A 230,686-nucleotide genomic window follows, 5' to 3' on the forward strand; every position below is an offset into this window, starting at 1 on the left:
AAATAACCGACCAAGAAAAAGGTTAGGATTTAAAACACCCAACGAAGTTTTTATGCAGTCTGTAAAACGTGTTGCACTTCGTACTTGAATCCACGAAATATATTAACTGAAGTTTAAATCTAAATTACTCAATACGTTTCTTATTAAGGTTTCTAGGAAATAAGAATAATTGGTTTTTAAATTCTTTAAAGTTAATTAATATGAATATTTAAGTATTACTTATCATTAATAAAGCTTTGAAGCCTAAAGGTTTTATTTAGGAAGTCACTAATTAAACTAATAAATCAATATACAAAAATATCTTGAGCAGATAAGGAAGGATGGGTAGACACTCCCACAACTGCTATTTGAATTGGCATCACTCCATTTGCTGAATTACCATCTGCATCATAATAAAGTGCCCCACTATTATTATCATAAATTATGTGTTGATCAATAGTGATTGTGGTATTTGATCCGAAACCTGATATAAAATCTTTATTTGATAAGTGAGAATTTAAGTTGTTTTTTCCTAAGGCAGTAAAAATGGCTCTGTCTAACCAAATACTATCAGTTCCAATTTGAAAATCAGAAATGATGTCAATATTATGATCTGTTACAGAGTCAAAGATAAATCGGTCTTGACCAGCTCCCCCTATTAAGAGATCATTGCCATCTCCGCCGATGATGCTGTCGTTACCATTGCCACCATCAATTGTGTCATTTCCAGCTCCCCCTACAAGACTATTTCTTCCGGAGTTACCTATCATTGAAACATCGTAAGTTAGTACGCTAGCATCCACATTAATAGATGTTCCTGCTGTAGTTATTGCACTAGAAGCATTACCTGTTCCAATAACAATTTTTTCAATTCCATATGTTGAATTGAGGACCACCAAAGTTCCTGCCGTTAGTAATGCGACTCGAAGTTCGTCTATATCATTTTGACCAGTTCCTGTGTCGTTCATTGTTTCACCTGTGGCATAGTCGGTTAGTCTAGTAACTGAATAGATATCTGAACCGTTTCCACCGTTTAAAGTATCAGCGCCAGCGCCTCCGGTTAAAACGTCCTCTCCATCACCGCCAAATAAAATATCACCACCACCGCCACCACTTAATGTGTCATTGCCAGTGCCACCAGTTAATGTGTCAGCCCACATAGATCCTTTTAAGTTAGTCGCAGAACCCATGTTCGATATATTAAACCCAGTGGCACCAGAGATTACTTTATCTAAGTCTACCGCCATTGAGTCAGTTATGATATTTACGATACCTCCATTGTTATAGGTTGCCGCAGTTGCTGTCCATGCCGAAGTTATAGTGGCATTCAATATTGCATTATTTGTTACATTGATAATATCTGCACCACCAGTTCCTAAGTCTAAAATACTATCAAGACCTGAGGTCGCTATGAATGTATCTTGACCAGCTCCTCCTATTAAGAGGTCATTGCCATCTCCGCCGATGATGGTGTCGTTACCATTACCACCATTAATTGTGTCATTTCCAGCCCCCCCTACAAGACTATTTCTTCCGGAGTTACCTATCATTGAAACATCGTAAGTTAGTGCGCTAGCATCCACATTAATAGATGTTCCTGCTGTAGTTATTGCACTAGAAGCATTACCTGTTCCAATAACAATTTTTTCAATTCCATATGTTGAATTGAGGACCACCAAAGTTCCTGCCGTTAGTAATGCGACTCGAAGTTCGTCTATATCATTTTGACCAGTTCCTGTGTCGTTCATTGTTTCACCTGTGGCATAGTCGGTTAGTCTAGTAACTAAATAGATATCTGAACCGTTTCCACCGTTTAAAGTATCAGCGCCAGCGTCTCCGGTTAAAACGTCCTCTCCATCACCGCCAAATAAAATATCACCACCACCGCCGCCACTTAATGTGTCATTACCTGAACCAGAGTCAATTAAGTTAGAAATGTCATTGCCAATTAATGTGTCATTAAATGAACTTCCAGTTAAGTTTTCAATATTGAGAAGTGTATCTACTCCCGCACCAATAGTGTTTTGAGCTAATTTTATTGCAAGACTTACTTTTACGCCGGCAGTTGCAATAATGTAGGATGCTGTATCTAGGCCCATTTCACCATCTAAATAAGTATTACCAATCCCACTAATTAGCAAATCATTCCCAACTCCGCCTTTAATGGTATCCCTTCCAAGGCCCCCAGAAATTGTGTCGTTAAAAATTGATCCTTGAATTATGGTACTGGCACCAGAGTTTGTAATTGAATAACCTAAACCATCAGTTATCTTCGATAAATCAATGCTAAATCCATTTGTATCGATAGTTACTGAACCATAGTTATTTGAGTTGGAATTAATCTCTAAATTGGATGTTGCATTGAAATTGGCTATTCCACCCTGAGCAATCGTAAACACAGCCCCATTTTCGATTGAAAAATTATTTGAAATACCATATTTCAGGACATCCAATCGTCCTCCGGAGTGAATAAATCCATTATTTGCATATCCAGAGTAGAGTTCAAGTTTGCCGCCTGAATTTATAGTCGCACCGTTAGATACTCCCAATAAATAGGGATCTAAACCATAACTACTTACAAAAAGAGCTCCCCCATTGTTGATTGTGGCGTAATTTGAAACTCCTCCTTGAACATACTCGCATCCACTATTATTAAGAATAGTTCCAATAGATAACCCTGAATTACCAAGAACTCCACCATTTAAGATAGTATTTTTTGCCGAACCACCGGGTAAGATTCCAACATATCCACCATTGTTAACTGTGTCATTGGCCTCCCCACCAATTTGCATTGAACCAAGATTAACAATAGTTGAATTCGCTATTCCTCCATCATGCCATCCTGTGTAAATACTATAAGTTACTCCATCGACATTAACGGAACCACCATTAATTACCGTTCCATTTGAGACTCCAGCACCAGCGACAAGTTGTAAACCGCCAAAATTCACAACAGTATTATTTGCCACCCCTCCAATTGAATAGTTTGTATACCCAACATATTGTCTACCACTATCATTAATGATGGTATTGTTTGCAACACCACCGGTGTTAACATATTGAATTCCTCCCACATTAAAGGAATATCCATTTCCTTCAACTAATCCGCCGTTAATGATGGTTCCATTCGCTATGCCACTAACCCCTTGTGAACCTGAAATAATGATAGTGTCATTTGCAACCCCTCCTAAAAAAACACCCTGAGAACCAGAGTAATTTATCGTACTTCTATTTGCAACGCCTCCAGATTGAACATATTGCATTGAAGAAAAAGTCACATCATTAGAAATGCCACCATTAAGAATTTCTTCCATTGCTTGCGGAGGTGAAAAGTCACCTCCGTTAACAATTACACCATTCCCAACCTGAACGTAATGAAGAATTCCACCAGGATTGATAGTGATTCCAGGGAAATTATTTCCATAGTAGGTACCATCAGACAAGTGTAGGTCGAGGTAACCACCTGAATTAATTTGTATTCCGCTATAAAATGAGCCCCCCATAATGATTATTTCAGCACTTCCGTTTACACTAATGTTGCTAACAGTTCCACCGGCATAATTAATTATTAAATCACCATATTCAAGAGTTATATTTGATATTGATTCGCCAGATTGAATATAGTAAGAAGTCATTATGTTTCTCAAAATTTGATAAAGAAGTTTATTGATTTTTTTACGGATTAATAAAATCAAAAGTAAAAACTTATTTTTAATCATACAAGCATCGAGGCTCAACGCCTGAGCTTTTCATGAGTCTAAAAAAAATTTGGACTTAACGAGCAAAAAATAAAGGTTTTAATTTGTTATATGTGGTTCGGTAATTGGGTTGGAAGAACTAAAAGAGTTAGGACAAGCTGACATAATTTATTTGGCATACATTTTTGGCCATGGGTAATTGCTAATTTAAAAAAAATACAAAGTCAGTTATTGTGAATAATCACTATTCATGATTAAGAAGATCTTCATGCCTAAATTTACTAAAATTGCTTTTTTATTCCTTTGCCTTCCTCTCGTATCTTGTACTAGCCTGATTCAAGATACACAAAAATCGGGTGCCGATTTAGTCGTTATTAATGCCAAAGTGATTACCTTAGATGCGAGTCACAAAGAGGCACAGGCGGTTGCAGTACGATCTGGGAAATTTATTAAGGTTGGTAGTAATGACGAGATCCAAGCCCTGATCCAAACAGGCACCAAGGTGATTGATGCCAAAGGTAAAACACTGATTCCGGGTTTGAACGATGCCCATATTCATATGGTTAGAGCAGGAATGTACTGGAAGTATGAAGTTCGCTTAGATGAAGCGACTTCCATCCCTGAAATCCTAAAACTGATTAGTGAACGTGTACAAAAAACACCCAAAGGGACTTGGATTTTGACCCTCGGTGGATGGCATCCTAGTCAAATAAAAGAGCGCCGCATGCCGACTCTCGAGGAATTAGACCGTGTAGCCCCGAATCATCCGGTGTATCTTCAAGCCCTAAGAGATGTCGGGCAAATGAATACGGCGGCCATTCAACAAAGTAAAATTACCGCTCAATCTGAACTACCCGGTGGCGTGACTATTGGCAAAGATGCTACAGGAAATTTTAATGGATTCATTAAAGGGTTTAACGGTCAAGTGTTAGCCTTAAAAGCATTCCCAACGCCTAGCTTAGAAGAGAAAATTACAGGACTCCAACTGGTGATGCGCGACTTTAATCAAGCGGGACTAACGAGCGTAGGAGAGACCTTTGGCATTGGCGTAGATGAGCCTGATTATCAAGTCTTATTTGAAACCTGGCGTCGTAAAAAAATGAGCGTACGTGTTGGCCTGCATTTTCCGACGGGCAGTCAAAATGAAGCTAAAAAATGGATTGCGTCTACTACCAGCGCTTCGAGTGATGAGATGCTGTTATTCAATGGCCTTGGCGAAGGCGTTCTAAATAGTATGGGAGATGGGTATCTTCCCAAACAATTTCCGATTAGTAATCAGGCAAAAGAGGAGCTTGCAAAGATTGTAGCGCTTGGTGCTGACAGTAAAATTAACTTTCAGTTTCATGCGACTTTAGAAACCACCATGAATGCCATGTTGGATTCCTTAGAGGCAGTCCATCAGACTTCACCGATCAATGATTTACGAATTACTTTTTTACATGCTGAGCAAATCACTCCTAGCATTATGGCGAGAATGAAAAAATTGGGCATGGGTGTGCAAATGCAAAATCGCCAATCACTCGGTAGTGATCTGATGCAGACCAATTGGGGTGATCGTGCGCAGGATATACCACCCGTCAAAACCGTCTATCAAAGTGGTCTGCCAATTGGTGGTGGGACGGATGGCACGACCTCTTCTTCTTATCGACCTTTCATTTCGATGCACTGGCTCATCTCCGGTAAAAATTGGCGCGGCGATGTTGTTAGACCTACCGAGAAATTAACGAGAGAAGAAGCATTAAGAATGTACACCCAAGGCAGTGCTTGGTTTACTTGGGAAGAAAATAAGAAAGGCACAATCGCCAAGAATAGGTTGGCAGATTTCTTGATACTCGATAAAGACTATTTCACCGTGCCTGAAGACGATATCCGTTGGTTAAAACCTGTTACGACGGTTGTTGGTGGTAATGTCGTTTATCAAATGCAGGATTGAAAAAAATCGATCCAGTAATCAAGGCATCTATTCAGCATCGAGTTCTGAGTAGATGCCCTTCAAGTAATTGTTACTGAAATGAGTATTTAATTCGTTGGTTTGAGTTTGAGAATTTCTCTCGCATCATTGGAAGAAGCTAACTCACCCCCTAAGTCTTCCACAATCCGTTTCGCACGTTCGACTTGTTGTGCATTGCTTTCGCACAAGACACCTTTGGACATATAGATATTATCTTCAAGGCCAACACGAACACCACCACCTAACAATAAGGATTGGGCAACGGTCGGGAAGGCCGCACGACTAATACCAAAGGCTGCCCATTTAGCACCATGTGGTAATTGATTACGCATATACATGAGTGTTTGTGGATCGGTGTTGAGAGCGTACTTCACACCCAACACAAAGGTGAATAGACCGGGACCTTCAAGAGTGCCTTCTTTCATTAAGTCTTTCGCAAGATTTAAATCACCAGTATCAAATATTTCTAGTTCAGGCATCACTCCTGCATCGCGAATCACTTTAGCCATGACACGGACAGAAGCAGGCGTATTGACAGCAATTTCATTGACCGTATTCATGGTGTTTAAATCCAATGAACAAATATCTGGTTTTAAAGCCGTAATATGTTCAACCCTTCTGAGAGGATGACATAAGCTTGTGCCAGGTGCAAACACCTTTGGATCATCTGCTGATGGAATGAAACGCGCACCGACACCAGTGGTCAAATTAATCACGACCTCACGATTGCGCGCCTTAATTAGATGCAGCACTTCGGCATAGTGAGCCAATTCCATGGATGGTGTGCCTGTTTCAGGATTGCGTACATGCAGATGAACAACCGCCGCACCAGCATCGGCAGCTCTTAGCGCAGACTCAGCAATTTGAGCAGGCGTAATGGGAAGATAAGGTGTCATATCCGGTCTAGTCAAGCTACCAGTAATCGCGCAGGTCAAGATAGTTTTACTCATGAGTGTCTCCTTTTTTTATAGATAAATTTTTTCTATTATGAAGCCAAGTAACAGAAATTACAGTAGGGACTTTATCGGGATATACCCTAGCAAGAGAACTTTTTGCGTAAATTTCGATTAGACTAATTCTCGAGACAAGTCGGTAAATAAAATTTTATAACTAAGATTTACATTGAAAGATTGCAACATGAGCAAATTTTTAAATGGATTTTTTTGTACGGTATTTTTATTTTCAAGTAACGCCTTCGCCCAATCTACGCAATCCGCTACTAGTTATCCTAGTAAACCGATTCGCATTATTGTGCCTTTTGCGGCCGGTGGAGCGGGTGATACAGCAGCGAGGGTCTTATCCCAAAAACTCAGTTCGATTTTGAATCAATCCGTATTGATTGAAAACAAGCCAGGAGCTGGAGCGCAAATTGGTACACAGTTTGTCGCGAGTTCACCGCCAGATGGTTATACGATTCTCGCCGGCTCATCAGCCATCGTGGTGAATCCCGCCTTGAATGCCGCGACTGCTACCTATCAACCCGAAAAAGATTTCGCACCGATTGTGATTGGCGCTACCCAACCGATGGTGATTGTAGTCAATCAAGCCTTGGGTGTGAAAAACTTTCATCAACTCAAAGAAATTGCCGGCAAGGAAAAATTGTCATTTGCTTCTGCTGGTGCTGGGACGCAGCCACACGTTGCATGTGAGCGCATCTTTAATGGTCTGTGGAAATTAAATATTCCGCATATTCCCTACAAAGGAATTTCGCCAGCCATTACCGGTTTGGTTGGCGGGGAAGTGCCCATTTACTGTGGTGCACCAGTTGGAGTTGGACAGTTTGTCAAACAAGGAAAGCTACAAGTATTGTTAGTCACGAGTGAGACACGTGTGCCTAATTTTCCGGAGGTGCCGACGGTCATCGAGTTAGGTTTACCAGAAATGAAGGATGATATTTGGCAAGGTTTTTTTGCGCCCGCAAAGACACCTCCAGCCATTATTCAAAAATTAAACTTGGCATTAAATCAAGCGCTTAAATCACCTGAGGTGATTGAAAAATTAGAACAAAATGACTTTGTGATGTTGGGCGGAACGCCTAAGCAAGCATCAGACTTTATTTCTTCTGAGGTGGTTCGTTGGGGAAAAATTGCGACTGAGGTCAGTGCATTACCGATGCAGTAAAGCAACATTAAAAATACAATTAAGGGAGACAAGATGTCAGTAATTCAGGCAAGCGTGGAAGGCCAAACGCACTGGGCTTATAAAGAGGAGGTCAAACTTTTTCTTTGGCAGAAAAAACGCTTTGCAAATACGAACTACCGAGGAACCATATTATTTATACATGGATCCTCTTGGTGCTCACAACCCACCTTTGATTTACAGGTTGATGGGAGATCTTGGTCTTCAGTCATGGATTTCTTTGCATCGAAGGGCTATGACACATGGTGTCTAGATAACGAGGGCTATGGTCGTTCCGATAAGAGCCGGGATATTAACTTTGGGGTTGAAAATGGCGCGCAAGATATTGTTGCCGCTACTGACTATATTCTGAAACATGATGCTATTCAACAAGTGCTTTTGTACGGGATTTCTTCTGGCGCATTGAAGTCTGCCTTGTTTACGCAGTGGTATCCAGAGCGGGTATCTCGTCTGGCTCTTGACGCTTTTGTCTGGACGGGTGAGGGGAGTCCCACGCTTGTTGAGAGAAGAAAAATGTTACCAAATTTAGTGGGGGTGAATCGTCGACCTTTTAACCGTGAAGTAATTCAAAGTGTCTTTGACCGAGATCACCCTGGTACTGCAGATCAAAAAATGATTGATGCCTTTGCTACAGCATCTTTAGAACTCGATGATTCAGTTCCTACTGGCACTTATGTGGATATGTGTACGAAATTACCAATGGTCGATCCATTAAAAGTCACCGTTCCGACCATCATGATGCGTGGTGAATATGATGGTATTGCCGGTATTGATGATTTGATTGAGTTTTTTAGACGTCTGCCTAATACCGATAAACACTTTGCTGTGATGCCAGGTGTGGCACATGCTAGTTTTCAACAAACGAATTATTTGTTGGTTTACGACGTGCTACTCGCCTTCTTTAGTCAAACTCCAGCAGTATTTTTGGCAAAATGAACCATCCTTACCTAAAACCCGGCCAATGGCTTGCGGCCCTGCTTTTGTCCTTGGGACTGATGGTGTCTGCCCTTTTGCAGGCTCAATCGGCCTACCCGAACAAACCCATCAAAATTATTGTGGGCTTTGCCCCAGGTAGTTCCTCTGATGTGGCGGCGCGCGTGATTGGCGATAAGATGGGGCAGGTTTTAGGTCAATCAGTGATCGTTGAAAATAAACCGGGAGGTAGTTCTGGGGTTGCTGCCAAATTGGTTGCATCCCTCCCACCCGATGGTTATACCTTGTATTTGAGTACGGTGGCCAACGTAATCAATACAGTTGCTAAGGGTGCTGCCGAAACAGATTTATCGAAAGATTTAACGGCGGTTAGTATGATCGGTAGTGTGCCTAATATTTTAGTGGTTCACCCCTCATTGAATGTGAATTCGCTGACTGAGCTGATTCAGTTATTAAAATCAAAGCCCAATGAAATTGCTTATGCCAGTGCTGGTAACGGAACAGCTTTACATATGGCGGCGATGTTGTTTTCGATGATGGCGGATGTGAAAATGATTCATGTTCCTTATCAAGGTAGCAATGCTGCGATGGCCGATTTATTAGCAGGTAGGACCTCGGTGATGTTTGTACCAGCCTCGACTGTCATGCAGCATGTCACTTCCGGAAAATTAAAGGCCTTAGCCTCCACCGGACTCAAAAGAAGTTCCATTGCTAGTGACATTCCTACCTTAAATGAATTAGGACTGACTGGTTTTGAATCAACGGTCTGGTTTGGTTTAATGAGTCCCAATGGCCTGCCAGAATCGATGGATGCAAGCTTAAACAAAGCGATTGCCCAAGCGATTCAATCGCCAGAAGTACAACAGCAATTTAAATCGCAAGGGATTGAGAGTTCTTATTTAAATAGCAAAGATTTCGCGACTTATATTAGGTCTGAAAATGACAAGTGGACGAAAGTGATTAAAAACTCAAATATCAAATTGTATTGAGCAGCTTGAGATTGTTGGAGGGCGTTTTTACTGACTGCACCGTTTTATATAAAAATTCTAAAAAAAACATCACTACTGTATTAAACTCTTCAAATACAACTTTGGAGACTAGAAATGTACAATCCATTTCAATATATCGTTAAAACTAAATCAATCCTCATGATTGGTCTCATCTGTGGCCTATTTAGCCAGATGGCATCTGCGCAAACAGAATGGCCAAAAGCGAAAAACGTGACAATTTACGTAGCTTTTGCACCTGGTGCATTTACGGACGTCATTGCTCGAATTGTGGGCCAAGAGCTTGCTAAAACGACGGGTGGTAATTTTGTGGTCGAAAACAGACCCGGTGCTGGCGGCAACATAGCGACGCAGTTTGTTAAAAGAGCCCCTGCAGATGGTTACTCTATCTTGGTTCATAGCGTGGCCTACGCAGTGAATCCTTCCTTGTATACCAATGCTGGCTACGATGCGCTGAAAGACTTTGCGCCTCTAGCATTAGGACCACGTACCCCAAACATCATTACGGTCAATCCGAAGGTGCCTGTCAAAGATCTTAAAGAGTTAATCGATTTAGCCAAAAAAGAACCAATGAGCTACGCCTCTTCTGGTATTGGCACCACAACCCATTTGTCGATGGAGCGCTTAAAGACGGCTGCGCACGTTGATATTACCCATGTGCCGTATCAACCTGCCCAAGCAGTGGGTGCTGCAGTTGCTGGTCATACGCAAATTTCTTCCACTTCCATGCCACCAGCTGTCCAACAAATTAAAGCCGGTAATGTGAGAGCGATTGCAGTAACAAGTTCGAAGCGTTCTGTTTTATTACCAGATGTACCAACAGTTGGTGAGTTTGGTTACAAAGATTTTGATGACTACACTTGGGTTGGTTTCTTCGTGCCGGTTGGTACGCCACCAGCCTTAGTAGATCAAATGAACGCTGCTATTAATCGTGCGATGGAAACACCGGAAGCCAAAGAAAAGTTTGTCCTTCAAGGCATGGAATCTACCAAAAATACTTCCGCACAGTTCGGTACTTTCTTACAAAGCGAAGTGAAGAAATGGGCTGGCGTTGTAGTGAGCTCTGGCGCTAAGGTAGAGTAATAACAAAATGAATCAGTCAGTTCTTGTCAATTAAAGGCAAGAGCTGATTACTGTTCAGACTGGTCGTACACACGGTTCATCCAATTCTTTTTCCAGGAATTAAACAGTACCGTTCCTAATAGAAGCACCGCCATATACGTAGTGAATTCGGTAGTGCCTTTATTCTCTAGTGGCCAAATCCAATAGGCCAAACCAAAAATCAGCATAAAAAATAAACCGTGTGCAAGATAGTGCTCGATTTTGAGAGCGAGTGTGGAATCAGAAGGAGGCGTCATTGTCTTGTTTTTTTATTAAGATAATGTCCTTTATAACAAATTTATGGCAAAAATGCGAATCATTCCCCTAGCTACAGTAGTCTTATTTTTCCGGACGTAAAAACAGAGACGGCAAAGGAGTTTTGTGCGTATACTTTGCATGTTCAATAGCTACTTTTAGGTCTTTCTCCTATTTAAACGATTCGATATGCTGCAGAAAAATAAATTTAGTCAGGTCCTGCGAACTAACTTTAAAGAAAAGTATCGTTCTGAAGGATTTGATTTTTATCACGGGACCCTCAAGAGTTCCCTCACCAAATTTATTGGTACCTTTGTGCTGATCTTTTTGGGCTTAAATGCCATCTTTGGTTTTTTATACTATCTTCAGCCCAACTCCATTGCTGGAGTACCTACACATAATTTTTTAGACTGTTTTTTCTTTAGCGTGCAAACCATGGGTACGATTGGTTACGGTGCCTATACGCCGCAAACGATTTATGCCCATACTTTAGCGACGCTGGAAGTGATGATTGGCTTAGTCGGAATCGGGACTTTTGCGGCCTTAACCTTCGCTCGTATTTCATTGCCAAGTGGGCGCTTAAAGTTTAGTGAGCAGTGTGTGATCAATGTAGATGATGGCGTGCCCAAGCTCATGTTTAGAGTCGTACACTTGCGTAATAACATGATCATGAATGCCAAGATCAGCTTACAACTCTTGATGCCGACTACCAACTCTCATGGTCAAGTAGAAATTTGCTTAGTAGATATGCCTCTGGAGAATAATTACTATCATGTCATGACGGCGAGTTGGGTGGTGAAGCATGAGATTACCAATACGAGTCCGATTTTCAATAAAACGCAGGCCGACTTAGCTGCCGAGAAGTGCTGTTTAATTGCGACAATTACCGGGATTGATGGCACGATTTCTCAAAACGTGAATCACGTCTATTCCTATTTGCCAGAAGATATTTTGTGGGATCGGCGGTTTAAAAGCGTGATTCAGTTTGATGCCGAGCAGGGGGAGCATGTGATTGACTTAAATATGGTCAATGATCTAGAAGAGGCTTTTACTCAGCAACCAGGTTTCAAAAAAATCTTATCCGGTTTGATGAAAAAATGAAAACAGTCCCTCATTTATTAACGCTTTTAGATCCAACGGGTAAACCTTTTTATGTCTATCACCGCAAAATTCCTAAGGATCTTCAAGCAACTGTTGGGCGAGACGATCTAAAAATTTCCTTAGGCTCTTCTTTAGAAGAAGCGAAGGTGCGGATTAGTCATTTGAGTCAGCAGCATAACTCCTTGTTTCATCTGTTGCGAGATCCGAAGAAAGTCGGTCATGCTGAAGCTAAAGCCTTACTGATTGCCCATCATGTGCAGTTTGATGATGTCTTGCCGGGTAATGATTCTAAGAGTGTTTAACGCATTGGCAATAAAAAAGACTCCTTACGGGAGTCAATCGGTTTTGCCCAGAAGTTCAAGGAAGCTAGAGCATAGCTGTTTACCTCTTGCATCACTGACACGGTTATGTTTCCACTCACTAGTCCACTCATGCCTAACCACTAGTTACCGATACGCAATCTCAAAACACATCGATCTATTGATTCTAGTGAACAAAGAATTCCCAAAATGTCAGACGTATCTGAAAGTGTTGTCAGTAAAATCTGATAGTAAATCCTTAAGTAAATTCTTATTAATCGCCCAATGAACCACCTCATTATTTTTTTTCATGGCTATGCCTCTAGCCCAAAGGCTGAAAAGTTTCAAAAGTTAGCTGCCTATTTTGGGCCCAACCAGGTATTTGCCTTTGCCGCCGACCTTGATCCCGAGCGCTCTTTAGTGGAGGTGCTGGCAAATATTGAAGCAGTGATTGCTGGCAAAAAACAAGAAGCGCCTGTCACTGGCGCAGAGTCGGAGCGCATCGGTTTGATTTTGGTGGGCAGTTCAATGGGCTGTTGGTTGGCTAGTCGGTTAAGTCAGAAGCTTGGATTGGATTATCCCTGTCAATTAGTATTAATCAATCCCTGTTTAGATCCGGCCCATGTGCGCGCCCAGCATCCTGAGCATGCTGATGTATTAGCCAAGTATCAAGCGGTGGAGCCGCTCCCCAAGGCACATTACTTTATCTCTCGTCATGACGAGGTGATTGATCATACGAAGATCATCGAGGAACTAACGGGAAGTGAGGTGGGAAATACGGCGATATCTATTTTTGAAGATGCTGATCATCGTTTTAATGGACCAGAGTTTTCGAGTGTCTTGCGCTATATTGAACAGCTACTGAAGACCCAAGAGTGAAGAATGTCTAATCAAGCGTATTTAGCTAACAGAGTTTCGCTAAATACGCCGATTTCTACATTAATCTAGGGGAGCTAACATGGCACCTTTAATTTGATGGCGTACCATGGACTCAGAAACAAATCCTGAACGTTTCATTCTAGACACAAAATCCGACATAAATGCCTGGGTTGCAGCTGAAGTGGTTTTATGCACACCCATCGCTTGACGAATCTCCATAAATTTACCAGGTAACAAACGTAAACTAGGGTTCTGGATGATGTCAGATTCTAGTTGTTGCTTCACGCCAGCTGCAACTTCATAGTTACCTTCGAGGAAGAGCTTGACGACCGTTGGTGAAGTTTCAGCACGAATGAGTTGGGCTTGTTTGATTTCACGGGTAAGGTATAAGTCATAAGCACTTCCTTTACCAACTACAATGCGGTTCGGTGCTTTATCTACTTCTTCATTTGCTCTGAGTGGTGAATTATTCTTTACTAAATAAGCACCTTCAATCACGATATATGGCGCTGTAAAGAAGATCTCTTTGCCACGCACAGGATCTACTGCAAAAAAGCCAAAATCAGCATTTTTATTGGACACTGCTTCCACCGACTTACCCGCGGCTTCAAAAACCACGAGTTCGACTTCAGTATTGAGTTCTTTACCTAACTGATTGGCTAAATCAATTGAAACACCATAGGGGAGAGAACCAACTGCATCTCTTTTTGCCAAAATAGGATTGCCAACGTTAATAGAAGCTCTCAGTTTGCCAGTAGGGGCTAAGTCTTTCAAAATCTCTTGTATGTTTGCCATGTTTGCTATCTCCTCATTGTTATTGATCAATCCATTTTAATGAATAATTTTGAAGACCCCAAATTTATTCAATTGAAAACAGTTTCGGTTATGCTATTAAATTATTAGCAATTCCTTTTGAGACATTCGTAGTTATGCAAGAGACTTCTTTAAGCGATTCACAACCAACGCAACAACATTCAGGGAATGCGCGACCTGAGAGTGCAAAAGCCCTGTTTTGGGCCTTGTCGATGCTTGCCCTGAAAGGCTTTGGTGGTGTTTTTCCGATTGCTCGTCAGGTGATTGTGGAAGAGCGCAAGTGGTTAACGAATAAAGAATTTTTAGAAGAGTGGGCGGTTGCACAGGTCTTACCTGGTCCTAATATTGTCAATTTATCCGTAATGCTCGGTAATCGCTGGTTTGGTGGCCTAGGTGCTTTTTTAGCAGTTTCTGGTATTTTTTTCTTTCCATCGATTGTTTTAATCCTAGTGGCTATCTTTTTTGAACATATTAAAGATTTACCTCTCGTGGCGGGTGCGCTCAAGGGCATGGGGGCAGTTTCTGCGGGATTAATTGCAGGTTCTTCGATTAAATTAGCTACGGGCCTCAAGACCCATCCAATTTCTTTATGGGGCGCACTGCTCTTTTCCTTTTTTGCTTTTCTAGGTTTAGTCATTTTTCATTTGAAATTGATTGTTTTACTGTTAACTCTTGCGCCTATTTGTATTTACTTAACTTATTTGCGGATTCGGGAATTACCTGGTAAGCAAGCAGATACTTCCTCAGAAGCTCAGTCTAAGCATTCGGAGCACCAATCATGATGCTTGGCTTAACGGATTGGTTCCATGTCGCGTGGCAATTTGCGAGCGTTTCTTTATTTGCGATTGGTGGTGCGATTGGGCTCTTGCCAGAAATGCATCAGTTTTTCGTGATCGAAAATAAATATATTACCGAGGACCAATTTACGAACGGAATTGCCTTGGCTCAGGCTTCACCGGGCCCCAATGCGTTAATGATGGCGATGCTCGGTTGGGGCTTTGGGGTGAATGCCACACCAGTGGGTCACTCGACCATTCCCTATGCGGTGATTGCCTTTGTCATGTCGATGTTTTGTATCCTATTACCATCTTGCTTATTAAATTTCACGGCCACAAGGTGGGTGCATAAAAATAATGAACGCATGATTGTGAAGTCCTTTAAGAAGGGGGTAGCGCCCGTCGTGGTGGGCACGATGCTGGCTTCCAGTTGGATTATTGTTGCTCATGACATGAATGTCGCGGTTTACTGGCCAACGTGGTTACTCGCTTTCGTATCTGTTCTTTTAGTGGTATTCACCCGCTTACATATTCTGGCCTTATTGGGCCTCGGCGCTCTTGTCGGGATGACCGGCTGGATCGCTTAGTTTCATCACTTCTTTCCATTTCATTGAGCGGTAGGCAAGACTGAGCTAAGCCCAAGTGATGCTAGTGCCTGACGAGTTAAAGGCTTTTTATTACGAAGCAAAATCTGTACAACCCGGAAAACATACAGCGCTCAGTATTCAAGACTGGTTTTGGTTTGAAACTACTGCAGGGGAAGTTTTCCTTGAATTAAAAGAGCAAGTTTCTCAATTAGAGGAGACTTCTTTTAAGGGTTTAGCAACAACTAGCCTTGTGCCAAGGGTGATTCAACAGCGTATCGTTAGTCCAACATAAAAGATGTATGCGAGAAGGACTAATCGCTTTCATCAGCACCCATAGGTTTAAATAAAATTTAAGCCTATGGGGAATCCCCTAGGTAGCATTTGTTTTAGTTTTGTATATATTCAATAGTTGATTACAAAAAAGATTCGAGAATAATGAATCGCCAAACAAACAGGAGACAAGATGAATGCCCCATCAGTAACTAAGGCGGATATTCTGCAGGCATGCAAAGACATGCTTTGTAAAGAACTTTACGTGGTTTTTACAACACCAACGAATGGTTTAGGTCCGGTGATGGAACACCTAGAAAAGCATTTGGAGTTTCAAATTGGTTTAGAAAAGTCAGGTGTGATGTTTGGGGCTGGACCCTTTTTTGCCGAGAATGAGTCCGATTGGAATGGCGAGGGAATGGTGATTATTCGGGCTAATTCCTTAGAGCATGCCCAAGAAATTGCAGCTAAAGATCCAATGCATCAATCTGGCGCTAGAACATTTAAGGTGAGACCTTGGTTACTGAATGAAGGCACGATTACGATTCAGTTGAACTATTCAGACCGTTCACAAAAAATACTTTAAGAAAGGAATTGGATATGCTGTTGCAATCAAGAAAGTTCTTATTTTCGAAAGTGAAGAGTTGGCAGGGTCTTATTATTGTGCTTTGTGCATTCGTCAGCAGTATGAGCTTTGCGCAAAGCGATTTTCCTAAACAAAAACCGATCAACTTGATTGTGGCTACTGGTCCGGGTAGTTCAACCGACTCGATTGCCCGTTTGGTTGCAGCCAAGTTAACTGAAACTTTAGGCTGGAATGTCGTCGTCGAAAACAAGTTAGGAGCGAGTGGCAATATAGCTTGTGTCTATGTGAAAAGATCGAATCCCGATGGCTATTCCATTTTGGTACATAGTGTGTCTTTCGCCATTAATCCTAGTATCTATAAAAATGCTGGCTATGATGCTATCAATGATTTTGAGCCGGTTGCATTAGGAGCAAGTTCCCCCAATGTGATTGGTATTAATGTCGCTTTACCCGTGAATAACCTCAAAGAACTAGTCAGTTACGGAAAAAAAGAAAAGTTGAGTTACTCATCCTCTGGTATTGGCACGACGACGCATTTGACGATTGAGCGCTTTAAAAAAATGACGGATTCTGATTTTGTGCATGCTCCCTATCAACCTGCTCAAGCAGTAGGTGCAACGGTTGCAGGTCATACACAAATATCAAGTACCTCGATGCCACCAACCATTCCGTTTATTAAAGCCGGCAAATTAAAAGCCTTAGCGGTGACGAGTGCGCAGCGCTCAGCAGCCCTCCCAGATGTGCCAACGATGGCAGAGCAAGGATTTCCGGAGTTTGACGATACCACTTGGTTTGGTTTCTTTTCAGCTAGCAAAACACCGCCTGATGTTTTAGCGAAATTAAATGCTGAAATTAATCGAGCCATTGAGTCGAAAGATATCAAAGAGAAGCTGACCGGTTTAGGACTCGATACCAAATCCTTATCCGCTAGTGAGTTCAAGCAGTATGTCAAAGCGGAAGTCCCCAAATGGGCAAAAGCTGTTAAAGAGTCTGGGGCTACCGCTGAATGAGGATTATTTTTTGGGTCTTAAATGTGCTAAGTGAGGATATTTTTCGGTGAGTAAAGAACCGGAATAGTAGGTCTTCTGAAAAACTGGGTGCCCTTGAATATTTTCTAACCAGGCGCTGATGAGTGGCTTATCTGCCCAAGCAGCGCTGAGATTAATATCTTCCATCCGCACAATCACTGGCATCACGGCGATATCCACCAGACTCAGTTGATCACCCATGATCCAAGGACCTTTGTTTTGGGTAATCCATTCATTCATTCTGATCACCGTACGATTCAGTTTATCTAAGGCTTGATCCATTTCTGCCTTTGGAAAACCAGTTCTGCCCATCGTCAGTAAAAACTCTTTACGAAGTGGTTTGGAATTGGCTAAGTCAAGGAAAGCTTCCTCGGTCATTTGCTGAAAATGGGGCAGGAAAGCAAGATTGTAAGAGGGGACCCGAATAGCCGGCGCCGGAATTTCGTCGACATAGCGCATCATCCAGCGCATCAAGGCTTTTTTTTCTGGCTGGGATGGACTGAAGCAAACTTCCTCACTTGCCACTTCATCCAGATATTCGACGATGACTGATGAGTCTAAGATGGTATGTCCGTTATGAATGAGTGCTGGTACCACTGCATTTGGATTAATCGCCAAGTATTCAGGCTTTAATTGATCTCCAGAAAAAAGGTCTAATTTATGTTCAGTAAAGGGTATGTTTTTTGCATTGAGAACAAATCGAACGCGTTGGCTACAAGTTGATTGCGGCGCGTTATACAGAATAAACTCAGCCATATGTCTCCAAAAATTATTTTTTTATGATATTTTTGTTTTATTCTATCCTAATTCAAGATCGATTTTAGGTAGAGGTGAAAGTATTCTTTTGGACACTTCCGGTAAACATTTATTTTCTTAAGGAATTTAATTGAAAGCAGCTGTCATTATTGATAAAGAGCAAGCCCCAATTTACGCCGATTTTAAAGAACCTGAGCGAGAAATTGGTCATCAACTTGTGCGTGTACAAGCTTCCTCCATTAGTCAAATAACCAAAGCCAGAGCCTCAGCGGCTCACTATAGTTCTGATAATGAAGTTCCCTTTATTCCGGGGTTTGATGGGGTAGGAACCCTTGAGGATGGCTCCAGAGTTTATTTTTTACTCCCGCGTAATCCATTTGGGGCAATGGGTGAGTATTGCTCTGTGCCGCAAGAGCATTGTCTACGAATTCCTGATACCTTAAGTCCTGAAGTGGTAGCTGCGATGGCTATTCCTGGAATGTCGTCTTGGGCAGCACTGGTAGAACAAGCGCAAATGCGCACAGAAGATACCGTCTTGATTAATGGCGCAAACGGCATATCAGGTCGACTGGCGATTCAAATTGCAAAATATTTAGGAGCAAAAAAAATCATCGCCACCGCAAGACGTGCTAGTACCTTTGACGACTTGTATGCGCTTGGTGCTGATCACTGTATTTTGTTGTCAGAAAAGATGAATGAGATGGAAACTTCTTTTCAAGCTGAGTATCAAGAGGGGATTGATATTGTTCTAGATTATTTATGGGGGCCAAGCGCGCTTTGTCTAATTCATCTTGCCGCAAAAAATCGTCCATTAAGCAAAAAAATCCAATTTGTACAAATCGGTTCTATTGGTGGTGCAAGTATCCCATTCCCAGCTTCGGCACTGCGTTCTAGTGGTTTACGGTTAATGGGTAGCGGACTAGGTAGTCTTTCCATTGCGCAGATGTTGAATTCAGTCCTTCAAGTCTTAACCTACGCACCTGTAGCAGGATTCAATGTAAAGGTGCAAGCAACACCTGTTTCTGAGGTATCTCAAGCATGGAATACGACATCTTCTGAGACTAGAACAGTCCTTCTTGTTTGAATTGTGATCGTTTTAGATAATGTAGTTCTTTAAGCTGAAACTTGAGTTTTCGGTGAAATGAAGTTCCCATTTCTGATGAGAAAATTGTGCAACGGGTCGTTGCACAATTACCATGGGGTCACAACATAGAACTACCGAGCTCAAAACTTAAAAGTCAAGAAGAGTGGCTTTGGTATGCTCATGCCAATAAATTGGTATGATTTTTTGCCGCAGTAAAAATAATGTGATTGTAGAGTATGCACTTAGGGATTCTAATCGAGCGATAGGCGTTACTCGAACATCTTGAAGCTGAAAAAACACGAGGTACTATGTAAATCTTGAATTTAGTGCTTTATGTTTTCACCTAGGGTTTAATAGGGGGGTAAATATAAATCCTATCTCTCCTATCGAAGGTTTAGCTAGCTGGGAGTGCGTCCAATTCTTAGACGAGAACAGTACTTCTGATTAGAAAGAATAGGCAAATTTATTTTAAACATTACAAAAAAATAAGTTTAACGCTAGTGGTTATTTGGGTAAATCTATGTTCGAATTTACTATTATTTGAAATGATGAGGTGATCAAGCATGTTTGATATGTTAGCAAAAGAAAACACTATCGCTGGTAAAGGGTTTAATCGTTGGTTAGTACCACCGGCAGCACTAGCCATCCATTTATGTATTGGCATGGCTTACGGTTTTTCCGTATTTTGGTTACCTTTATCTAAAGCACTTGGTGTTACTGAGCCTATCAAATGTGGTCCAGAAATTGGATTTTTTCAGGAACTATTCGTTACTAACTGCGATTGGAAAGTCTCTACTTTGGGTTGGATGTATACCCTGTTTTTCGTATTTTTAGGTTCTTCTGCTGCGATTTGGGGTGGTTGGTTGGAACGTTCCGGTCCACGTAAAGCTGGCGTGGTGGCTGCTTTTTGTTGGTGTGGCGGCATGCTGTTTTCAGCACTTGGTATTTATACCCACCAGTTTTGGATGATGCTACTTGGTTCCGGTGTGATTGGTGGCATTGGTCTAGGTCTTGGCTATATTTCTCCTGTTTCAACTTTAATTAAATGGTTCCCCGACCGTCGTGGCATGGCAACTGGGATGGCAATTATGGGCTTTGGCGGTGGTGCCATGATTGGCTCACCTTTAGCGGCACTCTTGATGAAGCATTTCGCCACGCCCACTGATGTCGGCGTAGTGCCAACTTTTATTGTGATGGCCCTAGGTTACTTTGTATTTATGATGGCTGGCGCCTTTGGTTACCGAGTACCAACCACGGGCTGGAAACCTGAGGGTTGGACTGCCCCTGCAGTGGTGGAAGCAAATGCCATGATTACCAAAAAACATGTGCATGTAAAGAATGCTTTTAAGATTCCACAATTTTGGTTAGTTTGGGTTGTCTTGTGTATGAATGTTTCAGCAGGGATTGGTGTGATTGGGATGGCTTCCCCCATGCTGCAAGAGATTTTTGGTGGGTCGTTAATTGGAGTGTCAGGAGCACTGACTGCAGAAAATAAAACAGCCATTGCCGGAATCGCAGCTGGCTTTGCTGCGCTGTTGAGTTTGTTTAATATTGGAGGCCGCTTTTTCTGGGCAAGTATCTCGGATAAATTAGGTCGTCGTTTAACTTATACGATCTTTTTTATCTTAGGTGGGATCTGTTACTTTAGTATTCCTTCGAGCGCCTTGAGTCACAACATCTTTTTATTCGTAACAGCTGTTTGTATCATTTTAAGTATGTATGGTGGTGGTTTTGCGACAGTACCTGCCTATCTCGCTGATTTATTTGGTACACAAATGGTTGGTGCGATTCATGGTCGTTTATTAACGGCTTGGGCAACTGCAGGGATTTTAGGCCCAGTGGTCGTGAACTACATGCGGGATTATCAATTAAGTATTGGTATTCCAAAAGATCAGGTTTATAACCAAACGATGTATATCTTAGTTGGGATGTTAGCCATCGGTTTAATTGCAAATCTGCTGATCAAGCCAGTGGCTGATAAATGGTTTATGAGCGAGGCTGAACTAGCAGAAGAAAAGCGCTTAGCTCACGAAAAATCTGAAAAATCTGTACTCGAAAATAATTCGGGTGAAACATCTTCTAGCTCAACACTCGTCGTTGTTTTAGCTTGGACGGCGATTGGTATTCCTTTAGCGTGGGGAACTTATAAAACGATTGTTACGGTTGGCAAATTTTTTAATTAATGTCAAAACAAGAACTTTTAAAGACTGTTAGAATTTTCCAAATATTTAACTATGATGGTCAACTTTTAGGATCTGAACTCGAATGAATCAAGTTGCAATTGGTACTGTAGAAGATTTTAAAAATCAACTGCGTAAGAAAACTCAAATGAAAGGTCGTAAAGCTGACGACCTTTCTTTGCGAGAAGTTGAAAGCCTCGTTGGTGAAGGGGTCCTGCGCAGAGATCTGTTAATAGAAAATCTTCACCGTTTAAATGACGCGTTCAATGGTTTGCCTGAGCGTCACTTAGTTGCGTTGGCACAGCTCATGAAAATCTCGATGGCCGAAGTATATGAAGTGGCCACTTTTTACCATCACTTCGAAGTATTGAGAGACGGCGTTGAAAACCCTGAAATGACGATTCGGGTCTGCAATAGTGTTTCCTGTGAAATGGCTGGTGCCAATGATTTACTGGAGCGCTTGCCACAGATTCTCAGTCGTCCTGATGTGCGAGTAGTCCCGGTGCCTTGTATCGGTCGATGTGAACAAGCCCCGGCAGTGGTGATTCATCAACATCCAGTCCCTTTAGCCAATGTCGATCAAGTGAGCTCTTTGGTTGAGATGCAAAAAATATCGCATCCAAAAGCAAAGGATGCCAAATTCTTTAATCCCTTAGATGTGGTAGAAAAAAGTGTTACGAAGATTCATGAACTTGAGGTTTCACCTGAATACTGTGGTTATGCAACTTATCAAGAGCATGGTGGCTATCAACTACTACAAGCGGTGGTTGCTGGCCAGGTAGCGCTAGAAACCGTATTAAAAAACATGGAAGATTCTGGCCTCCGCGGTCTTGGCGGAGCAGGTTTTCCGGCTGGTCGTAAGTGGCGGATCGTGCGTGATCAACCCGCACCCCGACTCATGGCCGTCAATATCGATGAAGGTGAACCTGGGACCTTTAAAGACCGTACCTATCTAGAGCGCGACCCTCACCGGTTTTTAGAAGGGATGCTGATTGCTGCGCATGTTGTAGGGATAAATGCTTGCTATATTTACTTGCGCGATGAGTACCATGGTTGTCGTGAGATTCTAGAAATCGAACTAGCTAAATTAAAGGCTAGTCCACCATGTGAATTACCACTGATTGAACTTCGGCGTGGCGCTGGTGCCTATATTTGTGGTGAAGAATCGGCCATGATCGAAAGTATCGAGGGTAAACGTGGGGAGCCAAGAATGCGTCCACCTTATATTGCTCAGATTGGGCTATTTGGACGTCCTACCTTAGAACATAATTTTGAAACCTTGTATTGGGTACGAGACATCAATGAGCAAGGCCCTAGCTGGTTCAGTGGTTTTGGTCGCAATGGCCGTCAAGGTCTGAGAAGCTTTAGTGTTAGTGGCAGAGTCAAACTACCTGGAGTCAAACTGGCTCCAGCAGGGATTACTGTGCAAGAGTTGATTGATGAGTATGCCGGTGGTATGCAAGAGGGTCATACTTTTTATGCTTATCTACCAGGCGGAGCTTCCGGTGGTATTTTGCCAGCCTCATTGAATCAAATTCCGCTAGATTTTGATACTCTTCAGCCGTATGGTTGTTTTATTGGCTCAGCAGCAGTGATGATTTTGAGTGAGGCCGATCAGGCGAAAGGCGCGGCCCTGAATGTAATGCGTTTTTTTGAGCATGAGAGTTGTGGACAATGTACTCCTTGCCGAGTCGGCACCTCTAAAGCAGCTACTTTGATGGCTTCTACCACTTGGGATCATGCCACTTTAGATGACTTATCGAATGTGATGATAGATGCCTCGATTTGTGGGCTTGGCCAAGCCGCACCGAATTCGATTCGTTGTGTGCAGAAATACTTCCCACAGGAGATTGTGTAATGAACGCACCGAATAGTAAGTCGAATCTGGTGATTGAGGAAGTTGAATTGGAGTTAAATGGTCAAGCTATTAAAGGCTGGAGTGGTGAAACCATTTTGCAAGCAGCCAAAAGGCATGGCGTAGAGATTCCGCATTTATGTTTTAAGGAAGGCTATCGTCCGGATGGTAATTGCCGAGCTTGCGTAGTTGAAATCAAAGGTGAGAGAACTTTAGCGCCTAGTTGTTGTCGTCATGTCACAGCGAACATGGTGGTGTCCTCTGATAGCGAGCGGGCTACGAAGAGTCAAAAGATGGTTCTTGAGTTACTACTATCTGATCTGCCAAAAGATGGCTTTAAATGGATGGAGGGGCAGGAAGACGCACCGCACGGTGAACTCTCCGACTGGGCAAATCGACTACAAGTCACCGTCCGACCGGAATTAGAATCTTTAAAGCGTCCCAGTATCCCCTCAGATGCGAGTCATCCCGCAATGCTGGTCAATTTAGATGCGTGTATTCAGTGTAATCGTTGTGTGCGAGCCTGCCGTGAAGAACAGGTCAATGATGTGATTGGTTATGCGATGCGCGGAGCCCACAGTGAAATTGTGTTTGATTTAGATGTTGCAATGGGCGACAGTACGTGCGTAGCTTGCGGTGAATGTGTCCAGGCTTGCCCAACGGGTGCCCTAATGCCTAAAACCCTCGTAGGTAATCAAGTGGTGGATCGTGAGGTGGATTCGGTCTGCCCATTCTGCGGGGTTGGTTGTTTACTCACTTATCAAGTCAAAGATGAAAAAATTGTGAGTGTCACTGGTCGAGATGGCCCTGCTAACCACAATCGTTTATGTGTCAAAGGTCGTTTTGGTTTTGATTATGTGGAGCATGCACAGCGTTTGACCAAGCCCTTAATCCGCAAAGCCGGAGTACCGAAAGACAGTCATGAAATATCAAAACCGGGTCATTGGAGTGAGGTGTTTCGGGAGGCTAGTTGGGAAGAAGCACTGATGCTTGCCGCCGGAAAATTAAGTAGTTTAAAAGCGCAATATGGCAACAAAGTACTAGCTGGCTTTGGCTCCGCCAAAGGCACCAATGAAGAAGCTTATCTTTTCCAAAAGTTAGTACGCATCGGTTTTGGGAGTAATAACGTAGACCACTGTACGCGCTTGTGTCATGCATCGAGTGTGGCCGCTTTACTCGAAGGAGTCGGGTCAGGTGCTGTGAGTAACCAAGTCAATGATGTCGAACACGCTGGTCTGATTATTGTGATTGGCTCCAACCCTACCGCGAATCATCCCGTTGCAGCGACTTGGATGAAAAACGCCGCCAAGAATGGCACCAAAATTGTTTTAATGGATCCGCGGATTACCGATATCGGGAAGTACGCTTGGCGGACCATGCAATTTAAACCCGATACCGATGTCGCACTCTTAAATGCCATGCTCTTCACCATCGTGGAAGAAGGTTTAGTGGATCAAGAATTTATTGAGAAACGAGCGAGTAATTTTGAAGCTTTGCGTGAAAATGTTAAAAATTACTCCCCTGAAAAAATGGCATTGATTTGTGGTGTATCTGCATCAGTCATTCGAGAAGTTGCCCGTGCTTATGCGACTTCAAAAGCCTCCATGATTTTATGGGGCATGGGTGTGAGTCAGCACGTGCATGGCACCGATAATGCCCGCTGCTTGATTGCACTAGCGAGCGTGACAGGGCAGGTGGGTAAACCAGGTTCTGGCTTACATCCTCTGCGGGGTCAAAATAATGTGCAGGGTGCCAGTGATGCAGGCTTAATCCCGATGATGTTCCCTAATTACCAACGGGTAACGGATGATAGCGCCAGAGCGTGGTTTGAAAACTTCTGGGCAAGCCCTCTCGATAAAGATCCTGGTTATACCGTCGTAGAAATCATGCATCAGATTTTGGCAGATGATAGCGATCCGCATAAAATTCGGGGCATGTACATCATGGGTGAAAATCCGGCGATGAGTGATCCTGATTTGAATCATGCACGTCATGCCTTAGCTTCACTCGAACATTTAGTGGTCCAAGATATCTTCATGACGGAGACAGCGTGGCTCGCCGATGTGGTGTTGCCGGCGAGTGCTTGGCCTGAAAAAACCGGGACTGCATCTAATACAGACCGGATGGTACAAATGGGGCGGCGCGCTTTAAACCCGCCTGGAGATGCCAAACCTGACTTATGGATTATTCAGCAAATTGCACAACGCATGGGGCTCAATTGGAATTATGCAGGAGCAGAGAGTGGCGTGGCAGCAGTCTATGAAGAAATGCGCCAAGCGATGCATACGGTGATTAGCGGGATTTCTTGGGAACGTTTAGAACTCGAGTCGAGCGTGACTTATCCATGTTTAACGGCGGATGATCCTGGTCAACCAACGGTATTTATTGAACACTTTGACACTAAAGATGGGCGTGTTCATCTCGTGCCCGCTGATATTGTTCCGGCGCATGAACGTCCTGACGAGGAGTTTCCTTTTGTGTTGATTACCGGTCGACAATTAGAACATTGGCATACGGGGAGTATGACGCGTCGCGCAACGGTATTAGATGCGATTGAACCGATTGCAACGGTATCGATGCATGGCGAGGACATTGCCAAACTGGGGATTGAAGCGGGTGCGGTGGTGACCGTCCAGTCTAGGCGTGGCGAGGTGGCAATTCATGTGCGGCGAGATGATGGTACACCGGTTGGGGCGATTTTTATACCATTTGCATACTATGAAGCGGCAGCTAATTTAATGACCAACGCTGCCTTAGACCCTTTTGGCAAAATTCCGGAGTTTAAGTATTGTGCTGTGCGTGTAATAGTAGGTGGAGATATATTCAAAAAGCCTGGCTATGACACAAATAAATCAGTCTTTCATTTCTAGTAAGCTAGCACTTTATTTCGCAAGCTAGGCAGTGACGCTTCTATCTAGCTGATGCCAGCTTCCTTGCTGTGCCCCAAAATAGTTACCTAGCGTTGATTTGGTGCATTGGGGGTGTTTGCAACCACATGCCTTGTTTTATATTGAAATCAAGGGGTATAAGCGTTCAGCTCGATCAACTACCTTGTTGACGAGTAGGAAATTGCCACCGACAGTAACTGCCTTTTATGAGACGGTTGGGTTGGTGTGCATGTAATCAATCCAAGTCTTGTAATGGCGTTCTCAGATCAATTGACGTTCAGGGAGTCCAATGCCTTTGCTATTAATCAAAAGTAAGAGCTGGATACAAGCCGACGAAACCTTAGGCTCTGCGGGGTTAGTACTGGCGTTGATGGATGATCTTCACTCTTACTGAAAGCGATGCATGTCAACTATTCTTATTCAGCAAGCGAGCGCTGTTTTAACCGGTAATGATCTTACTGCTGGCGCGTTAACTAATATTGATATTCTGATTCAAGATGACAAAATTGCCCAGATGGGGCAAATCGCATCCGGTCCAGACATGACAATCATCGATGGGCGGGGCAGTGTGGTCTATCCTGGCTTCGTCAATACCCATCATCATTTGTTTCAATCCATGTTAAAAGGGGTGCCAGAAGGCTTAAATGTCCCTCTGTTCGAATGGTTACAGGCAGTGCCTTATCGCTATGGACCGTATTTTGATGAAGAAACCATTGAGGTCTCAGCAACGATTGGGATGGTAGAACTTTTATTATCTGGTTGCACGACGGTCGCGGACCATCATTATTTATATGGCCAAGGGGTGCACTTTGATCCGAGCGAAATCCTGTTTCATGTCGCAGAAAAATTAGGGATGCGGTTTGTCTTACTAAGGGGTGGTGCTACGGTATCAAGAACCTTTGCGACCTCTGAGCGTCTGCCGATGCCGACCGAGTCGATGGATGAATTTTTAAGTTCGATCACGCAAACCACCCAAAAATATCATGACCCAGGTCCTGCTGCATTTCGTAAAGTGGTACTTGCCCCTTCAACGCCGTTTTATTCATGCACGCCTTCCGAGTTAAAACTAATGGCTCAGGAGGCCCGTCACTTAGGTATCCGTTTACATACCCATCTTTCAGAAACAGTGAACTATGTTGACTATGCACGAGATGTTTTCAATGATTATCCCGTGCACTGGTGTGCGAAGCATGATTGGATTGGTCCCGATGTCAGTTTTGCCCATATGGTGCATCTGAACGACGCTGAAATTGCCTTATGTGGTCAGACCAAAACTGCGATTGCGCATTGCCCCCAAAGTAATGGGCGGCTGGGTAGCGGTATCGCCCCCTTGTTAAAGCTCATGTCAGCGGGTGCTACGGTCGGTATTGGCGTTGACGGCGCTGCTTCCAACGAGGCGGCAGATATGATTTCGGAATTACACGCAGCTTGGCTCATTCATCGCAGTATCCATGGTGCTGGGTCCCTCTCCGTGGAGACCTTAGTGCAGTGTGCTAGCGCCAATGGGGCAAAAATTCTTGGCTTAGATCAGGTTGGCGTATTAAAGCCTGGGATGCAAGCAGATTTAGTAATGTATCAAATCGACCACCCTAGGTATTTAGGCAACCACGATCCTGCAACGGCCATTATTACTGCGGGTGGTGCCCCCCAGATTCAGCATGCCTTTGTGGCAGGAAAAGAAGTGGTACGCGATGGTGTAATCCCCGGCCTCGATCTCGAGCGTTTGGTGGCACAGTCAAATGCCATCCTCAAAAAACTAAAGAAGCACTATTAAATGCCAGAGCAAACATTGAGGACTCGCCGATGAAAGTATTAGTGATTTTTTGTCATCCCGTTGAAACCAGTTTTCATGCAACCCTACATCAAGATATCCTCACGTCCTTAAAGGCTGCTGGGCATGAGGTCGATGACTTTGACTTGTATGCGGAAAATTTCAATCCGGTCTTGTCGCGTGAAGAACGACTTGGTTATCACGAAGTACCGAGCAATCGCATCCCCGTAGAGCCTTATATCCAAAGATTATTAGCCGCAGAAGCGCTAGTTTTTTGCTTCCCGACTTGGTGCTTTGGTTTACCCGCGATGTTAAAAGGCTTCTTCGATCGCTTACTCATGCCAGGGATTGCCTTTGATATTTCTGATCCTAAAAATGTCCGACCGGCGCTCACCCATATTCAAAAAATCTCTGCGGTCGTTACCTACGGCCGACCGCGTTGGATGGCTCTATATATGGGCGATCCACCGCGCAAAGTCATTACACGGTATTTAAAAGTGTTGACGGGTGCTGGCACCAAAGTAACGTATCACGCGCAGTATCACATGAATGTGGTCACCCCAGAAAAGCTCGGTAAATTTCGCGAAAAAGTCAAAAAAGCAATGCTTCATTTTTAGTCAGGGAGTCTTCGATGTTAGTTACTCAACAAGCAATCTTCAGAAAATTTTGGCATGCGATCATGCCTTTGTCGGAATTAAAGGATGGCCCACGTCCCTTCAAATTATTGGGCGTGGAGATGGTACTCTTTTTAGATGAGAGGGGAGCGCCTGCGGCACTTCGAGACAGGTGCTGTCACCGTACCGCCAAATTGTCGAAAGGCTGGTGCATCAATGGGGAAGGTCAAGCCTGTTCTCAAGGCAATATCCGCTGTGGCTATCACGGTTGGGTCTACGATCGGACCGGTCAGGTGAAGTTAATCCCGCAACTCGATGCTAGTCGCACGATTGCCCCCGAATATAAAACCACCGCTTATTTTTGCCAAGCGAAGTATGGCTATGTCTGGGTTGCACTCGAGGAACCGATGGCCGAAATTCCGCCAATCCCAGAGTTTGAGGCTGAAGGTTGGCGCACCATCTATCAGTTTTACGAAACCTGGGCTACTAGCCCGCTGCGCGCTTTAGAAAATAGTTTTGATAATTCGCACTTCAGTTTTGTGCACCGGGCTACCTTTGGTGTCGCTGCTTCGCCAAAACCGAGTAAATATGAGTTGGTTGAAAATGAGCAGGGCTTTTATGCGGAGACGATAATCGACGCAGTGAATCCAGAGGCCTTTAGAAAAATTAGTGGGGTTAGCGACCCCATTACCACCCGTCATATGCGCAACGAATATTTTCAGCCCTTTTCAAGACGCTTAGATATTGAGTATCCGTCAGGAATTCGGCACGTGATTATCAATTGTTTTACGCCGATTGATGATGAGCATATTCAACTCTGCCAATGGTTATTTAGAAACGATAAGGAAGAAGATTGTCCGGAGGCGATGCTGGTGCATTTTGATCAGGTCATCACGCGTGAAGATAAGGATATTTTAGAGTCAACTGACCCCGATGCTTTTGTGGATGTGCGGCGTAGGGGGGTGGAGTATTCCATGGAGTCAGACAAGCCTGGGATGCTGATTCGTAAGTACCTCATGAAGTTGCTAGTGGAGAATGGCGAGCAAGAAATGTATCGGGGCCTGCTCAAGTCGACCCTCTAACGAGGCGACTGCACCAAGAGGAAGCATGAGGGTGGTGCATCTGATTCAAGTGTGATGAATGATGGTGCAGACCTCGGTAGAAACCTTCAAAAGTTGTTGAAAATGGTTCATCAGTTTTACTTTACTAATTTATTACTTTAGGAAAAAGAACGATGACTATTCACCGCCCATTTGATCCAGATCAAGCGCTATTTTCTTCCGCATGTAGTTGTGGGAAGCATGCGAGTGCTGCTGAACATGATTTAGAAATTCAAAAAATGGATGCCCAAGACCTTGGTGCAAATTTTATTGAGGCCAGTTTAGTCAAAGCCTTATTTCCCAGCGAAATCAAAAGAAGAGCCTTCCTCAAAGCCGTAGGTTCTGGCAGTGCGCTCAGTGTTCTGAGTACTTTTTTACCGATTGATGCGATTCAAGCGATGGCGCAAGAAAAAGGTCCTCTCGAAAAGAAAGATCTGAATATTGGCTTTATTCCAATCACTTGTGCGACCCCATTGATTATGGCGGAGCCACTGGGCTTCTACAGAAAACAAGGCTTGAATGTCTCTTTAATGAAGACAGCAGGTTGGGCGTTAATCAGAGATAAGATGATTAATAAAGAATTAGATGCGTCTCATTTCTTATCGCCAATGCCCCTCTCGATCTCGATGGGTTTAGGCTCTAATCCTTCGCCAATGCGCGTGGCTACGGTGCAAAATGTGAATGGACATGCGATTACTTTGGCCAATAAACACAAAGAAAATCGTGATCCAAGCAAATGGCGGGGCATGAAGTTTGCGATACCTTTTGAGTATTCGATGCATAACTTTTTACTCAGATACTATTTGGCCCAACATGGCTTAAATCCAGATAAGGATGTGCAACTGCGCGTGACACCTCCGGCGGAAATGGTGGCAAATTTAAGAGCTGGAAATATTGATGGCTTTTTAGGACCTGATCCATTTAATCAACGTGCAGTTTATGACGAAGTTGGCTTTATTCATATTCTTTCGAAAGATATTTGGAATGGTCATCCTTGTTGCGCGTTTGGTACTTCTGAGGAATTTATTAAACAAAATCCGAATACCTTTGCAGCACTGTTTCGTGCTGTGTTGAACTCCTCGACGATGGCTAGAGATCCGGCCAATCGTCCATTAATTGCAAAAGTGATTTCTCCACAAAATTACGTCAACCAACCAGAGGCAATTTTGATGCAAGTCTTGACGGGTAAGTTTGCGGATGGTTTGGGTAACGTCCAAAACGTACCAGATCGCGTCGATTTCAATCCGATTCCTTGGTACTCCATGGCAACTTGGATTTTGACGCAAATGCAACGTTGGGGCTACCTCAAAGGCGATGTCAATTACAAAGATATTGCTGAGAAAATTTTCCTGATGACAGATGCTAAAAAGTACATGGGTGAAATTGGTATTAATGTGCCGGCCCAAGCAAAAACTGGCTATCAAAAAGTCAGCATTATGGGTAAAGAGTTTGATCCACTGCAACCAGCAGCGTATCTCAAATCTTTTCCAACAATTTAATTTTTTTTACATTTATTAACGAGAGCAATTATGACAATAGAAACTACAGTAAATTATTTACGTCCAATCGACCGAGAAGGTCTCTTGAAGTTTGCAGAAGCAGGTCGTGCCAATCCAGAGCGTCGTGGCACGAATAAAGTCAAAACTGTCATGCAAGGCGTGTTTCGTTCATGGAGTTTTGTTGGAGTACATAACCCAGTTGTAGTCGATGAGCCACCCCACCTAATGGGCGAGAATTCAGCACCCGCACCAGGCGAGATCGTGCTTTCTGCACTTGGTGGATGCCTTGGCGTTGGGATTACTGCGGTTGCTACATTACGCGAAGTAAAACTTTCCAAATTAGAAATTCATCTAGAAGGTGATATTGGTAACTCTGCTGCTTGGGGTGCCAATGGCGCTGAGCGTACACCGGAACAAATGGGCTTTCAGGCAATTCGCGTGAAGGTTGATATTGAGGGTGATGCGACTAAAGAAGAGTTAGATGACATCGTTACTCATGCGAATTATTTTTCACCGGTTGCCAACTCAATGCGCAATCCGATTGCTTTTGAAATTAGTACGATCTGAAAAATTTGAGGATATACATTCATGGAATTGACGCTAGAACAGCCTGCCCAAGAGTTATCAATGAGCGCAAAACGATTGGCAATACTTGAAAAAGTGAAGTCCATTGCTCAAAAAGATTTGGCTTTAGTAGTGGATGCTTGTGACCGCGAAGGTTTCTATCCTGAAGCGGTTCTAAAAGACTTAGGTGCTGCAGGTGCTTTTGGTGCCCACCTTGGTCTTGATCAGGAGAACATGGATTTTGGTTTAGCCATTCAGTGTATGGAAGAGGTCTCTCGGGTTTGTGGTGCTACAGGCTTTGTGGTCTGGTGCCATGATGTTTGCGGCGTGTATATGCAAGCCTCTAAAAATCCAGCGCTCACGGGTGAGGCATTACAGAAGCATGCCCAAGGAATTACGCTGGGTGGTACCGGCATGTCCAATCCCATGAAAACTTTTTCTGGCATCGAAACCATGATGCTCAAAGCAAAAAAAATTGAGGGTGGTTATTCTGTCAGTGGCACCCTGCCATGGGTGAGTCACATTGGCCATCATCATTATTTTGGTACGGTCTGTGCAGTGCTCGATGATCAAACTGGTGAGGTAAATCCTGATCATCAGATCATGTTTATTTTGCCATGTGATCGTACTGGTGTGACTCTCAAAGATTGTCCTTCTTTTTCTGCGATGGAAGGCACCTCTACCTACGGTTTACATCTGAAAGATGTGTTGATTACGGCCGATGATATTGTGGCGGATCCCGCGAAGCCTTTTATTAAAAATATTAAGGCGTCCTTCATTTTGTTACAAACCGGGATGGGACTTGGGGTTGCGCAAGGCGCGATTGATTCTATGTGGGAAGTCGAGACGCAACTTGGGAAAGTGAATCAATTTTTAGAAGATCGGCCAGTTGCCTTGCAGCATGAACTGGATGATCTGAGAAACCGAATTATGGTGTTGGCACAAACCCCGTATGAATCTTCTGATGAATACGTGCTCAAAGTATTAGATGTGCGAGCGCATGCTTCTGAGATTGCTTTACGTGCCGCCCAATCAGCACTTTTACATCAAGGAGCGCGTGGTTATTTACTGAGCTCAGCAGTACAACGTCGGGTTCGCGAGTCGCACTTTGTGGCTATCGTGACCCCAGCTCTCAAACATCTTCGTTATGAAATGGCGAAGTTAAAAGGTCAAAGCTTTTTAAATTAAGGGTGAACTTAAAAATGAATTCCGCAGTGATTGCAACAACAACTGACTGGCTGACATACATCTGTAAAGCCTGCGGACTTCTCTATAAGGAAGAGGAGGGGGATCCAGATAGTGGTCTTGCTCCTGGGACTCGCTTCGAGGATATTCCAGACGATTGGTACTGTCCCTTGTGTGGCGTGACTAAAGCTGACTTTGTATTGCATGTCGTGATCGATAAAAAACAATTTGCCAAGCAGTCAACTTCCGCTGAAAAGAGTTTTTCTAGAAGCAACTATAGTGATGTAGTCATTATTGGTGCGGGTAAGGCTGGTTGGGAGGCTGCCAAAGCGATTCGAGCAATCAGTGATGATCTCTCGATTTCAATCGTGACAGGTTGCGATGGTGAAGTGTATGAAAAACCCCAGTTATCCAATGCCCTCTTAAAGAAAATTAAAGTTGATCGCTTGGTGTTGCAAAGTGGAGAGCAAGCAGCTCAGCAACTCGGTATCAAGCTCTTTCCTGCTACCCATGCTGTACATATTTCGCATGCCTCCCAACAACTCCGCACGACCAAAGGCGTATTTAAATATAAATACCTCGTGATTGCGCATGGTGCTAAACCGATTCGCCATCCACTCTTATCGGCACAAGATTGTTGGCATGTAAATCACTTAAGTGTCTACCGTGAATTGCGTAAATCCTTGGAGGGTAAAAAATCCTCCATTGCCATCGTTGGCGCTGGTCTAATTGGCTGTGAGTTAGCGAATGATTTGGCCTTAGCCGGGCACCAGATCGCCTTACTCGACGCCGCACAACGGCCACTAGCACACTTGATCCCAGAAGCTGCTTCAGAAGCCCTGATGCAGTCTTGGGAAGCCTTAAAGATTCAGTTTTATGGTGAGCAGCAAATTGTGCAGATGACTCACCAAGACGGCCAAAAGATCCTATCGATGCAATCGGGCCTAGCGTTAAAGATCGATGAAATCGTCCTTTGTATGGGCTTGCAACCAGATAGTGCACTTGCTAAGTCTGCGGGCATTGAATGGAATCAAGGTATCTCCGTCGATCCTAAAACCTTAAAAACCAACATAGAGAATATTTTTGCCCTAGGTGATTGCATCAGTGTCGAGGGCAAGGTGAGCCGTTACATTGAGCCGATCATGCGCCAAGCACAAGTGATTGCGAGTCAGATAGCCGGTGATCAATCTATCTTGTTTTCGGCTAGTAGTTTACCTATCCGGATTAAAACCAGCTCCCTACCAATGCGCCTCGAGGGGGTGATCGAGAAGCAAGGTGAGTGGCGAATTTCAAAAGCAAAAGAAGAGCAGCTCCAGTCCAAATGGCAAATGACCCATTGGTCCCAAAACCAAGTGAGCGCTTTACTTGAATTAGGTTAGTTTTTTAGTTTTTATTTTTTTAATTTTTAATAAGGGAAATCGTATGGCAAACATGATGGCATTACCAATTTTAGTTTCTCCAGCAGATTTATCAAAACAAATGGCTGAAGTTCCAATGGTCATTATTGACACTAGAGATGCTGATACTTACGCAGCTGAGCATCTTCCAGGTGCCGTGAATCTGCGTGAGATTTTTACCTATCTTGCAACTTCATCGACTGAAGGCTTAGAAGCTTTGAAAGAATCTTTTTCTGCTCAATTAGGTGCGATTGGCTTGTCTGGCGAAGAAACAGCAGTATTTTATGAAGACTCCCTCAATAGTGGTTACGGTCAATCCTGTCGCGGCTACTTCTTGTTAACTTGGTTAGGTTATCCAAAGATTCAAGTCCTCAATGGCGGTTTATCTGCATGGAAGGCAGCAGGTCTGCCAACTACGACTGAAATCCCAACACCTACTCCTACGGTATTCCCGACTAGTACGGCGGGTAGTGGCGTGATGGTTACGCTCGAAGATGTTAAACAAAAGCTTGGTAGTGCTGCCGTTCTCATGGATGTAAGAGATGTCGATGAGTGGATCGGTGATAGTTCTTCTCCTTATGGTAAGGACTTTGCCCCAAGAAAAGGTCGTTTGCCAGGTGCTAAATGGTTGGAGTGGTATCGCTTTATGAAGCCATCAGGAGCGGGCCCAGTATTTAAGAGCCCTGATGAAATTAAAGCAGAATGTCAGACTGCTGGGATTAAAACCAATGATGAAATTATTCTTTATTGCTTTAAAGGTGCCAGAGCTTCTAATACTTACTTAGCGCTTAAACAAGCGGGCTTTGATAACGTGAAGATGTATTTTGGCTCATGGAATGAGTGGTCAAGAGATCCAGCTTTACCGATTGAAACAGGCCTACCTGCTTAAATCTGACGAGTGCCCTAGATTCAGGTATTGGGTCTAGGTTTCTTGGGACATCATAAAAAAACCAAGAGCCAGTTTACTGGCCTTGGTTGACAGTCATTGCAAAAGAGTATTTCTCGGTTACAAAATACGCCACTGCAAAACACTACGAATCGGCATGATTTAGGTTCTCACACTTATGCTGGTGGAGGAACAATCACTACTGGAGCAGGTTCACTACCTTTCGTATTTACATAACCACCACTGACACCAAATAAATTATTCAATACATCATAGCTGGCAATCCCGCCAACATTGACCCCTTGATAACCGGCACCTACATCAATGCCATACCGAACTTTTTCACCAAAAGGATAAACCGTCGCACCGAGGGCGGCCACCCCTTTATTTTCTTCCCGGCTAGATAATGCTTTGACAGTCAATCCTAGACCGCCACTATCGCCGAAAGCATAGGTGATGCCAGCAAAGAATCCGACTTCGGCAGTTGCTACGCCACATGCAGATGATAAAAGTACTGCTGCAAGAATTTTCTTCATGATTGAATCCTTTTTGAGATAAAACGTTAATCTGAGTTACTAAGTTGATAGTAGCGCCAGGTTGGATTCAATCAGGTACGGAAATTTGACATTCATCAATATATCAAAAGATATATGAAATTATCCGGCTTTGAGGACGAAGACGAAGGGATCTGATAACAGAAATGTGGGGAAATCCTAATGCGTGAATATTGTCGAGCAGTGACCTGAACGTTTCTGGTGAAAGACCAGTTATTGCAGCGCTCGATATTTTTGGATAACTCGGGCCAGTCTAGGGGCAGTGAGTTCGCTCATGGCAAACCATTGGTTCTGTTCTAAATCAGAAGCGGCGCGCAGTTCGACGGGAACTAATAAATACGCAAAATCAATATGCCAGTGTTCAGGTTCATTTTTGATGGGATTGGCTGGAATTAAATGTGCATCAATATCCAGTGGTACTAGTGGATTAGGGTTAGTTGGGCTTGCTATGGTCAGCCAACCGGTTTCCTCTTCAATTTCTCGCAGAGCCGTTTGAAGTGGGTTTTCACCCGGATCTACATGGCCGCCTGGCTGAAACCATTCTTTAATATAACGGTGGTGAATGAGCAACATCTCCTCACCTTGGATGACAAAGCCACTACCAGTAATATGACCTGGTAGGTTGCTCCGAATAAAAGGATCAGTAGCGTTTGCAATAAATGAGCACAAGGGCGCTAAGACAGCTTTTTCTGCTGGATATTGCAAATAATAGCTTTGTAAAAGTTCATCCATGGCTTGCCCAGGGGATGTTGCTGAAGTGGCGTCAGACATTGAGAACTTTAAATCCTGTAGTGATTGATTGAGTAGTTGAGTTACTTCATTTTTTTACTCGGCCGAGTAGACCTTGGTGGCAAGCCAGTATGTTGGGTCAGAATTTGGCCTTTTACTGGTGAGTTGGTTCTGCCTGCCGTGGTTCTCGCTGCGGTGGTTCTAGAACCAGTAGTTCTCGCTGGCGTAGCTGTTTTACTAGTCAACCCAGAACGTGCAGCACCCTTCACACCAGGTCTGGCTGGTTTGGAGTCGATATTGTTGCCAGGCAAGGTGAAGTCTCTGGGATTATTCACGAGCTTAGTACTCACTCTAGTTGGTGAGCGTGGATTGGCCGCTGAGACCGGAAAGCTAGCACTAGATGAGTTTTTACGACGCGCACTTTGATAACTACCATCGGTTTGTGGTTGATAGCTCGGAATTAAATGGTGCTTACCATTCCCTATCAAATCAGCGCGACCCATTTTTTTCAAGGCCTCCCGCAATAACGGCCAGTTGTTGGCATCGTGATAGCGTAAGAAAGCTTTATGTAAACGACGACGTTTTTCACCGCGCACAATATCAACGACTTCACTATCTCTAGTTACTTTGCGCAGGGGATTCTTATTTGAGTGATACATCGCCGTAGCGGTTGCCATCGGGGAAGGATAAAAGGTTTGAACTTGATCGGCTCTGAAACCATTTTTCTTGAGCCACATCGCCAGATGCATCATATCTTCATCACTGGTACCAGGGTGAGCTGCAATAAAGTAGGGGATCAGGTACTGTTCTTTACCTGCTTCTTTAGAGTATTTATCAAACAACTCTTTGAAGCGATCATAACTACCAATTCCTGGTTTCATCATCTTTGATAATGGGCCACCTTCGGTGTGCTCAGGAGCAATCTTGAGATAACCACCGACGTGATGCGTTACCAATTCTTTAATGTATGCTGGGGCCTTCACAGCAAGGTCGTAGCGTAAGCCTGAACTGATTAAGATCTTCTTCACACCTTTGAGCGTACGAGCACGGCGGTAGAGCTGAATGAGTGGCGTGTGGTCGGTATTTAAGTTCGGACAGACATCTGGGTAAACACAAGAGGGTTTACGGCAATGGGCCTCGATTTCTTTGGATTTACAAGCAATCCGGTACATATTGGCCGTTGGTCCACCTAAGTCAGAAATGACGCCAGTAAAGCCAGGGACTTTATCTCGAATGTCCTCAATCTCACGAATAATGGAATCGGAAGAACGGTTCTGAATAATCCGTCCTTCATGTTCAGTAATCGAACAGAAAGTACAACCACCAAAACAGCCGCGCATGATGTTGACGGAAAAACGAATCATTTCCCAAGCAGGAATCTTCGCATCACCATAACTTGGATGCGGAGCACGAGCATATGGTTGATCAAACACGAAATCCATCTCTTCAGTAGTGAGTGGAATTGGTGGCGGATTTAACCAAACATCACGCTTGGATGGACCATCACCATGTTGCTGGACCAGTGCACGCGCATTACCTGGATTTGTTTCCAAGTGCAAAATACGACTCGCATGCGCATACAAGACTGGGTCGCGTTTGACGGTCTCATAACTTGGTAAGCGGATAACGGTGTTATCTCGACTCAAGCGTTGCTTAGGAGATAAGGAAATTTGTACCGGCGTAAAAACAGGTTTCGTCATCGAAACAGCGGGAACTTCGGTATTTATAGTACTGGCAAGATTGGCATCTTCTTTAGCGCAAGATTCACCTTGTGCTGCGGCTTGTTCATCCGGCATTAAATACGGATTAATCGGCGGGTCAATTTTGCCTGGTTCATCGACTTCGGTCGAATCAATTTCTAAATAGCCTTGGGCTGAACTTCTTCGAATGAATGCAGTTCCGCGTACATCGGTAATGTCGCCAATGGCTTCACCATTCGCTAAACGATGGCTGATTTCAACGAGGGCACGTTCCGCATTACCGTACAACAAGATATCAGCTTTAGCATCTACCAAAATGGAACGACGTACTTTATCTTGCCAATAATCATAGTGGGCAATTCGACGCAATGAAGCTTCGATACCACCCATGACGATTGGCACACCAGGATATGCTTCTTGGCAGCGTTGGGCATACACTAAAGAGCATCGATCCGGACGTTTGCCACCTTCGCCACCAGCTGTATAAGCGTCATCTCGGCGGATTTTATGATCGGCGGTGTAGCCATTAATCATCGAATCCATATTGCCAGCCGTTACCCCAAAATAGAGGTTCGGAGCACCAAGAATCTTAAATGGGTCAGCGGATTGCCAGGCTGGTTGAGAAATAATCCCAACTCTAAATCCTTGTGATTCGAGCAGGCGACCAATAATAGCCATACCGAAACTAGGGTGATCCACATAAGCATCACCAGTAACGATGATGATGTCACAACTATCCCAACCCAGCTCATCCATTTCTTGACGACTCATCGGAAAGAAAGGTGCGCGACCGTAACACTCTGCCCAGTATTTAGGGTAAGAGTTCAGGGAAGGTGCTGAAGGTATTGAGAAAGGTATTTTTGGTTCGCCCATAATTAGTGTCTGATTGTAGGGGATTTCGCCCAAGTTTGCTTGTTTAATATTGACTTTAAGCCTGAGTATTCGGCTTGAAGAGAAAGTTTTGTGTAATTTACACGGAACTACATCGAAAAATACCGGTTAAAAACAAAATCCACAAGGGGAGTACCTTGTGGATTAGGTATTGAAGAATAGTAGTGATTGTCTTAGCGTGGCGTATATCCAGGTGGCGGTGGCGGCGGATTCATCGGTGCTGGAGCAGGTGTGTGCGATTGGGTACGGTAGCCAGGAATTTGATTCCCTTTGCTGTACATACACTGTTGATAGGCGATGTCATAACGTCGTTGCACATCATCGGATGATTTAGAGCCAGCCCCAGTCCCAGCTAGCGTGCCACCGACGAGGCCAATGCCTGCACCTGTAGCGGCAGATCTGCCACTATCACCCATGAGCACACCAGCAACTGCGCCAATGGCAGCGCCAATTGCTGCAGTCTTGGCGGTATCTCTTGCAGCAGTATCGTTTGCATTCATATTTGTGGAAGATTCCGCATATTGACGGCATTCATAATCTTCAAACTTAAATACCTCGAATGGTTTACCTGCGCCTGGCATGACGGCCACACTGGGTCCAGAAGGCTTGGTTGCGCAGGCAGATAAAGTAGCTAGGAGTGCTAAAGCAATAACGGTTTTATTCATCATGAAACATTCTTTCTAAAAATAGGTCAATCAACTTACTACTCTAAAGCGTCTATGATTAATTTTCAATTAGGTCTTGGTGCTTGTGGTTGGGAAGGTACTGTTTTCCAACCTTCAGCACATTCTTTTACGTAAGGATAATAGGTGTTTGTGCTTTGACAGAAGTACCAATTATTGGCTGCTTGCGCCGGTTGAATATAGGTGGGTGCAGCTTCCTGAATAATGACAGGCGCTGGATTTACAGGCACCACTGTTGGGCCATAATAAGGATAAGCATAGCCTGGATACGCAGGCCCGTAGTATGGGTATGGGCCTAAATTGATCCCAACACCAAAACGTGGCCCACCCCATCCACCATGATAGTGACCGTAGTAGCCATGCGCGCTAGCATTGCTCACTGATAAAACAGCAACAATAGTTAACAAAAGTAATTGTAGTTTTTTCATACGCACTCCCATCGATTGATGTTTTGATACTAAATTCGTAACGTTAACTCAAATTCACTAAATAAAACCCTAGCTAAAGAACGATTCATACAATTCATTGAGTATTGGTTATTTTGACCAACCATACTGCAAAATACTTACGAAAAATCAAAAAGTAGTTCAATTGATCGAATCGCTTTTAGCAAAAATATCAGTTGTAGTTAATTAACGCACCAGTAGTTTAAAAGAAGACATCTGGAGGAAGATTTATTGCGGCATAAAAAATGCCACGGGATTAGCCAAGAAGTTTTGTCGTGAATCGTCTAATGAAATAGACCAAAGAGCAAGTATTTCCATTCAGTGTTTGCTAACCGGAAATACTTTTAACAACTGCTTTTACAGACCATTTGGTCGAATTAAGCCAACGGCTAAGCCTTCAATCGCAAAATCCACCCCTTCGTTGACGATGATTGGATCAAAATCTGGGTTTTCAGCAATTAACTGAATTTGAAGCCCTTGTGGGGTTTTAAGTTTTAGCCAGCGTTTGACGGTGACTTCTTCTTCAATTCTGGCAACTACAATATCGCCATTGCGTGCTTCATGTGCTTTTTTGACCGCTAAATAATCGCCATCTAAAATACCAGCATCGCGCATACTCATACCGCGTACTTTGAGTAAATAGTCAGCGCCTTGCGAAAACAAGGAAGGATCGACGGGGACTTGTTTTTCGACATGTTCGACCGCAAGAATTGGCGAACCAGCCGCTACTCGACCAATTAAAGGCAGGGTCAATTGTGCAAAGGCTTGCGATGGCAAGGTCATCTGCTTGGCAACTTGTCTGAGGCGCTCAGATAAACGAATCCCTCGAGACGTTCCCGGACTCAGTTCTAAGTAACCTTTTTTTGCCAAGGCTTTTAAATGTTCCTCTGCAGCGTTGGCAGATGCAAAGCCGAATTGTTGTGCAATTTCAGAGCGGGTCGGTGGGGCACCAAATTCCCGAATAGAGTCCTCTACTAATTTTAAGATTTCAGCTTGCCTAGGCGTTAATTTTGGTAAATCAGTCATGAGCTAGCCCACTTTCTCTGTTGATATATACATGGTGTGATTCTATACAGTTTTAAAAGTAAACACAATACTTTCCATTACGATTTTTGCGTATTATCCTTAGAGTAATTCCCAGAATAAAATGAACCATCTTTTAAGGAGTCTTTTTCTGGGACCAGGATCATGGTGGGGAGACACTAGCGTTGAAAAATATTTTAATCATTGGCATGGGCGGCACGATTGCGGGGATCGCTCCTGACCCAGAGGTTGATCCTTTAAATTATGCTGCTGGGCAAGTAGGGGTTGCTGATCTTTTAAAAAATAGTTTGCCACCTCAACTTAGTGGGTTGGTCCACCTTAAAACCTTACAACTAGCCAATATTAATAGTGGCGATTTAACGGAAGATTTACTTTCTAAATTGGGGCAAACCGTGGGCGATGCCCTACGACAACGTCAATATGACGGCATCGTCATTACACATGGGACGGATACGATCGAAGAAACTGGCATCTTTTTGCATTTGGCTTTTTCTAGATTGGCAAGTCGTCTAGGCAAGGCGGTCGTTCTGACTGGGGCAATGCTACCTTCCAATGTGAGTGGAGCTGATGGTCCCCAAAACTTATCGAATGCGGTGGAGCTTGCTGCATTTTTAGGCGTCTCTTTTCAACCGAAGCTGCGATTGTCGGGAGGTGTTTATGGGACCTTTGCGGGCAAGGTCATTTTTGCCAAAGATTATCTGAAAAGAAGCTCAAATCAGATGAATGCGCCGGTGATGGATAGTCTGGATTTATCTGCTAATCCAAGCATGTTGCCACCAAAAAGTACTGAGTTTGCGCTGAATTTTCCGAAGAGTGGTGAGGCTTGGCCATGGGTCGAAATCTTAACTAGCCATGCTGGAGTTCGCCCAGATGTTTTTAAATTCCTTTTAAAACAAGGGGTTGAAGGTGTTGTGTTGGCAGGTACTGGGCAGGGGAATGTACATGAGAATTTAATGGAGAGTTTGTTGCTTGCGAAAGGGCAACAACTGCCGATGGTGCGTGCCTCACGTACCTTGCTTGGGGATATTCGTCCTGAAGTGCCTGTGAGTGATCAATCTTTAGGCACGGTGGCGGCTAGAAATTTGTCCCCCGCCAAAGCCAGGGTTGCTCTGCAATTATTCATCTATTCGCAGGGAGCCCAAAAGGATTTTGATTTAAGGCATTTATTTGATACAATCTAAGGCTACCCTTTGCAAGTTGCAGGATTTCCTCTTTTTGTAAAGTTTTTTGTTGTCCCCCTTGCTACACTGACAAATCTCATTGAGGTTTGGACGCCCAGGTAGCTTTTACCACAAGGAGTGTTTGATGCGTCATTATGAAATCGTATTTATCGTCCATCCGGACCAAAGCGAGCAAGTGCCCGCGATGATCGATCGTTACAAGGCTACTTTAAGTGCCGCTAACGGTAAAGTCCATCGTGTTGAAGATTGGGGTCGTCGTCAGATGGCTTACATGATCAACAAATTAGCCAAAGCCCATTATGTATGTATGAATATTGAGTGTGATCAGGCTACTTTGTCTGAGCTCGAGCATGCATTCAAATTTAACGATGCAGTTTTACGTCATTTGATTATTCAAATGAAAAAAGCTGAAACTGAACCTTCGATCATGATGAAAGAAGTTCAGCGTGAAGAATCTCGCAAAACTCAGCAAGTGGAGGCGCCTGCTGCTTAATGGTTGAACCTAGTCTGAACTTAAATTCTTTCAGATTAACGGCTCGCCTCAGTTCTAAAGAAGCTATTCGATATTCCCCTGCGGGACAAGCAATACTGAAATGTGAATTACAACATTCAGGTACTGTGATGGAAGCAGAGAAAATGAGAAAAGTGGAAATGAATTTGATGGCAATTGGGGTAGGACAGATAGTCAATGTCTTAGACCAGTTAGAAATAGGTCAGTTAATTGATGCATCAGGATTTATGGCACAGATGGGATTTAATCGTAAAGCACTCGTCTTTCATATAACAAACATTAATACCTAATAAATACATTAAGGAAATATCATGGCCTTTGGCAAAAAAAATGTAGATTTTAAGAAAAAGCCGGCACAAAACCCGCTATTTAAGCGTAAGCGTTTTTGCCGTTTCACAGTAGCAAACGTTGATCAAATCGATTACAAAGATGTCGAGACATTGAAAGACTTCGTTGGCGAAAACGGTAAAATTACTCCTGCACGTCTAACTGGTACAAAAGCAAAGTATCAACGTCAGTTAGATACAGCTATCAAGCGCGCTCGTTTTTTAGCGTTCTTGCCGTTCACTGATCAACATAAACACTAATTGGAGAAATATTCATGCAAGTCATTCTTCTTGAAAAAGTAGCCAATTTAGGCAATCTAGGTGATGTAGTTCGTGTTAAAGATGGTTTTGCACGTAACTTTTTAATTCCACAACGTATGGCTCGCCGTGCAACTGAATCAGCAATTGCTGATTTTGAAGCCCGTCGTGCAGAACTAGAAAAAATTGCAGCTGAAAAACTCGCGCAATCACAAGCTGTTGGCGAAAAATTAGCAGGTCAAGTGATTGAGATCAGCCAAAAAGCTGGTGTTGATGGCCGTTTGTTTGGCTCTGTAACAAATCACGATATCGCTGCAGTTTTAATTGGCAAAGGTTTCACTATCGAAAAAGGTGCTGTTCGTCTCCCGAATGGTCCATTAAAAGCGGTTGGTGAGTTCCCAGTAGCGATTGCACTTCATACTGATGTAGTAGTTGAAGTCAACGTCAAGGTTACTGGCGAAGCTGCTTAAGTCTTAATCTTCAACTATTAAAGATTGAAGATGCCAAGTACAGATCCGCTCCCATCTCTAACCCCTACGGGTGAGGTGGATCGGGCTGTACAAGGTCTCAAAGTTCCCCCCCATTCCGTAGAAGCAGAACAATCTGTTTTAGGTGCATTGTTACTCGATAACAGTACTTGGGATTTTATTGCGCCTATTTTGCGCGAAGTCGATTTCTACCGAACTGAACATGCGGTTATTTACCGTACGATCGGTAAACTGGTCAATGAAAATAAGCCAGCCGATGTACTAACCGTCCATGAAGAGTTAAAGTCTACTGGTTTAGCCGAAAATTTTGGTATTACCTATTTAAATCAGCTCAGTAACAATACTCCAAGTACTGCGAATGTTCGCGGCTATGCACAGATCATTAATGATCGTAGTATTTTGCGCCGACTGATCCAAACTGCCGATAGTATCGCTAATTCAGCATTTGATCCTGAAGGGAAAGCGGTTCGAACTTTATTAGATGAAGCCGAGTCACGTATTCTTGCCATTAGTGAAATAGGTGGTAGTTCCGCTGAGTATTTCGAAATGGAAGAATTGATGACTGAGGCGGTGTTAAGGATTCAAGAGTTGCAAGCCAGAGGTGGATCGAATGACATTACTGGCGTTGCAACTGGTTTTATTGATCTCGATAAACAAACGAGTGGCCTGCAAAAAGGTGACTTAATTATCGTGGCAGGCCGCCCAAGTATGGGTAAAGCCCAACCGCTAGATGCTCAGATTAAATTGTTATCTGGTTGGAAGCGTATGCAAGATCTGATGGTTGGCGATGCACTTGCCTCCATTGATGGCCAACCCTCCTTGGTGACGGGTATCTTTCCGCAAGGCTTGAAAGAGATTTATCAAGTGGTTTTTTCAGATGGTCGAACTACCCAATGTTGTGCTGAGCACTTATGGCGAGTAGCCCATCCTGAGTGGTCGGTTGCAAGAGTACTATCGACTGGTGAAGTTTCGACTTATTTAGCTGACCCAAGGTATCAAGGTCAACTATCTATCGATGCGATTACAGGTGATTTCGGTAACCCACAAATCTTACCGATGGAGCCTTGGTTAATGGGTGCTTTGCTCGGTAGCGTGGAGCAAGTCGTTGCCGATGAACTGGTTTTTAAACGTCTACAAGAGCCATTTGTTCAGCAGTTGCAACAAGCCATCGTTGGTGCCTTCCCTGAGTGGAGTGCGACCAAGCAGAACGCTTTCTCTCAAAATGCTGATGGCCAGTGGCAATGGCAAGGTGTTTCGCCAGTTCTATTGCAAGTCAATGCGCCGCATTGCAAAGCTTCCTGCCCAGTAGTAGAAAAACTAACTCGAATGGGTTCCTTGCAGAGTGTCGAAAGCAATACTCACCGACCAAGTATTCCTGCGTTATATTTAGAAGCGCCCAAGTCAGAACGTCAAGCACTTTTGACGGGTTTAATACAGGGACTATCCCAAGCAAGCTCCCCAACAACCTCATCAGATCGGATTACCCTGCAAGTTGCTAGCACTGAGTTGGCTCAGCAGGTCACGCAGCTCGTTAGGTCTTTAGGGGGTACTTGTCAAACTCTTGAGCAGCATCCTGCACAGAGTTCGCCTATTTGGCAATTACAGCTGGAATTACCAAGGGAAGATTTTGTGCCCTGCGTTACTTTTGCTAGTATTCGTCTGGTGCGACGTGCGCAAGCACAGTGTATTGCAGTTAGCCATCCGACCAGAACTTATCTGACCGATGATTATGTGGTGACCCACAACACGTCCTTTGCGATGAACATTGCTGAGCACGTAGCGATTAAAGAAGGCCTCCCCGTCCTCGTGTTCTCCATGGAGATGGGCGCTTCCCAATTAGCGACCAGAATGTTAGGCTCGGTCGGGAGGGTGAATCAAGGTCGACTCAAAACGGGTAATCTGAACGATGAAGAATGGAGTCGTTTTACCAATGCAATTGGTTTGCTAAATAAAGCGCCCATGTTAATTGATGAAACGGGTTCCTTAAGTTCTTTAGAGTTACGGGCGAGAGCCAGAAGAATGGCACGTAAGTACGGCAAAGTTGGTTTAATTGTGATTGATTACCTCCAATTAATGGCGGGTAAAGGGACCAGTTCGGGCGATAACCGGACGACTGAGATCTCAGAAATATCTAGGTCGCTCAAATCACTTGCGAAAGAAATGGGCTGTCCAGTCATTGCCTTATCGCAGTTAAATCGTAGCTTAGAAAACCGCGAAAATAAACGACCCATCATGTCGGATTTACGTGAATGCGTTATTGGTAGTACGCTAGTTCTGTTGGCCGATGGCACGCAACGGCCGATTCAAGAATTAGTCGGTACCACCCCTTTAGTCGTTGCGATGAACGCACAACAAGAGCTTGTCCATGCGGTGAGTGATTGTATCTGGTCAGTGGGCGTTAAACCTGTCATGCGTATTCAAACTCAGCATGGTTTAGACCTCACTGCCACTGAAAATCATCGTATCTATACCCAAAAAGGTTGGTTAAGACTTGGAGAGTTACAGGTTGGTGATACCGTGGCAATCGCCATGGATCAAGTTGCTGGGGCCGCATCATCAATCACTTGGGATCTTGTCACGACCAAAGAAGTAGCAGGTGAAGCAGAGGTATATGATTTAACTGTACCTAGCCATGCATCTTGGTTATCTGGCGGCATTGTGAGTCATAATTCCGGGGCGATTGAGCAAGATGCCGATGTGATTATTTTCATTTATCGTGATAGTGTTTATCACCCAGAAACCGAGCGACCAGGGGTTGCAGAAGTCATTATTGGTAAACAACGAAATGGTCCAATTGGTACGGTGGAACTTTCTTGGCAAGGCGAGTTCACTAAATTTGATAATTTAGCGCATGGTTATCAAGCCAATCCATTTGGCGGTAGCTCTGGTGGATCCAGTTCTAACAACGTACCCTTCTAAATTTCATCATGGTTCAAAGTGGGGCAGTTTGATGGTGTCTGTGCTTCAAAGTGGGGCAATTGGCTGATTGGCTAAGCATCTGTGCGATTGGATGATTGCAATGTGTTGTTAAATGACTAATTACATTACCATTTCATGAATGAAGTGCAATATATACGGTTATAGTGCTATGCCTCGTCTTCTTTATTCAACGCTCTTTAATTCTGATTCCTAAATTATGTCTATCCATGTTGCTTTAAATCACGTCACAGAATATAAATATGATCGGATGATTAACTTAGGTCCGCAAGTTGTGCGCCTAAGACCTGCACCGCATACCCGCAGTAATATTATTTCCTACTCTCTCAAGATTGAGCCAGAGACACATTTTGTGAACTGGCAGCAAGACCCCTTTGCAAATTACCAAGCACGCCTCGTATTTCCAGAAAAAACCAATATTTTTAAAGTCACTGTGGACCTTGTGGTGGAAATGGCTGTGTTTAATCCCTTTGATTTTTTCTTAGAAAAGCATGCGGAGAAATATCCTTTCTCTTATACAGCGAGTGAAAAAAAAGAACTCCTGCCTTATTTAGAACTCATTGAGCTATCACCCAACTTTAAGAAATATCTTGCCTCGGTTGACCGTTCTGAAGTACGGACGATTGATTATTTGGTGAAGTTAAATCAGAAATTACAAAACGATATTAAGTACCTGATCCGGATGGAGCCAGGGGTCCAAACACCTGAAGAAACCTTGACGCTGTGTAGTGGTTCTTGTCGTGACTCTGCTTGGCTAATGGTGCAACTATTAAGACATTGTGGCTTGGCTGCACGTTTCGTTTCTGGCTATCTCATCCAATTAAAAGCGGACGTTATGGCTTTAGATGGACCTAGTGGCACAGATATCGACTTTACCGATTTACATGCTTGGTGTGAAGTGTTTTTACCCGGAGCTGGCTGGATTGGCTTGGATCCGACCTCTGGCCTTTTAGCTGGTGAAGGTCACGTACCGCTTGCTTGTACGCCAGATCCTAGTGGTGCCGCACCGATTGAAGGAGCGGTCGATAAATCAGAGGTTGAATTTGCCCATCACATGCAAGTGACCCGTATTTATGAATCTCCACGCGTCACTAAACCCTATACCGATGAGCAATGGACGCAGATTAATGCACTGGGCGACCATGTTGAAAAACAACTCGTTGAAGGTGATGTCCGTTTGACCATGGGCGGTGAACCGACGTATGTATGTATTGATAATCTAGATGAGCCAGAGTGGAATACCGAGGCGCTTGGACCAACCAAAAGAGGCTATGCGACGGAGTTAGTTGGGCATCTTTACGAACAATATGGCAAGGGTGGCTTCTTACATTTTGGTCAAGGTAAGTGGTACCCTGGTGAGCAATTGCCACGTTGGGCTTTGTCCATTCATTGGCGTGCTGATGGCGAAAAAGTGTGGAGTAAGCCAGAGTTGTTTGCGGATGAGCGCGACGACTTACATTACACCAGCGAAGACTCCAAAAAGTTCATTTATGGACTGACTAAAAATTTAGGCTTAACGGATGAGTTTATTCGACCAACCTATGAAGACGTCTTTTATTACTTATGGCGTGAGTCTAAATTACCTGTTAACGTCGATCCGTTTGAATCGAATTTAGAGGACCCTTTAGAGCGTCAACGCTTAAAGCGCGTGTTTGAACAAAAAAATGATGCAGTGATTGGTTATGTACTGCCTATTAGCGCTCAACCAAGTCCTGCCTTATCTGAAACTACTTGGTCTACGGGTCCTTGGTTGATTCGTGACGACAGAATGTATTTGTTACCAGGTGATTCACCTATGGGTTACCGCTTGCCGTTGAATTCCTTACCTTGGGTATCTAAAGAACAATACCCCTATCTGATTGAGGAAGATCATTTTGCACCGAAAGCCCCATTGGCTTCTCATTCTCAAATACGTCAACAGTTAGATGATCAACATTTCCCACCAGGAATGCATGCGGTTACCTTCGGTGCTTCGAAGACTGATCCACGTCGCAAAGAGTTCGAGATCAGTGGCAAACAGTCTGAGATGACGGCTGTGACAGGTCCGGGTAAAGTTACCAGCAAGATGGTCACCGACATTCGTAAAGTACCAGATTTTCAGGAATCCGCCCACTGGATTACTCGCACCGCCTTGTGTGTGGAAGTGCGTGACCCAATGCGTGCCAATGGACCTGATGCAGTAGCAGAGTTTGGCGGTAAAAATGGCGTGATGTACGTCTTTATGCCCCCACTTTCACGCCTTGAAGATTATTTAACGCTCCTCGCGGCAATTGAAAAAACAGCTGATCAGTTAAAGTACAAGATTGTTTTAGAAGGCTATCCGCCGCCGAAAGATTTCCGCCTGAAGACCCTCAGCGTAACGCCAGATCCTGGAGTGATCGAGGTCAATATTCATCCAGCGTATAACTGGACAGAACTCAAGGATAATACGGAGTTTTTATACCAAGCGGCCTTTGAATCACGTTTAACTGCTGAAAAATTCATGATGGATGGACGCCACACTGGTACAGGTGGTGGTAACCACTTTGTGATGGGTGGTGCCACACCTGCCGATAGTCCATTTTTGAGAAAACCAGAACTACTTGCCAGCTTGATTTTATTTTGGCATAACCACCCAAGTCTTTCTTATTTGTTCAGTGGTATTTTCATTGGTCCAACGAGCCAAGCGCCACGAGTCGATGAAGCAAGAAATGATCAACTCTACGAATTAGAAATTGCAATTAAAGAAATTTATGCGAATCGTCAGAAATATGGCACGCAAATGCCTCCTTGGTTAGTGGACCGTTCCCTCCGAAATATTTTGATTGATGTGACCGGAAACACTCACCGTAGTGAGTTCTGTATTGATAAGCTGTATTCGCCCGATAGCTCAACTGGTCGTTTAGGTTTGTTAGAGTTGCGTGCCTTTGAAATGCCGCCTCATGCGCGCATGAGCATTGTGCAACAGTTGTTACTCAGAGCCCTGATTGCTAGATTCTGGGATGCGCCTTATCTTGCACCAGCGACTCGCTGGGGTACGGAATTACATGATCGCTGCTTATTGTCCTCTTTCGTGAAGGCAGATTTTGCGGATGTGATTCAAGAGTTAACAACGGCTGGCTTTGCCTTTGATGTAGAGTGGTTTGCACCGCATTTTGAGTTCCGCTTCCCATTGATTGGTAAAGTACAAACCATGGGTTGTGAAATGGAACTGCGGACAGCTCTTGAGCCTTGGCATGTGATGGGTGAAGAAGATGGCGGTACAGTGCGCTATGTAGATTCTTCCTTAGAGCGGATTGAAATCCTAGTGCGTGGTTTGAACCAAAGTCGTTATGTAGTGACTTGTAATGGTCAAGCTGTGCCGTTGATGTCCACGGGTCGGGCTGGTGAGTTCAGTGCTGGGGTACGATATAAGGCCTGGAATCCACCATCTAGTTTGCATCCAAGTATTGGGATTCATTCACCACTTACCTTTGATTTGATTGATACTTGGACTAAACGCTCGGTCGGTGGTTGCCAGTACCATGTGATTCATCCAGGTGGTACGAATTACTCGGGCTTCCCAATTAATGCCTATGAAGCTGAGGCGCGTCGCTTATCTAGATTCTTTAGGATGGGTCATACGCCAGGAGTTTCTTTGCAGACGATTCCGAATATTGAATTAGCGGGTAGTAAAGAGTTTCCTTTTACCTTAGATTTACGCCGCTGATTGTCACCTTAGGTGATAATAAGGTATGGCCCAATCTCAAAGTCAAACGAGCTTTTTTAAAGATCTGTTGCAGCAACCAACGCAGCAGCAGTCTTTGCCGCAACAGTACTCATCTGTCACGAAGGCAGATACGACGCATTATGATGAGTTGTATCCTGCTGAGCAGGTGAGTGGGGCTGCGTCCGAGATGCGTCAACATTGGCGTGATTTCTTCGGCTATTTACAGCCCAAGGGCTTGAGCGACTTTAATGCTCGTACCAAAGAAATTGAACGACAAGTTCGTGATAACGGTATTACCTACAATATTTATGTCGACGAAAATGGCCCAAAGCGTCCCTGGACCATTGATCTCTTTCCGCTCATTATTCCGCACGACGAATGGCTAGTGATTCAAGCGGGTATTTTGCAACGTGCTACTTTGCTCGAAGCCATCATGCAAGATGTCTATGGAGAAGGTACTTTGCTCAAAGAAGGGTTGATCCCACCCGCATTAGTGAATGGTCATCCTGGTTATTTGCGGTCGATGCACCGAGCGATTCCCAAAGACAAAAAGCACTTACATATCATGGCGTTTGATTTGGCGCGGGGGCCCGATGGTAATTGGTCTGTTTTGTCGCAACGTACCCAAGCACCATCAGGTCTAGGCTATTTGTTAGAGAATCGTAATTTACTCTCCAAGCAATTCCCGAAGGCTTATGAACAAATGCGTATTGAGTCCTTGACCAGTGCGTATCGTGGCTTAGTTCAGTCCTTAAAGCGCGAGAGTAAAGCCGGGCAAAATGCCCACATTGTTCTGCTCACACCAGGTCCCTATAACGAGACTTATTTTGAACATGCTTATTTAGCAAGATATCTCGGCTTAACTTTAGTTGAGGGGAACGATCTCACGGTACGTAATCAGTGTGCTTATTTACGGACGATTAATGGCTTAGAACCCGTCCATGTAATTATTAAACGGCTGGATGATACCTTCCTTGATCCTTTGGAACTGAAAGAAGATTCAACCCTTGGGGTCCCCGGCTTAATGCAAGTCATTCGTGCTGGGAATGTCGTGATTGCGAATGCACCAGGTAGTGGCTTTTTAGAGTCACCAGGGATGTTGGCATTTTTACCGAGTATTAGTGAGCGTTTATTGGGTCAACAACTCTTATTGCCCGCCATGAATACTTGGTGGTGTGGAGAAGATGCTGCCTTTGCATCCGCTCAAGAAAATCTGGTCAATAGCGCGGTGAAGGCAACCTATCCATCCTTAGATGGACATCAGCATTTTGCGTCTTATTTGGTTAAAAACCTGAGTCCAAAAGGCTATTTAGAGTTGTTAGAAAAAATCAAAAAATCGCCTGACGATTATACGATTCAGTCTTATCTGCCACTGGCACAAATTCCGACGTGGCAATCTGCGAATGGGACCAGTGCCGAGCAATGTATTGAGCCTCGCTCCTATATGTTGCGCGTGTTTGCGATGAGTGATGGTCTTGGCAACTCTTGGCAGATTTTGCCGGGTGGCCTAGCAAGAATTGCGGCTAATCCTGACGGAATTGCTTCGATGCAACGCGGCGGCAGTAGCACGGATGTGTGGGTGCAAGGTCAAAGCTATACCCAGTTGCCTATTTTGTTTCCTACGCCAGCCACGCCGATGGGTAAAGCCCACCGTGACCGTGTGATCACGAGTCGTTCTGCCGAAAACTTATATTGGTTTGGTCGGTATACCGAACGCAGCGAAAATACCGTCGCTCTTGCGACCATGTATCTAGAAAGTTTAAACAGTGAGAACTCGCATTCGGAAGTGCTCTGGAATTGGCTAGATAAATTGTGTCAAAAAAATAGTCTGATGCCCTATGTGTTTGCGAATGAATCGCTACCTACTGAAGATGCCGAGCATCGTGATGAAAAAATGCTCTTATCGAATTTGAACTCGGGCCATATCATGAGTGTCGGTTATAACTTACGAGCCTTGCAGTTAGCAGCTTCGAAGATTCGAGAATCACTCTCGACCGACTTATGGTCCATGATTAATCGTTGTGTAGAGCGTTTTGAAAAAGATTGCCAAGCGATGAAGATGGGTGAAGATTATTCTGTCACGCTTGCACTTCAAGGACTTTCCACAGCAAATCAGTTTTTATCAGCGATTACCGGGGCTCAAAACGATCGTATGACCCGTGATGCCGGTTGGACATTACTCAATATTGGCCGCTTGATTGAACGTTTACAGTTCTTCTCGAGTGTGTTGGAGAACGCCATTGAAGAGGGTGTGTTAGCGAGTCCTTTTAACGATACCTCGGGATTCAATACGCTGCTTGGACTTTTTGATAGCACCATTACCTTCCAGGCACAACATCAGCAAAGTAGGGACTTAAATGCGCTATTGGAGTTGCTCGTATTTAATAAAGAAAATCCACGTTCGATTGCTTGGATTAGCCGTAAATTAAAAAATCGCCTTGCAAAATTAACGAATTCCGAAACACGGGATGAGTTTAGTCATGTCGATGTATTAGTGCATTTAGCCCCGCAGGTCAAAGAAGTGGATTTCGCAGATTTATTAGCGTGCGTCAAAAATTGCATCCGTCAAGCATGGACGATTTCTGACGAAATCACTGGGCGATACTTTACGCATATCAAAAATAGTGAATATAGAATTCAGAGGTAAATGTGAAACTCGATATTTTGCATGAGACCGTGTACGACTATGATTTTCCGGTGGATATCACGCAACATTTGGCGCATTTAAAACCCAATGATTGTCTTGGTCAGCGCGTTCTATCGACGCGTGTAACGGTCAGTCCTGAACCCGATTATTTTGAGGATCGCACCGATATCTTTGGCAATATTAATACGTTTTTTTCGATTGGTTCAAGACATACACGTCTCAAGACGGTGGCTAAAAGCTTGATTGAAACCGACTCGGCGAATGCAACGGTACCCCAAGATCTATTCAGCCCTAGTTGGGAAGAAGTGCGTCACCATCACCGTTATCATGCGCATCAACCGATTGTTGCAGCAGCTGACTTTATCTTTGCTTCGCCAATGATTTTGTTTCATGATGATTTTCTTGATTTTGCTAAAGATTGTTTTACAGCCAAGGCCTCTATTTTGGAGGCGACTGTGGCGTTGATGCAGAAGATTCACCATGAGTTGCAATATGAAACGGCGGCAACGGATGTAACCACACGAGCGATTGACTCTTTAAAAAGCCGTCAGGGAGTTTGCCAGGATTTTGCGCACATTATGATTTCCTGTTTGAGAATGTTAGGCTTACCTGCGCAGTATATTAGCGGTTATATGTTGACCCATCCGCCACCAGGTAAACCAAGATTAATTGGTAGTGATGCTTCTCACGCTTGGGTGGCGACTTACATACCACCGATGAATGGCTTTATGCAAGCTGGTTGGTTTCATTTTGATCCAACCAATAATCGCTGGGGACGTCATGCTCCTAGCGAGGAATATGTTATCTTATCAAGAGGTCGGGACTATGCTGATGTCTCCCCGATTCGGGGCGTGATTCATGGTGGTGGTAATCATCGTTTATCGGTAGCTGTCACTGTATTACCCGTGAACGATAAATTATTATTTGTTTGATTGGTGTTGAGGAGATTTTATGCAGGAATATGTAGGTTCTTGTTTGTGTTCTGGCGTCCATTACAAAATTACGAATCAACTTGGACCCATCGTGTATTGTCATTGCACGCGTTGTCAGAAAGCCAGCGGCTCGGCAGCAGTCAACTCGGTAGAAATTTTACGCAGTGATTTTGCCATTACCCAAGGGGCTGACTTAGTGCAGTGTTATGAAAACCCCGGACAGGTGAACCGCTTTTTCTGCCGCCACTGTGGTTCCCAACTCTTTAGTCAACGTGATGCTACTCCGGATACGATGCGGGTGCGTTTGGGTACTTTAGATACGAAAATTGATAAAAAAGTGGGGTTCCATATTTTTGTGGACTCAAAGCCCGCTTGGGCGGATATTTTGGATCAGGCTCCACAATACCCTGCGAGACCTGGCGACTAGTAACTAGTGGTGACCGTCTAGTACGAGATTATCAGTGAGGCATAAAAAAGGGGAAATGGTTTGCACCATTTCCCTTTGTTTTTATGGACGGTATTAAGCGGTTCGCGGTTTAATCTACCGTGATCTTTGCATCATCCACTACTTTTTTCCAACGAATCGATTCTTTTTTCACGAAGGCAGCTAATTCGTCAGGTGTCGTGGTTTCGACATCAGCACCTTGTTCTTCGATTTTCTTCTCGACTCCTTTATCGTGCAAAATATCCACGAGTACTTTATTGAGTTCGGTAATAATTGCTTTCGGAGTACCTGCCGGGGCAAACATGGCATACCACTGATCGACTTCGACGTGCTGGATACCTTGTTCATTGAGGGTCGGGACATTCGGTAAGACAGCCGATCTTTTTTTACCAGCAATCGCGAGTGCTTTGAGCTTGCCACCCTTGACTTGTGGGTAAGCAGTAAATAGGCTAGGGAACATAATTTGCGTCACACCAGCCATGGTGTCGACAATCGCGGGTGAAGAGCCCTTGTAGGGGACGTGCAACATGTCGGTGCCCGTATTTAACTTAAATAACTCGCCAGATAAATGGGGCGCTGTTCCTTTACCAGCAGAGGCATAACTAAATTTACCTGGTTGCGCTTTGAGTAAAGTAACTAATTCTTTGGCGGTATTCACGTTCACATTGGGATTGACCACCACGAGGGTTGGTGACGTGGCGACCATCGTGATTGGTTCAAAGTTCTTAATGGGGTCGTAACGTAATTTTTGTAAAACTGGATTGATGCCGTGGGTCCCAATATAACCAAACATGAGGGTATAACCATCTGGGTTGGCGCGCGCAACAAATTCACTGGCAATCGCGCCATTGGCGCCTGCTTTGTTATCCACAATCACTGGCTGACCTAATTTGGTACTGAGGTTTTGCGCAATGATCCTAGCCATCGCATCATTGGCCCCACCCGGTGCAGTTGGGACGACAATCGTAATCGATTTATTGGGGTAAGTTTGAGCTTGTAACGGGACACTGAAGCCCAGAGCTGCAATACAAACACCAATCAGCGGCAGTGCCTGCAAGTTGAAAAAACTTAAAAGATGTTTTTTTAACATCAACGATGTAAATGTTTTTTTCATAGAAATCCCTCGAATCAGAACATTTATTATAAGTGATAGAGGGAATCCTAATTTGTTACAGATACAATACTATTCATCACCCATTTATTAGGATCACTATGTTGCCTCAATCATTGAAATTACTAGCCTTCCTTGGCATTTTTGCCTTTGGAACTGGCACACATTTAGCCGTGAATGCACAAGCCTACCCGAATAAGCCGATCAAAATCGTTGTCGGATTTTCCCCTGGTGGTGGCCCTGATATTACTGCTCGGGTACTTGGACAGAAATTCTCGGAAAAGTGGAACCAAAGCGTTGTGGTTGAAAACAAGGTCGGAGCAGGCGCCAATATTGCTTCGCAATTTGTAGCTAATTCAAAGCCAGATGGTTATACCTTATTGTCGGTTTCCAATGCTTTTTCTATTTCACCGGCGATTTACCCCAAATTACCCTTTGACGCCATGAAAGATTTTGATGGCGTGACCTTAACTGCGACAGGTCCGGCACTCTTAATTATTTCCCCGAAGCTCAAAGTCACTACCGTTGCAGAATTGATTGCACTCGCCAAGAAAAATCCTGGCCAAATGACCTATAGCTCTGCTGGTGTTGGTAGTGGCTCTCATTTTGCAGCAGAAATTTTGCGCGCCAAGGCTGGACTTGATTTGTTACATATTCCGACCAAAGGTATTCCAGACGGTTTAACAGAAGTGATTTCTGGACGTGTGGATTTCTTTATCAGTCCATACGCGAGTGCAATTGCAATGGTAAAAGATGGCAAAGCAAAAGCCATCGCCATCACTTCTTTGAAGCGTAACAAAGAATATTTGGACTTACCGACTATTGCCGAGACTGTACCCGGTTATCAATGGCAATTTTGGTATGGCTTACTAGCCCCAGCAGGCACTCCGAAAGAAATCTTGCAACAAATTGCAGCTGAAGTGAAGCGCATTAACGATCTACCGGATGTCAAAGAACGTTATGCCAATATTGGTATTGAGCCAATTTCCGATACCCCAACTCAGTTTGATACTTTCGTGCAGACTGAGATAAAAGAATTTACGGCAATTGCAAAATCTGCAAAAATCATGGCTGAGTAAAAAAAGATAACTAGGAGAAAAAGATGCAGGGAACAGCAAAAAACGGTATTTATTATGAAATCGAGGGCGAAGGTCCTTGGATGACTTTATCCCATTCACTCGCTTGTGATATTCATATGTGGGACCCACAAATGGAGTTACTCACTAAACACTTTAAAGTATTGCGTTTTGATACCAGAGGGCATGGTAAAAGTGTAGTACCACAAGGCCCTTACACGATGGAGCAATTAGCCGATGATGTATATGAGCTTCTCACTGAGTTAGGGATTAGTCAAACGCATTGGATGGGGCTTTCCATGGGGGGTATGATTGGCCAAACCTTAGCTCTCAAGCATCCAGAAGTCTGCGCTTCTTTAGTACTGGCAGATACCACGAGTCGTCGCCCAGAAAATGCTTTAAAGATGTGGGGTGACCGGATTGTTACGGCACGAGCAGAAGGTATGCAAGGCGTGCTTGAAAGTACCATGACTCGTTGGTTTACTGAGCCATTCCGCACCGCTAATTCACCAGCATTCCAAGCAATTGCGCAGGGTGTATTAGATACACCAGTAGAAGGTTTTGCTGGCTGCTGCGAAGCGATTGCCAGAATCGATACTTTTGATCGCTTACCAGAATTAAAGTGTCCAGTATTGATCATGGTCGGTAGTGATGATCATGGCACTCCGCCTGAGATGGCAAGAAAAATTCATGCCCAAATCCCACAATCTGTTTTACACATTATTGATCAAGCTTCGCATATTTCAAATGTGGAACAAACAGCAGTTTTTAATCAACACTTAGTCAGTTTTTATCAGTTGAGTTAATTACTAAAGTGTAGGCTACACCATAAAAAAACCACGAGGTTTAATCAACTCGTGGTTTTTTTTGAAATATAACTATTAATAAATCAGGTTATTTGAGTAATGCGCGTAGTTTTTTAATACAAATATTTACTCAGGTTTGAGACCAGAAGCATCAATCACACGCTTCCAATGAATTTTATCTTTGACTAAGAACGCCTTAAATTCACTCGGACTGTTACCGACGGTAATTGCACCTAAATCATTCAAACGTTTTTTGATGTCTGGTTTTGCCATTGCGATTTGCATGGCGTTATAGATTTTTTGCACGATCGGTGCTGAAGTACCTGCTGGCGCTAACATGCCAACCCAGGGAGCTGTCGCTTCGAATCCTTTGAAGCCTAATTCTTCCATAGTTGGTGTGTTCGGGAAATCAGGATGACGTTTCACCGTTCCCACCGCAAGAGGAATTAAACGTTTTTGGGCCACCTGATCGGCAATGCCGATAATTGGATAAAAAATAAAGTTCACATTACCTGACATGACTTCAGTCAGCGCTGGAGCATTGCCTTTGAATGGCACATGGGTTAACTCTACCTTGGCATCAGTTGATAACAGGGCACCTGCTAAATGTGACGAGCCAGCATTGCCAGAGGAGCTATAACTGATCGTCCCTGGTTTTTCTTTGGCGACTTTTAAAAATTCTGGCAAGGTTTTATAGGGAGAGTTATAACCAGTCACCAAAATCATGGGTAAATCAGCGACTAAAGAAATCGGCTCAAAACTACCAATCGGATCATACCCCGGTTTTTTCATCATGATCGAATTCACGTTATGCGAGAGTGATGCAAATAAGAGGGTATAACCATCGGGCTGCGCTTGTGCCACATATTCAGTCGCAATTTTTGCATTAGCACCAGGCTTGTTGTCTACAATGACCGACTGTCCGAGGGTAGCCGTCATATCCTGTGCGAGGACTCGAGCAATCACATCGGTTGGGCCACCGGCCGCAAAACCAATAATCACTTTAATCGGTTTTTCCGGATAGTTGGCTTGTGCTTGTGCATGCCCTGTGAAGACGGTCGATATACTCAAAGCACACAACAGGGTAGTCGTGAGGAGAGATGATGGAAGTAATTTGCTAGTCAATGGAAATCGTTTCATGCGGCGTCTCTTTGCTTGTTGAGGTAGTTGTAGAAATAAAGGTAATCACTTAGTTCGCTGGAAAAAAACGACTTGCGGCCACTTGGAAGCGTTGGATAAATCGATGTTCATGTGGTGCATAATCTGCCACGGCATTATGAATCGTCCCCATGTTGTCCCACATTAAAACACTTTTTTCTTCCCATTTAAAAGCATACCGAAATTCTGGGCGGAGTTGGTGTGCAAATAAATACTCTAGTAGTTCATCGCTGGCTGCTTGATTGAGTTCATTGATCCGCATGGAGTAACCCGGATTGGCGTACAAGACTTTCTTACCAGTAATAGGGTGAATCATAATTGCTGGATGAGATACCGGTGGCTTTGCGCGCAACTGTTCTGGCGTTAACGGTGGTCTACTACTGCCTTTTTCGCGGCGCATCTTTTCCCAAAACTTATTAAAGTCATGGGTAATGGTTTTACCTTCTAACTCTTGCGCAATATCTTTTGGTAGGCCGTCGTACGCAGCGTGCATATTACTGAACTCCGTATTACCTAATGGTTGACCATCGCGCATGGGAATTTTGATACCGTACAAAATATTCGCAAAGGCAATCTGTTTACTGTATGACATATCGGTATGCCAATCCTGACCCGCATCGGACAAACCCAAGGGTTGACCATTTTCAACCATATTGGATAAGGTCATCATTTCAGGGATCGCAGGATCTTGCGCAACTTTTGCGACATTAATTTCAAGCTCGCCAAAATTACCACTAAAAGCTTTTAATTGTTTTGGGGTAATTTCTTGTTGGGGTATCGACAGCACGCCATACTCTCCCAACCACTGAATGAGTTGATCGCACTGCGCAGTGTCGATCCCCTGACTTAAATCTAAATCAAGTATTTTGGCACCCAGTGCTTGTGAACCAGGGATTAATTTCATTGTCTCGCCCCTTTATGATTGCGGTATCCCCCGAACATGGGATAAACTCCATGTAATTATATTAAACTATTCAGCATGTTATCAGTAAATGAACTCTATTCTATCGAGGAATTACGTCTAAGGGCGAAGGCAAGATTGCCAAAGGCGATTTTTGATTTTTTTGATGGTGGAGCAGAAGACGAAATTACGCTAAATGCGAATCGCCAAGCTTTTAAAGATCAGTTTATTGTGCCCCAGGGGTTAAATGATGTGAGTCACGTTGATACCTCAACGATGATTCTCGATCACTTTTTCTCCTTTCCTTGTGCGATTGCGCCTACCGGTGCGGTCGGTTTTGGTTGGCGCAATGGCGACTTGGCGATTGCCAGAGCGGCGTCTGATCATCATATTCCTTATACACTATCAACTACCGCTACCGCCTCGATTGAGAAAATTGCTCGTTTCGTACCCGGGCGTTTATGGTTTCAGGCCTATGTTTTAAAAGACCAAGATTTCTTCTTTAAATTATTGCAGCGAGCCTATCATTGCGACTATGAGGCCATCATGATCACCATTGACCTGCCGGTAGGTGGCAAGCGTGAGCGTGATTTAAGAAATCATTTTTCGGTACCTTTTAAATTTACTTCGCGTAATCTCAGCGATTTTGCGACCCGTCCTCGCTGGGCCATTCCGATGTTACTTGGCGGTATACCCAAGTTCGAAAACTTGGTAGGCATGCGCAATACGTATCATCAAGATGCCAATCAGACCTCCTCCGTTGGTAAATACTACGATCCCTCATTTGATTGGGATGCTTTAAAAAGAGTAAGAGATTACTGGACGCGTAAATTAATTGTTAAAGGGGTACAAAGCCCCATTGATGCACAGCGATTAGTGGAGTTGGGCGTCGATGCGATCGTAGTCTCCAACCATGGCGGCAGACAATTAGACGGTGCGCAAGCTACCCTACGTGCCTTACCTGCGATCTTAAAAATAGTGGATGGTAAAATTCCAGTATTTGTGGACGGTGGTATCCGCCGCGGTAGTGATATTTTCAAAGCCTTGGCGATGGGTGCTCAAGGCACTTTAATTGGCCGCGCCACCTTATATGGCGCCTTAGCTGGTGGGAACGAAGGGGCTAATCGAGCCTTGGATATCTTACAAGATGAGTTCAAACGCACGATGCAACTCTCAGGAATGCGCACGATTGGCGAAATCCATCATTATGGGACGTATCTCTTAGCGAATAAGTAAAGCAAAGTAAGGAAACCCAATTAAGGAAACCGAATGAGGGGAACTTTCAGGAGCGCACTCTATAGTGAACCCATGGTGGAAATCCGACGAGCCTCAGTAAACCGAGAGGACCAATACGGTTTTTGCAGTTCTTCTAAACGTACCGTACCACCACTATTGGGTGCGTGGACAAAGCGACCTTTACCAACATAGATGCCGACATGTGAGTACGGGGTACCTAGGGTGTTGAAAAAGACTAAATCACCTGGTGCTAATGGCGTATCTTCGACTAAAGCACTGACTCTAGGCATTTCTACCGTTGTTCTCGGGATGTTCTTGCCACGAGCGCTAGCAAAGACATAAGCAATCAGACCACTGCAATCAAAACCACCCTCTGGATTATTACCACCCCAACGATAAGGGGTGCCAATCAGTCCAATCGCAGTGACCGAAATATCTTCTTGACCCACGCTAATATCTGTCGATAAGTTCGGCAGTCGGCTAGATCCACTAGGTTGCCAAGCAAAAGGATTGCTTGGCTTCAGCTCTTTAGTACTACACCCAACGAGCAATAACAGGCAAAGTGTAGCGCAGAAGGTCTTAGAGGATTTCAGCCGCATGATCTGCTAAACGGGAACGTTCACCCCGCGCTAAAGTCACATGTCCACCATGACGCCAACCCTTAAAGCGATCCACGACATAGGTCAAGCCAGAAGACCCTTCCGTTAAATAAGGGGTATCAATCTGGGCAATATTCCCTAGGCAAATCATCTTTGTTCCTGGGCCTGCTCGAGTAATTAAGGTTTTCATTTGTTTGGGCGTTAAATTTTGCGCTTCATCGATAATTACAAATTTAGCAACAAAGGTTCTTCCCCGCATAAAGTTCATGCTCTTAATTTTGATCTTCGAGCGAATCAGTTCTTGCGTTGCAGCGCGACCCCATTCACCAGCCCCATCATCATTCCGATGCAGGACTTCTAAGTTGTCATCAAATGCGCCCATCCACGGTTGCATTTTCTCTTCTTCAGTACCCGGTAGAAAGCCAATATCCTCCCCAACTGGTACGGTCGCACGGGTGATGATGATTTCGTTATAACGTTTACTGTCCAAGACCTGTTCGAGGCCCGCAGCCAATGCTAACAAGGTCTTACCGGTACCTGCTTGGCCTAGTAAAGAAACAAAATCAACCTCAGGACTCATCAATAAGTTGAGCGCAAAATTTTGTTCACGGTTACGAGCCGTTACGCTCCACACATTGTTTTTCTGATGCGAGAAATCTTTTAGGGTTTGTAGTAAAGCAGTTTTACCATTAATTTCTTTAACTTGGGCATAAAAGGGCGTACTACCATCGCTGTTTTCTTGGTAAACAAACTGATTTACCATCATCGAGTTGACGAGAGGACCTGTGACCCGGTAAAACATCGTGCCTGATTTACCATCCGCCCAACTTTCCATTCCTTTGCCATGCTTCGGCCAAAAATCAACCGGTAATTGCAATACGCCAGCGTACATCAGATCACGATCTTCTAAAACTTGATCATTAAAGTAATCTTCAGCTGGTAACCCAAGCGCGCGGGCTTTAATCCGCATATTGATATCTTTAGATACCAGGACTACTTCTTTATCCGGATGGGTCTCTTGCAACGAACGGACCACACCCAAAATCATATTATCGCCTTTACCCTCTGGTAAACCTTCTGGCAATTTGAATTCTTTTAAGTCGGTTTGGAAAAATAATTTACCAGTGGCATCTTTGTTCCCTAATTTATCTAAGGGAATCCCTTCATTGAGCAGTCCACTGGTAGTGTCGACGAGACCGTCTAAGGCACGACTGACAGAACGGGCATTTCTAGCAACTTCACTCATCCCTTTTTTATGATTATCTAATTCTTCCAAGGTGGTCATTGGTAAATAAACATCATGCTCTTCAAAACGGAACAATGAAGACGGATCGTGCATCAGTACGTTCGTGTCGAGGACAAACAGGCGTTTTTTAGTTGAAACCGTGGTACTCACTCTGGCTCTGGAAGAGCGAGGAGTTTCTTGACGTGGCGCCTTATTGGTCTCTTTTGGAAATGATTTTGCTATTTTGGTGGCGGCATTCTCGGTCGATTTTCTCGGCGAAGTATGTTGCGTGTTCTTTGGCAAATTGTGCGGCGTTTGATGTGGCGCAGTATGTGGCATCGCTTCTTCTGGCTCAAAAGTAGCCAGGAAGCTTTCGTCATCCTCAACTACTGCCACCACTTGAGGCTTTGGTGGTTTTTTGAGTTCAGGTTTACGCATGCGGGGTAAATTGAGTTCATCAGCTGCTTGGTTGGGTGCTGGGGGCAAAGGCATGCATTAACTCCTATAGGGTTCGTTGTAAACGGTGAATCGATGTGAGATAAAAATAGGAGAGAGATTCCCGTTAAAAATTCTAGCGGGATCCACTTGACTGAATCTTGGTTGATTGGAGGTGTTTCGATAAATCAGAAACTGCAGAATACTTCGCAAATCTTTTGGGGGTAATGCTCTGTCTTGAGAAAGTACATCAAGAATGTTGGTAAATGAGGGCTTACAACGTTTTCTTCGCATTAAGAATACATTAGCCCAAATTTCAAGACAATGCAACCACTGTTTTTAAAACCTCTTCCACATGACCTGGGACTTTGATACCACGCCATTCATGCTGTAAAACACCTTTAGAATCAAACAAGAAAGTACTTCTCTCGAGGCCTCTTACTTGTTTACCGTACATATTTTTCATTTTCATGACGGCGAAGATGTTGCATAAAACTTCCTCTACGTCCGCCACTAATTCAAAGGGTAATTCATGCTTCAATTTAAAGTTTTCGTGGGATTTTAAGGAATCGCGTGATACGCCGACAATGACAGCATTCGCTTGGGTAAACGCTTCAATCGTGTCTCTAAAATTACCTGCTTCTACCGTACATCCCGGTGTAGCATCTTTCGGATAAAAATATAAAACAAGCTTTTTGCCAAGAAAAGAATTTGGTTCAAAGACCAAACCTGAAGTCGCTGGAATAGCACACTGGGGGATTGCTTCGCCAATTTTCACTGTCATTTTTAAGTCCTTGTTGAATTAATTAAGCTGATTGTGCCAAGTATTAAATTGAAACCAAATAAGCGACTCGCATCTGCACTGAGCATTTTACCTGTTTGCAAATGATAAATTAAATCGCATACTCGTCGGGCATTCGCATTAATTCCCCACTGCGATTAGGGATTTCTCCCCAAGTAAAAGGTAATTCTGCTAAATGTCGCAATTGCCCAGTTTTTTGCCAAGAAAGATGTAATTCTTGCATACTAACTAAGTCATGTCCTTGGCTCATCCAACCAATCAGGAGTTGTTTGAACAGGGGTAAAAACTTTTGACCCTCTAATTCAGCATGTAAGGTAAAGACTTGGTCGTTTGGGTTATTAGCCGTCAATGTGAGTAAATGCGCAATGACTTCTTCACCCGTCATATCATCTACCCCAATTAATTCGTCTAAGGTGGGCAGGGTGGTGGGGTACTGAATATGCTCGCAAGTCTTGAGTCCGTCTAACTTTACACGGTAAGGTACTAAGTTGAGTGGTGCACGACCATCTGAGGAGTACTTGATCTGCCATGTATCTAAGTGTGCCAGAGCAGTAGCGTTCATTTGCCAACCCGCCGCACCATGCGTTTGGGGCGTGGTTTGGAAAATCTCACCAAACCGATCCCAAGCGCAGTTCATTTGGCGCAGGGTCCACTCGGGCGTTGCGTCTCTTACATAGTCTTGCCAAACGCGATGATCCCAGGTATGAATACCCACTTCATGGCCACTGCTTGCGACGGAGCGCATTTCTGCGCGCGCTTTTACACCAATATCTGGTGCAGGCAATAAAACCCCGTAACTCAGGGTTTTGAGACCGTAGTGTTCAATTACCGAGGTACGAGAAACTTTTTGAAAAAAACCAGGCCTAAAGATGTTTTTGAGGGCCCAGCCAGTATGATCAAAACCTAAGCTAAATAAGAAAGTAGCCTGAATACGACATTCATCAAGTAGCTGTTGTAGACGTGGAACACCTTCTTGGGTTCCGCGTAATGTATCTACATCGACTTTAAGGGCAATTCTTGCCATTAATGGTCCACTAAACTGCGGGCATGGACCACATCATTGCGATAGGCTTCGAAAATATGTTCGAGAGCATCTTCCATCGTCGTCGTTGGCTTCCAACCTAACTCGTTCATGGTATTTTCGATTTTAGGGACACGGTTTTGGACATCTTGATAGCCTGTGCCGTAATAAGCATTCGCAGTCGTTTCCTGAATTTGTACTAACTTGGCAGAAGCTTGATATTCAGGAATACGATTAGCAATCGTGAGCATCATATTGGCCAACTCTTTGACAGAATGGTTATTGCTTGGATTACCAATGTTGTAAATTTTGCCGTTTGCAATATCATTTTTATTTTCTAGGATTAAAGCCAAAGCGTCGATCCCGTCGTTGATATAAGTAAAGGCTCTTTTTTGCATTCCACCGTCGACCAAATTAATTGGTTCACCACGGACGATATGACCTAAAAACTGCGTCACCACTCTAGAGGAACCTTCTTTGGCGGTGTAAATACTATCTAAACCAGGGCCAATCCAGTTAAATGGGCGGAACAAAGTAAAGCGCAAGCCTTCCATGCCGTAACCCCAAATCACACGATCCATTAACTGTTTTGCACAGGCATAAATCCATCTTGGTTTATTGATTGGACCATAAATGAGAGGCGAGGATTCAGGATCAAACTCAGCGTCGGTACTCATGCCATAAACTTCCGAAGTGGAAGGAAAGACTAGATGTTTGCCATACTTATGGGCCGAACGTACGATCGGTAAATTAGCTTCAAAGTCGAGTTCAAATACTTTCAGTGGTTGTTGCACGTAGGTCGCTGGTGTGGCAATGGCAACGAGTGGCAAGATCACGTCACATTTGCGCACATGATATTCCACCCACTCTTTATTAATCGTAATATCGCCTTCGAAAAAATGCATTCTAGGGTGATTGACGATATCGCCGAGACGGTCGTTTTGCATATCCATGCCATACACTTCCCAATCAGTTGTCTCAAGGATACGTTTGGAAAGATGGTGGCCGATAAAACCGTTCACACCTAAAATTAAGATTTTTTTAGTCATATTGAGAAGTTAGCCTCGGATATTAGAAAAGGGAAATACTGTTAACAATACTCAGTATTTTAAGCGTTTGTAAGATTGTTCAGTAATTTTTGTAGGTTCTGCGCGTTGATGACGGCGTCATTCAGTCGTAGCTCCTCAATCAAGAGACCTCCAAAATCAGCACAAACGCCAATAATTTGCTCATTTTGGACCCGGAGTCCTAAGCCCATTGAACTTGGTAAAGAGTACGGTGGAAGCTTTTTTGCCTTGGTCACAATGAGTTGGTTTTTGCCTAGCATGGTAAATGCTCCAGGGTATGGCGGGGCTACTGCTCGGTACAGGTTATAAACATCCGCAGAACTTGACTCCCAATGAATCAGACCATCAGCTGGTTTTCGACCGCCAAAGTAACTACCCTTTGATAAATCATTAGGACTTCTTGGCATCTGGCCACGAATCAGTGCAGGTAAGACTTTTTGTAAGGCCGTCACTGCGGCAAGACTGACCTCATTGAAAACTTCATAGGCAGTTTGGTCTGGACCGATGGCGACTGCCTCTTGGCTGACGATATCGCCTGCATCAGGTTTGACTTCCATCACGTGCAAAGTTGCCCCTGTTTCGGTTTCACCATGAATGACGGCCCAGTTCACAGGTACCCGTCCACGATACTTTGGCAGGAGTGAACCATGCATATTAAGGGCGGCAAGCTGAGCAAGTGCCAATACTTGGGTTGGAATCATTTGCCTGAAATAAAATGAAAACAAATAATCTGGCTGTATCCTGGCAATTTGCGCTTGAATGTCGGGCTGATGAAGATCAGGATCAAGCAGAATTGGAATCTGATGTTTTTGACATAAGGCTGCCACCGATTCAAACCAAATATTTTCCTCAGGATTATCAGCGTGCGAAATCACGAGAGGGATTTCAAATCCGCCATCAATTAAGGCTTGTAAACACCGCACCCCAACTGTATGGTACGCAAATACTACCGCGGTTTTATGACTCGTCGTCAAGCGTATCACCCTTGTTCATTGCCTCTTCCTCAAGGACACCCATCACAATATAACGGGGACGTTTACGGACTTGTTCATAAATACGACCGACATATTCTCCAAGCAAGCCCACTCCAAATAACAAGACACCGAGCAGGAAAAAGTTGAGGGCGAAGAGGGTAAAGACGCCCTCTACTTCGGCACCAATAATAAAACGTCTAACTAACAGTAATACAAAGAGAAAAGCGGAGGCAATGGCCAGCAAAATTCCGATTAAAGAAAAGGCCTGAAGCGGCATCACAGAAAAGCCCGTCACCAAATCAAAATTTAAACGAATCAGTTGGTATAAAGAGTATTTTGACTCACCTGCAAAGCGTTCTTCATGTTTAATTTCAATCTCTACCCGTTTGCTCGCATAGGTAAATCCAAGTGCTGGGATAAAAGTATTAATTTCTTTACTTTTTTTCATTAAATTGACCACCCGACGATCATAACCGCGCATCATGCAACCTTGGTCAGTCATCGTGATGCGTGTAATACGGTCTCTTAATTGATTCATCGCGCGCGATGCATAGCGTCTGAAAAAACTATCTTTGCGGGCAACTCGGATCGTGCCAACGTAGTCGTAACCTTCAATTAATAACTCGGCAATCCGAATAATCTCTTCGGGCGGATTTTGTAAATCGGCATCCAAGGTAATAAGGTAGTCGCCATTGGAATAGGAAAAGCCGGCCATAATAGCCATATGTTGGCCAAAATTACCGTTAAATAGCACAACTCTTGTCGTGTCCGGGCGTTGCTCAAATTGCTTTCCTAATAGTTGTGCTGACTGATCGCGACTGCCATCGTTAATAAAAACGACTTCATAGCGCACATTCAGAGCAATCACCATCGCATCTAAGGCAGGATATAGGCGGTCAAACAGGGCCTGTAAGCCATCTTCCTCGTTATAAACTGGGATCACTATGGAGATCAGTGGATGCGCCGGCTTGGGAGGGATCAAATGATCGATCGAGGTGCTACGAATGATATTTTTTGACATAGCCTGATTTTAAATCTTTTTTGTGAAGTAACTATAAAAAATGTCTAGAAAAAGTATCCAGATCGCTGTCCCAGACCAATACGCTCAAAAGTAGATAAGATATGCCGCAGTTCCGATGGGCATCCACCGCTTGCAAGAAAGACTCTGTAACACGCATGCGCATAATATACGCATGCGCATAATATACGCATACGCATAATATACGCATACGCAATACTTACACTGAGCGTACTCTAAGCGTGTCCTAAGGCAGAGCGCATAGCGTTTTCCAAACTGGTCACAACGCGTTCTACATCGGCATGCGTCATCTGTGCAAACAAGGGCAAGGTGACAATCGATTTACCCACGCGTACTGCCTGCGGAGTGGCCTGAGGGTCATAGCCGAGCTCGCGGTAGAGAGCAAATTGCGTAATGATGGGGTAGTGCAAACCACAGCCAATCTGCTGATCTTTCATTTTTTGCATGATGTCAGCGCGATGACTTTGCCGGGCCTCTAAGGCCTCAATCGGTAACACTACTTGAAACATGTGCCAATTGGAGTTTGTGAAATCTGCGATCGGTAATTGCAAGCCCATGGTAGCTAAGCTGGTTTTAGCAAAACAGTCAAAATAATGCTGTGCTAACACTTTGCGCTGGGCTGTGAAGTCGTCCAGCTTCGCAAATTGGTGTAAGCCAATCACGGCATTGACATCCGTTAAATTGTGTTTGCCACCAAGTACATCTACTTCCATGCCATCAAGACCAGTGCGAGTGACCCCTTGTAAGCGGTATTTACTGGCTAGAATGGCTTCTTCTTCGGTATTCATGACGAGGCAACCACCTTCAATACTGGTGATATTTTTATTGGCCTGAAAACTGAAACTCACTAAATCAGAACGTGTATTTTGATTAGTCCCAATCAAGTTGCCCTGCCATGAACTACCTAATGCTTGGGCGGCATCTTCAATCACTCGCAACTGGTGTTTGTCAGCAATGGCATATAGTGCATCTAAATCAACCGGCAAACCTGCCAGATAGACGGGCATGATGGCTTTCGTAGCGGGCGTAATGGCTTGTTCAATTAGCTGAAGATTAATATTGCGGGTGTGCGGATCGACATCCACAAAGACGGGTTTTGCACCCACGGTCAAAATCACATTAGAGGTGGATACCCAAGAGATAGGGGTGGTAATTACTTCATCGCCAGGGCCAATTCCGGCAATTCTTAAGGCGATTTCCATGGTGGCGGTACCGTTAGCAAAACAACGCACGGGCCTGCCCCCAAAATAGTTGGACAAGGTTTTTTCTAAAGCAGCACATTGAGGACCCGTCGTAATCCAACCGGAACGCAATACTTCGCCTACGGCCGCGATGGTTTCTTCATCAATCGTCGGTTTGGTAAATGGCAAAAAAGGTAATGGAGTATTAGTCATAGTAGGTAGTCTAATAAAAGTAGTGATTAAGATCTTGCCAAAATATACACGCCGACTAAGATAATCCCGATGGCTAGTAGTCTTTGCGTGGAGAGGACTTCGCCAAATAAATAATAGGCGGCAATCGCATTGACGACATAGCCCAGCGATAACAGGGGATAAGCAATCGAGACATCTACTCTGGATAGACCAGCAATCCAAGTGAGTACCGATAAGCCGTATAAAGCAAGTCCACCCAAGATGGGTAAATTCGTGCCGAGTTGGAGGAGGGTTGGGAGGAGGGTCGCGGGGGCTAGTGAAACTTCACCCAAACGATTGGCACCAGCCTTGAGAAGAAGTTGGGCACAGGCATTCAGTAAGATCCCTGCAAACAAATAAGAAAAACTCGTTAGATTCATAGATGAGGGCCTTGGGCGATAGCTTACTTTATTGGCTAGCAAGTGGTTTACGAACAATGACTCTTAAGTGATCCTGGGCAATCAGTTGCATCGGGAATGCTTGTTGAGTCAGCTCATGATACTTGGGCTGGGTCAGGATTGCAAAAGCATCTTGATGCGGATTGGCTTGCCACTCCTGCATCCAATCGGCTGTCCTGCTGATCCATTTTTTGGGTTCTTGGCCAATTCCGAAAGCCAGTTCATCTTCGAAGTTCACCATGATACTTGGGTGTTCTAGATAAAAAGGTAGCGTATGTTCTAAGGTTTCCACAGAATAAAGAGGGGTACTTGGTTTGAGTAAAGGTTTTACTTGTTGGGCGATTTCGATACCCGATAAAAGTCGCCCAACATGCTCATGGGATAAACCGGCTGTTAAGGTAACGAATAAAAAGGTGGCGGAGTAGATTCCCAGGCTGAGCATTTTTCGTTTATAAAACGACAAGGACAAAATGCAACCTATTACCCCAATGATGAGAGCCAGTCGGATGGCTTTGGCATAAGCCAAATAACTTTCTGCCTCGTAGGTTTCCCCAGAGTTTTCGATCAGCGAAATTTGCGTAAGGCCGACCAAAAAAATCAACAAGAAAAGACTGACTTGCCATAACCAGGCAACCGGAAAGAGCTTACTTTTAGTGCTAGCTAGAGTAAAGCCATGATCAATCGAAATTGCTATCATCATCGCCAGAGCTGGGATGACAGGAATGATATAACCAGGGAGCTTGGAGTGGGAAGCACTAAAAAAGCCAAGAATCACCACAAACCAAATAAAACAAAGCCATAAGGTTTTAGAGCTAGGTGAGTTGAGTGGTAATTTGAATCGGAAGGTGAGAATCTGCACGTTGGCCATGATGAGTTGCCACAGCCATGGAATCAGTCCCACGCAGATCAGGGTAATAAAGAAATGCCAAGGCGCTACTCGGGCATGTTCATTGGTCGTAAAACGTTCAAAATGTTCGTGGATAAAAAAGAAGTGTAAAAAGGCCGGGTGCTCGATCGAAATCAAGATAAACCAAGGTGCACAGAGGAGGAAAAAGAGTCCAAGACCTTTTATCCAAAGCATCTGGGTCCAGCATTTCCAATCCCAACTCGTGACGGAATATACGATCAGTACCGCACCTGGTAACACGACGCCAATTAAGCCTTTACTTAATACGGCTAAGGCCATACTTGCCCAGCACAATAGCATCCAATATTGTTGCGACTTGGTACCTTGCGGTGCTTCCCAAGCTAATAATAGGGAGCATAAGGTAGCGCCCATGAAAAATGCCATACCCATATCGAGCGAATTAAAGTGCCCCCCTAAAATCCATAAGGGGCTAGAGGCTAGTATCATGGCCGTACATTGACCAACCCGAGCTCCCCAAACTTTTCTAGCGGTGTAGGAGAAAAAGAAAATACCGAATAGACTAGTCAGACCACTCCAAAGTCTTGCTTGCCATTCGCCTAGCCCAAATAATTTGAATGCCAAGGCTGTCATCCAAAGATGTAATGGCGGCTTTTCGAAATATAAGTAATCGTTGTACTTCGGCACTAACCAATTGCCACTGACTAGCATTTCCCTAGCGATTTCAGCATATCTGCCTTCGTCGGAGGGGATTAAGTGACGAAACCCCAGGGTGCCTAGCCAAACCAAAGCCAGTACGAAATACAACAACCAATGACCCTGTTGCTGTAATCGGCCTAAAAAGTTAAGGGGTATTTGCTTGGTTTGCGTCATCTTTGAAGTCAATTGGCTACCACTGGTGTCGTTTCAATTAAAAAGGCACCGAGCACTAACCTGCCTTCACCCATTAAAATATTGTAGGTTCTACAGGCTGCTTGGGTGGTCATTGCTTCAAAGCCAATCTTGGCTTTATACAAGTCTTGCATGAGATTTGGACTGACAAAGCGATGTTTTAAACCACTGCCAAGGATCACCAACTCAGGACGTAACTCCGTAATGAGCTCGAAATGGGAGCGCTCAAGAAGATTGAAATTCGTGATATTCCAAGGGGTAATCGCACCTTCAGGCATCACTAAAATGGAAGATTCATATCGTACGGTATTAATCTCGATATAAGAATCTTCAATTCTAGTAACTGTATTGAGGGCGGAGAGTGGGTCAGGTTGGAGTTTCAAGGCTTACCTCTGTCATAATATGACTATTATAACTAGCGTTTGTCCGCTAAAAGTTTGAGAGATCTAATTTACCGTGAAAACTTTTTTAAAATCCGAAAAACTAAATAATGTTTGTTACGACATTCGTGGGCCTGTGCTCGAGCTAGCCACGCGTATGGAAGAAGAAGGTCAAAAAATTATCAAATTGAACATTGGTAATGTAGGGGTATTTGGCTTTGATCCACCGGAAGAAATTCAGTTGGATATGATTCGTAATCTACATCATGCTGCCGCATATTCTGATTCCAAAGGTATTTTTACTGCGCGTAAAGCAATCATGCATTATTGCCAACAAAAAAATATCCAAGGCGTTGAAGTAGATGATATCTACACTGGCAACGGTGTTTCCGAGTTAATTGTCCTAGCGATGAATGCACTTCTGAATGACGGCGATGAAATTTTAGTGCCAACGCCAGACTATCCTTTATGGACCGCGGCGGTCAGCTTGTCGAGTGGTAAGCCGATTCATTATTTGTGCGATGAAAGTAAAGACTGGGCGCCAGATTTAGAGGATTTAAAGTCAAAGATTAGTAGTAAGACCAAGGGTATTGTCATCATTAACCCGAATAATCCAACGGGTGCGATTTATTCTGATGAGGTCTTACAGCAAATTGTGCAAATGGCAAGAGAGCATGGCTTGATTATTTTTGCTGACGAGATTTACGATAAGACCTTGTACGACGGTCATACCCATACTTCGATTGCTTCTTTAGCAACAGATGTTCTGATGATTACTTTTAACGGACTGTCTAAAAATTATCGTGCTTGTGGTTACCGTGCGGGTTGGATGATTGTTTCTGGCGATAAAAGTGGTGCGAAAGACTATATTGAAGGTTTAAACATGCTTTCCTCCATGCGTTTATGTGCCAACGTCCCAGGTCAGTGGGCGATACAAACCGCCTTGGGGGGGTATCAAAGTATTAATGAACTGGTTGGCGAGGGTGGACGTTTGCGTCGTCAGCGGGATTTGGCTTATGACTTAATTACCAAAATACCGGGTGTCAGTTGCGTAAAACCCGCCGCGGCCCTTTATTTATTTCCAAAACTGGATCCAAAAATCTATCCAATTCAGGATGACCAAGCCTTTATTGCGGATTTACTCCGAGATGAAAAAGTACTGTTAGTACAAGGAAGTGGTTTTAACTGGCCGCATCCTGATCACTTCCGGGTGGTCTTTTTACCGAATGAGGATGTTTTGCGAGATGCAATCAAACGACTGGCCCGTTTTCTGGAAAAATACCGAAAAAAAATGGGAACTGAGTCTCTCGTTTAACTTGCGACTAAAATAGTAGTTTTAGGACCTCAGCCTCGTTGAGGTCATCGATCATTAAATAAGAATTTGAACATGAAACCAATACAAGTAGGATTATTAGGCGCGGGCACCGTGGGTGGTGGAGTATTTACTGTTTTACAACGTAATCATGAAGAAATTGAGCGGCGTGCTGGGCGTGGCATTGAGATTGCGGTAGTCGCTGATCTTGATCAAGAACGTGCGGCGCAAATTGTGCAAAATCGCGCCAAGATTGTGACCGATGCTTATCAAGTGATTAATGATCCAACAGTTGAAGTGGTGATTGAATTGATTGGTGGTTATGGGATCGCTAAAACTTTGGTGTTAGCAGCGATTGCAGCCGGTAAACATGTTGTCACGGCGAATAAAGCGCTCATCGCGGTCCATGGTAACGAAATTTTCGCGGCGGCTAGAGAGAAGGGCGTGATTGTCGCCTTTGAAGCGGCTGTTGCTGGCGGTATTCCAATTATCAAAGCTCTACGAGAAGGTCTAACAGCGAATCGGATTGAGTGGATTGCGGGCATCATCAATGGCACTACTAACTTTATTTTGAGCGAAATGCGTGATAAAGGTTTGGATTTTGAGGTGGTGTTAAAGGAAGCGCAGCGTTTAGGCTATGCTGAGGCAGATCCAACCTTTGATATTGAAGGGATTGATGCCGCTCACAAAGCTTCAATTATGAGTGCGATTGCTTTTGGGGTGCCGGTACAGTTTGACAAAGCGCATGTTGAAGGTATTACCAATTTAGCTGCGATCGACATTAAGTATGCTGAGGAACTGGGCTATCGAATTAAATTACTCGGTATTACGAAGCGCACTCCAGACGGTATTGAATTGCGCGTGCATCCTACCTTGATTCCAAAAGATCGTTTAATTGCCAATGTCGAAGGTGCTATGAATGCAGTACAAGTCTTTGGTGATGCAGTTGGTACGACACTCTATTACGGCAAAGGTGCCGGTTCCGAACCAACCGCCTCAGCGGTGATTGCGGATCTGGTCGATGTGGTCCGTTACCAATCGGTGCCAGCAGATAAACGGGTGCCCTACTTAGCTTTCCAAGAAGACAAAGTGATTAATACCGTAGTGATGCCAATTGGTGAAATCACGACGAGTTATTATTTGCGTCTGAAAGTGGCGGATGAAACGGGTGTGCTTGCCAACATTACTAAAATCTTGGCAGATCAAGATATTTCGATTGATGCTTTATTGCAAAAAGAAGCTTTAGCTGGTCAAAATCAAACGGATTTGATTATTTTGACGCACAAAACTCAAGAAAAGCGGATGTTATCTGCGATTGAACATATGACGAAATTACCTACCGTTTTAGGTGGTGTCATCAAAATTCGTTTGGAAGAACTCAGTTAATTAAGGCCGTTTTTATGCGTTATATCTCCACTAGAGGTAGTCAACAAAACCTCTCTTTTTTACAAATTTTGTTAGCTGGTTTAGCGCCTGATGGTGGCTTGTATTTGCCAGAAACTTATCCGCAAGTTAGTCAGGCAACTGTAGACAGTTGGCGTGGTCTGAGTTATGCACAATTAGCATTTGAGGTGTTAAGTCTGTATGCGGATGATATTCCAGCGGAAGATTTACGGGCGATTTGTGAAAAAACTTATACCAAAGAAGTCTATTGCCACGCTCGCGCAGGTGATCAACCGAGTGATATTACGCCGGTACACTGGTTAGGCGAAGAAACAGTGGTCAATGGTCAAGGAACCACGTCGATTGGCCTCTTAAGCTTATCCAATGGTCCCACCTTGGCTTTTAAAGACATGGCGATGCAACTCTTAGGGAATTTATTTGAATATGCTTTGGCGCGTGAAAATAAAGAATTGAATATCCTGGGTGCCACTTCAGGGGATACTGGGAGTGCTGCGGAATACGCGATGCGCGGCAAAAAAGGGATTAAGGTGTTCATGTTGTCCCCTAAAGGCAAGATGAGCCCCTTCCAATGTGCCCAAATGTATTCTTTAACCGATGAAAACATCTTTAATATCGCCATTGAAGGTGTGTTTGATGATGCGCAAGATATTGTGAAAGCCGTCAGTAATGACCTTAGCTTTAAAGCAGAGCATCAAATTGGCACGGTGAACTCGATTAACTGGGCGCGGGTTGTGGCGCAAGTGGTTTATTATTTTGCTGGTTACCTAAGATCGACTAATAATAGTTCTGAGAAAGTGTCATTTTGTGTCCCAAGCGGCAATTTTGGTAATGTCTGTGCGGGTCATATTGCTCGCATGATGGGTCTGCCGATTGAAAAATTAATCGTGGCGACGAATGAAAACGATGTCTTAGATGAGTTTTTCAAAACTGGGGTATACCGCGCCAGAAAATCTGCGGAAACTTTTCATACCTCGAGTCCATCCATGGATATCTCCAAAGCCAGTAACTTTGAGCGCTTTGTATTTGACTGGTTAGGGCGCGATGGTGCTCAAGTCGCGAAATTATTTAAACAAGTCGATACTACCGGTGGCTTTGATTATTCCAATACGGAACAGTTGCAGGCGATTGCGCAATATGGCTTTGTATCAGGCAGAAGTACCCATACGGATCGGATTCATACGATTCAGAGTGTTGCCAGTTTATACGACACTGTCATTGATACCCATACCGCAGATGGTATGAAAGTGGCACGCGAATATTTAACTGCCGGTGTCAAGATGTTGGTGTTAGAAACGGCTTTACCGATTAAGTTTGCCAGTACGATTGAAGAAGCCTTAGGACATCCACCAAGTCGACCGAGTGCTTTCGAGGGGATTGAAGATTTACCTCAGCAAGTTACCGAGATGGCGCCGGATGTGCAAGTTGTAAAACAATTTATTGTTGACCATACTGTATGAGTGAGCCAAAGAAGCAAGCGATGAAAACTGCAGCCGATGCCCTAGAGTTATTATTGGCTAGGGCACAAACGGTCAAAGAGTCTGAATTGGTAACGGTTCAAGAGGCCTTGGGTCGTGTCTTGGCAGTAGATCAAATCAGTCAAGTGAGTGTGCCACCGGCCGATAATACCCAAATGGATGGCTATGTGATGCGTGCGGCGGATATTACCGAAGCGGGTGCTGTGCTGACTGTTTCCCAGCGGATTCCAGCAGGCAGTGTGGGGGCGACCTTAATGCCTGGCACCATTGCACGGATTTTTACGGGTGCAAATATTCCGGCAGGGGCGGATGCCGTGGTCATGCAAGAAGATTGCGAAGTCATTACGCAGCCAAATAGTGAAGGCGTTGATTACACGGTGCGAGTCAAGCAAGTGCCACAAAGTGGTCAGTGGATTCGTAGCTGTGGTGAAGATATCCAAGCAGGGCAAGTGGTTTTGCAACGAGGAACTTTATTAAGACCTCAGGAACTTGGCGTTGCTGCATCGGCAGGCATTACCCATTTAGAAGTCTTTCGTCGTGTAAAAGTAGCGGTATTCTTTACGGGTGATGAATTAACTTTGCCTGGTCAGCCTTTAAAACCTGGTGGTATTTATAACTCGAATCGCGATACCTTACTCGCCTGTCTGAAGTCGCTTGGTTGCGAGGCGACTGACTTTGGGATTGTGCCAGATACTTTAGAGTCTACCCGCCAAACCCTGCGACAAGCTGCAATCGGTCATGATTTGATTGTGACTTCCGGCGGTGTGTCAGTCGGAGAAGAAGATCACATTAAACCAGCAGTCACGGCTGAAGGTAGTTTAGATATGTGGCAAATTGCGATTAAGCCAGGTAAACCACTCGCTTTTGGCCAAATTCCTAAAGGCACTGAGCAAACTTGGTTTATGGGCTTGCCGGGTAATCCCGTGTCAAGTTTTGTGACCTTCTTGTTATTTGTGCAACCCTTTATTGCGGCGCTACAAGGTAGACCAACTCGACCACTGCAGAAATATCCTTTGTTAGCAAATTTTGATTGGCTCAAACCCGATCGTAGAAATGAATTTTTGCGAGTTCGCATCAATGATGCTGGTACGGTTGATTTATTTTCGAATCAAAGCTCTGGTGTTCTGACGAGTGCTGCTTGGGGGGATGGCTTAATTGATGTGCCGGCAGGTACCAAGATTACTAAAGGTGATACGGTACACTTTATTCCTTTTACCCAATTCTGTTAAGAAGGCCTGTCGTGAACATTAAACTACGCTTTTTTGCCTCGCTCAGAGAAAGTTTAGAACTCAGTGAAATGGATCTCACTGTGCCGCCTGATGTAAAAACGATTGCCCAATTACGTAACTATCTGATGAATATTGATGCGCTTTGGGCGGATACCTTGGCACTCAAAAAACCGATTCGAGTGGCACAGCATCAAACGATGGTGGAGCCGGATACGCTGCTTGAGGAGGGTGCTGAAGTGGCATTTTTCCCACCAGTTACTGGTGGTTAGTGCTTTTTTGTCATTCAACGAACCATAGACAAGCCTCACTTAAAATGAAAATTGCTATTCAAACTGAAGATTTTGATGTCTCTGCTGAATTAAAAGTTTTAAGTGAGAACCTACCGCAAATCGGCGGTATTAATGTCTTTGTCGGAACCGTACGCGCCAATCATCTTGGCGATACTGTTTCTGCCATGAGTCTTGAACACTATCCTGGGATGACAGAAAAATCCCTAGAAGAGATTCTTCATCAAGCGAAGAAGCGTTGGGATGTGTTGAATGCCACCATTATTCATCGGGTTGGTGACCTCAAAGTCGGTGATCAAATTGTTTTGGTGGCAATTGCTAGTACCCATCGTGGCGACGCTTTTGCTGCCTGTGAGTTTGTGATGGATTATCTAAAAACCTCAGCGCCATTTTGGAAAAAAGAACAGACCGCGCAAGGAGCGCGCTGGGTAGACGCTAGAACCTCTGATGAGGAACGCATGAAAAAATGGCAATCGACGAATTAATTCTCTGCTCGATGCCATTCCTGAAATTGGCCTAGCCCAGTCCAACTTGAATTCAATTTTGATCTATATCAAAATAAGCCCTTTTATTTTTTTTAGGTAGTTTTTTTAATTGAATTTCTGCCTTTAGTGCCTCAGAATGAGTTAAGCAAGCCATTGCGTGCAGGAGTTTGACCGGTAAGCGACCACGCGTATATTTAGCGCCTTTACCAGCATTATGGGTGGCAATTCGATCCTCTAGTGCATTGGTGATGCCCGTATAAAAGGTCCCGTCCTGGCACTCTAGTAGATATAGGTACCAAGTTTTGGGTGGTGTTGGGATACTCATTGGTTCGGTCATGAACATTATTTTAGGTGAGGTCTTGAAATTCTGTTAAACGCACTCATCTAATGGTTATACCAATATTCTTATTTCTTAAGAGGAACCTATGAGAATCGAAAAACTGACTACAAAATTTCAAGAAGCATTAGCTGAAGGCCAAAGCCTAGCAGTCGCTAATGATAATCAATTTATTGAGCCTGAGCATGTTCTATTAGCGATGTTGCAAGATGCAGAGGGAGCTAGTAAAAGTCTTCTCACGAGAGCTGGGGTGAGAGTGGATGCTTTAATCAATGAACTCCAACTTCGTATTAAAAAATTACCGCAAGTTCAAGGTAGTGGCGAAGTGCAAATTGGCAGAAGCTTATCTTCTTGGCTCAATCTCACTGAAAAAGAAGCTAGTAAAAAAGGCGATCAATTTATTGCGGTAGAGTTAATGTTCTTGGTCTTGGCTGATGACAAAGGTGAGCTTGGCAAAATTGCAAAATCAGCTGGTTTAACACGCAAAAGTTTAGAGGCGACCATCGAACAAGTACGTGGTGGCCAAAGTGTAAATAGTAATGATGCGGAGTCCCAACGTGAAGCCTTGAAAAAGTATACGGTCGATTTAACCGAACGTGCTCGCTTAGGCAAGTTAGATCCAGTAATTGGGCGGGATGATGAGATTCGTCGCGCGATTCAAATTTTATTGCGCCGTACTAAAAATAATCCCGTTTTAATTGGTGAGCCTGGCGTAGGTAAAACAGCGATTGTAGAGGGCTTAGCCCAGCGAATTATTAATGGTGAAGTTCCTGAGTCACTTAAAAACAAACGTGTCCTTGTCCTCGATATGGCTTTACTCTTGGCTGGTGCAAAATTTCGAGGTGAATTTGAAGAGCGCCTCAAAGCCGTTCTTTCAGACATTGCAAAAGATGAAGGTCAAACCATTGTGTTTATTGATGAGATTCACACGATGGTGGGGGCAGGTAAAACAGAGGGCTCGATGGATGCTGGCAATATGCTAAAACCAGCTCTGGCTCGTGGCGAACTCCATTGTATTGGGGCAACGACGCTCGATGAATACCGCAAATATATTGAAAAAGATGCTGCGCTAGAGCGTCGTTTCCAAAAAGTATTAGTGGATGAACCAAGTGTGGAGGCAACGATTGCTATCCTTCGCGGCCTGCAAGAAAAATATGAATTGCATCACGGTGTTGAAATTACCGATCCAGCGATTGTCGCTGCTGCTGAGTTATCACACCGCTATATTACTGATCGCTTCCTGCCAGATAAGGCAATTGATTTAATTGATGAAGCGGCTTCGCGAATTAAGATGGAAATTGATTCGAAGCCGGAAGTCATGGATAAGCTAGACCGCCGGATTATTCAATTAAAAATTGAACGAGAAGCTGTCAAAAAAGAAAAAGATGAAGCCTCGAAAAAGCGTTTTGCTTTGATAGAAGATGAGATTCATAAACTGAGTAAAGAGTATGCGGACCTAGAAGAAATTTGGAAAGCAGAAAAAGGTGCTGCACAGGGTACTGCTCACATTAAAGAAGAAATTGACCACATTAAGATGGAAATTGTACGTTTCCAACGAGAAGGTAAATTAGATAAAGTGGCTGAATTACAGTACGGCAAACTACCTGAATTAGAGGGTAAGCTGAAGTCTGCTGCGAGTGCGGAAGAGAAGGGTGGAGCGACGCCTAATAAATTATTACGCACGCATGTAGGCGCCGAAGAAATTGCGGAAGTAGTATCGCGTGCTACCGGGATTCCAGTTGCAAAAATGATGCAGGGTGAACGCGATAAATTATTAACCATGGAGTCCTACCTCCATCAGCGTGTCGTAGGTCAAGACGATGCGATTGTGGCTGTTTCTAATGCGATTCGACGCTCTCGGGCTGGTTTATCGGATGAGGGACGCCCTTATGGCTCCTTCCTTTTCTTGGGACCGACTGGTGTTGGTAAAACGGAATTATGTAAGGCACTCGCAAACTTCTTATTTGATAGCGAAGAGCATTTGATTCGGGTGGATATGAGTGAGTTCATGGAAAAGCATAGTGTCTCTCGTTTAATTGGTGCGCCTCCGGGGTATGTGGGCTATGAAGAGGGTGGTTACTTGACTGAACTCGTACGCCGTAAACCTTACAGTGTTATTTTGTTAGACGAGGTCGAGAAAGCCCATCCCGATGTATTTAATGTACTGTTGCAAGTGTTGGATGATGGACGGATGACGGATGGTCAAGGTAGAACGGTTGATTTCAAAAATACCGTCATTGTGATGACCAGTAATTTAGGTTCACAGATGATTCAAGCGATGGTGGATAAACCACAAGAAGAAATTAAGGATGCGGTGTGGGAAGAAGTAAAAGACCATTTCCGTCCTGAATTCTTGAACCGGATCGATGAGGTCGTCGTGTTCCACTCCTTAGATCAACGCCAAATTGGGTCGATTGCAAAGATTCAATTACAACGCTTAACGGATCGTTTAGCGAAGATGGAAATGCAACTCGATGTCAGTGATGAAGCCTTATTGAAAATTGCAGAAGCTGGTTTTGATCCACTCTTTGGGGCAAGACCATTAAAAAGGGCTATCCAGCAATATATCGAAAATCCGATTGCACTGCGAATTTTAGAAGGTAAATTCGGACCGAAAGATATTATTCCAGTCAATGTAGAAAACAATGAATTTGTTTTTGAAAGAAAGGTTCATTGATTCTTGCTAAAATGGGGAGATGAGACAAAATAACAATGATGTCGAGTTAATTACTTTAATCGGTATTGCTCATAGCATCTCCCACTTTTTTCATTTATTAATTGCCCCTTTATTCCCCTGGATTAAAGCGGAATTCGGCCTGAGCTATTCCGAACTTGGTTTGCTCATGACGGTTTTCTACGTATGTTCTTTTATTACCCAATCCATTAGTGGTATTTGGGTCGATCGGCACGGGGCTCGACCAATTTTGTATATTGGGATTGGTTTACTGATTGCCGGTTCTTTAGTGGTGGGCGTCTCACACTATTATTGGATGTTGTTGCTGGCGATGGTGTTTACTGGAGTGGGTAACGGCGTGTTTCATCCGGTCAATTACACCCTCATTAATCACTTAATTAAACCTAAAAATTTACCGCATGCTTACTCAGTGCATGGCATTACTGGCTATCTAGGCTGGGCTGCTGCGCCACTTTTTCTCTTAGCCATTACATCCTTCACAGGTAGCTGGCGTGTAGCCGTGTTTAGTGCTGGTATCTTGGCAGCATTAGTACTAGGCTTGATGGTTCTGCGCAAGGACCAACTGAATGATCTACCGGTGGCTCATGCGCATGCCGAAATTCAAAGTACGCCTTTATTTAGCATGCATACGGTCGCTTTTTTAAAACTACCTAATATTTGGCTAAGCTGGTTGTTCTTCTACTTAACGTCCTTTAGTTTTGTTGGTATTCAGAGTTTTTCTTCGACCGCACTCGTCGATATCTATCATGTGGCCATTACCCAAACAACTGCGTCTTATACCCTGTATATGGTGAGTAGTGCGATTGGCTTGATTGCTGGTGGTTTTGTTGCTGCTAAAGTAGATCAACCAGACCGAGTCATTACTGGTGCCTTTTTGGCCTCAGGTATAGCCACGATTTTTGCCGGTATTGGTTTGTTTGATGCTTGGAGTATTCCGTTGCTATTTGCCTTAATGGGCTTTGGTTCCGGCATGGCTTCACCATCCAGAGACTTGATGGTGCGTGCTGCAACGCCAAAGGGATCCTCTGGTAAAGTGTTTGGTCTAGTCTACTCAGGGATTGATTGTGGTAGCGCCACTGGACCGATCTTGTTTGGGCTCTTTATGGATTGGAAAAGTCCACAAATCATTTTTTATGGCATTGCCTTTTTCCAGATTATTGCTATTTTCGTGGCCTCTCAACTCAATACAATCAATAACGCAAAGCTCGCGGCTCAGCCAAACTAACCACTTTTAGTCGATCCAATCCCTCACGATGCAAATCATGAGGGATTTTTATTGCATTGCACACCGAAAATTCCACATTGTGAAATGACATTTTCATTGGTAAAAACCCTAGTTGAAACTCTTCAAAAAATTATATTGAATGGCGATTTATCGTTTCATATCTTGAAATTTATCATTTAAGTCATTGATTAATATTGATTAAATATTTTAAAAATTATTGTGAAATCGTATTGTTAGCGCGTTGAAATTTTCTTATAGTTAATTAACAGTTTGAATTCAACAATGAGTAGAAAACATTCACGAACCTCAAACAAGAATTAAAGGGTGTAAGTAAGTTGTGAAATCTGTAATTGATCTGAAAATTGAAAATTAACTAAGGCTAAGGAAAAATAGAAATGACATCAAGGAAAGAAGCAGCAGTAGCATTGCAAAAAGATTGGGATACGAATCCACGTTGGAAAGGCATCACTCGTAACTACACAGCAGATGACGTGATTCGTTTACGTGGTTCATTACAGATTGAACATACCCTGGCCAAACGTGGCGCACAAAAATTATGGGATCTAGTGAATAACGAAGCCTATATCAATACCCTTGGTGCGTTAACTGGTGGTCAAGCAATGCAACAAGTAAAAGCTGGAATTAAGGCAATTTATTTATCTGGCTGGCAAGTAGCTGCTGATGCTAATAGTGGCATGGAGATGTATCCTGATCAATCTTTGTATCCAGTTGACTCTGTTCCAAAAGTCGTTGAGCGGATTAATAATACTTTTAAACGTGCGGATGAGATTCAATGGTCAAAAGGCATGAATCCTGGCGATGCAGGTTATATCGATTATTTTGCACCAATCGTTGCTGATGCCGAAGCTGGCTTTGGTGGTGTATTAAACGGTTTTGAACTCATGAAATCAATGATTCATGCTGGAGCTGCTGGCGTTCACTTTGAAGATCAATTAGCCTCAGTTAAGAAATGTGGACATATGGGCGGTAAAGTATTAGTTCCAACGCAAGAAGCGATTCAAAAATTGAATTCTGCACGTTTAGCAGCTGACGTATTGGGTGTTCCAACCGTAATTCTTGCTCGTACGGATGCTGAGGCAGCGGATTTGATTACGAGTGATTATGATGAAAACGATAAACCATTCGTAACCGGTGAGCGCACTGGAGAAGGCTTCTTTAAAACACGTAAAGGAATTGATCAGGCGATTTCACGGGGTCTGGCTTATGCAGCCTACGCGGATATGGTTTGGTGCGAAACTGGTACGCCTGACCTTGAGTTTGCCCGTAAATTTGCTGAAGCATTGCGTTCGAAGTACCCAGGTAAAATGTTGGCTTACAATTGTTCACCATCCTTTAACTGGCGTAAAAACTTGGATGATGCAACGATTGCAAAATTCCAACGTGAACTCGGTGCAATGGGCTATAAGTATCAATTTATTACCTTGGCTGGTATCCACTCCATGTGGTACAACATGTTCGATTTGGCGCAAGATTACTCAAAACGTGGCATGTCAGCTTATGTTGAAAAAGTACAAGAGCCAGAATTCGCAGCACGGGATCGTGGTTATACTTTCGTTTCTCATCAACAAGAAGTTGGAACTGGTTATTTTGATGATGTTACAACAGTCATTCAAGGTGGTACTTCATCCGTTACAGCACTCACTGGTTCAACTGAAGAAGAACAGTTTCACTAAAAGTTTTCAGCCTCGACTATCCGTCTAGGCCTGAAGCCCAGCGACAAAATCGCTGGGTTTTTTATTTTCGGAATAAATAGGCTTCACTATGACAAGCCCGCGCTTAGGATTGTTGAACCGATTAGGTAAAAAGCCACTGCAGGTTTTGGCCAAATCTTGTTAAACTAAGCTGATGAATTTAAATGATTGCCCACTTTGTTTAACTGACGGCGGCCACTGCCTGTATCGTGGTGAGCATTTACGCGTGATTGCTCCTCAGGAAGAGGAGTTCCCTGGACTTATTCGCGTCATATGGCACCAACATATCGCGGAGATGACCGATTTATTACCCGCGCAGAGAAGCCAAATCATGATGACAGTTTGTATCGTCGAAGATATTGTGCGTAAAGTCATGCAACCCGATAAGATAAATTTGGCAGCACTAGGTAATTTTGTCCCGCATTTACATTGGCACATTATTCCTCGTTGGCATAATGACCCTTACTTTCCACATCCTATTTGGGGCGTAAAACAACGTGAGGTGACTTTAGTGCAGCAGGAATGGCGTAAAGACCAAGAAAAACAATTAATGGCTATTCTTGAACAACATTTTTTAGCACACCCAGTGTGAAAGATGGATAAAAATGACAAAGCTCATGACCCTCGCCCAGCGAGAAGCCTTTTTTTCGACTTTACAGAAATCGAATCCTCATCCTGAAACAGAACTTGCTTACACTTCTCCTTTTGAGCTGTTAACGGCAGTTCTGTTATCTGCCCAAGCAACAGATATTTCAGTGAATAAGGCAACTCGTAAATTGTTTCTGGTTGCCAATACACCGCAAAAAATATTGAACTTAGGGGAGAACGGGTTATTGCCCTATATTGCTTCGATTGGTTTATACAGGATGAAAGGTAAGCACCTCTTACAAACTTGCCAATTACTGATCGATTTGCATGAAGGACGGGTACCTAGAGATCGCGAGTCACTTGAAGCCTTACCGGGGGTAGGTCGTAAAACAGCGAATGTATTGCTAAATACCTTGTTTGGGGAAATCGCCATGGCGGTAGATACACATATTTTTAGAGTATCCAACCGAACTGGTTTGGCACCTGGTAAAGATGTGCTAGTGGTTGAACAGCAGTTACTCAAAAGGGTGCCAAAGCAGTATTTACTACATGCCCATCACTGGTTAATTCTGTTAGGTCGATATGTCTGTAAAGCACGCTCGCCTGAGTGTTCACTGTGTACGGTTGAGCCTGTTTGCCAATCCAAAGAAAAAAATTTTAAATTACGGTGATTGAATTATTGAACCATGAATTTATTTAATCCTACTAAAGATCAGGTCCGAGAGTTTTTCTGTACCGCTTGGCAAAAACAAGTAGCTAACGGCATATTGACACCCCTCGAATCGATTGCCGCAAGGTGGATGGTAGAACACCCTGAATACCATGATGTGTTGAATCAGTTAGAACTTGCAAAAGAAAAAGACTTTTCTGTCGAAAATGGGCAAACTAATCCATTTTTACACTTATCGATGCATCTCAGTATGACGGAAATGGTGCAAGTCGATCAACCGAAGGGAATTAATGCGATCAGTAAGGAGTTGACCTTGAAGCTAGACTCTGAACATGCTGCCCAACATCAAATGATGGAGTGTTTAGGGCAAATTTTGTGGGAGTCTCAACGGAATGGGACAGAGCCCAATATGCAAGAATATTTGTTGCTCTTACAACGACTTTAATACGTCGGATGGGTTTGCTCAGCGCTTAAACCTTACTGATTAAGATTCGCTGAGTTTTTGCTTTGCGCGTGCCATAGCTGCTTCAATAATGGCTTTTTTCCGAGCTTTTTCTGTCGCATCCTGCTCAGAGGGTAAAGCCGCTAACTTCTGAGCCGCCTTATTCGATTGGCGAATGAGTAAATCTCTTTCTTCTCTAGCTTGCCTTGTTTGATGGGCTTGGTAATTCTTTTTCGCAAAGTCTGCTTGCTCAACGGACCACGCTTTCCATCCAGTTTGTTGCTCTGTCACAGGTACCATGTCAATACAGTCAACCGGGCAGGGGGCTACACATAAATCGCAACCTGTGCAACGCTCCTTGATGATGAAGTGTAATTTTTTGGGAGCACCAATAATCGCATCTACCGGACAGGCTTTAATGCATAAAGTACACCCGATACACTGTTTCTCATCAATCACTGCTAAAGGACGAGGACGCTCTATGCCATGTGTTTCATCGAGTGGTAAAAGGGGTTGGTTTAATATTTTTGCAAGTCTTGCAATACCTTCTGCACCCCCAGGAGGGCAACGGTTATAGAGGGCCTCATTCAAACTCATCGCTTTGGCATAGGCATGGCAATCAGGATAGCCACACTTCGTACATTGGGTTTGAGGTAAGGCGTTGTCTAACTCGGTGAGTAGCGCGTTATCGATGGGAAGGTTACTTGTATTCAAGCTTCTATTTTACCCATAATTTACAGATAACTTGGGGATTCCTTGCGTTTGTAAAAGTGATTTCTGCACAGACTACAAGGAAAAGCGAGGTAAAGAAAAACCTCTTGATAACATGCATCATCAAGAGGTTAACTAATTACGTTGATTGAGTTCACTCAGTGTGAACTAAAAAGCATCACTCAAACCAAGTAATAAATTCTTCTTTTGGTTTTCTGACCTTCGGCATTTTTAAGAGCCAGTCTTCATCAGCTTTTCTGTAACCTAAAGGTAATAAAGCAGCACTACGCAAACCTTTTTCTTTGAGGTTCAATAGAATGTCTAATTCAGCAGCGTTAAAGCCTTCCATCGGAGTTGCGTCAACTTCTTCTTCAGCCGCTGCAATTAAAGCAGTACCAAGACCAATGTAAGCCTGTTTAGCAGCATGACTAAAGTTCACTTCTGGATCTCTGGCTGTGAAATTTTTGATCAAGTTAGCACGATAGGCATTACCCGCTTCACTTCTGAAGTTACGAATTTCTTCAGTCGTGTCAAATACCTTGTTAATACGATCTGCTGTGTATGTATCCCATGCAGCAAATATGATGAGGTGTGAACCATCCGTAATTTGCGCTTGGTTATTGGCTACAGCTTTAATTTTTTCGCGTAGATCTTTGTTGGTAATGACTAGTAATTCGTAAGGTTGTAAGCCGCTTGAGCTAGCTGAGAGTCTGACTGCTTCTAAAATACGTTCTACTTTTTCTTGTGGAACAGATTTTGTGGAATCCATTTTTTTAGTAGCATAACGCCATTGTAATTTTTCGATAAGACTCATTTACATTCCTTTTAATTCGATTAATAAAATAATTATTCTAATTTTACTCAACTTTTGTTAATTGACTTTGGCAATTGTGACAAAGTGCCTTTAAGGCACTTTGCATTCCTCAAGCTCGATTATTCGATAGAATTTTTTACCGCGGGTTTTTTAATCGTACTCGCTTTTTTGGCCACTACCTTTTTCGCCACGGGTTCTGACTGTTCAAGGGTATTTACCATGTTAGAGATTGCTGGTAAGGTCTTAGGTGTTGTCTTTCTGGCCGGTTTTACAATGAGGTCAGACACCAATTTAGTGGCAACTTTTGTCGTTACTTTGTTCTCAGCAGTGGATACAACTGGTGTTTCTTGCTTTGGAGTCGGTTTAGCTACTGCAGTTGGTTTTTTTGCAACCGGTTTGACAGTCGCCGGAGTTGCCTGATGCGCACGAATGAATTGTGAAATCACTGGATGAACTTTTTCGCGCCAACGGCGACCAGAAAAGATGCCATAGTGTCCGGCACCTTTTACTTCGTAAAAGGATTTATTGGTATTATTAATTCCTTTACATAAATCAATTGCTGCTCGGGTTTGTCCGCTGCCAGAAATATCATCCAGCTCACCTTCGATAGCTAAAAGAGCAGTAGTCTTAATATCTTGTGGTCTCACTAATTGACCTTTAATTTTCCAGGTACCGAGTGGTAGAGCAAATTCTTGAAAAACGGTCTTAATGGTTTCTAGATAATACTTTGCATCCATATCAAGCACTGCATTGTATTCATCATAGAACCTACGATGTGCTTGGGTATCTTGAGAATCGCCTTTGATCAAGTCTTGAAAGTAATCCCAATGCGATTTCATGTGTCGATCAGGGTTCATCGCCACAAAACCTGCATGCTGTAAAAATCCTGGATAGACCTTACGGCCAGCACCTGGATGATTTGCCGGGACCGTGTAAATCACATTATTTTCAAACCACTCAAATGATTTTGTCATAGCAAGTGAATTGACGGCAGTAGGTGATTTACGGGCATCAATTGGCCCACCCATCATGGTCATCGTGAGAGGTGTTTTTTCACCGTTGGTTGCCATGAGAGAAATCGCTGCTAAGACTGGCACGGTTGGTTGACAGACCGAAACAACGTGTAAGTTTTCTGCGCCTATAAAGCGAATGAACTCTTGGATATAGAACACGTAATCGTCTAGTCCAAATGTACCCTCAGATTCGGGGACGAGTCTGGCATCCGTCCAATCTGTGACATAAACCTTGTGATTTTGCAAAAGCGTTTTAACTGAATCACGTAATAAAGAAGCGTGGTGTCCAGACAGCGGAGCAACTAAAAGTACTATAGGATCATCTTTCAAGTTCTTGATGGTTGCCACATCATCTGAAAAGCGCTTAAACCGAAGTAAACGACAAAACGGTTTTTTAATGGACTCAATTTCAGCGATGGCAACTGTTTTACCATGGGCTTGTACGCTCTTGATATTGAAATCAGGTTTCTCGTATTCTTTACCTAGGCGATGTAACAACTCGTAACCTGCAGCCGTTCTCTGCGATAAGGGCGAGTGGGACATTGGATTACTAGGGTTTGTAAAAATTTTGGCAGTGGTTTTCGCCCATGAACTTAGGGGCTCGAGCATGGCTCTTTGGAATTCTTGTAGTTGATACAGCATGGCATCAATCCTTCGCAATTAAATTGTATGTTCCAAACGCAACGAGATGGTCTTCTTATATTGCGTTGCAACAACAATATATTACAAATTGAAAAAAACAACAACTTATTTATTTAAAAACTTGTTTAAAAAATGGTTACAAAATTACTTACTGAACAAAAAGCTTTGTGTCTAATTTTTACTAAAATTTTCATTGATTAAAGTCTAACAACGGCTATTTTAGGTTTATTTTATCTAGTTAAAGAAAAATATAGAAAAAAGTAATGATGATTGTAAATCCAAGTAATGAATGTTATCATTTAATTGATAACATTTTTTTTAGAGATCAATGAGCTGGAAATTTGAAGAAGTCAACGCATTAAAGTCCCTTGTAGGTGTTTATCGATTACCTGAGGGGTGTTGGGCGGTATTTAAAGTAAAGGAAAGAGATGTATCCGGTGAAGAACGTCAAGCTTTGCCAGAGGGTATCGAATATTCTTGGGCGATTTTAATGCCTGGGGAATCCCCAATGTTACGAGGCGATAGAATGGCAGGTGTCGATAACGCTGATGATGCGACGGTGAGGAGAAAAAATCAGAAAGATCCTACTGGACCGCAACACCGTGCACACAAGCATAAACCAGACTGGAAAAAAACAAAAGTAATTGGAGGTCAAGAGTGGCCTTTGTCTGGTAGGGGAGAAAGGCTTGATTTTCCTCCTTTAAGTCCTGGACATTTATGGCTAGAGTGTATGCAATGTTTGGAACAACTATTTGAAGATTTGGGGATCGATATCCCAACTTCTGAAAAATTGTTGGGCGCAAAGATGACGGAGGAAAGTTTTCGTTATTTACAAAAGAATACCAAGGTGAGTATATAAAGACAGTGGCTAGCTATTTAGAAGTAAAAGAAAAGATGGAGGCATTGATCATGGCAAGAAAGAAAAATAATGAAAATCTTTCAGAAAAACATGCAACAGTATTGAAGTTTTTGTCTGGAAAAGGTCCAAGTCCTATTGGTTCTGAAATGCAGGGAGCCTCAGGACCGCTTGAAAAGCAATTTGTAGATGATGTTGAGGCACATATCATCAATCAAGATCAGGAAAATGAATCCTGTCCAAAGCCAACTGCTTTTGAAGATCTCATCGTGGTACTTCGCTTGGTGATAGATAATCGCGAAATGTTAATCCTTATTGAGCAAGGAAATTGTGCGTCAGTTTCGGAACTCGCTCGGAAATTAGGCAGAGAACTGTCTAACGTATCACGCACCCTTTCAAAGCTGGTGGCTTATGGATTAGTAGATTTCGTGAAAGGTGAAGGACAGGTATCCAAAAAACCAGTTCTGCTAGTCAATCTGCCTAAAGGAACTCAAACAGATGATTGGGCGGAGGCGTATTGTGTTGCCAGAGCAGTCAGAGGGGGTGGGTTAACACGCATCGAACCAGGAAAATTTACTGTTGCGGAGGAGGCGGTCCGTTCCGCTTTAGGGGAGGCTGCAAAAGCTTTTAACACTCTGATCGCACCTTCAGAAAATTTGCAAACTTTAAAGCATCTACCAGTTTAAATTTGAATAATTATCTGTGCTTTTTAGCCTGCATCGCAATAAAAAAATCCCCATTAAAAGCCAAACCTACTAGGCTAAGAATGGGGATTATTTTTTTACAGAACAGCAGCAATACCTTGGGCAACAGTTTTGATATTCTTTGTATTCAAAGATGCTACACAAATTCTACCGGTACCCACTGCATACACACTATGTTCATTGATTAAACGATCCACTTGTTCTTTGGAAAGTCCAGTATAGGAGAACATACCTCGTTGCACTTTAATAAATTCAAAGTCTTTGTTAGCGCCAGCTGCTTTGAGTTCGGTGACTAATAGTTCTCTCATCGCCTTTATACGATCACGCATTTCCATTAACTCTTGCTCCCACATATTGCGCAGCGCAGTATCGTTTAAAACAGTTGCCACAATGGTTGCACCATGCGTTGGGGGATTGGAGTAGTTCGTACGAATAACACGCTTAATTTGAGACACCACTTTGGCAGTTTCTTCTTTGGACTGGGTCACAACGGATAAAGCACCAACCCGTTCCCCGTACAAGGAGAATGATTTGGAGAAAGAACTAGCGATGAAAAATGACAAGCCTGATTGGGTGAAGAGGCGCACTGCTAGCCCATCTTCGAAAATACCATCGGCAAATCCTTGGTAAGCAAGATCAAGGAAGGGAATTAATTTTTTCTCTTGGCAAATCGTAACCACTTCTTCCCATTGCGCTGGGCTCAAATCAGCCCCGGTAGGATTGTGACAGCAAGCATGGAGCACAATGATGCTATCCGCTGGCATTGCAGATAAATACGCCTTCATCTCCGTAAAATTAACACCACGGGTAGTAGGGTCATAATAAGGGTAATTAACCACTTCAAAGCCAGCGCCTTCAAACAAGGCACGATGATTTTCCCAACTTGGGTCACTAATTGCTACTTTAGCGTTGGGTTTGAGTCGTTTTAAGAAATCTGCGCCAACCTTCAGGGCTCCAGTTCCGCCCAGAGTTTCAAAGCTAGCAGAGCGTCCAGCACCAGTCATCTCAGTTTCTGAGCTAAAAAGGAGTTGTTGAACGCCATTGTTATAAGCGGCAATACCTTCAATGGGCAGGTACCCACGGGCTTTTGGATTCTCCAAAATCATTTTCTCAGCAACTTGAACTGCGCGTAATAAAGGAATCTTGCCTTCTTCAGTAAAGTAGACGCCGACACCCAGGTTCACTTTATTAGGGTTTGAGTCCGCATTGAATGTCTCATAGAGACCGAGGATAGGATCGCGAGGTGCTAATTCAACAGATGAAAATAGGGTCATTTAGGCTTATTGTTTCTTAAAGTAGTAAAAAGGTTAAAAAATGAAATGATTCTGTCAATAATCAAAAAAAACTGCATAATTGACTGCTTAAATTATTAAAACTAGCAATAGTATTTTACCCAAACTCTCATGGCTACTCGACAATCCAAGGCAAAAAACCCTAGTGGCAAAGAAAAATCAGGAGTTGCGCCTGCGCCAAGCCTTGACGAATCGAAGTTTGTACACTTTGAAAACTCGCCTTATGCGCTTTATCAACCCTTTTTACCAGCTGGTGATCAACCGACTGCCATTGCAGGTTTGGTAGAAGGTATTGAAGATGGTTTATCTTATCAAACTTTGCTTGGGGTAACCGGTTCTGGTAAGACATATACCATGGCGAATGTGATCGCCAGGATGGGCCGGCCAGCCATTATTTTTGCCCCGAACAAGACCTTGGCAGCGCAGTTATATAGTGAGTTTCGAGAATTTTTTCCACGCAATGCGGTGGAATACTTTGTGAGTTACTACGATTATTACCAACCTGAAGCCTATGTGCCACAACGTGATTTGTTTATCGAAAAGGATTCCTCGATTAATGAGCATATTGAACAGATGCGCTTATCCGCCACTAAAAGTTTATTAGAGCGACGCGATGTAATTATCGTAGCCAGCGTTTCAGCGATTTACGGTATCGGTAATCCAGGTGATTATCACAAGATGGTATTGGTACTGCGTCAAGGGGATAAATTATCCCAGTCAGACATTGTGAAGCGTTTAGTCGCGATGCAATATGACCGTAATGATGTTGATTTTCACCGAGGAACTTTTCGGGTACGGGGCGATACGATTGATATTTTCCCAGCCGAGCATAATGAACTCGCGGTGCGCGTCGAATTATTTGATGATCAAGTCGATTCTTTACAGTTTTTTGATCCACTTACCGGCAAAATTAAACAACGAGTTGCTCGTTTTACCGTCTATCCCGGCTCACATTATGTAACCCCGCGTGAAACCGTGATGCGGGCGATTGAGCAAATTAAAGAAGAGTTGCGGGATCGGTTGGCAGAACTTTATAAAGATAATAAGTTGGTAGAAGCGCAACGACTCGAACAAAGAACTAGGTTTGATTTAGAGATGTTGGCAGAGTTAGGTTTTTGTAAAGGAATTGAAAACTACTCTAGGCATTTATCCGGTGGTCAACCAGGTGAGGCGCCTCCTACTTTAATCGATTACTTGCCGCCTGATGCTTTGATGTTCTTAGATGAGTCTCATGTTCTGATTGGTCAATTTAATGGCATGTATAACGGTGACCGAGCTCGTAAAGTCACGCTGGTAGATTTTGGTTTTCGATTGCCTTCCGCTTTAGATAATCGCCCCCTAAAATTCCCCGAGTTTGAAACAAAAATGCGTCAGACGGTATTTGTGAGCGCAACCCCTGCTGATTACGAGAATAACAAGACGAGTAATACGGTAGAGCAGGTAGTAAGGCCTACTGGGCTGGTTGATCCCATCATTGAAGTATTACCGGCGACGACCCAAGTCGATGACCTCTTAAGTCAAATTAAAGAGCGTACGGTTCAAAATGAAAGAATATTGGTTACTGTTTTAACGAAAAGGATGGCTGAGCAATTAACCGACTTTTTGTCGGATCATGGCGTCAAAGTACGATATGTGCACTCTGATATCGATACCGTCGAGCGCGTAGAAATTATTCGTGATTTACGATTGGGGATGTTTGATGTCTTGGTGGGTATCAACTTGCTCCGCGAAGGTTTAGATATTCCGGAAGTGTCCTTGGTCGCTATTTTAGATGCTGATAAAGAAGGCTTTTTGCGTTCTGAGCGAAGTTTGATTCAGACGATTGGTCGAGCAGCTCGACATGTGAATGGGAAAGCAATCCTCTACGCTGATCGGATTACGAACTCCATGAAAAGAGCCATGGATGAAACTGAGCGACGACGGATTAAACAAACTAGTTATAACTTAGAGCACGGTATTACTCCTAAAGGGGTTTCAAAGCGAATCAAAGACATCATTGACGGTGTTTATGATGTGGATGACGAAAAAGCGCAATGGCAGAACGCAAAAGAAAAAGCCAAGTTTGAGGAAATGAACGAAAAAGATCTGGCGAAAGAAATTAAGCGTCTTGAAAAAGAAATGGTGGAGTTTGCCCGTAATCTGGAATTTGAGAAGGCGGCTCAAGCGCGAGACCGTTTAGCTAAAATTCGTGCCATGGCTTTTGGGGCTCTACCCGTAGATCATCCTATTGTTTAAAACGGTTTAAAATATAAAAAAAAGTTACTTAAGGATCAATTAATGAATCGTCGCGAATTATTGAAAATGACGACCCTGTTTGGCTTAATGGCCAGTAGTGGTCTGATTACACAAGCTCAAGCTAATGAGTGGGAAAAACAAGCATTCGAGGGTAAATCCTTGGATGATGTGGTCAAAGCACTAGGTGGTGGTGGCACCGAAAAATCATCCGGCGTCAATCTTACAGCACCTGATATTGCAGAAAATGGTGCAGTGGTTCCCATTGTGATTGCAACCACCTTGAAAGCTAGTCAGATGGCCATTATTGTGGAAAAGAATCCGACTGCTTTGTCCGGTATTTTTTATTTCCCCGAAGGGGCTGAGCCTTTTGTATCAACACGCGTGAAGATGGCTCAAACATCCAACGTCTATGCGTTAGTAAAGGCTGATCAAAAGTGGTACATCGCTTCTAAAGAAGTGAAAGTAACACTTGGTGGTTGTGGCGGTTAATTGATTGATCTTCAATAAAAGGAATTGATATGGCAGATCCAATGCGCGTTAGAGCATCTGAAGTAAATGGTTTAGTAGATGTAAAAGTATTAATGAAACATGATATGGAAACTGGGCAGCGTAAAGACGCAGCTGGCAAAGTGATTCCAGCTTGGTTTATTACTAATTTGGTGGCTAAAGTTGGTGCTAAAGAAGTTTTTAAAGCCCAGTTTGGCACCGCAATTTCGAAAGACCCATTTTTGAATTTCAAAATTAAAGGTCCTAAAAAAGGCGACGAAATTACAATTACTTGGTTTGACTCAAAAGGCGAAACGAGAACTGATCGCGCTTTGATTGCGTAATATTTGATGTCGATTCCTTTTACCTTGTAAGGCTTTATCCAATGAAAAAATCTTTAGTACTGTTGTTTACTCTCGGCTGTTTAAGTCAAGTGGTGTTTGGGCAAAATATTTCAGATGAAATTGCCAAGTACAGAGAAATGATTGCCGATGGCAACCCTGCTGAGTTATACGCGGCGGCAGGTGAGGAACTTTGGGTCAAACCAAATGGCCCGAAGCAAGCAACTTTGCAACAGTGTGATTTGGGTAAGGGCCCTGGAGTCGTGAAAGGGGCATTCGCTGAATTGCCAAGATATTTCTCTGATACCAATCGGGTCCAAGACCTTGAGTCACGTTTAATGTCCTGCATGGAAACTTTGCAGGGAATTGCGTCAAGCGATGTCATCAAAGATGCTTTTGGTAAAGGCTTGCGAAAAGACTTAGAAGCCGTAGTTGCTTATGTGGTGACTGAGTCTAAAGACTTACCGATTAAAGTGGTACCTAAACATCCGAAAGAAAAAGAAATGGCGCAACTAGGCGCCAAGATATTCTTTTATCAAGCGGGTCCGATGGACTTTTCTTGTGCAACCTGTCACTCCCAAAATAATAAACGGATTCGTTTACAAGATCTTCCAAACATCACCACTGCAAAAGGGGCTGCTGAAGGCTGGGGATCTTGGCCTGCTTACCGAGTTTCTAGTGGTGAGTTTTGGACCATGCAACGACGGTTAAACGATTGTTTTAGACAACAACGACTCCCGATGCCGATTTACGGCTCTGATGCTACGGTTGCCCTATCGATGTATATGGCCTCAAAAGGCAATGGGGGAATCATTCAGACCCCTGGTCTGAAACGCTAAAATCAGGAAGCGAACATAATGAACCAAATTTTAAAAATATCTTTTGCTTTGATGGTATTGATCATTGGTATTAATCCAACGATTCATGCGGCTGAAAAAGCAGATCCCAAAGTCGTGCAAATGATGCAAAGTAGTTTTGTTGCTGCCGGCGTCGCTGATTTAAGTCGTTTAACGCAAGATGAATTGCAACTCCTTTGTTCAGATGAGAAATATCGCGATTCAAAGGCAGGCAAGGCAAAAGCTATCACACTCCAAACTGAAGCCTTAGCCAAGATCCCTAAACCAGTCGATGGTGTTTTCCTCGGTGATTGGAAAAAAGGTGAACAGGTTGCTCAGAGTGGACGTGGTGCAACTTTTACCGATGGTCCCAATACGGTCAACGGTGGTGGTTGTTATAACTGTCACCAGATTGATCCAAAAGAAATTTCTCATGGCACCATGGGCCCTTCCTTAGCAGCTTATGGCAAAACTAGAGGGAATTCTGCGCCCATTGTTGAATATACATGGAACCGGATTTACAACTCAAAGTCCTATAATGCCTGCAGTAACATGCCACGCTTTGGCCACTTTAATTTGTTAACCCAAGAGCAAATGAAGGACTTAATGGCCTTATTATTAGATCCAAATTCACCAGTTAATCAATAAAGTCTGACTGACATGAGTCTTGATCGTCGAGAATTTTTAAAGATTCTGTCTGTTGCTTCAAGTGCTGGATTAAGTCTGTCGAGTGAGATCGCTAGCGCGGAAGTTCAGGCGAAAAATTTTTATGATTTACCGAAATTTGGTAATTTACATTTTTTGCACTTTACGGATTGTCATGCGCAGTTAAATCCCATTTACTTTAGAGAGCCACAATTTAATATTGGTGTTGCCTCGCAATTGAATCGTCCGCCACATTTAGTCGGTCAGGAATATCTAAAGGCTTTCAACATTGCCCCCAAGTCTGCAAAGGCTTATGCTTTTACCCATTTAGACTTTACTAGTGCCGCGCATGCGTACGGTAAGGTCGGTGGCTTTGCACATCTCGCCACTCTCGTGAAACAATTGCGAGCAGATAGACCAGGAGCCTTACTCCTCGATGGTGGAGATACTTGGCAAGGAAGTGCGACGGCGCTTTGGACCAAAGGGCAAGATATGGTAGACGCTGCCTTGTTGCTAGGGGTGGACGTGATGACGGCCCATTGGGAAATGACACTTGGAGCTGAGCGTGTTCAACAGATTGTGGAGCGTGACTTTAAGGATAAGGTGTCCTTCATTGCCCAAAATATTCAGACGAGTGATTTTGGCGATCCGGTCTTTGAGCCTTACGTTCTGAAAGAAATGAATGGTGTGTTAGTGGCTGTGATTGGTCAAGCATTTCCGTATACGCCAATTGCTAATCCAAGATATTTCACACCCGATTGGACTTTTGGTATTAAAGAAGAAAATCTCCAAAAAACTGTTGATGAAGCCAGATCTAAAGGGGCTAAAGTAGTCGTTCTGTTGTCACATAATGGCATGGATGTGGACTTGAAATTAGCGACTAGAGTACGCGGTATTGATGCAATCTTAGGTGGGCATACGCATGATGGCATCGCCCAGGCAATTCATGTAAAGAATGCTGGCGGCGTTACTTTAGTCACCAATGCTGGTTCGAATGGAAAGTTTTTGGGTGTCCTCGATTTCGCCTACAAACAAGGTCGAATTACTGAGTTTCGTTACCAATTAGTACCTGTCTTCTCGAATCTCATTCCTGCTGATGGGTCAATGCAAGCATTGATCAATCAGGTCAGACGACCTTATGAGGAAAAGTTACAACAAGTTCTCGCTAAGACCGATACACTGTTGTATCGTCGCGGGAACTTTAATGGCACCTTTGATCAATTGATTGTCGATGGCTTGATGAAAGTGCAAGATGCACCAATCGCTTTTTCCCCTGGTTTTCGATGGGGTACTACTTTGTTACCCGGGCAAGATATCACCATGGAACATTTAATGGATCAAACGGCCATTACGTATCCACAAGCCACAGTGTCGATGCAGAAGGGCGAGGATCTCAAGAATATCTTAGAAGATGTCGCCGATAATCTATTTAATCCTGATCCGTATTATCAACAAGGAGGGGATATGGTTCGTACCGGTGGCCTCACTTATGCGATCGATCCTTTTGCCAAGATGGGTAATCGCATTTCTGATATGCGCATCAATGGTCAACTATTAGAGGCTAGTAAAGTGTATAAAGTCGCTGGATGGGCTTCCGTCAATCCCGACGTGCAAGGTTCTTCTGCACCACCGGTTTGGGATATTATTTCAAAATATTTGGCGGATCTAAAAGTAGTCACGCAATTGCGTCCGAATATTCCACTGATTAAAAATGTGACCGGCAACAAAGGTCTCAGTAAGACTTAAAGAGTATATTAAAAAGGAGTTGTCATGAAAAAAGTGTTCATTAGCTTGTTGTGGGTTCTATCCGTTATGGGTATGAATGTAGCCTTGGCTGCACCAGATCAAGTGGTATATCACTTTGATGATACGCAAAGTCAAGGTTTAAAAGGACTTCGTAATCTTCGTAATCATTTGGACGCAGCGCCTGATACGCAAATTGTGGTGGTAACCCATGCGCAAGGCGTTGATATGCTAATGGAGGGCATGCGTGATACGAAAAGTGGTACAGAGTACGCGCCATTAGTAGCTGCGCTGAAATCTAGGGGCGTGCGTTTTGAGGTGTGTGAGATTACGCTACAAAATCGACAATTAAATAAAAATCAGTTCGTATTAGATGCTGACTTTACCCCGTCTGGCGTCGTGCGCATTGCGCAGTTACAGTCGCGCAATCATTTTGCTTACATCAAACCTTAAGCTATATTCCCACAAACAAGGCCTTTTTTCTTGGGGATTGATAGAGCGGATAGAGCTTAAGATAGGCCTTTAATGCCCATCATTACCGCAACGCAAAATGAAAAAATAGCAAAGATTTGTTGAATCGTCGGACCTGCTAATTTTTTCGCAATGGTTCTGCCAATCATCAAACCAACGAGGGAGCCCCCGGCAAAGGGAATCGCAATGGGCCACATCATTAAGCCTGCTAGGGTTGAATTGATGACGCCCCCTAGCGAGACGATGGTTAGGACTCCAAGCGAGGTGGCAACAATCGAAGCTACAGGCAAGTCAGTTACTTTTTTGAGAGCTGGCACAATAATAAAGCCACCACCGACGCCCAGTAGACCAGAAAAAAATCCCGCAACACCACCAGCTAAAGCCAATGAGCGAGCACAGGGGACGGTCCAAATGAGTTTGCCAATCGATTGATTTAAGAGGCAAGGAACGATTTTCTGTTGTTCATTCAAAATGCCTTTTGCTTCTTTATAAGATTGAATCATCATCCGGATTGAGGCGTAAAACAAGACGATAGAAAATATTAAGGTTAAGGGTTTATTGGGTAATTGATGTGCTGCATACAGGCCGATGGGGGATAGCGTCAGGCCAAACATGGCCATGAGTCCAGCTGCTTTATATCGTAAGATGCGCTCTTTAAGGCCAAAAATTGAGCCAATCCCCGCCGAAATGCTGACTGCTAATAAGCCAATTGGCCCAGCTTGGCTAACCGAAAGTCCCATTCCGAATACCAGGAGGGGAACGGATAGAATTGCTCCACCAGCTCCCGTCAGAGACAGGATAAAACCGACCACAAATCCCAATGACGTTGGTAGAAGTTCATTAGCGAGCTGAATTTGATCAAGTAAATGAGTCGTCATAGATAAATATTTTAAGACTTAAAGGTTATAAGTATATTATTTATAGTAATATAAAGACTGATTCTATACCTTATTGCCGTTTTTTGGGAGTTAAATTTTGAAATCCACATCGCAACCAATCGTAAAAACATTTTTTGATCCGGTTACTTGGACTTTTACTCATGTCGTTTATGAAGCAATTAATACCCCTTGCATCATCATTGACTCGGTTTTGAACTATGATCCGAAGTCTGGCAGAACCTCTACCCATAGTGCCGATGAAGTGATTCAGTTTGTCAAGGAGAGTGGCTTGCAGTGTCAGTGGATTTTAGAGACTCACGCCCATGCTGATCATGTCAGTGCCGCCCCTTACTTACAAACCCATTTAGGTGGCAAGATTGCTATTGGTAACCAAATCACGAAAATTCAAACCGTATTTAAAGACATCTTTCATTTAGAGTCGAGTTTTCCAGTCGATGGCTCGCAGTTTGATGAGTTGCTAGTTCCTGATGAGATCTGGTCCTTTGGCAATTTAGCATGTAAAGCAATCTTTGTCCCTGGGCATACCCCTGCTTGTGTTGCATACCAAGTGGGAGATGCCATATTTGTGGGCGATACCTTATTTATGCCAGATGTTGGTACGGCTAGATGTGACTTCCCAGGAGGGAATGCTGAGCATTTATATCAATCGATCCAAAAAATCTTATCAAACCCACCGGAGACACGTTTATTTATGTGTCATGACTACCCGCCTACCAATCGGCCAGTCGCTTATCTCACAACGGTGAGAGAGGAGCAGCAGTCGAACATTCATGTCCATGAGGGAGTGAGTGGTGAGGCATTTGTTGCGATGCGCACTAAAAGAGATCAAACTCTAGATATGCCAGTACTCATTTTGCCATCTATTCAAATCAATATTAGAGCTGGACACTTGCCACCGCCAGAAGAAAATGGTGTGTCTTATTTGAAAATTCCTTTAAATCAGCTATAGAAAAGTAACACTATGATCACAATTAATTGGCATGAATTTACTCCGCAAAGTGCTTTAGCTGGCGGTATTTTGATTGGTTTAGCAGCAGCTATATTGGCGCTGTTTAACGGTCGGATTATGGGTGTATCGGGCATCGTTTCACAGTTGTTTACCGCTGGTACGCCACCCAAGGAACATTTTCGTTGGCATTTGTTATTTATTTTTGGAATGTTGCTTGCGCCCATGTTTTACCGGTCGGTAGCTTATATTCCGAAAGCGCAAGATCATGCCACGATACTGCAACTGATCATCGCCGGAACTTTAGTCGGGATTGGTACTCGCCTAGGCTCAGGTTGTACCAGTGGACACGGTGTTTGTGGCTTAGGGCGCTTATCACCGCGCTCGCTCATTGCCACCCTATGCTTTATGGGCTCTGGCTTTATCGCAGGCTATTACTTTTTACACGGAGTGAATTCATGAATCAACTTACGGCACTCATTAGTGGACTCGTTTTCGGCTTTGGTCTTATTTTATCGGGGATGACCAATCCCGCTAAAGTAATTGGCTTTTTAGACTTGTTCGGGAATTGGGATCCTTCATTAGGTTTCGTGATGGCCGGGGCGATTGCAGTGACCTTCATTGCCTTTCAGTGGTTAAAAAAGCGTCAAAAAACTTTACTGGGAGAATCTTTACACTTTCCAGGTACCACGCATATTGATCCCAGACTTATGGTCGGTAGCTTATTGTTTGGCATTGGTTGGGCCTACGCGGGTTACTGCCCAGGCCCAGCGATTGTCGCTTTAGGCGATGGTCGTTACCAACTCCTATTTTTCCTCATTCCCATGATTCTAGGAATGAAAGCGGTTGATCTGGCATCCCATTACTGGAAAAAATAATGGCACAGGCCTCGTTTTTGTCGTCGGTTGAGTAAATAAAGGAGTTTTAAATGAACAATATCGGTTTGAATGATCGTATCGTACGCATCGTGGTGGGTTTAATGCTGGTGTTTTTAACCCTCATCAGTGTGATTGGCGTTTGGGGTTGGGTTGGTTTAATTCTGATTGTGACCGGTCTCATGCGCTTTTGCCCAGCTTATAAGATTCTTGGCTTTAAGACTACACCGAAAGAATAATTGTTGATCCGCTTCAAAAGAGTGGTGGTAACGCATACATTGTAAGGCTGGAAGCTTAGGCCTAATTGCTATCCTTCGTGTGACTCAACGCACGCTCTTTTTTCTAAAACATCGGTATTGCCCAAATGGGGACCTTAAAACAGTGGTATTTCTAATCCCGAGCATTTCAGTCGGGTATTTGTTATAATGAAAGTAATTTGATGGGTTTACCAAGCTCTCAAAGATATTTAAAGCGCTGGACACCAATCCGGCTGTTGACTAAATGATGAAAGTTGGAGAAATATGAGATTGACAACTAAAGGTAGGTTTGCAGTAACCGCAATGATCGATTTGGCGATGAGGCAGCATAACGGCCCGGTCACTTTATCCGAGATCAGTTCTAGGCAAGATATATCGTTATCTTACTTGGAACAGTTGTTTGGGAAGTTACGTCGCGTCAATATTGTACAAAGTACCCGCGGTCCTGGAGGTGGTTATTCCTTGTCCAGAGATGACAAAGAAATCTCGATTGCTGAAATTATTACAGCAGTGGATGAGCCAATCGATGCCACCCAATGTGGCAATAAAGGGAACTGCCAAAGTAAGCGTGGTCATTCCGGCGAATGCATGACGCATGAATTATGGTCCAACCTCAACAAAAAAATGGTGGATTATTTACAATCTGTTACGTTGAATGATGTTGTCGTTGCTCAAAAAGACAAAGACACTCATATTCCAACTTTTGTAAAAGGTAGTCCAATGGTCAGCGCAAATGAGCTTGAAAAGCGCCAGGCTATTATCGATAAAAGAAGAAAAAAATTAGTGGAAGCTGAAAATAAACCTTTCATCGCTAACTCTGTTTTTAATTTTGCACAACAAACTTAGTATATTTAATAATTGAAAAAATGAGCCAGCATAACACTCCCGTTTTAAATCCATTGCCAATGTTTAGTGCTAGACACTTCCCGGTGTATATGGACTATTCAGCTACTACCCCAGTTGATCCTAGAGTCGTCGATAAAATGCTACCTTATTTAAGAGAGCAATTTGGTAATCCAGCCTCACGCAGTCATGCATTTGGCTGGGAAGCAGAAGAGGCAGTGGAAGAGGCTCGCACGAACGTTGCGAATCTGGTTGGTGCCGATCCAAGAGAAATCGTTTGGACGAGTGGTGCGACGGAGAGTATTAACCTAGCGCTTAAAGGTGCAGCTCATTTTTATAAAGACAAGGGTAAGCATATTATTACCCCAAAAACAGAACATAAAGCGACTCTGGATACCGTGCGAGAGCTCGAACGTCAGGGCTTCGACGCCACCTATTTAGATGTAAAAGAAGATGGCCTAGTTGATTTTGATCAGTTAGTAGCAGCGATCCGTCCAGATACGATTTTGATTTCTGTGATGTATGTCAATAATGAGATTGGCGTAGTCCAAGATATTGAAAAAATTGGTGAAATGTGTCGTGAAAAAGGCATTATTTTCCACGTCGATTCAGCCCAGGCGACTGGCAAAATTGATATCAATTTGGCTAATTTAAAAGTCGATTTAATGAGTTTTTCTGCCCATAAAACCTATGGTCCCAAGGGCGTTGGTGCGCTGTATGTGCGTCGTAAACCAAGGATTCGAATTGAAGCGCAAATGCATGGTGGTGGCCATGAAAGAGGTATGCGCTCAGGCACATTGCCTACTCACCAGATTGTTGGGATGGGGGAAGCCTTCCGTATCGCCAGAGAAGAAATGGTGGAAGAGGGTGCCAGAATTAGAATGTTGCGGGATCGCCTATGGGCTGGTTTATCAACGATTGAAGAAGTCTATTTGAATGGTGATATGAATCAACGGGTGCCCCATAATTTGAACGTCAGTTTTAATTATGTTGAAGGTGAATCGATGTTGATGGCATTAAAAGATGTTGCCATTTCCTCAGGTTCAGCTTGTACCTCAGCTTCATTAGAGCCATCCTTTGTTCTGCGAGCATTAGGCCGTAACGATGAATTAGCGCATAGTTCCATTCGTTTTAGTGTCGGACGTTTTACAACGGTCGAGGAAGTTGATTTTACAATTGAGTTAGTGAAAGAAAAGATTTCTAAATTACGCGAACTATCTCCCTTGTGGGAGATGTTTAAAGATGGTATCGATTTAGATACGATCCAGTGGGCAGCACATTAAATAGATTGAATTTTTGAGGATAAATCATGGCATATAGCGATAAAGTAATTGATCATTATGAGAACCCACGCAATGTTGGTTCTTTTGAAAAAGGTGATGAGGCAGTAGGTACTGGTATGGTGGGTGCTCCAGCTTGTGGCGATGTAATGAAATTACAAATTCGCGTGAATGATCAAGGTGTGATCGAAGATGCGAAATTTAAAACCTATGGCTGTGGTTCAGCGATTGCCTCTTCCTCTTTGGTAACAGAGTGGGTGAAAGGTAAAACTTTAGACCAAGCACTTGAGATTAAGAACGCCCAAATTGCTGAAGAGTTAGCTTTGCCACCAGTGAAGATTCACTGTTCTATTTTGGCTGAAGATGCGATTAAAGCAGCTGTGGCAGATTACCGCGAAAAACACACTGCCGCTTAGTTGTCACTTAGTTGCCACTTAGTTGCCACTTAGTGGCAGTTTAGTTATTAGTAATTTTAATTTGCAGAAGTCATTGAATCAAATGCATCAGAGATGTAACTTTAATCAGCAAGGAAAAGTATCATGTCGATTAGTCTGACGGAAAAAGCCGCGAAGCATGTGAACCGTAATCTTACCAAGCGTGGTAAGGGGATTGGACTGCGTCTTGGCGTAAGAACGACTGGCTGTTCTGGCCTTGCCTATGAACTCGAGTATGTAGACGAAGCACTCCCTGAGGATCAAGTATTTGAATCGCAGGGGATTAAGGTTTATGTTGATCCAAAAAGTTTGCCTTATTTGGATGGTACTGAGTTGGATTTTGCTAGAGAAGGTTTAAACGAAGGCTTTAAGTTTCAAAATCCTAATGTAAAAGATGAGTGCGGGTGTGGTGAATCTTTCAGAGTCTAATCCCCGTAACGCTTTTAAAGATTATTTTGATTTTTTTCAATTGCCACGGCAATTTAAAATTGATCGTACTAGCCTAGATCAAGCCTATGTAAAGATTCAGCAAGAAGTGCACCCTGATCGACATGCACAAGGGAGTGATGCACAGAAACGTCAATCTTTACAATTGGCGACCTTTGCTAATACTGCTTATCAGACTTTGAAGCAGCCGATTCCACGTGGATTTTATTTATGTGAGTTAGCTGGGTTAGATGCAGAGTTAGAAACTAACACCGCCATGCCAAGAGCATTTTTAATGCAACAAATGGAATGGCGTGAAGCAATGGATGAGGCACGCCAGGATGTAGATGCTTTATTACAGTTGCAAGACGAGGTGACACAATCACTCAAAGATTTTACGCGTCAAATTGCGGTTCAAATTGACGAACAACACAATTTAGAGAAGGCTCTAGAACACTTACGAGCTTGCTTATTTTTAGAACGATTTTTAGAAGAAATAGATCATCGTATTTCTGCACTTATTTAAAACAACAAAACAATATGGCTTTACTGCAAATCTCTGAACCTGGTCAATCTAGAAACCCACATGAACGACGTATCGCGATTGGAATTGACTTAGGAACAACTAACTCTTTAGTCGCTAGTATGAAAAATGCTTTACCAGAGGTTCTGCACAGTGATTCAGGCCAAAGAATCTTGCCTTCGATTATTCGTTATTTACCTGGCGGTAGAACCCAAGCTGGCTATGAAGCGCTGGCACATGCAGTAGAAGATCCTGAAAATACTGTCATCTCTGTCAAGCGTTTGATGGGCAGAGCTTTAGACGATATTAAAAACTTACAAAATCTACCTTACGAATTTATTGATTCTCCTGGGATGTTACAAATACAAACGGTTGCTGGTCCTAAAAGTCCGGTAGAAATTTCAGCAGAAATTCTCGCCAGACTGCGTCAAATTGCTGAAGATTCGTTTGATGATGAGATTGAGGGAGCAGTCATTACCGTTCCCGCTTATTTTGACGATGCACAGCGACAGGCTACCAAGGATGCTGCCGAACTAGCTGGCATCAAAGTCTTGCGCTTACTCAATGAACCCACTGCAGCAGCGCTAGCCTACGGACTAGATCATGCTTCTGAGGGGATTTATGCGATCTATGACTTAGGTGGTGGTACCTTCGACATTTCCATTTTGCGCCTTTCAAAAGGGGTCTTTGAGGTATTGTCGACCGGTGGTGACTCAGCCTTAGGTGGCGACGATTTTGACCATGCCTTAATGCAAGCAGTGATTGACGATGCAGGAGTATCTGATTTATCCGCAGAAGATCGTCGTGCTTTACTACTGAAATCTAAAAGTGCGAAAGAGACCTTAAGTTCTCATCCAGTGGTGTTAATTGAACATACTTTTGAGTCAGGTCAAGCGGTACAGTTTTCAGTCTCTCAAGCGGAGTTTGATCAATTAACCAAACCCCTGATTCAAAGAACCCTATTAGCCGTTAAAAAAGCCATGAAGGATGCGGCGATTGATCAAGAAGAAGTGCAAGGGGTGGTCATGGTTGGTGGCTCAACCCGCAATCCAGCAGTCCAGTTGGCTGTAAAAAACCTATTTCAAAAAGACCCATTAAATGATTTAAACCCTGATGAAGTTGTTGCCCTTGGGGCTGCGAGACAGGCAGACTTATTAGTCGGGAATAAAAACAAAAATGATGAATGGTTGCTACTCGATGTGATTCCACTATCTCTCGGTGTCGAGATGATGGGGGGCTTAGTTGAAAAAATTATTCCGCGTAATACACCGATTCCAGTCGCGAAGGCACAAGATTTTACGACGTTTAAAGATGGTCAATCCGCGATGGCAATTCATGTGGTTCAAGGGGAGCGTGAGTTAGCGCCTGACTGTCGGTCACTTGCCCGATTTGAGTTGCGCGGCATTCCGCCGATGGTCGCAGGTGCTGCCCGGATTCGCGTGACTTATCAAGTCGATGCAGATGGCCTTTTATCCGTGAGTGCGAAAGAACAAATTTCAGGAGTAGAGTCCTCTATTCACGTCAAACCGAGTTACGGATTGGCTGATGGCGATATTGCTCGAATGCTGACAGAAGGCTTCCAAAGTGCGGCAGAAGATATGAAATTACGTGCTCTGAGAGAAGAGCAGGTAGAAGCACAACGCCTATTAGAGGCAGTGATAAGTTCCTTGGCACAAGATGGAGATTTATTGTCTGCTGATGAAACTTTAGCGATTGAATCTAAGATCAAGGAATTACAAGCACTAAAAGAACATAGTGAAGCCACCGAAGAAATCCATACCGCGATTACGGCCTTATCCGATGCTACCGAAGAATTTGCAGCAAAAAGGATGAATGCCAATATTCGTAAAGCGTTGACAGGGAAAAACCTGAACGATATTTAACCGCAATCAAATCTAGCAACTTGTTTTTTGGCTAGTAGCAAATTTTTAGTAGCCATTTAGTATTTAATAACTCAATCTTTCACACCAAATCTTATGACACAAATTGTAGTTTTACCTCACGAAGAATATTGTCCTGAAGGCGCAGTCATCGAAGCTACTCCTGGAACCTCCATTTGCGAAGCTTTACTCGAAAATGATATTCCTATTGAGCATGCTTGTGAAATGTCGGCAGCATGCACTACTTGCCATGTGATCGTAAGAGAGGGATTTAAATCCTTAAACCCGAGTGATGAAGTAGAAGACGACTTACTGGACCGTGCTTGGGGTCTTACCCATTTGTCACGCTTGTCATGCCAGGCATTTGTTGGTCAGGGTGAATTAGTCGTTGAAATACCAAAATACTCGATTAATCACGCTAAAGAGAACCACTAATAGTAAAGAATGAGTAACAACTCACTAGCTTCGTTCTCATCAAAGGAGAATGAAGCCAGTGATAGAGCATTCAATAATTCTCTAGATTTCTTCACGTCTTAGGTGAGGGAACAAGATGACATCACGAATGTTCGGTGAGTCCGTAATTAACATCATCAAACGATCAATCCCGATACCACAGCCACCGGTTGGAGGTAACCCGTACTCTAAGGCGCGAATAAAGTCGTGATCATAGAACATGGCCTCTTCGTCGCCAGCTTCTTTTTGGGCAACTTGCTTCTGAAAACGAGCCGCTTGATCTTCCGCATCATTGAGCTCAGAAAAACCATTAGCAATCTCACGCCCAGTAATAAAGAGTTCAAAACGTTCAGTAATACCTGGGCGATCATCCGACTCTCTCGCTAATGGGCTTACTTCAATCGGGTAATCAATGATGTAGGTTGGGTGCCACAAATGTTCCTCGGCACACGCTTCAAAGAGTGCTAGTTGGAGTGCACCTAAGCCAGCATTTTTGAGGGTTGGACCATCAATATGTTCACCTGCTGCTTTGAGTTCTTGTCGAATAAAATCTCTATCCGCTAATTGCGCATCCGAGTAATTTTTGCCAGATTGTGGACCATATTTTTGAATCGCTTCACAAATCGTCAGGCGGTCAAATGGTTCAGATAAATTTAATGCACGACCTTGATAGGTGAGTGCAGCGGTCCCATGGGCTTTGATGGCAACATCCCTGATCAACTCTTCCGTAAAAGTCATCAACCATTGATAGTCGGTGTACGCCGCATAAAATTCCATCATGGTGAACTCAGGATTATGCCGCGGACTAACACCTTCATTTCTGAAGTTACGATTGATTTCAAAGACCCGATCAAAGCCACCAACGACTAAACGCTTCAAGTACAGCTCAGGAGCTATTCTTAAATACATTTCCATGTCGAGGGCATTGTGATGGGTAATGAACGGCTTGGCAGCAGCACCACCTGGAATCACATGTAACATGGGCGTTTCGACTTCCATAAAGCCAGCATCTTGCATATGATGACGAATCGCCGTCATAGCTTTGCTTCGTGTCACAAAGGTCTGACGTGTTTCACCTGAAACAATTAAATCAACATAACGCTGACGATATTTCGTTTCGTGATCTTGTAAGCCATGAAATTTATCAGGTAAGGGACGAATCGATTTAGTCAGTAAACGGAGTGTTTTTACTTGAACCGATAATTCACCACGATTGGTTTTGAATAAAACCCCTTCACCGGCAATAATATCGCCCATGTCCCAGTGTTTGAAATCACTATGAGACTGTGCTCCGGTGGCATCATCATTAATGTAGAACTGAATTTGACCAGTGGTATCTTGAACCGTCGCAAAGCTAGCTTTACCCATGATGCGCTTGAGCATCATCCGACCAGCCATCTTCACTTGAATGTTTTTCTGCCCTAACTCTTCTTTGGAGAGAGCGTTGTAATTCGCGTGTAGGTCTTGCGCAAAGTGCTCTGGCACAAAGTCATTTGGATAGGCAACGCCCTTAGCACGCAATTGAGCAATCTTTTCACGACGCTCTGCCATGATGTGGTTTTCATCAAGATGCTCGGTGGCTGGTAGGGAGGTATTGTTTTGTTCTGTCATTCCATTACTCTTTAAATGTTCATTTTGAGACTGGCTTCAATAAAAGGATCTAAATCACCATCTAAAACTTTTTGGGTGTTCGAAGCTTCTACGCCTGTTCGTAAATCTTTAATACGGCTTTGATCCAAGACATAGGACCGAATTTGATGACCCCAACCCACGTCAGTTTTAGTGGCCTCTAATTTATCGGCTTCTGCTTGACGTTTGCGGAGTTCATGTTCATACAACCTAGATTTCAGCATAGTCATCGCTTCGGCACGGTTACGATGTTGGCTTCGGTCGTTCTGACACTGCACCACAATTCCAGTTGGCATATGCGTCAAACGAACGGCTGAGTCAGTTTTGTTAATGTGCTGTCCACCGGCTCCAGAAGCGCGGTAAGTATCTGTCCGAATATCTGCTGGATTGATTTCGATTTCAATCGAGTCATCAATCTCGGGATAGACATAAATACTAGCAAAAGAAGTATGTCTACCACCGGAAGAGTCAAAAGGTGATTTACGTACCAAGCGATGAACTCCGGTTTCGGTTCTTAAAAAACCAAAGGCATATTCACCATCAATCTTTAAAGTTGCACTTTTAATTCCAGCAACATCACCGTCAGATTCCTCTAGTACCTCAACCTTGAAACCTTTTCGTTCACAGTACCGCAGGTACTGTCTTTGTAAAATACTCGCCCAGTCACAAGCCTCAGTTCCACCGGCCCCTGCTTGGATATCCAAGAAACAGTTGCAAGAGTCCATTTGGTTAGAAAACATGCGGCGGAACTCTAAGTCAGCAACAATCACCTCGATTTGCTGTTCGTCAGCTTCGATTGCCTCGATTGTGTCTTCATCACCTTCAGCTGCAGCCAGTTCAAATAACTCGATTGCGCCAGTCAGATCACTTTGTAATTTTTCAATATTGGTGACGACACCATCGAGTAGTTTCTTCTCTTTACCTAATGCTTGAGCGTGTTTCGGGTCATCCCAAACTTTGGAGTCTTCCAACTCCATGTTCACTTCGATTAAGCGCTGTTTTTTCGTGTCGTAGTCAAAGATACCCCCGAAGATCAGCAACGCGTGTGCGTAAGGAGGATAAATTAGTTTGTAGTGTGTTTATGCGTTCGGCTTCCATTCCATCATTATAAAGCCTTGCTCAAAAATGGTTAAATTTCTTCAGCCTCTGCTTCGATCATCAGTTGAACCCGCGGATACGACAGGTAATTATCAAGTTGCAAACGATACGCAAGTCTAGTTTCTGAGCTGATTAATTCATGATGATGAAACCAAATGCCGGCCAATACCGGATTCGTTGAAAAGCTAGTATTCTCATCACCAATGGGTTGTAATTCCAGTTTTAAGTGTTTGTTTTTGAGGACACTTTGCTTGAGTACTTTAAAGCGGCCAGTAAACACTGGCTCAGGAAAGCCTTGCCCCCAAACCTGATTAGCAATGGTCTGTACAAGTGGAGCGGCAATCATTGCTGCGGGTAACTCGCCGTCATGCATTAAAGTACGTTGCAGCGCATCCTCACTCAGAATTTCTTTGGCGACCACTTCAAATGCCGTGCAAAAAGGTTCTAACATTGCATGGCTAATAGATAAACCCGCTGCAGCTGAATGGCCACCAAATTTTAAAATCATGTCTGGGAATTTTTTTGAAATGACATCTAACGCATCTCTTAAATGAAAGCCACTAATGGATCTTCCAGAGCCTTTTAAGATTGCTGAACCATCCGGCATCGTTTCTTCTGCCGGCGCAAAAATAATCACAGGACGGTGATACTTTTCTTTTAAGCGAGAGGCTAGGATGCCAATCACACCCTGATGCCACGAAGCGTCAAACAGGGTTAACCCATGTTGATGATCTACGTTAATCTCTGCCATCGTGTCTAGGGCAGTTTCTTTCATTTCTGCTTCAATGGTGCGTCGATCACGATTCATCCGATCTAATTCTGAGGCGAGTGTGAGAGCTTCAGTGGAGGATTTAGCAATCAGACAACGAATCCCAAGTGTCATATCAGCCAGTCTGCCAGCGGCATTTAAGCGCGGGCCCAAACCAAATCCTAAATCAAACGTACTCGCCTCTTCGGGTTTGCGGTCAGCAATGGTAAATAAGGCAGCAATACCGGGATGCATTCTTTGAGCCCGCATCCTTTTTAAACCTGCGCTAACTAAAATTCTATTGTTGCGATCGAGACTAGCTACGTCGGCCACGGTACCGAGCGCCACAAAATCTAAGAGTTCTTCAATTTTGGGTTGATTCTCGGGGGTAAAAATACCATCTTCTCGCATGAGTTTACGCAGTGCCAATAAGACATAGAACATGACGCCTACGCCGGCTAATGCTTTGCTGGGGAATTGGCAGCCACGTTGATTTGGGTTCACTATATAAGGCGTGTCAGGCGTTTCATCCGCAGGTAAGTGGTGATCTGTAACGAGTACTTCCATGCCCATTGCCTTGGCGTGTGCGACCCCTGCAATACTCGCAATACCGTTGTCGACCGTAATTAAGATATCTGGTCTGGGAGTTCGCTTAGCCGCCATTTCAACGACTTCAGGAGTTAAACCATAGCCCATCGTAAAACGATTAGGGACTAAAAAATCAACTGAAATATTAAAGGGCTTACCCAGTTCCTGCAAACCTAACAAGCCTACTGCGCAGGCAGTAGCACCATCACAATCATAATCCGCCACAATCAGTAAATTTTTATGGGCTTGAATCGATTGCAAAAGGTACTTGGCCGCCTCAATGCAGCCTTTTAATGCCGTTGGAGGTAGCAAATGCTTGGTCTCTAAAGCAAGATCTTCCGCCCGTTCAACGCCTCGAGAGGTCCAGAGTCTAGCCATGATCGGGTCTACGCCTGACTCGATGAACTGGTTGATGAGGGTCTGGTTTGTATGTCTTTGAATTAGTTGCATATTCTTTAATATTTTATGGGGCGGACTCTTCTAGTTGCCAATTCAGTTTGCTAGCAAAGTGTTCCCATTTAGGAAACCTTTTTTGTTGTGCACTTTTTTTGAAAAACAGGTTTTGCAAAAAGCCTACTTTAAAGTCGGCAAGTTGAATTTGACTAGTTAGCGTATTTCCTAGACATTCCGTCGTCAAGTGAATGTTTTTCGTTTGTTCTTGATGCAGTAGATGTATACAGGCTTGCCAAATCGACTCCCACTGATCCGGAGAAACTTGATTACGTCCATCGATATAGTGAATGCCTGATTCTAAGCGGGTAATTTTTTCTGTAGCGATGGTATGAAAGGGTTTATTTAAAAACTGGGCTAAATTGGCTAAGTTTTCAGAATTGCCATGTAACTCCCGAGAAAATTTAATGAAGGAGTGAGGGTGAATTTGTGAGAGAGATCCAACTCCTTGCAGCCAAACTGAATTGATCGGTAGTTCGCCGCGCTCAAGGCGTGCCAAATTCACCGGGTGATCATGCCAAATCATTTGAATTTCATTTTGCATTTGACGCCATTTTTTTGCCACGCCCGCTTTTTCGGTATCTTTTGGCATCCAGATATCAATGTTTCTACCTTTGGCTAGATCGACGGTACTGGTTTTTAAAAGGCCAAATTCATTGGTGCAAAATAACCAAGAAGTTCCTGTGGGTATTACGCTATTGAATAAAAAATGCTCCAAAACTTCCACAATACTAGCTCTGAGAGCTTCTTCCTCGTCTCGAGTGATCTTGAGAATTACTGGATCAACCATCACTAAATGATCACGCGTTGCATGCAAATGGACTAGTTCTAATTGTGCCCAATCTTCTAAGGGATTCACCGCTTGATATGGAATGGCCTTAATTGCGGCTAGGGGGACTTGTGGACCCAACATAAAAATTTCATCCCATGTGCCACATTGTTCAAACTCATCCGTTTCTTGATGAAACTTCGAGTTTTTAACTAAAGCGCTTGGGGTCGGGGTAATTAAATTAATTTGCAAATTCATGATTTCATTTTAAAGGTTAATGAATTAGGATTTAAACTATAGTCATGAACTCACCACAAAACTACCGTAAACCTTTTTTTGAGTTGCCAATTTATATAGAAATTGGATTACGGTACGTGCGTGCTAGAAAGAAAAACTTAGCCGATAAAAAAGATGGTTTCCTCTCCTTTATCGCTACTTTATCCATGGTCGGCATCGCTTTGGGCGTGGCCGCTTTAATTGTGGTTTTATCGGTGATGAATGGATTTCAAAAGGAAGTCAGAGATAAGATGCTGTCGGTCTTATCTCATATTGAAATTCGGTCGCAAGATGGCATTGAAAATGTCCCTGCCTTATCTCAAGTATTACTTCAAAATCCCCATGTTAAAGGGGTTGCGCCCCTCTTGCAAACTCAGGGACTTTTAATTCATGCAGGCGTGATGCGCGGGGTGGAATTACGGGGCATTGATCCTCAGGCAGAGAGTAATGTTTCGGATTTGCCATCGCAATTTAGTAATGGTCGAATGCTTGATTTACGACCTGGAGAGTTTGGGATTGCCTTGGGTAGTCAATTAGCCCTTAGTTTGGGAGTGCAGTTAGGCGATAAAGTATCCGTGATGGTTCCTGATGGCGACATCACACCAGCTGGTGTCATGCCTAGGCAGAGAGTTTGTCAGGTAGTTGGTATTATTGATAGTGGTCACTATGAATACGATAGCTCCTTGGTATTGATGCACTGGCAAGATGCCGGTGCGATGACCCGATTATCTAGACCGACCGGCTTGAGAGTCCGCTTAGATGACATGCATCTCGCGCCACTAGTTGCATATGAATTGAATCGTCGCTTACCTCGTAATTTATTTGCATCCGACTGGTCACAGCAAAATCGAAATTGGTTTGCTGCAGTACAAACTGAAAAACGTATGATGTTTATTATTTTGGCTTTAATTATTGGCGTTGCGGCTTTTAATTTAGTCTCCACACTTGTGATGACGGTAACCGATAAACAGGCGGACATTGCCATCTTGCGAACCATGGGGGCTTCAGCTCGGATGATTCAAAAAATATTTTTTGTACAAGGTTTAGCGATTGGTATTTTGGGTTCTTTATTTGGAGTAATTTTTGGTCTTCTGATTGCTGCGAATATTGATGTGATTGTGCCAACAATTGAGGCTCTATTTAGAGTCCAATTTTTACCAAAAGATATTTACTTTATTAGTGAGCTACCCTCGGACATTCATTTAGAGGATGTATTGAAGGTAAGTTTCATGGCCTTCTTCCTCAGTTTGTTAGCTACCCTTTATCCAAGTTGGCGTGCGGCAAAAATTAATCCTGCGGAGGCTCTGCGTTATGAATAAATTAGCCGTGACTCCAGTCTTGCTAGCTCAAGGGGTGCGTAAAGTATTTCATAGTAATCATCAAGACCTTGAAGTATTAAATGGCATTGATTTAGCCGTAGCTGCTGGTGAAAAAGTGGCGATTGTAGGGGCTTCAGGTTCTGGTAAAAGTACGCTATTACATATTCTCGGTGGTTTAGACGAAGCCACTTCAGGCACAGTTTCCTTATCTGGAGTTGATTTTTCGACTCTCGGTGAGTCAGAACGTAACTCAGTGCGTAATGAAAAACTCGGGTTTATCTATCAATTTCATCATTTATTGCCAGAGTTTACTGCACAAGAAAACGTGGCAATGCCGCTCCGTATTCGTGGTTTACCTAAAGCAGTGGCCCTGTCTGCGGCAACTGAGATGCTCTTTAAAGTAGGTCTTAAGGACCGTCTATTACATACCCCAGGAATGCTTTCGGGAGGGGAGCGCCAACGCGTTGCTGTAGCCCGTGCCCTAGTTGGTAATCCGAGTTGTGTATTGGCTGATGAGCCGACGGGTAACTTGGATTCTCAGACAGCTGATCAAGTATTTGATTTGATGATGGAGGTCGCGAGTCAATTAGGCACAGCCTTTGTGATTGTGACTCATGACCCGTTACGGGCGAAGCGTTGTGATCGAATTTTAAAACTCAGCTCCAGTGGTTTAGTCAACCTTACTGCTTTAGAAACTGAGTAAGAAATGTGGTTTGATTCACATTGTCATTTGGATGCCGAAGAGTTTTCGAAGGACCTATCCTTGGTTTTAGCTAGGGCGGCTGAGCAGGGTGTTACTGGGATTTTAATTCCAGCAGTAGATGTGAAGTCTTTTGATCGAGTGATTGCCATTGTCGAACAGTGGAGCTCCCTCATGCCTTATCTGTGTTTTACCCTTGGCATCCACCCACTATATACACCTGCGGCCACCGCAGAGGATGTACACACTTTATTGCGATACGTAGAAAAATATCAAACCCATCCTCGGTTTGTCGGCATTGGCGAAATCGGTCTTGATTATTTTGTGACTGATTTAGATCCAGTAAAGCAAGAATGGTTTTTTGATCAGCAACTGAAATTAGCGAAGCAGTTTGATTTGCCAGTCATTCTGCATGTCAGAAAATCCCAAGACCAAATTTTAAAACGCTTGCGGAAAATGGGCCTATCTGGTGGTATCGCACACGCCTTTAATGGCAGTATGGTGCAAGCCAATCAGTTTATTCAGCTTAATTTTAAATTAGGCTTTGGTGGCACACTGACGTATGAGAGGTCTCTACAAATTCGGCGTTTGGCAAGGGATGTTCCGATGGATGCATACGTCTTAGAAACAGATGCGCCTGATATTCCTCCCGCTTGGTTAAAAGATACGGTTGATCAAAAGCGCCGTAATGAACCATTAGAAATTCCAGGGATTGCACAGACCTTTGCGACTCTTAGAGAGTTATCATTATTAGAAGTATCAAGTACGAACTTACATAATTTAAAAGTCGCTTTGCCGCGTTTACATCAACTCTTTCAAGATTAGTTTAGTAATAGTTTCCTCACCAGTTCAATAATCTCTCAATGATTCGTTGTGGAGTAAAAACTCCCTAGAGAGGAACTGTTTGCGTATTTTTATTACTCTATTCATGCTGGGTCAGTGGACCTGTTTATCTTTCAATCATTGGCCAGAATTTATAGAGCTCTTCATTCCTTTCGGAATACTTAGCCTTATTTATGTGGGAGTTCATTTTTATTTTTCTAAGCGAATCGTTTGGTGGGAGTTTAAACAAATAAAAACACCGATACTCATGTTAGGTATAGGTATTTTTTCGATTGGATTTTATCAAGTTGACTATTTACTTCAACAGCGAGCGCAGTCTGTTTTACCTGCTATGCTCGATGGGCAAACGTTGCAGGTACGAGCGGTAGTGGATGACTTGCCCAAACGAACCAGTAATGGCGTGCAGTTTAATGTGGCAGTGCTTGCTTGGAAGGAACCTCAGCGTAATGTCATTCAATCCGCCCTGTCAGGCTCAAATACCATGCCCGCCAAGCGATTGTCGATTCATTGGAAGATACCAAATCCAAAATGGCGACCAAAAAATACCAATCATTCGGAAGTATTAATTCCTGAAATTATTCCAGGTCAGGTATGGGACCTTAGCCTCAAGCTAAAAGTCCCTAGAGGCTTAAAAAATCCCTATGGTTTTGATGTGGAGCAGTGGATGATGCAACAACAGATTGATGGTAGTGGTTTTGTCAGTCAACCCACGCCAAAGCTAACTGCCGATTCGGTTTGGAGTTTTAAAATACTGATTGCCAAATTACGTTATCAAATTGCGCAAAAAGTTATTCATTCTCTGGGGGAGAAAGCTCCTTACAGCGGAGTAATTAGTGCTTTAGTGATGGGTGATCAACAAGCCATCTCTCAAGAGGATTGGCTCGTTTTTAATACGACGGGTATTGGCCACTTAATTTCTATTTCAGGCTTACATGTAACGATGTTTGCTGCGGTCGGCGCTTATGTAGCGAATTGTTTGTGGCGAAGAACCCGTCTTCCCTTAAAGTTCCCCGCGCAAAAATTTGCCGCATTAGTCGGGTTCATTAGTGCATTACTTTATACGTTTTTAGCTGGGTTTCAAGTGCCAGCTCAACGCACGATGTTGATGGTCGGGGTCGTGGGGGTATATTTGTTTTTATGTCGAGTGCCCAAGGCCTTTGACATTTGGTGGTGGGCTTTAGGTATTGTCTTATTGCTAGATCCTTGGGCAATTTTTACGCCTGGATTTTGTTTATCTTTTGGCGCGGTTGCAGCAATTCTGTATGCAATGCCTCCGCAGGAAGATGCCAAGCATACAGATATTGATTTAATTTTTTTAGAAAAGCTTAAAAAATCTCTCACAGAAGCAGTTCGAGTTCAAGCCGTGGTAACAATTGCCTTAATTCCATTAACAGTTTGGTGGTTTTACCAAATATCCTTGATCTCACCCTTTGCCAATGCCTTAGCAATTCCAATCGTTAGTTTTCTAGTGACACCACTTGCCATGTTGGGAGTCTTATTACCCTGGTGGTTGGGGGATGCTTGTTTATGGCTAGCGCATACTTGCTTTGCTATATTGGCTTGGTTTTTGAAGCCAATGGCCGCGTTGCCATGGTCCATTATTTATGCCGCTAAACCAAATGCTTGGTTACTTGCGATTGGAATTTTAGGGGTGATTGTCGTGATTCGACCAGGCCCTATTCTGAATTCCTGGAAATCAAGACTCCTTGGATTATTGGCTTGTCTATTGTTAATAATACCTAAAAGCTGGTTGATGGGCCATGGTATATCTTTAGGTGAGTTTAGGATGTTGGTTTGGGATATCGGGCAGGGGAGTGCGGTTTTAATCCAAACAAAGAACCATACTTTGCTATACGATACCGGTCCGGTTAGCGGTAATTTTGATCCTGGCAAACGGATCATTTTGCCTTTTCTCAGGGCCAGTGGTATTGATAAACTTGATCAATTAGCGATTAGTCATCAAGATGCTGATCATGTCGGTGGTTTGGTTTCAATATTAGAAAACTTCCCTGTAAAACGATCGATTGGCACCATCCCAGAGGATCATCCCTTACAACAGCAGTATGTGAAACATCATGTGACACTTTCGCCTTGCCAAGCCGGTCATTCTTGGCAGTGGGACGGCGTTGAATTTTATACTTGGCATCCCCACGCAGGGACAACTTTTGAAAAAAAATTTCATACAGGTAAACCCAATGAGATGAGTTGTGTGATTGAAGTGAGAAATCAACATCACTCTGTATGGTTAACAGGGGATGTGGAGAAGAGGGCAGAGCAGGAAATTATTGAGAGATTACTTCAACAACCAGATCAACTTAGCAAAATTCATCAAAGAAACATTGTCTTGATGACACCGCACCACGGGAGTAAAACATCTTCAAATCCTGAATTTGTGCAGTTGCTTGATCCGAATATAGTATTTTCGCAATCGGGTTATAAAAATCGTTATAACCACCCTCATCCGAGTGTGGTGGCACTGTATCAGTCCAGGGGAATGCAATTGTTAGATACCAACCTCACCGGAGCACAACGTTGGGATTCACAACAGTCACTTTTAAAGCATGAATTCTTTCGCAAGTAATCATCTATTCGATTGTGAATGCAGGTCTCAGGGTTAAGCGGAAATGATTAACCTCGCAATAAAGCTGGGTCTTAAAAGCACTTAATGGGCGTTAGAAGCTGCTGAAAAGTGTTCAACGAAGAGATTAAACTCATCAATTGCTGTCGGCCTGCCGTAGAGGTATCCTTGGAAAGTGCTACAACCTTCCTTGGCCAAAAAATCACGCTGTTCAGGTAATTCAATACCTTCAGCCGTTACATTTAAGGAGAGGCTATTGGCTAAAGAAAGAATCGAACGAATGATGGCTCGGTCTCCTGGGTCATTCATTAAATCGGTGACGAAACTCTTATCAATCTTAATTTCATCAAGGGGTAAACGCTTCAAATAGGTTAATGAAGAGTAACCGGTGCCAAAATCATCAATCGAGAATCGCACTCCAATTGCTCTTAAATCTAAAATAATTTTAATGACATTATCTAAGTCATCTAATAAAACGCTTTCTGTCAGTTCAAGAGTCAGTAAGTGCGGATTTGCCCCAGTCTCTAATAAGATCTTTTTGAGTTGATTGGAGAAATCGGGTTGCCGAAATTGGAGAGCGCTAATATTGATCGCAATACATAGTTCGAGTGTTTGAGGATTTTTTTGCCATGCTACTAATTGTTGACAGACCGTATTCAGTGCCCAGTATCCGATGGGGATAATTAAGCCATTCTCTTCGGCCATTGGAATAAAAGAAAGAGGGGGAATCAATTCCTGATCCGGCGATTGCCACCTTAGCAAAGCCTCTGCCCCCTTTAACTTGCCATCAAAGTTCACTTGAGGCTGGTAGTGAATGATAAATTCATAGTTGTTTACCGCAGACTTTAAGCGGTCCCCTAAGCTGACACGTTCGACAAATTTATCATGCATTTCCGTATTAAAAATACTAACCCTGTTTCGACCAGAAGTTTTTGCTTGATAAAGCGCAATATCAGCCTGCTTAAATAGCGCATTAATATCTTTATCCTCATTCGGAAAGGTCGTGACGCCGATACTAGCTGTTAGATGGTGAGTGATGCCATGAATGATTTTTGGTTGGCTTAGTAAGGTAATTAATTTATCGAGCACGACTTTAATAGCAAGTCCTGCGCTCCCTAAATCTGAGCCGAGGTCGGTGAGAAGTACCACGAACTCATCACCACCCAACCTAGCTGCCGTATCCGAGTCTCTCAAAGCAGTTCGCATACATTTAGCAACTTCAATCAAAATCTCGTCGCCAACATCATGACCATAAACATCATTGATGGTTTTGAAATGATCTAAATCGATCATTAAAATTGCGCCATATTTACCAGAGCGGATGGCATGTAAGTGCGATTGCTGTAAGCGATCTAGTAGTAGTCGGCGGTTCGGTAAGTCAGTTAGTGGATCATAAAAAGCTAACTCTAATATTTTCCTTTCGGCTTCTCTGGGGTCTCTAATATTAGAATAAATAGCTAAAAAATGATTAATTTCATTTTTGGAATCACGAATCGCGGAAATAGAAAGCCAAACGGGGTAGACAGCACCATCTTTTCGACGATTCCAAATATTGCCTTCCCAACGCCCTTCAGACAGAATGGCTTCCCACATATTGCGATAAAAGACGGGATCTTGATGTTCTTCAGACCTTAAAATAGAGGTACTGTTACCAATTAACTCTTCAACCGAATAACCTGTAGCCAATGAAAATGCTTCATTCGCTTTGAGAATAATTCCTTTTGCATTTGTTACCAGCATGGGGTCTCTGGATTGAAAAGCGACTGAAGCTATATGTAACTCGCTTTCGGCAATTTTTCTTTTAGTGATATTTTCCGAGAGAATGATAATTCCCCCAATTTGCCCTTTGGCGTTTTTCCAAGGTAACATTTCCCAGCGTAACCAAGCTTCACTTCCGTCGGGTAGGATGATTAAATCTTCATCATTGCTAACAGTCTCACCATTTAAACAACGACGATGGATTTCTCTCCATTTTTCAGGCGTATTCGGAAAAAGCTCATATTGATTATTACCAATGACGTCGTAGGATGAAATTTTTCGATCATCTAACCACCTTCGACTGGCAAATAAATAATTCATATTCGTGTCGAACATGGCTATACCAGCAGGTGCATTGTTAATAAACAATTGCAACTTGGTATTGGCTGTGGTTAATTCGTTAGCATTAATATCGAGGGCGTTTTCTAACAGCCGTCTTTCGCGATCGGCTGAAAGATAAGCTTCATTCACTAAACTGAGTAAGGAGTGCCATTTCGTTTCAACATCTAAATCTTTTTCAGCAACCAAAGAAAGTTGACGCCGCAACAATCGGTGTGTTTTCGGCTTGAAATCAGGAAAGGATTGTAAAAGTTCACTCATCTTCAGTAATCAGAGTGATTGTCGAGGTTTGATTATGTAACTGACAACTTTGAAGATGGTGGGAAGCAAACTCGCCGTAAGAATAGAAGCCTGAGATACTAAAGTCATCTCCTAGTTCTGAAGCAATGAGCTCCATTTCTTCCTCAGCAATTTGATCTAGTACTAACCTCCGTCCAACGCAACTCACAACGAGGCACAAACCTTGGTTTTTTTGGTGCTGATGCTTGAGTTCAGTGATCCGGTCTTGAGTAGACTCAAGCAACCTATCGATGTTGGTTTTCATGAGGCGTGCATAGCTCGCTTCTGGAATGTCACCAGCAAAAGTTAGACTCTGATCCTCTTGATTAATCCCAAGCAGCGTTCTAATAATCGGAGCTTCCTCCTCAGTTCGACGAATAGATAAGGGGAATCGCAAACCACTGCTGGGGAGCTGGTCGGCTAATTCACCTAAATATCTTTTATAAACATGTAGAGCTGGTTCATGATCTAACTCATAAACCGTATTTTTATGGGAACGCGTCACACGCCGCTCTGCACCAAACTCTGTCCAACCTGTAGAAAAACCGCTTGTCACATGGATAGGCCCATAAAAACCAATGAGGACTACTTGGTTTTTTCTTGTCAACCCGTTAAACATGACGCCAGTTTTGTTAAAACGATCGCTATCGCCTGCCAAGCCTCCAGTAATAGAGAAATTGTCTAACTCAAGACTTAAACTTTGTGCTAAATCAGACGCATTGATGTCTAGGCCATCTGACAAAACAAAACAATGCTTCAGTTGCTCCTTGGGGAAATCTTTTAAAGCCTGTTGCATTTCACTTTCATGATTTGAACTGGCATCAAGATCTACCTTGACCGAATGAATCCAACTTTTTTCAAAGTGAATCGCTAAAACTGTGAGATTATCACTGGATATTTTTGTGTCACGAATATTGCCAGCGGTTGAACAGCCGACGATATCCGCGTTTGGGTAAAAACTTGCAAGTGCTTGATAACACTCTTCTTTGTAAAAAAAATCCGAATCAGCGAAGACCAACACAAGATTTGTATCATTTAGAAAATTGGTTGTATCCCAACCATTTTGATTGTTCCAACTGATTTGTTGAAGTTTCATAGACAGAACAATTCTTTTAGAGATTGATTAAAAGCAAGATTTCGAACACATGTTAGATAGTATAGATAATTTCATACTATTTTGTCTAACATATTGATTCGAAAATCTAATTTTTAGCTTTTGACCCACTAACCATAAGAATAGTTGCGGTTCATGCTTTAGGCGGCATCCGCATTCGTGACATAGCCAAGTCCCATTGCTTCGTTCACGCGTGGCATTACTTCATGAGCCATCAGTTCCATAGATCTTCTACCTAAAACTGGATCGACTAAGTCCATACCCGCATAAACGATTTCGCCAATATTGCAACCAATACGTTCTTGTAAAGCCAGGATTTGATCAACAACCTCATTAACTGTGCCACAAATAACTAAATCGTCTAAGATGCCATCTAAAGTAATCGTTGAGTCATCGGCTTCTTGGCTCTTCTTAAAAATCACATGGCGATTAGAAATTTTCATTTTCGTCAGCATTTGTTTGTAGTAATAGCGATAGGGGCTGTTCTCATTCGACTTACCATATGCCTGTGCAGTTTTAGAGTCATCCGCTACAAAAATGGTCCTAGCCACACGCCAATCTTTGGTTAAAGCTTGCTGACCAACATTGGTTTTACCTTGTGAGTAATTGTTCCAATGACTTGGCAACCAATTCTCCAGCAAAAAATTAGCGGACATTGGGTGGAAATCTCGTTGTCCCATCGCGATTACACCTTTGGAGAAAGGTGCTACTACGGTACCAACGATTTCTGGATAAGGTTTCTGGAGGGGTTTCATAATGTAACCTCTACCAATTTCTAAAACTTGCGTATTTTGGACACTGACTTTAAAGCGGTTGTCAGGTAGATCAATGTTGTAGGGAGGTTCGCCCGCCCAAATCGCCAAAATGACATCAATCGCTTCCGCAAACATCTTATTACGATCTTCTTTAAAAATGCCAAGTGCTTCAGCATCGGACGCAAGTGCGCCTGGACTAATACCAAAAATAAAACGACCTTTGGCTAAACGATCGAACATAGCTGCCTGAGCAGCTATCAGTGTTGGATGGGCATGAGATAGGTTAGATGTCCCAGTACCTAATTTAATATTCTTGGTTTCAAAAATGAGCGTTGCCAAAAAAATCATGCTATTCGTGACGTTTTCTGCTTGATCGGTAAGGTGTTCACCTACAAACGCATCATAAAACCCTAACTGGTCGGCCAGAATAATTGTTTGACGATCTTCGTGTAATGTTTCTGTGCCATCCCGCTCTAGTGGATGAAGTGGCATTGTAAAGTAACCAAGTCTCATAGTATGTCCCTAACTAAATATTTATTTATTATTTAAATCAATCTTTCAATTTTATCTCAGCCGTGATTTTTTTGAATTTTTGAACTGCGGTTGTTGGAGATCAGGGGAAAAGAAATATTTTTTAAGTGTTTTTATTCAGTCGAGTATATAATTCAATATTCCAACTAGAGTGTTTTCGATGACCAAATTTGTCTTCGTTACTGGTGGTGTTGTTTCTTCCCTCGGGAAAGGAATAGCAGCCGCTTCGTTAGCCGCGATTCTCGAATCTCGCGGCCTTAAAGTCACCCTCCTAAAATTAGATCCCTACATTAACGTTGATCCTGGAACGATGAGTCCGATTCAACATGGTGAAGTTTTTGTTACCGAAGATGGTGCTGAAACTGACCTTGATTTAGGGCACTATGAGAGGTTTATCACAGCCAAAATGCGTAAAAGCAACAATTTCACCACCGGTCAAATTTATGACTCAGTGATTCGTAAAGAACGCCGTGGCGAGTATTTGGGCAAAACCGTACAGGTGATTCCGCATATTACCAATGAAATTCAGGCTTTCATCGAGCGTGGAGCAGCTGCTTGTTTTGGCGGTCAAACTGATGTTGCCATTTGTGAAATCGGCGGTACAGTAGGCGACATCGAGTCCTTGCCATTTTTAGAAGCGGCACGTCAGATGAGCTTGCGTAAGCCTCGCAATGACACGGCTTTTATTCATTTGACCTTGGTACCCTATATAGCCAGTGCTGGTGAGTTAAAAACCAAACCGACTCAGCACTCAGTCCAGAAATTACGTGAAATTGGCATTATGCCAACTGCTTTGTTATGCCGTGCGGATCGTATGATACCCGCTGAGGAAATGTCGAAGATTTCTTTGTTCGCTAATATGCGACAAGAAGCCGTTATTTCCGTTTGGGATGCCGATACGATTTATAAGATTCCACAAATGCTTCATGAGCAAGGCTTGGATGAGATTATCTGTAATGAGTTGAATTTGAGTCCACCACCAGCCGATCTGTCGGTTTGGAGTAATTTGGTGTACCGTATGGAAAATCCGAAGCACCATGTCAATATTGGTATGGTCGGTAAGTATATGGATTTAACAGAATCTTACAAATCTCTGATTGAAGCATTGCGTCATGCTGGTATTCACAATGAAACCCAAGTAAATATCCGTTACGTGGATTCGGAGCTTTTGGAGCATGGGGATATTGCAAGTATTGAAGGTCTTGATGCAATTTTAGTTCCAGGTGGTTTTGGTGTCAGAGGAACGGAAGGCAAAATTGCCGCAATTTCTCATGCGCGGAAAAATGGTATTCCATACCTCGGCATTTGTCTTGGTATGCAATTAGCAGTGATTGAGTTTGCCAGAAATGTAGCAGGGTTGCAGGGGGCAAATAGTACTGAATTCAATCCAGCGGTTGAGCATAAAGTCGTTGCCTTAATTACAGAATGGGAAAATAGTGACGGTAAAGTGCAAACGAGAGACGATCAGTCTGATCTCGGTGGCACCATGCGCTTAGGTTCACAGCGTTGTCCAGTTAAGCCAAACACCTTGGCAAATGCTATTTATGGTGCAGAGGTGAATGAGCGTCATCGTCATCGCTATGAAGTAAATAATGAGTACGTGCCGCAACTCGAAAAAGCGGGCATGATCATTTCAGCTCGGACGCCGAATGAGAATCTGCCAGAAATGATGGAATTACCCCAAGATGTTCATCCGTGGTTTTTTGGGGTGCAGTTTCATCCGGAATTTACCTCTACGCCAAGAGATGGGCATCCCTTGTTTAGTGCTTATATTCAGGCGGCAAAGTTGTACGCAGCTCAAAAAAATCTTTCGAAAGCAACTGTATGAAGCTATGTGGTTTTCCCGTTGGACTCGAGCATCCTTTTTTCTTGATTGCAGGACCTTGTGTCATCGAGTCTGAACAGATGGCATTAGAAACTGCTGAGGAATTAAAGAAAATTACAACAGCTTTAAATATTCCTTTTATTTATAAGTCGTCTTTTGATAAAGCCAATCGTTCCTCAGGAACTACCTTCCGTGGTTTAGGCATGAGTAAAGGGCTAGAAATTTTAGCTACCGTCAAAGAAAAAATTGGTGTACCAGTCCTCACGGACGTGCATGAAATTTACGAAATTAAACCGGTCTCAGAAGTTGTTGACGTGTTACAAACGCCAGCGTTTTTATGCCGTCAAACTGACTTTATTCAGGCTTGTGCAACGAGTGGTAAACCGGTCAATATCAAAAAAGGTCAATTTTTAGCACCCCATGATATGGTCAATGTGATCAATAAGGCCAGAGCTGCAGCCAAAGCAGCTGGACTGCCAGAAGACCAGTTTATGGCTTGCGAACGTGGTGTGAGTTTTGGTTACAACAATTTAGTTTCTGATATGCGAAGTCTAGCCATCATGCGCGAGACGAATGCGCCGGTCGTGTTTGATGCGACCCACTCAGTTCAATTGCCTGGTGGTCAAGGAACTAGTAGCGGTGGTCAAAGAGAGTTTGTGCCGGTCTTGGCTCGTGCAGCGATGGCCGTTGGCATTAGCGGTATTTTTATGGAAACGCATCCAGATCCTGCGCATGCGATGTCTGATGGTCCCAATGCAGTCCCTTTGCATCAAATGCAAGCTTTACTAGCTACTTTAAAAGGGATTGATGATTTGGTGAAGCAGCCAAATATGTTTTTAGAAAATGAATTTTAGTTAGATATTTTTTAACTAACAGTTTGACAAATTTAATTTAAATTAGAGAGCAAATAATGAGTGCAATTGTTGATATTATCGGTCGTGAAATTTTAGATTCTCGTGGCAATCCAACGGTAGAGTGCGATGTTTTGTTAGAGTCTGGTGTCATGGGACGTGCGGCTGTACCAAGTGGTGCATCCACTGGTTCTAGAGAAGCTATTGAACTACGTGATGGTGAACATGGTAGATACCTGGGCAAAGGTGTTTTAAAAGCGGTTGATAATATTAATACTGAAATTGCTGAATCGATTATGGGTTTGGATGCTTCAGAGCAAGCATTTTTAGATCGCACTTTGATTGATTTAGATGGTACTGATAACAAGGCTAGACTGGGTGCAAATGCAACCCTCGCCGTATCAATGGCGGTAGCTAGAGCCTCTGCAGAAGAAGCTGGTTTACCACTTTATCGCTACTTTGGTGGTTCTGGTGCGATGCAAATGCCTGTACCGATGATGAATATTGTTAATGGTGGCGCACATGCAAACAATAGTTTAGATATCCAAGAATTTATGATCATGCCAGTAAGCATGACGAATTTTAAAGAAGCATTGCGTTGTGGCGCTGAGGTTTTCCATAGTCTCAAGAAAATTTTGCATGACAAAAATATGCCTACCTCTGTTGGTGATGAGGGTGGTTTTGCGCCGAACTTTGCAAGTAATGAAGAGTGTTTAAACACCATCTTACAAGCGATTGAAAAAGCAGGGTACCGTCCTGGTGAAGATGTTTTATTAGCCTTAGATTGTGCTGCTAGTGAATTTTATAAAGATGGTAAATATAACCTAAGTGGTGAAGGTCTCCAATTGACGTCTTCAGAATTTTCAGACTATCTTGGTAATTTAGCGGATAAGTTTCCGATTGTTTCAATTGAAGATGGCATGCATGAGGGTGATTGGGAAGGTTGGTCTATTCTTACGCAAAAACTTGGTAAGAAAATTCAGCTCGTTGGAGACGACCTTTTTGTTACTAATACTAAGATTTTGAAAGAAGGTATTCAAAAAGGGATTGCAAATTCTATTTTAATTAAGATCAATCAGATTGGTACTTTGACAGAAACGTTTGCGGCGATTGAAATGGCTAAGCGAGCAAATTACACCTCTGTGATCTCGCATCGCTCTGGTGAAACCGAAGATAGTACGATTGCAGATATCGCTGTAGGTTTAAATGCTGGTCAAATCAAGACGGGATCTTTATCTCGTTCGGACCGTATTGCTAAATACAACCAATTGATTCGTATTGAAGAAGATCTCGGAGATGTTGCTAGTTACCCGGGTCGTTCTGCTTTTTATAACCTTGGTTATTAAGCTGCAGCCGTGCGCTATATTGTTTATGGGCTACTAATTCTATTAGTAGCTATTCAATATCCTCTTTGGATTGGTAAAGGTGGTTGGTTGTACGTCTACCAATTAGACAAAGAGGTGAAAGCGCTACAGGAAACCAAGAAAGAACTAGAGATTCGCAATGCGAAAATCGCCGGTGATGTGCAGGATTTAAAGCAAGGCTCCAGAGGTGTTGAAGAACGCGCTCGTATGGAGCACGGTATGGTCAAAGACAATGAGATTTTAGTGAAGGTGTTAAAGCCTGAAGAGTCTTTGCCAAAGTCGAATAAACCTTCAAAATGAAGTCGATTTAAACAGGTTATTCTTGGAACACCTCTCCTGCAAATAGGTATTTTACTCTTTGGTAGGCAAATCGTTTAAACGCCATTCTTTCCCGTCATTGGTGAATTTAAAAGTCTAATTTTCTGAGCGAATTGGTATATTAATGCCATACCATAAGGTAAACCATTAACCACTACCAATAAAAAGTGATCGAAGCATGGAAATAAAATTACCAGTCCCACCTTTTACACTAGAAACAGCAAAGCAAAAAATTCGTATGGCAGAGGATGCCTGGAATACGAGAGACCCTGAAAAAGTATCGCTGGTGTATACACCTGATACCATTTGGCGAAATCGTGCCGAGTTTCCCGTCGGGCGAGAGCAAGTTAAAGAGTTTTTAACGCGTAAATGGAATAAAGAGTTGGACTATCGGTTGATTAAAGAATTATGGGCTTTTTCCGAGAATAGAATTGCTGTGCGGTTTGCCTATGAATGCCGTGATGACTCTGGCAACTGGCAGCGTTCTTATGGGAACGAAAATTGGGAATTTAATGAACAGGGCTTCATGATGAGACGCTTTGCGAGTATCAATGATTTACCCATTAAAGCGTCTGAGAGAAAGTTCTTTTGGGACTTAGGTAGACGACCGGATGATCATCCTAGCCTCAGCGATTTAGGCTTGTAATGACTGAGGACTCGCTCTTTGTAACGAATTAGTGCTTACCTTGTGGGGGTCTCATTTTATCGATAAGATTGTCAGCAGCAAATAACTGTTGGCAATCGACTAAATCAAATTGATAGACTTGGCCACAAAAATCACAGGTGGTTTCTACCTGTTGTTGTTCGGCCAAAATTTCTGCAACCTCATCTTTGCCAAGCATCAGCATCATATTGCCAACTTTTTCACGTGAACATTGGCAGGCAAATTGGACATGGCGCAGTGGGAAACCTCGAACCCCTTGGTAGTTGGCTTCATCTAAGAACAAGCGCTGCATCAATACCGTCGGTGGAGTTGATAACAACTCTTCATCTTTAACGGTATTGACCATCATCATGACTCGATTCCAGTCTTCTGCTAACTCGTCATGATCAACGGGAGTGCTACTCGTTTTGCCACCAACATTCGGCAATTTTTGGATGAGAATGCCACCAGCGTGGGTGTTACTACTACTTAAAAGAATGTGGGTTTCAAGTTGCTCAGAGTAGTTCATATAGGCCATTACCGCCTGCGCAATCGAAGTAATCGGTTTGCCACCGAGCATTAATGGCACAATGCCTTGATAAGCCTGTTGACCATCTTGCCTGTTTTTTGGATCCAGTGTGATGGCTAATTTGCCATTGCCATCAGGGTTAATCAGTTCTGAGAGGGTGGCGTCATCGTAAAGCATTTCAGGATCGATATCCTTGGCTAATTTGATAGTCGCGCGAATCTCTAAATTCATATTACATTCAACCACGATTAATCGCACTAGGCCTGTACCCTGAGCTTGAATAATCAAAGTGCCGTCAAACTTCAATGTAGCACTTAATAACGCACCTGCTGCGACCATTTCACCCAAATGCTTCTGAATAACAGGGGGATAGCTTTTTCTTTCTAAGATGGTTGTCCACGCCTGATTTAAAAGAACGATTTCGCCACGAATTTGGCTTTTTTCAAATAAGAAAGTTTGTAAAGTGTCAAATGGATTACTGGATGTGGTGTCTGATGGAGTGGTCATAAAAAATATTCTTGGTTTTAGAAGGCGGCATCAAAAGATGAGTAATTCTCTTAAAGCAAAATAAGCTTCAATTGCAAATGGAAGATTCAATGCACAATATTTGTTATTGTATTAGTAATGTATTTATTTGATCAAAACTCGCAAAAAAAGGTCGGGGAATGAAGTCCTTTCCTGAAAAACATCCGTTGCTAATTGCGCTTGCATTAGCTCTAGGTGCTGCCATCACGCTCGGTATCTCACGCTTTGCCTATGCCTTATTTTTGCCTTTAATGCGGATTGACCTGAACTGGTCGTATTTGACGGCGGGCAATATGAATACAGGTAACGCCATGGGGTATTTTATTGGTGCGATGAGCTCGGCATGGGCATTTTCGAAAGTGGGATTAAGGCGACCATTTTTAGTGATGTTAATGATTTCCATTGTTACGATGTTTTTGACGGGCTTTGTTGAAAGTGCATTCGTTATTTTTATCTTCCGGCTTTTATTGGGTTTTTGTAGTGGCTACATTTTTATTGCTGGAGGAGTACTCGCAACTCAGTTAAGTAGTCAGCACAGTCATCAGTCTGGACTCATTTTAGGCATTTATTATGGTGGGATTGGTGGTGGGGTTCTGCTCTCGAGCATATTAGTTAATCCATTTGATCATTGGGCACAAAGTGTGGGATATGACCATCCTTGGCAAATTGCATGGATTGGCATGGCCGGGGTTAGTTTGGTGCTATTTGCACTCTTGCTAAAGCCGGTATTGTTGATGTCAGAAATGTCGGAGACGAAAGTTCTTTCAAAGGAACGTATCGACCCCAAAAATAATTTTTGGATTGGTAGTGGTTATTTTCTATATGGCATTGGCCATGTGGGTTACATGACCTTTGTGATTGCAATGCTCAGGGAAATGGGATTTAACGGGAATCTGATTAATCTATTTTACGGATTGCTTGGATTATCGATGATGCTCTCGTCTCGGTTATGGGCAAAAATGTTGGAGAGGTCAAAGGGTGGGGAAGCAATGGGACTAGTGAATCTAATTTTGACCATCGCTTGTTTTATTCCAACCATCATGGCGTTTTTAGATAAAACCAGTGTAGATCGGGCGGAGCCAAACTATTTAAGCCTTATTTTTATCCTGTCTTCCGCCACTTTATTTGGGTCGAGTTTTGTGGTTGCTGTCTCTAGTACTACCGCCTTTGTAAAGCATAATTATCCAAAAAATCAATGGTCTATTGGCATTCGTTTCTTTACAATTTTATTTGCTACGGGCCAAATCATTGGGCCATTTTTAATCGGCTTTATTGCTGATCATCTTGGGGGATTACCTATTGGCTTGCTGGTCTCAACGATGATTTTGTTGGCCGCTAGTTTATTGGCCTATCGCCAGAAATCATTTGTTACTAAAAAGAGCGTGGGATAATAATATCTATGACAAATACTACTACTCCAAACCGTGTTCGTACCCGTTTTGCGCCAAGTCCAACGGGCTTTATTCATTTAGGTAACCTAAGAAGTGCTCTATACCCTTGGGCCTTTGCTAGATCAATGCAAGGAGATTTCGTTCTCCGCATTGAGGATACTGATCAAGAGCGATCTTCTTTAGAAGCTGTTGAAGTCATTATCGAAGGAATGAGTTGGTTAGGGCTTGATGTAGATGAGGGTCCGATCTACCAAATGCAACGCATTGACCGTTATCGTCAAGTGATTAATGAAATGCTTGAAAGTGGCCTCGCTTATTACTGTTATATGAGTGAAGAAGAATTAGATGCTATGCGTGAAAAACAAATGGCACAAAAACAAAAGCCACGATATGACGGTACTTGGCGTCCGGAGCCAGGTAAAACTTTACCGCCAGTGCCAACCGATATTCGACCTGTTATTCGTTTTAAAAATCCAATCGAAGGATCCGTGATTTGGAAAGACGCAGTCAAGGGTGTGATTGAAATTTCTAACCAAGAATTAGATGACCTCGTGATTGCTAGACCTGATGGTACGCCAACCTATAATTTCTGCGTTGTGATTGATGATATGGATATGAATATTACCCATGTTATTCGTGGAGATGATCACGTTAATAACACGCCAAGGCAAATTAATATTATGCAAGCCTTAGGCGGAACATTGCCGGTTTATGCCCATCTACCAACTGTTCTTAATGAACTTGGCGAAAAAATGAGTAAGCGCAATGGGGCTATGAGTGTGAGAGATTTTCAGAAGGCCGGTTATATGCCGGAAGCTATCTTAAATTACCTTGCTAGGCTAGGTTGGTCGCATGGGGATGCTGAAATATTTACAAAAGAACAGTTTATTGAATGGTTTGATTTAGATAGCTTAGGAAAATCACCAGCTCAATTTAGTCCAGAAAAATTGATTTGGCTAAATCATCATTACATCGCTCATACCGAAAGTGCTGAGTTAGCGAAGCGCGTCAAGCCATTTGCCATTTTGGAAGGGATTGAGTTTGCCGAAGGTGCTGAATGCACTACTAAAGTAGGCCCTGATTTTGTGAAAGTAGTTGATTTGCTAAAAGGTCGCGCAAACACATTAGTGGAAATTGCTCAAGGGGCAAAAATGTTTTATGCCACACCGCCAACTCATCAATTAGATGGTGAGGAGTTTGTTAAAAATGTCCCGCCAGCCGTGAAGCCTTATATTGGCGATTTAGTGGCATTAATTAAAGCTACTGATGGTACCAAGGAGCAAATTGCAGCAGCGATGAAGGAAGTGCTAGCTAAACACGGAATCAAGATGCCGGTGCTAGCCATGCCCGTGCGTTATTTAATGTTTGCAACCACCCAGACCCCTGCAATTGATGCAGTTCTATCCATCATGGGCAGTACAGAAGTTGAAAAGCGTTTAGGAGTTCTTGGTTAATTCACTGCATGGTTGTTTTGATTGGTCAGGTGTTGATACGACACCTGTTTGAAAAAAACTTCAGTATTTTTACAATTTCATTTGCTAATCAGAATAAAAATGGGTTAGAATATGAGACTGTTCTGAAAGCAGTTAATAAATTAAAAAAATTAATTAACCCAGTTTAAATTACACAGTTTGATGGTGACAAATCAAAATGAAAGTAAAATAACACTGTAAAGCTAAAGAAATAGAAAGATTTTGGTTTTAGCCTGTATTGATTCATTTCAGTACTAATAGAAGTACGGGGCTATAGCTCAGCTGGGAGAGCGCTTGCATGGCATGCAAGAGGTCAGCGGTTCGATCCCGCTTAGCTCCACCAGTAGTTGTAAAAGTTTTGCAGTACCGTAGTATCTGGGTCCCCATCGTCTAGAGGCCTAGGACATCACCCTTTCACGGTGAGTACGGGGGTTCGAATCCCCCTGGGGACGCCAAGAAGTACAATTGGAGTGGTAGTTCAGTTGGTTAGAATATCGGCCTGTCACGCCGAGGGTCGCGGGTTCGAGTCCCGTCCGCTCCGCCAATATTATTAAATTAGCCCCTTACGAGGGGCTTTTTTATTGCCTAAATCTTTCCCAACTACTCCGATTACCCTAATAAATAGATGGTTTTAAGTCTACTTGACATAACTGTATATGTTCATAATATACAGTTCTGATTAATTTTTCTTCAGTACTTGGATTTCAATGGGATATAGGGAATTTGCAAAAAAGTGCCCAAAAACATGATGTCCACCCAACAGAGTCAGAAGAGATCTTTTTTAATAGCCCATTAATTATCAGTAATGATACTGAGCACAGTAATAATGAAAAAAGATATTTAGTATTAGGTATAACGAATAAAAAGAGATTTTTAACAGTTATTTGTACTCTTCGGGAGAGTGATACCTTAATTCGGGTTATTTCTGCGAGAGACCAATACCGAAAAAAAAGGATAGTTTATGCCAAAGCAACTAAAACTTGAAGTGAAAAAATTAAAAACAATTCCAAAATTCAAGAATGAGGAAAGTGAACGTCAGTTTTGGGAAAGCCCCGAAAATGATGCGACAGATTATTTTGAAGTTTCAAAAATGGTGGTTGCAAATTTCTCGAATTTAAAACCTTCAACGACGAGTATTTCATTAAGATTATCTGATAGTTTGTTGGAGGGTATTCGACAACAAGCTAACAAATTAGATGTGCCATACCAATCATTGATGAAAATATGGCTGACTGAGAAACTTGGGGAAAGTCTCCGTAGTTAAATAGGCTTTATTTTTTTATTCATGGGTAAATAAGATTGAAAATCTTTTTTTTGGGGATAGTTTTGCTGGCCATTACCAAGAATCTGAATAGTCAAATTGTTGGATCTTTTTTATTTAAAAATTGACTTTATCGTATCAAATGCAACCTGTAGCAGAAAACATTAAATTAGGAATAATCTGCCCATTAGTTATTACAAGTACTGATAGAACTTCATTAGTATCTGGAGTTCCCACCTTTTCTGAAGCTGGTATACCTGGATTTGCTGCCTTATCTTGGTAGGGTGTATATCCTCTAGCTGGTACACCAAAAGACATTCAGGATAAATACCATGCTGCTTTGGTAAAAATTATGAGTGAACCAGAAATTAAAGAGAGATTTGCAGCTTTAGGTGTTCAAGCGCAAGCAACTAGTATGGATGAATTTAAGTCTTTTCTCAGTTCAGAAAATTCTAAGTATTCAAAGTTAATTACTGAAAACAAAATCATGGCCGAATAATTAATTGTCTTTGCCATATTATCTCCAGTCTGAAACAAAATCTAACCCACCAAATAAGGTTAGACTTTAATAGACTAATAAAAACAAAAGGGCATTGTAAATAAAAAGTTCTAAAGAGATGTTGTTGGACGTAGATGTTCTTGAATGTTTTCTAAGAGGGAAAACGTCGGCTTTGGTAACGTTCATCAATTAGCCCCTTACGAGGGGATTTTTTATAGCCTAAATTTCCCTTCACACTTTGAAGTCTTAAGACAAATCAGAATTTTCAGTATATTTGTCATAGGAAGTATGTATTCTTCACTAGGAGTTTTGGTTGATATTTCTTGGGTATTGAGAACCACATTGTCAATCAAATGTTATTGTTAATTTTGCTATATTGGAAGGCGATTTTAGTTTAAATTTAATTGAAATCAATGTAATATTGGTTTTATGAACCCCAATAATCCAGTTTTCATTTTTGATCGTAGAAGTGCACTCAAAACTTATAGTGCTTTAATTGGGGCTTTTTTTTGGGGCATCAAATCAGCAAGTGCTGATGATAAGATTATTAACGGACCTCGTTCTGCATTAATTATTGGGAATAGTAAATATCCTGATAGTCCTCTTTCAAACCCTGCAAATGATGCAACGGCTATTAGCAAAGAGTTGAACTTGCTAGGGTTTAATACTTCACTGTTGATGGATGCTAATTTAAAAAATTTAGCAACTGCCATTCAAAAATATACTGATCTCCTTAATAAAGAAAAATCTATTGGCCTTTTTTATTATGCTGGTCATGGTGTCCAATTAGGTTGGAGAAATTATTTAGTACCAGTTGATGCTGCAATTGACAAAGTGGATGATATTCCCAAACAAACATATGAGTTAAATGTGTTGCTCACGGAACTTAATAAAGCCAAAAATCTGATGAATATTATTATTTTGGATGCCTGTCGAGACAATCCGTTTGGCAAAAAATTACCTATTGAGCAAAGAGGTTTGAGTCAGTTCGATGCTCCACCAAATTCAGTACTCTGCTATGCCACAGCTCCAGGTAACGTAGCGAGCGATGGAACCAATGTGAATGGCTTGTTTACGGAAAATCTTCTGCGTGAAATGCGTAATCCATCTGCAAAGATTGAGGATGTCATGAAAAGGGTGAGATTAAATGTGCGATTGGCTTCAAATGGTCAGCAGATTCCTTGGGAAAGTACCTCCTTAGAGCAGGACTTCTATTTCAATGCAAAAGGAGTAGATCCGCAATTTATAGAGAAAGAGGTTAATGGCGTCTTAGCGAATCTAAAAGTGACTTCTCATCAAAATATTAATGCGGGTCACTTAACTCCGACAGAATCATCCCCAATAGTTGCACCCACAAAAATGATTGAGGCTCCGTCGATATTAACTGCCCCAACCATTGCAGTCGAAGATGTAAATAAAAAAGTAACAGAAGCAGAAAAAGATCGTCGATTTAAAGAGGAGCTTGCTTTGTGGGAAAAAGCTGCGGTCGACCCATCTCCTAAGTTGGTAGAGGAATATATCAGAAAATATCCCAATGGAGACTTTTCTCAATTGGCACAAGTACGGCTAGATCAATTGCTAGCTAAGGGTGGCGAGAAAAAGGTGCAAGTAATCAGCTCAGTTAATAATCCTTTTTCCAAGGGAAGTGCCTCAGTAGTTGATTCTTATACTCTTGGGGATAGTTATTCTTTCGAAGTAAAAGATTTGCTTACTAAAGTGATTCAAAATTCATTTACGGATGTGGTTTCGGAAATAAGTGATGACAAAATCATTTTTAATCAAGGAGAGCGAATTATTGATTTACTTGGCAATGAACTGAAGTCCAGAAATATTCGTTTTTTATCACCGGCACAGTTTTACCCTGAGATATTTGAAGTCGGAAAGAAATGGACTACTAGGTTCAAATGGCTCATGGACAATGGTCAACCTACTGATATAGTGACAGATTTTATTATTAAAAAAAGATTTGAATATCAATCCAAACTTGGGGTGTTTAATGCGTTTGAAGTAGAAGGTTGGGGTTATACCACTCAGGGGGGGCGGTTATTAATGAAATATCTGGTTGATCCTGATAAATGCGCGCAACCTTTAGTGTTTGACCGTATCATGAGGGGTTTTAATGGACAAGTGCTTGGTGCTGCCAATCGTGAACTGGTTGCTTTTTCACAGCAAAAAGTGAGGATGAATTAGACAGTATTAATTTTTTTGGCTTTTCATTCCGCGTTTTTTAAACCATAATAATCATAATGTGTTGTGTCTTATTCTATAAAAAGTAGAAAAATGAATCCCATAAAGTTAGCTTTAATTTTTTTTAATTGTTTTTTGTTCAGCACAACAATATCAGCTGCCCAATTGATAAGCCTAAATGAAGCAGCCCTTCCCCCAGCAACCAATATTACCGCTACGAGGGGTATATCACGAGGACCGGTTGTGAAACTTGAATTTCCTAATGCGGATGCTCAAGTAGTTGCTCCTTTTGACTTGAAGGTACGCTTTGAGGCAAGAGGTGAAGCTAAAATCGATTTAGATTCAGTCAAAGTATTGTATTTGAAATCACCTTTTGTCGATTTAACCCCACGATTAAAAAATGCAATTTCAGCGAATGGAATTGATTTTGTCAAAGCAGAAGTACCTCCTGGTAGTCATTTAATTCGAATATCTGTAAAAGATTCTGAAGGGCGAGAAACTAATTTACTTCTAACTTTGGTTGTAGCTAAATAATGAATTGTCCGTATTGTCTATCTGAGGTTGCTGAAGGGGCAGTAGTTTGTAAAGTTTGTACTCGTGATCTTTATCTCTTTAAGCCAATGATGGTTAAGCTTTCAGAATTAGAGTCTCAAATAGCAGAACTTATAAATCAAGAAAAAAATGATAAGCGAATCACTGAGCTTGAGGCTTTAATTGAAGAGTATGAAATTAAAAGTTATAACAGTAGGGGTATGAAAGGAACAATCCTTGATGTACTATTATTTTTGGTAATTCCATTAATGCTCTTGATTGGTGCTCATGACATCATCACAGTTGTTTATGATACTAAGATGGTTTATTTGAGAATTCTTTCGATGTTGCTTCCGTTGCCATTCGGATATGTCTTATTTAGCACGAGACGGCGGAATATATGGACTTGGTTTTTGGGAGCAGTATTTTTAGCTGTTTCTGCTGTGATAGGGATGTGTTGGATAACTAGCCTCGTTGATCAATCGCCGGTTCTGCCGCAGAATCTATTTGAGTGGCGCGAGGTCCTCGAGTATGCCGCAAGTATTGCATTTAGTTTTCTAACTGGAATGTTGATTGGTGGAATGATTTATAACCAACAGCACCCAAAAAGATCTGCCCAAGTTGAACCATTAATAAAATTCTTAACGGGTATATTTGGTATCGGTGAGTTATCACCAGAATCACTTCACCATCTCATGAAGAAGCTTAATGAGTATGGAGGGACTTTAGTTGCATTAGGTACCACATCAATATCGATATATACAGGTTTAAAGCATATTCTCTAATTTAGAGAGTTTAGGAGCAATGATCAAAATGACATTCAATTTACCTAAAACTCATTTCCAATTTAGATTTTTGCAAGCCTAACTTTAGAAATTGTCATGATACTTTTGACGTGTAAGTATTTTTCTAAGACAGAATTTATGCTTTGCAGTCGATCAGCTTAAGCACCATCAACTTGTATTCCTCGTTCTTTTACCAACTTCTTCCATTTGTTTAAATCTTTATCAATGTAAGCTGTAAATTGTTGAGGTGTCATTGGCATTACATTTAGTGTCTCTGCTTCAAACTTGGCCATGATTTGAGGGTCTTTGAGAATACGATTAATGTGACCATTTAAGTTATTCACAATTTCAGCAGGGATGCCTGCTGGTCCAGATATGCCATACCATTGCAAACTTGAAAATTCAGACATACCAATTTCTGTAAAAGTTGGTACGCTCTGGATTTGAGGCATGCGAACTTGAGAAGTGACAGCAAAGGGTTTTAAACGATTACCTTTAATGAACTGTAAAGCAGCGATGAGACCCGGAAAGGCCACATCAACCCGACCTGCCATGACATCCACTAAAGCAGGGCCAATTCCTCTGTAAGGAGCATGTAAGAAAGGAATTCCCGTGGCAACACTTAGTTCCTCAACTAGCAGATGAGACGAAGTACCCGGCCCAGCGGAACCATAACTGATGGGTCTACCTTTCTTTTTCAACTCGGCAAATAATGCCTCAATCGATTCGAGCTTACTTAATTCTGGACCGACCACAAAAACATTCGGCGACCCACCAACCATTGCTATATGGTTAAAGTCTTTCATGGAGTCATAAGGTAGATTTCTAATTGCTGGATTAGTACCATGGGTACTAATGTTGACCACCATGAAGGTCTGACCGTCAGGATTTGCTCTAGAAGTGGCAAGACTGGCGATGGTGCCTCCTCCGCCGCCAATATTCTCTGAGATAAATGAAGTGCCTGTGGCTTGAGAAAGTTTATCAGCCATTGTCCGGGCGATTAAATCCAATCCACCGCCTGGTTGTGCTGGAATAATTAATTTGATTGGCTTGGCGCTTGGCCACGCATCTTTAGCAAATGATTTCTCACTAGCTATGAAGGAAGAACCAATAGACGCAATTACCAATTGCAATAAGGTTCTTCTGTTCTTAGAAATAGTTGGCATTTTATATCCCCAAGCTTTTCAAATTTTTATTAAGCCAATACTTTTCCGTGTACGCCAGCTGCTAGAGTTTCAGCTTCCCAACGCTTCATAGGAACTACTTCAGCTACTGGTCCACCTGGTGATCTAAACTTCACTGGTAAATGACCTGGCTCCGTTAAGATTTCGCCACCACTATCTTTTACACCTTGAATAAAGGCATCTAAATCTTCAACTTCCATACCAATGTGATGAATACATGGTGCAGGTCCTGCAAAATTTGCTTCATCAGAATCATCAGACTCATAATGAATCAAGGTTAAATCCATATAACCATCTGTCATGTGACAGGAAATATGGTCACCATGCTTACCCTTGCGTAATACTGTATTTACGTGCTTGTATTGGAAGACGCTTTCATAAAACTTCTTTGATTCTTCAATATCGATGACGCGCATGGCGATATGTTTAATCATATTTGGCATAGTTGTTTCCTTTTAAAAATAGTTAGTCATGTTCAATCATATTAATCATATATATGATTAAAATATTGTCAAGTAGTATTTTCAATTAAAATTGCAAAAGTTCTACCTCACTAAAGGAACGTTTTACATGAATAAACGCGGCAGTTTGGATCAACCTCTCTACAACACGGTAAGAAGCCTCATTCTGATAAAACTTAGAAATGGCGAGTGGAAGCCAGGAGAAAAAATTCCGACCGAGCCGGAGTTAGCAAAATTATTTTCAGTGAGTGTGGGGACGGTTAGAAAAGCGGTAGAAGACTTAGTAGCAGAACAAGTACTAATCAGACGAGCAAGAATTGGAACCACTGTTTCGACGCATGAAAAACAAAACCAATTTAGTACTTTCTTTAACTTTTCTAATCGATCGAATAGCGAAATGCAGATCGAGCCAAAGCTCCTTTCCTTCAAGAAAATAGTGGCAAATAAGGAGATTGGTAACGCTTTAGGTGTTGAGGTGGGTGAAGCATTGTTTGAGATAGATAACTTGAGGCTCATTGATGGCAAGCCTACGATGTTTGATCGTATTTGGTTGCCGCAAAAGAAATTTTTGAAGCTCACTAAAAATGAGTTTGAAAACAGACCAGGTTCTATTTATTCACTCTATCAATCGCAGTTTATGATGACGATTGTGCGGATTAATGAACAAGTCGAGGCAATGCAAGCTCCTGAATTTGTGAGATTAGAATTAGGTCTTAAAAAAACTGATCCAGTGCTGAAGATTAGCCGCTATGCATATACTTACGGCGATGAAGTGGTTGAGTTTCGTAATCGCTACGTGAACACTTTAATTAGTGTTTATCAAAATGAAATCGGGCTCAGAGAGTAATAGTAAAGTAACGATTTATTCCTCTGATTTCAGGGGGTGCATCATTACCGTCAAAGTTGAGTAAAAATCTTTTTTATAGCTACATGCTATTCAAAAGCCCTTTTAATACAGTAGAGTATTTTTTATGAAAAAATTACAATCATTCTTTTTGATCATCAGTTTTACTTTTATCGGAAGTACATCAGCGCAATCAGTATTTGAAGGCTACTTTTTACAAGGGGCAATTGGGTATACCAACGTTGGATCTTCATTTAATCAAACGAGTACTCTGTTAAATCAGACTGGTGTTTATCCACAAAATTTTTCAACGGATAATTTATCGGTATTCACTGGGAATATTGGTGGTGGTTATAACTTTAGAGTCGATCCAAAATGGTTATTAGGTTTGAGTATCGATTTTATGCCGACGACCTCTGGCTCGGCGAATAGTAAAGTCACAACAAATTTGCCAGGTATTGCTGTGCCAAATTCACTAATTGGCTCTTATCAAATGAAGAATCCTCTTAATCTTTCGGTGATGCCTGGTTATGAGTTATCAAGTACTCAACTGATTTATGGAAAAATTGCTTTATCAATAGCATCATTAATCTATAGTGATCAAATTACTCCCCCTACGAGTGTCCTTGTTGGCGGTTACACTTTGGGAGTGGGCTATAAGCAAGCTTTAGAAAATCATTTGTATGTTTTTGCAGAAGGGTTGTATACCAATTTCGTTGACTATACTGCAAATATCAATGGGCCATATGCAGGTATTGCCAGTACCAGTATTAACGTAAAAGCTTTAGGATTTTCTGCTTTAGTTGGTATTGGATATCGTTTTTAAGGTGTAAGAGAAGATGTAATATGGTCTTGTAACTTATTACTAAAAACGATCAGTTGAGATTTTTTTTTATGGTCTTGACTAAATTAACTTCATAATCATCAATCATTTTTTTGAAGTATTTATAAATGTCTTCAATGTTGACATTTAAATGGATGCTAGAAAATCCTTCATCATTTTTATCAAGTGGTATGATTCCGGTCACAACACTTTTAAAACGCTCTGGATCTCTATCTCTTATGGGTTGGTAAGCATTGATTGCTGTGATAATTTGCTCAATTGTGTAGCCGAAGTCTCTGGTTAATATCATTAAGTCGTAAATGTCACGAGACTTAATGCGATCGTAAACAACGATACTTTTCATCACAAAAAGACCATCTACACCAAGGATGTTGAAGCCTTGATTGGAGACGCTGAGTTTGGGTGTGGACTGTAAAAAAGCAATCTGTTGTTTCGGTCTATCATTTTCACTGCGAGAGTGAAACGTAACTTTTGCACCGTCAATCAAATAGTCTTGAATGTATTTGTCTAAATTATCTGAGTGATTGATTTTGAATTGTGATTTTTGTGCTGGCGTTATCAGACTTTCAATTTTTGCACCATGAGCTTCCAAATCATTTAAGACTTCGTCGATCGCTTTTATAGGTAAGACTTGACCAAAAATATTGAAGTCTAAATCTTCGCTACTTCTATGACCGATTTGGAGGGCTAGTGCAGTTTCTCCTATGAGGGTGAAATCTGCTAGACGAGCATCTTCTTTGAGTCGAGCAAAGTTTTTTTGTGTTGATATTGGCAAGAATTCAAGCATTAGCATAAACTTTACCTTTTACGAGGCTAAGACTATTGAAGCCCTTACTAATATTCTTTAGCATTCTCGCCACACTCGCAGTTGTCATTGGATCCAACGGGTGTTGTTGGAACACTCTCTTGACTTTCGCAACACCATAGTAGTAACAGAGTCGAACTACATCTTCGAACTTATGTTTTTCCAACACTTTAGTAATGAGAGCATGATCGTTAATTTGCGTACTTGACCAATCGTAGGCTCCAGATAGGCCAATCTTGATTGATTTTCTTGGTTCGTTGCTATGCGAAATGGCAACTCGTAACCATTCAGGGATGATTGATGCATAACGATCTATCTCTTCTTGTGACCAATCTGCGGTAGCATTCTTTATTTGAATCGTGTTGAGATGCTTCTCGCCTCGGTTCCATAAGTCTAACAACACTAGACCTTTTGCGGTTTGAGAAAGTTTTATTTTTCGAGGACTCATGCGACGAAACTCTACCTGATAATCACCGGAAATAACAGTACGAGACTGCCCGGAAGTTGGTACTACAACACTTATTGATAAAGATGATTTTGGAACTATTGAACCTATTCGTTCGCCGGTTTTTTTCTGAACAGCAAGCGCTATAGAATTTAAGTCAATATCACCGGTAACGCCATATAAACCTCTTGTAATTCGCACTATTTCATGGGCATTCACCATCCGATAAAGTGTTTGGTCGACAGATGCACGGGTCCCAACTGAAAGGAAATCAGCGCTAGAGAAGACTACCCCTTTAGGCAATTCTGCAATCCTAGAACGAATCTTGTTTGAAGTGCTCATGTTAGAAATTTTGCACGTTTTTCTAACAATGTCAATTGTTTGATAATCAGCGCATTCTGCGCTTATTTTTCAGTGAGATCTAGAACAAAAATCTAGACAATCCCTCGATAAGATCCACCATCAACTTGAATATTTTGACCACTAATAAATGAGGCTTGTTTACTGCATAAATAGGCGCAAATATCGCCAAACTCCTCAGTTGTTCCAAAACGTTTGGCAGCAATACTGAGTGCAATTTTGGCCCGTGCTTCATCAAAACTAATATTATCGATTTTCGCTTGCCGCTCGGTCATTTGTATTTGACGACCCGTATCAATCCGCTCAGGTAATAGATTGTTGATGGTGACATTATCAACGGCAACATCCCTTGAGATGGCTTTACAAACCGCGGTGAGGGCGGTTCTCGCGGAAGTAGATAAGCCTTGATGGGAGAGGGGGGACTTGACCATCGCGGAAGTTATATTGATGATACGGCCAAACTTTCTTTCTTGCATCCCTGCTAAAACACCACGAATCATCAGTACCGGAGCAAGCATATTCGATTCGAATGCTTTGAGGTAGTCTTCGCGTCCCCAGTCTAAAAATTTACCAGGAGTAGGGCCGGCATTATTGGTCACGAGGATATCTGCATCAGGACAAGCATTTAACAATAATTTTCTGCCTTCTTCAGTAGTGATGTCAGCTACCACACCATGAACCTGATTGCCGGTAATATTTTTAATTTCTTCAACGGTAGCTAATACAGTTGCTTCATTACGACCATTGATAAAAACCTCTACCCCCTCTTTCGATAATGACAGGGCACAAGCTTTACCAAGTCCTTTTGATGATGCACAAATAATTGCTTTTTTACCGGTGATGCCTAGATCCATTTTTATCTCCAGATTTACTCATTCAAAGTAACATTTTTTAAAACTGCCTCAATTCTTTTCGACTCCGATTTTACAAACTTATCAAAATCACTCGGGTTACGTCCATCTGGTCTAAATCCAGAAGTTGTTAAAAATTCATTCATTTCTGGATCTTGCAGGACATTTTTAATTTCTTGGGCGATTTGTTGAATAATGGGTTGAGGTGTTTTCGCTGGGGCGAACCATCCTAGCCATGTTCCTGCAATATTCAATTCTTTTAAACCAGATTCTTGCATCGTTGGGAGATTCGGAAAATCTGGCGACCGTTGAGAGTCCGTAAATGCAACGGGTCGCACCTTTCCGGTGGCAATGAAAGAATGCACAATGGTGGGGGGTAAGATCATGAAATCAACTTCACCAGATGCCACAGCAAGTAATGCGGGGGATGTTCCTTTGTAGGGAATATGCAGGGCATTTAAACCTGTATATTCAGTAAATTGCGCAGAGGCCAAATGTAAGGCATTCCCAACCCCAGGTGAGGAATAGGAAATCTTATTCGTTTTCGCGTAGTTAATAAATTCCTGTAGATTTTTCACTGGTAAGGCAGCGTTCACTACCATGACATAACCAGTGCCCATCGCAAGGTTCGTAATAGGGGCAAAATCTTTAAATACATCGTAGCCTAATTTTTTATTTAAAAGGGGGTTGATGATAAAGGCGGGCGTTGTATGTAATAAGGTGTAACCATCTGCCGGTGATCTAGCCACAAATGCAGTGGCAATAGCACCATTTGCCCCAGGTTTATTTTCCACCACAATCGTGGTTTTTAAGCGCTTCTCAAGTTTTTGAGCCATGGTCCGCGCGGTTGTATCGGACGTACCACCAGCCTCAAAGGGCACAATCAAGCGGATTGGCTTGTTGGGATAGGTCTCCGCAGTCAAGCCAATTGCTGATATTAAAAAACTTGCAAGAAATAAATAGCTCTTACCGAATTTTAGAAAAACTTTCATTGATGGCGTTCTATCTTAGCGATGGATACTTTTTAAGAAATGTTCCACCATTTCAGTACGGGTACAGACCCAGACATCAGGAGCTTGCGTAGCAATTTCTAAAATGCGGTGAAATGCACCAGCCCCTGCTGGTCTGCCAAATACATGCGCATGCACAGTTGGATCAATTTTTATTGCACGAGTTTCCCACTGGCGAACATATTCAAGCCAATCCTCGAAAATTTCCACCATGACACGGGGTGGTTGGCCGTGGCGCATGAACATCGGTAAATCGTTCACTTCCATGGTACCTGGTACTGCGACAATCGACGTTTCTCCAAAATCAACCAAGTAGGGTAAGTCATCATTTAAGGTGTCGCTGTGCCACATATACCCCTCTTGTGCCAATAATCTCGCAGTACGCACACTTGGCGTACTTCTCGGGCTAATCCATCCTTTGGGCTTGGCACCAATGACATTGGCGATTAAATCGGTAGTGCGTTTAATGTTGTCTAACTCTTGTTTTTCATCTAAGAGGGCGGGAATAACATCCATCGCATAAGAGTGAGCAACGATATCATGTCCTAGGCTTGCGATATGCTTCACTTCCTCTGGATAGCGTTCTGCCATGATGCCGCAAACTAAAATAGAAGCTTTCACGTGGTGGCGTTCAAAAATTTCAAGAACTCGCTCTACGCCACGGCGATGACCATACTCTGCCCAACCAACCGCATTTAGGTCAGGTACGCCACCTTTGAGGGGGTTACCCATTGGTCCAATTCCAGGCCAAGCCCCATCAGACCACCATTCATAGGCCATCCGGAATACAACGCCCATCTTTTTATTGCCGGGCCACATAAAGTCAGCTGGAGGATGGATTTCTTTACCGCCAGCATGAATATCAAAAGGGTGTGACATTTACATCTCCATTTATAGTTTGTTTTAATCTAATCTTTTGTGGCTCCAAGCCACGGTTGATCAACGACGTCAAAGATGACTTTGTCAGGACCAATAAATTTATTTTCTGAATAGCCAAGCGTATTTTTCGGTCGCTTTTCAAAGCAATTTGCACCCATGGACTCTAAGTCTTGCGTTACTCCATCCAAGTCATCTACTACAAAGCCTAAGTGATGGATGCCTCGAAAATCAATCCCGTGACCTTGATCCCAGCCAAAGTGCAAAATGGCGAGACTTATCGTGCCATCACTTAAAAAAACACCGTAGGATGTCTCTGGATTAGAAAATTCTTTTCGGCCAACCTCAGTGAATGCAAATGCTTTTTTATAAAATTCCGCTGTTTCAAAGGGATTTTCTGCGGCAATTGCGATATGTCTCAGCTTGGCCATGTTTCTTTACTTACAGAGGTCCTAGCGTCGTTGATTCATCCTCAATTGTATTTCTGAGGATACCAATTTGTTCAATTTCTACCTCGGCAATGTCACCAGGTTTCATGAAAATTGGCGGGGTTCTAGCAAAGCCTACGCCACCCATAGTGCCTGAAGCAATAATGTCGCCAGGCTGTAATGTGGTCCATTCGGTGATGTATTCAATAATCGCTTGAATTGAATGAATCATTTGTGAAGTATTGGCTTTTTGCATCACTTGACCATTGAGCCTCATTTCGATATTCAGATTCATTGGATCAGCAATTTCATCCGCAGTAACTAACCAAGGACCAATTGCGCCGGTTTGTTCAAAGTTTTTACCCGGATTAATTTGACTGGAGTGACGCTGATAATCTCTTAAACAGGCTTCGTTCATACAGCTGTAACCAAAGATGTAGTCTAAGGTTTTATCTTTCGGCACATATCGGCCCGTCGGTTTACCAATCACGATTAACATCTCGGCTTCCCAGTCCAACATTTGTGAAACCTTCGGACGCATAATGGGACGGAGGTGTCCAGTTAAAGACTCTGGCCAGCGGGCAAAGATCATGGCACGGTCTGGTGCTTTACGATTGCCAATCGCGCGATTCGCTTCATCCACATGGTCGTGATAATTCAGGCCAGCACAAAAGATTTTTCCTGGGTTTGGTACTACTGGCAACAGATGTAAACCATCGTAATCAAAATCACCGTCAGACTCTTTGATCATTGACTCAGCAACGGCTTGACCATTACCCGCAATAAAACTAATAATATCTGGGTACAGACCGCCTAAGCGAACGCTTAAATCAATGACGCGTTGACCTTTTAAAACACCGTAGTGCGCTTTACCTGCATGTAAGAATGATACTAACTTCATGGATGATTTCCTTGTTTGTAAAAATAGATTAAGTGGTTGGATTAAATGGCGTTGATACGGTTGGTCATGGCTTTACGCCAAGTGTCTTGGTCAGTAAAGGTGGGGTTATCTCGAATTAATTCTTCCGTAAAGGCATAAATGGCTTCATCTGTTTGCGACAAGTCGAAAGGTTTACCATGGGGTTGGGCCACATGCCATGGTGTATCCAGATAGATTTCCAAGCCGTTACCCTCAGGATCAAATGAGTAGATAGACCATGCATTGCCATGGGTGATTGGCGTAATATTCGTAATACCTTGCTCGATCAGTCTTTTTTCAATACGACGTAAATCGTTTAGTTCCTCGACAATAAAGGACATCTGAAACACCACGCTAGGACCACTGGCAGGGTCTTTGCCATCAATCAATACCAGTTGATGATGGGCATCATCGCTACCACTCATAAAGCTAATATTGCGATTTCCCAGTCTAGGAACTTGACCTCTATCGGTCACGATTAAATCAAACACCGAGGTATAAAATTTTTCCATTTTCTCTAGATCATCGACATACAGACCTAAATGTTTAATTTGTGGAATTTTGGCCATACTAGTCTACTTTCATATTGACAGATTTTGCGATAACCGAGTACTTAGCGATATCCGATTTAATTTTTTCAGTGAAGTCACTGGCTTTGAGTGGTAGAGAGTTACAACCTAATTTGCTTAAGTTCGTTTGTAATGTGTCTGTATTAGCCGTCTCATTTACTGCTTTATAGTACGCCTCTAAAATATGGCTAGGAGTATTAGCCGAGGCTGCTAAACCATACCAAAAGCTTTCGTTAAAATCAGGCAAGCCACCTTCCATAAAGGTCGGAATGTTGGGTATCTGGGGCATGCGTTGCGCAGTAGTGACACCTAGTGCTTTGAGTCTACCTGACTGAATATGAGGAATGATGGTTGCTGGGGTACTGATATAAATCATCGAATCTTGGCCACTTAAAATATGAGCAATCACCGGAGCTTCACCTTTAAACGGGATATGGGACATTTTTACGCCTGCTTTGGTATTGACCATTTCAAGGAGCATATGGGAAAAAGAACCATTACCTCCGGAAGAGCCAAAAACACTTTTTGAATCTTTCTTTAATGCAGTAATTAACTCACCCATCGTATTGGCTGGCACTTTGGAACTAGCAATCATCACGAGAGGTACTTCACAAACAGAGCCCAAGGGTTTCAAGTCTCTTAAAGGACTATAGGAAATCTTTTCATAAACGGCCGGGTTAATTGCCATCACAGAGGTAAAAACTAAAATTAAGTTATAACCGTCCGCTGGGGAATTCATTAGTACATCGACACCCAGCCCACCGTTGATCCCAGGACGGTTATCAACAATAACCGGTTGGCCAATTTTTTCGGATAGAGCTTGGCCAATCGTTCTGCCAATAGCATCTGCTCCGCCACCAGCTACTTGGGGAATAATTAATCGAACAGGTTTGTTAGGTACCCATGAGCTCGTTTGGGCAAAACAGTGAAGTTGCAATAGCCCAAGGAAAAATAGAACAACTATTTTAAAGTGCATATTTTTGTCTCGTAATTTGTTATGTAATTTTATTTATTATGATACAAATTTTTTTTCAATAGGAAATTGTTTTGACCGGCGAAGTTTAAGATTGCCTAATGGACCATGAAGTTAGTACTTTCCCTAGGTTTAGTTTGATCCTGATGATGCTATTGAATCCTACCGAGAGTGCGCTAATTAACGGATCGATAAAGACCTCTTCTAGTTCTGGGTACATCTTGAAAACTTGCCATGAATGCTTCGGTTGAGATGGCTGGATAAACTACTTCAGAGAGTCGAATGGTTTCATTGACCAATATCCCTTTTTCAAAGCGAAGAGTCTGATAGGTCTTGTAGGCGTTTTTCATTCCTTGACCAATGCCATCATCAAGACCGAAATGAATCTCGCCAGTAAACCAATCAGCAAATAATCTTCTATTCACAGTTTGTGGGAAGATCGCTTTTAAATTGGCCTTCATCGCCATTGGTTCCCAAACAATATCAAACGAAAGTTCATCTGCTTCCCCCTGTAGATTGATTACACGTCGTTCACGAAGCGCAGTGGGGTGCTTGATGTAGGCTTCTAGCTTGATTAAAAATAATTTCTTTTTTTGAATGCTCCAACTCCCGTTATATCCTCTCCAGCACATACTGGTAACGGCTAAAAATTCAGGCGCATGAGGGTGACTCGCGAGTGGTTCATCATGACTAAATAACTGCTTGCCTTGGTAGAGAAATTTTTCAGATGTTTGGAATGTCATTGAAAGCTCCAGCTTAGTTGAGGTTTTTTTACTCCTATAACTAGCCTAGCATATTGCTATTCCACATTATGAAATAGTCAAAGATAGTTCAACGCAATTTCAATTTTGTAACTCATTCATCCATTCTGAAACTGAGGTTTTTAAAAACTGCTCATCATTGATCATCCATTCGAGCACTTGATTTCTCCGTTCATCCGACCAAACAGGACTGGTTAGGATATGAAATTTATCGATGATGGCTTTTGCTGCACGGTCACGATGAATGGGATCACCTAGTGGAAAGTCAACTTGCATCAATTCCGAAAGAGTGCCATCGACTAATTCAATTTGCATGGCATTCGCACAACTCCGAATCGTAATATCGTGATGATGTTGACTAAAAATGGGGTTTTCAATCAGAACCATTTTGTCTCGTAAAGCATCAATCCATGGATTACTTGCTGTCTCATCTAAATAATCATCAAGTGTTAGTTGACCTTTTAAGAGCCCAATGGCAACGATATATTGCATGCAGTGATCACGGGCAGCTCTGGTTGTCAAAGGACCCTGTTTATCGGTGCGTCGAATTGCCTCATCATGTGAATAAATCGTAATCTTTTTTACTTGATCAAAACGATGGTTGAGCCATGGGTATAGTTGAATCGCTGCTTCCAAGGCGGTAGAAACATTTCTCTGACATGGGTAAAACTTAAAGATAATATTTTCAAGGACAAAGCTGCCTAGGGTCTCGGCGATTGTGATTGGCTTGCCATCTAAAAATACTTTTTCAAAGCCCCATTTGGGATCACTGAGGGGAGTTTGGTAGCCGGGCTCATCCTTAATGGAATTCAATGCATGCCATAAGCCTCTGCTCGCAGCATCTGCTCCAGCCCAACTTTTTCGCGGTCCCGCATTAGGGACGTGACGGTAGGCATTCAATGTACCGCCGTCCATAAAGACATTGCCAAGAGTCGCTAAGGCCATTTCTTTTGAACCACCAAGGAGCTTAGTAACAACCACTGAGGAGGCGATCTTTACACCAATGACATGATCAAGCGCCACAATAGGTTGGTCAAATTTATTCGCAAACGAAATCATCCCCTGAATTTCATAGGATTGAATAATGGCATGCAGAACCTCTTGCATGGTCAGCTCTGCTAAATCGGTGTTAACTAGTTGTTGGCTTCTCACATAGGCGGCTGATAAGATGGCACCAATGGCATCAGATGGGTGACCACCAGCGAAGGAAGTATCGTTAAAGTCCATCCAACGAATCATTGCACTCATATCAAAGGCCGCTTTGATGGGGTCGAGCCGATAGTTGGTGCCAAATACTGGTACACCATTTGGCACAATCGTACCCTGCACATAAGGACCTAATAGTCTTAAACAATCCGCTTCATTGAAAGAGGCTAAGGCGCAAGAAAGAGAATCCCACAAACATAATTTAGCGACTTTATAAGCTTGGTTCGAAAAGGGCTTTTCTGAATAAACGTAATCTACGATAGTGGTTAAGAGTGGATCAGATTTCATAGGATTCATTACTTGTTCATTCGTTATGGTGGTGATTACTCAATGGAAGCATGAGCAAGTTTGACTAACTTTTCCCATTTAATAGATTCTTCACTAATAAATTTACTAAACTCTTGAGGTTTCATTGGCATCGCAATGGCACCTTGTGCAGTTAACTTTTCCTTGACGATGGGAGAGACTAATGCATCCATCATGGATTTACTTAATTGTTGAATGATTTCTGGGGGGGTATTCGCTGGTGCAAATAATCCGTTCCAATTAATCACTTCAAATTGAGGAAAACCTTGCTCAGCAATGGTGGGTACATTCGGCAGGGATGGGTCACGAACTTTACCCGTCGTTGCGAGCGGAAATACTTTACCCGCTCTAATAAATGGTAAGGCTGAAGGAATCGCACTAAAGTAAAAATCGACTTGACCAGAGGCGATTGCTAACAACGCCGGACCACCGCCCTTAAATGGGACGTGAAGCCATTTCGAGCCCAGTAGATCGTTCAGCCAAGCACCGGCTAAATGTGTTGAGCTACCGTTGCCGGCAGATGCATAAGTCAAGTTACTGAATTCTTTTTTACTCTGAGCCATAAAAGAGGCGAACGTATTTGATTTTAGGCCAGGCTGAACAACTAGAACATTCGGAAAAATGGTAGCCAAACTAATCGCAATCAAGTTTTTCTGCGAGTCGTAATTGAGGTTTTTATACAGGTGTTGATTAATGGCGATCGGCGCAACATTTCCCCACAGCAATGTATAACCATCCGGACTCGACTTGGTGACTACCTCTGAGCCACGACTACCGCCAACTCCTCCTAGATTTTCAACAATGATCGTTTGGCCTAGTGTTTTTTGCATTTCACTAGCGACAATTCTCGCAGTAATATCTGAGCTACCACCCGGTTCAAATGGGACGACTAAGCGGATCGTTTTATTCGGATAATTGGATGCTGAGCTAATCAGAGCAAAGAACGTGAGGCAAAGAGTCAGGAGTGACAAAACTCTTTTTAAAGTGAAACAATTGCACATCGGTAGTCTATCTCCATCGCTTAATTTTTTTTATATTTCAATTCTCATCATAAATGAGTTAAGATTTATATCAATTAAAAAAATTATTTAGAGACATGCATGCATTTGTAGAGAGGTTTTCTTTTTCGAATGGTATGAAGTTCGGGTCATATTTTTGGCTCGTGCTTTCTTTTTGTCTCAGTATCTCTGTAAATGCACAAACTGGCGTTAATAATCTGAATGTTCCGAACTCGGGCGTTATTAAAATAATTGTTCCCTATCCACCTGGTGGAGGCACTGATATTATTGCGAGAGCAATTAGTCAGAAAGTTGGTGAACTCTTACAACAGCCCGTAGTGGTAGAAAACCGTAATGGTGCTAATGGTTCAATTGGCTCTGCCTTCGTGGCAAAAGCGGCTGGTGATGGTTTTACATTACTCGTTGTACCGGCAGGTTTTTCAGCCAATCCCTCCATCTACCCGAACTTACCCTTTGATCAAAAGAAGGATTTAACCGGGGTAACAATGCTTGCGTCGGGCCCTCTGGTTTTGGTGGTGAACCCGAACGTAAAAGTGAAGAACACACGTGAATTAATCAGTCTGGTCAAATCTAAACCTGATCAGTTCAACTATGCTTCTGCAGGGATGGGTTCTTTACCTCACCTCACAGCAGAACTTTTTAATTTAGAAGCTGGTACCAAAATGGTCCATATTCCTTATAAGGGAGCTGGTCCTGCGGTGATTGATTTAATGGGTGGCATTGTCCCCGTCTATTTTATGAACATCCTGCAAGCCAAGCCATTAATTGCTGAAGGCTCGATTCGTGCACTTGCTGTGACGAGTCCACAGCGATCAAGTATTGATCCAGAATTACCCTCTATCGCCGAGGAATTACCAGGTTTCGATATGATGAATTGGTATGGGGTATTGGCACCTGCATCAACGTCTAAAGAGCTTTTAGATAAAGTCAATCAAGCGGTTGTCGTAGCGTTAAACACACCGAAAGTCAAAGAGAAACTAAATCAAGAGGGCATGACTGTCGTGGGAAATAAACCCAATGACTTTAATACGTTCTTGAAAAAAGAGATGGACAAATATAGCCGTATCGTCAAGCAAGCAGGATTGTGATAATTTTAAAGTGGAGAATCAGTGAATGAGTGATCAGCAAGAACCAAAATATGATGTGGTTTGGCCAATATCTAAACGTGCCGTAAAAAAGACACTGGCCGCAAAACGTATCCCAGATTTAAATGGCAAAGTGATTGTTGAGTTATGGGATGTGATTTTTCGTGGCGAAGTGATTTACCCACTTGTTCGTGAATATATTAAAAAAAGATTTCCCAATGTACAGTTTGTCCCTTATACCGAAATTGGTAATTTTCATGGTGCTCGTGAACATCAAGTGACGGCCACGATTGCGGATAAATTAAAACATTTCAAAGCCGACGCTGCCATTGTCGGCATTGGTGCCTGAGGTAGCTGTACTCCCGCCGTGTTGCGGGCAGCAGCTTTGATTGAGAAATTAGGAATACCAACTGCATCCATCATTGGTTCTGGCTTTTTAAAACAGGCTGAGGTGGTTTCTAAAGGTCTTGGTGTCCCTTTAGCGATTGGCGTTTATCCAGGTGCGCCGATGGTGGATAGTGAAGCAGAATTAATCCGTAAGGTGGAAGAGTCTTTAGCCCCTGGTTTGTTAGAGGGGCTGATTGGTAAGATTCAAACTTTAGACAATGAAGAAGAGCAACCAGATATCAAAAAAGTGGTTTTTTCTGGCACCTTAGATGAAGTGCAAGATTACTTTTATCAAAAGATGTGGACCGATGGCTTACCAATTATTCCGCCAACGAAACATCGGGTTGAGTCATTCTTGGCCTTTACGGATCGCTCTCCCGAAGAAGTGATTGCGGTCTTGCCTCAAGAGGGTAGGGAAGCTTCGATTGAGTCAATTGCGGTAACGGGTGTGATGTCAGGTTGTAAACCAGAATATATGCCAATCTTGATTGCCATTATTGAGGCCATGAGCGATCCGGTTTTCAGAATTCAAGATTGTGGATCTACGCCTGGTTGGGAGCCGGTTGTCATTTTAGGTGGTCCAATTATTAAGGATCTCGACTTTAATTTTGGCCAGGGAATGATGCGTTTTGGTAGAAAATCCAATACTAGTATTGGTCGTTTTGTCAGAATGTACCTCCGCAATATTTGCGGCTATCGGATTCCTCCGGGAGCTGGTGATAAAGGTAGTATTGGGCAAAGCTTTTTGGTCGCAATGGCAGAAGATGAAGACAGTGCTCGTGAATTCGGTTGGCCGACCTATGCTCAGGATCGTGGCTTTGATGCAAGCGAAAATATTGTGACGGTGCATAGCGTAGTGAGTATTTCATCACCGATTTATAGTGCTGGTGATCGAGCCATTGACCATGTGCAACAATGGGCTGATTTAGTGGGTAGTAGTTTCACTTACTGGGCTCACACCGGCTTTAAAACAGGCATGTGGAATCCATTAATTGTCTCTAGTCCTAGTGTGGCGAAAGTCATTGCTAAAGAATGGACGAAGGATCAGGTCAGACAATATTTATATGATCACATCAAAGTCACAGCGCAAAAGATTACGCATTACGCAAAGATGACAAGTACTCCAACCTTTAGTTTGAAAAATTTGGTAGAAGGCGGGATCTTACCCGAGGAATACTATCAATCGGATGATCCTGAACGACTACTGAATGTGATTATTCATCCTAGTATGGTCGAAATTATTGTGGCTGGTGATCCTGGTCGTAATCAATCAAGAGCGTATATGGGCAATCATATTCAAGGACCGCCAACAAGTAGGAAAATCAACTTACCTGCAACTTGGCCAAATCCTAAAAAACAGGCTGACTAATGATTGACGAGGGGGAACCGTTCGTGAATTGCCGAAGCTAGGGAGATAACGGTGTGTGCCTGGTCCACCACACACCAACAGTTGCATCCCTTTAGGTTTTTTAGAAATTGGTATTAGCGAGTCTGTATTGAGTTCACCTCATTCGCGACTACGAGAGTGTATCGCTCTGATGAAATCATGCGGCGCCATTTTAAATTTCTGGCATCTTACTGAGCTGCCAGAGTTTTTTCTGGATTTGTAATATGCAGTACCCAGTGTGCTCTTGGATTTTAGTATGCTCTGGATCAATTATGAGCCAATTTACCACCATGGTTCTATTTATTACTGGGTGGCTGAGTCATCCTCTTTGTAAAAACTTGTAAGACTTGTATCTTTTCCGCCATAAATAGAGTATGGTGTAAATAAGGTCAGAGCCGATAACTGTTACGGCTCTTGATTTTTTCAATCCAGCGTAACAGTCGTCCTCTCTAGCGAATTAGAGTAGGTAGTATTCCTCCTTCAAATTAACGAGTTATTACAACTAAATTGAGCGTTGTTTCATTAACAACTGCATTCTTTTGGATATTTTTTTGTTGTTTTAACTAAATTAGTAAATTCAATTTTGTATTACATGCCATCTGTTAATCTCTATTTCATGAGCGATTGATTGCGGTATGCGAAAGATATTAATTCTGTGGGAGCTTATCGATATTCTTTTCTGGAGAAAGTCATCCGTTTAGTATTTTTCCTCGTCTTATTTTTATTTTCGACATTAGTAACAAGTCAGACTTCTAATAATCTTGATTCAACTGGTCCATCAGCTATCAATACAACTGTAGGTGGAGGGCAATCAAATTTATTAGGGACCAATATTGGTTCTCAGCAGAACGCAACGACTGTCACTGGTGGTTATGGAAATGTGAATACAAATATTCCAGGAAAAACTACATCAGAGGTTATTTCTGTTCCTACGATGTATGCCCCTGGATTAACTGCTTCAGGCAGTGATGTTTGTCTAGGCTCAATTTCGGCATCCGGCTCGATTCTCGGACTTGGTCTTGCTGGTGGTAAGACGTATGTTGATGAAAATTGTGTTTTATTAAAAAATAGTCAGCGCATGGCTGCCTTAGGTTTTGGCAATGCGGCAGTAGTCATGATGCTACAAAATCCAGATGTTGAAAGAGCCATTAGAACCTCGAGCCCATCAGTTTATTTGCAAGTTGCTAAAGATCGATTAGGGAACTTACAGGCAGAATTTGAAGATGCCATTGAAATGGGTGAATCCACTTTTGAGCTTCAAGAAAAACTAAAAATAGCTACCAAGGAATTACGTATTATCGTTCGCCGTGTGCAAAATTCTCCAGGCTTACCGGAGAAAGCAGTTGAAATACCATCAATCATCTCGAATGATAAGGTTCTACCAAAACTTGATCCGAGAGATACTTTTAATCACTAAGGAAATATCAAATGAACAAGCTAATTTTAATATCACTATTATCCATCTCAACTTCTGTGATAGCTGTTACGCCTACAGCATTTACATTTGTAGCACCAGCATCGGTTGCCGTTGCTCCCGTAGTAACAAATTTACTTGGTGTCGTTAATGCATTTAAAGCGGTAGGAACCGCCTTTGCATTAAATGATCCCACTGCTACTGCTTTGTTAGATCAAGCCGCGCAGAATTTAACTCTTTCAATTGACCTTAAAAATTTGAATACGTCATCCATCAATGCCCCGACTTACAACAGTTCAACTGGACAGATTACTTGGATAAATAATTTTACAAGCGCTGTTTCATCCGCAAATAGTTGGGTACAAGTCGATTCAGCTAATTATGATTTAGCAGCCATGGCTTTACGCGATGCTGGAGGAAACTTTGCAATCACTGCAATTATGACGGGAAGCTCTGGTATGAATCGTCTGCTATCCGCAATTGATGGCACAACCCGTGTAGTAAATGGTATTGATTACATTCCTGATAGTTCTTTTAATGCACTTGCAAATAGCTTTAATACTGCGCTAACCTTGAACGAAAAGATGACTTATTTAACGAATGCTTCTAGTGCCTTGACTTCAATTCAAGCCCAAGCCTTGGCTCTTGATGTTGCAGGAGCAGTTGCAGTAACCACTCTAAACAGCATAGTATTGCCAGCTGCAAATAAAAGCGCTGTATCTTATGCTGACTTGAATGCTCTTTTACTTTATAACTCCTTGCAGTAATCTTGTTGTTGGCATCAGTGATTGCACCAGAAAAATTAATAATGCATGATTTATGAAAAACTTTTAAAAAGAGTGGAGATTAGTTTTCAACGAGACGGGAGACAGCCCGCGAGTTACCGAAGCTAGGAAGATAAACGGTGTGTGTGCCTGGTCCGCCGCACACCAACAGTTGAATCTCTTCAGGTTTTTTAGAAATCGGTAGCAGCGAGTCAGTGTTCAGTGCACCCAATTCAGCACTGCGAGAATGTATTGCTCTAACAAAGTCACGCTGTGCCATCTCAAATCCTGGCATCTTGCTGAGCTCCCAAAGTTTTTCTTGTATTTGTAATTTACTATATCCTTTGCGCACTAAAATTTCTGCATGCTCCGGTCCAACGATGAGCCATGGTTCACCGCCGTGGGTATATTCATTGCTAGGTGGGTGAATCATGGTTTTGGCAAATACCTGTATGAGTTCATCCGCATCTTTTGCGTGCGAATTCATATTCATGGTTCCTTCGATGGCTACGACCGTCACTGAAGTTTGCGTCTTATCAAAACCTCTTGCTTCATGAAAAGATCCCCAAGGCGTTTGATCGGCATTTTCCATACAACAAAAGGTGTATCGACCTGGTTGTCCGTGGGTAGAGCGGTCCATTTCACCTGGTAACGCACCACCGAGGTTTCTAAGAATTAAGCGGATAGCTCGACCAACGGTTGCATTCGCTGCGTTGCCTTCACCTAAACAATTGAGGCCCATATTAAATCGGTTTTCATGCGCGATTGCCCCACTGACAATCACCCAAATTGCAACTGGATTGGTGGTTGGTTGTAGTGCTGATAAATTAAATATTGGATCTGCCATTGCCTCGGTGGCGGCAATGATAATCGGTAAATCTTTGGGTTTACAGCCGGCCATCACGGCGTTGACTGCAATCAATTCAATCGTGGCATCGCCATATCCAGGTGGCAGATGAGTGACAACCTGATCTTTTAAGGGTAATAAAGATCCCAGCATCTTGTTGATACGTTCCTGGGTTGGCGGAATGATGGGTAAACCATCTCCCCAATGATTCGCAGAATAGTAATCATTGATGAGTTCTAAATCATCTTCCAAATCAATTTTTGGGGACTGGGGGGATTGCATGCGTTGTTCCAAATTGTAAGTAGTGTTCGATTTGTTGCAAACAGTCTTGCGCTATTTCTTTAATCTCTTCTTTTGTTTTTAAACCGAAAGGATGTGGTACTTCTAAGATCGGCAAAGCTGGAACGCCTAAAGCCTTCGCTTGCGATCGACCTAATTTGATAAATGTAGACGAGCAAAGTGCCATGCCCAATTTACCTTGTTTCGCAACAACTATACTGTCCTGGAGACTCCACGACGTACAGGACCCTCAGTCCCCTGAGCCCGCAATAATTAGGTCACACTCCTCAATCATTCTCTTTAGCATTTCAGCAGGTGCTGGAAGGGATGCTGCGTTCTTTCTTTCGCGAATGACTTTTTTTACACCTAAGCGAGTCAATAGTAAAGTTTCTAATTCATCCGCTAAAAAGTTAAAGTTAGGTTTGGAATTATCAATAAAGCCAACTGTTTGAATTTGGTGTTCATAGGCTTTATTTTCCAGTGGAGTCGACGATTCTTTTTTGCTGGCTGTAGGGTTAAACAAGGTAACAGTCTTTGTCATTTCAGGTCCTAATTGATTAGTCTATTTGAATTTTTGCATAGGCGATCGTTTTAGTCCATCGATCGATTTCTGCACGAATAAATTGATCCGTCGCACTGGGTGATAAATTCAAAATATCAATCCCTTGCTCCTTAAAGGTTTTGATGGTTTCCGGTTGTTGTAAGGCCTTAGTAGCCCCCTCTAAAATCACTTGCTGGATGGCTAATGGGACTTTTGCTTGCACCATTAGGGCGTACCATAAAGAGGCTTGATAATCCGGATAACCACTTTCAGCAATGGTTGGTAAATCCGGCGCAATCGCCGAACGTTTTGGACTCGTCATGGCCAGTGCTTGTAATTTGCCACTTTTAACAAAAGGTAGAACTGGAATGGGACTTGTACAAAGTAATTGAATTTGCCCACTTAGTAAATCATTTAATGCGGGACCAGTTCCTTTGTAAGGCGTATGAATTAAATCAATACCCGCCATAAATTTAAATAGTTCCACCGCTAAATGCCCACCAGAGCCAGGACCAGCAGAGCCATAATAAATAGGCATCGTATTCGCTTTGGCAACCAACTCTTGAATAGTTTTTACTTTCAACGAAGGGTGGGCTACCCAAATAAGTGGCGTACTGCCGACTAAGGTAATTGGGGCAAAGTCTTTGATCGTGTCATATGGGAGTGGACGTTTAAAACCGGGATTAATGCCATGGGTTGTGCTGGCAAAAAATAACGTATAGCCATCGGGCTTAGCTTTGGCAGCAGCGTCTGTGGCAATCATTTGCGCACCACCACTTTTGTTATCAATAATGATGGGCTGTTTTAGAGCCTCACCTAATGAGGGAGAAAACAGACGCGCAATAATATCTCCCGCACCTCCTGGAGGATAGGGGACGATGAGATGGATTGGAAAACGATGTTTAAAAACTTCTTGCGCAAAAGTCCTCATACTAAGGATAGGAAAGGAAATAGCCGCAAAAATACATTTAGTAAAAGATCTTTTATCTAAATTCATAGGATTCGTACTTGTCTCGTTATTTTTTGATTTCTAGTCAAGCTAGTTTATGTTTCTACTAGTGTATCTCCAAATTGACTGAAATTGCATTTCGTTTTAATGTATACAATTGTACACATTAATGATTGTATGAAATTTAGAAACTAAAACGAGATAAAGAGACAGGTTTTATATGATGAGCGAGACATTAGATGTGGTGGTGATTGGTGAAGGGGTTGCGGGCTTGAGCGTGACCTTGGAACTGGCAAAAAAGGGTTTACGAGTTGCCGTTTTCGAAGGGTATACCTTTGGTGGGTTAGTGCTGACCATTACTCAATTAGATCCTCATCCACAAGGTGAATTGTCTTCTGGGGCTGATTTTTCTTCCAATTTTTTGATGGAAATCATGGACTTGGAAGTCGAGCGCTATGCTGAGTTTGTCACTAGTATTGAACCAGCGGCGACAGGTTACCTCGTACGCAGTGACACGATGGAACTCAATACAAAGCATGTGGTAATTGCCAGTGGAGCAAAGTTAAAGTCTTTGGGAATCCCTGGCGAAATAGAGTTTGAAGGTCGTGGGGTCTCACATTGTGCTGATTGTGATGGAGCCTTTTTTATCGGTAGTAATGTGGTCGTGATTGGTGGGGGAGATTCCGCTATGCAAGAAGCATTAATTCTTGCCGAATATGCCAAGCAGGTCACCATGCTCATCCGTGGTAATACGCTGGGTGGTAATGCTGTGTTGAGAAGCAAAGTCTTAGCTACAGAAAATATTGAGCAACACTATCAAACGACGGTTGTAGAAATATTAGGGGATCAAGGTGTTCACTCAGTCATCACTCAATCCTCAATCGATCAATCCCAAACTACCTTAGTTTGCCAAGGCGTTTTCCCATTTATTGGTTTAGAGCCCAATACACAATTTCTGCCTAAAGACATTCAGTTGGATAGCCAAGGGCGTGTCTGGACCAACGATCAGTTATCTACTTCCTTGCCAAACATATGGGCCATTGGTGCAGTACGAGGTGGAAATGGGCTGTTATCTGATGCATTAGAAGATGCTAGGCGTGTTTGTAATAATATTATTATTCAATAAAAACAATAGTTTAAATAAAATTAAATGAACATTACATACAGTTGTATACAATTGTATGTAATTATTATTTTAAGCAACTGGAGACACAATTGAGTCACGATTCAAGAGATAACCCCTATACAAAAGGGATAGCAGAGTTCGTTAGTAATCTACAAGCGAACGACATTCCTTCCGATGTGCTTCAGCGGATTAAATTGCTGATTTTAGATTCTATTGGCTGTAGTTTGTATGGCCAAAAATTAGAATGGATTCAAATTTTACAAAGTACCTTAGCTAGTGTTGATGAATCCAAGGTGGCTAATATTTGGGGTACAAATAAATATTTGTCGTTGCCGCATTCCGTCTTGGTGAATGGTACTCAAATTCAAGGTTTTGAATTAGATGATGTGCATCGTCAGGGTGTGCTCCACGTCGGCGCAGTCGTGCTACCTGGTCTACTTGGGATTGTAGAAACACAAAAATCCATGAGTGGCTTAGATTTTTTAACAGCAGCGGTTGCTGGTTATGAAATCGGACCACGCGTAGGTATTTGTATGGGCCAAGAACATATTGCTCAGGGCTGGCACTCAGGTGCAACGGTTGGTGTTTTCTCCTCCGCGGCCGGCTCAGCGAGAGCACTTGGCCTCAATGCCCAACAAACCATTCATGCTTTAGGTATCGCCGGTACCCAAGCGGCAGGCCTCATGGCAGCTCAATACGGTGCGATGGTGAAGCGGATGCATGCTGGACGTTCAGCGCAAAGTGGCCTGTATGGCGCATTACTAGCCAAAAATGGTTTTACGGGAATTGAAAATGTATTAGAAAGTGAATACGGTGGGTATTGCACTACTTTCTCACGCTCTACCGATCGATTTGACTTGGAACAGCTCACAGCTGGTTTCGGTGAAGTGTGGCAAACGATGGGGATTGCCCTGAAGTTTTATTCTTGCGTGGGGAGTAACCACACGACGCTTGATGCGATTCGTATTTTACAAAAGCAACATCCTTTTGGACCAGAGGATCTTGATGAAATTGTTGTGCGTGGTTCTCAGGTCACGATGGATCACGTAGGTTGGAAATATATTCCACAGGGCTTAACTTCAGCTCAATTGAATTTACCGTATTGCGTTGCGACTCTTTTATTAGAGGGCGAATGTTTTGTTGATGAGTTTACTGACGCGATGGTTGCTGATCCAACGCGTATGGCGCTTTCAGAAAAAGTACGGGTAGAGCATGATGACGAAATTACTAAATTAGGATCAAAGTTTAGACATAAGGTTCATGTTGAAGTGAAATTAAAAGATGGTACTAAATTAAATGCGACCGTTGAATCTGGACGGGGTAGCGAACATAATTTTGCAAGTGAAGCTGATATCGTTAATAAGTTTATGTTATTAGCTACCAAGGCATTGCCGAAGTCTCAAGCCGAGCAACTGTGTGACAAGATTCTTCATCTAGAAAAATTAGAGGATGCTAAATCAATTACTGCTTTGTTAGCTATTCAATAGGAACTTCGGTAAATGACTGCCTCAGAAATCCTCGCTAATTTTTGCCTTGAACAACAGCTAACAAGCATTCCAAATGATGTAAAAGCAATGGCAAAGTCTGTGATTGTAGATACCGTTGGAGTTGCAACCTATGGTAGTCAATTCCCATGGAGTCAGGCCATCGCAAAATATGCTACTGCAGTTGGATCTGGTGGTAGTAGTCGTGTTTTTGGTATGGCAAATACGCGTTTAAATGCCTCTGCAGCTGCTTTAGCAAATGGTTCATTTACCCATGCTTTTGAGCAAGATAGTTTACGTAAACCTGGCGCTGGAGTACATCCCGGTGCCACGATTGTGGCGCCTGCTTGGTCGGTAGCAGAAGAGCTTGGTGCGACCGGGAGCGAGCTGATGCATGCAGTCATTATTGCTTGCGAAGTGATGTTTCGCATCGGTGCCGCATCCTTGCATACTAGTGAGAAAAAAGGGTTTCATGCGCCAGGATTAACTGGTCCGTATGGCAGTGCTATTGCTGCTGGCATATTGATGAAACTCAATCCTTCACAGCTAAGCGCAGCACTAGGGATTGCTGGTTCGATGTCTGCTGGTTTGTTAGCCTTTACCAAGGCAAACAAGGGAGCCGATGTGAAGCGCTTACATCTTGGGCGCGCTGCCGAAGCTGGCATTGTTGCGGCAAGATTGGCTAAAGAGGGATTGGAAGGGCCAGAAAATATTTTAGAGGGGCACTTTGGTTTTTTAGAGAGTTATTGTAGTAATTCGAATCCGGAGTTATTAACTAAAGATTTAGGAAGTGCTTGGGAGACTCAAAAAATTTGTTTAAAAGCATTTCCTTGTCATGTGACCTCCCATACCACGATTGAATCTTTAAGAATCCTGATGCAAGAGCATTCATTTACTGCCGCTGAAGTCAGTAAAATTGATGTAGAGGTCTCCGATAAAGTCTTAAGTCACCATGTTATTCGGCAACCAAGTGATGTGAAACAAGCGCAATATAGTTTGCCATTTTGTGTGGCCTGGGCCTTGTATCGAGATCCTTATCAACCTGAAAATATGAATGAATCGATCTTAACGGATGCCTTCATTACGAAGATGAGTCAAGCAATGACTTTAACTCCATTCATCACCCCGAATAAAAATAATACGGCTTGGTCTTCTTTGCTAAAAATTACTCTGCAATCCGGCAAAGTGATCGAAAGATGGTCTGATGAATTTACGGGTTCACCGACTAAACCGTTAACCGGCGCTGGTTTAAAAAATAGATTTTTTCAGTTAACAGGACAAGGAAGTTTAGTCACTAAAGAACTTTGGTGGGACAGTTTAAATGAGCTCGAACAAGTATCAAGACTGGGTTCACTGCCCGATTTAATTTATCTAAAGAAAGTCTAATGCAATGAATCCGGATAGAAGACGATTTACGGAGTTAATGGCTTTAGCAGGAGCTTATGGGGTTATGCCGCAAGCATTTGCTCAGCAAAATGTAGCTGATACTTATCCTAAAAAGCCCATTCGTATCCTGTGTCCTTTTGCGCCAGCGGGTGGGGTGGATATTACCGCTAGATCTGTTGCACAGCAATTAACCCAAGCCTGGGGCCAATCTGTTGTGGTCGATAATAAACCTGGTGCGAACGGGACGATTGCGGTCGAAAGCGCCATTCAGGCGCCTGCCGATGGTTACACCTTAACGATGATTTCTTCAAGTCACTCTGTGAATGCCACGCTTCTAAAAAATCAAAGTTATGATTTGATCAAAGATTTAGCTCCGATCACCCAGATGACACGACAACCGTATGTGCTAGTGATCAATCCCAATATACCAGCCAACAGTGTTGCCGAATTACTCGCTTATGCTAAAAAGAATGGAAAAACTTTAACCTATGGATCCTCTGGGATTGGTGGGTTTAGTCACTTAGCAGGTGGTTTATTTAGCTTATCAACCAAAACAGAGATGCTACATATTCCCTACAAGGGGGGCTCTCTCGCCATGAATGATGTGATTAGTGGGCAAATTGATATGCTGTTCTCCACTATCTTACAGTCGCATGGCCACATTAATACTGGTCGTTTGCGACCTATTGCGGTCACAACACCGCAACGCTCTCCCTCTTTACCTGATATACCAACCATGCAAGAAGCTGGTGTGAAAGATTACGAGGTGCAGGGGTGGTACGGTATTTGTGCCTCTGCGAAGGTACCAGCTCCAATTGTAAATAAGCTGAACAAAGAAATTGTACAAATTTTAAGAACGCCTGAAATTGCGCTACGACTTCAAACTGATGGTTCCGTTGCAGTGGGGAGTTCGCAAGAAGAGTTTGGTGAGTTCATCAAATCTCAAGTAACAAAATGGCGTAATGTCATCAACGCATTAAAAATTCAAATATAAAAGTATTAAGGAAAAAGGATGTCAATCGGAGAATTTTTTGCCACGAATGTTACTGCATTAGATTTTGAACAAATTAATCAGGACATGTTGCATTGGGCCAAAGTAGGTATCTTGGATACCGTTGGCGTAACGCTGGCTGGCGCTAATGAGCCTTGCGCAACTATTTTGTCAAGCGTATTAGAGGGGTCTACTGGACCGGCTGTTCTATTCGGGACCAATCAGCGTTGTTCTGCTCTTGATGCCGCCTTAGTGAACGGTACAGCATCTCATGCATTAGATTTTGATGACTGTAATAATACGATGGGTGGTCACCCTTCGGTCCCTATTTTGCCAGCACTGTTTGCTTTGGCAGATGAAATCAAAGTAAGCGGTAAAGAATTTATTACTGCTTATATTGCGGGATTTGAGGTTGAGACGAAATTGGCAATGATGGTTAATTTTTATCATTATTCAAAAGGTTGGCATCCGACCACTACCTTAGGTGTTTTTGGATCTGCTGCCGCTTGTTCTAAATTACTCAAACTTACCCAAGAACAAACCAAAGTTGCTTTAGCGATTGCTGCATCAGGCGCTTCTGGCCTAAAAGCGAATTTTGGTAGTATGACAAAGCCGATGCATATTGGCCGTTGTGCGAGGGAAGGATTGCTGGCCGCCAAATTAGCGAAGCAAGGTTTTACCGCAAATAAAGTCGATGTGTTTGAACATCCTCAAGGCTTTCTAGAGGTGTATAACGGTGCTGGTAATTATGACATTGATAAAGGCTTGCAAGCCTGGGGAGCGCCGTTTGATATTGTGAAGCCAGGCATTGCCATTAAACAATACCCCTGTTGTGGTAGTACCCATCCAGCGATTGACTGTGCCATCGACATCTATCAAACACACCAAATACAGGTGGATGAGATTGAGTTAGTTAATATCTGGATTCATGAGCGCCGTTTGAAACACACTAACCGACCTTTGCCAAAAAGTGAATTGGATGCGAAATTTAGCGTGCAATATGTCGTTGCTAGAGCTTTAACGGATGGTTGTGTGGCAATCGAACATTTTGAAGAATCTGCATATTCTGCTCCAAAAATTCTTGAGTTGATGCAAAAAATTCAAGCGAAACCGTATGGGGATACACAGTTTTCGCCAGACAATCATTTCGGCGGACAAGTACGTATTCAGTTAAAAGATGGCAGAGTTTTTGAAGCGAAAGTACAAGAACCATTGGGTAGAACTTCTGACAACCCTTTGCCACAAGATCGTCTACAGGCGAAGTTTGAACTGTGTGCGCGGCGAGTGCTGTCGCAAGATGCGATCACCCATGCTTACGAACTAATTACGCAATTTGAATCGATTGAAGATGTTAGAAATTTAACTGAATTACTAAAAACTAATTAAATAGGAAAATAGAATGAGTGAAAATAAATATGATGTAATCGTTGTTGGTAAGGGTAATGCTGCGTTATGTAGCGCTTTATCTGCTCGTGATACGGGTGCTCGCGTCTTAATGATTGAGGCCGCGAGTCGTGATGAGCATGGTGGCAATAGTCGTTTTGCGGGTGGTGTGATGCGCTTTGCTTATGAAACTGTTGATGACCTCAAAAGAGTGACAGATATTACAGATAAAGAAATCGCTGAAACTGACTTTGGCACGAATACAACGGATGAGTATTTTGATGATTTATTTCGCTTAACGCAGTTTCGTACTGACCCAGAATTATCTGAAATTTTAGTCCGTCAAAGTCTTGAGACGATGGTCTGGTTGCGTAGTAAAGGGGTTCGTTTTGTACCAAACTTTGGAAGACAATCTGCGCTCATAGACGGTAAGAGAAAATTTTTCGGACGTCTTCCTATTGAAGTTTCAGGTGGTGGTGCAGGTCTAGTTGACTTTTTAGACAAAGCTGCGGAACAAGAGCAGATTGATATTGTCTACAACACACGTGTGAATTCATTAATATTTGATGGGATTAAAGTGACTGGGGTAAGAGCACAGTCAGGTGATCAATTGATTGAGTATCATGCAAAATCCGTGGTGCTTGCCTGCGGTGGATTTGAAGCAAACCCAGAAATGAGAACGAGATATTTAGGCCCAGGTTGGGAACTTGCAAAAGTGAGGGGAACTCGCTTTAATCAAGGTGATGGTTTGAAAATGGCCCTAGATATTGGTGCCGCACCTTACGGTAACTGGTCGGGTTGCCATGCGACTGGTTGGGATCGCAATGCACCAGAATATGGTGATGTGAATGTGGGCGACAAGTTCCAAAAGCATAGTTATATTTTTGGTCTACTGATTAATGCTGAAGGTCGTCGTTTTGTGGATGAAGGTGCCGATTTCCATTCATTTACTTATGCAAAATACGGTGGGGAAGTGTTAAAGCAAACCGGTCAATTTGCTTGGCAGGTGTTTGACTCAAAAGTGAAAGATATTCTCAGAAATGAATACCGCATTAAGTTTGTCACCAAGGTCACGGCAAATACTTTAGAGGAACTTGCAGAAAAATTAGAGGGTGTTAACTCTAAAGAGTTTTTAAATACTGTAAATGCCTATAATGCGAACGTGAATCATGAGGTTAAGTTTAACCATACCGTGTTAGATGGTAAAGGTACTGAAAATATTTATCCACCGAAAACAAACTGGGCCCAAGCACTTGATACGGCACCTTATGAGGCTTATCAAACTACTTGTGGTATCACCTTTACCTTTGGCGGACTCCGCACAGTGGCTGATACAGGCCAAGTATTGAACGTGAACTTTAAGCCGATTGAAGGTTTGTATTGTGCCGGTGAAATGGTTGGCGGTATCTTCTATTTCAATTATCCAAGTGGTACAGGCTTGGTATCAGGCTCTATCTTTGGACGTATTGCTGGTACCTCTGCCGGTACTGCAGCACAAGCAAATTAATGGCGTCTTCAAAATCTCCTGTAACAACAGATCATCAGCCCAAAGGGGCTGATGTAAAAAAATCGATTAAAAAAAGATCCACCAAAGAGGATTCAACGTCTCTTAGCGAACAAGCCTACCAAGCAATTCGAAAAGCGATTCGCCAACGACGCTTTCGAAGTGGTGATCGATTAATCGAAAATGAGCTGGCAGAGATGCTTGGTTTTTCAAGAACACCGGTTAGAGAAGCTTTAGCTAGACTTCAAGTCGAAGGTTTGGCTGCAGAAAATGGTCAACGTGGTTTTATGATCGTGGAGTTTGATCATGTCATTGTGACGGAACTATTTGTCATGCGAGAAGTGCTAGAGGGCACTGCTGCTAAATTAGCAACCCGCAATGCCCAAGATACAGAAATTTCGTGGATTCGATATTTACATGATCAATATTCTGATTTAATTCAATCTGGTAAGCCAGCGCATTTAATTACAGAAAAAAATCGCCAATTTCATGAAGCCCTTTCTTTATGTGCGCATAATCGCTTTTTACTGAAAATGTTGGAGCCAATACATGATGCACTTGGATTATTAGGTGAATCGAGTTTAATGGATCAAAAACGTGTGCAAGAAAACTTAGAAGATCACGAGAAAATCGTCAAAGCGCTGGAATTAAGAGATGCTAATTTAGCCGAGGAGTCTGCTAAAAAACATATCCAAAATGCCTATGCTTTTAGGATTAAACGGATGTTTGAGGATTCACACGATGAATTAAAGTGATGATGAACGCAAGTAATCAAACCTCAGAAAACCGTATGGCCAAGTTGCCCTCGGTAGACTATTTAATTCAACAATCAGCAGAGAAATTTCAAAGTATTTATGGCTTACCCGAGTTGACGAAAGTGATTCGACTAGTACTGCAAGAAGTTCGGCAAACTTTACTCAATGAGGCTTCAACTGCAAACTTCGTAGACGCTGATTACTTGCAGCGCATTGAGAAAAAATTAACCCAGCGTGCTGAGAAAAAAGTAAAAGCTGTTTTGAACTTGACGGGGACTGTCTTACACACCAATTTGGGTAGGGCGGTACTGCCGAAGGAAGCAGTTGATGCTTTAACTTTAGCCGCTTCCGAGGCTTGTATTTTAGAGTACGATCTGGGTGAAGGGAAGCGGGGAGACCGAGATCAACTGATTGAGGAACTTTTGTGTGAGTTGACGGGAGCAGAAGCAGCGACCGTCGTAAATAATAATGCCGCCGCTGTATTTTTGTTATTACACGCTTTATCCGAGAAAAAAGAAACCATTATTTCTAGGGGAGAGCTCATTGAAATTGGTGGTTCTTTTCGTATCCCTGACATCATGAAGCGGGCCGGCGCAAAACTGGTGGAAGTTGGTACTACCAACCGAACCCATGCGAAAGACTTTGTCGAAGCGATTACGCCAAAGACCGCGATGATCATGAAAGTGCATACCAGTAATTATGCTGTACAAGGTTTTACCGCGCACGTCGAAGATGATGTTTTAGGCCGAATTGCCACAGAGCATGATATTTCCTACGTGGTTGATCTTGGCTCTGGTAGCTTAGTGGATATGTCGATATATGGCCTACCCAAGGAGCCAACCCCTATGGATGCCCTACAAAGTGGCGCTCATCTGGTTACTTTTAGTGGTGATAAATTGTTAGGTGGTCCACAATGTGGCATGATTGTGGGCAGTCGGGATTTAATTCATAAAATTAAGAAGAATCCTCTCAAGCGGATGTTGCGTGTTAGTAAATTAACCCTAGCTGCTCTAGAAGCGGTGCTGCATTTATATCGCAACCCAGCCAAATTGCCGGAACGTCTGGTGGTGTTGGGACAATTAACGAGACCTAGAGCAGAAATATTGACGCAAACTTTACGCCTTGTAACGTCAGTACGAAGTATTGTAGAGACGAAAGGCTTAACGATCGATGCTCTGGAGGTCATGTCTCAAATTGGATCTGGTTCCTTACCTGTTGATCTCTTACCCTCCTGCGCGATAGTGATTTCAGGTGGTAATAAAAATTCGCAAAAATTAGTCGTGCGTCTAGAAAAATTATTAAGAAAATCTACTGTACCGGTGATTGGCAGAATGAAAGATCAACAACTGATACTTGATTTACGTTGTTTACGGGAAGATCAGGAAGAGATTCTGATAGCAGCGATTCATCATGCAGTATTGAACCTCTCTTAAGCAGATGATTATTGGTACAGCAGGTCATATTGATCACGGTAAAACCTCTCTTGTTAAGTTACTGACAGGGGTTGATACGGATCGATTACCAGAGGAAAAAAAACGTGGTATCACCATTGATTTAGGATTTGCCTATACGCAATCTGAGAATGGAGAGATGATTGGTTTCGTCGATGTTCCTGGACATGAGAAATTTGTGCATACCATGGTTGCTGGTGCAGTTGGGATGGATTATGGTTTATTAGTAGTTGCTGCTGATGATGGCATCATGCCTCAAACAATTGAACATCTTAGGATTTTGGAACTCTTAGGAGTGAAAGATCTTTGTGTGGCAATTTCCAAAATTGATATGGTTGATCAGCCACAAATGGATATCGTTCAATTTGAGATAGAAAATCTACTTGCTCAGACGAGATACGCATCCGCCTCGATATTTAAAGTTTCTAATATTACCCATGAGGGTGTTGAAATTTTAAGAGAGCACTTATTTCATTTGCCTTTAACCCATGAACAGATCAAGCCCTATTTTCGATTAGCAATTGATCGTGTTTTTATTTCTAAAGGGATGGGTGTCACCATTACCGGAGCGATACAGTCGGGAGAGATTGCCCTTGGAGATCAATTGCTCTTGATGCCACAGGGTATCCCAGTGAAGGTACGATCGATTCATGCGCAAAGTAAAAGTGTAGAACGGGCTGGATTTGGAAGTCGGTGTGGGATTGTACTTACAGGAGTAGATTTAGAAAAAGTACAACGTGGAGACTGGTTAGTCGCGCAAGAACTTAATCAGGAAGTTGAAGTCTTTGACGCCATCATTGACATGCCGCTCGATGCAAAACAAAAAATTAGGGATGGTGAAATTTTACTATTACATCACGGCACGGATTACACCAGTGCGCGCCTCATATTGTTAAATCAGCATGAGGTATTGGCTGGTCAATCGGCACTTGTCCAATTTGTCTTACAAAAAAAACTTTCCATGTGCTGGAGTGATCATTTTATTTTACGTGACATGAGCGCTCGGTTTTCGTTGGCTGGAGGTCGGGTTCTCGATATAACACCACCAAGGCGTGGTCGGAAGCATCAGGATCGCCTAGAATTTTTAAAATTATTAGTGAATAAAAATCCACAGCAAGTTTTTCAAGACATTATTCGTACCGCAAATACTCCCATTCCATTTGAGCCTTGGGTGCAGTCATTTAATGATGCTCCGGAGTTGCTGAAAGTGGCGGCAAAGGATATGAATGCTTATCAGCTAATTTCGAATCAACAAAATTATTATCTCTCTGAGCAACTATTTGAAAAAATGGCAAAAGCGGTAGTTGAGTATCTTGCAGCGGATGAGAAGGTGGTTGGGATAGAACCCTTACGTAGTTTATTGAAACCAAAAATTGACACAAAACTTTTTAAAGTTTTTCTTGATGAGTTGGTTCAGTTGAAAAAAATAGTTTTGATTGGAGCTCGATATTCTCTAAGTAATCAGAGTGTGACCTTTTCTGAGCAAGAGAAGGTCATTTGGGATAAAGCCGTTTTAAAGTTACAGAGTGCGGGTTTCAATCCGCCACCTATGCGAGATATCGCAAAAGAGTTAAGAGTTTCGGAAGTTATTCTGAAAATTGTTTTTAAAAAAGCGACGCAACAGCAGTTCTTGGTTTGGGTGAGCAATGATATTTATTATCTGTTCAGTACGATGAAGGAAATGGGGATGATTCTCCAAGAGATATTCAATCAGCAAGAACAAATTACTGTGGTTGAATTTAGAAATCGGCTCAATATCGGGCGTAACCGAGTGGTATTTATTATTGAAGCTTTTGATAAGATAGGATTTACCTTGCGAATCGTCAAAAAAGATTCTAAAAGTGGTCAAGTGCAAGACTATAGAATAATTAGAGATCCAAAGGTGTTTTTGTAATGTAGCATGGAAAAGTGTCGATCCCGGGTGGGACGTCCAGACTTCAAATCTGGGAAGGGCTGTAGAACAGTCCTTGGTGGGTTCGACTCCCATACTTTTCCGCCAATAATTCGCATCATTGCTTGTTTATGCGCTCACTCTAGAGGCACTTTACATTTGATAAGTAGTCTGTTGGTGATTTTATCTAACCCATCATCTTGAAGGTAATTAAATACTTGTAATTCATCTTAAAAACATATAAATTAATCGATATCGATTAATTTATGATTGAATCTAATGATAGTTTGCCGTCTTTCCACAATTTTGGGTGCTAAACGCATCAAAGTAGCCGATGTTTGCCGTGCCACGGGTATTGCTAGAGCAACCATCGATCGATACTACTTCGATCGAGTCAACAGTTTTGATCGTGAGGTGCTATCAAAGTTATGCGATTATCTTCGGATTGAACCTAGTGATTTAATTGTGAAAGTTCCTCAGGGCGATCTATTTGACCAAATGGAGCCTTAAATGAATGAGTACGATATGAAGATATTAATCAATGCTCAAGCATTAAAGCGTGTATCAATTCACTTTGGGGTGATGTCGCAAGGATATATGGTCATTGCCGATGGTCGAGCGTTAGAGACGGCTAAAGGCGAGACTCGAGAGTTCAAAACCTTAGATGCTGCAGCCAAGCTATTGTTTAAGATGGGTATCGCTGATTTCACTGTAAAGCTCAAAACATCTGTGTGAAGAGCGCTGCGACTGTGCTAATTGATATCAAGTGAATTAGTAGATTTTTGCCTCTTTAATCAGGGCATTAATCCGCTCATTTTCTTCTTTGACCCATTTAGCAGATTCTATTGGTCCTGTAATTTCTAATTCAATCCCCATCGACTTAAAGTTCTCAATGGCTTTCGGCTGTGATGCCACAGTATTCAAGGCTTGATTCAGTTTGGTGGTTACTTGTTTTGGTAAGCTCTCTAGACCAAAAATAGCAATGGTATGCACATATTCATAGCCGGGAATATTGACACCAAGGGCAGGTACTTCAGGGGCAATTTTGGACGGTTTAATCGTCGATGCGCCAATGATTTTTACCTTGCCATTTTTCTCAAAGCCAATCAAAGAAGGATAGGCTGCAAATAATGCCTGTACTTGACCTCCTACTAAAGCAGGGACCGATTGAGCTGTGCCTTTGTATGGGATGTGGTTAATGTTCCAATTGAGCGCAAGCTTTAAAGCCTCCATCGCTAAATGGTGAGGAGTACCAATGCCAGAGGAACCATAATTGATCTCTCCAGGATGGTCTTTAATATATTTTGATAATTCGCTAAGGTTGTTCACTGGCAGGCTGGGACTGATAGCTAAAAAGTTAGGTGCTTTAGCAACGATAGCAATCGCTTTAAAGTCTTTTCTAGGGTCAAAAGATAAATTTGAACTTACCAAATGACTTGTATTGTAGGAAATAGTATCCGTGATTAGCAGGGTATAACCATCCGCAGGGGCGGCTTTAACCACTTGACCTGCCACAATCCCACCGGCACCAGGTTTGTTTTCTACGATAATTGTTTGCCCTAAACTTTCCCCAAGCAGAACAGATAATTGTCTAGCTACAGTATCCGGCAATCCACCTGGGGAGTAGGGGACAATGAATTTAATGGTTTGAGATGGGTAAGTTTGCGCAGTATGACCTACTAATGAAACTAGCAAACTGGTTGAAATAACCAACTTGCATAAAAAATTCTTAGCAATCGATTTGGAAAATAAATTTTTCATGAGATATTTCTCGTTAGCGGTTGAATAAGGGGTTATTTTGGTAAAACTTTTACGGCAATCGGACCCCATGTGCTGATTTCATTTTGAAAGAATTTATTAAATTCTGGTGGGGTCATGGGGGTAAATTCCATATCTTCAAATTCTAATTTTTCTCGAGCTTGGGGTGTTTGCATGGATTGATTAATTGCCATGTTTAATTTTTCTACAATATTGCTTGGCATACCTGCTGGACCTGAGACACTAAACCAAGTGGTCGAAGTAAGTTTGGGATAACCTAGTTCCTCGAAAGTGGGTGTTTTAGGAAAGTTAGTTATTCTTTTCGCGGAGCTGACACTAATTAAGCGTAGCTTGTTACCCATGACTAATGATTTTGCCGAAGTAAGAGTCATGAAACCAGCAGGAAGTTGACCTCCAGCAATATCATTGACGACAGTTCCACCCCCTTTATAGCCAACATGAACAAGAGAAATGTTGTTAATTTCTGCAAAATATTCACCAATAATATTGCCATGGGTGCCGATACCTGGTGAGCCATAGACCATACCGTTCGCTTGCGATTTTGCGTAGTTTACAAAACTTTTTAAATCAGTAATGGGTAGGTTAGGATTGACAACTAAAGCCAACGGAGGGCCACCTAAAAAAGCAATATGTGTGAAGTCTTTTACTGGGTCATATTTATTCGCATATTGAAATGGTGCAATCACGTGAGACCCAATCCCTGAAATGACTAGGGTGTATCCATCAGGAGCTGACTTTGCCACCATCTCAGAAGCAATAGTTCCGCCAGCGCCTGGTTTGTTTTCTACAATAAAGGTTTGTTTAAACACTTTAGAGAGTTGATCAGCAATGATTCTCGCTAAAGTGTCTGAGCTACCCGCTGCGCCATAAGGCACAATAATTTTTACTGGCTTATTTGGCCAAGTATTGAGATTCTGAGCAAAGATGGAGTGCGTGAAAAAGAGACCAAGTAATAATAATTTATGCAAGTAGGATCTCGAAGTCATTTTCAGACAGAGATATAAACTGAGTTATTTTCAATGCTCACTGCATATGTCTTGAGTCGCTCAGTGCAGGGAGCACAGACGACTTCGCCGGTCTTGATATTAAATGCGCCATTGTGGAAATTACACTCGACAATATCATCCAAAATGTAACTTTCGGACAGTGAGCCAGGGCCATGGGTACATAAATCATCCGTGACGAAATATTCACCTTCAACATTAAAAACTGCAAGAACCAGTCCATCCTTTTCAACTTTTAAGGCTTGACCAATTGCTACATCTGAAATGTTGCACAACTCAATTTTATTCAAATTTTTCTCAATTCCAAATTTAAAAATAAATGTTTTAACTCAGGTACAAAAAAATTATAGTTTAAGATAATAGTTATAAATATTGGGGTTAATATGCATCCCGTTGATCAAATATGGAGATAAGTTTGTTAAAAAAAGAACAAAATGATTTTCTGACTCAAACAGGTCCAGGCACACCGATGGGAGACTTGTTTAGGAGATATTGGCATCCCGCATTACTTGTAGAAGAATTACCTGAGCCGGACTGTCCGCCGGTTCGACTCGAATTGTTATCAGAAAAGATGTTAGCTTTTCGAGATTCTAGTGGTCGTTTAGGCGTAATAGATGAGTTCTGTGCTCATCGTGGTGTTTCTTTATGGTTTGGGAGAAATGAAGAGAATGGTATTCGTTGCCCGTATCATGGCTGGAAATATGATGTCAATGGCAATTGTGTTGAGATTCCATCTGAGCCTGAAGAAAGTAAGCTTTGCGACAGAATCAAGTTAAAGTCCTACCCACTTGTAGAACGAGGCGGTGTGATCTGGATTTATATGGGGCCTCCAGAGCATCAACCAGAGTTACCTGAGTATGAGTTTGCTCTTGCCCCTCCAGAGAGAAGATTTATTTCGAAACGACTGCAAGAAACGAATTGGTTACAGGCCCTAGAAGGTGGCATCGATTCAAGTCATGTCACCTGGTTACATGGTAAAAATTTAAATTCTGACCCACTATTTCAGGGATCAAAAGGGAATCAATATAACTTTGGCGATTTAAAACCTGTATTTGAAGTGGTTGAATCTGCCGGGGGATTAAATATCGGTGTGCGAAGAAATGCTGAGGATAATCAGTATTATTGGCGAATTACACAATGGTTACTCCCTGCCTATACGATTATTCCTCCGCGCGGCGATCATCCAATCCACGGGCATTTCTGGGTCCCAATTAATGATCATCAGAACTGGGCTTGGAGTTTTGACTACCACCCAAATCGTGACTTGACCGACAAAGAAGTACAGGCGATGAGCGAGGGCAAAGGGATTCATGTGCGTTATATTCCTGGCACTTACATCCCACTGCAAAATAAATCGAATGATTATTTGATGGACCGTGCCGCGCAAAAAGCCGGGATAAGTTTTAGTGGAATTGATGGCATTGCAATGCAAGATGCTTCACTGCAAGAAAGTATGGGTTCTATTCAGGATCGTACGAAAGAGAATTTAACTTCTACAGATAATGGCATATTAATGGCGCGTAGACGTCTAATGAATGCTGGAAAAGCTCTTTTAGAAAAGGGCCAAATGCCACCAGGGTCTAGCCCTGAGTCACAACGCGTTCGATCGGCAGCATTCTTGTTACCCCGTGATCAAAAATTTCAGGAAGCTGCCGCTGATGCACTTATTGCTGTTCCGGGAAAACCTCACGTGACGGTTTAATCGATGACTACTTTTCAAGCTGCGGTGGCACTTGCTGCCAATCATACTGAAATTCAAGAATTTGAAAAGCCCTCGATCGTTTCAGAATCAGGATTACTCAAAGTTGCAGCAACTGGAGTATGCGGTAGTGATTGGGGCTATTATCAAAACTTACCAGCGAGTCGCGGTCCCTTGATTTTAGGGCACGAAACGGTTGGTTATATTGAGTCGATGGGTTCATTAGCGAAAGAGAAATGGCGCCTGAAAGAGGGTGATTTAGTTGCCCTCGAGGAATACATTCCTTGCGGTACATGCCATGCTTGTCGAAGTGGTGACTTTCGCTTATGTGACGCTACCGATTGGCGTCTGGGTGGTATGCGTTATGGTGCTACTGGTCTGAATGTGGCACCGGGATTTTGGGGTGGATATAGCCACTACCAGTATCTTCACATTAATACGGTTTTCCATAAAGTACCAGATGGTTTAAATGCACGCCATGCCGCTTTAGCATTACCTATTTCGAATGGTATTGAGTGGACTTATTTACAAGGGGGCGCAGGACCTGGTCAAACCGTTGTGATTCAAGGTCCAGGACAACAGGGCTTAGCCTGTGTTGTTGCTGCAAAGGCTGCTGGAGCAAGCAAGATTGTTATTAGTGGTCTAGCGAATGACACAGATCGTAAACGCTTGTCGCTGGCGAAAAAATTAGGAGCTGATCACATTATTGAGTTGGGTGAAGTCGATGTGGTTCAAACTGTTAGGGAGCTAACAGGGGGACTCATGGCGGATTTAGTAATTGATTGTGCTTCTGGTGGTACAGACTCTGTAATTACAGCAGTTGCTTTGGCTAGAAAAAAAGGGATGGTGATTCTAGGTGGACAAAAAAGAAAAAAAATTCCAGAGTTTGATAGTGACCAGATTATTGCTAAATTTTTAACTGTTAAAGGGATGAGAGGCCACAGTTATGAATCGGTTGAGTTAGCTTTGCAACTCATACATAGTGATAAATATGCTGTAAAAGAAATGAGTACTCATTTATTAGGATTATATGAAACGGACTTGGCACTGAATAGTCTCGTGGGTAATAGTGTTAAAGAACCAATTCATATGGTCATTGACCCCAATGTAGATACAACCCAAACTTAGGATACATAATGAACCGTTTGCCTTTAAATTTTGCTTGCTGGGACTATGATCGCATGCGTCCATTAATGGATGGGCGTGTGCAGGTTGATGGTGTCGCCCTCAACTTTTTAAACCTGCCAGTAGAAGAAACTTTCTTCAGAATGGCACGGTATCGAGAATTTGAAGTCTCAGAGATGTCACTATCGTCATATTGTATTTCTTTAACGAAGCCTGAAAAACCATTTATTGCAATTCCGGTCTATCCCTCTAGATTTTTTAGGCACTCCTGTATTTATGTCAATGCGAATAGTGGTATCAAGTCTCCCAAGGATTTAATTGGTAAAAAAATTGCCAGCCCTGAATATCAAATGACAGCCCCCGTTTGGATTCGTGGCATTTTGTCAGATCATTATGGAGTTCCTGTAGATGCTCAACCCTATTTATTTGGGGGTGAAGAAGAAACTGGACGGATTGAAAAAATCAAGTTGACCTTGCCAGAAAATATTAAAGTAAGTCCTATCGGACCAGATCAAACACTTTCTCAAATGCTTTATGAAGGGGAGTTAGATGCTTTATATACTGCCCGGATGCCTTCTAGTTATTTAAAAGGTGATGGGAAAGTGCTACGTTTATTTGAAAATTATCCTGAGGTTGAACGGAACTATTTTCACGAAACTGGTATTTTTCCGATTATGCACGTAGTGGTAATTCGTCGGGATGTTTATGAAGCAAATCGCTGGGTTGCTCAGTCGCTGATGAAAGCGTTTCTTGAAGCGAAAAAAATTGCTTACCAGGACTTATATGAGACTGCGGCACTAAAAACGATGTTGCCGTGGTTAACCGCCCACGTTGAGGATGCTAAAAGACTATTTGGGGATGATTGGTGGTCTTATGGATTGGAAGGGAATATGAAAGCCTTAGAGACTTTTACCCGCTATCACCATGAACAAGGCTTGTCGCCCACAAAACTAGAAGTAGCTGATTTGTTTGCGCCTGAGTCTTTGGAGTTTTTTAAAATCTAAATTGATGAGTAGAGGGTTGGGTAAAGATGACAAACTTTTTCAAAGATAAAGTAGTATTTGTTACTGGTGGTGCCAAAAATTTAGGTCGTGCCATGGCGCTTGAATATGCTAAGCGTGGAGCACATGTTGCCATCAATGCTAGGACCCACTCCGTTGAGTTAGATGAAACGCTCTCGATGATTGCGGCAATTGGTGGTCGGTCAATTGCTTGCATTGGAGATATTACGCAACGTGCTGAAGTGGATCAGATGATCGAAAACGTTAAGCAGGAATATCAGCGTATAGATATCCTGATTAATAACGCCGTTACACATGCAACCCAGGCTTTTTTAGAGCTAGATTACGCAGACTGGCAAAGAACGATCTCAGTCACATTAGATGGTACTTTTCATTGTACCCAAGCAGTCGTTCCTTTGATGATTCAAAGTGGTGGTGGCAGTATTATTAATATGGGGGGCATGTTTGGGCATATGCCAGTACCGAATCGCTCACCTTCCTCAGTCGCTAAAGCTGGACTGGCTGGTTTAACGAGAGCCTTAGCTTTAGAGTTTGCAAAATATAATATTAATGTTAATTACTTAGCTCCTGGTCCAGCGAATACGGTGAGAGATCCGTCTAAACCATTTCAATTTGATTTGTCGAGAATTCCATTTGGTAGATTCACCGAAGCTTCTGAGGTCGTGAATATGGTGATGTTACTCAGTGGTCAGGAAGGACGCTACATTACGGGGCAATCAATGCACGTTAATGGTGGCGTTTTTATGAATAATTAATCAGTCTTGATGTTGGCAATTTTTGCAATGTTGGCCCATTTTTTTAAGTCTTCTTTTAGAAATACTTTTAATTGATTCGGAGTGCCACCAACTGTTTCGATGCCGAGGGCAATCAGTTTCTTTTGAGCGTCACTGGCATCTAATGCCTTATTCATCTCTTGATTGAGTTTGACAATAATTTCATTGGGTGTCCCAGTAGGTACAGCAAAGCCAATCCAGGTACTCACATCAAAGTTTGGAATTACGGTCTCATCAAGCGTTGGCAAATCCGGCAGTAGTTGCGTTCTTTTGGGGCCTGCCACAGCAATTGCTTTTAATTTGCCAGATGAAATATGCGGCAAGACGGTTGATGTAATCACAAATAATGAATCAATTTGACCACCTAACAGGTCAGTTAATGCTTGTGGACCTCCTTTGTAGGGTACGTGAACAATATTGAGCCCCAATTTACTGGTAAATAATTCTCCCGCTAAATGAGGTGATGTCCCAGAGCCACTAGATCCGAACGTAAGTTTGCCAGGTTTTGATTTTGCGAGCTCGACAAACTCAGTAATATTTTTGACACCTAAGTTTGGGTTAATGACAAGAACATTACTGGCAAAACCAGCTAAGACGATTGGAGAAAAGTCTTTTTCAATATCAAAAGGAAGATTGGTAGAGAGAGCAGGATTAATGGCATTCGCAACGGTCATCACAAGAATGGTATAGCCATCAGCGGTAGATTTGGCGACGGCATTCGTACCAATGTTGGTGCCAGCCCCTGGTCGGTTTTCAACGATAAATTGTTGGCCCATTGATTCCGAAAGTTTGTTGCTAACCACACGTGCTAAAACATCTGCCCCCGATCCAGGTGGAAATCCAACAATCACTTTTACCGGTTTAATGGGGTAGTCTATAGCGTATTTAGCAGGGCTAAGAATCAAAAGCAAAAACAAGATTGTGAGTTTGATTTTTATCATGATTGATTCATCGTAAGGTTATTGTTTAAAGACAAACTTTCCTGCAACCATCGTGGCAATTGGATAAAGATTTCGAATTTCTTTCAGTGGTACGGTTAAGTAATCTTTATTGAGAATTAATAAGTCAGCGTACTTACCTGGCTGAAGTGAACCAAGATTATTCTCTTGAAATAAAAATTGGGCATTATTTCTAGTGTGAGCAATAAGTGCTTCCTCGCGGGTCACTGATTGGTAGTTAATTTTTTTACCATTGACCATTCTGCCGGTCACTGCGAAGTCTAAATTAAAAAATGGATTCGCAGTTGTGACTGCTGTTGCGTCAGAACCCAAGCCCCAAGTAATGCCACTATCTTGCACTAATCTGAAAGGCGGCATAGTTTTAGAGTGCTCGTTATGGACATCTTGCATCAGTTCACCCTGAATAATCGGACGGGTATGTAAGCCAACCGCGATACCTAATTTTTTCATCCGTTGAATTTGTTGTGGGGTGATTTGATCCACGTGCGAAAAGCTCCATCTCAAGCCTTTGATTGGAATTTCTTTATGGAGTGCTTCATACTCGTCTAAATAAGCATCAATGGCATTTTCCATTTCTACGTGAGCGTTGAGGGCAAGTCCTCTTGTGGCAATTGCTCTGATCATTCGCCTCACTTGCTCCATATGCTGCTGTTGAACTTTGTAGTCGTTTTTTAGCAATGTCGTCGAGGCTGGACCATAGAGCGATTCACCCCAACCAATATTGTCAAAAAAATCATTTCCCTGAAATGGTTTTTGGGTCGTCACCTCTAGCAATGTTTTATCAACGTCTTGGGGCGTTGATGGTGATCGCATGGTGGTGTAAAAGGCTCGGACGGTTAGCTTACCTTGATCCACTAAAGCTTGATAAGCTTGATAGTGCCGTTCATCTAAACCTCGGCCACCAGCATCATACCAAGAGGTAATACCTAAGCGATTTAAATACTTGGTATATTGCTTGACGTTCTCTTGCCATTCTTGAGGATTTGGAAGTGGCAGTTTTTCGGCAATAAAAGCAACCCCACCAGCGCCCTCTACTATGCCACTGAGTTTGCCTGTTGAGGTTTTGAGGATTTTTCCACCCCGAGGATCTGGGGTATTTTCATTTAAATTTAATTTTTCTATGGCTACTGAATTTAAGTAGGTTCTTAGATAGACTTCTTGAATAACAATCGGAATATTTTTAGAAATTTGATCCAGTTCTGCGAGATCAAAGCCTCTAGGGTCATCGAGAAATTGTGTTTTTGACCATCCACCGATGGTGATGACCCAATCATTGGACTTTGCTTTAGCAACTGCCTCTTGAATCATTTGAATGGCTTGTTTACGATACAAAACACCATCTAAGCGCAATTCCATATGTTCAGGTGAGCGAATAAAGTGAGCGTGATTATCAATTAATCCAGGAATCACTGTTTTACCCTTGAGATCAATCAATTCAGTTGCTTTAGTTTTTAAGCGCAACATTTCCTGATTGGTTCCTGTGGCAAGAATCTTATCGCCAGTAATAGCAATTGCTTGTACTACTCTAAATTGTTGATCCACGGTAATTACCTTACCGTTGTATAAAATGAAATCAGCCGCGGTTTGAGCTATCGCAGAATTAGCGAAAAACAATAAACAAATTGAAATAGTCTTTATTGTTTTGCATTGAAAAAAATGCAGATACTCATCATGAAACCTGTTTAATAATTTCATACTTGTCCCCATCATGAAGAACCTCATGGGTTCTTGTTTATTTTTTTAAACTACTAAGGTCATCACGCTGAAAAACCTTGATTATTGATTCATTTCGCACCAAATTGGAACAATCTGCCACGATAAATTTCATTAAAAAGGTAACTTTTAAGCCTGATTAAGGCAGATTACCATAAGCGCCATGAGGTAACATAGAGATTAGTACTTATTTACATTCTTAGGCGCTGGGTAATTTGGGGGCTGTTGAGGTGAAAACTTAATGGCTATATTTTGATTGCGTTCCATAAAAGTTTCAATTGCTTATGAAAAATGAACATCGTATCGTGATTGTTGGCGGTGGCGCTGGTGGTCTCGAATTAGCGACGAAACTCGGCGATCGTTACGGCAAAAAAAAATCGTTGAAGTCGGTCAGTATTACTTTAGTCGATAAAAACCGTACTCATATTTGGAAACCAAAACTACATGAAGTTGCGGCCGGTAGTATGGATCTCGCTGATCAAGAACTGGATTACATCGCGCAGGCGCACTGGCATCATTTCAAATTTCGCTTAGGTGAGTTAATTGGTATTGATCGTGAGAATAAACAAATACACGTGGCACCATTTGTTGATGAATCAGGTGAATTAGTTACGCCATCTCAACAAATTCCTTACGATACCTTGATTATGGCGATCGGTAGTTTAACCAATGACTTTAAAACCCCAGGCGTGGCGCAATATGCTCAACGTTTGGAGTCCCTAGTTGATGCGAAACGGTTTCATTTACGGATGATTAACGCTTGTTTGCGGGCTCAGTCTCAGCAGGTACCGCTAGCACCTCATCAATTACAAGTTGCAATTATTGGTGCAGGTGCAACAGGGGTTGAGTTGGCAGCAGAACTTCATCGAAATACTCGAGCGATTATTTCTTATGGGATGGATCGCGTTGATCCTGAAAAAGATATTAAGGTCATTCTGATTGAGGCTGGTCCAAGAATATTACCCGCTTTACCGAATCGAATTTCCAGCGCAGCCGAAAAGCTCTTGGTGGATTTAGGTGTCACAGTAATGACCAGTTCACAAGTAAAAAATATTCAACCACAGCAAGTTTGCCTAGCCAATGGCAAAGAAATTCCAGCCGAACTGATTGTTTGGGCCGCTGGTGTGAAAGCACCTGACTTTCTCAAAGAGATCAGTGGGCTTGAAACCAATCACATTAATCAGTTAGTCGTATTGCCGAGCTTACAAACCACTCGTGATCAAAATATTTTTGCGATGGGTGACTGTGCCGCTTGCCCCTGGACGACGGATAGTGAAGGGCGTGTAAAAACAGTACCACCAAGAGCGCAAGCGGCTCATCAGCAAGCAGACCATATTTATGCCCAAATTCAAAAGATCATGGATGGAAAGCCGCTCAAACCTTATGCTTATCGTGACTTTGGATCACTTGTCTCATTGGGAGAGTACAGCAGCGTAGGCAGCATGATGGGGGGATTGATTGGCGGCAGCCTCATGGTGGAAGGTTTGATGGCTAAACTGATGTATGTCAGCTTATATAAAATGCATCAATTAGCTTTGCATGGCTGGGTAAAAGTTATTTTAGATACTATCAGTCGCCTGATTCATCGTCGAACCCACTCCATCGTCAAACTCCACTAAGTTTGTTCACCTAGTTTAGGGTTCTACTGTGAGGAATAAAAACTCCAAGAAAATAATGAGGTGAATAATTCCTTGCAGTCTAGTTGTACGCCCAGTCGATAAGGTTAAGCCGCCAAGGATTAAGGTGGTCAATAAAATCACTCTGTTTAGTGGGTCCAGCCCCAGACTCAAAGGTAAATCTAACAAGATGACCAGAAGTGACAGCGCAGGAATCGTCAGCCCAATACTTGCAAGAGCCGATCCGAGAGCAAGATTTAAACTTTTTTGAAGGTTATTACTGTAGGCGGCTTTGATAGCTGTAATACCTTCAGGTAAAAGGACTAGTAGGGCAATAATCACCCCCACAATAGACGTCGGTAAGCCAGCATTGGCAATTTCAGTCTCGATAAACGGGCTAAGTTTTTTGGCTAAAAGAACAACTAATACTAAGGCAATCGGCAAAATTAGAGCATTGATCAGTACTTTTTTGTTACTTGGAATGTCATGGTGTTCTTCTGCTACTTCAGGGTCAATAAAAAATGCCTTATGACTCACCGTTTGGAAAAGTAAAAAAGACACATATAAAACCAGAGAAGTGATTCCCATGAAGGAGAGTTGCTTGGAGCTAAACGATAATTCACCACCTCCTTGGGTCAAAGAAGGGAAAATAAAAATAGAAATCGATAAACCAATCAACACTCCAAAAGCACCTTTTACGCCATCACTTTGAAAGCTTAAAATGTTTTTTTTCAGACTAGCGGCAATAATGCTGATTCCGATGATACCGTTTAGCACAATCATGATGGTACTAAACACAGCATCTCGCGCAATAAACTCAGAATTAGCTGCTTTTGAGAGCATCATCGAAACGATCAATGCAACCTCAATAATAGTAACCGCACCAGCTAAAATAAGGGTACCAAAGGGTTCTCCTGTTTTGTGGGCAATTACTTCAGCGCAGTGAACAGCCAAGAGTACAAAAAAGATTAAGCCGACTGCCATGAGGATCAGTCCGATTGTGCTGTTAAAAAATTCCATATTTGAATCCTGGCTCACTCGATAAGAAATTGAATTGTTGATTAATTACTTCGATTAACAATGCAATGGTATCAGACTAATAATTCACTAAAGCAACGATGATGAGTTGTGATAAGGTGAAATTAAAAGTTGAATAATTATTTTTTCTACACATTAAAATGCAGATAAATAGTTGATTGCTTTGAGGCGGTAGCAGTTAAACTGATGAACAAAACTGAAAAGCGGGCCTTGATTTTCTCGATTAGTTAACAATATTTTTTGTAACAAATGTTAATAGACTAATAATTCACAAAAGTAAGCTCAGAAAATGGTCATAATTTGGTGGGTCTTCTTTAACTAGACACTACAATAAATAAATTCACTTGGAGAAAAACATGGAATATCAAAATATTATTGTTGAAAAAAAGATCAATAAAGTTGCTTTGATAACGTTAAACCGTCCGCAAGCACTTAATGCACTATCCCCAGAATTAACTCTAGAATTAGCTACGGCTTTAGGGCAACTAGAAGAGGATGATGAAGTTGCCGTAGTGGTTTTGACCGGAAGCGAAAAAGCTTTTGCGGCTGGGGCTGATATCAAGGCGATGAAAGATATGACCTACATGGATATGTTTAAAGCCGACTTTATTACCAAAACTTGGGAGAGTATTGCGCATTTTAGAAAACCTACTATTGCTGCGGTTGCCGGTTATGCGCTGGGTGGGGGGTGTGAACTTGCCATGATGTGCGACATGATTTTGGCGGCAGATAACGCCAAATTCGGTCAACCAGAAATTACCATTGGTACCATTCCTGGTGCCGGTGGAACGCAACGATTGACGCGTTTTATTGGGAAGTCAAAGGCCATGGAAATGGTGTTAACAGGTCGTATGATGGATGCAGTTGAGGCAGAGCGCTCCGGTTTAGTAAGCCGAGTGATACCTGTTGCAGACTTATTAGCTGAGGCTATCAAAACAGCAGAGAAAATTGCTTCTTTTTCATTACCAATGATCATGATGGCGAAGGAAGCAGTGAACTATGCTTATGAAGTGCCATTGGCCGAGGGTATTCATTATGAGAGAAGAATGTTCCACTCAACTTTTGGTACGTTGGATCAAATAGAGGGAATGAATGCTTTCGCTGAAAAACGCAAACCTGTATTTAAAAATAAATAATTACTGAAGTAGAAATCAATAAAAAGTAAAAGAGGATTGAACTGATGTCAGATGTATTGATTGAAAAACGCCATGGGGTTGGAGTGATTACTCTAAACCGACCCCAAGCATTGAATGCCATTAACTTAGAGATGGTACGAACGATGTTTACAACCTTAAAACTCTGGGAACAGGATGAGGATGTCAAGGCGGTTTTAGTTAGAGGAGCCGGTGAGAGGGCCTTTTGTGCCGGTGGCGATATTCGTACTGTCTATGAAAGTTTGGTCGACGGTCGCAGTGATCACATGACTTTTTTTGCAGAGGAGTTTGAACTCAATCAATATATTTATCAGTACCCTAAACCTTACATTGCCCTCATGACCGGTTATGTGATGGGTGGAGGTATGGGGATCTCTCAAGGAGCATCCTTTCGAGTAGTGACTCCAAGGTCTAAAATTTCAATGCCAGAAGTAGGTATTGGCTATTTCCCTGATGTAGGTGGTAGTTATTTTCTATCCCGTTGTCCAAATACTCTGGGTCTTTACTTGGGGATTACGGGCGTGATTGCTTCAGGAGAAGATGCGGTATATGCAAATTTAGCGGACTGGGTTTTAGCCGATGAGCAAGTTGATGATTTTGTGTTGGGACTGGAAACATTGTTTGGAAATTTAGTCTCGCCTTCATCAGTTAGTAGTTACGAAATACTGAATCAATATTTAAAACAATGTAATGCCCGCGAAAAGAGTAGTAATTCGCACTTAGAAAAAACCGAGGGCATGATTGCAAAGCACTTTAGTCACTTAACGATTCAAGAAATTATTAGTTCTTTAGAGTCGGAGGGTGATCCAGCCTTTTTGGAGTGGGTAGAAAAGACACTTGGAAAAATGCGCAAGCAGTCACCACTTTCGATGGTGACGACCCAACGTCTTGTGCAACTAGGGCGGACAAAATCTATGGAGGAGTGCTTCGAAATGGAATATGCCTTGCTAGGTGAGTGGATGGTACATGGTGATTTCATTGAGGGTGTTCGGGCACTCATTATTGACAAGGATAATCAACCAAAGTGGCGTTACACTCTCGATCAAGTATCAACTGAAAGAGTGAACAACTTATTTGTAAAAGTTAAGCAATCTTAAGTAATGCATGAGGTTCTTAACTATCACTAAAGTATTCATGTCTTTTGTTGTTCTTTTTAATTTTTCTGGGTGTGCTGTCGTTATTTTGGCAGACGCCGCAGTAACGGTAGTTACTACAAGTGTAAAAGTGGTGGCAAAGACCGTAGAAACTGCGGTGGATGTTGTCACTCCATCTCGTAAAAAAGAAAATTAAAGTTTGCTAAAGAACGGATGCGTTTCGACTTGTTGAGCTTAGTCTTCCTTTCGCTCTGAGATTTTATATTCCTTTGCTTGACGCTCCGTAACATATGTCATATTCGTTGATTTTGCGCTGTTGGCGTATTCGAGGAGTCGTGGATCGATTCCCATCATTTCTAAATATCGAATTAAACTTTGATTGATTCTTTGTTGTTGCTCCAAATCAAGTACCTGCGTTTTACTGTAGTAATGATGAAGTCCTAGATGCGCAGTAGGGGGCAACTTTCTGATGACTCCCCCAAAAAAAGCATATGCACATGCTGATAAACAATCTGCAGAGCTGTATTCAGTATTGCCAATAATCGTATTAAATTTTGCTTCTCGAATGCGTTTGCCAATCATGAGGCCACTATCGAGCATCCCACCTTTGCTAGAAAATAAAACATAGGTTCCAGCGGGAAATTGGCGCGAAAAATCGGTGAATTGCTTTGGTGTATCTTTCGTGATGATGCCCACAGCAATAATCATCTGTTGACATTTTGGTTCTAAATCTTGAAAACACCTAGATTCAGTGGAGAGATCCATGGCAAAACAAGGCCAATATGCCACTGTGATGGCCAATTGGAAAATAGAAATTAGAATGGTTTTAGGAGTAAGCATTGGTTGAATAGGATGAATTACCAATCGTTGAAAGAGAGGCTTACTAAGTTCCTTAAAGTGTAGAGCAATTGGCTAAATAAAGTCTATGCCCTGATACCACTCGGTTTCGATCTTCTGCTGCCACTCCCCATTGTTTGCCAAGCTTAGACCAATTGCAGAAGGCATCAACAGTCGCATCAATGATTGTTCCTGGATGGTGAATATCAAACTTTTTCCCAATTGAAATGAGTTCATCTCTTGTGAAATTATCTCCCCGTCCTGCTATCGTCATTTGGTGTTGACGAGTATAACCGACCCCATATGAATAGGTTAAGTCGTAGGCTGGGGACAACTCCCATCCAGAGGATTTATCCTTCATTAAAAAAGAAATATTTTTGACATGGTCATCTTGGTTACGGCCAACCACATTGAAGATCATGCGTCGATAGGCTTGTTCCATAGACGGGTAACCAAGATGTAATTCTTGAATGAGCCTGAACCATGCCTCATAACTATAGGCGCCAGGTAAGTTGTAATCCACATGGGTCATGCCCGCTAGGCTATGCATATGGTGCTTCGCTACTTCTGTACGGTCAAATCGTTTGGTCATAAAGTGAAATAAATCACCATCTTCCAAATAGCTCACTTCCTCCATGTCGAGTTCCAGTTGCTTGGCTAATAATGCGTAGGTATATTCAATGCGGTTGAAAGGTTTTGCTTTGTTATCACGCTCACTCGCAGAATTAACGCCATCAAATTTGATCAGCCAATGCTCTTCGCCAACTCGGTGTTTTGCAAAGCCAGATCGCACCTTGTTTTTTTCACGATCCCATAAGATCAACGCTTTGGGTCTTGCCCCACCGGCAGAACCACCAACTCGCATAATTTCGTGAATTGCTTCCCCGGCTTCTCCCTCGATTAAGCGCCTAGCGGATTCGACTAAGCTCTTAATTTCTAGAGCTTGTTCTTCTTCTTGGCTCTTGCGCTGAAGGTGTGGTGCATATTCAAGTGCTCCCATTGCTCGATTTCCAACATACAGTAAACGCTGCACTGGACTCATCGACTTTTCAAGTTCTCCACGCTCTTCGAAATATTTTTTAATAATCAAGTTACCGAAAGTATCTGGTAATGAGTCCGCTAGAACTCCAGGTAGACCCATGAACGCTTCTTGACGTTGCAAGTCAGGGAACTCGAAGGTACGAGACTCAATTGGTAAAAATTTGGGGGAAATGGCTAAGCCCCCATTTCGAATATATTCACTGTCGTAGGAAAAGCCAATACGACCGTTCTCAAACTCCATTACTACTCCAACCATCTCGTCCCATAGACGAATATTGGCTTTGGCTAGAACCCTGGGGCCTGTTTTACGGGACCGAGGCCTTGGGGTTGGCGAAGAAGAAGATGCTTTATTGTCCGACATTGATTTGGGAATCTTTTTGGGGAGAACTGGATCGGTAGGCACGAACGCGAGGTTGTCCACGCTTTGAAAGTGCCGCGCCCCCCGGGAGAGTATCAGGCAGTGCTGTATTTAAAATACCTAATAAATGTAATGCCCGTAATACTTTGATAACGGAACTAAACCGTACATCCCGACCGGCTTCCAGTTCCATAATCGTTTTACGGTTCAATCCAGTTTTTTCGGCGAGACCTTCGGTTGTTAGATTGCGTTCAAGTCTTCTGGAGCGCAATCTTGTGCCGAATTCACTCATGTTTTCAAAATCTGTTAAAAAGTCACCTATAGAGGGCATATTAGATCCTTTAAATTCATAATGTCCAATATAGCATACAAAAAGAAAACTTTAAATAATTTTTCATAATGTCCTTTAATATACGCATATATAGTAAATGATGTTAATAATATCCTTTTTAATGGATTTTATGAATTATTAAAATTTATTTTTTCTTAACCAGTAATAAGCCCTAAATATTTTCACAGTTTATAGTTGAGCAAAACAAGCGACTTAGGGTTGGTTTTTGAGGCTCTATTGGAAGCAAGGGATATTTAATATGAGCCTTCCCTAGTTGGGTATCAAGACATAAAATTCAACTACTATTGGAAAATATTATGAACACCATCACACCATTTCAGATTACCCGAGAATTTCAGGCGCCAAGAACTTTACTTTGGGCTGTTCAAACGCAAGCTGAGCACCTTAAAAATTGGCTTAGTCCACAGGGCTTTCATACGATTCATGTGGAGATTGACTTTAGGGTGGGCGGTCGTTATTTTTACGGTATTGAAGGGCCAAATGGAATGCAAATGTGGGGGTTGCAGGAATATAAGGAAATCGAACCCGAGCTCAAATTAGTACACTTACAAAGTTTTTCCAATAAAGATGGAGGATTAAGTCGTCATCCGATGGCGCCTACCTGGCCAGCATATATGTATGTAACTTCTACTTTTCAAGATAGTTCAAGTGGCGGTACGATTTACACGATTTCGTGGGAGCCACATGAAAGTGATGAAGTGGGGGTTGCAACTTTTAACGCTGCTCGTGCAGGTATGCAAATGGGTTTTGACGGCACTTTTGCTAAGCTTGATCAATACCTAATTGAATTGCAGAGACGATAGGCCAAAGAGAAGGGCCTGAGGCCCCTAATTGACTTACGCATTGGTGAAACCCGCGGGAATTAAACCCACGATGGCAAATCATCTACATAAAACTCCAAATGCTTAGAAAAGTCAAAACCCAGTGAATAGATTCTTCGGAATGAATTCCTAAGGCTAGCCAACGGATAGATGAACTGTTTTAGATCTGATCGGAGTTAAATAGAGGCATAACCCTCGATTTCAATCAAAAATCTTGGATCGGCTAGAGCTGAAACCACTACAAGCGTTGAAGCTGGACAATGACCTTGAAGATATTTTGCTCTAATTTCTACAAAATTTTTGATTTGTTCTGGACTTGTTAAATAAGAATTAATTTTAATTAAGTTCTTAATTGACATGTCAGACTCTTCAAGGATGGCGATGATATTTTTCCATACAACCTCACATTGCTCAATCAACGAGTTTGGGACAGTACCATCAGATTTGATTGCAACCTGACCAGAGATCGCTAAAAATTTAGATCCTTCAGTAACTAGAACACCATGAGAATAGGTACCATTCGGTGCCGAAATTGTTTTAGGATTTAATAGTTGAATCATATTTTTCGAGATGTTAATTTGATGATGTTCTGCATGAAATCACCTTACTTTTCTTCAAACTTTAAACCTTGTAAGTGATCAATAAAAGTAGGTGATATACCTATACGTTAAATGATTCTCTGCGAAGTCAGTAAGAACCTGTGCAAACACGGGTTAGTCTGAACAAAAGTTAACCGAGTCAGGGTTGACCTTTAAGTTTTGAAAGTTTTGTACTCTCATAATATTGTGGAGCTAGAATTTTTGGATCGGTGGATTGGCAATAGTACGAAAGTTCTGGCCGTGCTGTCAGCGCAATCATTGAATGAGCTTTGTTATTTTAAACCTTTAGAGATAGAATATAAATAATAAAAATCTATATAGGGAGACATCATGGATAGAAGATCATTTGAAAAACTTCTTGTGGGAGGCGGCGTTGGTGCTGGCTTATTACTCAATAACAATTCCCTTCATGCTAAATCATTTGAGGGAATGAATCCTGCAGATTATTTACAACTGCCATCTAATTTCCGATCTATCTTCGACCAACCTTATCCCCAATTTACAGAACAAGAATACTCGAGAAGAAAACAGGCGCTTGTAGATGTAATGAATGCACAAGAAATCGATACGCTCCTTATAGTAACAACTGGAGGACTCGGTAATGCCACACGATGGATTACCAATTGGCCCGGAACTCAACAAGCTCTTACGGTATTTAAGCCCAATCAAAACTCCACGATGTTCGTGGAATACCATAATCACGTAGCTCTAGCAAAGATGCTTGCCAGAGATACTGAAGTCATTTGGGGTGGAGACAAAGGAATGGCTCCTTTGATGGAGTTTTTGGCAAAACAAAACACTAAAAAAATTGGTGTCATTGGCCCTTTAGTTGGCCCACGTTGGAAAATTCTAGAATCTAAATATCAAGTCGTAAGTTTAGATAACGAATATATCAAGTTAAGAATGATTAAGTCAGAAGAAGAAATTTCTTGGCTAAGAGTTGGTGCGGCAATGAGTGATTTAGGAATGGCGGCACTTATTAAAGGAACTCGTCCTGGCATGACCGAACACGAACTTGCTGATCTTATTGAAAGAACTTATATTGGTCTTGGCGGCAATAACTGGATTCATTATATTGGTTCAACATCAATGAAATCCCCAGATGTATGTGTGCCAAGACAATTTACATCCAGAAGAAAAATCCAAAAAGGAGATTTTGTCTTTTGTGAACTTTCCGCTTCATTCTGGGATTATTCTGGTCAAGTTTTAAGAGGATTTTCAGTGGATGCAGAGCCAACTTCTCTTTACAAGGATTTGCATCAAACTGCATACAGTGCCTTTAACAGTATTACGAAAGTCATTCGCCCAGGGGTGAATGCTAAAGAATTAATAGAAGCCTCCGGAATAATAGAGCGTAATGGCTTTACAACGAATGACGATTTGGTTCATGGCTATGGTGGTGGGTATTTTGCACCAATTTTAGGTTCCAAAAGTCGTCCCTCTGGACATTCTGCAGATATGGAATTAAAAGAAAATATGTGTATGGTTGTTCAACCGAATGTCATTACTCCTGATCAAAAAGCTGGTGTGCAGTTTGGTGAACTGGTAAGAGTTACGAAAAATGGTTTCGAATCACTTCATCGCATGCCTCACGGCTTATTTAAAGCGGGGCAAGACGTAAAAGTTTTAAATACCTAACACTTCACATCAGATATGGCAGTTAGAAGAAGGCAAGCAAAATGCATCGTGGCTTCCACTTTTGGACTGCTTTGTGAAGAACCAGAGCCTTAATATCTAGTTTGCCAGATATGGCCGATGGTTAGAAATAGGTGGATAAATGTAAGTAATTAAACGTAGGTAATAATTTGGGGTCATATACCTCGAAGGAAGTTTTTTACGCTAACCTCCGAGGTATATGTTTATTGACTTTACCGCCTGTCAATAGTTGTTTTGGTGGTGTGGTGCTGCCAACGGCAAACGACTCAAGAAAGATCATTAATGAGACTTCCCGGTTGCCCCGGAAGATCTCCAATTCAATCCCCATATGGCCTGGCGCGCAGGTGACGCACTTAAAGGTCGAGCTCGAAATTGCGGACGCGGGTTCGATTCCGTAAATCACAATTGAACCTTAGTCCAAATCGACTTGACTTCACTTTTTAAAGAAGCGTTCATTGGTTTTTAACCAACCCAAAAGGAAGCTCCGATGGACTTCATTCACTTCAATCAAAAACAACTTGCTGTCCGGTGGCAAGTGGCCGAGGCCACTTTTGAGCTTCTGTTGGATTCCGTCTTATCCGATATTGGTATACATTTTTCAGACAAAACCGTGATCCCCGCGCAAAAACACTAACTAATGCACAATCTCCTTGAAAAGCACCTGCATTGTGTAAAACCGGTCATGACAAGGCAGGAGAGTAAGTCAATGATTAGCGCGTGGGTTGCGCATAGTAAATGAGAAAACCCAGGCTGGATGTTTGAAATATTTGCGATAGTTCGCCTTAAATGTGATTTTTAGAGATTATTTCAATCAAATCGTTGCTGAGTAAGCTGGAGCTTGCTTGAGTTCATCCTATTTCAGAAACCAGCCTCGGCAACCATCATGTCGATGAATTTCAATTTTGACGACACGAACCCAAGACGTGTCGTTAGATTTCAAAAATGTCGACACATTATCTGGGCGTGTCGCTCGTATCTCTATATCATCGAAACATGCCGATAAAAATGATTTTTTAAACCATGAGGAATGCTGAGATGTCCTGGATCGCCGAAAAACCACACAACAGTCTTCCTCCACTGCCTCCAGCTCAAAATCTGGAAAGTCGAACTGTTTTGAAGGCGTGCATCAATGCACAAACGACTCAAAATATCTGACATCTGACAGCTGACCTTTTTCTTGATGAGTGAACTGTCTTAGTTTTGGCCAAATAGAACGAAAATATGGTTCAACTCTATTTTCCCAATATTCACTTCTTTGATCGCCCGGACGTACCCCGTTGATTTATATAGGGGTGACGGGCGTGCCTTCCGGACTTCGGTCTGCGCTGGGTAGGGAGGGTCGGAGAGAAAATGTGCAAACGGAGAGAAAGCCTGCCGGTTGCTGGCAGAAATGCCTCTCTCCATAGTCCGCAGGAACCCGCGCAAATTCGCGGTAGTAGGCAAAAAAAAGCCAACCGGGTTAGGGTTGGCCTTTTTAAGGTTTTGGTGGAACCGGCGGGAATCGAACCCGCGTCCGCAAATCCTCTACAAAGAGTTCTACATACTTAGTTATATCATTTGATTTAATTCATGCAACGCGGATTAACACGCTTTACAGGAACGATTCCCTTTAGTTCTAGCTCCATTAACAGTGACCTTTAATGGCACGATCCGATATAAATGACCTCGAATGGTATTTCTACCCCAACCTATCGGCAAATTGGTACGAGGGCCACAGCCCTTAGGCTGCTAGTGCGTAACGTTCGTCGTTAGCAGTTATTACAATTCCCATTGATTTACGAGATAACGGGTCCTCGGTATGCCCTCCGTGCTTCGCAATCCACGTCGAAACCAAGTCGGTCCCTATGATGCTCATTGATGCTTTCACAGATAGACTTGTATTCTATTCCTTTTTACTTAAAAAGGATATCCTCAATTTCATGAGGGTTTTGTACCAAATAGGTAGCTCCCCAGGAGTGGGCAGGAGAGTCGTCACCGCAATAGCCATAGGCTGCTGCAACGGTGTGCATACCAGCAGCATGACCTGCTTGAATATCCCTTAAATCATCACCAACATAAATAGCTTTACTTGGATCAATTTTTAGGATTTGAGAACACAGGAGGATGGGAGCAGGGTGGGGTTTTGGGTAAGCGGTCGTATCACCACTCACAATCGCAGGGGTTCTTCTGTCTAACCCCATACTTTTTACCAAGGGATGGGTAAAGCGTTCATGTTTATTCGTGACAATACCCCAAGGAATCTGATGTTCGTCAAGTTGACTGAGTAAAGATTCAATTCCTTCAAACAGTTTCGTATGCACGTGGATGGCATTTTCATAGTTATTCAAGAACTCATCTCGAATCGTCAAGAACGAAGGATCATCTACCTCTAAGCCTAAAGTCACCTTGATCAGGCCTCGAGCACCCATGGATGCCATGGGACGGAGCAGTTCCAATGGTTTTGGCTCTAACCCTCTACTGAGTAATAGTTGATTGGCGGCAGCTGCTAGATCGGGTGCTGTATCGGCTAATGTGCCATCAAGATCAAATAAAACACTTTCGTACAAGGGGGTTCGGTTTCTTTTCATCTTGCTCGTCAATGGGGACCTAAATATGTGTAAAGTGTTAGAGTGGTTTTCTGGCGGCAATCATATAGTTGACATCCACATTGGAGCCAAGGTAATAATGGTCAGTGATGGGGTTAAAGTGAAGGCCCGTCATATCAAAAGGCTCTAAGCCAGCATCACGAATATAGGTTGATAATTCCGAAGGTTTGATAAATTTTGCATAATCGTGGGTACCCTTTGGCAATATGTTTAGTACATACTCAGCGCCAATAATCGCCATTAAATAAGATTTGAGGTTACGGTTTAAAGTGCTAAAAAATAATATTCCACCAGGTTTGGCCATTTTTGCTGCGGCTTTAACGACGGAGCGTGGGTCTGGAACATGCTCTAGCATTTCCATACAAGTAACTAGGTCAAAAGTCGCGGGATTTTTTTCAGCCATTTCTTCCGCACTTATCAATTCATATTGAATCGATGTTTGCGTTTCTAAAGCATGAAGCTTTGCCACTTTTAAAGCTTTGCTAGATAAATCAATTCCCGTGGTGTCTGCACCACACTTTGCTAGTGACTCAGAGAGAATTCCACCACCACAGCCAATATCAATGGTTTTCATGTTGGGAAGGGATGTTTTACTCAGAATCCAACCTAGACGAAGGGGATTAATTGCATGTAGAGGCTTAAACTCGCTTGTTTCATCCCACCAGCGACTTGCAAGTTCACTAAATTTGTCTATTTCAGCTTGATCTTTGTTTTCAGTATTCATATTTAAAGGGGGTAGATTCAGTATCTATGATTATCCAACAAAAAGAATTATGTGATTTATTGGAATTCACATTGCATAGGCGTAAAAAAAGCCCGGTAACCGGGCTTTTCTATAAGAACTAAAGAATTAGTTCTTTTTTGTACCTACAACTTCAACGATAGCACGGCGGTTTAATGCACGGCCAGCAGCAGTTTTGTTGTCAGCAACAGGCTCAGAGAATGCTTTACCTTCAGTGTAAACACGGCTAGCTTCAACGCCATTTTTCACTAAATATGCTTTAACAGCTTCAGCACGCTTGAGTGATAATTTTTTGTTGTATGCCAAGCTACCAACTGAGTCAGTGTGACCGATAACAATAATTACTTCAACAGTAACAGCTTTTAACTTAGCAGTTAAATCATTTAACTTAGCAGCGCCTTCAGGCTTGATGACAGACTTGTCAAAGTCAAACAATGCATCAGCCAATAAAGTTACTTTAGTGCTTGAAACGACTGGAGCTGGTGCAGGAGCTGGTGCTGGTGCAGGAGCTGGTGCAACTGCTTTTGGTGCTGGCTTGATTGCGCCATCACATACTTGAGCTGCAGTTGCAGGTGTCCATGTGTTGTCTCTCCAGCAGAGTGAAGCATCTGCACCTGAGCGAACATATGTTGTACCTGAGCCTGCTGCCCAGTTATCAACGTTTTGAGCTTGTGCAATTCCTGCGATTGATAATAAAGCAGTGATTGCGGCTATTTTTACAGAGCGAGTCGTTTGTTTCATATTTTATCTTCCTCTTAAATTCATTGAATTCAATCTTTTGTGATTAACTTGTTTTAATATTACTCATAAATTATAACAACAACCTTATTGTAGATTGTCGATTAATTACAAATCAAATATATAACAATAAAATTTATTAAGTGTTGTTATTTCGCATGGTAAAATAATTATATGGAATATGCTGCTAAAGAAACACTACCCGTATCACTAGAAGATGAAATGCGGCGGTCCTATTTGGACTACGCAATGAGCGTTATTGTTGGTCGAGCGTTACCTGATGCACGAGATGGTTTAAAGCCAGTTCATCGTCGGGTTCTTTTCGCTATGCACGAACTCAATAACGACTGGAATCGTGCTTATAAAAAATCTGCCCGTATTGTGGGTGACGTCATCGGTAAATATCACCCTCACGGTGATTCTGCCGTTTATGACACGATTGTTCGTATGGCCCAGGACTTTTCCTTGCGCTACATGTTGGTGGATGGTCAGGGTAACTTCGGTTCCGTCGATGGCGATAGTGCTGCCGCGATGCGTTACACAGAGATCCGTTTATCCAAGATTGCGCATGAGTTGTTAGCCGATATTGATAAAGATACGGTTAATTATGGTCCGAACTACGACGGTAGCGAACATGAGCCTCTAATCCTGCCAGCTAAAATCCCTAATTTGTTGATTAACGGGTCTTCCGGTATCGCTGTGGGTATGGCAACGAATATTCCGCCTCACAATATTGATGAAGTAATTAATGGTGCTTTGCATTTATTAGCAAATCCAGATTGCACCATTGATGAATTAATTGAGTTTATCCCCGCGCCTGACTTTCCAACCGCTGGAATTATTTACGGTATCCAAGGCGTAAGAGATGGTTACCGTACTGGTCGAGGTAGGGTCATTATGCGTGCAAAAACGCATTTTGAGGATATGGAAAAAGGCCAAAGACAATCAATTATTGTTGATGAACTGCCTTACCAAGTAAATAAAAAGAATTTGCTTGAGCGAATTGCTGAACTGGTGACAGAAAAGAAGATTGAAGGTATTTCCGATATTCGGGATGAGTCTGATAAGTCTGGCATGAGAGTTGTGATTGAGTTAAAACGAGGTGAAGTGCCAGAGGTGGTTCTCAATAACCTTTATAAAAATACCCAATTACAAGACAATTTCGGGATGAATATGGTGGCTTTGGTTGATAACCAACCGAGGCTGTTGAATCTCAAGCAATTATTAGAGTGCTTCCTCCGTCATCGTCGTGAAGTTGTTACACGTAGAACAATTTTTGAATTACGCAAAGCGCGTGACCGCGGTCATGTACTGGAAGGTCTTGCCGTTGCCTTAGCTAATATTGATGAATTTATTGCCTTAATTAAAGCGGCTGCTTCTCCACCAGATGCTAAACGTGAGTTATTGGCTCGCGTATGGGATTCTGAGGTGGTACGTGAAATGTTGGTAAGAGCTAGTGAAAATGTACAAGGTGGTATTGGGGCATATCGTCCTGATCGTTTGCCGCCTACCCTTGGTTTACAAGCAGACGGACTTTATCGCTTATCCGAAGACCAAGCACAAGAAATTTTACAAATGCGTTTGCAACGACTCACCGGTCTTGAACAAGACAAGATTGTGCAAGAGTACAAAGGCGTGATGGATCAAATTACCGATTTGTTAGATTTATTAGCTAGACCGGATCGGGTGACAACGGTTATTCACCAAGAATTGTTGGAGTCGAAAGCTGAATTTGGCCAAGAAGGTAGTGATAATGGCCGACGTTCTGTCATTGAAATGAATGCGACAGAATTGTTTACAGAAGACTTAATTACTCCGCAAGATTTGGTGGTGACACTTTCTTATACTGGTTATTTCAAGAGCCAGCCACTCACTGAGTATCGTGCTCAAAAACGAGGTGGTCGTGGTAAGAAAGCGACTACGACGAAAGATGAAGATTGGATTCAAACCCTCTTTGTCGCCAATACCCACGATACGATTTTGTGCTTCTCGGATAGAGGAAGACTGTATTGGTTAAAAGTTTGGGAAGTGCCACAGGGAAGTAGTAATTCTCGAGGTAAACCAATCGTTAACATGTTCCCTTTAATTGAAGGCGAAAAGATTACTACCATTCTGCCAATCAAAGGTTATGTGGATAATCAGTATGTGTTTATGGCAACGAAAAACGGGATTGTGAAGAAAACTGCCCTGAGTGATTTTTCCAACCCTAGAAAAGGTGGAATTATTGCAGTTGATTTAGATGAAGGTGATGTTTTAGTTGGCGCGGCTATTACCGATGGTCATCATGACGTCATGTTGTTCTCAGATGCTGGTAAAGCAGTTCGTTTCGATGAGAATGACGTTCGTCCAATGGGTCGTACGGCGCGTGGTGTGAAGGGGATGAATTTAGAAGGTGGTCATCTTGTCATTGCCATGTTAGTTGCTGCCAGTGAATCTAACGCTGAGTCTAATCTTGAATCTACGGAAGTGGATTCTGTGGACACTGATTCGTCTGTTGTCGTTAAGAAATTGCCATCGAGCGTTCTCACTGCAACTGAAAATGGCTTTGGTAAAAGAACGCCAATTTCCGAATATACAAGACACGGTAGAAATACGAAGGGAATGATTGCAATCCAGACTTCTGATCGAAATGGAAAACTGGTTGCGGCCTCTTTGGTTTCTACTGAAGACCAAATCATGTTGATTACTACGGGTGGTATTTTAGTGAGAACCCGTGTCTCAGAAATACGTGAAATGGGTAGATCAACACAGGGTGTGAAATTAATCAATGTGGATGAAGGTACTGTGCTTTCTGGATTACAAAGAATTTCAGAGAGTATGGATGAGGACGATTCAATAGCTGATGATGTTTCCATAGTTGGAGAGTCTGAAATCAGTGATGAAAATAATCCTCCATCAGATACAACCGATGAGACCCCTGCCGAATAAGCTGTTTTCCAATCTAGTTAAACTTTATGCTTTTTGACCATCGTATTTACAATTTTGCACCTGGTCCTGCAACACTTCCTGAGGAAGTGTTGCAACGTGCCTCAAAAGATATTCTCAACTGGCAAGAACTTGGCACTGGCGTGATGGAAGTTAGTCATCGTGGTAAGCCTTTTATGGCTTGCTATCAAGAGGCCATTACTGATTTGCGTGAGTTGATGCAGATTCCAGAAAATTATGAAATTCTTTTCTTACAAGGCGGTGGCATTGGGGAAAATGCGGCGATTCCAATGAATTTGATGGGACTTGCTAAGAAGGGACCGCAAGCAGATTTCGTGGTGACTGGTACGTGGTCACAAAAATCAATTGCAGAAGCTGCTAAATATGGTAACGCTAGACTTGCAGCCTCTAGTAAAGAACAGCAATTTAATACGATCCCTGAGAATGCGAACTGGGATATTTCCTCTGATTCTGCCTATTTGCATATTTGCGATAACGAAACAGTGGGTGGACTTGAATATGGTTACGTACCAAACACTAATGGAATCCCTTTAGTGGCAGATATTTCTAGCAATATTCTTTCTAAAGTAATTGATGTTTCCAAGTACGGCGTACTTTTTGGTGGAATTCAGAAAAATATTGGTCCTGCAGGGATGACGATTGTGATTGTTCGTAAAGATCTTATTGGTCACGCTATGTCGATTACACCAACTGTTTGGGATTGGAAAATTCAAGCCGCAAATGATTCGATGATTAATACTCCTCCAACTTTTGCCATTTATCTTGCTGGTCAAGTGTTTAAATGGTTAAAACAGCAGGGTGGTGTTGCCGCAATCGAAGCGGTTAATCGCAAAAAAGCAGAGTTGCTCTACAGCATTCTTGATCAAAGCTCTTTGTATGATGCTAGAGTTGATGTCACATATCGTTCTAAAATGAATGTAACCTTTTACTTAAAAGACGAGTCCTTAATGGATAAGTTCCTCAAGGGAGCTGAAGATCAGGGGATGATTGGCCTCAAGGGGCACAAAAGTGTGGGTGGCATCAGAGCCAGTATTTATAATGCAATGCCTCTAGCTGGCGTCGAAAAATTAGCGAATTACTTGTTAGAGTTCGAAAGAAAAGCCTAATGAATGATGATTTAAAAGATCAAGAAGAACAGCGTTTATTACCATTGCGTAATCAGATTGATGCTGTTGATCAAGAAATTATTCGGTTATTATCTGAACGGGCAAAGATTGCCCTTGCTGTTGGGGCAGTCAAACATGAGTATGGTTCTCCAGTTTTTCGACCTGAAAGAGAAAAGCAAGTTTTAGAAAAATTAGCGCTGCGTAATCCTGGACCTTTAAAAACAAAAGGCTTACAAGCTATCTGGCAAGAGGTCATGTCTGCCTGTAGAGATATAGAAGGCTCAATTTCTGTGGCGTATTTGGGACCTGCTGGTACATTCTCTGAAGAGGCAACCTTACAATTTTTTGGTAAATCGATTCAGTTAGTTCCTTGTTCTTCACTAGATGAAGTATTTCAGCAAGTTGAAAATGAAACCGTTCAATACGGGGTTTTACCCATTGAAAACTCTTCCGAGGGTGTTATTTCTAGAACATTAGACTTACTGTTAGAGTCGAATGTAATTATTAGCGGTGAAATTGCTATTCCTATCAAGCATTCATTATTAAGTCTGTCAGGGACTCTTGAGGGGGTGACTGAGGTCAGTGCCCATGCCCAGGCTCTCGCGCAATGTCAACAATGGTTAACAGTAAATGTACCTCTATTGCAACGGCAGGCAGTCAGTAGTAATGCAGAAGCGGCCAAACAGGCTGCTTTACATCCACATCAAGCGGCGATTGCGAGCGCCTCTGCTGCCAATCAATATGGTTTAAAAATTGTCCAGCAAGGAATTCAGGATGATGCGCATAATCGGACAAGATTCATTGTCGTCGGTAAACAGGCCTGTTTGCCCAGTGGTCACGATCAAACCTCATTAATTTTATCGGTTGCAAACCAACCTGGTGCGGTCTATCAAATGTTGGCGCCACTTGCGAAGCATGGTGTTTCAATGACGCGATTTGAGTCTAGGCCTGCTAGAAAAGGGACTTGGGAGTATCACTTTTATGTCGATATCGATGGTCATCAAAAAGATGAAAAAGTGGTTGATGCCCTGCAAGAGCTCCAACAAACTACGGCATTTTTTAAATGCCTTGGTTCATATCCGAAAAGTAGCCCAACCCATAAAAATGTTTGATTAAGTACTTTATTTCCTGATTAAGTACTGAAGATAAAACACTCGTTAACCTAATATTTATAGCCCAAGCTCATGTCAGAAAACTCTAAAATTACCCCTGGCCTTAGTCAAGTAAAAGCCATTGCTCCTTATATTGGTGGCAGACCGATTAGTGAAGTAGCGCGTGAGTATGGTCTAGATGAGTCAAAAATTATCAAGCTTGCTTCCAATGAAAACCCTTTGGGTTTGCCTGAGTCCGCTAAAGCGGCGATGATGGCTGTCATGAACGATTTGGGTAGATATCCTGATTCAAATGGCTATGAGTTAAAAAAAGTCATTTCTGAAAAGCTCCAAGTACCTGATCATTGGCTAACTCTAGGAAACGGTAGTAACGATATTTTAGAATTAGTGACGCGATCAGTAGCCCAAAGTGGTGATGAGATTATTTTCTCTAAGCATGCCTTCGCAGTGTATCCTTTGGCCACTCAAGCAGTCGGTGCTAAAGCGGTTGAGGTAGATGCAAAACCGGCAGATTTGGGACATGATTTAGAAGCGATGCTCGCTGCAATCAATGAACGGACTAAATTAATTTTTGTCGCAAATCCGAACAATCCTACTGGAAGTTTTTTACCTGGTGGGGCGATTGAAGCCTTTTTAAAGAAGGTTCCTAGTCAGATTGTGGTGGTCATTGATGAGGCTTACAATGAGTATTTGTTGCCAGAACAGCAATATGATGCGATTGCTTTTGTTCGTAAATATCCGAATGTTTTGGTGTCTCGAAGTTTCTCTAAAGCATATGGCTTAGCCGGTTTACGCTTAGGTTTTAGCGTAGCTCAAGCCGAATTGACGGATTTATTGAACCGTATTCGTCAGCCTTTTAATGTGAATTCTTTAGCTATGGCTGCTGCTATCGCTGCTTTTAACGATGAGCCATTTTTAGCGCAGGGTGCTGCGATTAACCGGGCTGGTTACCAACAACTTACGCAAGCATTTACGGAAATGGGCTTACATTATTTACCATCCGCTGGTAATTTTGTGTTGCTTCAAGTTGGTGATGATGATCAAGCTGGTAGTCGCGTAAATTTAGCATTACTCAAAGCAGGGATTATTGTTCGTCCTGTAGGCAATTATGGATTACCTAAGTGGCTGAGAATTTCGATTGGATTGCCCGAGGAAAATGAAGCTTTTATTAAAGCTCTTGGACAAATATTAGGCAAGTAATGCTCTTACGATAACATCTAATGTCTGCCACTATCCAGCCCCTCTCTCCAACTCAACGAATGTACCCCACTGTGGGTATCGTTGGCGTGGGTTTAATTGGAGGATCTTTAGGTCTGGCACTCCAACATCACCATTTAGCTACTCAAGTGTTAGGTAGTGGTAGATCTGCTGCGAATATGGCTGAGGCAATAAAAATTGGGGCGATCACTCAGATTGCTACCTTAAGTGAAATTGCTGAGCAAGCGCAATTAATTGTTTTATGCGTGCCCGTTGCCCAAACGAAAGCCGTTCTAGAACAGATACAGCCTCAGCTCCGTCCAGAGACGATTATTATTGATGTTGGCAGTACCAAATCAGATGTCATTGCGATTGCGAAGGAAGTGCTTGGTGAGCAGATTGGTCAGTTTATTCCTTGTCACCCAATCGCCGGAGGGGCTCAACATGGAGCTACGGCCGCAAGGGTTGACTTGTTTGAGCAACGACAATTTATTATTTGCCCTTTACTTGAAAATGCACCACAGGCAATTCAAACAGTAGAAAAAATGTGGCAACAATTGGGCTCAACTGTTTTTCAGATGTCCGCCTTAGTGCATGATCATATTTTTGCAGCCGTCTCCCATTTACCCCATCTTCTATCGTATGCGCTGATGTTGCAAGTTGCGAATTCAGAAGATGCACAAGCGAAGTTTGCGCATGCTGGGGCTGGGTTTCGAGACTTTACTCGGATTGCTGGCTCTAGTCCAGAAATGTGGCGCGACATTACCTTTGCAAACTCAGAGGCAATTCTTGAACAACTAGATGATTACATCCTTATCTTGCAGCATTTTAAAAAGTTGATTCAGGATGGTAATAGTAATCAACTTGAAAAACTATTGAATATTGCCAGCCAATCAAGAAATAACTGGAAAGGTTAAATTCATGAGTCACTCCTCATTACATATGGAACCGATTCGTTCCGCCAGAGGGCAAATTACCTTACCTGGTTCTAAAAGTATTTCTAATCGCGTTTTACTCTTAAGTGCATTGGCGAGTGGAGTAACCACCTTGCATGGTTTATTGGATGCCGATGATACTAGAGTGATGCAGTCAGCTCTCAAAGCATTAGGCGTAGATTTAGAGCCGGTTAAAAATTCTGATGAAACCATTTTGCGAGTCTATGGTTGCAATGGCAAATTGAGGAATACTACAGCTGATTTGTTTATGGGGAATGCAGGTACTGCCATTCGCCCTTTAACTGCAGCCCTAGCAATTCTGGGCGGAGATTATCACTTGCATGGGGTCCCTAGAATGCATGAAAGACCCATCGGCGATTTAGTGGATGGGTTGATTGGGATTGGTGCAAAGATTGACTATTTAGGTCAGGAGCATTACCCTCCGATTCAGATTGGTACTGGTAATCTCTTGTTAGATCAATCAGTGAAGGTTCGAGGGGATGTCTCCAGCCAGTTTTTAACTGCCTTACTAATGGCTTTGCCATTAACGAAGCACCCTAGAGATATTTGTATTGAGGTGATTGGTGAGCTGATATCGAAGCCTTATATTGAGATTACTCTGCGTCTCATGGAGAAATTTGGGGTGAGGGTTCTGAATAATGATTGGAAATCATTCATTATCCCAGCCTGGGATCCAACACAGCCGACGATTTACTCATCCCCTGGAGAGTTTTGGGTTGAAGGTGATGCTTCATCTGCCTCCTATTTTTTGGCAGCAGGTGCATTGGGTGGTGGTCCACTCCTGATTAATGGCGTGGGTAGAGAAAGTATTCAAGGCGACGTAGCGTTTGCCAATGCACTCGCCATGATGGGGGCGAATGTAACGCAAGGTCATAATTGGATCGAAGTCAGAGGTGTGGATGAAGCTGGTTTGCAGGCGATTGAAATTGATTGCACACCCATTCCAGATGCGGCGATGACTTTAGCGGTTCTTGGCTTATTTGCGAAGGGTACTACGCGTCTGACAGGGATTGCTAGTTGGCGTGTAAAAGAAACAGATCGTATCGCCGCAATGGAATGCGAACTCAAAAAATTTGGTGCTCAAGTGATTTCTGGCGATAATTTCATTGAAGTAAGCCCACCAGTTCATTGGACTGTTCCGGTTGGTGGTGTTGATACCTATGATGATCACCGGATGGCAATGTGTTTTTCGTTGGCAGCTTTTGGTCCCGTTGGTTTTGAGATTAATGATCCGCAGTGCGTTAGTAAAACTTTCCCGCAATATTTCGATGAGCTACATTCTGTGATTCAGAATGTTTAATTCACTTCATACTTCAACATGACAATCCATTCTAGTTTTCCGGTTATCGCTATTGATGGTCCAACAGCCTCTGGCAAGGGTACTGTGGCCCAATTGGTAGCCAATCGATTGGGGTTTCATTATTTAGATAGCGGTGCTTTATATCGCATTGTTGGGTTTGCCAGTTTACAAAGAAATATTCCATTAGATCAAACTCTGGCACTGGCAGAAATGACTCAAGCATTGCAAATCGAATTTAAGGGAAATGCTATTTTTCTGGATCATCAAGAAATTACTGAGCTGATTCGAACGGAAGAGATGGGTTTAAGAGCTTCTGCAGTAGGCGCTATTCCAGAGGTTCGAAATGCACTATTTTCGTTGCAAAGAAGTTTTTTGACCTCGCCAGGTCTCGTAGCTGATGGTCGAGATATGGCTACAGTCATCTTCCCTGAAGCCGTTTTAAAGGTGTTTTTGACGGCATCTGCTCAAATTCGCGCCGAAAGAAGGTTCAAGCAATTGATAAACAAAGGAATATCTGCTAAAATCGAGATTCTTTTAAATGATTTGGTAGCTCGTGATGCACGCGACACACAGCGTAAAGACGCGCCGCTCATTCAAGCAATTGATGCCCATCTACTAGATACGAGTGAGATGGACATAGAAACAGCAGTTCAAAAGGTAGTAGATTGGTATCACGCTGTTAACTAAAGTTATAATAAATCATTCCATATTTTTGAATTAAAATCGTTTTTTGTTCTAGTAGTAAGTTGTAGTAAAAGTAGTTCCTTGTAGTAAATCGTAGCCCCTTGTTGAATCCCGGCGCGCCTTTATTAAATATGAAGGTTCATCAATGCGTCTCAGTAAGGGTTTATAAACCTAACCCCGTTGGCATTGCCAACTAGATAAGTAAATACCATGTCTGAATCATTTGCAGCCCTATTTGAAGAATCATTAGCCCGTTCAAATATGAAATCTGGGCAAGTTATTTCTGCCGAAGTCGTCAGAATTGACCATAACTTTGTTGTAGTAAACGCAGGTTTAAAGTCTGAAGCTTTTATTCCTGTTGAAGAATTCCATAATGACCAAGGTGAACTTGATGTGCAACCAGGCGATTTCGTCTCTGTTGCGATTGATGCTTTGGAAAATGGTTATGGAGATACGATTCTATCCCGTGACAAAGCAAAACGTCTCGCATCTTGGATGAATCTTGAAAAAGCTCTCGAGCAAGGCGAGATTGTTACCGGTGCTGTTACTGGTAAAGTTAAAGGCGGCTTAACCGTTATGGTTAATGGTATCCGTGCTTTCTTACCTGGATCATTACTTGACACACGCCCAATTAAAGATACTTCTCCATTTGAAGGTAAAACAATGGAGTTTAAGGTTATCAAGTTGGATCGTAAGAGAAACAACGTTGTTCTCTCACGCCGTGCTGTTGTTGAAGCAAGTCAAGGTGAAGAGCGTCTCAAGTTAATGGACAACCTCAAAGAAGGTACAGTTGTTCAAGGCGTTATTAAGAATATTACTGACTACGGTGCATTCGTTGATCTTGGTGGTATTGATGGTTTGCTCCACATTACCGATTTGGCGTGGAGAAGAGTACGTCACCCAAGCGAAGTGTTAACTGTAGGTCAAGAAGTTACAGCAAAAATTTTACGTTACGACCAAGACAAAAACCGTGTATCACTCGGTATCAAGCAATTAGGTGATGATCCATGGGTTGGTATCGCAAGACGTTACCCACCAAGTACACGTTTATTCGGTAAAGTAACGAATTTGACTGACTACGGTGCATTCGTTGAAATCGAAACAGGTATCGAAGGCTTGGTACACGTTTCTGAAATGGATTGGACTAATAAAAATATTGCACCAGGTAAAGCTGTTCAATTAGGTTTAGATGTTGAAGTAATGGTTCTCGACATTGATGAAGATAAGCGTCGTATCAGTTTAGGTATGAAGCAATGTAAGACAAATCCATGGGAAGAGTTTTCTCGTAACCATAACAAGGGTGACAAAATCTCTGGCGCAATTAAATCGATTACCGATTTTGGTGTGTTCATTGGTTTAGATGGAGGCATCGATGGTCTAGTTCACTTGTCAGATATTTCTTGGCAAGAAACTGGCGAAGAAGCTGTTAAGAAGTTCAAGAAGGGTGACGAGATCGACACAGTTGTTCTTGCTATCGATGTAGAGAAAGAACGTATTTCTTTAGGTATCAAGCAAATTTCTGGTGATCCATTCACAAACTACACTTCTGCAAATGACAAAGGTGCTTTAGTAACTGGTACGATCAAATCAGTTGATGCTAAAGGTGCAGTTGTTCAATTAGCGGATGAAGTAGAAGCCTATTTACGTGCTTCAGAAATCTCAACAGAACGGGTTGAAGATGCGCGTAACTTGTTAAAAGAAGGCGAAAGTGTTTCTGCAATGATTATTAACGTGGATCGTAAATCACGTAGTATCAATCTTTCAATTAAAGCGAAAGATAATGCTGATCAACAACAAGCAATGAGCAAGTTGCAAAATGACTCAAGCGCTGGTACTACTAATCTTGGTGCTTTATTGAAAGCCAAATTAGATAATCAGGGGTAATAAGCTAAATGCTACTGGGGAACCAGTAGCATTTTTTTCTTTATTCGGGATCAAAACTATGACTAATCAAAATAAAACTTATTCGAACGATGTTGCCATAGATAGATCAATAACTAGATCAGAATTGATCGAATTATTATCATCTAAGTTTCCACAGTTATTACCTAAAGATGTTGAACTAGTCGTAAAAACGTTGCTTGATGCAATGACTAATGCTTTAGTTGAATCAAAAAGAATTGAATTACGCGGTGTTGGTAGTTTTGTGTTGCATCACCGACCATCGCGTGTAGGGCGTAACCCAAAGTCTGGCGAGCAGGTTTTAATTCCAGAAAAAAAGGTTCCACATTTCAAGCCAGGTAAAGAACTCCGTGAGCGAGTTGATTACAAGGCTGCAATTACTCCAGTGACACCCTCACCAAGTGAATGAGCGTATTAATTAAATATTGTTGGAGATTATTTGTGATAGGAAGTAGAGTGCTATTTTTTGCATTCTTCTTCCTTTTGGCTTTAATGAACTCGCAAGATATCAATCTTCACTGGTTTGTGAATCAATCCGTACAGGTTCCATTAATGATTGTGATTTTAGGAGCGTTTTTAACAGGGATGATCATGTCCGGATTGGCGTTTTACCGATGGAACTCTAGGAAGAGTTCCAAATGATTTCAATTGAAAATCATTGGCTCGTAGTTCTACCAATTTTATTTGGCTTAGGTTGGGTTGCTTCCAACTGGGAACGTCGACTACAAAATGAAGTCGATCATGAAGAGCAAAAAAAGAAACAAAAATCGACCTTCAAAGGCCTTAATCTATTATTGAATGAACAACCAGATAAAGCGATAGATGCTTTAGTAGAGGTTGTTCAATTAGATCCTGAAACTACTGAGCTGCATTTTGCTTTGGGCAGTTTATTCCGCAGGAGAGGTGAGACTGAGAGAGCGATCCGTATTCACCAACATCTAGTTGGTCGTTCTGATTTGAGAATACGCGATAGAAACCACGCAGCCTATGAGTTAGGTAGAGATTTTTTAAGAGCTGGCATGTTAGATCGTGCCGAAGCGAGTTTGAATCAAGTGGGTGAAGGTGGTTTTAATGTCCCAGCTAAGATCGCTTTGCTCGAAATGTATCAAATTGAAAAAGACTGGCGCAAAGCCATCATTGCTGCGAATGAGTTGCAAACAATTGAAAATAAAAACTATCAGGAACAAATTGCTCATTTCTATTGCGAATTAGCCCTAGAGGCAATTCGTAGGAAAGACTTTCATGCCGCAGAAGAGGCTGTGAATCAATCATTGGCAACCGTAGATAGCCATATTCGAGCAATAACGATTAAGGGTGAGCTGATGATGTTAGCTGGACGCCCGAAAGAAGCTATTACTGTTTGGTCCGAAATTGAGAAATATCATCCCTCGTATTTACATTTAGTAGCTGATCGATGGATGATTGCCCATACTGAAATGGGACAGGAGTTGGTCGGTTTACAGCGCTTAAAAGAACAAATGAAAGAGCAAGCTAGAGGTGAATTGCTCGATATTGTTTACCGAAACTGCTTAAAGCTGGAGGGAACTTCTGCGGCAGAACATTTGATGTCTGAAATTATGTTGACGAATCCTAGTTTAGTCGCCATGACCAAGCGTATGGAGTCCCAATGGTTGCTTGCAAAAGAAGCAAATAATGATAGCTTGTCAGCTGATATTAAAGCTTCACTGGATTTATTAAAGCTTCGGACGAGCACCCTAGTCCGATATACTTGTAGTAACTGTGGCTTTAGGGCTCGGCGCTTCTATTGGCAGTGTCCTGGCTGTAATCACTGGGATGTATACTCACCTAAACGAGGTGAAGGTATGAGCTTGTCCAATTAACGGATGGTTCTTCTGTAAAGAGCTCCATGGCAAGGCTTACCCATCAAGAATTTGTACTAAATCTAGAATTGGTTAATTGAAAAAATGAAAATCACAATTATTGGTAGTGGTTATGTTGGGCTTGTTACCGGTGCATGTTTAGCTGAGCTAGGTAATCATGTATTTTGTTTAGATGTGGATCAAGCCAAAATTGATATTTTGAATGGTGGTGGTGTTCCAATTTATGAGCCCGGCCTCAAAGAAATGATTACGCGTAACATGGAGGCCGGTAGAATCCAATTTTCTACAGACGTAGCAGCAAGTGTTGAGCATGGTGAGATACAGTTTATCGCCGTAGGCACACCACCGGATGAAGACGGTTCAGCAGATCTCAAATACGTCTTAGCAGCTGCTAAAAATATCGCAAAACACATGACAAGTTTTAAGGTCGTAATTGATAAATCAACCGTACCTGTTGGCACTGCACAAAGAGTTAGTGATGCGATTCGCGCTGAATTAGACGTTCGTGGTTTACAAGATCTAAACTATTCCGTTATTTCTAATCCAGAGTTTTTAAAAGAAGGTGCGGCGGTAGAAGATTTCATGCGTCCCGATCGTATTGTGGTCGGTACCGAAGCGAATGAGTCTGGCCTCTATGCCAAGGAATTGATTCGTAAATTGTACGCGCCGTTCAATCGCCATCATGAACGAACTTATTATATGGATGTAAAAAGTGCCGAACTCACTAAATATGCTGCTAATGCGATGTTGGCCACCCGTATTTCATTTATGAATGAACTCGCAAATTTAGCGGATATTGTGGGTGCTGATATTGAAGCCGTTCGTCAAGGCATTGGTTCAGACTCAAGAATTGGTTATGGATTCTTATATGCTGGGACCGGTTATGGTGGTTCCTGCTTCCCAAAGGATGTTCAAGCTTTAACCAAAACGGCGATGGAATATCAACTTGATTTAAAGATCCTACGCGCCGTTGAGGATGTGAATAATCTGCAAAAGAGTATCTTGGTTGGTAAAATCCTGCAGCATTTTGGCGAAGATTTAAGCGGTCGGACTTTTGCTTTGTGGGGTTTGGCGTTTAAACCAAATACAGATGATATGCGCGAAGCACCAAGCCGCGTCATTATTCGTGAGTTGGTGCAGCGTGGCGCATCTATCGTGGCGCATGATCCCGTTGCCAGTGAAGAAGCGAAACATGCTTTAAGCATTGATTTTGCTGATGCACCTGAGTTACTTAATCGAGTCACTATGGTAGAAAAACCCATGTTGGCGATACCTGATGCAGATGCATTAATTATTGTGACTGAATGGAAAGCATTTAGAAGTCCAGATTTTGATTTATTGAAGCAACAATTGAAAACACCAATTATTTTTGATGGACGTAATTTATTTGAGCCATCAGTTTTATCAGAGCATGGTTTTATCTATCAAGGAATTGGTCGACATAATTAATAGGATCAGCAGACGAGATGCGCAATAGAAATTTTATTACTGAAAAAGTGGCCATTGATGCCGCGGGCGTAGAGGCCTTTCAACAAACCCGCTTGTTAGTTGTTGGTGATGTGATGTTGGATCGATATTGGTTTGGTGATACAGATCGAATTTCCCCAGAGGCACCTGTGCCTATCGTGCAAATTAAAAAGATTGAAGAGCGCTTGGGTGGCGCTGCCAATGTAGCTCGCAATGGCGCATCATTAGGTGCCCAAATTGCTATCCTTGGTCTTATTGGTCAAGATGAAGCAGGGCGTCAAGTTGAGAAAATGTTGGCAGAACAAGCCATACAAAGTTATTTGCAAATTGATGAAACTGTCCCGACGATTGTAAAATTGCGAGTAGTGGCTCGCCAACAACAACTGATACGACTTGATTTTGAAGAAGAACCAGCGAATGATGTATTGCTTTCAAAGTTGGCTATTTTTGAAGAACGACTACCGGCTGTGCAAGCGGTCATTTTTTCTGATTATGGTAAAGGTGCACTGAAACATATTCCTCAGATGATTCAATTAGCGAAAGCCGCTGGAAAAATTATCTTTGTGGACCCGAAGGGGAGTGACTATTCGAAATATGCAGGGGTTACGGTAATTACTCCGAACCGCAGTGAACTTAAACAAGTTATTGGTCGTTGGCAAACTGAAGCGGAATTAGCGCAAAAAGCTGAAAATTTAAGAAGTGCCTTGGGTTTAGAGGCGATTCTTTTAACGAGGTCAGAAGAAGGGATGACACTATTTAGAGAAAATAGCGTCATTGACGTTTCTGCTCAAGCTCGAGAAGTTTTTGATGTGTCTGGTGCGGGTGATACCGTCATCAGTACGATGGCAGTTGCTTTGGCAGCAGGTTGGAGCTGGGAAATGGCCATGGCTCTCGCTAATCGTGCCGGTGGCATCGTGGTTGGTAAATTAGGTACTGCAACGGTTTCTTGGAAGGAGTTGATGTGAAAATAATTGTTACTGGAGCGGCAGGTTTTGTTGGCTCGAACATTATTGCTGGTCTCAATGCAAGAGGCGTGAAAGATATTATTGCGGTTGATGACTTAACACTCGCTTACAAATATCGCAATATAGCCGATTTAGAAATTTCAGATTATTTTGACCGATATGACTTTATAGACCGCTTAAGATCTGGCTCTTTAGGTAAGGTTCAAGCAATTTTTCATGAAGGAGCATGTTCAGATACGATGGAATCTGATGGCCATTACATGATGGAAAATAATTACCGATATACCTTGGATTTACTCGATATCTGTACCGAACAAAAGATTGCACTTTTATATGCTTCCTCGGCAGCTACCTATGGTGGTTCAAATATTTTTATTGAAAATCGACAATACGAAAAGCCACTGAATATTTACGGATATTCAAAGTTTTTATTTGATCAAATACTGAGACAGCGGATTGCTGAGAAGAAACTTACCAGCCAGGTAGTTGGCTTTAGATATTTCAATGTTTACGGCCCTCGTGAATCTCATAAAGGCAGAATGGCGTCAGTAGCATTTCATCATTTCAACCAATTCCAAAATGGTAGCACGGTGAAATTGTTTGGCCCTTATGATGGCTATAACGCAGGAGAGCAGTCTAGAGATTTTGTTTATATTGATGATGTTGTTAAAGTAAATTTGTTTTTCCTCGATCATCCGCACCTCACTGGTATCTTTAATTTAGGCTCTGGCCGTGCTCAACCATTCAACGATGTCGCTCGTGCGGTCGTCAATCAAATGGAGTTGCATGATTTAGGCGATTCTTTTAAAGAAAAAAATCTGCAAGATTTGGTTGCTGAAAAACGCATCGAATATATCGAATTTCCAAATGACCTCAAGGGGAAATATCAATCTTTTACACAAGCAAACCTTGATTTATTAAGGTCTGTAGGGTATCAAGATAGTTTTCATTCCGTTGAGCAAGGTGTCGCTAAATACATCGATTGGTTATTTAAAAACGCCAACTATTTGTCTACGCCAACTACCTAAAAATTACTTCGCCGTTATTTTTTTCCTATACGTCAACCTATAGTTAACTATAGCGTTGGGACCAACTCATAGTAATGTTGCTATGAGTTTTTGATAGGAGTAGTTATGAAATTGACGAGTCGAAATGGATTGATTTCCAGAAGTCGTGACAGCATCAAAGCGGTTTTGATTGCAATTGGTTTATCTTTAGCAATTGCCGTAGCACCTCAGATATTTGCTGAAAATATCAATCGGGTGTCGCAAGAAGCCTTGCAAAATATTAAAGGTGTTGGTGCCAATAAAGCCAAAAAAATTATTGCTGAAAGGGAACGTGGCGGGAATTTTCAAGACGCTAGCGATTTAAGGCAACGGGTAAAGGGCATTGGTGAGAAAACGATTGGAAAACTTGGTCAAGCAGGTATTACCTTTACTGAGGGGGCGGTAATGAATAACACTAAAGATACTGACTCAGTAAATACAAAACCTGAAATGAGGATTCGAAGTCGAAGTCGTCAAACTCAATAAGTCATTTTGAGTGATTCAGGCGTTTAGACTAAAACAATCTCAATCAAGGGTAGAATTGTTACATCTAAATGCCTGAATGTCCCCAACTGTATGAGTGATTTGAACGATTCCAAATTTGAAACAAAGCTAGCCGCCGAACCGAGTCAGGAAAATGATTCTGTTTGCTATCCGACCATTGCTGATATTGTCGGAAAAACCCCTTTAATTCGTCTACAAAGAATTCCAGGGCAAGGTAATCAAATTCGCAATAATATTATTCTAGGGAAGTTGGAAGGAAATAATCCAGCTGGTTCTGTGAAAGATCGTCCCGCTTTATCGATGATCAAAAAAGCGCAAGAGCGGGGAGACATCACGCCAGGTGATACGTTGATCGAGGCTACCAGTGGCAATACTGGGATCGCATTAGCAATGGTTGCAGCGATCTTGGGATATAAAATGATTTTAGTGATGCCTGACAATCAAAGTTTAGAGCGTCGTCAGAGTATGACAGCATATGGTGCTGAATTAATCTTAACGCCATCTTCAGGAGGCATGGAATATGCCCGAGACTTTGCTAATCAATTACAAAAAGAAGGACGTGGGGTTGTTTTAGACCAGTTCTCCAACCGTGATAATCCTTTGGCGCACATCGAAGGGACTGGTCCTGAGATTTGGCAAGATACGAAGGGCACCATTACACATTTTGTTTCTTCAATGGGCACAACCGGTACGATTACCGGGGTATCTACTTTTTTGAAAGAGCAAAATCCTCATATTCAAATTATTGGCGTGCAGCCGACCGATGGCTCTCAAATTCCAGGGATTCGAAAATGGGCGCCAGAGTACTTACCTAAAATTTTTGATTCCAGTCGGGTAGATAGTTTGGAATATGTTTCTCAAACTGAGGCTGAGGAAATGTGCCGCAGATTAGCCAAAGAAGAGGGCATCTTTTGTGGCATTTCAGCAGCTGGGACTTTGGTTGCAGCCCTAAGGATTGCAGAAAGAATCGAAAATGCTACAGTCGTTTTTGTGGTTTGTGACCGCGGTGACCGTTATTTATCGACCGGAGTTTTTCCCGTTTAGCGGAGTTGAGTGTATCAAAGCTAACCGGATTAGTGATTTTGTCATCAATTAAATTAGCGACGGTATAGCCAAACTCGGTCACGGCCATCGCATAAAAAAAACTGCGGTTATATTGGGTAATGACCTCAAAATTCTTTAAGCCAACCCAGTAAGTTGTCGACTCGTTTCCTTTGAGGTCAATTTCGGGCAAATCAACAATAAGCGCTAGTTCAGTTGGGTTCAACCCCTGCGGAATGGTCTCAATAATTTTCATTGCTTTTAACTGTGACAACGTCCATTTCGGATTTGGGTCACCATCGGCAATTTTTTGGACTGCCTCCAAAGCATTGATGTTGCGATTCACTGGTAATAGAATGGGTTGATCAACGACCCAACCATGAATTAATAGAAAGTTGGCAATACTGGCCATTGCGTCTATCGGACTATTTCTTAAATCGATCAAGCCATCCTTATCACCGTCCGTAGCATATTTAAGCAAACTAGTGGGCATAAACTGCGGCATACCAATGGCACCTGCGAAGGAGCTGGGTTGCGTTAAGCACTCTTTGAAAACCATTGGGTTGTCAATTTGTCCGGAAGGACTACAAAACGAAATGAGATCAGCTAATTGTTCCTTAAACATTTGTGAGCGCGCAATTCGGTTGGGCGTGTCGGGATAATCAAAGGCTAAGGTCACTAACACATCTCTGACTGGAAAACGCCCCATATTTTTGCCATAAATCGTTTCGATACCTAAAATTCCAACGATTAAGGCAGCAGGAATACCGGTACTTTTTTCTATTTGAGATAGTTCGACTTGATACGTACGCCAAAATTTTTGACCCGCTTGAACTCTAGAGGAGTCTTGAGCATTTTGTCGATACTTGAGCCAGTTTTTCTTGCTAATTACGCCGGGGGGTGGGGCAATATATTTTTTTGCGGTCAATTGTGGCGTTACATCAGCAAAAACTTCTCTTAATGTTGAGATGGATAAATTTTTCCTAAGTCCTACCTCGATTAAAAAAAGATCTAGCAACTGCGCTTGAGAAAGAATCACGGTGTCATCGGAAATTTCTTTGGAACTGATTGTTTTAGACCCCGCAATGGGTTGTGCATCAACCCTAGAAAAAGATCCAGTTAGGGAAAACACTACACAGAAAGTAGTCAAAACAATGTTAAATTTTTTAGTAAATATCATGAATATTTAAAGTTTCAGTAATAATAGAAAGAACAAATAACCTTTTAATACAATTTTCATTATGCCTACAGGATTTATTTCTCATTCGGATTGTTTGAAGCACGAAATGGGAAATTATCATCCAGAGTGTCCCGAACGACTCACTGCCATTGAAGACCAGTTATTGCTGAGTCGGATTAATGATTTTCTAATCAAGTTGACGCCCCCTCTAGCGACTGAGGAAAATTTGAATTTAGTTCATTCTAAAGAACATATTGAGTTTGTCAAAAGTATTCGTCCCTCTGCAGGTTATGCTGAAATTGATGGTGATACCTTGATGAACCCACATTCCTGGAATGCGGCACTCCGGGCGGCAGGTGCTGGACTTTTAGCGGTTGATGCCATTATGAACAAAGAGCTTGTGAATGCATTTTGTTCGGTAAGGCCCCCTGGGCATCATGCCGAGCCGAACAAGGCAATGGGCTTTTGTTTTTTTAACAATCTAGCGATTGCAGCTAAGTATGCAGTGAGTAAGTACGCTATTCAACGAGTTGCCATTATTGACTTTGATGTCCACCATGGGAATGGTACTGAGCATGCCTTTATGCAGGATGAACGTTTTTTAATGTGTAGTTTTTTTCAGCATCCTTTATTCCCCTATAGCGGTACAAATAATACGGCAAAAAATATGTTAAATACGCCTGTTCCCGCTTTTACGAACGGACAAACCATTCGTCAATTAGTGGAAGAGCATTGGCTACCTAGACTAAACGAATTTAAGCCTGAGTTTATTTTTATATCGGCTGGCTTTGATGCTCATCGTGAAGATGAACTCGGTCAGATGGGACTGATCGAGTCTGATTACGCTTGGTTAACCCAACAAATTGTTGCGATTGCCAAGCAATATGCCCAAGGAAGAATTGTGAGTTGTTTAGAGGGTGGCTATAACTTATCTGCATTATCTCGAAGTGTCGTGGCTCATATTAAAGAGCTTGCTGAAATTTAAGGGGGCAGTCCCCGATTTTTGGAAGGGCGTTAATGACTAAAATTTTCGAAAAAGATTTGGCTAAAACTCCAGCAAACTATACAGCGATGTCACCGCTGAGTTTCATCGAGCGAACTGCCAATGTATATCCTGAGCGCTTAGCTATTGTGCATGGTGAACTAAAGCAAAATTGGCAAACAACCTATTCACGTTGCAAAAAATTAGCGAGTGCGCTTCGCCAAGTTGGCATCGCCAAGGGCGATACTGTTGCGGTGATGTTACCGAATACTCCACCCATGGTGGAAGCCCACTTCGGCGTGCCGATGACAGGGGCCATCTTGAATTGCTTAAATACGCGCCTTGATGCACAGACGATTGCCTTTATGCTGAATCATGGTGAGGCTAAGGTAGTGATAGTCGATCCTGAATTTAGCCACACGATTGCTAAAGCAATAGAAATTGCAGCACTTGATCCCGCTTCCAGGGTTAGAGATTTAATTGTGATCGATGTAGTGGATTCTTTATACACTGGGCAAGCAGTAAAAATTGGTAAGTATGTCTATGAGGATTTTGTCGCTTTAGGTGAGCCAGATTTTTCTTGGCAATATCCAGAAGATGAATGGGATTCGATTTGCTTGAATTACACCTCTGGTACCACGGGCAATCCCAAAGGGGTGGTCTATTCACATCGGGGCGCTGCAACGAATGCAATTTCAAATATCCTTGAATGGGATATGCCGCGTCATCCAGTCTATTTGTGGACTTTACCCATGTTTCACTGTAATGGTTGGTGTTTCCCATGGACGGTGGCGGCAAGAGCTGGTGTGAATGTCTGCTTACGCAGGGTGGATGCGGTAAATATTTTGCAGGCGATTAAAACTTTAGGAGTCACCCATTACTGTGCTGCACCAATAGTGCATGGACTATTGGTCAATGCCACCGAAGAACTCAAGAAAGACCTACCCAAAGGTGTAAGAGCGATGGTGGCAGGAGCAGCTCCGCCTGCATCGATGATTGAAGGTATGGAAGAAATGGGGTTTGATTTAACCCATGTGTATGGCTTGACAGAGACCTATGGCCCAGCTTCTGTTTGCGTGAAGCACGAAGACTGGGATGAGATGCCAATCGGTGATCGTGCGGCGCTCAACGCACGTCAGGGCGTCCGTTATCACCTTCAACAAGAAATGAGCGTAGTGGATCCACAAACGATGCAGATAGTTCCTGCCGACGGTCAAACCATGGGTGAAATTGTTTTTAGAGGAAATATCGCGATGAAAGGGTATCTAAAAAACCCAGATGCGACGAGTGAAGCTTTTGCCGGAGGTTGGTTTCATACGGGGGATTTAGCCGTGATCCATCCTGATGGTTATATTAAGATCAAGGATCGTAGTAAAGACATCATTATTTCTGGAGGAGAGAATATTTCCTCAATCGAGTTAGAAGATATTTTGTATCGACACCCAGCGGTTCTAGCGGCTGCAGTGGTTGCCATGCCTGACCCAAAGTGGGGGGAAACCCCATGTGCTTTTTTAGAAATCAAATCTAACTCAAAGGTCACAGAACAAGATATTATTGACTACTGTAAATTACACCTTGCGGGCTTCAAAGTGCCCAGAGTTGTAGTATTTGGAGATTTACCCAAAACCTCAACAGGTAAAATACAAAAATTCGAATTACGTAAGCTCGCAGGTTCATTAAAAGCCATTGATGTCTAATGGTTAATAAAACTCGCTAGCTTTTTTGTAAAATAGAAGATGGTTAGCATTTAATTTAAAAATTTAGGTCATTATGAAGATATTAGTTGCCGTAAAACGTGTTATTGACTACAACGTCAAAATTAGAGTGAAGTCTGATCAAACCGGAGTTGAAACTGCCAATGTCAAAATGAGCATGAACCCTTTTGATGAAATTGCAGTGGAAGAGGCTGTCAGGTTAAAAGATGCTGGTATTGCAACGGAAGTAATTGCTGTTTCTATCGGACCTGTGGCTTGTCAAGAAACCCTTAGAACAGCGATGGCAATTGGTGCTGACCGAGGCATATTGGTTGAAGCGAATGAAGAAGTCCAGCCGCTCGCGGTAGCTAAGTTGCTCAAAGCGATTGTGGATAAAGAACAACCGCAAATTATTATTTTAGGTAAGCAAGCAATTGATGATGACAGTAACCAAACTGGTCAAATGTTGGCCGCGTTAATGAATGCTGGTCAAGCAACCTTTGCTTCTAAAGTCGTTGTGCAAGATGGTAATTTATCTGTGACGCGTGAAATTGATGGCGGCTTAGAGACGATTGCGTTGAAATTGCCTGCAGTGATTACCACTGACCTCCGACTCAATGAACCAAGATTTGTCACTTTGCCGAACATCATGAAAGCGAAGAAAAAGCCATTAGATTCAATGAAGCCTGAAGATTTAGGGGTTGACATCACGCCACGTCTTAAAACTCTCAAAGTTGTTGAGCCTGCAGCAAGGTCAGCTGGTGTCATGGTTCCAGATATTAAAACTTTGGTCGAAAAACTTAAAAATGAAGCAAAGGTAATCTAAATGGTCGCGTTAGTTATAGCAGAGCATCAAAATCAATCCATCCAAGCAGGTACTTTGAATGTAGTAACTGCGGCAACTCAGTTAGCCGATGAAATCCACGTATTGGTCATCGGTGATCAAGCTGGAGAGGCTGCAAATGCAGTTGCAAAAATCAAAGGTGTTACCAAAGTGTTATTGGCACAAGCGGATTACTTTGCAAATCAACTTGCAGAGCCATTAAGTGCCCAAGTTGTAGCGATTGCCGCTAATTACACTCATATTCTGACAAACGCGACGCCATTTGGTAAAAATATTTTGCCAAGAGTTGCGGCATTGTTAGATGTTGCTCAAGTATCAGAAGTGACCAATATCATTTCTGCAGATACTTTTGAAAGACCGATTTATGCGGGTAACGCGATTGCTACTGTTCAAGCGACGGATGCCATTAAGGTATTGAGTGTGCGGGCAACTTCCTTTGAACCAGCATCTTTAGAAGGTCAAGCAAGTGTGGAAGAAATTGCTGTGATTAGTAATCCTGCCTTGACCACCTTTACTAGTAAAGAGACAGTAAAACTCGATCGCCCTGAATTAACTTCAGCCAAAATCATCGTGTCAGGTGGTCGTGGACTAGGTTCAGCGGAAAATTTCCATGCAGTCATGGAGCCATTAGCCGATAAGTTTGGGGCTGCGCTTGGTGCTTCCAGAGCTGCCGTAGATGCTGGTTATGTGCCAAATGATTATCAAGTTGGCCAAACTGGCAAGATTGTTGCTCCACAGTTGTATGTTGCGGTTGGGATATCTGGCGCGATACAACATTTAGCCGGTATGAAAGACTCTAAGGTGATTATTGCTATCAATAAAGATCCTGATGCGCCTATTTTTGGTGTGGCAGATTATGGCTTAGTCGCCGATTTATTTTCAGCGGTGCCAGAGTTGATTCAAGAGTTAGGTTAAGTTGTTGTAAAAGCATCAGTTGGTTCATCAAATTAAGGAGAAGCAATGTCTTACCAAGCCCCTTTAAAGGAAATGGCATTTGTGATGAATCAACTGGCTGGGCTATCTGAGATATGTAAATACCCTGGTTTTCAAGCGAGCGAATTAGACGCACAGATGACCCAGGCCATCTTAGAAGAAAGTGCTAAATTCTCTCAAGAAGTGTTAGACCCTTTGAATTGGAGCGCTGACTGCGCTCCTGGATCTTTACAGGGTGATGAAGTCTTTACTGCCAAAGGTTTCAAAGAGGCCTATCAGTTGCTAGTCGCAGGTGGTTGGCAGGGGGTCGTTCATCCGCAAGAGTATGGGGGGCAAGGCCTACCCAAATTACTTGCTACAGCTTGTACCGAAATGATGAATTCAGCCAATTTGTCCTTTGCCCTCTGCCCCTTATTGACAGACGGTGCCATCGAGGCATTATTAACAGCAGCTAGTGATGAAATCAAACATAGTTACTTACCAAATATGATTTCAGGTAAGTGGACCGGTACGATGAATCTTACCGAACCACAAGCTGGTTCGGACCTTTCTTTAGTGAGAACCAAGGCGATTGCAGAGCCTGATGGTCGCTATAAGATTTTTGGTACAAAAATATATATTACCTATGGCGAGCATGATCTCGCTGAAAATATCATTCATTTGGTATTAGCTCGAACACCGGACGCACCTGAGGGAGTGAAGGGTATTTCGTTATTTGTGGTTCCTAAATTTCTTGTCAATCCGGATGCCTCTCTAGGTGAGCGTAATGATGTTCATTGTGTATCGATTGAGCATAAACTGGGTATCAAAGCGAGTCCAACAGCCGTTTTGCAATTTGGAGATCACGGTGGTGCGACCGGTTATTTGGTCGGTCAAGAAAATCGTGGACTAGAGTATATGTTCATCATGATGAATGCAGCACGGTTTAATGTGGGTATGCAAGGGGTGGCAATTGCGGAACGAGCTTATCAGCGGGCAGTCCAGTATGCAAAAGAGCGCTTACAAAGTCGGGATTTATCTGGCTCGAATGGACCTGTGGCCATTATTCATCACCCAGATGTCAAACGGATGCTTTTAACGATGAGAGCCTATACACAGGCCACGCGTAGTTTGGCTTACGTCGGTGCCGCTGCCCAAGATGCGAGTCATCAGGCTGTCGATCCACAAGAAAAAATATTAGCTCAAACATTTTTTGAGTTTCTGGTGCCAATTATCAAAGGTTTTTCAACGGAAGTATCCGTGGAAGTAGCGAGCCTAGGTATTCAGGTCCACGGGGGAATGGGGTATATCGAAGAAACTGGTGCCGCTCAACATTTCAGAGATGCCAGAATACTGCCAATTTATGAGGGGACTACTGCCATTCAAGCAAATGACCTGGTTGGTAGAAAAACCCTAAGAGATGGTGGCGCTGTTGCTAAGCGGATTGCAAAACAAATCGAAACTACCGAAACTCAATTGGCTACGCACGCATCCGATGCGGCTCTCATGATGTTAAGCCATTTAAAGCCAGCGAGACTGGCATTTGAGGAAGTTGTTGAGTACGTGTTGCAAAACGCTAAGCAAGACATTAAGGCAGTATTTGGCGGCAGTGTTACCTATTTAAAACTGGCTGGGCTGACTCTTTCGGGTTGGCAGATGGCCAGGACTCTATTGATTGCTGAAGAGCTGGCGAATGAAGATCCAGAATTTTATGCGGCAAAAGTTACTACAGCGATATTTTTTGCCCAACAGCTCTTAACTCAGGTTCCGGGCTTAGCAGTTGCAGTGACTCAGGGTGGCAAGAGTTTGAATGCAATGACCGCTGATCAGTTCTAAAAGTATTATTGAGAAATTTTCCTGGCGGCTTCAATTTGCATGCTGAAATATTGTTCAAACGCAATGGCAAGACCTGACATCAGAAAAAATGCTCCAACCATTAAGGCAACGACTACGCACAAAATGATGAGCCAACCAGACTGATTCTTTTTGGTAGACAAGGGATTAAATTGAGCATCAAACTTTTCGTCAGGACGCAGGCCAAATGCAAAAGTTGCAATCCAACTTGCCAGAATCGAACCCTCTCCAAGAATCACGGCAATCCAACCAAGTATTGACTCTTTTTCGGTCTGCGCTAATTCCATCCAACCCCAAACACCAATACATAAACAGGCGATTTGTAGAAAAAACCATTTGCTCTTCAAGCCAAATAGGTACGCAAAGTGTAAGCCCGTGCCGGGTAAGAAGGTACTTAAAGTACAGGTAAGGAGTTTTGATTTAAAGTTAGCCATAAACATTATGATAATGCTTCGGCAAACCTTTTGTATTTGGTGTTGATGAGGCGAAAAGTTAGTTCGTTTTATTTCGAGCAAATACTAGAACATCACCACTTTTTCCAAAGAGTAATAACTGGTTCTGGTTTTGTTGCCAGGAGCGGTAGTCCTCTAAAACGTTCAAAAAATCTTTTTCGATAAGGTTTCGTTGATTTTCAAGGCACATTTTGCGAGTGCTACCAATTGGACCTAAAACAATTGCACCTTTGCTATCTTCTTTGAGGTTTGAAAAAAAGTGATTGCATCCGGTAGAACCAGAAAGTAGATTTTTCGAGGCATCAAAGTCGATAAAAATATGGTCTGGACTCGTTATTTCGGGAATCGTTCTAAATTTGATTTGGCCATTTTGAGGGGGGAGATTCCAACGTACTAGGGTCCAATGGCCATTTAACGCATTTAATGGAGGGGATGAACAGACATTGCAATCGGGGAGGACAGAAGTGCAAGAAACCAAGAAAAATAAGGCTGAAAAGGCAGATAATCTGGAGAAAATACTCAAAAAAGACTTTTTTAATAAAGAAGTGTTTGTCGTCATATTGGTTTTACGCTAAAATAGTATGCTTTCCGGCTAAGTAATATTACTGAGACCATTATGCAACTGAAATTTTGCAGATGCCAGTGAAGATTGATAGTTCAGTAATTGTTTAGTTTGTCCTGGAATCCGATTAATTTTTTGATTTATTTTAAGGAAATACTTATGGTCGTTATTCGACTTGCTCGTGGTGGTTCTAAAAAGCGTCCTTTTTACAGCGTAGTTGTAACTGATAAGCGTAATCGTCGTGACTCTAATTTCGTAGAGCGTTTAGGCTACTACAATCCTCGTGCAATCTCAACAGAACAAGGTTTTCGTGTTGCTCAGGATCGTTTGACATACTGGACTGGTGTAGGTGCTGAAATGTCTCCAACTGTTAAGCGTTTAATCAAGCAACATAAAACTGTAGCTTAATTTTATATTTAGTTCGGATCGTGGTGGAGCCAACTGTTGGTCCCCATAAGATACTCAGGCCAATTTGATTAAACCATCAGTTGGTCTGTTGCAATTTTCTCCCGTAACTAATTTATTCTTCGTCAATTGACAATCGAATCTAAAGATACATTACCCGCCGACTTAGTAGAACTTGGTACGGTGATTGATGCCTATGGTATTCGGGGTGCATTGAAGGTTAGACCTTTTTCGGATGATCCTGTAGCATTATTGAAAGCTAAGGAAGTATGGATTCGACATCCTCGAGATCCACAAACTTTAAAAAATTATCAGGTTTATACCTCACGTAATCATAGTGGTACCATTCTTTTAGAGCTCGTAGGGTTAAACGATCGAGAACTCGTGCTGAGTCTGAAATCTGCTGAAATCTTAGTTTCTCGCAAATCATTTCCAAGTCTTAGCCAAGATGAGTATTACTGGTCTGATTTAATTGGTCTTCAAGTGATCAACCAGCATCAAGAATCCTTTGGTAAGGTTACGGAATTAATGGAGAATGGCGTACAGTCAGTCCTAGTGATTGAAGATGATGCAAAAAAACAACGTTTAATTCCTTTTGTTGCTCCGTTTATTCTCGATGTTTTTTTAAAGGATACAGACCAGCCAAGAATTGTCGTTGAATGGGAAAATGACTGGTAATAATCTTTGTAAGGTATTTTTTTACAAGCATTGTTGCGCAATAGTTTAACGAGCTTGAGGGTGTGTTCATGCGGTTTGATGTAATCACTATTTTTCCTGAAATGTTTGAAGCTATCACCCAATATGGTGTTACTAGTAGAGCGTTTTCGAAAGATATTTGCAGGTTAAATACCTGGAATCCGCGTGACTTTACTACGGATCCTCGCAAGACCGTCGACGATAGGGCTTACGGAGGTGGTCCTGGCATGGTCATGATGGCGGCTCCCTTAGAAGATACCCTACAGGCAATCCATAGCGATATTTCTAAGCAATTCACCGTTAAAAAAGGCCCCACCGTTTTAATGTCTCCCCAAGGTCGCGTCTTTAATCAAGAGTTATCTCGGGAACTATGTCAGTTGGAGCAGATTACATTGGTTTGTGGCAGATACGAAGCAGTAGATCAGCGCTTCATTGATCAACACGTTGATTTTGAATTAAGTATCGGTGATTATGTGGTGTCAGGTGGCGAGTTACCCGCTTTAGTTGTGATGGATAGCTTGATTCGTTTGCTGCCAAATGCCCTTGGGGATGCGAATTCTGCCCAGCAAGACAGTTTTAGTGAGGGGCTTTTGGACTGCCCACATTACACGAGGCCTGAAAATTATAAAAATATTTTAGTACCGGGGGTGCTTTTAGGTGGACATCACGGTAGAATAGAGGATTGGCGTCGCAGTGAAGCATTAATTGCGACCCAAAAGAGGCGTCCTGATTTAATTGTGGCGGCTCGAAATAAAGGGTTGTTGAGTAAAAAAGATGAGAAAGTTTTGCAGGAATTTCTACAAACCCAATCATCTCAGCTTGGCAAGTAACTGTTAATCGTATCCTCTTACGGGTCCCGAATCGCGATAGTATTTGATTCACAAGGGAATAAAACGTCGTAAAGATACATAAGGAAATCTATGAACTTGATTGAAAAAATTGAGCAAGAAGAAATTGCTCGTCTAACTAGTAATAAAGTAATCCCACCATTCGCTCCTGGCGATACTCTCATCGTGAGCGTAAACGTAGTTGAAGGTACACGTAAGCGTGTGCAGGCATTTGAAGGCGTAGTGATTGCAAAACGTAATCGTGGCTTAAATTCCAGCTTCATCGTTCGTAAAATCTCTTCAGGCGAAGGTGTTGAAAGAACATTCCAAACTTACTCTCCTTTAATCGCAAGTATTGAAGTTAAACGTCGTGGTGATGTACGCCGTGCGAAACTTTATTACCTCCGTGAGCGTTCTGGTAAATCAGCACGTATTAAAGAGAAGTTGGTTTCTCGTACTAAAGTGGCTAAGGTTGCAGCAACTCCAGCTCCATAAGCTCGAGTTAACTACTAACTTAAAAGTCATTCAAACAAAAGCTCCTTGGTTAATCACCACGGAGCTTTTTGTTTTGTAAAGTAGTCAAGCGATTAAAGATTCCTTATAATCATCTTATGCGACCTAGAGTTCCCAAGTATGACCCCCAATTAGTACCAATCTTGGTACCTTCCTTAGATACTCCTGCCATTGACGAGAAATTTCTGAATGAGTCGGCGCTTCGCCAACGATTTACAAAACATTTCGAATGGGCTCCAGAACTAACCGATGAGTCCCGCATGTCGATCGCCTACCTCGATACTTACGAGAAAAGGATTGCGGGAGTCTTAGTGCCACTTGTAAATATGAATGATGAAATTCATGTGTTGTTAACGCAACGAGCCGCACACTTAAATGATCATGCTGGTCAGATTAGCTTTCCTGGTGGGCGAAAGGAAGATGCAGATCTTGATATTCAAGTGACAGCACTTCGAGAAGCACATGAAGAAATTGGTCTTCATCCCACGCATGTCGAAATTTTAGGGGCTTTACCCGACTATCATACGATTACTGGCTATCAAGTCACACCAGTAGTGGGCATTGTCAAGCAAGCTAGTACTTTTGCTTCGGACACCAATGAGGTGGATGAAATTTTTATGGTTCCTCTTGCTTTTTTAATGAATCCCGCAAATCATCAAATACGTCAACGAACGACCGAAGAGGGGAGTCGAACTTTTTATGCGATGCCCTATGAAAATCGGTTTATCTGGGGTGCCACTGCTGGCATGTTAAGAAATCTGTATCACTTTTTAAGGGCGGCTCACCAATGACTTTTTTCTCGGTGTTATTTGCGTTGTTTGCTGAGCAATATGTTCCTGTAGGAAAAGACCACTGGGTCATGAGAATGTGTCGTAATTGGGTAAAAAAAGTCCCTAATTTTTGCGATACCGGCGAAGCAGATGCCGCGAAGATTGCCATTGCAATGCTTTTAATTCCTCCGGTATTCTTGGTTTTTGCCGTACATCTTTGGTTAATTTTTAATCAGCCTCTATTCGCATTGTTTTGGAATGTGACTATCGTATATTTTTTTATGGGTTTTAGACAGTTCAGTCATCATTTCACCAGAATTCAAGAGTTACTGAATAATCGTCAAATTGAATCTGCTAGAACTGAATTGAGTGCCTGGGTTGGACCTAGTTTAAACACTGAAACCTTAACAGAGTCCGAAGTGGTTCGACACACCCTGGAACGTTCTATTTTGGCAGTTCACTCGCATGTCTTTGGGGTATTTTTTTGGTTTTTAGTACCAATTGGTCCTGCGGGTGTCGTGATGTACCGTTTGACTTTAATGGCTCAGGAAACTTGGAAATTCGGCAATGCCAGCCCAGTCTTGATTGAGCATATCAATAAATGGCGTTATTTAATTGATTGGGTACCGACTCGATTGACGGCTATCGGCTTTACGATTGTCGGTAATTTTGAGAAAGCAGTTTACGCGTGGAGATTTCATCAGCAAAAATGGGATAACCAATCTGCCGCAATTCTAATTGGTACTGGGGGTGGCGCATTGGGTGTTCAACTAGGCGAACCCTTAGCTCAGCTTGGTAGTTTAGAGGCCATTCAATTGGCGGAAGAGGGCGTTCTGCCTGTGCAAGAGTATGGCATGCTACCAGTGCCAGCCCATCTCGCCTCGGGGGCCTCATTGGTCTGGAGAGCGGTAGTTCTCTGGATGATTCTTTTAGCGATGCTTTCGATTGCTATTTGGTTGTAAGAATATTACCAACCTCATCCTATTTATTGGGTCTTTCTAACACCTGAGTGCTGGCATTCCTTGTTTCATGGACTAATTGTCGGAATAGATTCAGGCGCTGAGATGATATTTTCCCCAAGCCAACTGCTGTTAAAACTGCACATTCTGGTTCATGCAGATGTGTGCAATTATTGTATTTACAATGGCCTAGATAAGGGCCAAATTCTGTAAAAGCGTGTTGAAGTTCACTTTCTGAAATATGCGCTAACCCAAATTCTTGAAAACCTGGTGAGTCAATCAATGCTCCCAACTTACCATTTGCACTACCCCATTCAGATGGCAAGTCATAATATCTGCAAGCGGTTGTGGTGTGTTTGCCAGTGTCTAGCTTAATGGAGTGCTCACGTGTTTGCGCTAACGCAGTAGGAATCCATTGATTGAGAAGGGTTGATTTCCCCATGCCTGATTGCCCCACTAATACGGAAACTTTACCAGCTAGATGAGATCTAATCGCCATTAAGCTTTCCGGTGAAGACTTGGCTGATATTTCATGGATGGGGATGCCTAATTGACGATAAGGTGTAAGAAGTTCTCTTGCCTTTGCCAATGATTCACTTAAATCAATTTTATTTAATAAGATCCGAAATTCGATTCCGTCATGTTCTGCTGCAATGGCAGCTCTACCTAATAAATCAGGTGAAAATGCGGGTTGGGTTGCTAATACCAGGATGACTTGATCGACGTTAGCCGCGATTGACTTTGATCGAAAAGCATCCGATCGAAAGAGTAAATTTTTTCTTGGTTGTATTTTTTCAATGACCGCTTGATTATTTGAGGTTTTGGTCAGCGTCAATCGATCACCTACTGCAGCTAAGTGTTTTTTCCCACGGCTATTGACCTCCCAAAACTCTTCCTCACCGGAGGGGAGCTTTGCGATGGATCTAGCAATATAATTTCTGCCAAAAGAGGCGATTAAAAGTGAGTCAATGACCTCATTTGGCATGGATTAACTGATTACCTGAGTGACAACTGGTAAAGGTGCTCGATCCGAATTGGCGCTGGGGGATGCGAGTCATAGAAAGCAGAATACCAGTGATCAGGAGTTAATGTCGCTGCGTTATCTTGATAGAGTTTAATCAATGCTTTGATCAATTCATTCGCATCAGTTTTTTCTGCGGCAAAGGCATCCGCTTCAAACTCATGTTTGCGCGATAACAAACTAGAAAGCGGTGTAATAAAAAAGGTAAATACTGGCGTGACCAAAAAGAATAGGGCCAAAGCTAAGCCAGCATTATTTCCGTTGAGTGATGGTTCTACCCCTAAACCCTCATAAAACCAAACTTGATTCATTAACCAACCTAGGAGTGCTAGACCAGCTAAAGTAGTTACAAATGTCATAGCCATTCTTTTACGAATATGATTTTTTTTGAAATGCCCAAGTTCATGGGCAAGTACTGCTTCGATTTCTAAAGGGGAAAGTTTTTCAATCAGCGTATCAAAAAATACGATTCGTTTACTTTTGCCGATGCCAGTAAAGTAAGCGTTACCATGGGCGCTTCGCTTACTTCCATCCATGACAAATAAACCATTACTAACAAAACCACAACGGTTTAATAAAGCCTGAATGGAATCTTTTAATGGGCCATCCTCTAAGGGAATAAATTTATTAAAGAAGGGTGCAATCCAAATCGGAAATACCAAAGTTGCAATGAGGATAAAACTCACCATCGTTACCCATGCAAAAATCCACCAATAATCTCCAGCTTTTGACATGAGGGTTAGCACGACCCATAACAAAGGAACCCCAATACAAAGACTGAGAAGGATGTTTTTGAAAAAATCGATAAAAAATAATTTTTTATTCATTCGATTAAACCCAAATTTTTCTTCGAGATGAAATTGGCGATACCAAGCGAATGGTAAATCAATCGCACTCGATAAAATACTAATCCCTAAAATCAAACTGATTTGTTGCCAAACACCCGCAGATAAAAAATCGAGTAACTTTAAATGGACGGCATATAACAAGCCAAACATGGTGAAAACTAATAACATTGCTTGCGATAGGGCGATTTCCAGCATACCAAAACGTAATTTAGCCACGGTGTAGTCCGCAGCCTTCTGATGGTTTTCTAAAGTCACCTTTTCTTCAAAGCCTTTTGGCACCTCACCTCGAAATTGAATGACCGATTGAATTTGACGATTTGCCAAGATAAATTGGATAAATAGTCCGAGAAATAAAAAAAGAAGGAAAATATAGGTAAATATCATTTAGTAATTATAAGAGCGAGAGAGAAATTGAACACAGAATTGAAAAAAGACCGTTTAGTTTGGTTGGACATGGAAATGTCTGGCTTAGACCCAGAGAAAGAAAAAATCTTAGAAATCGCCATTCTTATTACCGATGGTGAACTGGAAATTGTTGCAGAAGGGCCAGTATTAGTGATCCATCAAAGTGATGAAGTATTGGATGGAATGGATGCTTGGAATAAAGGAACCCATGGTAAGTCAGGGTTAATCGATAAAGTGAAGGCTTCTTTGATTTCAGATGAGCAAGCACAGAAGATTTGTTTAGATTTTTTGAAACAACATGTTAAACCAAACACTTCACCGATGTGTGGCAACACGATTCATCAAGATCGTCGTTTTATGGCAAGGTATATGCCAGAACTTGAAGAGTATTTTCACTACCGTAATATTGATGTTTCGACAGTAAAAGAGTTGTGTAAGCGCTGGCAACCCCAAACCGCAAAATTGTTCACTAAAAAACAAGCCCACACGGCCTTAGCCGATATTGTCGAATCAATTGAAGAGTTACGCTTTTATCGGGCTAATTTTTTCCGGTCACCTGAAAGCTGAATACATTTCTATCGGGCCAAAATATTACCGAGGCCGAAGCGCTGATTTGGGACGAAAGGCTTTGACGATTTCTTCGTTGGTTTCGATATAGGGGCCACCGATTAAATCGATACAATATGGCACCGCCGCAAAAATTCCTGAAACCATTGATTTTCCAGCTTCATCCTTGAGACCCTCAAGGGTTTGAGTAATCGCTTTGGGTTGGCCTGGTAAATTAATCATGAGTGCAGCATGATCCTGGATCTCTCGCAACGCGCCTACTTGCCTCGATAAAATGGCAGTAGGGACAAAATTCAAACTGATTTGACGCATTTGCTCTCCAAAGCCAGGCATCTCCCGCGTGGCAACCGCTAGGGTTGACTCGGGGGTTACATCCCGCCGACTAGGGCCAGTCCCGCCAGTGGTTAATACTAAGTCACAATGACAGGTATCAATCAATTCTTTGAGGCAAGCTTCGATTTGTTCTTTTTCATCAGCAATTAAGCGCATTTCGAAGGTGATTGGATTTTGAATTGCTTTTTCAAGCCAATTTTTTAAAGAGGGGATTCCTTCATCTTGGTATACCCCAGAACTGGCTCGGTCCGAAATAGAAATTAAGCCAATCTTGACCGATTCAAGCGATAATATTTGTTGTGCTGTTGTGTCTGACATTAGGGGAAATCTTTCTGCTTTAGGGCTAATCTAAATTTATCGTTATGATATTCGAATGACAAAAAAAATATTTACTTATTCAAAAGAACAATTCCAACAAATTATAAAAGATACGCTCTCTGATGCGAAAGCCTTGGGAGCGACTGATGCTGCCGTCGAAATATCTGAAGGTCATGGTTTGTCGATTAGCACTCGCTGTGGAGAGATTGAAACCATTGAGCAAAGTGTCGATAAATCGCTCGGCGTTAGTATTTATTTAGGACAAAAAAAAGGCAATGCTAGTACCAGTGACTTTTCCGAGGCCTCCTTAAAAAGAACTGTCCAAGCAGCCTACGATATTGCTAGATTTACCGCCGAAGATCCTTTTGCTGGTCTGGCAGAGGGAGATTTATTGGAACTTTCTCCAAAGGACTTGGATTTGTTTCACCCTTGGGAGTTATCGGTTGAGGAAGCAGTCGAAATTGCCCGTAAAGCAGAAGATGCTAGCTTTGCCGTGAGTAAAAGAATTACGAATAGTGATGGTGCAACCGTAGCTTCGAATCAAGCCCATTTTCAGATGGGAACTACTAAAGGCTTTTTAGCCGGTTACCCATTCTCAAGACATTTTATTTCTTGCGCGCCCATCGCTAGTCAGAATAAAAAGTCTGGCAGTGTGATGCAACGTGATGATTGGTATACCTCTTCCAGAATCCCACAGGCACTTGCCAAACCAGAAGAAATTGGAGCGTATGCGGCCAAGCGGGCTTTATCTCGATTAAATGCCCGTTCTATTAAAACGCGGAAATGCCCTGTAATTTTTGAAGCACCTCTTGCTGCCGGTCTTCTCGGC

Annotated in this window: 219 protein-coding genes, 4 tRNA genes, 1 other RNA gene and 1 pseudogene (1 of these 225 cut by a window edge); 149 read left to right on the top strand and 76 right to left on the bottom strand. The window is 42.5% G+C overall.

Annotated elements, in window-relative coordinates; all coding sequences use genetic code 11:
- Positions 1-284 precede the first annotated feature (284 nt).
- Positions 285-3,698 carry a beta strand repeat-containing protein gene (locus tag B8983_RS14305; RefSeq protein ID WP_084282204.1) on the bottom strand — a complete coding sequence of 1,138 codons (3,414 nt, stop codon included), beginning with the start codon at positions 3,696-3,698 and terminating at the stop codon, positions 285-287.
- Between the two features lie 247 nt (positions 3,699-3,945).
- Here B8983_RS14305 and B8983_RS02030 point away from each other — a divergent pair, with 247 nt between their 5' ends.
- The gene (locus tag B8983_RS02030; RefSeq protein WP_159460788.1) at positions 3,946-5,610 is read left to right on the top strand and encodes an amidohydrolase; all 1,665 of its coding nucleotides are present in this window, start codon (positions 3,946-3,948) and stop codon (positions 5,608-5,610) included.
- Positions 5,611-5,696: 86 nt separating this feature from the next.
- Here the strand turns inward: B8983_RS02030 and B8983_RS02035 are convergent, their stop codons facing one another.
- The gene (locus tag B8983_RS02035) at positions 5,697-6,578 is read right to left on the bottom strand and encodes a beta-keto acid cleavage family enzyme (RefSeq protein ID WP_084282206.1); all 882 of its coding nucleotides are present in this window, start codon (positions 6,576-6,578) and stop codon (positions 5,697-5,699) included.
- 187 nt (positions 6,579-6,765) lie between these two features.
- Between B8983_RS02035 and B8983_RS02040 the strand changes: the two genes are divergently transcribed.
- The 4 genes from B8983_RS02040 to B8983_RS02055 all read left to right on the top strand — a co-directional run bounded on the left by B8983_RS02040 (position 6,766) and on the right by B8983_RS02055 (position 10,790).
- The gene (locus B8983_RS02040) at positions 6,766-7,749 is read left to right on the top strand and encodes a Bug family tripartite tricarboxylate transporter substrate binding protein (RefSeq protein ID WP_084282207.1); all 984 of its coding nucleotides are present in this window, start codon (positions 6,766-6,768) and stop codon (positions 7,747-7,749) included.
- A gap of 33 nt (positions 7,750-7,782) precedes the next feature.
- Positions 7,783-8,703 (top strand): alpha/beta hydrolase, encoded by a 921-nt coding sequence (locus B8983_RS02045; protein WP_084282209.1) that lies wholly within the window; start codon positions 7,783-7,785, stop codon positions 8,701-8,703.
- Complete coding sequence (locus B8983_RS02050; RefSeq protein WP_084282211.1) at positions 8,700-9,689, top strand: Bug family tripartite tricarboxylate transporter substrate binding protein; 990 nt, start codon at positions 8,700-8,702, stop codon at positions 9,687-9,689. The genes B8983_RS02045 and B8983_RS02050 overlap by 4 nt, the downstream gene beginning before the upstream one ends.
- A gap of 114 nt (positions 9,690-9,803) precedes the next feature.
- Positions 9,804-10,790, top strand: coding sequence for a Bug family tripartite tricarboxylate transporter substrate binding protein (locus B8983_RS02055; RefSeq protein WP_084282213.1), 987 nt, complete (start codon positions 9,804-9,806; stop codon positions 10,788-10,790).
- Between the two features lie 47 nt (positions 10,791-10,837).
- On the opposite strand, the gene B8983_RS02060 is transcribed toward B8983_RS02055, so the two are convergent.
- On the bottom strand, positions 10,838-11,065 hold the full coding sequence (locus tag B8983_RS02060; RefSeq protein ID WP_084282215.1) for a hypothetical protein: 228 nt from the start codon (positions 11,063-11,065) through the stop codon (positions 10,838-10,840).
- Positions 11,066-11,252: 187 nt separating this feature from the next.
- Between B8983_RS02060 and B8983_RS02065 the strand changes: the two genes are divergently transcribed.
- From B8983_RS02065 to B8983_RS02075, 3 genes are all read left to right on the top strand, one after another.
- Entirely contained in the window at positions 11,253-12,164 is a 912-nt protein-coding gene (locus tag B8983_RS02065; protein ID WP_084282217.1) for an ion channel, read from the top strand.
- The gene (locus B8983_RS02070; protein WP_084282219.1) at positions 12,161-12,466 is read left to right on the top strand and encodes a DUF6538 domain-containing protein; all 306 of its coding nucleotides are present in this window, start codon (positions 12,161-12,163) and stop codon (positions 12,464-12,466) included. Before B8983_RS02065 ends, B8983_RS02070 begins: the two co-directional genes overlap by 4 nt.
- Before the next feature lie 282 nt (positions 12,467-12,748).
- Positions 12,749-13,342: a YqiA/YcfP family alpha/beta fold hydrolase gene (locus B8983_RS02075; RefSeq protein WP_084282221.1), complete on the top strand. Its 594-nt coding sequence runs from the start codon at positions 12,749-12,751 to the stop codon at positions 13,340-13,342.
- 60 nt (positions 13,343-13,402) lie between these two features.
- Here B8983_RS02075 and B8983_RS02080 read toward each other — a convergent pair whose 3' ends face one another.
- Entirely contained in the window at positions 13,403-14,137 is a 735-nt protein-coding gene (locus B8983_RS02080; RefSeq protein WP_084282223.1) for an ABC transporter substrate-binding protein, read from the bottom strand.
- Positions 14,138-14,271: 134 nt separating this feature from the next.
- Between B8983_RS02080 and B8983_RS02085 the strand changes: the two genes are divergently transcribed.
- The 5 genes from B8983_RS02085 (at position 14,272) to B8983_RS02105 (ending at position 17,384) form a co-directional block, all read left to right on the top strand.
- On the top strand, positions 14,272-14,937 hold the full coding sequence (locus B8983_RS02085) for a chromate transporter (protein ID WP_084282225.1): 666 nt from the start codon (positions 14,272-14,274) through the stop codon (positions 14,935-14,937).
- A complete protein-coding gene (locus tag B8983_RS02090; protein WP_084282227.1) occupies positions 14,934-15,518 on the top strand; it encodes a chromate transporter in 585 nt (194 codons plus the stop codon). The genes B8983_RS02085 and B8983_RS02090 overlap by 4 nt, the downstream gene beginning before the upstream one ends.
- A 58-nt stretch (positions 15,519-15,576) precedes the next feature.
- Positions 15,577-15,810 carry a hypothetical protein gene (locus B8983_RS02095; protein ID WP_084282229.1) on the top strand — a complete coding sequence of 78 codons (234 nt, stop codon included), beginning with the start codon at positions 15,577-15,579 and terminating at the stop codon, positions 15,808-15,810.
- Between the two features lie 171 nt (positions 15,811-15,981).
- Positions 15,982-16,374 carry a YciI family protein gene (locus B8983_RS02100; RefSeq protein ID WP_084282231.1) on the top strand — a complete coding sequence of 131 codons (393 nt, stop codon included), beginning with the start codon at positions 15,982-15,984 and terminating at the stop codon, positions 16,372-16,374.
- A 14-nt stretch (positions 16,375-16,388) separates the two neighbouring features.
- Positions 16,389-17,384 (top strand): Bug family tripartite tricarboxylate transporter substrate binding protein, encoded by a 996-nt coding sequence (locus tag B8983_RS02105; protein WP_084282233.1) that lies wholly within the window; start codon positions 16,389-16,391, stop codon positions 17,382-17,384.
- Positions 17,385-17,387: 3 nt separating this feature from the next.
- Here the strand turns inward: B8983_RS02105 and B8983_RS02110 are convergent, their stop codons facing one another.
- Positions 17,388-18,158 carry a glutathione S-transferase family protein gene (locus B8983_RS02110; RefSeq protein ID WP_084282235.1) on the bottom strand — a complete coding sequence of 257 codons (771 nt, stop codon included), beginning with the start codon at positions 18,156-18,158 and terminating at the stop codon, positions 17,388-17,390.
- Positions 18,159-18,288: 130 nt separating this feature from the next.
- Between B8983_RS02110 and B8983_RS02115 the strand changes: the two genes are divergently transcribed.
- The 12 genes from B8983_RS02115 to B8983_RS02170 all read left to right on the top strand — a co-directional run bounded on the left by B8983_RS02115 (position 18,289) and on the right by B8983_RS02170 (position 35,184).
- The gene (locus B8983_RS02115) at positions 18,289-19,242 is read left to right on the top strand and encodes a quinone oxidoreductase family protein (RefSeq protein WP_084282236.1); all 954 of its coding nucleotides are present in this window, start codon (positions 18,289-18,291) and stop codon (positions 19,240-19,242) included.
- Between the two features lie 563 nt (positions 19,243-19,805).
- Positions 19,806-21,425, top strand: coding sequence for an OFA family MFS transporter (locus tag B8983_RS02120; RefSeq protein ID WP_084282238.1), 1,620 nt, complete (start codon positions 19,806-19,808; stop codon positions 21,423-21,425).
- 82 nt (positions 21,426-21,507) lie between these two features.
- Entirely contained in the window at positions 21,508-23,280 is a 1,773-nt protein-coding gene (locus B8983_RS02125; RefSeq protein WP_084282240.1) for an NADH-ubiquinone oxidoreductase-F iron-sulfur binding region domain-containing protein, read from the top strand.
- Complete coding sequence (gene fdhF / locus B8983_RS02130) at positions 23,280-26,147, top strand: formate dehydrogenase subunit alpha (protein WP_084282242.1); 2,868 nt, start codon at positions 23,280-23,282, stop codon at positions 26,145-26,147. Before B8983_RS02125 ends, fdhF begins: the two co-directional genes overlap by 1 nt.
- Before the next feature lie 421 nt (positions 26,148-26,568).
- The gene (locus tag B8983_RS02135; RefSeq protein WP_084282243.1) at positions 26,569-27,939 is read left to right on the top strand and encodes an amidohydrolase family protein; all 1,371 of its coding nucleotides are present in this window, start codon (positions 26,569-26,571) and stop codon (positions 27,937-27,939) included.
- 29 nt (positions 27,940-27,968) lie between these two features.
- The gene (locus tag B8983_RS02140; protein ID WP_084282244.1) at positions 27,969-28,553 is read left to right on the top strand and encodes an NAD(P)H-dependent oxidoreductase; all 585 of its coding nucleotides are present in this window, start codon (positions 27,969-27,971) and stop codon (positions 28,551-28,553) included.
- A gap of 14 nt (positions 28,554-28,567) precedes the next feature.
- On the top strand, positions 28,568-29,632 hold the full coding sequence (locus B8983_RS02145) for an aromatic ring-hydroxylating dioxygenase subunit alpha (protein WP_084282246.1): 1,065 nt from the start codon (positions 28,568-28,570) through the stop codon (positions 29,630-29,632).
- A 152-nt stretch (positions 29,633-29,784) separates the two neighbouring features.
- A complete protein-coding gene (locus B8983_RS02150) occupies positions 29,785-31,149 on the top strand; it encodes a CmpA/NrtA family ABC transporter substrate-binding protein (RefSeq protein WP_084282248.1) in 1,365 nt (454 codons plus the stop codon).
- A gap of 30 nt (positions 31,150-31,179) precedes the next feature.
- Entirely contained in the window at positions 31,180-31,716 is a 537-nt protein-coding gene (locus tag B8983_RS02155) for an OsmC family protein (RefSeq protein ID WP_084282250.1), read from the top strand.
- 21 nt (positions 31,717-31,737) lie between these two features.
- Complete coding sequence (locus B8983_RS02160) at positions 31,738-32,901, top strand: acyl-CoA dehydrogenase family protein (RefSeq protein ID WP_084282252.1); 1,164 nt, start codon at positions 31,738-31,740, stop codon at positions 32,899-32,901.
- Positions 32,902-32,915: 14 nt separating this feature from the next.
- Positions 32,916-34,277: an FAD-dependent oxidoreductase gene (locus B8983_RS02165; protein ID WP_084282685.1), complete on the top strand. Its 1,362-nt coding sequence runs from the start codon at positions 32,916-32,918 to the stop codon at positions 34,275-34,277.
- Between the two features lie 43 nt (positions 34,278-34,320).
- Entirely contained in the window at positions 34,321-35,184 is an 864-nt protein-coding gene (locus B8983_RS02170; protein WP_084282254.1) for a sulfurtransferase, read from the top strand.
- 173 nt (positions 35,185-35,357) lie between these two features.
- Here the strand turns inward: B8983_RS02170 and B8983_RS02175 are convergent, their stop codons facing one another.
- From B8983_RS02175 to lexA, 6 genes are all read right to left on the bottom strand, one after another.
- Positions 35,358-35,717: a hypothetical protein gene (locus tag B8983_RS02175; RefSeq protein ID WP_084282256.1), complete on the bottom strand. Its 360-nt coding sequence runs from the start codon at positions 35,715-35,717 to the stop codon at positions 35,358-35,360.
- A gap of 231 nt (positions 35,718-35,948) precedes the next feature.
- Positions 35,949-36,506 (bottom strand): NUDIX hydrolase, encoded by a 558-nt coding sequence (locus B8983_RS02180; RefSeq protein WP_200806857.1) that lies wholly within the window; start codon positions 36,504-36,506, stop codon positions 35,949-35,951.
- A gap of 41 nt (positions 36,507-36,547) precedes the next feature.
- The gene (locus B8983_RS02185) at positions 36,548-39,037 is read right to left on the bottom strand and encodes a YgiQ family radical SAM protein (RefSeq protein ID WP_084282258.1); all 2,490 of its coding nucleotides are present in this window, start codon (positions 39,035-39,037) and stop codon (positions 36,548-36,550) included.
- Between the two features lie 191 nt (positions 39,038-39,228).
- Positions 39,229-39,723, bottom strand: coding sequence for a hypothetical protein (locus tag B8983_RS02190; protein ID WP_200806858.1), 495 nt, complete (start codon positions 39,721-39,723; stop codon positions 39,229-39,231).
- Between the two features lie 62 nt (positions 39,724-39,785).
- Positions 39,786-40,166 (bottom strand): hypothetical protein, encoded by a 381-nt coding sequence (locus B8983_RS02195; protein ID WP_084282260.1) that lies wholly within the window; start codon positions 40,164-40,166, stop codon positions 39,786-39,788.
- Positions 40,167-40,541: 375 nt separating this feature from the next.
- On the bottom strand, positions 40,542-41,210 hold the full coding sequence (lexA, locus tag B8983_RS02200; protein ID WP_084282261.1) for a transcriptional repressor LexA: 669 nt from the start codon (positions 41,208-41,210) through the stop codon (positions 40,542-40,544).
- A 182-nt stretch (positions 41,211-41,392) separates the two neighbouring features.
- On the opposite strand from lexA, the gene B8983_RS02205 reads away from it, so the two are divergent.
- From B8983_RS02205 to B8983_RS02250, 10 genes are all read left to right on the top strand, one after another.
- Complete coding sequence (locus B8983_RS02205) at positions 41,393-42,409, top strand: asparaginase (protein WP_084282263.1); 1,017 nt, start codon at positions 41,393-41,395, stop codon at positions 42,407-42,409.
- A gap of 124 nt (positions 42,410-42,533) precedes the next feature.
- Positions 42,534-42,902: a 30S ribosomal protein S6 gene (gene rpsF / locus B8983_RS02210; RefSeq protein ID WP_084282265.1), complete on the top strand. Its 369-nt coding sequence runs from the start codon at positions 42,534-42,536 to the stop codon at positions 42,900-42,902.
- The gene (gene priB / locus B8983_RS02215) at positions 42,902-43,210 is read left to right on the top strand and encodes a primosomal replication protein N (protein WP_084282266.1); all 309 of its coding nucleotides are present in this window, start codon (positions 42,902-42,904) and stop codon (positions 43,208-43,210) included. The genes rpsF and priB overlap by 1 nt, the downstream gene beginning before the upstream one ends.
- A 21-nt stretch (positions 43,211-43,231) precedes the next feature.
- A complete protein-coding gene (gene rpsR, locus B8983_RS02220) occupies positions 43,232-43,507 on the top strand; it encodes a 30S ribosomal protein S18 (RefSeq protein WP_084282268.1) in 276 nt (91 codons plus the stop codon).
- A gap of 14 nt (positions 43,508-43,521) precedes the next feature.
- Positions 43,522-43,974: a 50S ribosomal protein L9 gene (gene rplI, locus B8983_RS02225; RefSeq protein WP_084282270.1), complete on the top strand. Its 453-nt coding sequence runs from the start codon at positions 43,522-43,524 to the stop codon at positions 43,972-43,974.
- Between the two features lie 30 nt (positions 43,975-44,004).
- Positions 44,005-46,911: a replicative DNA helicase gene (dnaB, locus tag B8983_RS02230; RefSeq protein WP_084282272.1), complete on the top strand. Its 2,907-nt coding sequence runs from the start codon at positions 44,005-44,007 to the stop codon at positions 46,909-46,911.
- Between the two features lie 217 nt (positions 46,912-47,128).
- The gene (locus B8983_RS02235; RefSeq protein ID WP_084282274.1) at positions 47,129-50,617 is read left to right on the top strand and encodes a transglutaminase family protein; all 3,489 of its coding nucleotides are present in this window, start codon (positions 47,129-47,131) and stop codon (positions 50,615-50,617) included.
- Between the two features lie 25 nt (positions 50,618-50,642).
- Complete coding sequence (locus B8983_RS02240; protein ID WP_084282276.1) at positions 50,643-53,264, top strand: circularly permuted type 2 ATP-grasp protein; 2,622 nt, start codon at positions 50,643-50,645, stop codon at positions 53,262-53,264.
- Positions 53,265-53,266: 2 nt separating this feature from the next.
- A complete protein-coding gene (locus B8983_RS02245) occupies positions 53,267-54,196 on the top strand; it encodes a transglutaminase family protein (protein ID WP_084282278.1) in 930 nt (309 codons plus the stop codon).
- 19 nt (positions 54,197-54,215) lie between these two features.
- Complete coding sequence (locus B8983_RS02250; protein WP_084282279.1) at positions 54,216-54,623, top strand: GFA family protein; 408 nt, start codon at positions 54,216-54,218, stop codon at positions 54,621-54,623.
- Positions 54,624-54,732: 109 nt separating this feature from the next.
- On the opposite strand, the gene B8983_RS02255 is transcribed toward B8983_RS02250, so the two are convergent.
- A complete protein-coding gene (locus tag B8983_RS02255; protein WP_234986862.1) occupies positions 54,733-55,755 on the bottom strand; it encodes a Bug family tripartite tricarboxylate transporter substrate binding protein in 1,023 nt (340 codons plus the stop codon).
- Between the two features lie 98 nt (positions 55,756-55,853).
- Between B8983_RS02255 and B8983_RS02260 the strand changes: the two genes are divergently transcribed.
- Together B8983_RS02260 and pcaD are read left to right on the top strand one after the other, a co-directional pair.
- Positions 55,854-56,831 (top strand): tripartite tricarboxylate transporter substrate binding protein, encoded by a 978-nt coding sequence (locus tag B8983_RS02260; protein ID WP_084282281.1) that lies wholly within the window; start codon positions 55,854-55,856, stop codon positions 56,829-56,831.
- Between the two features lie 23 nt (positions 56,832-56,854).
- Positions 56,855-57,634 carry a 3-oxoadipate enol-lactonase gene (pcaD, locus tag B8983_RS02265; RefSeq protein ID WP_084282282.1) on the top strand — a complete coding sequence of 260 codons (780 nt, stop codon included), beginning with the start codon at positions 56,855-56,857 and terminating at the stop codon, positions 57,632-57,634.
- Between the two features lie 126 nt (positions 57,635-57,760).
- On the opposite strand, the gene B8983_RS02270 is transcribed toward pcaD, so the two are convergent.
- Both B8983_RS02270 and B8983_RS02275 read right to left on the bottom strand, forming a co-directional pair.
- Complete coding sequence (locus tag B8983_RS02270) at positions 57,761-58,774, bottom strand: Bug family tripartite tricarboxylate transporter substrate binding protein (protein WP_084282284.1); 1,014 nt, start codon at positions 58,772-58,774, stop codon at positions 57,761-57,763.
- 49 nt (positions 58,775-58,823) lie between these two features.
- The gene (locus B8983_RS02275) at positions 58,824-59,696 is read right to left on the bottom strand and encodes a TauD/TfdA dioxygenase family protein (RefSeq protein WP_084282286.1); all 873 of its coding nucleotides are present in this window, start codon (positions 59,694-59,696) and stop codon (positions 58,824-58,826) included.
- A gap of 75 nt (positions 59,697-59,771) precedes the next feature.
- Here B8983_RS02275 and B8983_RS02280 point away from each other — a divergent pair, with 75 nt between their 5' ends.
- On the top strand, positions 59,772-60,929 hold the full coding sequence (locus B8983_RS02280; protein ID WP_084282288.1) for an alpha-hydroxy acid oxidase: 1,158 nt from the start codon (positions 59,772-59,774) through the stop codon (positions 60,927-60,929).
- 59 nt (positions 60,930-60,988) lie between these two features.
- Here the strand turns inward: B8983_RS02280 and B8983_RS02285 are convergent, their stop codons facing one another.
- The 11 genes from B8983_RS02285 to B8983_RS02335 all read right to left on the bottom strand — a co-directional run bounded on the left by B8983_RS02285 (position 60,989) and on the right by B8983_RS02335 (position 72,040).
- Positions 60,989-61,528, bottom strand: coding sequence for a C40 family peptidase (locus tag B8983_RS02285; protein WP_084282290.1), 540 nt, complete (start codon positions 61,526-61,528; stop codon positions 60,989-60,991).
- The gene (locus tag B8983_RS02290; protein WP_084282292.1) at positions 61,509-63,245 is read right to left on the bottom strand and encodes a PhoH family protein; all 1,737 of its coding nucleotides are present in this window, start codon (positions 63,243-63,245) and stop codon (positions 61,509-61,511) included. Before B8983_RS02290 ends, B8983_RS02285 begins: the two co-directional genes overlap by 20 nt.
- 259 nt (positions 63,246-63,504) lie before the next feature.
- Positions 63,505-63,972 carry a peroxiredoxin gene (locus B8983_RS02295; protein ID WP_084282294.1) on the bottom strand — a complete coding sequence of 156 codons (468 nt, stop codon included), beginning with the start codon at positions 63,970-63,972 and terminating at the stop codon, positions 63,505-63,507.
- A 109-nt stretch (positions 63,973-64,081) separates the two neighbouring features.
- Entirely contained in the window at positions 64,082-65,014 is a 933-nt protein-coding gene (locus B8983_RS02300; protein WP_084282296.1) for a polysaccharide deacetylase family protein, read from the bottom strand.
- Positions 65,014-66,060, bottom strand: a complete 1,047-nt coding sequence (locus tag B8983_RS02305; RefSeq protein ID WP_084282298.1) for a bifunctional UDP-4-keto-pentose/UDP-xylose synthase — start codon at positions 66,058-66,060, stop codon at positions 65,014-65,016. The genes B8983_RS02300 and B8983_RS02305 overlap by 1 nt, the downstream gene beginning before the upstream one ends.
- Before the next feature lie 59 nt (positions 66,061-66,119).
- Positions 66,120-67,052: a formyltransferase gene (locus B8983_RS02310; protein ID WP_084282299.1), complete on the bottom strand. Its 933-nt coding sequence runs from the start codon at positions 67,050-67,052 to the stop codon at positions 66,120-66,122.
- Positions 67,036-68,073 (bottom strand): glycosyltransferase, encoded by a 1,038-nt coding sequence (locus tag B8983_RS02315; RefSeq protein WP_084282300.1) that lies wholly within the window; start codon positions 68,071-68,073, stop codon positions 67,036-67,038. Before B8983_RS02315 ends, B8983_RS02310 begins: the two co-directional genes overlap by 17 nt.
- A 233-nt stretch (positions 68,074-68,306) precedes the next feature.
- A complete protein-coding gene (locus B8983_RS02320; RefSeq protein WP_084282301.1) occupies positions 68,307-69,485 on the bottom strand; it encodes a DegT/DnrJ/EryC1/StrS family aminotransferase in 1,179 nt (392 codons plus the stop codon).
- Between the two features lie 26 nt (positions 69,486-69,511).
- Positions 69,512-69,883 (bottom strand): DMT family transporter, encoded by a 372-nt coding sequence (locus B8983_RS02325; RefSeq protein WP_084282303.1) that lies wholly within the window; start codon positions 69,881-69,883, stop codon positions 69,512-69,514.
- Between the two features lie 28 nt (positions 69,884-69,911).
- A complete protein-coding gene (locus B8983_RS02330) occupies positions 69,912-71,639 on the bottom strand; it encodes a glycosyltransferase family 39 protein (protein WP_084282305.1) in 1,728 nt (575 codons plus the stop codon).
- A gap of 8 nt (positions 71,640-71,647) precedes the next feature.
- Complete coding sequence (locus tag B8983_RS02335) at positions 71,648-72,040, bottom strand: Mth938-like domain-containing protein (protein WP_084282307.1); 393 nt, start codon at positions 72,038-72,040, stop codon at positions 71,648-71,650.
- A gap of 73 nt (positions 72,041-72,113) precedes the next feature.
- Between B8983_RS02335 and B8983_RS02340 the strand changes: the two genes are divergently transcribed.
- The 6 genes from B8983_RS02340 (at position 72,114) to moaE (ending at position 78,229) form a co-directional block, all read left to right on the top strand.
- Positions 72,114-73,352, top strand: coding sequence for a pyridoxal phosphate-dependent aminotransferase (locus B8983_RS02340; RefSeq protein WP_084282309.1), 1,239 nt, complete (start codon positions 72,114-72,116; stop codon positions 73,350-73,352).
- A gap of 72 nt (positions 73,353-73,424) precedes the next feature.
- Positions 73,425-74,735 (top strand): homoserine dehydrogenase, encoded by a 1,311-nt coding sequence (locus B8983_RS02345; RefSeq protein ID WP_084282311.1) that lies wholly within the window; start codon positions 73,425-73,427, stop codon positions 74,733-74,735.
- A 14-nt stretch (positions 74,736-74,749) separates the two neighbouring features.
- Complete coding sequence (thrC, locus tag B8983_RS02350; protein WP_084282313.1) at positions 74,750-76,210, top strand: threonine synthase; 1,461 nt, start codon at positions 74,750-74,752, stop codon at positions 76,208-76,210.
- 20 nt (positions 76,211-76,230) lie between these two features.
- Entirely contained in the window at positions 76,231-77,457 is a 1,227-nt protein-coding gene (locus B8983_RS02355; RefSeq protein ID WP_084282690.1) for a molybdopterin molybdotransferase MoeA, read from the top strand.
- An 11-nt stretch (positions 77,458-77,468) separates the two neighbouring features.
- A complete protein-coding gene (gene moaD / locus B8983_RS02360) occupies positions 77,469-77,726 on the top strand; it encodes a molybdopterin converting factor subunit 1 (RefSeq protein ID WP_084282315.1) in 258 nt (85 codons plus the stop codon).
- Between the two features lie 44 nt (positions 77,727-77,770).
- A complete protein-coding gene (moaE, locus tag B8983_RS02365; RefSeq protein ID WP_084282317.1) occupies positions 77,771-78,229 on the top strand; it encodes a molybdopterin synthase catalytic subunit MoaE in 459 nt (152 codons plus the stop codon).
- Between the two features lie 52 nt (positions 78,230-78,281).
- Here moaE and B8983_RS02370 read toward each other — a convergent pair whose 3' ends face one another.
- Entirely contained in the window at positions 78,282-78,566 is a 285-nt protein-coding gene (locus B8983_RS02370) for a GIY-YIG nuclease family protein (RefSeq protein ID WP_084282319.1), read from the bottom strand.
- Between the two features lie 88 nt (positions 78,567-78,654).
- Between B8983_RS02370 and clpB the strand changes: the two genes are divergently transcribed.
- The 6 genes from clpB to B8983_RS02400 all read left to right on the top strand — a co-directional run bounded on the left by clpB (position 78,655) and on the right by B8983_RS02400 (position 85,901).
- Positions 78,655-81,243, top strand: coding sequence for an ATP-dependent chaperone ClpB (gene clpB / locus B8983_RS02375; protein WP_084282321.1), 2,589 nt, complete (start codon positions 78,655-78,657; stop codon positions 81,241-81,243).
- Positions 81,244-81,262: 19 nt separating this feature from the next.
- On the top strand, positions 81,263-82,486 hold the full coding sequence (locus B8983_RS02380; protein WP_084282323.1) for an MFS transporter: 1,224 nt from the start codon (positions 81,263-81,265) through the stop codon (positions 82,484-82,486).
- Positions 82,487-82,881: 395 nt separating this feature from the next.
- Positions 82,882-84,180, top strand: coding sequence for an isocitrate lyase (gene aceA, locus B8983_RS02385; RefSeq protein WP_084282325.1), 1,299 nt, complete (start codon positions 82,882-82,884; stop codon positions 84,178-84,180).
- Between the two features lie 172 nt (positions 84,181-84,352).
- Positions 84,353-84,790, top strand: a complete 438-nt coding sequence (locus tag B8983_RS02390) for an HIT family protein (RefSeq protein ID WP_084282326.1) — start codon at positions 84,353-84,355, stop codon at positions 84,788-84,790.
- Between the two features lie 25 nt (positions 84,791-84,815).
- On the top strand, positions 84,816-85,457 hold the full coding sequence (gene nth / locus B8983_RS02395; RefSeq protein WP_084282692.1) for an endonuclease III: 642 nt from the start codon (positions 84,816-84,818) through the stop codon (positions 85,455-85,457).
- A 15-nt stretch (positions 85,458-85,472) separates the two neighbouring features.
- The gene (locus B8983_RS02400; RefSeq protein ID WP_084282328.1) at positions 85,473-85,901 is read left to right on the top strand and encodes a DUF1841 family protein; all 429 of its coding nucleotides are present in this window, start codon (positions 85,473-85,475) and stop codon (positions 85,899-85,901) included.
- 39 nt (positions 85,902-85,940) lie between these two features.
- On the opposite strand, the gene rsxB is transcribed toward B8983_RS02400, so the two are convergent.
- The 3 genes from rsxB to B8983_RS02415 all read right to left on the bottom strand — a co-directional run bounded on the left by rsxB (position 85,941) and on the right by B8983_RS02415 (position 89,078).
- Positions 85,941-86,591, bottom strand: a complete 651-nt coding sequence (rsxB, locus tag B8983_RS02405; RefSeq protein ID WP_143736081.1) for an electron transport complex subunit RsxB — start codon at positions 86,589-86,591, stop codon at positions 85,941-85,943.
- 196 nt (positions 86,592-86,787) lie between these two features.
- A complete protein-coding gene (locus B8983_RS02410) occupies positions 86,788-87,423 on the bottom strand; it encodes an NAD(P)H-dependent oxidoreductase (RefSeq protein WP_084282332.1) in 636 nt (211 codons plus the stop codon).
- A gap of 119 nt (positions 87,424-87,542) precedes the next feature.
- Complete coding sequence (locus B8983_RS02415) at positions 87,543-89,078, bottom strand: polyhydroxyalkanoate depolymerase (RefSeq protein ID WP_084282334.1); 1,536 nt, start codon at positions 89,076-89,078, stop codon at positions 87,543-87,545.
- Positions 89,079-89,406: 328 nt separating this feature from the next.
- Between B8983_RS02415 and B8983_RS02420 the strand changes: the two genes are divergently transcribed.
- Both B8983_RS02420 and B8983_RS02425 read left to right on the top strand, forming a co-directional pair.
- On the top strand, positions 89,407-89,937 hold the full coding sequence (locus B8983_RS02420) for a hypothetical protein (protein WP_084282336.1): 531 nt from the start codon (positions 89,407-89,409) through the stop codon (positions 89,935-89,937).
- A 5-nt stretch (positions 89,938-89,942) separates the two neighbouring features.
- Positions 89,943-90,620, top strand: a complete 678-nt coding sequence (locus tag B8983_RS02425) for an HVO_A0114 family putative DNA-binding protein (RefSeq protein WP_143736068.1) — start codon at positions 89,943-89,945, stop codon at positions 90,618-90,620.
- Positions 90,621-90,715: 95 nt separating this feature from the next.
- On the opposite strand, the gene B8983_RS02430 is transcribed toward B8983_RS02425, so the two are convergent.
- Positions 90,716-91,912 (bottom strand): amino acid aminotransferase, encoded by a 1,197-nt coding sequence (locus B8983_RS02430; protein ID WP_084282339.1) that lies wholly within the window; start codon positions 91,910-91,912, stop codon positions 90,716-90,718.
- 129 nt (positions 91,913-92,041) lie between these two features.
- Here B8983_RS02430 and uvrB point away from each other — a divergent pair, with 129 nt between their 5' ends.
- Genes uvrB through B8983_RS02465 form a run of 7 tightly spaced genes read left to right on the top strand, consistent with a single transcriptional unit; the run spans position 92,042 to position 98,669 of the window.
- A complete protein-coding gene (uvrB, locus tag B8983_RS02435; protein WP_084282341.1) occupies positions 92,042-94,165 on the top strand; it encodes an excinuclease ABC subunit UvrB in 2,124 nt (707 codons plus the stop codon).
- 42 nt (positions 94,166-94,207) lie between these two features.
- Positions 94,208-94,654, top strand: a complete 447-nt coding sequence (gene soxY, locus B8983_RS02440) for a thiosulfate oxidation carrier protein SoxY (RefSeq protein WP_084282343.1) — start codon at positions 94,208-94,210, stop codon at positions 94,652-94,654.
- A 29-nt stretch (positions 94,655-94,683) separates the two neighbouring features.
- Positions 94,684-94,995 carry a thiosulfate oxidation carrier complex protein SoxZ gene (soxZ, locus tag B8983_RS02445; RefSeq protein ID WP_084282345.1) on the top strand — a complete coding sequence of 104 codons (312 nt, stop codon included), beginning with the start codon at positions 94,684-94,686 and terminating at the stop codon, positions 94,993-94,995.
- Positions 94,996-95,036: 41 nt separating this feature from the next.
- The gene (gene soxA / locus B8983_RS02450; protein ID WP_084282347.1) at positions 95,037-95,831 is read left to right on the top strand and encodes a sulfur oxidation c-type cytochrome SoxA; all 795 of its coding nucleotides are present in this window, start codon (positions 95,037-95,039) and stop codon (positions 95,829-95,831) included.
- 18 nt (positions 95,832-95,849) lie between these two features.
- Complete coding sequence (gene soxX, locus B8983_RS02455) at positions 95,850-96,476, top strand: sulfur oxidation c-type cytochrome SoxX (RefSeq protein ID WP_084282349.1); 627 nt, start codon at positions 95,850-95,852, stop codon at positions 96,474-96,476.
- Positions 96,477-96,488: 12 nt separating this feature from the next.
- Positions 96,489-98,219, top strand: coding sequence for a thiosulfohydrolase SoxB (soxB, locus tag B8983_RS02460; RefSeq protein ID WP_084282351.1), 1,731 nt, complete (start codon positions 96,489-96,491; stop codon positions 98,217-98,219).
- 24 nt (positions 98,220-98,243) lie between these two features.
- Positions 98,244-98,669, top strand: a complete 426-nt coding sequence (locus B8983_RS02465) for a DsrE family protein (protein WP_084282352.1) — start codon at positions 98,244-98,246, stop codon at positions 98,667-98,669.
- Positions 98,670-98,725: 56 nt separating this feature from the next.
- On the opposite strand, the gene B8983_RS02470 is transcribed toward B8983_RS02465, so the two are convergent.
- The gene (locus B8983_RS02470; protein WP_084282353.1) at positions 98,726-99,565 is read right to left on the bottom strand and encodes a sulfite exporter TauE/SafE family protein; all 840 of its coding nucleotides are present in this window, start codon (positions 99,563-99,565) and stop codon (positions 98,726-98,728) included.
- Positions 99,566-99,662: 97 nt separating this feature from the next.
- Between B8983_RS02470 and B8983_RS02475 the strand changes: the two genes are divergently transcribed.
- From B8983_RS02475 to fdx, 11 genes are all read left to right on the top strand, one after another.
- A complete protein-coding gene (locus tag B8983_RS02475) occupies positions 99,663-100,535 on the top strand; it encodes an MBL fold metallo-hydrolase (protein WP_084282356.1) in 873 nt (290 codons plus the stop codon).
- A 12-nt stretch (positions 100,536-100,547) separates the two neighbouring features.
- Positions 100,548-100,994, top strand: coding sequence for a YeeE/YedE family protein (locus tag B8983_RS02480; RefSeq protein ID WP_439650333.1), 447 nt, complete (start codon positions 100,548-100,550; stop codon positions 100,992-100,994).
- Positions 100,991-101,410, top strand: a complete 420-nt coding sequence (locus tag B8983_RS02485; RefSeq protein ID WP_084282359.1) for a YeeE/YedE family protein — start codon at positions 100,991-100,993, stop codon at positions 101,408-101,410. Before B8983_RS02480 ends, B8983_RS02485 begins: the two co-directional genes overlap by 4 nt.
- Before the next feature lie 50 nt (positions 101,411-101,460).
- On the top strand, positions 101,461-101,646 hold the full coding sequence (locus B8983_RS02490) for a YgaP family membrane protein (RefSeq protein ID WP_084282361.1): 186 nt from the start codon (positions 101,461-101,463) through the stop codon (positions 101,644-101,646).
- Between the two features lie 282 nt (positions 101,647-101,928).
- Positions 101,929-102,510, top strand: a complete 582-nt coding sequence (locus tag B8983_RS02495; RefSeq protein ID WP_084282362.1) for a Fe-S cluster assembly transcription factor — start codon at positions 101,929-101,931, stop codon at positions 102,508-102,510.
- Between the two features lie 59 nt (positions 102,511-102,569).
- Entirely contained in the window at positions 102,570-103,790 is a 1,221-nt protein-coding gene (locus B8983_RS02500) for an IscS subfamily cysteine desulfurase (RefSeq protein WP_084282696.1), read from the top strand.
- 26 nt (positions 103,791-103,816) lie between these two features.
- A complete protein-coding gene (gene iscU, locus B8983_RS02505; protein ID WP_084282364.1) occupies positions 103,817-104,203 on the top strand; it encodes a Fe-S cluster assembly scaffold IscU in 387 nt (128 codons plus the stop codon).
- A 123-nt stretch (positions 104,204-104,326) separates the two neighbouring features.
- Positions 104,327-104,650, top strand: coding sequence for an iron-sulfur cluster assembly protein IscA (iscA, locus tag B8983_RS02510; RefSeq protein WP_084282366.1), 324 nt, complete (start codon positions 104,327-104,329; stop codon positions 104,648-104,650).
- Complete coding sequence (gene hscB / locus B8983_RS02515) at positions 104,628-105,173, top strand: Fe-S protein assembly co-chaperone HscB (protein ID WP_234986864.1); 546 nt, start codon at positions 104,628-104,630, stop codon at positions 105,171-105,173. Before iscA ends, hscB begins: the two co-directional genes overlap by 23 nt.
- A 14-nt stretch (positions 105,174-105,187) precedes the next feature.
- Positions 105,188-107,053: a Fe-S protein assembly chaperone HscA gene (gene hscA / locus B8983_RS02520; RefSeq protein WP_084282371.1), complete on the top strand. Its 1,866-nt coding sequence runs from the start codon at positions 105,188-105,190 to the stop codon at positions 107,051-107,053.
- Between the two features lie 93 nt (positions 107,054-107,146).
- The gene (gene fdx, locus B8983_RS02525; protein WP_084282372.1) at positions 107,147-107,485 is read left to right on the top strand and encodes an ISC system 2Fe-2S type ferredoxin; all 339 of its coding nucleotides are present in this window, start codon (positions 107,147-107,149) and stop codon (positions 107,483-107,485) included.
- Between the two features lie 81 nt (positions 107,486-107,566).
- On the opposite strand, the gene lysS is transcribed toward fdx, so the two are convergent.
- The 4 genes from lysS to B8983_RS02545 form a co-directional block, all read right to left on the bottom strand.
- Positions 107,567-109,114 carry a lysine--tRNA ligase gene (lysS, locus tag B8983_RS02530; RefSeq protein ID WP_084282374.1) on the bottom strand — a complete coding sequence of 516 codons (1,548 nt, stop codon included), beginning with the start codon at positions 109,112-109,114 and terminating at the stop codon, positions 107,567-107,569.
- 11 nt (positions 109,115-109,125) lie between these two features.
- Positions 109,126-110,230, bottom strand: a protein-coding gene (gene prfB / locus B8983_RS02535) for a peptide chain release factor 2 (RefSeq protein WP_143736069.1) whose coding sequence is annotated in 2 segments (ribosomal slippage) — positions 109,126-110,148 and positions 110,150-110,230 — 1,104 coding nt in all. Because the reading frame shifts where the segments join, the coding sequence is not laid out codon by codon here.
- Positions 110,231-110,261: 31 nt separating this feature from the next.
- Positions 110,262-112,016, bottom strand: a complete 1,755-nt coding sequence (gene recJ / locus B8983_RS02540; RefSeq protein ID WP_084282376.1) for a single-stranded-DNA-specific exonuclease RecJ — start codon at positions 112,014-112,016, stop codon at positions 110,262-110,264.
- Positions 112,017-112,029: 13 nt separating this feature from the next.
- Positions 112,030-113,043, bottom strand: coding sequence for a hypothetical protein (locus tag B8983_RS02545; protein WP_084282378.1), 1,014 nt, complete (start codon positions 113,041-113,043; stop codon positions 112,030-112,032).
- Positions 113,044-113,087: 44 nt separating this feature from the next.
- Here B8983_RS02545 and B8983_RS02550 point away from each other — a divergent pair, with 44 nt between their 5' ends.
- From B8983_RS02550 to B8983_RS02565, 4 genes are all read left to right on the top strand, one after another.
- Positions 113,088-114,380: a lipoprotein-releasing ABC transporter permease subunit gene (locus tag B8983_RS02550; RefSeq protein ID WP_084282380.1), complete on the top strand. Its 1,293-nt coding sequence runs from the start codon at positions 113,088-113,090 to the stop codon at positions 114,378-114,380.
- Positions 114,373-115,083, top strand: coding sequence for an ABC transporter ATP-binding protein (locus tag B8983_RS02555; RefSeq protein WP_084282382.1), 711 nt, complete (start codon positions 114,373-114,375; stop codon positions 115,081-115,083). Before B8983_RS02550 ends, B8983_RS02555 begins: the two co-directional genes overlap by 8 nt.
- Positions 115,084-115,086: 3 nt before the next feature.
- Positions 115,087-115,905, top strand: coding sequence for a TatD family hydrolase (locus B8983_RS02560; RefSeq protein ID WP_084282384.1), 819 nt, complete (start codon positions 115,087-115,089; stop codon positions 115,903-115,905).
- Between the two features lie 79 nt (positions 115,906-115,984).
- A complete protein-coding gene (locus tag B8983_RS02565) occupies positions 115,985-118,504 on the top strand; it encodes a DNA internalization-related competence protein ComEC/Rec2 (RefSeq protein ID WP_143736070.1) in 2,520 nt (839 codons plus the stop codon).
- Positions 118,505-118,585: 81 nt separating this feature from the next.
- On the opposite strand, the gene B8983_RS02570 is transcribed toward B8983_RS02565, so the two are convergent.
- The 3 genes from B8983_RS02570 to B8983_RS02580 all read right to left on the bottom strand — a co-directional run bounded on the left by B8983_RS02570 (position 118,586) and on the right by B8983_RS02580 (position 123,259).
- A complete protein-coding gene (locus tag B8983_RS02570; RefSeq protein ID WP_084282388.1) occupies positions 118,586-120,859 on the bottom strand; it encodes a sensor domain-containing protein in 2,274 nt (757 codons plus the stop codon).
- On the bottom strand, positions 120,852-121,973 hold the full coding sequence (locus B8983_RS02575; RefSeq protein WP_084282390.1) for an FIST signal transduction protein: 1,122 nt from the start codon (positions 121,971-121,973) through the stop codon (positions 120,852-120,854). Before B8983_RS02575 ends, B8983_RS02570 begins: the two co-directional genes overlap by 8 nt.
- Before the next feature lie 158 nt (positions 121,974-122,131).
- On the bottom strand, positions 122,132-123,259 hold the full coding sequence (locus tag B8983_RS02580; RefSeq protein WP_084282392.1) for an LLM class flavin-dependent oxidoreductase: 1,128 nt from the start codon (positions 123,257-123,259) through the stop codon (positions 122,132-122,134).
- Between the two features lie 178 nt (positions 123,260-123,437).
- Here B8983_RS02580 and pyrG point away from each other — a divergent pair, with 178 nt between their 5' ends.
- The 5 genes from pyrG (at position 123,438) to B8983_RS02605 (ending at position 128,281) form a co-directional block, all read left to right on the top strand.
- Positions 123,438-125,105 carry a CTP synthase gene (gene pyrG, locus B8983_RS02585; protein ID WP_084282394.1) on the top strand — a complete coding sequence of 556 codons (1,668 nt, stop codon included), beginning with the start codon at positions 123,438-123,440 and terminating at the stop codon, positions 125,103-125,105.
- Positions 125,102-125,956 carry a 3-deoxy-8-phosphooctulonate synthase gene (gene kdsA, locus B8983_RS02590; RefSeq protein ID WP_084282396.1) on the top strand — a complete coding sequence of 285 codons (855 nt, stop codon included), beginning with the start codon at positions 125,102-125,104 and terminating at the stop codon, positions 125,954-125,956. The genes pyrG and kdsA overlap by 4 nt, the downstream gene beginning before the upstream one ends.
- A gap of 56 nt (positions 125,957-126,012) precedes the next feature.
- Positions 126,013-127,299 (top strand): phosphopyruvate hydratase, encoded by a 1,287-nt coding sequence (gene eno, locus B8983_RS02595; RefSeq protein ID WP_084282398.1) that lies wholly within the window; start codon positions 126,013-126,015, stop codon positions 127,297-127,299.
- Between the two features lie 9 nt (positions 127,300-127,308).
- Entirely contained in the window at positions 127,309-127,617 is a 309-nt protein-coding gene (gene ftsB, locus B8983_RS02600) for a cell division protein FtsB (RefSeq protein WP_084282399.1), read from the top strand.
- Between the two features lie 196 nt (positions 127,618-127,813).
- Entirely contained in the window at positions 127,814-128,281 is a 468-nt protein-coding gene (locus B8983_RS02605; RefSeq protein WP_084282400.1) for a nuclear transport factor 2 family protein, read from the top strand.
- A gap of 28 nt (positions 128,282-128,309) precedes the next feature.
- Here B8983_RS02605 and hslO read toward each other — a convergent pair whose 3' ends face one another.
- Positions 128,310-129,314 (bottom strand): Hsp33 family molecular chaperone HslO, encoded by a 1,005-nt coding sequence (gene hslO, locus B8983_RS02610; RefSeq protein ID WP_084282403.1) that lies wholly within the window; start codon positions 129,312-129,314, stop codon positions 128,310-128,312.
- Positions 129,315-129,472: 158 nt separating this feature from the next.
- Between hslO and B8983_RS02615 the strand changes: the two genes are divergently transcribed.
- From B8983_RS02615 to B8983_RS02665, 11 genes are all read left to right on the top strand, one after another.
- Positions 129,473-130,723, top strand: coding sequence for a YbfB/YjiJ family MFS transporter (locus tag B8983_RS02615; RefSeq protein ID WP_084282405.1), 1,251 nt, complete (start codon positions 129,473-129,475; stop codon positions 130,721-130,723).
- Positions 130,724-130,731: 8 nt separating this feature from the next.
- Positions 130,732-132,177 carry a glutamate--tRNA ligase gene (gene gltX, locus B8983_RS02620; RefSeq protein WP_084282406.1) on the top strand — a complete coding sequence of 482 codons (1,446 nt, stop codon included), beginning with the start codon at positions 130,732-130,734 and terminating at the stop codon, positions 132,175-132,177.
- A gap of 285 nt (positions 132,178-132,462) precedes the next feature.
- A tRNA-Ala gene (locus B8983_RS02625) sits at positions 132,463-132,538 on the top strand.
- A 36-nt stretch (positions 132,539-132,574) separates the two neighbouring features.
- Positions 132,575-132,650 (top strand) — tRNA-Glu (locus tag B8983_RS02630).
- A 12-nt stretch (positions 132,651-132,662) separates the two neighbouring features.
- Positions 132,663-132,739: transfer RNA gene (locus B8983_RS02635), tRNA-Asp, on the top strand.
- Between the two features lie 170 nt (positions 132,740-132,909).
- Entirely contained in the window at positions 132,910-133,179 is a 270-nt protein-coding gene (locus B8983_RS02640) for a BrnT family toxin (RefSeq protein WP_255372796.1), read from the top strand.
- Positions 133,157-133,459, top strand: coding sequence for a BrnA antitoxin family protein (locus B8983_RS02645; protein ID WP_200806859.1), 303 nt, complete (start codon positions 133,157-133,159; stop codon positions 133,457-133,459). The genes B8983_RS02640 and B8983_RS02645 overlap by 23 nt, the downstream gene beginning before the upstream one ends.
- Positions 133,460-133,808: 349 nt before the next feature.
- Entirely contained in the window at positions 133,809-133,955 is a 147-nt protein-coding gene (locus B8983_RS13840) for a hypothetical protein (protein ID WP_234986868.1), read from the top strand.
- A gap of 429 nt (positions 133,956-134,384) precedes the next feature.
- Positions 134,385-136,145, top strand: a complete 1,761-nt coding sequence (locus B8983_RS02655) for a caspase family protein (protein ID WP_084282411.1) — start codon at positions 134,385-134,387, stop codon at positions 136,143-136,145.
- A gap of 240 nt (positions 136,146-136,385) precedes the next feature.
- Complete coding sequence (locus B8983_RS02660) at positions 136,386-136,676, top strand: hypothetical protein (protein WP_143736072.1); 291 nt, start codon at positions 136,386-136,388, stop codon at positions 136,674-136,676.
- Between the two features lie 86 nt (positions 136,677-136,762).
- Complete coding sequence (locus tag B8983_RS02665; protein WP_143736073.1) at positions 136,763-137,458, top strand: hypothetical protein; 696 nt, start codon at positions 136,763-136,765, stop codon at positions 137,456-137,458.
- A gap of 158 nt (positions 137,459-137,616) precedes the next feature.
- Here B8983_RS02665 and B8983_RS02670 read toward each other — a convergent pair whose 3' ends face one another.
- Entirely contained in the window at positions 137,617-138,624 is a 1,008-nt protein-coding gene (locus tag B8983_RS02670; RefSeq protein ID WP_084282417.1) for a Bug family tripartite tricarboxylate transporter substrate binding protein, read from the bottom strand.
- A 29-nt stretch (positions 138,625-138,653) separates the two neighbouring features.
- The gene (locus tag B8983_RS02675; RefSeq protein ID WP_084282419.1) at positions 138,654-139,085 is read right to left on the bottom strand and encodes a VOC family protein; all 432 of its coding nucleotides are present in this window, start codon (positions 139,083-139,085) and stop codon (positions 138,654-138,656) included.
- A gap of 127 nt (positions 139,086-139,212) precedes the next feature.
- Between B8983_RS02675 and B8983_RS02680 the strand changes: the two genes are divergently transcribed.
- Positions 139,213-139,950, top strand: coding sequence for a GntR family transcriptional regulator (locus tag B8983_RS02680; RefSeq protein WP_084282421.1), 738 nt, complete (start codon positions 139,213-139,215; stop codon positions 139,948-139,950).
- 124 nt (positions 139,951-140,074) lie between these two features.
- Positions 140,075-140,773, top strand: coding sequence for an outer membrane protein (locus B8983_RS02685; protein ID WP_084282423.1), 699 nt, complete (start codon positions 140,075-140,077; stop codon positions 140,771-140,773).
- A gap of 49 nt (positions 140,774-140,822) precedes the next feature.
- On the opposite strand, the gene B8983_RS02690 is transcribed toward B8983_RS02685, so the two are convergent.
- From B8983_RS02690 to B8983_RS02745, 12 genes are all read right to left on the bottom strand, one after another.
- On the bottom strand, positions 140,823-141,584 hold the full coding sequence (locus tag B8983_RS02690) for a nucleotidyl transferase AbiEii/AbiGii toxin family protein (protein ID WP_084282425.1): 762 nt from the start codon (positions 141,582-141,584) through the stop codon (positions 140,823-140,825).
- Entirely contained in the window at positions 141,571-142,383 is an 813-nt protein-coding gene (locus B8983_RS02695) for a DUF6088 family protein (protein WP_084282426.1), read from the bottom strand. The genes B8983_RS02690 and B8983_RS02695 overlap by 14 nt, the downstream gene beginning before the upstream one ends.
- Positions 142,384-142,475: 92 nt before the next feature.
- Positions 142,476-143,255 (bottom strand): SDR family oxidoreductase, encoded by a 780-nt coding sequence (locus B8983_RS02700; RefSeq protein ID WP_084282428.1) that lies wholly within the window; start codon positions 143,253-143,255, stop codon positions 142,476-142,478.
- Positions 143,256-143,269: 14 nt separating this feature from the next.
- The gene (locus tag B8983_RS02705; RefSeq protein ID WP_084282430.1) at positions 143,270-144,244 is read right to left on the bottom strand and encodes a Bug family tripartite tricarboxylate transporter substrate binding protein; all 975 of its coding nucleotides are present in this window, start codon (positions 144,242-144,244) and stop codon (positions 143,270-143,272) included.
- Between the two features lie 15 nt (positions 144,245-144,259).
- The gene (locus tag B8983_RS02710; protein WP_084282432.1) at positions 144,260-145,141 is read right to left on the bottom strand and encodes a polysaccharide deacetylase family protein; all 882 of its coding nucleotides are present in this window, start codon (positions 145,139-145,141) and stop codon (positions 144,260-144,262) included.
- Positions 145,142-145,170: 29 nt separating this feature from the next.
- On the bottom strand, positions 145,171-145,569 hold the full coding sequence (locus B8983_RS02715) for a VOC family protein (RefSeq protein WP_084282434.1): 399 nt from the start codon (positions 145,567-145,569) through the stop codon (positions 145,171-145,173).
- A gap of 10 nt (positions 145,570-145,579) precedes the next feature.
- The gene (locus B8983_RS02720; protein WP_084282435.1) at positions 145,580-146,467 is read right to left on the bottom strand and encodes a fumarylacetoacetate hydrolase family protein; all 888 of its coding nucleotides are present in this window, start codon (positions 146,465-146,467) and stop codon (positions 145,580-145,582) included.
- A gap of 41 nt (positions 146,468-146,508) precedes the next feature.
- Positions 146,509-147,054 (bottom strand): VOC family protein, encoded by a 546-nt coding sequence (locus tag B8983_RS02725; protein WP_084282437.1) that lies wholly within the window; start codon positions 147,052-147,054, stop codon positions 146,509-146,511.
- Between the two features lies 1 nt (position 147,055).
- On the bottom strand, positions 147,056-148,030 hold the full coding sequence (locus B8983_RS02730) for a Bug family tripartite tricarboxylate transporter substrate binding protein (RefSeq protein ID WP_084282439.1): 975 nt from the start codon (positions 148,028-148,030) through the stop codon (positions 147,056-147,058).
- A 173-nt stretch (positions 148,031-148,203) separates the two neighbouring features.
- On the bottom strand, positions 148,204-148,770 hold the full coding sequence (locus B8983_RS02735; protein ID WP_084282441.1) for a hypothetical protein: 567 nt from the start codon (positions 148,768-148,770) through the stop codon (positions 148,204-148,206).
- A 99-nt stretch (positions 148,771-148,869) separates the two neighbouring features.
- Positions 148,870-150,291, bottom strand: coding sequence for a 2-methylcitrate dehydratase (gene prpD / locus B8983_RS02740; protein WP_084282443.1), 1,422 nt, complete (start codon positions 150,289-150,291; stop codon positions 148,870-148,872).
- 26 nt (positions 150,292-150,317) lie between these two features.
- Positions 150,318-151,271 carry a Bug family tripartite tricarboxylate transporter substrate binding protein gene (locus tag B8983_RS02745; RefSeq protein ID WP_159460790.1) on the bottom strand — a complete coding sequence of 318 codons (954 nt, stop codon included), beginning with the start codon at positions 151,269-151,271 and terminating at the stop codon, positions 150,318-150,320.
- Between the two features lie 164 nt (positions 151,272-151,435).
- On the opposite strand from B8983_RS02745, the gene B8983_RS02750 reads away from it, so the two are divergent.
- From B8983_RS02750 to B8983_RS02770, 5 genes and pseudogenes are all read left to right on the top strand, one after another.
- Positions 151,436-152,407 (top strand): tripartite tricarboxylate transporter substrate binding protein, encoded by a 972-nt coding sequence (locus tag B8983_RS02750; RefSeq protein WP_159460791.1) that lies wholly within the window; start codon positions 151,436-151,438, stop codon positions 152,405-152,407.
- Between the two features lie 25 nt (positions 152,408-152,432).
- Positions 152,433-152,753: a hypothetical protein gene (locus tag B8983_RS02755; RefSeq protein WP_084282449.1), complete on the top strand. Its 321-nt coding sequence runs from the start codon at positions 152,433-152,435 to the stop codon at positions 152,751-152,753.
- A 12-nt stretch (positions 152,754-152,765) separates the two neighbouring features.
- Positions 152,766-154,160, top strand: a pseudogene (locus tag B8983_RS02760) (hypothetical protein); the annotation flags it as partial.
- A 646-nt stretch (positions 154,161-154,806) separates the two neighbouring features.
- On the top strand, positions 154,807-155,595 hold the full coding sequence (locus B8983_RS02765) for a hypothetical protein (RefSeq protein WP_084282452.1): 789 nt from the start codon (positions 154,807-154,809) through the stop codon (positions 155,593-155,595).
- Positions 155,596-155,606: 11 nt separating this feature from the next.
- Entirely contained in the window at positions 155,607-156,359 is a 753-nt protein-coding gene (locus tag B8983_RS02770; RefSeq protein ID WP_084282454.1) for a hypothetical protein, read from the top strand.
- A 79-nt stretch (positions 156,360-156,438) separates the two neighbouring features.
- On the opposite strand, the gene B8983_RS02775 is transcribed toward B8983_RS02770, so the two are convergent.
- The 3 genes from B8983_RS02775 to B8983_RS02790 are packed head-to-tail and all read right to left on the bottom strand — an operon-like array spanning position 156,439 to position 159,020.
- A complete protein-coding gene (locus tag B8983_RS02775) occupies positions 156,439-157,485 on the bottom strand; it encodes a hypothetical protein (protein WP_084282456.1) in 1,047 nt (348 codons plus the stop codon).
- Complete coding sequence (locus B8983_RS14310) at positions 157,457-158,023, bottom strand: UGSC family (seleno)protein (protein WP_273701414.1); 567 nt, start codon at positions 158,021-158,023, stop codon at positions 157,457-157,459. Before B8983_RS14310 ends, B8983_RS02775 begins: the two co-directional genes overlap by 29 nt.
- A gap of 16 nt (positions 158,024-158,039) precedes the next feature.
- Positions 158,040-159,020, bottom strand: a complete 981-nt coding sequence (locus tag B8983_RS02790) for a tripartite tricarboxylate transporter substrate binding protein (RefSeq protein WP_084282460.1) — start codon at positions 159,018-159,020, stop codon at positions 158,040-158,042.
- 172 nt (positions 159,021-159,192) lie between these two features.
- Here B8983_RS02790 and B8983_RS02795 point away from each other — a divergent pair, with 172 nt between their 5' ends.
- From B8983_RS02795 to B8983_RS02845, 12 genes are all read left to right on the top strand, one after another.
- On the top strand, positions 159,193-160,098 hold the full coding sequence (locus tag B8983_RS02795) for an NAD(P)/FAD-dependent oxidoreductase (RefSeq protein WP_084282462.1): 906 nt from the start codon (positions 159,193-159,195) through the stop codon (positions 160,096-160,098).
- 89 nt (positions 160,099-160,187) lie between these two features.
- The gene (locus tag B8983_RS02800; RefSeq protein ID WP_084282463.1) at positions 160,188-161,585 is read left to right on the top strand and encodes an MmgE/PrpD family protein; all 1,398 of its coding nucleotides are present in this window, start codon (positions 160,188-160,190) and stop codon (positions 161,583-161,585) included.
- Between the two features lie 12 nt (positions 161,586-161,597).
- Complete coding sequence (locus B8983_RS02805; RefSeq protein ID WP_084282465.1) at positions 161,598-162,968, top strand: MmgE/PrpD family protein; 1,371 nt, start codon at positions 161,598-161,600, stop codon at positions 162,966-162,968.
- 4 nt (positions 162,969-162,972) lie between these two features.
- Entirely contained in the window at positions 162,973-163,962 is a 990-nt protein-coding gene (locus tag B8983_RS02810; protein ID WP_084282467.1) for a tripartite tricarboxylate transporter substrate binding protein, read from the top strand.
- Positions 163,963-163,980: 18 nt separating this feature from the next.
- Positions 163,981-165,345, top strand: a complete 1,365-nt coding sequence (locus B8983_RS02815; RefSeq protein WP_084282469.1) for an MmgE/PrpD family protein — start codon at positions 163,981-163,983, stop codon at positions 165,343-165,345.
- A gap of 13 nt (positions 165,346-165,358) precedes the next feature.
- A complete protein-coding gene (tcuA, locus tag B8983_RS02820) occupies positions 165,359-166,849 on the top strand; it encodes an FAD-dependent tricarballylate dehydrogenase TcuA (RefSeq protein ID WP_084282471.1) in 1,491 nt (496 codons plus the stop codon).
- Positions 166,849-167,601, top strand: coding sequence for a GntR family transcriptional regulator (locus B8983_RS02825; protein ID WP_084282473.1), 753 nt, complete (start codon positions 166,849-166,851; stop codon positions 167,599-167,601). Before tcuA ends, B8983_RS02825 begins: the two co-directional genes overlap by 1 nt.
- A complete protein-coding gene (gene selA / locus B8983_RS02830; RefSeq protein WP_084282475.1) occupies positions 167,601-169,034 on the top strand; it encodes an L-seryl-tRNA(Sec) selenium transferase in 1,434 nt (477 codons plus the stop codon). The genes B8983_RS02825 and selA overlap by 1 nt, the downstream gene beginning before the upstream one ends.
- Before the next feature lie 4 nt (positions 169,035-169,038).
- Positions 169,039-170,946, top strand: coding sequence for a selenocysteine-specific translation elongation factor (gene selB, locus B8983_RS02835; protein WP_084282476.1), 1,908 nt, complete (start codon positions 169,039-169,041; stop codon positions 170,944-170,946).
- Between the two features lie 8 nt (positions 170,947-170,954).
- Positions 170,955-171,051 (top strand) — tRNA-Sec (locus B8983_RS13980).
- A 171-nt stretch (positions 171,052-171,222) separates the two neighbouring features.
- Complete coding sequence (locus B8983_RS02840) at positions 171,223-171,453, top strand: helix-turn-helix domain-containing protein (protein ID WP_084282478.1); 231 nt, start codon at positions 171,223-171,225, stop codon at positions 171,451-171,453.
- The gene (locus tag B8983_RS02845) at positions 171,454-171,678 is read left to right on the top strand and encodes a hypothetical protein (RefSeq protein ID WP_084282480.1); all 225 of its coding nucleotides are present in this window, start codon (positions 171,454-171,456) and stop codon (positions 171,676-171,678) included.
- Between the two features lie 36 nt (positions 171,679-171,714).
- Here B8983_RS02845 and B8983_RS02850 read toward each other — a convergent pair whose 3' ends face one another.
- Genes B8983_RS02850 through B8983_RS02860 form a run of 3 tightly spaced genes read right to left on the bottom strand, consistent with a single transcriptional unit; the run spans position 171,715 to position 174,016 of the window.
- Positions 171,715-172,704, bottom strand: a complete 990-nt coding sequence (locus B8983_RS02850) for a Bug family tripartite tricarboxylate transporter substrate binding protein (protein ID WP_159460792.1) — start codon at positions 172,702-172,704, stop codon at positions 171,715-171,717.
- A 32-nt stretch (positions 172,705-172,736) separates the two neighbouring features.
- Positions 172,737-173,690 carry a Bug family tripartite tricarboxylate transporter substrate binding protein gene (locus B8983_RS02855; protein ID WP_159460793.1) on the bottom strand — a complete coding sequence of 318 codons (954 nt, stop codon included), beginning with the start codon at positions 173,688-173,690 and terminating at the stop codon, positions 172,737-172,739.
- A gap of 20 nt (positions 173,691-173,710) precedes the next feature.
- Positions 173,711-174,016 (bottom strand): non-heme iron oxygenase ferredoxin subunit, encoded by a 306-nt coding sequence (locus B8983_RS02860; protein ID WP_143736075.1) that lies wholly within the window; start codon positions 174,014-174,016, stop codon positions 173,711-173,713.
- A 125-nt stretch (positions 174,017-174,141) separates the two neighbouring features.
- On the opposite strand from B8983_RS02860, the gene B8983_RS02865 reads away from it, so the two are divergent.
- The 4 genes from B8983_RS02865 to B8983_RS02880 are packed head-to-tail and all read left to right on the top strand — an operon-like array spanning position 174,142 to position 178,327.
- Positions 174,142-175,428, top strand: a complete 1,287-nt coding sequence (locus B8983_RS02865) for an aromatic ring-hydroxylating dioxygenase subunit alpha (protein WP_084282489.1) — start codon at positions 174,142-174,144, stop codon at positions 175,426-175,428.
- A 3-nt stretch (positions 175,429-175,431) separates the two neighbouring features.
- Positions 175,432-176,553, top strand: coding sequence for a zinc-dependent alcohol dehydrogenase (locus B8983_RS02870; protein ID WP_084282491.1), 1,122 nt, complete (start codon positions 175,432-175,434; stop codon positions 176,551-176,553).
- Positions 176,554-176,561: 8 nt separating this feature from the next.
- Positions 176,562-177,554, top strand: a complete 993-nt coding sequence (locus tag B8983_RS02875; RefSeq protein ID WP_084282493.1) for a substrate-binding domain-containing protein — start codon at positions 176,562-176,564, stop codon at positions 177,552-177,554.
- A gap of 26 nt (positions 177,555-177,580) precedes the next feature.
- Positions 177,581-178,327, top strand: a complete 747-nt coding sequence (locus tag B8983_RS02880) for an SDR family NAD(P)-dependent oxidoreductase (RefSeq protein ID WP_084282494.1) — start codon at positions 177,581-177,583, stop codon at positions 178,325-178,327.
- Here the strand turns inward: B8983_RS02880 and B8983_RS02885 are convergent.
- Both B8983_RS02885 and B8983_RS02890 read right to left on the bottom strand, forming a co-directional pair.
- Complete coding sequence (locus B8983_RS02885) at positions 178,324-179,286, bottom strand: tripartite tricarboxylate transporter substrate binding protein (protein WP_084282496.1); 963 nt, start codon at positions 179,284-179,286, stop codon at positions 178,324-178,326. The two genes, B8983_RS02880 and B8983_RS02885, sit on opposite strands and share 4 nt — an antisense overlap.
- An 18-nt stretch (positions 179,287-179,304) precedes the next feature.
- The gene (locus B8983_RS02890; protein WP_159460794.1) at positions 179,305-180,999 is read right to left on the bottom strand and encodes an amidohydrolase; all 1,695 of its coding nucleotides are present in this window, start codon (positions 180,997-180,999) and stop codon (positions 179,305-179,307) included.
- A 302-nt stretch (positions 181,000-181,301) separates the two neighbouring features.
- On the opposite strand from B8983_RS02890, the gene B8983_RS02895 reads away from it, so the two are divergent.
- The gene (locus B8983_RS02895; protein ID WP_084282500.1) at positions 181,302-182,636 is read left to right on the top strand and encodes an NAD(P)/FAD-dependent oxidoreductase; all 1,335 of its coding nucleotides are present in this window, start codon (positions 181,302-181,304) and stop codon (positions 182,634-182,636) included.
- 15 nt (positions 182,637-182,651) lie between these two features.
- Here B8983_RS02895 and B8983_RS02900 read toward each other — a convergent pair whose 3' ends face one another.
- Entirely contained in the window at positions 182,652-183,653 is a 1,002-nt protein-coding gene (locus B8983_RS02900) for a calcium:cation antiporter (RefSeq protein ID WP_084282502.1), read from the bottom strand.
- A 374-nt stretch (positions 183,654-184,027) separates the two neighbouring features.
- On the opposite strand from B8983_RS02900, the gene B8983_RS02905 reads away from it, so the two are divergent.
- From B8983_RS02905 to B8983_RS14090, 3 genes are read left to right on the top strand one after another with little or no spacing between them, the layout of a single operon-like run.
- The gene (locus B8983_RS02905) at positions 184,028-184,807 is read left to right on the top strand and encodes an enoyl-CoA hydratase (protein ID WP_084282504.1); all 780 of its coding nucleotides are present in this window, start codon (positions 184,028-184,030) and stop codon (positions 184,805-184,807) included.
- 44 nt (positions 184,808-184,851) lie between these two features.
- Positions 184,852-185,922: an enoyl-CoA hydratase/isomerase family protein gene (locus tag B8983_RS02910; RefSeq protein WP_084282506.1), complete on the top strand. Its 1,071-nt coding sequence runs from the start codon at positions 184,852-184,854 to the stop codon at positions 185,920-185,922.
- Positions 185,923-185,959: 37 nt separating this feature from the next.
- The gene (locus B8983_RS14090) at positions 185,960-186,115 is read left to right on the top strand and encodes a hypothetical protein (RefSeq protein ID WP_200806860.1); all 156 of its coding nucleotides are present in this window, start codon (positions 185,960-185,962) and stop codon (positions 186,113-186,115) included.
- Positions 186,116-186,153: 38 nt separating this feature from the next.
- On the opposite strand, the gene B8983_RS02915 is transcribed toward B8983_RS14090, so the two are convergent.
- The 3 genes from B8983_RS02915 to B8983_RS02925 all read right to left on the bottom strand — a co-directional run bounded on the left by B8983_RS02915 (position 186,154) and on the right by B8983_RS02925 (position 188,486).
- The gene (locus B8983_RS02915) at positions 186,154-186,708 is read right to left on the bottom strand and encodes a COG3904 family protein (protein ID WP_143736076.1); all 555 of its coding nucleotides are present in this window, start codon (positions 186,706-186,708) and stop codon (positions 186,154-186,156) included.
- A 103-nt stretch (positions 186,709-186,811) separates the two neighbouring features.
- The gene (locus B8983_RS02920; RefSeq protein ID WP_084282509.1) at positions 186,812-188,158 is read right to left on the bottom strand and encodes a type II toxin-antitoxin system HipA family toxin; all 1,347 of its coding nucleotides are present in this window, start codon (positions 188,156-188,158) and stop codon (positions 186,812-186,814) included.
- A complete protein-coding gene (locus B8983_RS02925) occupies positions 188,145-188,486 on the bottom strand; it encodes a helix-turn-helix transcriptional regulator (protein ID WP_084282511.1) in 342 nt (113 codons plus the stop codon). The genes B8983_RS02920 and B8983_RS02925 overlap by 14 nt, the downstream gene beginning before the upstream one ends.
- 317 nt (positions 188,487-188,803) lie before the next feature.
- On the opposite strand from B8983_RS02925, the gene B8983_RS02930 reads away from it, so the two are divergent.
- Entirely contained in the window at positions 188,804-189,310 is a 507-nt protein-coding gene (locus B8983_RS02930) for an SRPBCC family protein (RefSeq protein ID WP_084282513.1), read from the top strand.
- A 194-nt stretch (positions 189,311-189,504) separates the two neighbouring features.
- Here the strand turns inward: B8983_RS02930 and B8983_RS02935 are convergent, their stop codons facing one another.
- Positions 189,505-189,888: a RidA family protein gene (locus tag B8983_RS02935; RefSeq protein WP_084282515.1), complete on the bottom strand. Its 384-nt coding sequence runs from the start codon at positions 189,886-189,888 to the stop codon at positions 189,505-189,507.
- 369 nt (positions 189,889-190,257) lie between these two features.
- Here B8983_RS02935 and B8983_RS02940 point away from each other — a divergent pair, with 369 nt between their 5' ends.
- Positions 190,258-191,565: a M24 family metallopeptidase gene (locus B8983_RS02940; RefSeq protein ID WP_084282517.1), complete on the top strand. Its 1,308-nt coding sequence runs from the start codon at positions 190,258-190,260 to the stop codon at positions 191,563-191,565.
- A gap of 505 nt (positions 191,566-192,070) precedes the next feature.
- Positions 192,071-192,217 (top strand): hypothetical protein, encoded by a 147-nt coding sequence (locus B8983_RS13985; RefSeq protein WP_159460795.1) that lies wholly within the window; start codon positions 192,071-192,073, stop codon positions 192,215-192,217.
- An 849-nt stretch (positions 192,218-193,066) separates the two neighbouring features.
- On the opposite strand, the gene ssrA is transcribed toward B8983_RS13985, so the two are convergent.
- The 4 genes from ssrA to ompA form a co-directional block, all read right to left on the bottom strand.
- Positions 193,067-193,426, bottom strand: a transfer-messenger RNA (tmRNA) gene (ssrA, locus tag B8983_RS02945).
- 49 nt (positions 193,427-193,475) lie between these two features.
- Positions 193,476-194,150, bottom strand: a complete 675-nt coding sequence (locus B8983_RS02950) for an HAD family hydrolase (RefSeq protein WP_084282518.1) — start codon at positions 194,148-194,150, stop codon at positions 193,476-193,478.
- Positions 194,151-194,187: 37 nt separating this feature from the next.
- Positions 194,188-194,892: a bifunctional 2-polyprenyl-6-hydroxyphenol methylase/3-demethylubiquinol 3-O-methyltransferase UbiG gene (gene ubiG / locus B8983_RS02955; protein ID WP_084282520.1), complete on the bottom strand. Its 705-nt coding sequence runs from the start codon at positions 194,890-194,892 to the stop codon at positions 194,188-194,190.
- Between the two features lie 126 nt (positions 194,893-195,018).
- Positions 195,019-195,651 carry an outer membrane protein OmpA gene (gene ompA, locus B8983_RS02960; RefSeq protein ID WP_084282522.1) on the bottom strand — a complete coding sequence of 211 codons (633 nt, stop codon included), beginning with the start codon at positions 195,649-195,651 and terminating at the stop codon, positions 195,019-195,021.
- A gap of 171 nt (positions 195,652-195,822) precedes the next feature.
- Here ompA and gyrA point away from each other — a divergent pair, with 171 nt between their 5' ends.
- The 16 genes from gyrA to cysM all read left to right on the top strand — a co-directional run bounded on the left by gyrA (position 195,823) and on the right by cysM (position 213,718).
- Positions 195,823-198,576 (top strand): DNA gyrase subunit A, encoded by a 2,754-nt coding sequence (gene gyrA, locus B8983_RS02965; protein ID WP_084282524.1) that lies wholly within the window; start codon positions 195,823-195,825, stop codon positions 198,574-198,576.
- Positions 198,577-198,602: 26 nt separating this feature from the next.
- Positions 198,603-199,700 carry a 3-phosphoserine/phosphohydroxythreonine transaminase gene (serC, locus tag B8983_RS02970; protein ID WP_084282526.1) on the top strand — a complete coding sequence of 366 codons (1,098 nt, stop codon included), beginning with the start codon at positions 198,603-198,605 and terminating at the stop codon, positions 199,698-199,700.
- Positions 199,700-200,812: a prephenate dehydratase gene (gene pheA, locus B8983_RS02975; RefSeq protein WP_084282528.1), complete on the top strand. Its 1,113-nt coding sequence runs from the start codon at positions 199,700-199,702 to the stop codon at positions 200,810-200,812. The genes serC and pheA overlap by 1 nt, the downstream gene beginning before the upstream one ends.
- Positions 200,813-200,884: 72 nt before the next feature.
- Positions 200,885-202,012, top strand: a complete 1,128-nt coding sequence (hisC, locus tag B8983_RS02980; protein ID WP_084282530.1) for a histidinol-phosphate transaminase — start codon at positions 200,885-200,887, stop codon at positions 202,010-202,012.
- 20 nt (positions 202,013-202,032) lie between these two features.
- On the top strand, positions 202,033-202,926 hold the full coding sequence (locus B8983_RS02985) for a prephenate dehydrogenase (protein WP_234986869.1): 894 nt from the start codon (positions 202,033-202,035) through the stop codon (positions 202,924-202,926).
- 4 nt (positions 202,927-202,930) lie between these two features.
- A complete protein-coding gene (gene aroA, locus B8983_RS02990; protein WP_084282532.1) occupies positions 202,931-204,265 on the top strand; it encodes a 3-phosphoshikimate 1-carboxyvinyltransferase in 1,335 nt (444 codons plus the stop codon).
- An 18-nt stretch (positions 204,266-204,283) separates the two neighbouring features.
- Positions 204,284-204,952, top strand: coding sequence for a (d)CMP kinase (gene cmk, locus B8983_RS02995; protein WP_084282534.1), 669 nt, complete (start codon positions 204,284-204,286; stop codon positions 204,950-204,952).
- 207 nt (positions 204,953-205,159) lie between these two features.
- The gene (gene rpsA / locus B8983_RS03000) at positions 205,160-206,833 is read left to right on the top strand and encodes a 30S ribosomal protein S1 (protein ID WP_084282536.1); all 1,674 of its coding nucleotides are present in this window, start codon (positions 205,160-205,162) and stop codon (positions 206,831-206,833) included.
- A 58-nt stretch (positions 206,834-206,891) separates the two neighbouring features.
- Entirely contained in the window at positions 206,892-207,260 is a 369-nt protein-coding gene (locus B8983_RS03005; protein ID WP_084282538.1) for an integration host factor subunit beta, read from the top strand.
- Positions 207,261-207,343: 83 nt separating this feature from the next.
- The gene (locus B8983_RS14325) at positions 207,344-207,493 is read left to right on the top strand and encodes a lipopolysaccharide assembly protein LapA domain-containing protein (RefSeq protein ID WP_369405839.1); all 150 of its coding nucleotides are present in this window, start codon (positions 207,344-207,346) and stop codon (positions 207,491-207,493) included.
- Positions 207,493-208,692, top strand: a complete 1,200-nt coding sequence (gene lapB, locus B8983_RS03015; protein ID WP_439650334.1) for a lipopolysaccharide assembly protein LapB — start codon at positions 207,493-207,495, stop codon at positions 208,690-208,692. Before B8983_RS14325 ends, lapB begins: the two co-directional genes overlap by 1 nt.
- 84 nt (positions 208,693-208,776) lie before the next feature.
- A complete protein-coding gene (locus B8983_RS03020; RefSeq protein WP_084282544.1) occupies positions 208,777-210,141 on the top strand; it encodes a UDP-glucose dehydrogenase family protein in 1,365 nt (454 codons plus the stop codon).
- Positions 210,142-210,158: 17 nt separating this feature from the next.
- Positions 210,159-211,124: a D-glycero-beta-D-manno-heptose-7-phosphate kinase gene (rfaE1, locus tag B8983_RS03025; RefSeq protein ID WP_084282546.1), complete on the top strand. Its 966-nt coding sequence runs from the start codon at positions 210,159-210,161 to the stop codon at positions 211,122-211,124.
- Positions 211,121-212,152 (top strand): ADP-glyceromanno-heptose 6-epimerase, encoded by a 1,032-nt coding sequence (rfaD, locus tag B8983_RS03030; RefSeq protein WP_084282547.1) that lies wholly within the window; start codon positions 211,121-211,123, stop codon positions 212,150-212,152. The genes rfaE1 and rfaD overlap by 4 nt, the downstream gene beginning before the upstream one ends.
- A 105-nt stretch (positions 212,153-212,257) precedes the next feature.
- Positions 212,258-212,656, top strand: coding sequence for a ComEA family DNA-binding protein (locus B8983_RS03035; RefSeq protein WP_084282549.1), 399 nt, complete (start codon positions 212,258-212,260; stop codon positions 212,654-212,656).
- Positions 212,657-212,830: 174 nt separating this feature from the next.
- Positions 212,831-213,718 carry a cysteine synthase CysM gene (cysM, locus tag B8983_RS03040; protein WP_234986876.1) on the top strand — a complete coding sequence of 296 codons (888 nt, stop codon included), beginning with the start codon at positions 212,831-212,833 and terminating at the stop codon, positions 213,716-213,718.
- Here the strand turns inward: cysM and B8983_RS03045 are convergent.
- Positions 213,651-214,895, bottom strand: coding sequence for a lytic murein transglycosylase (locus tag B8983_RS03045; protein ID WP_084282552.1), 1,245 nt, complete (start codon positions 214,893-214,895; stop codon positions 213,651-213,653). The two genes, cysM and B8983_RS03045, sit on opposite strands and share 68 nt — an antisense overlap.
- Positions 214,896-214,956: 61 nt before the next feature.
- On the opposite strand from B8983_RS03045, the gene B8983_RS03050 reads away from it, so the two are divergent.
- The 5 genes from B8983_RS03050 to B8983_RS03070 all read left to right on the top strand — a co-directional run bounded on the left by B8983_RS03050 (position 214,957) and on the right by B8983_RS03070 (position 221,163).
- Complete coding sequence (locus tag B8983_RS03050) at positions 214,957-215,880, top strand: histone deacetylase family protein (protein ID WP_084282555.1); 924 nt, start codon at positions 214,957-214,959, stop codon at positions 215,878-215,880.
- A gap of 32 nt (positions 215,881-215,912) precedes the next feature.
- A complete protein-coding gene (locus tag B8983_RS03055) occupies positions 215,913-217,574 on the top strand; it encodes an acyl-CoA synthetase (RefSeq protein ID WP_084282557.1) in 1,662 nt (553 codons plus the stop codon).
- A 73-nt stretch (positions 217,575-217,647) separates the two neighbouring features.
- Complete coding sequence (locus B8983_RS03060; protein WP_084282558.1) at positions 217,648-218,397, top strand: electron transfer flavoprotein subunit beta/FixA family protein; 750 nt, start codon at positions 217,648-217,650, stop codon at positions 218,395-218,397.
- Positions 218,398-219,330, top strand: a complete 933-nt coding sequence (locus B8983_RS03065) for an electron transfer flavoprotein subunit alpha/FixB family protein (RefSeq protein ID WP_084282560.1) — start codon at positions 218,398-218,400, stop codon at positions 219,328-219,330.
- 45 nt (positions 219,331-219,375) lie between these two features.
- The gene (locus tag B8983_RS03070; RefSeq protein ID WP_084282562.1) at positions 219,376-221,163 is read left to right on the top strand and encodes an acyl-CoA dehydrogenase; all 1,788 of its coding nucleotides are present in this window, start codon (positions 219,376-219,378) and stop codon (positions 221,161-221,163) included.
- Positions 221,164-221,168: 5 nt separating this feature from the next.
- Here the strand turns inward: B8983_RS03070 and B8983_RS03075 are convergent, their stop codons facing one another.
- Both B8983_RS03075 and B8983_RS03080 read right to left on the bottom strand, forming a co-directional pair.
- Positions 221,169-221,615, bottom strand: coding sequence for a hypothetical protein (locus B8983_RS03075; protein WP_143736077.1), 447 nt, complete (start codon positions 221,613-221,615; stop codon positions 221,169-221,171).
- A 58-nt stretch (positions 221,616-221,673) separates the two neighbouring features.
- Entirely contained in the window at positions 221,674-222,192 is a 519-nt protein-coding gene (locus B8983_RS03080; RefSeq protein ID WP_084282566.1) for an META domain-containing protein, read from the bottom strand.
- Positions 222,193-222,354: 162 nt separating this feature from the next.
- Here B8983_RS03080 and rpsP point away from each other — a divergent pair, with 162 nt between their 5' ends.
- The 6 genes from rpsP (at position 222,355) to B8983_RS03110 (ending at position 226,368) form a co-directional block, all read left to right on the top strand.
- Entirely contained in the window at positions 222,355-222,603 is a 249-nt protein-coding gene (gene rpsP, locus B8983_RS03085; RefSeq protein WP_084282568.1) for a 30S ribosomal protein S16, read from the top strand.
- A 126-nt stretch (positions 222,604-222,729) separates the two neighbouring features.
- Positions 222,730-223,278: a ribosome maturation factor RimM gene (gene rimM / locus B8983_RS03090; RefSeq protein WP_159460797.1), complete on the top strand. Its 549-nt coding sequence runs from the start codon at positions 222,730-222,732 to the stop codon at positions 223,276-223,278.
- A gap of 68 nt (positions 223,279-223,346) precedes the next feature.
- On the top strand, positions 223,347-224,126 hold the full coding sequence (gene trmD, locus B8983_RS03095; RefSeq protein ID WP_084282572.1) for a tRNA (guanosine(37)-N1)-methyltransferase TrmD: 780 nt from the start codon (positions 223,347-223,349) through the stop codon (positions 224,124-224,126).
- Positions 224,127-224,216: 90 nt separating this feature from the next.
- Positions 224,217-224,618, top strand: a complete 402-nt coding sequence (gene rplS, locus B8983_RS03100; RefSeq protein ID WP_084282575.1) for a 50S ribosomal protein L19 — start codon at positions 224,217-224,219, stop codon at positions 224,616-224,618.
- Positions 224,619-224,734: 116 nt separating this feature from the next.
- Positions 224,735-225,427 (top strand): CoA pyrophosphatase, encoded by a 693-nt coding sequence (locus B8983_RS03105; RefSeq protein WP_084282577.1) that lies wholly within the window; start codon positions 224,735-224,737, stop codon positions 225,425-225,427.
- Complete coding sequence (locus B8983_RS03110; protein ID WP_084282579.1) at positions 225,424-226,368, top strand: CobD/CbiB family protein; 945 nt, start codon at positions 225,424-225,426, stop codon at positions 226,366-226,368. The genes B8983_RS03105 and B8983_RS03110 overlap by 4 nt, the downstream gene beginning before the upstream one ends.
- A gap of 19 nt (positions 226,369-226,387) precedes the next feature.
- Here B8983_RS03110 and rsgA read toward each other — a convergent pair whose 3' ends face one another.
- The gene (gene rsgA / locus B8983_RS03115; protein WP_084282581.1) at positions 226,388-227,350 is read right to left on the bottom strand and encodes a ribosome small subunit-dependent GTPase A; all 963 of its coding nucleotides are present in this window, start codon (positions 227,348-227,350) and stop codon (positions 226,388-226,390) included.
- Positions 227,351-227,361: 11 nt separating this feature from the next.
- Entirely contained in the window at positions 227,362-228,618 is a 1,257-nt protein-coding gene (locus B8983_RS03120; protein WP_084282583.1) for a M48 family metallopeptidase, read from the bottom strand.
- A 27-nt stretch (positions 228,619-228,645) separates the two neighbouring features.
- Between B8983_RS03120 and orn the strand changes: the two genes are divergently transcribed.
- Positions 228,646-229,206: an oligoribonuclease gene (gene orn, locus B8983_RS03125; RefSeq protein WP_255372795.1), complete on the top strand. Its 561-nt coding sequence runs from the start codon at positions 228,646-228,648 to the stop codon at positions 229,204-229,206.
- Positions 229,207-229,230: 24 nt separating this feature from the next.
- Here orn and mog read toward each other — a convergent pair whose 3' ends face one another.
- The gene (gene mog, locus B8983_RS03130; RefSeq protein WP_084282585.1) at positions 229,231-229,857 is read right to left on the bottom strand and encodes a molybdopterin adenylyltransferase; all 627 of its coding nucleotides are present in this window, start codon (positions 229,855-229,857) and stop codon (positions 229,231-229,233) included.
- Between the two features lie 55 nt (positions 229,858-229,912).
- On the opposite strand from mog, the gene pmbA reads away from it, so the two are divergent.
- On the top strand, positions 229,913-230,686 hold the 5' portion of the coding sequence (pmbA, locus tag B8983_RS03135; protein ID WP_143736078.1) for a metalloprotease PmbA. It continues 591 nt past the right edge of the window; the window shows 774 of its 1,365 coding nt (coding positions 1-774); its start codon is at positions 229,913-229,915; its stop codon lies beyond the right edge, outside the window.

The sequence above is a fragment of the Polynucleobacter kasalickyi genome, assembly GCF_900176405.1.
Classification (GTDB): domain Bacteria; phylum Pseudomonadota; class Gammaproteobacteria; order Burkholderiales; family Burkholderiaceae; genus Polynucleobacter; species Polynucleobacter kasalickyi.

Excerpts from the sequence above, each read along its gene's own strand:
- rsgA (WP_084282581.1), bottom strand. The coding sequence starts at position 227,350 with ATGCCAAATGAGGTCATTGACTCACTTTTAATCGCCTCTTTTGGCAGA.
- rplI (WP_084282270.1), top strand. The coding sequence starts at position 43,522 with ATGCAAGTCATTCTTCTTGAAAAAGTAGCCAATTTAGGCAATCTAGGT.
- B8983_RS02295 (WP_084282294.1), bottom strand. The coding sequence starts at position 63,972 with ATGACAGTGAAAATTGGCGAAGCAATCCCCCAGTGTGCTATTCCAGCG.
- B8983_RS03075 (WP_143736077.1), bottom strand. The coding sequence starts at position 221,615 with ATGGCTAACTTTAAATCAAAACTCCTTACCTGTACTTTAAGTACCTTC.
- B8983_RS02430 (WP_084282339.1), bottom strand. The coding sequence starts at position 91,912 with ATGACCCTATTTTCATCTGTTGAATTAGCACCTCGCGATCCTATCCTC.
- iscU (WP_084282364.1), top strand. The coding sequence starts at position 103,817 with ATGGCATATAGCGATAAAGTAATTGATCATTATGAGAACCCACGCAAT.
- B8983_RS02345 (WP_084282311.1), top strand. The coding sequence starts at position 73,425 with ATGAAACCAATACAAGTAGGATTATTAGGCGCGGGCACCGTGGGTGGT.
- B8983_RS02055 (WP_084282213.1), top strand. The coding sequence starts at position 9,804 with ATGTACAATCCATTTCAATATATCGTTAAAACTAAATCAATCCTCATG.
- dnaB (WP_084282272.1), top strand. The coding sequence starts at position 44,005 with ATGCCAAGTACAGATCCGCTCCCATCTCTAACCCCTACGGGTGAGGTG.
- B8983_RS02875 (WP_084282493.1), top strand. The coding sequence starts at position 176,562 with ATGAACCGTTTGCCTTTAAATTTTGCTTGCTGGGACTATGATCGCATG.
- gltX (WP_084282406.1), top strand. The coding sequence starts at position 130,732 with ATGACAAATACTACTACTCCAAACCGTGTTCGTACCCGTTTTGCGCCA.
- prpD (WP_084282443.1), bottom strand. The coding sequence starts at position 150,291 with ATGAATCCTATGAAATCTGATCCACTCTTAACCACTATCGTAGATTAC.
- B8983_RS02495 (WP_084282362.1), top strand. The coding sequence starts at position 101,929 with ATGAGATTGACAACTAAAGGTAGGTTTGCAGTAACCGCAATGATCGAT.
- kdsA (WP_084282396.1), top strand. The coding sequence starts at position 125,102 with ATGAAGCTATGTGGTTTTCCCGTTGGACTCGAGCATCCTTTTTTCTTG.
- B8983_RS02060 (WP_084282215.1), bottom strand. The coding sequence starts at position 11,065 with ATGACGCCTCCTTCTGATTCCACACTCGCTCTCAAAATCGAGCACTAT.
- B8983_RS02615 (WP_084282405.1), top strand. The coding sequence starts at position 129,473 with ATGAAGTCCTTTCCTGAAAAACATCCGTTGCTAATTGCGCTTGCATTA.
- B8983_RS02575 (WP_084282390.1), bottom strand. The coding sequence starts at position 121,973 with ATGAAACTTCAACAAATCAGTTGGAACAATCAAAATGGTTGGGATACA.
- B8983_RS02480 (WP_439650333.1), top strand. The coding sequence starts at position 100,548 with ATGATCACAATTAATTGGCATGAATTTACTCCGCAAAGTGCTTTAGCT.
- rplS (WP_084282575.1), top strand. The coding sequence starts at position 224,217 with ATGAACTTGATTGAAAAAATTGAGCAAGAAGAAATTGCTCGTCTAACT.
- B8983_RS02715 (WP_084282434.1), bottom strand. The coding sequence starts at position 145,569 with ATGGCCAAGCTGAGACATATCGCAATTGCCGCAGAAAATCCCTTTGAA.
- B8983_RS02275 (WP_084282286.1), bottom strand. The coding sequence starts at position 59,696 with ATGAAATTAATCCCTGGTTCACAAGCACTGGGTGCCAAAATACTTGAT.
- B8983_RS03035 (WP_084282549.1), top strand. The coding sequence starts at position 212,258 with ATGAAATTGACGAGTCGAAATGGATTGATTTCCAGAAGTCGTGACAGC.
- B8983_RS02885 (WP_084282496.1), bottom strand. The coding sequence starts at position 179,286 with ATGATAAAAATCAAACTCACAATCTTGTTTTTGCTTTTGATTCTTAGC.
- B8983_RS02065 (WP_084282217.1), top strand. The coding sequence starts at position 11,253 with ATGCTGCAGAAAAATAAATTTAGTCAGGTCCTGCGAACTAACTTTAAA.
- B8983_RS02755 (WP_084282449.1), top strand. The coding sequence starts at position 152,433 with ATGAGTGATCAGCAAGAACCAAAATATGATGTGGTTTGGCCAATATCT.
- B8983_RS02925 (WP_084282511.1), bottom strand. The coding sequence starts at position 188,486 with ATGCCCTCTATAGGTGACTTTTTAACAGATTTTGAAAACATGAGTGAA.
- B8983_RS02850 (WP_159460792.1), bottom strand. The coding sequence starts at position 172,704 with ATGAAAAATTTATTTTCCAAATCGATTGCTAAGAATTTTTTATGCAAG.
- fdhF (WP_084282242.1), top strand. The coding sequence starts at position 23,280 with ATGAACGCACCGAATAGTAAGTCGAATCTGGTGATTGAGGAAGTTGAA.
- uvrB (WP_084282341.1), top strand. The coding sequence starts at position 92,042 with ATGGCTACTCGACAATCCAAGGCAAAAAACCCTAGTGGCAAAGAAAAA.
- pcaD (WP_084282282.1), top strand. The coding sequence starts at position 56,855 with ATGCAGGGAACAGCAAAAAACGGTATTTATTATGAAATCGAGGGCGAA.
- B8983_RS02580 (WP_084282392.1), bottom strand. The coding sequence starts at position 123,259 with ATGAGACTTGGTTACTTTACAATGCCACTTCATCCACTAGAGCGGGAT.
- B8983_RS02545 (WP_084282378.1), bottom strand. The coding sequence starts at position 113,043 with ATGAATTTGCAAATTAATTTAATTACCCCGACCCCAAGCGCTTTAGTT.
- recJ (WP_084282376.1), bottom strand. The coding sequence starts at position 112,016 with ATGCAACTAATTCAAAGACATACAAACCAGACCCTCATCAACCAGTTC.
- B8983_RS02900 (WP_084282502.1), bottom strand. The coding sequence starts at position 183,653 with ATGGAATTTTTTAACAGCACAATCGGACTGATCCTCATGGCAGTCGGC.
- trmD (WP_084282572.1), top strand. The coding sequence starts at position 223,347 with ATGCGGTTTGATGTAATCACTATTTTTCCTGAAATGTTTGAAGCTATC.
- B8983_RS02315 (WP_084282300.1), bottom strand. The coding sequence starts at position 68,073 with ATGTCAAAAAATATCATTCGTAGCACCTCGATCGATCATTTGATCCCT.
- B8983_RS02695 (WP_084282426.1), bottom strand. The coding sequence starts at position 142,383 with ATGAGCACTTCAAACAAGATTCGTTCTAGGATTGCAGAATTGCCTAAA.
- thrC (WP_084282313.1), top strand. The coding sequence starts at position 74,750 with ATGCGTTATATCTCCACTAGAGGTAGTCAACAAAACCTCTCTTTTTTA.
- B8983_RS02935 (WP_084282515.1), bottom strand. The coding sequence starts at position 189,888 with ATGATTCAACTATTAAATCCTAAAACAATTTCGGCACCGAATGGTACC.
- B8983_RS02085 (WP_084282225.1), top strand. The coding sequence starts at position 14,272 with ATGCAAGAGACTTCTTTAAGCGATTCACAACCAACGCAACAACATTCA.
- pyrG (WP_084282394.1), top strand. The coding sequence starts at position 123,438 with ATGACCAAATTTGTCTTCGTTACTGGTGGTGTTGTTTCTTCCCTCGGG.
- ompA (WP_084282522.1), bottom strand. The coding sequence starts at position 195,651 with ATGAAACAAACGACTCGCTCTGTAAAAATAGCCGCAATCACTGCTTTA.
- B8983_RS02080 (WP_084282223.1), bottom strand. The coding sequence starts at position 14,137 with ATGGCAAACATACAAGAGATTTTGAAAGACTTAGCCCCTACTGGCAAA.
- B8983_RS02670 (WP_084282417.1), bottom strand. The coding sequence starts at position 138,624 with ATGCCAACTATTTCTAAGAACAGAAGAACCTTATTGCAATTGGTAATT.
- B8983_RS02940 (WP_084282517.1), top strand. The coding sequence starts at position 190,258 with ATGGATAGAAGATCATTTGAAAAACTTCTTGTGGGAGGCGGCGTTGGT.
- B8983_RS02250 (WP_084282279.1), top strand. The coding sequence starts at position 54,216 with ATGCAGGAATATGTAGGTTCTTGTTTGTGTTCTGGCGTCCATTACAAA.
- priB (WP_084282266.1), top strand. The coding sequence starts at position 42,902 with ATGGTTGAACCTAGTCTGAACTTAAATTCTTTCAGATTAACGGCTCGC.
- B8983_RS02470 (WP_084282353.1), bottom strand. The coding sequence starts at position 99,565 with ATGACGACTCATTTACTTGATCAAATTCAGCTCGCTAATGAACTTCTA.
- B8983_RS02930 (WP_084282513.1), top strand. The coding sequence starts at position 188,804 with ATGAACACCATCACACCATTTCAGATTACCCGAGAATTTCAGGCGCCA.
- B8983_RS02070 (WP_084282219.1), top strand. The coding sequence starts at position 12,161 with ATGAAAACAGTCCCTCATTTATTAACGCTTTTAGATCCAACGGGTAAA.
- hisC (WP_084282530.1), top strand. The coding sequence starts at position 200,885 with ATGTCAGAAAACTCTAAAATTACCCCTGGCCTTAGTCAAGTAAAAGCC.
- B8983_RS02555 (WP_084282382.1), top strand. The coding sequence starts at position 114,373 with ATGAATAAATTAGCCGTGACTCCAGTCTTGCTAGCTCAAGGGGTGCGT.
- aroA (WP_084282532.1), top strand. The coding sequence starts at position 202,931 with ATGAGTCACTCCTCATTACATATGGAACCGATTCGTTCCGCCAGAGGG.
- B8983_RS02890 (WP_159460794.1), bottom strand. The coding sequence starts at position 180,999 with ATGAAATTATTAAACAGGTTTCATGATGAGTATCTGCATTTTTTTCAA.
- B8983_RS02400 (WP_084282328.1), top strand. The coding sequence starts at position 85,473 with ATGAATTTATTTAATCCTACTAAAGATCAGGTCCGAGAGTTTTTCTGT.
- B8983_RS02190 (WP_200806858.1), bottom strand. The coding sequence starts at position 39,723 with ATGATGAATAAAACCGTTATTGCTTTAGCACTCCTAGCTACTTTATCT.
- B8983_RS02485 (WP_084282359.1), top strand. The coding sequence starts at position 100,991 with ATGAATCAACTTACGGCACTCATTAGTGGACTCGTTTTCGGCTTTGGT.
- B8983_RS02845 (WP_084282480.1), top strand. The coding sequence starts at position 171,454 with ATGAATGAGTACGATATGAAGATATTAATCAATGCTCAAGCATTAAAG.
- B8983_RS02730 (WP_084282439.1), bottom strand. The coding sequence starts at position 148,030 with ATGCACTTTAAAATAGTTGTTCTATTTTTCCTTGGGCTATTGCAACTT.
- B8983_RS02870 (WP_084282491.1), top strand. The coding sequence starts at position 175,432 with ATGACTACTTTTCAAGCTGCGGTGGCACTTGCTGCCAATCATACTGAA.
- B8983_RS02330 (WP_084282305.1), bottom strand. The coding sequence starts at position 71,639 with ATGACGCAAACCAAGCAAATACCCCTTAACTTTTTAGGCCGATTACAG.
- B8983_RS02120 (WP_084282238.1), top strand. The coding sequence starts at position 19,806 with ATGTTTGATATGTTAGCAAAAGAAAACACTATCGCTGGTAAAGGGTTT.
- B8983_RS02880 (WP_084282494.1), top strand. The coding sequence starts at position 177,581 with ATGACAAACTTTTTCAAAGATAAAGTAGTATTTGTTACTGGTGGTGCC.
- moaE (WP_084282317.1), top strand. The coding sequence starts at position 77,771 with ATGAAAATTGCTATTCAAACTGAAGATTTTGATGTCTCTGCTGAATTA.
- lexA (WP_084282261.1), bottom strand. The coding sequence starts at position 41,210 with ATGACTGATTTACCAAAATTAACGCCTAGGCAAGCTGAAATCTTAAAA.
- B8983_RS02180 (WP_200806857.1), bottom strand. The coding sequence starts at position 36,506 with ATGTCTGACGCCACTTCAGCAACATCCCCTGGGCAAGCCATGGATGAA.
- B8983_RS02700 (WP_084282428.1), bottom strand. The coding sequence starts at position 143,255 with ATGGATCTAGGCATCACCGGTAAAAAAGCAATTATTTGTGCATCATCA.
- lysS (WP_084282374.1), bottom strand. The coding sequence starts at position 109,114 with ATGACAGAACAAAACAATACCTCCCTACCAGCCACCGAGCATCTTGAT.
- B8983_RS03045 (WP_084282552.1), bottom strand. The coding sequence starts at position 214,895 with ATGATATTTACTAAAAAATTTAACATTGTTTTGACTACTTTCTGTGTA.
- rpsF (WP_084282265.1), top strand. The coding sequence starts at position 42,534 with ATGCGTCATTATGAAATCGTATTTATCGTCCATCCGGACCAAAGCGAG.
- B8983_RS13985 (WP_159460795.1), top strand. The coding sequence starts at position 192,071 with ATGGACTTCATTCACTTCAATCAAAAACAACTTGCTGTCCGGTGGCAA.
- hslO (WP_084282403.1), bottom strand. The coding sequence starts at position 129,314 with ATGACCACTCCATCAGACACCACATCCAGTAATCCATTTGACACTTTA.
- B8983_RS02810 (WP_084282467.1), top strand. The coding sequence starts at position 162,973 with ATGAATCCGGATAGAAGACGATTTACGGAGTTAATGGCTTTAGCAGGA.
- B8983_RS02045 (WP_084282209.1), top strand. The coding sequence starts at position 7,783 with ATGTCAGTAATTCAGGCAAGCGTGGAAGGCCAAACGCACTGGGCTTAT.
- rpsR (WP_084282268.1), top strand. The coding sequence starts at position 43,232 with ATGGCCTTTGGCAAAAAAAATGTAGATTTTAAGAAAAAGCCGGCACAA.
- B8983_RS02735 (WP_084282441.1), bottom strand. The coding sequence starts at position 148,770 with ATGACATTCCAAACATCTGAAAAATTTCTCTACCAAGGCAAGCAGTTA.
- B8983_RS02805 (WP_084282465.1), top strand. The coding sequence starts at position 161,598 with ATGACTGCCTCAGAAATCCTCGCTAATTTTTGCCTTGAACAACAGCTA.
- B8983_RS03020 (WP_084282544.1), top strand. The coding sequence starts at position 208,777 with ATGAAAATCACAATTATTGGTAGTGGTTATGTTGGGCTTGTTACCGGT.
- B8983_RS02195 (WP_084282260.1), bottom strand. The coding sequence starts at position 40,166 with ATGAAAAAACTACAATTACTTTTGTTAACTATTGTTGCTGTTTTATCA.
- B8983_RS02095 (WP_084282229.1), top strand. The coding sequence starts at position 15,577 with ATGCTAGTGCCTGACGAGTTAAAGGCTTTTTATTACGAAGCAAAATCT.
- B8983_RS02175 (WP_084282256.1), bottom strand. The coding sequence starts at position 35,717 with ATGAAGAAAATTCTTGCAGCAGTACTTTTATCATCTGCATGTGGCGTA.
- B8983_RS02280 (WP_084282288.1), top strand. The coding sequence starts at position 59,772 with ATGTTATCAGTAAATGAACTCTATTCTATCGAGGAATTACGTCTAAGG.
- B8983_RS02320 (WP_084282301.1), bottom strand. The coding sequence starts at position 69,485 with ATGACTAATACTCCATTACCTTTTTTGCCATTTACCAAACCGACGATT.
- B8983_RS02920 (WP_084282509.1), bottom strand. The coding sequence starts at position 188,158 with ATGTCGGACAATAAAGCATCTTCTTCTTCGCCAACCCCAAGGCCTCGG.
- B8983_RS02655 (WP_084282411.1), top strand. The coding sequence starts at position 134,385 with ATGAACCCCAATAATCCAGTTTTCATTTTTGATCGTAGAAGTGCACTC.
- B8983_RS02030 (WP_159460788.1), top strand. The coding sequence starts at position 3,946 with ATGCCTAAATTTACTAAAATTGCTTTTTTATTCCTTTGCCTTCCTCTC.
- B8983_RS02560 (WP_084282384.1), top strand. The coding sequence starts at position 115,087 with ATGTGGTTTGATTCACATTGTCATTTGGATGCCGAAGAGTTTTCGAAG.
- B8983_RS02680 (WP_084282421.1), top strand. The coding sequence starts at position 139,213 with ATGAATAAACGCGGCAGTTTGGATCAACCTCTCTACAACACGGTAAGA.
- B8983_RS14325 (WP_369405839.1), top strand. The coding sequence starts at position 207,344 with ATGAACTCGCAAGATATCAATCTTCACTGGTTTGTGAATCAATCCGTA.
- serC (WP_084282526.1), top strand. The coding sequence starts at position 198,603 with ATGCTTTTTGACCATCGTATTTACAATTTTGCACCTGGTCCTGCAACA.
- B8983_RS02185 (WP_084282258.1), bottom strand. The coding sequence starts at position 39,037 with ATGGGCGAACCAAAAATACCTTTCTCAATACCTTCAGCACCTTCCCTG.
- B8983_RS02795 (WP_084282462.1), top strand. The coding sequence starts at position 159,193 with ATGATGAGCGAGACATTAGATGTGGTGGTGATTGGTGAAGGGGTTGCG.
- B8983_RS03110 (WP_084282579.1), top strand. The coding sequence starts at position 225,424 with ATGACTTTTTTCTCGGTGTTATTTGCGTTGTTTGCTGAGCAATATGTT.
- B8983_RS02090 (WP_084282227.1), top strand. The coding sequence starts at position 14,934 with ATGATGCTTGGCTTAACGGATTGGTTCCATGTCGCGTGGCAATTTGCG.
- B8983_RS02150 (WP_084282248.1), top strand. The coding sequence starts at position 29,785 with ATGACTATTCACCGCCCATTTGATCCAGATCAAGCGCTATTTTCTTCC.
- B8983_RS02380 (WP_084282323.1), top strand. The coding sequence starts at position 81,263 with ATGAGACAAAATAACAATGATGTCGAGTTAATTACTTTAATCGGTATT.
- soxX (WP_084282349.1), top strand. The coding sequence starts at position 95,850 with ATGAACCAAATTTTAAAAATATCTTTTGCTTTGATGGTATTGATCATT.
- B8983_RS02775 (WP_084282456.1), bottom strand. The coding sequence starts at position 157,485 with ATGCAATCCCCCCAGTCCCCAAAAATTGATTTGGAAGATGATTTAGAA.
- B8983_RS02235 (WP_084282274.1), top strand. The coding sequence starts at position 47,129 with ATGTCTATCCATGTTGCTTTAAATCACGTCACAGAATATAAATATGAT.
- B8983_RS02905 (WP_084282504.1), top strand. The coding sequence starts at position 184,028 with ATGGAATATCAAAATATTATTGTTGAAAAAAAGATCAATAAAGTTGCT.
- B8983_RS02665 (WP_143736073.1), top strand. The coding sequence starts at position 136,763 with ATGATGGTTAAGCTTTCAGAATTAGAGTCTCAAATAGCAGAACTTATA.
- B8983_RS14305 (WP_084282204.1), bottom strand. The coding sequence starts at position 3,698 with ATGATTAAAAATAAGTTTTTACTTTTGATTTTATTAATCCGTAAAAAA.
- B8983_RS13840 (WP_234986868.1), top strand. The coding sequence starts at position 133,809 with ATGAGTGAACCAGAAATTAAAGAGAGATTTGCAGCTTTAGGTGTTCAA.
- B8983_RS02415 (WP_084282334.1), bottom strand. The coding sequence starts at position 89,078 with ATGCTGTATCAACTACAAGAATTCCAAAGAGCCATGCTCGAGCCCCTA.
- B8983_RS02390 (WP_084282326.1), top strand. The coding sequence starts at position 84,353 with ATGAATTTAAATGATTGCCCACTTTGTTTAACTGACGGCGGCCACTGC.
- B8983_RS02500 (WP_084282696.1), top strand. The coding sequence starts at position 102,570 with ATGTTTAGTGCTAGACACTTCCCGGTGTATATGGACTATTCAGCTACT.
- B8983_RS02370 (WP_084282319.1), bottom strand. The coding sequence starts at position 78,566 with ATGACCGAACCAATGAGTATCCCAACACCACCCAAAACTTGGTACCTA.
- B8983_RS02985 (WP_234986869.1), top strand. The coding sequence starts at position 202,033 with ATGTCTGCCACTATCCAGCCCCTCTCTCCAACTCAACGAATGTACCCC.
- B8983_RS02910 (WP_084282506.1), top strand. The coding sequence starts at position 184,852 with ATGTCAGATGTATTGATTGAAAAACGCCATGGGGTTGGAGTGATTACT.
- B8983_RS02110 (WP_084282235.1), bottom strand. The coding sequence starts at position 18,158 with ATGGCTGAGTTTATTCTGTATAACGCGCCGCAATCAACTTGTAGCCAA.
- ubiG (WP_084282520.1), bottom strand. The coding sequence starts at position 194,892 with ATGAATACTGAAAACAAAGATCAAGCTGAAATAGACAAATTTAGTGAA.
- B8983_RS02645 (WP_200806859.1), top strand. The coding sequence starts at position 133,157 with ATGCCAAAGCAACTAAAACTTGAAGTGAAAAAATTAAAAACAATTCCA.
- B8983_RS02725 (WP_084282437.1), bottom strand. The coding sequence starts at position 147,054 with ATGGCCAAAATTCCACAAATTAAACATTTAGGTCTGTATGTCGATGAT.
- B8983_RS02705 (WP_084282430.1), bottom strand. The coding sequence starts at position 144,244 with ATGAAAGTTTTTCTAAAATTCGGTAAGAGCTATTTATTTCTTGCAAGT.
- B8983_RS03065 (WP_084282560.1), top strand. The coding sequence starts at position 218,398 with ATGGTCGCGTTAGTTATAGCAGAGCATCAAAATCAATCCATCCAAGCA.
- B8983_RS02420 (WP_084282336.1), top strand. The coding sequence starts at position 89,407 with ATGAGCTGGAAATTTGAAGAAGTCAACGCATTAAAGTCCCTTGTAGGT.
- B8983_RS02050 (WP_084282211.1), top strand. The coding sequence starts at position 8,700 with ATGAACCATCCTTACCTAAAACCCGGCCAATGGCTTGCGGCCCTGCTT.
- B8983_RS02240 (WP_084282276.1), top strand. The coding sequence starts at position 50,643 with ATGGCCCAATCTCAAAGTCAAACGAGCTTTTTTAAAGATCTGTTGCAG.
- tcuA (WP_084282471.1), top strand. The coding sequence starts at position 165,359 with ATGAGTGAAAATAAATATGATGTAATCGTTGTTGGTAAGGGTAATGCT.
- B8983_RS02750 (WP_159460791.1), top strand. The coding sequence starts at position 151,436 with ATGAAGTTCGGGTCATATTTTTGGCTCGTGCTTTCTTTTTGTCTCAGT.
- B8983_RS02825 (WP_084282473.1), top strand. The coding sequence starts at position 166,849 with ATGGCGTCTTCAAAATCTCCTGTAACAACAGATCATCAGCCCAAAGGG.
- B8983_RS03005 (WP_084282538.1), top strand. The coding sequence starts at position 206,892 with ATGACTAATCAAAATAAAACTTATTCGAACGATGTTGCCATAGATAGA.
- B8983_RS03060 (WP_084282558.1), top strand. The coding sequence starts at position 217,648 with ATGAAGATATTAGTTGCCGTAAAACGTGTTATTGACTACAACGTCAAA.
- B8983_RS02410 (WP_084282332.1), bottom strand. The coding sequence starts at position 87,423 with ATGAGTCTTATCGAAAAATTACAATGGCGTTATGCTACTAAAAAAATG.
- B8983_RS02355 (WP_084282690.1), top strand. The coding sequence starts at position 76,231 with ATGAAAACTGCAGCCGATGCCCTAGAGTTATTATTGGCTAGGGCACAA.
- B8983_RS02570 (WP_084282388.1), bottom strand. The coding sequence starts at position 120,859 with ATGAGTGAACTTTTACAATCCTTTCCTGATTTCAAGCCGAAAACACAC.
- eno (WP_084282398.1), top strand. The coding sequence starts at position 126,013 with ATGAGTGCAATTGTTGATATTATCGGTCGTGAAATTTTAGATTCTCGT.
- selA (WP_084282475.1), top strand. The coding sequence starts at position 167,601 with ATGATGAACGCAAGTAATCAAACCTCAGAAAACCGTATGGCCAAGTTG.
- selB (WP_084282476.1), top strand. The coding sequence starts at position 169,039 with ATGATTATTGGTACAGCAGGTCATATTGATCACGGTAAAACCTCTCTT.
- soxZ (WP_084282345.1), top strand. The coding sequence starts at position 94,684 with ATGGCAGATCCAATGCGCGTTAGAGCATCTGAAGTAAATGGTTTAGTA.
- B8983_RS02145 (WP_084282246.1), top strand. The coding sequence starts at position 28,568 with ATGTTAGTTACTCAACAAGCAATCTTCAGAAAATTTTGGCATGCGATC.
- iscA (WP_084282366.1), top strand. The coding sequence starts at position 104,327 with ATGTCGATTAGTCTGACGGAAAAAGCCGCGAAGCATGTGAACCGTAAT.
- rpsP (WP_084282568.1), top strand. The coding sequence starts at position 222,355 with ATGGTCGTTATTCGACTTGCTCGTGGTGGTTCTAAAAAGCGTCCTTTT.
- B8983_RS02105 (WP_084282233.1), top strand. The coding sequence starts at position 16,389 with ATGCTGTTGCAATCAAGAAAGTTCTTATTTTCGAAAGTGAAGAGTTGG.
- nth (WP_084282692.1), top strand. The coding sequence starts at position 84,816 with ATGACCCTCGCCCAGCGAGAAGCCTTTTTTTCGACTTTACAGAAATCG.
- soxA (WP_084282347.1), top strand. The coding sequence starts at position 95,037 with ATGAAAAAATCTTTAGTACTGTTGTTTACTCTCGGCTGTTTAAGTCAA.
- B8983_RS02170 (WP_084282254.1), top strand. The coding sequence starts at position 34,321 with ATGGCAAACATGATGGCATTACCAATTTTAGTTTCTCCAGCAGATTTA.
- B8983_RS02155 (WP_084282250.1), top strand. The coding sequence starts at position 31,180 with ATGACAATAGAAACTACAGTAAATTATTTACGTCCAATCGACCGAGAA.
- aceA (WP_084282325.1), top strand. The coding sequence starts at position 82,882 with ATGACATCAAGGAAAGAAGCAGCAGTAGCATTGCAAAAAGATTGGGAT.
- B8983_RS02950 (WP_084282518.1), bottom strand. The coding sequence starts at position 194,150 with ATGAAAAGAAACCGAACCCCCTTGTACGAAAGTGTTTTATTTGATCTT.
- B8983_RS02465 (WP_084282352.1), top strand. The coding sequence starts at position 98,244 with ATGAAAAAAGTGTTCATTAGCTTGTTGTGGGTTCTATCCGTTATGGGT.
- B8983_RS02035 (WP_084282206.1), bottom strand. The coding sequence starts at position 6,578 with ATGAGTAAAACTATCTTGACCTGCGCGATTACTGGTAGCTTGACTAGA.
- soxY (WP_084282343.1), top strand. The coding sequence starts at position 94,208 with ATGAATCGTCGCGAATTATTGAAAATGACGACCCTGTTTGGCTTAATG.
- B8983_RS02605 (WP_084282400.1), top strand. The coding sequence starts at position 127,814 with ATGGAAATAAAATTACCAGTCCCACCTTTTACACTAGAAACAGCAAAG.
- B8983_RS02140 (WP_084282244.1), top strand. The coding sequence starts at position 27,969 with ATGAAAGTATTAGTGATTTTTTGTCATCCCGTTGAAACCAGTTTTCAT.
- B8983_RS02075 (WP_084282221.1), top strand. The coding sequence starts at position 12,749 with ATGAACCACCTCATTATTTTTTTTCATGGCTATGCCTCTAGCCCAAAG.
- B8983_RS03080 (WP_084282566.1), bottom strand. The coding sequence starts at position 222,192 with ATGACGACAAACACTTCTTTATTAAAAAAGTCTTTTTTGAGTATTTTC.
- rfaE1 (WP_084282546.1), top strand. The coding sequence starts at position 210,159 with ATGCGCAATAGAAATTTTATTACTGAAAAAGTGGCCATTGATGCCGCG.
- B8983_RS02685 (WP_084282423.1), top strand. The coding sequence starts at position 140,075 with ATGAAAAAATTACAATCATTCTTTTTGATCATCAGTTTTACTTTTATC.
- B8983_RS02490 (WP_084282361.1), top strand. The coding sequence starts at position 101,461 with ATGAACAATATCGGTTTGAATGATCGTATCGTACGCATCGTGGTGGGT.
- B8983_RS02690 (WP_084282425.1), bottom strand. The coding sequence starts at position 141,584 with ATGCTAATGCTTGAATTCTTGCCAATATCAACACAAAAAAACTTTGCT.
- B8983_RS02710 (WP_084282432.1), bottom strand. The coding sequence starts at position 145,141 with ATGTCACACCCTTTTGATATTCATGCTGGCGGTAAAGAAATCCATCCT.
- gyrA (WP_084282524.1), top strand. The coding sequence starts at position 195,823 with ATGGAATATGCTGCTAAAGAAACACTACCCGTATCACTAGAAGATGAA.
- B8983_RS02720 (WP_084282435.1), bottom strand. The coding sequence starts at position 146,467 with ATGAAGTTAGTATCATTCTTACATGCAGGTAAAGCGCACTACGGTGTT.
- B8983_RS14090 (WP_200806860.1), top strand. The coding sequence starts at position 185,960 with ATGTCTTTTGTTGTTCTTTTTAATTTTTCTGGGTGTGCTGTCGTTATT.
- B8983_RS02165 (WP_084282685.1), top strand. The coding sequence starts at position 32,916 with ATGAATTCCGCAGTGATTGCAACAACAACTGACTGGCTGACATACATC.
- pheA (WP_084282528.1), top strand. The coding sequence starts at position 199,700 with ATGAATGATGATTTAAAAGATCAAGAAGAACAGCGTTTATTACCATTG.
- B8983_RS02040 (WP_084282207.1), top strand. The coding sequence starts at position 6,766 with ATGAGCAAATTTTTAAATGGATTTTTTTGTACGGTATTTTTATTTTCA.
- B8983_RS02270 (WP_084282284.1), bottom strand. The coding sequence starts at position 58,774 with ATGAAACGATTTCCATTGACTAGCAAATTACTTCCATCATCTCTCCTC.
- B8983_RS02285 (WP_084282290.1), bottom strand. The coding sequence starts at position 61,528 with ATGCGGCTGAAATCCTCTAAGACCTTCTGCGCTACACTTTGCCTGTTA.
- B8983_RS03105 (WP_084282577.1), top strand. The coding sequence starts at position 224,735 with ATGCGACCTAGAGTTCCCAAGTATGACCCCCAATTAGTACCAATCTTG.
- fdx (WP_084282372.1), top strand. The coding sequence starts at position 107,147 with ATGACACAAATTGTAGTTTTACCTCACGAAGAATATTGTCCTGAAGGC.
- clpB (WP_084282321.1), top strand. The coding sequence starts at position 78,655 with ATGAGAATCGAAAAACTGACTACAAAATTTCAAGAAGCATTAGCTGAA.
- B8983_RS02840 (WP_084282478.1), top strand. The coding sequence starts at position 171,223 with ATGATAGTTTGCCGTCTTTCCACAATTTTGGGTGCTAAACGCATCAAA.
- B8983_RS02160 (WP_084282252.1), top strand. The coding sequence starts at position 31,738 with ATGGAATTGACGCTAGAACAGCCTGCCCAAGAGTTATCAATGAGCGCA.
- B8983_RS03050 (WP_084282555.1), top strand. The coding sequence starts at position 214,957 with ATGCCTACAGGATTTATTTCTCATTCGGATTGTTTGAAGCACGAAATG.
- B8983_RS02300 (WP_084282296.1), bottom strand. The coding sequence starts at position 65,014 with ATGGCAAGAATTGCCCTTAAAGTCGATGTAGATACATTACGCGGAACC.
- B8983_RS02895 (WP_084282500.1), top strand. The coding sequence starts at position 181,302 with ATGAAAAATGAACATCGTATCGTGATTGTTGGCGGTGGCGCTGGTGGT.
- B8983_RS02135 (WP_084282243.1), top strand. The coding sequence starts at position 26,569 with ATGTCAACTATTCTTATTCAGCAAGCGAGCGCTGTTTTAACCGGTAAT.
- B8983_RS02325 (WP_084282303.1), bottom strand. The coding sequence starts at position 69,883 with ATGAATCTAACGAGTTTTTCTTATTTGTTTGCAGGGATCTTACTGAAT.
- cmk (WP_084282534.1), top strand. The coding sequence starts at position 204,284 with ATGACAATCCATTCTAGTTTTCCGGTTATCGCTATTGATGGTCCAACA.
- B8983_RS02305 (WP_084282298.1), bottom strand. The coding sequence starts at position 66,060 with ATGACTAAAAAAATCTTAATTTTAGGTGTGAACGGTTTTATCGGCCAC.
- B8983_RS03120 (WP_084282583.1), bottom strand. The coding sequence starts at position 228,618 with ATGATATTTACCTATATTTTCCTTCTTTTTTTATTTCTCGGACTATTT.
- B8983_RS02675 (WP_084282419.1), bottom strand. The coding sequence starts at position 139,085 with ATGCCAAATATGATTAAACATATCGCCATGCGCGTCATCGATATTGAA.
- B8983_RS02815 (WP_084282469.1), top strand. The coding sequence starts at position 163,981 with ATGTCAATCGGAGAATTTTTTGCCACGAATGTTACTGCATTAGATTTT.
- B8983_RS02790 (WP_084282460.1), bottom strand. The coding sequence starts at position 159,020 with ATGAATTTAGATAAAAGATCTTTTACTAAATGTATTTTTGCGGCTATT.
- B8983_RS02550 (WP_084282380.1), top strand. The coding sequence starts at position 113,088 with ATGAACTCACCACAAAACTACCGTAAACCTTTTTTTGAGTTGCCAATT.
- B8983_RS02290 (WP_084282292.1), bottom strand. The coding sequence starts at position 63,245 with ATGCCTTTGCCCCCAGCACCCAACCAAGCAGCTGATGAACTCAATTTA.
- B8983_RS03055 (WP_084282557.1), top strand. The coding sequence starts at position 215,913 with ATGACTAAAATTTTCGAAAAAGATTTGGCTAAAACTCCAGCAAACTAT.
- B8983_RS02100 (WP_084282231.1), top strand. The coding sequence starts at position 15,982 with ATGAATGCCCCATCAGTAACTAAGGCGGATATTCTGCAGGCATGCAAA.
- B8983_RS03070 (WP_084282562.1), top strand. The coding sequence starts at position 219,376 with ATGTCTTACCAAGCCCCTTTAAAGGAAATGGCATTTGTGATGAATCAA.
- soxB (WP_084282351.1), top strand. The coding sequence starts at position 96,489 with ATGAGTCTTGATCGTCGAGAATTTTTAAAGATTCTGTCTGTTGCTTCA.
- B8983_RS02770 (WP_084282454.1), top strand. The coding sequence starts at position 155,607 with ATGAACAAGCTAATTTTAATATCACTATTATCCATCTCAACTTCTGTG.
- B8983_RS02125 (WP_084282240.1), top strand. The coding sequence starts at position 21,508 with ATGAATCAAGTTGCAATTGGTACTGTAGAAGATTTTAAAAATCAACTG.
- hscA (WP_084282371.1), top strand. The coding sequence starts at position 105,188 with ATGGCTTTACTGCAAATCTCTGAACCTGGTCAATCTAGAAACCCACAT.
- mog (WP_084282585.1), bottom strand. The coding sequence starts at position 229,857 with ATGTCAGACACAACAGCACAACAAATATTATCGCTTGAATCGGTCAAG.
- rpsA (WP_084282536.1), top strand. The coding sequence starts at position 205,160 with ATGTCTGAATCATTTGCAGCCCTATTTGAAGAATCATTAGCCCGTTCA.
- B8983_RS02255 (WP_234986862.1), bottom strand. The coding sequence starts at position 55,755 with ATGAAAAAAACATTTACATCGTTGATGTTAAAAAAACATCTTTTAAGT.
- B8983_RS02260 (WP_084282281.1), top strand. The coding sequence starts at position 55,854 with ATGTTGCCTCAATCATTGAAATTACTAGCCTTCCTTGGCATTTTTGCC.